The sequence below is a fragment of the Mycobacterium shunyiense genome (assembly GCF_058270075.1).
Map to the genome: position 1 here is coordinate 848831 of NZ_JBZDPU010000015.1, position 222183 is coordinate 1071013.

The 222183-nt window shown below is 66.6% G+C and carries 237 protein-coding genes, 1 pseudogene and 1 riboswitch (2 of these 239 only partly in view); of the genes and pseudogenes, 103 read left to right on the top strand and 135 right to left on the bottom strand.

Annotated features, from left to right (window positions below; all coding sequences use genetic code 11):
• On the bottom strand, positions 1–184 hold the 5' portion of the coding sequence (locus tag AC4ELH_RS18345) for a glycosyltransferase family 4 protein (protein WP_448443707.1). 944 nt of this gene lie to the left of the window's left edge; 184 of the gene's 1128 nt are visible here — the first part of the coding sequence; it begins with the start codon at positions 182–184; its stop codon lies off the left edge, out of view.
• An 89-nt stretch (positions 185–273) separates the two neighbouring features.
• Here AC4ELH_RS18345 and AC4ELH_RS18350 point away from each other — a divergent pair, with 89 nt between their 5' ends.
• A complete protein-coding gene (locus tag AC4ELH_RS18350; RefSeq protein ID WP_064957041.1) occupies positions 274–966 on the top strand; it encodes a DsbA family protein in 693 nt (230 codons plus the stop codon).
• On the opposite strand, the gene AC4ELH_RS18355 is transcribed toward AC4ELH_RS18350, so the two are convergent.
• The 11 genes from AC4ELH_RS18355 to AC4ELH_RS18405 form a co-directional block, all read right to left on the bottom strand.
• Positions 950–1444, bottom strand: coding sequence for a DUF3592 domain-containing protein (locus AC4ELH_RS18355; protein WP_064886832.1), 495 nt, complete (start codon positions 1442–1444; stop codon positions 950–952). The genes AC4ELH_RS18350 and AC4ELH_RS18355 overlap by 17 nt on opposite strands.
• A 32-nt stretch (positions 1445–1476) precedes the next feature.
• Positions 1477–3135, bottom strand: a complete 1659-nt coding sequence (gene menD, locus AC4ELH_RS18360) for a 2-succinyl-5-enolpyruvyl-6-hydroxy-3-cyclohexene-1-carboxylic-acid synthase (protein WP_498885846.1) — start codon at positions 3133–3135, stop codon at positions 1477–1479.
• A gap of 16 nt (positions 3136–3151) precedes the next feature.
• Positions 3152–3952 (bottom strand): alpha/beta fold hydrolase, encoded by an 801-nt coding sequence (locus tag AC4ELH_RS18365; RefSeq protein ID WP_055110380.1) that lies wholly within the window; start codon positions 3950–3952, stop codon positions 3152–3154.
• Between the two features lie 37 nt (positions 3953–3989).
• On the bottom strand, positions 3990–4715 hold the full coding sequence (locus AC4ELH_RS18370; protein ID WP_448443712.1) for a DJ-1/PfpI family protein: 726 nt from the start codon (positions 4713–4715) through the stop codon (positions 3990–3992).
• Positions 4716–4726: 11 nt separating this feature from the next.
• Positions 4727–5695 (bottom strand): GlxA family transcriptional regulator, encoded by a 969-nt coding sequence (locus AC4ELH_RS18375; RefSeq protein ID WP_448443714.1) that lies wholly within the window; start codon positions 5693–5695, stop codon positions 4727–4729.
• Between the two features lie 79 nt (positions 5696–5774).
• Entirely contained in the window at positions 5775–6920 is a 1146-nt protein-coding gene (locus AC4ELH_RS18380) for an LLM class flavin-dependent oxidoreductase (RefSeq protein ID WP_498885848.1), read from the bottom strand.
• 5 nt (positions 6921–6925) lie between these two features.
• Complete coding sequence (locus AC4ELH_RS18385; protein ID WP_064886782.1) at positions 6926–8071, bottom strand: LLM class flavin-dependent oxidoreductase; 1146 nt, start codon at positions 8069–8071, stop codon at positions 6926–6928.
• A 45-nt stretch (positions 8072–8116) separates the two neighbouring features.
• The gene (locus tag AC4ELH_RS18390; protein ID WP_448444173.1) at positions 8117–9085 is read right to left on the bottom strand and encodes an o-succinylbenzoate synthase; all 969 of its coding nucleotides are present in this window, start codon (positions 9083–9085) and stop codon (positions 8117–8119) included.
• 26 nt (positions 9086–9111) lie between these two features.
• Positions 9112–10074 carry an esterase family protein gene (locus AC4ELH_RS18395; RefSeq protein ID WP_064957185.1) on the bottom strand — a complete coding sequence of 321 codons (963 nt, stop codon included), beginning with the start codon at positions 10072–10074 and terminating at the stop codon, positions 9112–9114.
• A gap of 76 nt (positions 10075–10150) precedes the next feature.
• The gene (locus AC4ELH_RS18400) at positions 10151–11716 is read right to left on the bottom strand and encodes a long-chain-fatty-acid--CoA ligase (RefSeq protein ID WP_498885851.1); all 1566 of its coding nucleotides are present in this window, start codon (positions 11714–11716) and stop codon (positions 10151–10153) included.
• A 29-nt stretch (positions 11717–11745) separates the two neighbouring features.
• Positions 11746–13365 (bottom strand): amidohydrolase, encoded by a 1620-nt coding sequence (locus AC4ELH_RS18405; protein WP_498885852.1) that lies wholly within the window; start codon positions 13363–13365, stop codon positions 11746–11748.
• 215 nt (positions 13366–13580) lie between these two features.
• Between AC4ELH_RS18405 and AC4ELH_RS18410 the strand changes: the two genes are divergently transcribed.
• The 5 genes from AC4ELH_RS18410 (at position 13581) to AC4ELH_RS18430 (ending at position 18560) form a co-directional block, all read left to right on the top strand.
• Entirely contained in the window at positions 13581–14039 is a 459-nt protein-coding gene (locus tag AC4ELH_RS18410) for a YciI family protein (protein ID WP_055110391.1), read from the top strand.
• Between the two features lie 207 nt (positions 14040–14246).
• Positions 14247–15857, top strand: coding sequence for a fatty-acid--CoA ligase FadD8 (gene fadD8 / locus AC4ELH_RS18415; protein ID WP_498885855.1), 1611 nt, complete (start codon positions 14247–14249; stop codon positions 15855–15857).
• A 305-nt stretch (positions 15858–16162) separates the two neighbouring features.
• Positions 16163–17389: an RNA polymerase sigma factor gene (locus AC4ELH_RS18420; RefSeq protein WP_498886209.1), complete on the top strand. Its 1227-nt coding sequence runs from the start codon at positions 16163–16165 to the stop codon at positions 17387–17389.
• Positions 17390–17411: 22 nt separating this feature from the next.
• Positions 17412–18101, top strand: coding sequence for an HAD family hydrolase (locus tag AC4ELH_RS18425; protein WP_064957051.1), 690 nt, complete (start codon positions 17412–17414; stop codon positions 18099–18101).
• A gap of 9 nt (positions 18102–18110) precedes the next feature.
• Complete coding sequence (locus tag AC4ELH_RS18430) at positions 18111–18560, top strand: nitroreductase family deazaflavin-dependent oxidoreductase (protein ID WP_448443728.1); 450 nt, start codon at positions 18111–18113, stop codon at positions 18558–18560.
• A 10-nt stretch (positions 18561–18570) separates the two neighbouring features.
• Here AC4ELH_RS18430 and AC4ELH_RS18435 read toward each other — a convergent pair whose 3' ends face one another.
• The gene (locus tag AC4ELH_RS18435; RefSeq protein WP_055110400.1) at positions 18571–18849 is read right to left on the bottom strand and encodes a hypothetical protein; all 279 of its coding nucleotides are present in this window, start codon (positions 18847–18849) and stop codon (positions 18571–18573) included.
• A 120-nt stretch (positions 18850–18969) separates the two neighbouring features.
• On the opposite strand from AC4ELH_RS18435, the gene AC4ELH_RS18440 reads away from it, so the two are divergent.
• On the top strand, positions 18970–19887 hold the full coding sequence (locus AC4ELH_RS18440) for a 1,4-dihydroxy-2-naphthoyl-CoA synthase (protein WP_064886774.1): 918 nt from the start codon (positions 18970–18972) through the stop codon (positions 19885–19887).
• On the opposite strand, the gene AC4ELH_RS18445 is transcribed toward AC4ELH_RS18440, so the two are convergent.
• On the bottom strand, positions 19884–20378 hold the full coding sequence (locus tag AC4ELH_RS18445) for a pyridoxamine 5'-phosphate oxidase family protein (RefSeq protein ID WP_448443732.1): 495 nt from the start codon (positions 20376–20378) through the stop codon (positions 19884–19886). The two genes, AC4ELH_RS18440 and AC4ELH_RS18445, sit on opposite strands and share 4 nt — an antisense overlap.
• Before the next feature lie 65 nt (positions 20379–20443).
• Here AC4ELH_RS18445 and AC4ELH_RS18450 point away from each other — a divergent pair, with 65 nt between their 5' ends.
• Entirely contained in the window at positions 20444–21313 is an 870-nt protein-coding gene (locus AC4ELH_RS18450) for an SDR family oxidoreductase (RefSeq protein ID WP_064886772.1), read from the top strand.
• Positions 21314–21357: 44 nt separating this feature from the next.
• Positions 21358–21741, top strand: coding sequence for a VOC family protein (locus AC4ELH_RS18455; RefSeq protein ID WP_448443735.1), 384 nt, complete (start codon positions 21358–21360; stop codon positions 21739–21741).
• A 96-nt stretch (positions 21742–21837) separates the two neighbouring features.
• Here the strand turns inward: AC4ELH_RS18455 and AC4ELH_RS18460 are convergent, their stop codons facing one another.
• The 3 genes from AC4ELH_RS18460 to AC4ELH_RS18470 are packed head-to-tail and all read right to left on the bottom strand — an operon-like array spanning position 21838 to position 23717.
• Positions 21838–22146 (bottom strand): DUF3349 domain-containing protein, encoded by a 309-nt coding sequence (locus tag AC4ELH_RS18460; RefSeq protein ID WP_064934916.1) that lies wholly within the window; start codon positions 22144–22146, stop codon positions 21838–21840.
• Between the two features lie 7 nt (positions 22147–22153).
• The gene (locus tag AC4ELH_RS18465; RefSeq protein WP_448443738.1) at positions 22154–22438 is read right to left on the bottom strand and encodes a hypothetical protein; all 285 of its coding nucleotides are present in this window, start codon (positions 22436–22438) and stop codon (positions 22154–22156) included.
• 25 nt (positions 22439–22463) lie between these two features.
• A complete protein-coding gene (locus AC4ELH_RS18470) occupies positions 22464–23717 on the bottom strand; it encodes an inorganic phosphate transporter (RefSeq protein ID WP_064886763.1) in 1254 nt (417 codons plus the stop codon).
• A 265-nt stretch (positions 23718–23982) separates the two neighbouring features.
• Between AC4ELH_RS18470 and AC4ELH_RS18475 the strand changes: the two genes are divergently transcribed.
• The 3 genes from AC4ELH_RS18475 to AC4ELH_RS18485 all read left to right on the top strand — a co-directional run bounded on the left by AC4ELH_RS18475 (position 23983) and on the right by AC4ELH_RS18485 (position 26223).
• The gene (locus AC4ELH_RS18475) at positions 23983–24345 is read left to right on the top strand and encodes a DUF3349 domain-containing protein (protein ID WP_064957060.1); all 363 of its coding nucleotides are present in this window, start codon (positions 23983–23985) and stop codon (positions 24343–24345) included.
• Positions 24346–24386: 41 nt separating this feature from the next.
• Positions 24387–25478: an o-succinylbenzoate--CoA ligase gene (gene menE, locus AC4ELH_RS18480; RefSeq protein ID WP_448443740.1), complete on the top strand. Its 1092-nt coding sequence runs from the start codon at positions 24387–24389 to the stop codon at positions 25476–25478.
• Positions 25479–25608: 130 nt separating this feature from the next.
• A complete protein-coding gene (locus AC4ELH_RS18485) occupies positions 25609–26223 on the top strand; it encodes a pyridoxamine 5'-phosphate oxidase family protein (RefSeq protein ID WP_064886761.1) in 615 nt (204 codons plus the stop codon).
• Here AC4ELH_RS18485 and AC4ELH_RS18490 read toward each other — a convergent pair.
• Positions 26217–27077, bottom strand: a complete 861-nt coding sequence (locus tag AC4ELH_RS18490) for a GNAT family N-acetyltransferase (RefSeq protein ID WP_064886760.1) — start codon at positions 27075–27077, stop codon at positions 26217–26219. The two genes, AC4ELH_RS18485 and AC4ELH_RS18490, sit on opposite strands and share 7 nt — an antisense overlap.
• Positions 27078–27129: 52 nt before the next feature.
• The gene (locus tag AC4ELH_RS18495; protein ID WP_448443743.1) at positions 27130–27792 is read right to left on the bottom strand and encodes a TetR family transcriptional regulator; all 663 of its coding nucleotides are present in this window, start codon (positions 27790–27792) and stop codon (positions 27130–27132) included.
• Positions 27793–27984: 192 nt separating this feature from the next.
• Between AC4ELH_RS18495 and AC4ELH_RS18500 the strand changes: the two genes are divergently transcribed.
• From AC4ELH_RS18500 to AC4ELH_RS18515, 4 genes are read left to right on the top strand one after another with little or no spacing between them, the layout of a single operon-like run.
• Positions 27985–28410 (top strand): MmpS family transport accessory protein, encoded by a 426-nt coding sequence (locus tag AC4ELH_RS18500; RefSeq protein ID WP_064886758.1) that lies wholly within the window; start codon positions 27985–27987, stop codon positions 28408–28410.
• On the top strand, positions 28407–31325 hold the full coding sequence (locus AC4ELH_RS18505; protein WP_448443747.1) for an MMPL family RND transporter: 2919 nt from the start codon (positions 28407–28409) through the stop codon (positions 31323–31325). The genes AC4ELH_RS18500 and AC4ELH_RS18505 overlap by 4 nt, the downstream gene beginning before the upstream one ends.
• On the top strand, positions 31325–31654 hold the full coding sequence (locus AC4ELH_RS18510; RefSeq protein WP_064957065.1) for a DUF732 domain-containing protein: 330 nt from the start codon (positions 31325–31327) through the stop codon (positions 31652–31654). Before AC4ELH_RS18505 ends, AC4ELH_RS18510 begins: the two co-directional genes overlap by 1 nt.
• Positions 31655–31671: 17 nt before the next feature.
• Positions 31672–32136: a DUF5078 domain-containing protein gene (locus AC4ELH_RS18515; RefSeq protein WP_064877731.1), complete on the top strand. Its 465-nt coding sequence runs from the start codon at positions 31672–31674 to the stop codon at positions 32134–32136.
• 38 nt (positions 32137–32174) lie between these two features.
• Here AC4ELH_RS18515 and AC4ELH_RS18520 read toward each other — a convergent pair whose 3' ends face one another.
• Genes AC4ELH_RS18520 through AC4ELH_RS18530 form a run of 3 tightly spaced genes read right to left on the bottom strand, consistent with a single transcriptional unit; the run spans position 32175 to position 34432 of the window.
• Complete coding sequence (locus AC4ELH_RS18520) at positions 32175–33302, bottom strand: nitronate monooxygenase (RefSeq protein WP_498885861.1); 1128 nt, start codon at positions 33300–33302, stop codon at positions 32175–32177.
• Between the two features lie 59 nt (positions 33303–33361).
• Positions 33362–34138, bottom strand: coding sequence for an S-methyl-5'-thioadenosine phosphorylase (locus AC4ELH_RS18525; RefSeq protein ID WP_498885864.1), 777 nt, complete (start codon positions 34136–34138; stop codon positions 33362–33364).
• A 6-nt stretch (positions 34139–34144) separates the two neighbouring features.
• Positions 34145–34432, bottom strand: coding sequence for a hypothetical protein (locus AC4ELH_RS18530; protein WP_448443752.1), 288 nt, complete (start codon positions 34430–34432; stop codon positions 34145–34147).
• 59 nt (positions 34433–34491) lie between these two features.
• Here AC4ELH_RS18530 and AC4ELH_RS18535 point away from each other — a divergent pair, with 59 nt between their 5' ends.
• Positions 34492–35361 (top strand): 1,4-dihydroxy-2-naphthoate polyprenyltransferase, encoded by an 870-nt coding sequence (locus AC4ELH_RS18535; protein ID WP_498885866.1) that lies wholly within the window; start codon positions 34492–34494, stop codon positions 35359–35361.
• A 118-nt stretch (positions 35362–35479) separates the two neighbouring features.
• On the opposite strand, the gene AC4ELH_RS18540 is transcribed toward AC4ELH_RS18535, so the two are convergent.
• Both AC4ELH_RS18540 and AC4ELH_RS18545 read right to left on the bottom strand, forming a co-directional pair.
• Positions 35480–36046 (bottom strand): Clp protease N-terminal domain-containing protein, encoded by a 567-nt coding sequence (locus AC4ELH_RS18540; RefSeq protein WP_448443756.1) that lies wholly within the window; start codon positions 36044–36046, stop codon positions 35480–35482.
• Between the two features lies 1 nt (position 36047).
• Positions 36048–36266 carry a helix-turn-helix domain-containing protein gene (locus AC4ELH_RS18545; protein ID WP_448444176.1) on the bottom strand — a complete coding sequence of 73 codons (219 nt, stop codon included), beginning with the start codon at positions 36264–36266 and terminating at the stop codon, positions 36048–36050.
• Positions 36267–36409: 143 nt separating this feature from the next.
• Here AC4ELH_RS18545 and AC4ELH_RS18550 point away from each other — a divergent pair, with 143 nt between their 5' ends.
• Complete coding sequence (locus tag AC4ELH_RS18550; RefSeq protein ID WP_498885868.1) at positions 36410–37759, top strand: MFS transporter; 1350 nt, start codon at positions 36410–36412, stop codon at positions 37757–37759.
• A gap of 39 nt (positions 37760–37798) precedes the next feature.
• Here the strand turns inward: AC4ELH_RS18550 and AC4ELH_RS18555 are convergent, their stop codons facing one another.
• Positions 37799–38080, bottom strand: a complete 282-nt coding sequence (locus AC4ELH_RS18555) for a DUF4229 domain-containing protein (protein ID WP_463791179.1) — start codon at positions 38078–38080, stop codon at positions 37799–37801.
• Between the two features lie 75 nt (positions 38081–38155).
• Between AC4ELH_RS18555 and AC4ELH_RS18560 the strand changes: the two genes are divergently transcribed.
• On the top strand, positions 38156–38317 hold the full coding sequence (locus AC4ELH_RS18560) for a hypothetical protein (protein WP_003882924.1): 162 nt from the start codon (positions 38156–38158) through the stop codon (positions 38315–38317).
• Here AC4ELH_RS18560 and AC4ELH_RS18565 read toward each other — a convergent pair.
• The 8 genes from AC4ELH_RS18565 to AC4ELH_RS18600 form a co-directional block, all read right to left on the bottom strand.
• A complete protein-coding gene (locus AC4ELH_RS18565; protein ID WP_498886212.1) occupies positions 38314–39675 on the bottom strand; it encodes a MinD/ParA family ATP-binding protein in 1362 nt (453 codons plus the stop codon). The two genes, AC4ELH_RS18560 and AC4ELH_RS18565, sit on opposite strands and share 4 nt — an antisense overlap.
• 272 nt (positions 39676–39947) lie before the next feature.
• Complete coding sequence (gene ccsB, locus AC4ELH_RS18570; protein ID WP_064882320.1) at positions 39948–40922, bottom strand: c-type cytochrome biogenesis protein CcsB; 975 nt, start codon at positions 40920–40922, stop codon at positions 39948–39950.
• Positions 40919–42445, bottom strand: coding sequence for a cytochrome c biogenesis protein ResB (locus AC4ELH_RS18575; protein WP_498886214.1), 1527 nt, complete (start codon positions 42443–42445; stop codon positions 40919–40921). Before AC4ELH_RS18575 ends, ccsB begins: the two co-directional genes overlap by 4 nt.
• A gap of 110 nt (positions 42446–42555) precedes the next feature.
• Positions 42556–43347, bottom strand: coding sequence for a cytochrome c biogenesis CcdA family protein (locus AC4ELH_RS18580; protein WP_064882317.1), 792 nt, complete (start codon positions 43345–43347; stop codon positions 42556–42558).
• Positions 43344–43949, bottom strand: a complete 606-nt coding sequence (locus AC4ELH_RS18585; protein WP_448443765.1) for a TlpA family protein disulfide reductase — start codon at positions 43947–43949, stop codon at positions 43344–43346. Before AC4ELH_RS18585 ends, AC4ELH_RS18580 begins: the two co-directional genes overlap by 4 nt.
• Positions 43950–44537, bottom strand: coding sequence for a histidine phosphatase family protein (locus AC4ELH_RS18590; protein WP_064882312.1), 588 nt, complete (start codon positions 44535–44537; stop codon positions 43950–43952).
• Between the two features lie 38 nt (positions 44538–44575).
• Entirely contained in the window at positions 44576–45886 is a 1311-nt protein-coding gene (hemL, locus tag AC4ELH_RS18595) for a glutamate-1-semialdehyde 2,1-aminomutase (RefSeq protein WP_448443767.1), read from the bottom strand.
• Between the two features lie 57 nt (positions 45887–45943).
• Positions 45944–46330: a nitroreductase/quinone reductase family protein gene (locus AC4ELH_RS18600; protein WP_448443769.1), complete on the bottom strand. Its 387-nt coding sequence runs from the start codon at positions 46328–46330 to the stop codon at positions 45944–45946.
• 56 nt (positions 46331–46386) lie between these two features.
• Here AC4ELH_RS18600 and AC4ELH_RS18605 point away from each other — a divergent pair, with 56 nt between their 5' ends.
• The 6 genes from AC4ELH_RS18605 to AC4ELH_RS18630 all read left to right on the top strand — a co-directional run bounded on the left by AC4ELH_RS18605 (position 46387) and on the right by AC4ELH_RS18630 (position 50634).
• Positions 46387–46773, top strand: coding sequence for a nitroreductase family deazaflavin-dependent oxidoreductase (locus AC4ELH_RS18605; protein ID WP_498885872.1), 387 nt, complete (start codon positions 46387–46389; stop codon positions 46771–46773).
• A gap of 94 nt (positions 46774–46867) precedes the next feature.
• A complete protein-coding gene (locus AC4ELH_RS18610) occupies positions 46868–47248 on the top strand; it encodes a nitroreductase family deazaflavin-dependent oxidoreductase (protein WP_448443773.1) in 381 nt (126 codons plus the stop codon).
• 366 nt (positions 47249–47614) lie between these two features.
• Positions 47615–48580 carry an acyl-ACP desaturase gene (locus tag AC4ELH_RS18615; protein ID WP_463791073.1) on the top strand — a complete coding sequence of 322 codons (966 nt, stop codon included), beginning with the start codon at positions 47615–47617 and terminating at the stop codon, positions 48578–48580.
• Positions 48581–48716: 136 nt separating this feature from the next.
• Positions 48717–49487: a methanethiol S-methyltransferase gene (gene mddA, locus AC4ELH_RS18620; RefSeq protein WP_498885875.1), complete on the top strand. Its 771-nt coding sequence runs from the start codon at positions 48717–48719 to the stop codon at positions 49485–49487.
• A 103-nt stretch (positions 49488–49590) separates the two neighbouring features.
• The gene (locus tag AC4ELH_RS18625; RefSeq protein WP_269085843.1) at positions 49591–49725 is read left to right on the top strand and encodes a hypothetical protein; all 135 of its coding nucleotides are present in this window, start codon (positions 49591–49593) and stop codon (positions 49723–49725) included.
• Between the two features lie 237 nt (positions 49726–49962).
• On the top strand, positions 49963–50634 hold the full coding sequence (locus tag AC4ELH_RS18630; RefSeq protein WP_498885878.1) for a hypothetical protein: 672 nt from the start codon (positions 49963–49965) through the stop codon (positions 50632–50634).
• Here the strand turns inward: AC4ELH_RS18630 and AC4ELH_RS18635 are convergent.
• From AC4ELH_RS18635 to AC4ELH_RS18650, 4 genes are all read right to left on the bottom strand, one after another.
• Positions 50591–51034, bottom strand: a complete 444-nt coding sequence (locus AC4ELH_RS18635) for a pyridoxamine 5'-phosphate oxidase family protein (protein ID WP_498886217.1) — start codon at positions 51032–51034, stop codon at positions 50591–50593. The two genes, AC4ELH_RS18630 and AC4ELH_RS18635, sit on opposite strands and share 44 nt — an antisense overlap.
• A gap of 92 nt (positions 51035–51126) precedes the next feature.
• Positions 51127–51321 carry a hypothetical protein gene (locus AC4ELH_RS18640; protein ID WP_064882298.1) on the bottom strand — a complete coding sequence of 65 codons (195 nt, stop codon included), beginning with the start codon at positions 51319–51321 and terminating at the stop codon, positions 51127–51129.
• Positions 51322–51384: 63 nt separating this feature from the next.
• A complete protein-coding gene (locus AC4ELH_RS18645) occupies positions 51385–51954 on the bottom strand; it encodes a TetR/AcrR family transcriptional regulator (RefSeq protein WP_064882296.1) in 570 nt (189 codons plus the stop codon).
• Positions 51955–52066: 112 nt separating this feature from the next.
• Positions 52067–52921, bottom strand: a complete 855-nt coding sequence (locus AC4ELH_RS18650) for an oxygenase MpaB family protein (protein WP_064882294.1) — start codon at positions 52919–52921, stop codon at positions 52067–52069.
• A 134-nt stretch (positions 52922–53055) separates the two neighbouring features.
• Between AC4ELH_RS18650 and AC4ELH_RS18655 the strand changes: the two genes are divergently transcribed.
• On the top strand, positions 53056–53904 hold the full coding sequence (locus tag AC4ELH_RS18655) for an alpha/beta hydrolase (RefSeq protein ID WP_448443782.1): 849 nt from the start codon (positions 53056–53058) through the stop codon (positions 53902–53904).
• Positions 53905–53920: 16 nt separating this feature from the next.
• Here the strand turns inward: AC4ELH_RS18655 and AC4ELH_RS18660 are convergent, their stop codons facing one another.
• The 10 genes from AC4ELH_RS18660 to AC4ELH_RS18705 all read right to left on the bottom strand — a co-directional run bounded on the left by AC4ELH_RS18660 (position 53921) and on the right by AC4ELH_RS18705 (position 61603).
• Complete coding sequence (locus tag AC4ELH_RS18660; RefSeq protein WP_064882290.1) at positions 53921–54685, bottom strand: APH(3'') family aminoglycoside O-phosphotransferase; 765 nt, start codon at positions 54683–54685, stop codon at positions 53921–53923.
• A 3-nt stretch (positions 54686–54688) separates the two neighbouring features.
• Positions 54689–54916, bottom strand: coding sequence for a hypothetical protein (locus AC4ELH_RS18665; protein ID WP_448443785.1), 228 nt, complete (start codon positions 54914–54916; stop codon positions 54689–54691).
• Positions 54913–55398: a transport-regulating membrane protein Mce1N gene (gene mce1N, locus AC4ELH_RS18670; protein WP_064882286.1), complete on the bottom strand. Its 486-nt coding sequence runs from the start codon at positions 55396–55398 to the stop codon at positions 54913–54915. Before mce1N ends, AC4ELH_RS18665 begins: the two co-directional genes overlap by 4 nt.
• A complete protein-coding gene (locus AC4ELH_RS18675; protein ID WP_498885882.1) occupies positions 55388–55765 on the bottom strand; it encodes a hypothetical protein in 378 nt (125 codons plus the stop codon). Before AC4ELH_RS18675 ends, mce1N begins: the two co-directional genes overlap by 11 nt.
• 20 nt (positions 55766–55785) lie before the next feature.
• Positions 55786–56220, bottom strand: coding sequence for a hypothetical protein (locus tag AC4ELH_RS18680; protein WP_064882281.1), 435 nt, complete (start codon positions 56218–56220; stop codon positions 55786–55788).
• A complete protein-coding gene (gene hemB, locus AC4ELH_RS18685; protein ID WP_498885884.1) occupies positions 56217–57197 on the bottom strand; it encodes a porphobilinogen synthase in 981 nt (326 codons plus the stop codon). The genes AC4ELH_RS18680 and hemB overlap by 4 nt, the downstream gene beginning before the upstream one ends.
• Before the next feature lie 80 nt (positions 57198–57277).
• Positions 57278–58954, bottom strand: a complete 1677-nt coding sequence (locus AC4ELH_RS18690) for a bifunctional uroporphyrinogen-III C-methyltransferase/uroporphyrinogen-III synthase (RefSeq protein WP_448443790.1) — start codon at positions 58952–58954, stop codon at positions 57278–57280.
• A complete protein-coding gene (hemC, locus tag AC4ELH_RS18695; RefSeq protein ID WP_498886219.1) occupies positions 58951–59886 on the bottom strand; it encodes a hydroxymethylbilane synthase in 936 nt (311 codons plus the stop codon). The genes AC4ELH_RS18690 and hemC overlap by 4 nt, the downstream gene beginning before the upstream one ends.
• Before the next feature lie 24 nt (positions 59887–59910).
• Positions 59911–61266: a glutamyl-tRNA reductase gene (locus tag AC4ELH_RS18700; protein ID WP_064882275.1), complete on the bottom strand. Its 1356-nt coding sequence runs from the start codon at positions 61264–61266 to the stop codon at positions 59911–59913.
• A gap of 52 nt (positions 61267–61318) precedes the next feature.
• The gene (locus tag AC4ELH_RS18705) at positions 61319–61603 is read right to left on the bottom strand and encodes a glutaredoxin family protein (protein WP_498885887.1); all 285 of its coding nucleotides are present in this window, start codon (positions 61601–61603) and stop codon (positions 61319–61321) included.
• Between the two features lie 38 nt (positions 61604–61641).
• On the opposite strand from AC4ELH_RS18705, the gene AC4ELH_RS18710 reads away from it, so the two are divergent.
• Positions 61642–62535, top strand: a complete 894-nt coding sequence (locus AC4ELH_RS18710) for an HAD family hydrolase (RefSeq protein ID WP_064882274.1) — start codon at positions 61642–61644, stop codon at positions 62533–62535.
• Between the two features lie 108 nt (positions 62536–62643).
• A complete protein-coding gene (locus tag AC4ELH_RS18715) occupies positions 62644–63177 on the top strand; it encodes an FAS1-like dehydratase domain-containing protein (protein WP_064882272.1) in 534 nt (177 codons plus the stop codon).
• A 93-nt stretch (positions 63178–63270) separates the two neighbouring features.
• Here AC4ELH_RS18715 and AC4ELH_RS18720 read toward each other — a convergent pair whose 3' ends face one another.
• From AC4ELH_RS18720 to AC4ELH_RS18760, 9 genes are all read right to left on the bottom strand, one after another.
• Positions 63271–64344 carry a lysophospholipid acyltransferase family protein gene (locus AC4ELH_RS18720; protein ID WP_498886221.1) on the bottom strand — a complete coding sequence of 358 codons (1074 nt, stop codon included), beginning with the start codon at positions 64342–64344 and terminating at the stop codon, positions 63271–63273.
• 29 nt (positions 64345–64373) lie between these two features.
• Positions 64374–65510, bottom strand: a complete 1137-nt coding sequence (locus tag AC4ELH_RS18725) for an SDR family oxidoreductase (protein WP_498885889.1) — start codon at positions 65508–65510, stop codon at positions 64374–64376.
• A 29-nt stretch (positions 65511–65539) separates the two neighbouring features.
• A complete protein-coding gene (locus AC4ELH_RS18730; RefSeq protein ID WP_003402602.1) occupies positions 65540–65641 on the bottom strand; it encodes a 30S ribosomal protein bS22 in 102 nt (33 codons plus the stop codon).
• Between the two features lie 118 nt (positions 65642–65759).
• Positions 65760–65987 (bottom strand): cell division/environmental response transcriptional regulator, encoded by a 228-nt coding sequence (locus AC4ELH_RS18735; RefSeq protein ID WP_003882954.1) that lies wholly within the window; start codon positions 65985–65987, stop codon positions 65760–65762.
• Positions 65988–66125: 138 nt separating this feature from the next.
• The gene (gene proC, locus AC4ELH_RS18740) at positions 66126–66986 is read right to left on the bottom strand and encodes a pyrroline-5-carboxylate reductase (RefSeq protein WP_110777207.1); all 861 of its coding nucleotides are present in this window, start codon (positions 66984–66986) and stop codon (positions 66126–66128) included.
• Positions 66987–67062: 76 nt separating this feature from the next.
• On the bottom strand, positions 67063–67875 hold the full coding sequence (locus tag AC4ELH_RS18745) for a thioesterase family protein (protein ID WP_064882269.1): 813 nt from the start codon (positions 67873–67875) through the stop codon (positions 67063–67065).
• Positions 67876–67909: 34 nt separating this feature from the next.
• Positions 67910–68755 (bottom strand): sugar phosphate isomerase/epimerase family protein, encoded by an 846-nt coding sequence (locus AC4ELH_RS18750; RefSeq protein WP_064882267.1) that lies wholly within the window; start codon positions 68753–68755, stop codon positions 67910–67912.
• Positions 68756–68802: 47 nt separating this feature from the next.
• Positions 68803–69939: an Rv0497 family membrane protein gene (locus AC4ELH_RS18755; RefSeq protein WP_498885894.1), complete on the bottom strand. Its 1137-nt coding sequence runs from the start codon at positions 69937–69939 to the stop codon at positions 68803–68805.
• A 30-nt stretch (positions 69940–69969) separates the two neighbouring features.
• Positions 69970–70941: a Ppx/GppA family phosphatase gene (locus AC4ELH_RS18760; RefSeq protein ID WP_498885896.1), complete on the bottom strand. Its 972-nt coding sequence runs from the start codon at positions 70939–70941 to the stop codon at positions 69970–69972.
• A gap of 149 nt (positions 70942–71090) precedes the next feature.
• On the opposite strand from AC4ELH_RS18760, the gene AC4ELH_RS18765 reads away from it, so the two are divergent.
• A complete protein-coding gene (locus AC4ELH_RS18765) occupies positions 71091–71876 on the top strand; it encodes a DUF3109 family protein (protein ID WP_448443802.1) in 786 nt (261 codons plus the stop codon).
• Positions 71877–71880: 4 nt separating this feature from the next.
• On the opposite strand, the gene regX is transcribed toward AC4ELH_RS18765, so the two are convergent.
• The 6 genes from regX to AC4ELH_RS18795 all read right to left on the bottom strand — a co-directional run bounded on the left by regX (position 71881) and on the right by AC4ELH_RS18795 (position 77873).
• Positions 71881–72567: a two-component sensory transduction protein RegX gene (regX, locus tag AC4ELH_RS18770; RefSeq protein ID WP_448443804.1), complete on the bottom strand. Its 687-nt coding sequence runs from the start codon at positions 72565–72567 to the stop codon at positions 71881–71883.
• 8 nt (positions 72568–72575) lie between these two features.
• The gene (locus tag AC4ELH_RS18775; RefSeq protein ID WP_498885898.1) at positions 72576–73763 is read right to left on the bottom strand and encodes a sensor histidine kinase; all 1188 of its coding nucleotides are present in this window, start codon (positions 73761–73763) and stop codon (positions 72576–72578) included.
• Between the two features lie 143 nt (positions 73764–73906).
• Positions 73907–74650 carry a phosphoglyceromutase gene (locus AC4ELH_RS18780; protein WP_064882256.1) on the bottom strand — a complete coding sequence of 248 codons (744 nt, stop codon included), beginning with the start codon at positions 74648–74650 and terminating at the stop codon, positions 73907–73909.
• Positions 74651–74673: 23 nt separating this feature from the next.
• A complete protein-coding gene (locus AC4ELH_RS18785) occupies positions 74674–75171 on the bottom strand; it encodes a type III secretion system chaperone family protein (protein WP_498885899.1) in 498 nt (165 codons plus the stop codon).
• 25 nt (positions 75172–75196) lie between these two features.
• Positions 75197–76504, bottom strand: a complete 1308-nt coding sequence (gene mshA / locus AC4ELH_RS18790) for a D-inositol-3-phosphate glycosyltransferase (protein WP_498885901.1) — start codon at positions 76502–76504, stop codon at positions 75197–75199.
• A 10-nt stretch (positions 76505–76514) separates the two neighbouring features.
• The gene (locus tag AC4ELH_RS18795) at positions 76515–77873 is read right to left on the bottom strand and encodes an ROK family protein (RefSeq protein ID WP_498885903.1); all 1359 of its coding nucleotides are present in this window, start codon (positions 77871–77873) and stop codon (positions 76515–76517) included.
• Positions 77874–78062: 189 nt separating this feature from the next.
• Between AC4ELH_RS18795 and AC4ELH_RS18800 the strand changes: the two genes are divergently transcribed.
• Complete coding sequence (locus AC4ELH_RS18800; RefSeq protein ID WP_498885905.1) at positions 78063–78827, top strand: SDR family oxidoreductase; 765 nt, start codon at positions 78063–78065, stop codon at positions 78825–78827.
• A 117-nt stretch (positions 78828–78944) separates the two neighbouring features.
• On the opposite strand, the gene AC4ELH_RS18805 is transcribed toward AC4ELH_RS18800, so the two are convergent.
• Together AC4ELH_RS18805 and AC4ELH_RS18810 are read right to left on the bottom strand one after the other, a co-directional pair.
• Complete coding sequence (locus AC4ELH_RS18805; RefSeq protein ID WP_498885907.1) at positions 78945–80273, bottom strand: L,D-transpeptidase; 1329 nt, start codon at positions 80271–80273, stop codon at positions 78945–78947.
• 6 nt (positions 80274–80279) lie between these two features.
• Positions 80280–81371, bottom strand: a complete 1092-nt coding sequence (locus AC4ELH_RS18810) for a UDP-N-acetylmuramate dehydrogenase (protein WP_498885908.1) — start codon at positions 81369–81371, stop codon at positions 80280–80282.
• A gap of 26 nt (positions 81372–81397) precedes the next feature.
• Between AC4ELH_RS18810 and AC4ELH_RS18815 the strand changes: the two genes are divergently transcribed.
• Genes AC4ELH_RS18815 through AC4ELH_RS18835 form a run of 5 tightly spaced genes read left to right on the top strand, consistent with a single transcriptional unit; the run spans position 81398 to position 84996 of the window.
• Positions 81398–81904 (top strand): DUF2505 domain-containing protein, encoded by a 507-nt coding sequence (locus AC4ELH_RS18815; protein ID WP_498885909.1) that lies wholly within the window; start codon positions 81398–81400, stop codon positions 81902–81904.
• A gap of 26 nt (positions 81905–81930) precedes the next feature.
• Positions 81931–82443, top strand: a complete 513-nt coding sequence (locus tag AC4ELH_RS18820) for a DUF2505 domain-containing protein (protein WP_064957093.1) — start codon at positions 81931–81933, stop codon at positions 82441–82443.
• Positions 82418–83227: a class I SAM-dependent methyltransferase gene (locus AC4ELH_RS18825; protein ID WP_064882331.1), complete on the top strand. Its 810-nt coding sequence runs from the start codon at positions 82418–82420 to the stop codon at positions 83225–83227. The genes AC4ELH_RS18820 and AC4ELH_RS18825 overlap by 26 nt, the downstream gene beginning before the upstream one ends.
• Positions 83228–83281: 54 nt before the next feature.
• Positions 83282–84097 carry a carbon-nitrogen hydrolase family protein gene (locus AC4ELH_RS18830; protein WP_064882243.1) on the top strand — a complete coding sequence of 272 codons (816 nt, stop codon included), beginning with the start codon at positions 83282–83284 and terminating at the stop codon, positions 84095–84097.
• Positions 84094–84996 (top strand): LmeA family phospholipid-binding protein, encoded by a 903-nt coding sequence (locus AC4ELH_RS18835; RefSeq protein ID WP_064957094.1) that lies wholly within the window; start codon positions 84094–84096, stop codon positions 84994–84996. Before AC4ELH_RS18830 ends, AC4ELH_RS18835 begins: the two co-directional genes overlap by 4 nt.
• A gap of 12 nt (positions 84997–85008) precedes the next feature.
• Here the strand turns inward: AC4ELH_RS18835 and deoC are convergent, their stop codons facing one another.
• The 6 genes from deoC to AC4ELH_RS18865 form a co-directional block, all read right to left on the bottom strand.
• Positions 85009–85689, bottom strand: a complete 681-nt coding sequence (gene deoC / locus AC4ELH_RS18840) for a deoxyribose-phosphate aldolase (protein WP_498885912.1) — start codon at positions 85687–85689, stop codon at positions 85009–85011.
• The gene (locus tag AC4ELH_RS18845; protein ID WP_448443819.1) at positions 85689–86108 is read right to left on the bottom strand and encodes a DUF2599 domain-containing protein; all 420 of its coding nucleotides are present in this window, start codon (positions 86106–86108) and stop codon (positions 85689–85691) included. Before AC4ELH_RS18845 ends, deoC begins: the two co-directional genes overlap by 1 nt.
• A 4-nt stretch (positions 86109–86112) precedes the next feature.
• Complete coding sequence (locus AC4ELH_RS18850) at positions 86113–86397, bottom strand: DUF2516 family protein (protein ID WP_055110484.1); 285 nt, start codon at positions 86395–86397, stop codon at positions 86113–86115.
• Between the two features lie 73 nt (positions 86398–86470).
• Positions 86471–87112: a hypothetical protein gene (locus AC4ELH_RS18855; RefSeq protein WP_064882233.1), complete on the bottom strand. Its 642-nt coding sequence runs from the start codon at positions 87110–87112 to the stop codon at positions 86471–86473.
• Between the two features lie 60 nt (positions 87113–87172).
• Entirely contained in the window at positions 87173–87577 is a 405-nt protein-coding gene (locus AC4ELH_RS18860) for a helix-turn-helix domain-containing protein (protein ID WP_055110485.1), read from the bottom strand.
• Between the two features lie 89 nt (positions 87578–87666).
• Entirely contained in the window at positions 87667–88995 is a 1329-nt protein-coding gene (locus AC4ELH_RS18865; RefSeq protein WP_463805287.1) for a DUF445 domain-containing protein, read from the bottom strand.
• Between the two features lie 106 nt (positions 88996–89101).
• Here AC4ELH_RS18865 and AC4ELH_RS18870 point away from each other — a divergent pair, with 106 nt between their 5' ends.
• The 3 genes from AC4ELH_RS18870 to AC4ELH_RS18880 all read left to right on the top strand — a co-directional run bounded on the left by AC4ELH_RS18870 (position 89102) and on the right by AC4ELH_RS18880 (position 91232).
• The gene (locus tag AC4ELH_RS18870) at positions 89102–89806 is read left to right on the top strand and encodes a TetR/AcrR family transcriptional regulator (RefSeq protein ID WP_055110487.1); all 705 of its coding nucleotides are present in this window, start codon (positions 89102–89104) and stop codon (positions 89804–89806) included.
• 4 nt (positions 89807–89810) lie between these two features.
• Positions 89811–90677, top strand: a complete 867-nt coding sequence (locus AC4ELH_RS18875) for a polyphosphate kinase 2 family protein (RefSeq protein WP_498885917.1) — start codon at positions 89811–89813, stop codon at positions 90675–90677.
• Positions 90678–90800: 123 nt separating this feature from the next.
• Complete coding sequence (locus AC4ELH_RS18880; protein ID WP_498885919.1) at positions 90801–91232, top strand: hypothetical protein; 432 nt, start codon at positions 90801–90803, stop codon at positions 91230–91232.
• Between the two features lie 12 nt (positions 91233–91244).
• On the opposite strand, the gene AC4ELH_RS18885 is transcribed toward AC4ELH_RS18880, so the two are convergent.
• From AC4ELH_RS18885 to AC4ELH_RS18900, 4 genes are all read right to left on the bottom strand, one after another.
• Entirely contained in the window at positions 91245–92120 is an 876-nt protein-coding gene (locus AC4ELH_RS18885; RefSeq protein ID WP_055110489.1) for a cyclopropane mycolic acid synthase family methyltransferase, read from the bottom strand.
• 150 nt (positions 92121–92270) lie between these two features.
• Positions 92271–93131 (bottom strand): 3-hydroxybutyryl-CoA dehydrogenase, encoded by an 861-nt coding sequence (locus tag AC4ELH_RS18890; protein ID WP_082963269.1) that lies wholly within the window; start codon positions 93129–93131, stop codon positions 92271–92273.
• A gap of 229 nt (positions 93132–93360) precedes the next feature.
• Positions 93361–94647 (bottom strand): isocitrate lyase, encoded by a 1287-nt coding sequence (aceA, locus tag AC4ELH_RS18895; protein ID WP_055110490.1) that lies wholly within the window; start codon positions 94645–94647, stop codon positions 93361–93363.
• 254 nt (positions 94648–94901) lie between these two features.
• On the bottom strand, positions 94902–95723 hold the full coding sequence (locus tag AC4ELH_RS18900; RefSeq protein ID WP_498886223.1) for an acyl-ACP thioesterase domain-containing protein: 822 nt from the start codon (positions 95721–95723) through the stop codon (positions 94902–94904).
• A 131-nt stretch (positions 95724–95854) separates the two neighbouring features.
• On the opposite strand from AC4ELH_RS18900, the gene ramB reads away from it, so the two are divergent.
• The 3 genes from ramB to AC4ELH_RS18915 are packed head-to-tail and all read left to right on the top strand — an operon-like array spanning position 95855 to position 98518.
• Entirely contained in the window at positions 95855–97270 is a 1416-nt protein-coding gene (gene ramB, locus AC4ELH_RS18905; RefSeq protein WP_064957099.1) for an acetate metabolism transcriptional regulator RamB, read from the top strand.
• Positions 97271–97316: 46 nt separating this feature from the next.
• On the top strand, positions 97317–97937 hold the full coding sequence (locus AC4ELH_RS18910) for a hypothetical protein (RefSeq protein WP_498885923.1): 621 nt from the start codon (positions 97317–97319) through the stop codon (positions 97935–97937).
• A gap of 29 nt (positions 97938–97966) precedes the next feature.
• A complete protein-coding gene (locus AC4ELH_RS18915) occupies positions 97967–98518 on the top strand; it encodes a carboxymuconolactone decarboxylase family protein (protein ID WP_064882221.1) in 552 nt (183 codons plus the stop codon).
• 88 nt (positions 98519–98606) lie between these two features.
• Here AC4ELH_RS18915 and AC4ELH_RS18920 read toward each other — a convergent pair whose 3' ends face one another.
• From AC4ELH_RS18920 to AC4ELH_RS18935, 4 genes are read right to left on the bottom strand one after another with little or no spacing between them, the layout of a single operon-like run.
• Positions 98607–98876: a hypothetical protein gene (locus tag AC4ELH_RS18920; RefSeq protein ID WP_064882219.1), complete on the bottom strand. Its 270-nt coding sequence runs from the start codon at positions 98874–98876 to the stop codon at positions 98607–98609.
• On the bottom strand, positions 98873–100267 hold the full coding sequence (gene lpdA, locus AC4ELH_RS18925) for a dihydrolipoyl dehydrogenase (RefSeq protein WP_498885925.1): 1395 nt from the start codon (positions 100265–100267) through the stop codon (positions 98873–98875). The genes AC4ELH_RS18920 and lpdA overlap by 4 nt, the downstream gene beginning before the upstream one ends.
• A 30-nt stretch (positions 100268–100297) precedes the next feature.
• Positions 100298–100792: a hypothetical protein gene (locus AC4ELH_RS18930; RefSeq protein ID WP_064882214.1), complete on the bottom strand. Its 495-nt coding sequence runs from the start codon at positions 100790–100792 to the stop codon at positions 100298–100300.
• Positions 100785–101063: a putative holin gene (locus AC4ELH_RS18935; protein WP_064882212.1), complete on the bottom strand. Its 279-nt coding sequence runs from the start codon at positions 101061–101063 to the stop codon at positions 100785–100787. Before AC4ELH_RS18935 ends, AC4ELH_RS18930 begins: the two co-directional genes overlap by 8 nt.
• 164 nt (positions 101064–101227) lie before the next feature.
• On the opposite strand from AC4ELH_RS18935, the gene AC4ELH_RS18940 reads away from it, so the two are divergent.
• Positions 101228–102091 carry a cyclopropane mycolic acid synthase family methyltransferase gene (locus AC4ELH_RS18940; RefSeq protein WP_448444189.1) on the top strand — a complete coding sequence of 288 codons (864 nt, stop codon included), beginning with the start codon at positions 101228–101230 and terminating at the stop codon, positions 102089–102091.
• Here AC4ELH_RS18940 and AC4ELH_RS18945 read toward each other — a convergent pair.
• Entirely contained in the window at positions 102075–102602 is a 528-nt protein-coding gene (locus AC4ELH_RS18945) for a DUF779 domain-containing protein (RefSeq protein ID WP_448443833.1), read from the bottom strand. The two genes, AC4ELH_RS18940 and AC4ELH_RS18945, sit on opposite strands and share 17 nt — an antisense overlap.
• Positions 102603–102628: 26 nt before the next feature.
• Here AC4ELH_RS18945 and AC4ELH_RS18950 point away from each other — a divergent pair, with 26 nt between their 5' ends.
• Entirely contained in the window at positions 102629–104665 is a 2037-nt protein-coding gene (locus AC4ELH_RS18950) for a prolyl oligopeptidase family serine peptidase (protein WP_448443835.1), read from the top strand.
• Between the two features lie 61 nt (positions 104666–104726).
• Positions 104727–105884 carry a neutral zinc metallopeptidase gene (locus AC4ELH_RS18955; RefSeq protein ID WP_498885928.1) on the top strand — a complete coding sequence of 386 codons (1158 nt, stop codon included), beginning with the start codon at positions 104727–104729 and terminating at the stop codon, positions 105882–105884.
• Positions 105885–105914: 30 nt separating this feature from the next.
• On the opposite strand, the gene AC4ELH_RS18960 is transcribed toward AC4ELH_RS18955, so the two are convergent.
• The 6 genes from AC4ELH_RS18960 to AC4ELH_RS18985 all read right to left on the bottom strand — a co-directional run bounded on the left by AC4ELH_RS18960 (position 105915) and on the right by AC4ELH_RS18985 (position 112096).
• The gene (locus AC4ELH_RS18960; RefSeq protein WP_498885930.1) at positions 105915–106763 is read right to left on the bottom strand and encodes a hypothetical protein; all 849 of its coding nucleotides are present in this window, start codon (positions 106761–106763) and stop codon (positions 105915–105917) included.
• Between the two features lie 36 nt (positions 106764–106799).
• On the bottom strand, positions 106800–107657 hold the full coding sequence (gene ppk2 / locus AC4ELH_RS18965) for a polyphosphate kinase 2 (RefSeq protein WP_055110501.1): 858 nt from the start codon (positions 107655–107657) through the stop codon (positions 106800–106802).
• 63 nt (positions 107658–107720) lie between these two features.
• Positions 107721–109250, bottom strand: a complete 1530-nt coding sequence (locus tag AC4ELH_RS18970; protein ID WP_064882204.1) for an aldehyde dehydrogenase family protein — start codon at positions 109248–109250, stop codon at positions 107721–107723.
• Positions 109251–109447: 197 nt separating this feature from the next.
• Positions 109448–110590, bottom strand: coding sequence for a hypothetical protein (locus tag AC4ELH_RS18975; protein WP_498885933.1), 1143 nt, complete (start codon positions 110588–110590; stop codon positions 109448–109450).
• Positions 110591–110996: 406 nt separating this feature from the next.
• Complete coding sequence (locus tag AC4ELH_RS18980) at positions 110997–111569, bottom strand: phosphatase PAP2 family protein (RefSeq protein ID WP_498885935.1); 573 nt, start codon at positions 111567–111569, stop codon at positions 110997–110999.
• Positions 111566–112096 (bottom strand): mycothiol transferase, encoded by a 531-nt coding sequence (locus AC4ELH_RS18985; RefSeq protein ID WP_064880718.1) that lies wholly within the window; start codon positions 112094–112096, stop codon positions 111566–111568. Before AC4ELH_RS18985 ends, AC4ELH_RS18980 begins: the two co-directional genes overlap by 4 nt.
• A gap of 54 nt (positions 112097–112150) precedes the next feature.
• Between AC4ELH_RS18985 and AC4ELH_RS18990 the strand changes: the two genes are divergently transcribed.
• The gene (locus AC4ELH_RS18990) at positions 112151–113692 is read left to right on the top strand and encodes a serine/threonine-protein kinase (RefSeq protein WP_498885937.1); all 1542 of its coding nucleotides are present in this window, start codon (positions 112151–112153) and stop codon (positions 113690–113692) included.
• Positions 113692–114180: a hypothetical protein gene (locus tag AC4ELH_RS18995; protein WP_498885939.1), complete on the top strand. Its 489-nt coding sequence runs from the start codon at positions 113692–113694 to the stop codon at positions 114178–114180. The genes AC4ELH_RS18990 and AC4ELH_RS18995 overlap by 1 nt, the downstream gene beginning before the upstream one ends.
• Before the next feature lie 3 nt (positions 114181–114183).
• On the opposite strand, the gene AC4ELH_RS19000 is transcribed toward AC4ELH_RS18995, so the two are convergent.
• A complete protein-coding gene (locus AC4ELH_RS19000; RefSeq protein ID WP_064880691.1) occupies positions 114184–114570 on the bottom strand; it encodes a VOC family protein in 387 nt (128 codons plus the stop codon).
• Between the two features lie 74 nt (positions 114571–114644).
• Here AC4ELH_RS19000 and AC4ELH_RS19005 point away from each other — a divergent pair, with 74 nt between their 5' ends.
• Positions 114645–116366: an N-acyl-D-amino-acid deacylase family protein gene (locus tag AC4ELH_RS19005; RefSeq protein ID WP_498885942.1), complete on the top strand. Its 1722-nt coding sequence runs from the start codon at positions 114645–114647 to the stop codon at positions 116364–116366.
• On the opposite strand, the gene AC4ELH_RS19010 is transcribed toward AC4ELH_RS19005, so the two are convergent.
• Both AC4ELH_RS19010 and AC4ELH_RS19015 read right to left on the bottom strand, forming a co-directional pair.
• Positions 116338–117738, bottom strand: a complete 1401-nt coding sequence (locus tag AC4ELH_RS19010) for a bifunctional adenosylcobinamide kinase/adenosylcobinamide-phosphate guanylyltransferase (protein WP_498885944.1) — start codon at positions 117736–117738, stop codon at positions 116338–116340. The two genes, AC4ELH_RS19005 and AC4ELH_RS19010, sit on opposite strands and share 29 nt — an antisense overlap.
• 23 nt (positions 117739–117761) lie before the next feature.
• Positions 117762–117935: pseudogene (locus AC4ELH_RS19015) on the bottom strand (ABC transporter substrate-binding protein); the annotation flags it as partial.
• Between the two features lie 324 nt (positions 117936–118259).
• Between AC4ELH_RS19015 and AC4ELH_RS19020 the strand changes: the two are divergent.
• A complete protein-coding gene (locus tag AC4ELH_RS19020; protein WP_064880683.1) occupies positions 118260–118640 on the top strand; it encodes a hypothetical protein in 381 nt (126 codons plus the stop codon).
• Between the two features lie 97 nt (positions 118641–118737).
• Positions 118738–119391: a response regulator gene (locus AC4ELH_RS19025; RefSeq protein WP_498885946.1), complete on the top strand. Its 654-nt coding sequence runs from the start codon at positions 118738–118740 to the stop codon at positions 119389–119391.
• Here AC4ELH_RS19025 and AC4ELH_RS19030 read toward each other — a convergent pair.
• The gene (locus tag AC4ELH_RS19030; protein WP_064880680.1) at positions 119369–119734 is read right to left on the bottom strand and encodes a response regulator; all 366 of its coding nucleotides are present in this window, start codon (positions 119732–119734) and stop codon (positions 119369–119371) included. The genes AC4ELH_RS19025 and AC4ELH_RS19030 overlap by 23 nt on opposite strands.
• Before the next feature lie 87 nt (positions 119735–119821).
• On the opposite strand from AC4ELH_RS19030, the gene AC4ELH_RS19035 reads away from it, so the two are divergent.
• Positions 119822–121414 carry a sensor histidine kinase gene (locus tag AC4ELH_RS19035; RefSeq protein WP_498885949.1) on the top strand — a complete coding sequence of 531 codons (1593 nt, stop codon included), beginning with the start codon at positions 119822–119824 and terminating at the stop codon, positions 121412–121414.
• Positions 121415–121483: 69 nt separating this feature from the next.
• Here AC4ELH_RS19035 and AC4ELH_RS19040 read toward each other — a convergent pair whose 3' ends face one another.
• On the bottom strand, positions 121484–122542 hold the full coding sequence (locus tag AC4ELH_RS19040; protein WP_498885951.1) for a cupin domain-containing protein: 1059 nt from the start codon (positions 122540–122542) through the stop codon (positions 121484–121486).
• A 227-nt stretch (positions 122543–122769) separates the two neighbouring features.
• Here AC4ELH_RS19040 and AC4ELH_RS19045 point away from each other — a divergent pair, with 227 nt between their 5' ends.
• A complete protein-coding gene (locus AC4ELH_RS19045) occupies positions 122770–123969 on the top strand; it encodes an alpha/beta hydrolase family protein (protein WP_498885953.1) in 1200 nt (399 codons plus the stop codon).
• Between the two features lie 83 nt (positions 123970–124052).
• On the opposite strand, the gene groL is transcribed toward AC4ELH_RS19045, so the two are convergent.
• The gene (groL, locus tag AC4ELH_RS19050) at positions 124053–125678 is read right to left on the bottom strand and encodes a chaperonin GroEL (RefSeq protein ID WP_064880671.1); all 1626 of its coding nucleotides are present in this window, start codon (positions 125676–125678) and stop codon (positions 124053–124055) included.
• 436 nt (positions 125679–126114) lie between these two features.
• On the opposite strand from groL, the gene AC4ELH_RS19055 reads away from it, so the two are divergent.
• Positions 126115–127896 (top strand): outer membrane protein assembly factor BamB family protein, encoded by a 1782-nt coding sequence (locus AC4ELH_RS19055; protein ID WP_498885955.1) that lies wholly within the window; start codon positions 126115–126117, stop codon positions 127894–127896.
• Positions 127897–127899: 3 nt separating this feature from the next.
• Here AC4ELH_RS19055 and AC4ELH_RS19060 read toward each other — a convergent pair whose 3' ends face one another.
• The 4 genes from AC4ELH_RS19060 to AC4ELH_RS19075 all read right to left on the bottom strand — a co-directional run bounded on the left by AC4ELH_RS19060 (position 127900) and on the right by AC4ELH_RS19075 (position 131486).
• Positions 127900–128259: a hypothetical protein gene (locus AC4ELH_RS19060; protein WP_498885956.1), complete on the bottom strand. Its 360-nt coding sequence runs from the start codon at positions 128257–128259 to the stop codon at positions 127900–127902.
• Between the two features lie 377 nt (positions 128260–128636).
• On the bottom strand, positions 128637–129542 hold the full coding sequence (locus tag AC4ELH_RS19065) for a hypothetical protein (protein ID WP_498885958.1): 906 nt from the start codon (positions 129540–129542) through the stop codon (positions 128637–128639).
• 149 nt (positions 129543–129691) lie between these two features.
• Positions 129692–130480: a polysaccharide deacetylase family protein gene (locus tag AC4ELH_RS19070; RefSeq protein ID WP_498885960.1), complete on the bottom strand. Its 789-nt coding sequence runs from the start codon at positions 130478–130480 to the stop codon at positions 129692–129694.
• 169 nt (positions 130481–130649) lie between these two features.
• On the bottom strand, positions 130650–131486 hold the full coding sequence (locus AC4ELH_RS19075; RefSeq protein ID WP_498885963.1) for an LLM class F420-dependent oxidoreductase: 837 nt from the start codon (positions 131484–131486) through the stop codon (positions 130650–130652).
• Between the two features lie 609 nt (positions 131487–132095).
• On the opposite strand from AC4ELH_RS19075, the gene AC4ELH_RS19080 reads away from it, so the two are divergent.
• A complete protein-coding gene (locus tag AC4ELH_RS19080; protein WP_498885964.1) occupies positions 132096–137429 on the top strand; it encodes a beta strand repeat-containing protein in 5334 nt (1777 codons plus the stop codon).
• A 64-nt stretch (positions 137430–137493) separates the two neighbouring features.
• Here the strand turns inward: AC4ELH_RS19080 and AC4ELH_RS19085 are convergent, their stop codons facing one another.
• Both AC4ELH_RS19085 and AC4ELH_RS19090 read right to left on the bottom strand, forming a co-directional pair.
• Entirely contained in the window at positions 137494–138303 is an 810-nt protein-coding gene (locus AC4ELH_RS19085; protein ID WP_498885966.1) for a sulfotransferase family protein, read from the bottom strand.
• Positions 138300–138851, bottom strand: coding sequence for a TetR/AcrR family transcriptional regulator (locus AC4ELH_RS19090; RefSeq protein WP_064957125.1), 552 nt, complete (start codon positions 138849–138851; stop codon positions 138300–138302). Before AC4ELH_RS19090 ends, AC4ELH_RS19085 begins: the two co-directional genes overlap by 4 nt.
• A 115-nt stretch (positions 138852–138966) precedes the next feature.
• Between AC4ELH_RS19090 and AC4ELH_RS19095 the strand changes: the two genes are divergently transcribed.
• The 5 genes from AC4ELH_RS19095 to AC4ELH_RS19115 all read left to right on the top strand — a co-directional run bounded on the left by AC4ELH_RS19095 (position 138967) and on the right by AC4ELH_RS19115 (position 145635).
• Positions 138967–139893, top strand: a complete 927-nt coding sequence (locus AC4ELH_RS19095; protein ID WP_498885968.1) for an SDR family NAD(P)-dependent oxidoreductase — start codon at positions 138967–138969, stop codon at positions 139891–139893.
• A 54-nt stretch (positions 139894–139947) separates the two neighbouring features.
• Positions 139948–140454 (top strand): cupin domain-containing protein, encoded by a 507-nt coding sequence (locus AC4ELH_RS19100; protein WP_174554199.1) that lies wholly within the window; start codon positions 139948–139950, stop codon positions 140452–140454.
• Positions 140455–140456: 2 nt separating this feature from the next.
• Positions 140457–141359, top strand: coding sequence for a hypothetical protein (locus AC4ELH_RS19105; protein WP_498885971.1), 903 nt, complete (start codon positions 140457–140459; stop codon positions 141357–141359).
• Between the two features lie 178 nt (positions 141360–141537).
• Positions 141538–143244: a DEAD/DEAH box helicase gene (locus AC4ELH_RS19110; protein ID WP_055110517.1), complete on the top strand. Its 1707-nt coding sequence runs from the start codon at positions 141538–141540 to the stop codon at positions 143242–143244.
• Positions 143245–143373: 129 nt separating this feature from the next.
• Positions 143374–145635, top strand: coding sequence for a DUF1214 domain-containing protein (locus AC4ELH_RS19115; protein WP_498885972.1), 2262 nt, complete (start codon positions 143374–143376; stop codon positions 145633–145635).
• 160 nt (positions 145636–145795) lie between these two features.
• Here the strand turns inward: AC4ELH_RS19115 and AC4ELH_RS19120 are convergent, their stop codons facing one another.
• The 4 genes from AC4ELH_RS19120 to AC4ELH_RS19135 are packed head-to-tail and all read right to left on the bottom strand — an operon-like array spanning position 145796 to position 149046.
• Positions 145796–146611, bottom strand: coding sequence for an HAD-IIA family hydrolase (locus AC4ELH_RS19120; protein WP_498885974.1), 816 nt, complete (start codon positions 146609–146611; stop codon positions 145796–145798).
• A gap of 25 nt (positions 146612–146636) precedes the next feature.
• Complete coding sequence (locus tag AC4ELH_RS19125; protein WP_498885976.1) at positions 146637–148109, bottom strand: PH domain-containing protein; 1473 nt, start codon at positions 148107–148109, stop codon at positions 146637–146639.
• Positions 148106–148618 (bottom strand): PH domain-containing protein, encoded by a 513-nt coding sequence (locus AC4ELH_RS19130; RefSeq protein ID WP_498885977.1) that lies wholly within the window; start codon positions 148616–148618, stop codon positions 148106–148108. The genes AC4ELH_RS19125 and AC4ELH_RS19130 overlap by 4 nt, the downstream gene beginning before the upstream one ends.
• 29 nt (positions 148619–148647) lie before the next feature.
• A complete protein-coding gene (locus tag AC4ELH_RS19135; protein WP_498885979.1) occupies positions 148648–149046 on the bottom strand; it encodes a MerR family transcriptional regulator in 399 nt (132 codons plus the stop codon).
• Positions 149047–149142: 96 nt separating this feature from the next.
• Between AC4ELH_RS19135 and AC4ELH_RS19140 the strand changes: the two genes are divergently transcribed.
• The 6 genes from AC4ELH_RS19140 to AC4ELH_RS19165 are packed head-to-tail and all read left to right on the top strand — an operon-like array spanning position 149143 to position 156422.
• Complete coding sequence (locus AC4ELH_RS19140; protein WP_498885981.1) at positions 149143–150438, top strand: flavin-containing monooxygenase; 1296 nt, start codon at positions 149143–149145, stop codon at positions 150436–150438.
• A 31-nt stretch (positions 150439–150469) separates the two neighbouring features.
• Positions 150470–151393 (top strand): SDR family NAD(P)-dependent oxidoreductase, encoded by a 924-nt coding sequence (locus AC4ELH_RS19145; protein WP_498885983.1) that lies wholly within the window; start codon positions 150470–150472, stop codon positions 151391–151393.
• Between the two features lie 2 nt (positions 151394–151395).
• Complete coding sequence (gene moeA, locus AC4ELH_RS19150; RefSeq protein ID WP_498886225.1) at positions 151396–152583, top strand: molybdopterin molybdotransferase MoeA; 1188 nt, start codon at positions 151396–151398, stop codon at positions 152581–152583.
• Positions 152584–152618: 35 nt separating this feature from the next.
• Positions 152619–153320 carry a phosphatidylserine decarboxylase gene (locus tag AC4ELH_RS19155; RefSeq protein ID WP_448443892.1) on the top strand — a complete coding sequence of 234 codons (702 nt, stop codon included), beginning with the start codon at positions 152619–152621 and terminating at the stop codon, positions 153318–153320.
• Positions 153317–154198 carry a CDP-diacylglycerol--serine O-phosphatidyltransferase gene (gene pssA, locus AC4ELH_RS19160; RefSeq protein ID WP_064880630.1) on the top strand — a complete coding sequence of 294 codons (882 nt, stop codon included), beginning with the start codon at positions 153317–153319 and terminating at the stop codon, positions 154196–154198. Before AC4ELH_RS19155 ends, pssA begins: the two co-directional genes overlap by 4 nt.
• Before the next feature lies 1 nt (position 154199).
• Positions 154200–156422 (top strand): AAA family ATPase, encoded by a 2223-nt coding sequence (locus AC4ELH_RS19165; RefSeq protein WP_448443894.1) that lies wholly within the window; start codon positions 154200–154202, stop codon positions 156420–156422.
• An 89-nt stretch (positions 156423–156511) separates the two neighbouring features.
• Here the strand turns inward: AC4ELH_RS19165 and AC4ELH_RS19170 are convergent, their stop codons facing one another.
• Both AC4ELH_RS19170 and AC4ELH_RS19175 read right to left on the bottom strand, forming a co-directional pair.
• Positions 156512–156964, bottom strand: a complete 453-nt coding sequence (locus AC4ELH_RS19170) for an SRPBCC family protein (protein WP_498885987.1) — start codon at positions 156962–156964, stop codon at positions 156512–156514.
• A gap of 25 nt (positions 156965–156989) precedes the next feature.
• Positions 156990–157574 (bottom strand): TetR/AcrR family transcriptional regulator, encoded by a 585-nt coding sequence (locus AC4ELH_RS19175; RefSeq protein ID WP_498885989.1) that lies wholly within the window; start codon positions 157572–157574, stop codon positions 156990–156992.
• A gap of 21 nt (positions 157575–157595) precedes the next feature.
• Here AC4ELH_RS19175 and AC4ELH_RS19180 point away from each other — a divergent pair, with 21 nt between their 5' ends.
• Genes AC4ELH_RS19180 through AC4ELH_RS19190 form a run of 3 tightly spaced genes read left to right on the top strand, consistent with a single transcriptional unit; the run spans position 157596 to position 158986 of the window.
• Positions 157596–157985, top strand: a complete 390-nt coding sequence (locus tag AC4ELH_RS19180; protein WP_498885991.1) for a hypothetical protein — start codon at positions 157596–157598, stop codon at positions 157983–157985.
• Positions 157982–158476 (top strand): hypothetical protein, encoded by a 495-nt coding sequence (locus AC4ELH_RS19185; protein ID WP_498885993.1) that lies wholly within the window; start codon positions 157982–157984, stop codon positions 158474–158476. Before AC4ELH_RS19180 ends, AC4ELH_RS19185 begins: the two co-directional genes overlap by 4 nt.
• A gap of 60 nt (positions 158477–158536) precedes the next feature.
• Positions 158537–158986: a DUF1707 domain-containing protein gene (locus tag AC4ELH_RS19190; RefSeq protein WP_498885995.1), complete on the top strand. Its 450-nt coding sequence runs from the start codon at positions 158537–158539 to the stop codon at positions 158984–158986.
• Here AC4ELH_RS19190 and AC4ELH_RS19195 read toward each other — a convergent pair.
• Positions 158953–159600, bottom strand: coding sequence for a response regulator (locus tag AC4ELH_RS19195; RefSeq protein ID WP_055110531.1), 648 nt, complete (start codon positions 159598–159600; stop codon positions 158953–158955). The two genes, AC4ELH_RS19190 and AC4ELH_RS19195, sit on opposite strands and share 34 nt — an antisense overlap.
• Positions 159600–160559, bottom strand: coding sequence for a sensor histidine kinase (locus AC4ELH_RS19200; RefSeq protein WP_498885997.1), 960 nt, complete (start codon positions 160557–160559; stop codon positions 159600–159602). Before AC4ELH_RS19200 ends, AC4ELH_RS19195 begins: the two co-directional genes overlap by 1 nt.
• 157 nt (positions 160560–160716) lie before the next feature.
• Here AC4ELH_RS19200 and AC4ELH_RS19205 point away from each other — a divergent pair, with 157 nt between their 5' ends.
• The 9 genes from AC4ELH_RS19205 to AC4ELH_RS19245 all read left to right on the top strand — a co-directional run bounded on the left by AC4ELH_RS19205 (position 160717) and on the right by AC4ELH_RS19245 (position 169745).
• A complete protein-coding gene (locus tag AC4ELH_RS19205) occupies positions 160717–161205 on the top strand; it encodes a CBS domain-containing protein (protein ID WP_236734682.1) in 489 nt (162 codons plus the stop codon).
• A 12-nt stretch (positions 161206–161217) separates the two neighbouring features.
• A complete protein-coding gene (locus AC4ELH_RS19210) occupies positions 161218–162504 on the top strand; it encodes an ArsB/NhaD family transporter (RefSeq protein WP_498885999.1) in 1287 nt (428 codons plus the stop codon).
• 192 nt (positions 162505–162696) lie between these two features.
• The gene (locus AC4ELH_RS19215) at positions 162697–165549 is read left to right on the top strand and encodes a Na+/H+ antiporter subunit A (protein ID WP_064880606.1); all 2853 of its coding nucleotides are present in this window, start codon (positions 162697–162699) and stop codon (positions 165547–165549) included.
• Positions 165546–166007, top strand: a complete 462-nt coding sequence (locus AC4ELH_RS19220) for a Na(+)/H(+) antiporter subunit C (RefSeq protein WP_064957139.1) — start codon at positions 165546–165548, stop codon at positions 166005–166007. Before AC4ELH_RS19215 ends, AC4ELH_RS19220 begins: the two co-directional genes overlap by 4 nt.
• Positions 166004–167602: a Na+/H+ antiporter subunit D gene (locus AC4ELH_RS19225; RefSeq protein ID WP_064957140.1), complete on the top strand. Its 1599-nt coding sequence runs from the start codon at positions 166004–166006 to the stop codon at positions 167600–167602. The genes AC4ELH_RS19220 and AC4ELH_RS19225 overlap by 4 nt, the downstream gene beginning before the upstream one ends.
• Positions 167599–168132 carry a Na+/H+ antiporter subunit E gene (locus tag AC4ELH_RS19230; RefSeq protein ID WP_448443910.1) on the top strand — a complete coding sequence of 178 codons (534 nt, stop codon included), beginning with the start codon at positions 167599–167601 and terminating at the stop codon, positions 168130–168132. The genes AC4ELH_RS19225 and AC4ELH_RS19230 overlap by 4 nt, the downstream gene beginning before the upstream one ends.
• Positions 168133–168203: 71 nt before the next feature.
• The gene (locus AC4ELH_RS19235) at positions 168204–168485 is read left to right on the top strand and encodes a monovalent cation/H+ antiporter complex subunit F (RefSeq protein WP_064880600.1); all 282 of its coding nucleotides are present in this window, start codon (positions 168204–168206) and stop codon (positions 168483–168485) included.
• Complete coding sequence (locus AC4ELH_RS19240) at positions 168482–168835, top strand: monovalent cation/H(+) antiporter subunit G (protein ID WP_448443913.1); 354 nt, start codon at positions 168482–168484, stop codon at positions 168833–168835. The genes AC4ELH_RS19235 and AC4ELH_RS19240 overlap by 4 nt, the downstream gene beginning before the upstream one ends.
• Positions 168822–169745, top strand: coding sequence for an SAM-dependent methyltransferase (locus AC4ELH_RS19245; protein WP_498886003.1), 924 nt, complete (start codon positions 168822–168824; stop codon positions 169743–169745). Before AC4ELH_RS19240 ends, AC4ELH_RS19245 begins: the two co-directional genes overlap by 14 nt.
• An 81-nt stretch (positions 169746–169826) precedes the next feature.
• Here the strand turns inward: AC4ELH_RS19245 and AC4ELH_RS19250 are convergent, their stop codons facing one another.
• The gene (locus AC4ELH_RS19250; RefSeq protein ID WP_498886005.1) at positions 169827–170630 is read right to left on the bottom strand and encodes an alpha/beta fold hydrolase; all 804 of its coding nucleotides are present in this window, start codon (positions 170628–170630) and stop codon (positions 169827–169829) included.
• Between the two features lie 18 nt (positions 170631–170648).
• Entirely contained in the window at positions 170649–171275 is a 627-nt protein-coding gene (locus AC4ELH_RS19255) for an LON peptidase substrate-binding domain-containing protein (protein ID WP_448443919.1), read from the bottom strand.
• Between the two features lie 61 nt (positions 171276–171336).
• On the opposite strand from AC4ELH_RS19255, the gene AC4ELH_RS19260 reads away from it, so the two are divergent.
• Entirely contained in the window at positions 171337–172347 is a 1011-nt protein-coding gene (locus AC4ELH_RS19260; RefSeq protein WP_498886007.1) for an Lrp/AsnC family transcriptional regulator, read from the top strand.
• Here AC4ELH_RS19260 and AC4ELH_RS19265 read toward each other — a convergent pair.
• From AC4ELH_RS19265 to napA, 5 genes are read right to left on the bottom strand one after another with little or no spacing between them, the layout of a single operon-like run.
• The gene (locus AC4ELH_RS19265; RefSeq protein ID WP_498886008.1) at positions 172325–172741 is read right to left on the bottom strand and encodes a hypothetical protein; all 417 of its coding nucleotides are present in this window, start codon (positions 172739–172741) and stop codon (positions 172325–172327) included. The two genes, AC4ELH_RS19260 and AC4ELH_RS19265, sit on opposite strands and share 23 nt — an antisense overlap.
• A gap of 11 nt (positions 172742–172752) precedes the next feature.
• A complete protein-coding gene (locus AC4ELH_RS19270; RefSeq protein ID WP_498886010.1) occupies positions 172753–173883 on the bottom strand; it encodes a glutamate--cysteine ligase in 1131 nt (376 codons plus the stop codon).
• The gene (gene sodC / locus AC4ELH_RS19275) at positions 173864–174574 is read right to left on the bottom strand and encodes a superoxide dismutase[Cu-Zn] (RefSeq protein ID WP_064957146.1); all 711 of its coding nucleotides are present in this window, start codon (positions 174572–174574) and stop codon (positions 173864–173866) included. The genes AC4ELH_RS19270 and sodC overlap by 20 nt, the downstream gene beginning before the upstream one ends.
• Positions 174575–174584: 10 nt before the next feature.
• A complete protein-coding gene (locus tag AC4ELH_RS19280) occupies positions 174585–175055 on the bottom strand; it encodes a LytR C-terminal domain-containing protein (protein WP_207549043.1) in 471 nt (156 codons plus the stop codon).
• Between the two features lie 48 nt (positions 175056–175103).
• Complete coding sequence (gene napA, locus AC4ELH_RS19285; RefSeq protein WP_054601151.1) at positions 175104–175415, bottom strand: nucleoid-associated protein NapA; 312 nt, start codon at positions 175413–175415, stop codon at positions 175104–175106.
• Positions 175416–175553: 138 nt separating this feature from the next.
• Here napA and AC4ELH_RS19290 point away from each other — a divergent pair, with 138 nt between their 5' ends.
• The 8 genes from AC4ELH_RS19290 (at position 175554) to AC4ELH_RS19325 (ending at position 184007) form a co-directional block, all read left to right on the top strand.
• The gene (locus tag AC4ELH_RS19290) at positions 175554–176147 is read left to right on the top strand and encodes a peptide deformylase (RefSeq protein ID WP_064880584.1); all 594 of its coding nucleotides are present in this window, start codon (positions 175554–175556) and stop codon (positions 176145–176147) included.
• Positions 176147–177076 carry an N-acetylglutamate synthase, CG3035 family gene (locus AC4ELH_RS19295; RefSeq protein WP_498886014.1) on the top strand — a complete coding sequence of 310 codons (930 nt, stop codon included), beginning with the start codon at positions 176147–176149 and terminating at the stop codon, positions 177074–177076. Before AC4ELH_RS19290 ends, AC4ELH_RS19295 begins: the two co-directional genes overlap by 1 nt.
• Positions 177077–177107: 31 nt before the next feature.
• On the top strand, positions 177108–177920 hold the full coding sequence (locus AC4ELH_RS19300) for an exodeoxyribonuclease III (RefSeq protein WP_463791152.1): 813 nt from the start codon (positions 177108–177110) through the stop codon (positions 177918–177920).
• Positions 177921–178040: 120 nt separating this feature from the next.
• Positions 178041–179609: an AAA family ATPase gene (locus tag AC4ELH_RS19305; protein WP_498886016.1), complete on the top strand. Its 1569-nt coding sequence runs from the start codon at positions 178041–178043 to the stop codon at positions 179607–179609.
• Positions 179606–180220: a hypothetical protein gene (locus AC4ELH_RS19310; RefSeq protein ID WP_498886018.1), complete on the top strand. Its 615-nt coding sequence runs from the start codon at positions 179606–179608 to the stop codon at positions 180218–180220. The genes AC4ELH_RS19305 and AC4ELH_RS19310 overlap by 4 nt, the downstream gene beginning before the upstream one ends.
• Complete coding sequence (locus AC4ELH_RS19315; RefSeq protein WP_498886020.1) at positions 180217–182091, top strand: hypothetical protein; 1875 nt, start codon at positions 180217–180219, stop codon at positions 182089–182091. The genes AC4ELH_RS19310 and AC4ELH_RS19315 overlap by 4 nt, the downstream gene beginning before the upstream one ends.
• Positions 182084–182698, top strand: a complete 615-nt coding sequence (locus AC4ELH_RS19320; protein ID WP_448443937.1) for a hypothetical protein — start codon at positions 182084–182086, stop codon at positions 182696–182698. The genes AC4ELH_RS19315 and AC4ELH_RS19320 overlap by 8 nt, the downstream gene beginning before the upstream one ends.
• The gene (locus AC4ELH_RS19325; protein WP_498886022.1) at positions 182691–184007 is read left to right on the top strand and encodes a phenylacetate--CoA ligase family protein; all 1317 of its coding nucleotides are present in this window, start codon (positions 182691–182693) and stop codon (positions 184005–184007) included. Before AC4ELH_RS19320 ends, AC4ELH_RS19325 begins: the two co-directional genes overlap by 8 nt.
• Here the strand turns inward: AC4ELH_RS19325 and AC4ELH_RS19330 are convergent.
• Genes AC4ELH_RS19330 through AC4ELH_RS19345 form a run of 4 tightly spaced genes read right to left on the bottom strand, consistent with a single transcriptional unit; the run spans position 183985 to position 188133 of the window.
• Entirely contained in the window at positions 183985–184722 is a 738-nt protein-coding gene (locus AC4ELH_RS19330) for an LOG family protein (RefSeq protein WP_498886024.1), read from the bottom strand. The genes AC4ELH_RS19325 and AC4ELH_RS19330 overlap by 23 nt on opposite strands.
• Positions 184719–185360, bottom strand: coding sequence for a class I SAM-dependent methyltransferase (locus AC4ELH_RS19335; RefSeq protein ID WP_064880565.1), 642 nt, complete (start codon positions 185358–185360; stop codon positions 184719–184721). Before AC4ELH_RS19335 ends, AC4ELH_RS19330 begins: the two co-directional genes overlap by 4 nt.
• Before the next feature lie 19 nt (positions 185361–185379).
• Positions 185380–186309: an LppU/SCO3897 family protein gene (locus tag AC4ELH_RS19340; RefSeq protein ID WP_498886027.1), complete on the bottom strand. Its 930-nt coding sequence runs from the start codon at positions 186307–186309 to the stop codon at positions 185380–185382.
• Positions 186310–186369: 60 nt separating this feature from the next.
• Positions 186370–188133 carry an MFS transporter gene (locus tag AC4ELH_RS19345; protein ID WP_498886029.1) on the bottom strand — a complete coding sequence of 588 codons (1764 nt, stop codon included), beginning with the start codon at positions 188131–188133 and terminating at the stop codon, positions 186370–186372.
• Between the two features lie 276 nt (positions 188134–188409).
• Positions 188410–188519: riboswitch (TPP riboswitch) on the top strand.
• Between AC4ELH_RS19345 and thiC the strand changes: the two genes are divergently transcribed.
• The 10 genes from thiC (at position 188508) to AC4ELH_RS19395 (ending at position 197003) form a co-directional block, all read left to right on the top strand.
• Positions 188508–190130: a phosphomethylpyrimidine synthase ThiC gene (thiC, locus tag AC4ELH_RS19350; RefSeq protein WP_064880559.1), complete on the top strand. Its 1623-nt coding sequence runs from the start codon at positions 188508–188510 to the stop codon at positions 190128–190130. (Overlaps the previous riboswitch by 12 nt.)
• A gap of 7 nt (positions 190131–190137) precedes the next feature.
• Entirely contained in the window at positions 190138–190971 is an 834-nt protein-coding gene (thiD, locus tag AC4ELH_RS19355) for a bifunctional hydroxymethylpyrimidine kinase/phosphomethylpyrimidine kinase (protein WP_498886031.1), read from the top strand.
• Entirely contained in the window at positions 190968–191594 is a 627-nt protein-coding gene (locus AC4ELH_RS19360; RefSeq protein ID WP_498886032.1) for an alpha/beta hydrolase family protein, read from the top strand. The genes thiD and AC4ELH_RS19360 overlap by 4 nt, the downstream gene beginning before the upstream one ends.
• Positions 191591–192154, top strand: a complete 564-nt coding sequence (locus tag AC4ELH_RS19365; protein WP_498886034.1) for a septum formation family protein — start codon at positions 191591–191593, stop codon at positions 192152–192154. Before AC4ELH_RS19360 ends, AC4ELH_RS19365 begins: the two co-directional genes overlap by 4 nt.
• A 46-nt stretch (positions 192155–192200) precedes the next feature.
• On the top strand, positions 192201–193577 hold the full coding sequence (locus AC4ELH_RS19370; protein WP_498886036.1) for a cytochrome P450: 1377 nt from the start codon (positions 192201–192203) through the stop codon (positions 193575–193577).
• Positions 193574–193843: a DUF3303 domain-containing protein gene (locus AC4ELH_RS19375; RefSeq protein ID WP_463791165.1), complete on the top strand. Its 270-nt coding sequence runs from the start codon at positions 193574–193576 to the stop codon at positions 193841–193843. The genes AC4ELH_RS19370 and AC4ELH_RS19375 overlap by 4 nt, the downstream gene beginning before the upstream one ends.
• 98 nt (positions 193844–193941) lie before the next feature.
• Positions 193942–194865, top strand: a complete 924-nt coding sequence (locus AC4ELH_RS19380) for a DUF5996 family protein (RefSeq protein ID WP_498886038.1) — start codon at positions 193942–193944, stop codon at positions 194863–194865.
• Between the two features lie 25 nt (positions 194866–194890).
• Complete coding sequence (locus AC4ELH_RS19385; protein ID WP_448443956.1) at positions 194891–195190, top strand: CDGP domain-containing protein; 300 nt, start codon at positions 194891–194893, stop codon at positions 195188–195190.
• Between the two features lie 42 nt (positions 195191–195232).
• Positions 195233–196717, top strand: a complete 1485-nt coding sequence (locus AC4ELH_RS19390; protein WP_498886040.1) for a flavin-containing monooxygenase — start codon at positions 195233–195235, stop codon at positions 196715–196717.
• 16 nt (positions 196718–196733) lie between these two features.
• Positions 196734–197003 carry a DoxX-related protein gene (locus AC4ELH_RS19395; protein ID WP_004571515.1) on the top strand — a complete coding sequence of 90 codons (270 nt, stop codon included), beginning with the start codon at positions 196734–196736 and terminating at the stop codon, positions 197001–197003.
• Here the strand turns inward: AC4ELH_RS19395 and AC4ELH_RS19400 are convergent.
• Positions 196970–198217 (bottom strand): TetR/AcrR family transcriptional regulator, encoded by a 1248-nt coding sequence (locus AC4ELH_RS19400; protein ID WP_448443960.1) that lies wholly within the window; start codon positions 198215–198217, stop codon positions 196970–196972. The two genes, AC4ELH_RS19395 and AC4ELH_RS19400, sit on opposite strands and share 34 nt — an antisense overlap.
• Positions 198218–198313: 96 nt before the next feature.
• On the opposite strand from AC4ELH_RS19400, the gene AC4ELH_RS19405 reads away from it, so the two are divergent.
• Genes AC4ELH_RS19405 through AC4ELH_RS19415 form a run of 3 tightly spaced genes read left to right on the top strand, consistent with a single transcriptional unit; the run spans position 198314 to position 200665 of the window.
• The gene (locus AC4ELH_RS19405) at positions 198314–198538 is read left to right on the top strand and encodes a hypothetical protein (protein ID WP_448443962.1); all 225 of its coding nucleotides are present in this window, start codon (positions 198314–198316) and stop codon (positions 198536–198538) included.
• Between the two features lie 13 nt (positions 198539–198551).
• Positions 198552–198878 carry a hypothetical protein gene (locus AC4ELH_RS19410; protein WP_448443964.1) on the top strand — a complete coding sequence of 109 codons (327 nt, stop codon included), beginning with the start codon at positions 198552–198554 and terminating at the stop codon, positions 198876–198878.
• Positions 198879–198910: 32 nt separating this feature from the next.
• Positions 198911–200665 carry a DUF222 domain-containing protein gene (locus AC4ELH_RS19415; RefSeq protein WP_498886044.1) on the top strand — a complete coding sequence of 585 codons (1755 nt, stop codon included), beginning with the start codon at positions 198911–198913 and terminating at the stop codon, positions 200663–200665.
• A 34-nt stretch (positions 200666–200699) separates the two neighbouring features.
• On the opposite strand, the gene AC4ELH_RS19420 is transcribed toward AC4ELH_RS19415, so the two are convergent.
• The 4 genes from AC4ELH_RS19420 to AC4ELH_RS19435 form a co-directional block, all read right to left on the bottom strand.
• The gene (locus AC4ELH_RS19420) at positions 200700–201335 is read right to left on the bottom strand and encodes a twin-arginine translocation pathway signal (protein WP_498886045.1); all 636 of its coding nucleotides are present in this window, start codon (positions 201333–201335) and stop codon (positions 200700–200702) included.
• Positions 201332–202009: an Rv1363c family protein gene (locus tag AC4ELH_RS19425; protein ID WP_448443972.1), complete on the bottom strand. Its 678-nt coding sequence runs from the start codon at positions 202007–202009 to the stop codon at positions 201332–201334. Before AC4ELH_RS19425 ends, AC4ELH_RS19420 begins: the two co-directional genes overlap by 4 nt.
• Positions 202010–202105: 96 nt before the next feature.
• The gene (locus tag AC4ELH_RS19430) at positions 202106–202591 is read right to left on the bottom strand and encodes an Rv2576c family protein (RefSeq protein WP_498886048.1); all 486 of its coding nucleotides are present in this window, start codon (positions 202589–202591) and stop codon (positions 202106–202108) included.
• Positions 202557–202889 (bottom strand): hypothetical protein, encoded by a 333-nt coding sequence (locus AC4ELH_RS19435; RefSeq protein WP_174554334.1) that lies wholly within the window; start codon positions 202887–202889, stop codon positions 202557–202559. Before AC4ELH_RS19435 ends, AC4ELH_RS19430 begins: the two co-directional genes overlap by 35 nt.
• A gap of 190 nt (positions 202890–203079) precedes the next feature.
• Between AC4ELH_RS19435 and AC4ELH_RS19440 the strand changes: the two genes are divergently transcribed.
• Positions 203080–203592: an Rv2253/PknI dimerization domain-containing protein gene (locus tag AC4ELH_RS19440; RefSeq protein WP_448443976.1), complete on the top strand. Its 513-nt coding sequence runs from the start codon at positions 203080–203082 to the stop codon at positions 203590–203592.
• A gap of 86 nt (positions 203593–203678) precedes the next feature.
• Here the strand turns inward: AC4ELH_RS19440 and AC4ELH_RS19445 are convergent, their stop codons facing one another.
• The 8 genes from AC4ELH_RS19445 to AC4ELH_RS19480 are packed head-to-tail and all read right to left on the bottom strand — an operon-like array spanning position 203679 to position 212868.
• Entirely contained in the window at positions 203679–205247 is a 1569-nt protein-coding gene (locus AC4ELH_RS19445; RefSeq protein WP_498886050.1) for an MCE family protein, read from the bottom strand.
• Positions 205247–206482: an MCE family protein gene (locus AC4ELH_RS19450; protein ID WP_448443980.1), complete on the bottom strand. Its 1236-nt coding sequence runs from the start codon at positions 206480–206482 to the stop codon at positions 205247–205249. Before AC4ELH_RS19450 ends, AC4ELH_RS19445 begins: the two co-directional genes overlap by 1 nt.
• On the bottom strand, positions 206479–207936 hold the full coding sequence (locus tag AC4ELH_RS19455) for an MCE family protein (protein ID WP_448443982.1): 1458 nt from the start codon (positions 207934–207936) through the stop codon (positions 206479–206481). Before AC4ELH_RS19455 ends, AC4ELH_RS19450 begins: the two co-directional genes overlap by 4 nt.
• Entirely contained in the window at positions 207933–209015 is a 1083-nt protein-coding gene (locus AC4ELH_RS19460) for an MCE family protein (protein WP_064878335.1), read from the bottom strand. The genes AC4ELH_RS19455 and AC4ELH_RS19460 overlap by 4 nt, the downstream gene beginning before the upstream one ends.
• Positions 209015–210046, bottom strand: a complete 1032-nt coding sequence (locus AC4ELH_RS19465) for an MCE family protein (protein WP_448443984.1) — start codon at positions 210044–210046, stop codon at positions 209015–209017. The genes AC4ELH_RS19460 and AC4ELH_RS19465 overlap by 1 nt, the downstream gene beginning before the upstream one ends.
• Positions 210043–211230, bottom strand: coding sequence for an MCE family protein (locus tag AC4ELH_RS19470; RefSeq protein ID WP_498886053.1), 1188 nt, complete (start codon positions 211228–211230; stop codon positions 210043–210045). Before AC4ELH_RS19470 ends, AC4ELH_RS19465 begins: the two co-directional genes overlap by 4 nt.
• A 13-nt stretch (positions 211231–211243) precedes the next feature.
• The gene (locus tag AC4ELH_RS19475) at positions 211244–212101 is read right to left on the bottom strand and encodes an MlaE family ABC transporter permease (RefSeq protein WP_498886054.1); all 858 of its coding nucleotides are present in this window, start codon (positions 212099–212101) and stop codon (positions 211244–211246) included.
• Positions 212098–212868: an MlaE family ABC transporter permease gene (locus tag AC4ELH_RS19480; RefSeq protein ID WP_055110583.1), complete on the bottom strand. Its 771-nt coding sequence runs from the start codon at positions 212866–212868 to the stop codon at positions 212098–212100. The genes AC4ELH_RS19475 and AC4ELH_RS19480 overlap by 4 nt, the downstream gene beginning before the upstream one ends.
• A 232-nt stretch (positions 212869–213100) precedes the next feature.
• Between AC4ELH_RS19480 and AC4ELH_RS19485 the strand changes: the two genes are divergently transcribed.
• Complete coding sequence (locus tag AC4ELH_RS19485) at positions 213101–213979, top strand: alpha/beta fold hydrolase (RefSeq protein ID WP_498886056.1); 879 nt, start codon at positions 213101–213103, stop codon at positions 213977–213979.
• On the opposite strand, the gene AC4ELH_RS19490 is transcribed toward AC4ELH_RS19485, so the two are convergent.
• Positions 213976–214620 carry a TetR/AcrR family transcriptional regulator gene (locus AC4ELH_RS19490; protein WP_064878299.1) on the bottom strand — a complete coding sequence of 215 codons (645 nt, stop codon included), beginning with the start codon at positions 214618–214620 and terminating at the stop codon, positions 213976–213978. The genes AC4ELH_RS19485 and AC4ELH_RS19490 overlap by 4 nt on opposite strands.
• A gap of 118 nt (positions 214621–214738) precedes the next feature.
• On the opposite strand from AC4ELH_RS19490, the gene AC4ELH_RS19495 reads away from it, so the two are divergent.
• Entirely contained in the window at positions 214739–215590 is an 852-nt protein-coding gene (locus AC4ELH_RS19495) for an IclR family transcriptional regulator (protein WP_498886059.1), read from the top strand.
• Positions 215591–215619: 29 nt separating this feature from the next.
• Here AC4ELH_RS19495 and AC4ELH_RS19500 read toward each other — a convergent pair whose 3' ends face one another.
• Genes AC4ELH_RS19500 through AC4ELH_RS19520 form a run of 5 tightly spaced genes read right to left on the bottom strand, consistent with a single transcriptional unit; the run spans position 215620 to position 220155 of the window.
• Positions 215620–216393, bottom strand: a complete 774-nt coding sequence (locus tag AC4ELH_RS19500) for a hypothetical protein (protein ID WP_498886060.1) — start codon at positions 216391–216393, stop codon at positions 215620–215622.
• 9 nt (positions 216394–216402) lie between these two features.
• On the bottom strand, positions 216403–216897 hold the full coding sequence (locus AC4ELH_RS19505; RefSeq protein ID WP_448443997.1) for a nuclear transport factor 2 family protein: 495 nt from the start codon (positions 216895–216897) through the stop codon (positions 216403–216405).
• 26 nt (positions 216898–216923) lie between these two features.
• Positions 216924–217757: a mycofactocin-coupled SDR family oxidoreductase gene (locus AC4ELH_RS19510; protein WP_448443999.1), complete on the bottom strand. Its 834-nt coding sequence runs from the start codon at positions 217755–217757 to the stop codon at positions 216924–216926.
• A complete protein-coding gene (locus tag AC4ELH_RS19515) occupies positions 217754–218557 on the bottom strand; it encodes a mycofactocin-coupled SDR family oxidoreductase (protein ID WP_498886063.1) in 804 nt (267 codons plus the stop codon). Before AC4ELH_RS19515 ends, AC4ELH_RS19510 begins: the two co-directional genes overlap by 4 nt.
• Positions 218557–220155, bottom strand: a complete 1599-nt coding sequence (locus tag AC4ELH_RS19520) for a flavin-containing monooxygenase (RefSeq protein WP_498886227.1) — start codon at positions 220153–220155, stop codon at positions 218557–218559. The genes AC4ELH_RS19515 and AC4ELH_RS19520 overlap by 1 nt, the downstream gene beginning before the upstream one ends.
• Positions 220156–220301: 146 nt before the next feature.
• On the opposite strand from AC4ELH_RS19520, the gene AC4ELH_RS19525 reads away from it, so the two are divergent.
• Together AC4ELH_RS19525 and AC4ELH_RS19530 are read left to right on the top strand one after the other, a co-directional pair.
• On the top strand, positions 220302–221366 hold the full coding sequence (locus AC4ELH_RS19525) for a 2Fe-2S iron-sulfur cluster-binding protein (protein WP_498886065.1): 1065 nt from the start codon (positions 220302–220304) through the stop codon (positions 221364–221366).
• A gap of 98 nt (positions 221367–221464) precedes the next feature.
• Positions 221465–222183 carry the 5' portion of an acyl-CoA dehydrogenase family protein gene (locus tag AC4ELH_RS19530; protein ID WP_498886067.1) on the top strand. 463 nt of this gene lie beyond the right edge of the window, so 719 of the gene's 1182 nt are visible here — the first part of the coding sequence; the start codon lies at positions 221465–221467; the stop codon falls past the right edge of the window.

The following is a 222183-nucleotide window of genomic DNA, read 5'->3' on the forward strand; positions in this document are numbered from 1 at the left end:
GCACCCGGTGCACCCGCACACCGTCATGGACCCGTTCGGCAGGCGGCTGACCCCGCGGGGTGTCCGGGGCGATGACGAGTACCTCGTGGCCGGTGCGGCGGAGATGCTCGATCACCCGAAGCACCGAGTTGGTGACGCCGTTGACATTCGGGAGGAAGGACTCTGCAACGATCGCAACGCGCACACCAAGATAGTCCCAGCGGCACCTGTCCCCGAGGTAGCGTCCGGGGATACGACACGCTAAAACCTGATGCCCGGGTCTAGGGTTGGCGAATGCGATTACCGCGCGTTGCTGCAGCGATGCTGGCCGTGGTGGCCCTGTCCGTCGCCGGTGCCACCTCCGGTTGCACCCGACTGGTCGACGGCACCGCGCAGGCCAACAGCAACAAGCCCGGCAGCGAGATCACCGAGGACGGCTGGGGTATCCAGATCGGCTTCCCGGATGCGCCTGCCCAGATCGAGTTTTTCACCGAACCGCAGTGCCCGGCCTGCGCCCACCTGCAACATGAGTCCGGCGATGCCATCGCCGCGGCCATCGGCCAGGGCCAGCTGGCCGTGACCTACCGGCCGCTGACCTTCCTGGACCGGATGGGCACCGAGTACTCGGCCCACGTGGCCAACGCGCTGTTCCTGGCCGCCGGCCCGGGCACCACGGGCATGGCGTTCCAGGCATTTGTTCAGGACCTCTGGGGCCACCAGGAGCCCGAGGGCTCGCCCGGCCCGACCGACGACGAGATCGCCGCGATGGCATCCGGGAGCGGGGTCGGCAGCGAGCAGACCGACAAGATCGCGGCCGGCGCGCAGGCCATCGACTCCGAACAACTCAACGAGGCCAACGCCGAACTGCTCAGCGAAACCCAATACGAGGTGTCCACCCCGGCGATCTACGACCTCGTCGGCGAAGAGGTCGTCGATATCAGCGACCCGGACTGGCTGGCCAAACTGCTTGCTACGCCGAGGAGTTGACGGTTCCGGTTGAGCTGGGCCGGCGCTGCAGAAAAGCCAGCAGCGCCAACGCCGCAGCCGCCACCAGCCAGCCCACCACCGCGATCGATCCGGCCGGGATGATCGCCAGTGACGCGTCGCGGTCTCGCACCCGCACCAGATCGGGATTGTTCTTGTCGTACTCGACGTAGATCCGCATCCCGGTATCGAGCTCCGAGGGGTACAGCACCCCCAGCTCGGGGCGGTAGGTCACCCGGTCCGGCGTGACGAACTCGATGGTCGAGCGCCGCGGTCCGGCGCTGAGCACCTCGGCCGCGGCCACCCCCATGTTCCGCTCGATCTGCTGGTCGTTACGCCAGGCGCCCATCACCAACAGCACAGACTGCAACGTGACCAGGCAGGCGGCGATCACCACGCCGATCCGCACCCGCCGGATGATCCGCTGCGAGCGGGTCTCCCCCGGCTCGCCGTACAGGTGCGGGATCAATGGCTGCACCATTGCCCGCAACCGCGCCGCGATCTGTGCGGGCCTCACAAGGCTGCCTTGATCGACGCGTGCAGGGCACGCAGCGACGACCGGTCGGCCTTCACCTCCAGCACCCGCATGCCGTCGAAGGGTTCGGCCAGGGCCGCGCCGAGCGCGTCGGCCTCAACCTGCCCGCACTCGACGTGATAGGCCCGGCACAGCGCCGCGATGTCCACATCGTGCGGCGTGCCGAAGATCCGGGAAGACACGTCGGAAAACCGCGGATCACCCTGTTCCAGCAGCTCGAAGATGCCGCCGCCGTTGTCGTTGGACACCACGATCGTCAGGTTCCGTGGCGTCGGCTCGGTGGGCCCGATCAACAACCCCGAGCTGTCGTGGACGAAGGTCAGATCGCCGATCAGCGCGAGGGTCCGGCCGTCGTGCGCCAGCGCCGCGCCGATCGCCGTCGACACCGTGCCGTCGATACCGGCCACACCACGGTTGGACCGCACCTTGACGCCCTCGGTGGTCAGCCCGACCAGGGCGGCATCGCGCACCGGGTTGGACGCCCCGAGCACCAGCTGATCCCCCGGGCGCAACGCATCGGCGACCACCGCGGCCACGTGCAGGCCGGTGGTCAGCGGGTGGGCCTCGAGTTGTTGACGCACCGCAGCCACCGCGTGCCGGTTCACCTCGGCGCAGCGGTTCAGCCAGGCCGGGTCCGGGGTTCCGGTCGCCACCGCCCGGGTACCGGTGGCCATCGAGTTGCCGGAGACGTCGGGCCAGCGCGGACCGGTCGTCAGCGCGTAGACCGGCACCGCCGGATCGGCCAGCAGCGCCGACACCGGCCGGTGCAACGTGGGCCGGCCCAGCATGATGACCTGCTTGGGATGCACCAGGCGAAGTGCCAGCGGGTGCAGCGGGTTGGCGGGCAACGGCGCGGTGGGCTCGGCCACCGTCGGCAGACCGGCCAGGTTGGGGTGCACGCCGGCGCCGTGCCCGGCGATCACCACCGTGTCCGGGGTGAGGTCGATCTCCAGCGGCTGATCGAAGCTCACCGCCGGTGTGTACGTCCACGGCTTGCCGTCCGGACGGCCTTCCGACGAGCGCTCGCGCGAGGAGCCGACAAACCCCGGGAGCGACTCGTCCGCGTGCACACTGTCAGGCACCAGCGGTTCGCGCAGCGGGATGTCGAACTGCACCGGGCCCGCGTTGGCGGTGCGTGATCCGGTGGCCGCCGCCAGCACCCGGCAGGTCGCCGAACGCCACTGGGCGTTGAGTGAGTCCAGCTGTTCCGGGCGGTCTTCAGCCAGGCCGAGGCTGATGTTGGCCCGCACCTGGGTACCGAAGTAACCCAACTGCTCGAAGGTCTGATTGGCGCCGGTGCCCAACATTTCATAGGGCCGGTTGGCGCTCAGCACGATCAGCGGCACCCGGGCGTAGTTGGCCTCCACGACCGCAGGGCCGAGATTGGCCACCGCGGTGCCCGAGGTCATCGCGATGCAGACCGGCGCCCGTTCTGCCACTGCAAGACCGATCGCCAGGTACCCGGCCGTGCGCTCGTCGATGCGAACGTGCAGACGGATCCGGCCGGCCCGATCGGCGTCAGACAGCGCGAACGCCAGCGGGGCGTTACGCGAGCCCGGGCACAGCACGACATCGCGGACGCCGCCGCGGATGAGTTCGTCGACGACTACGCGCGCCTGTGCCGTCGAGGGGTTCACCACTTCACCTTATTCGTCAGTACTGGCCGGTCTGGCCGGTCTGCCCGGCCAGGAACTCGAGCAGCACGGCGTTCACGGCGTCGGGCTTCTCGATGAAGCCGAGGTGACCGGTGTCGGGGATCTCCAGGTAACGGGCGGTGGGAATCGCATCGGCCACCTCACGGCCCAGATGCGGCGGCAGCACCACATCGTCGGCGAACCCGATGACCAGCACCGGAGTGGTGATCGCCTGGTACGCCGGCAGCCGGTTGCCCACCGGACCAGCGTCGGACTGGGCGGCGAGACCGGGAGTCTGCTTGGTCGGCCACATGGTGAACATCTCACTCCAGTCGCGCACCAACGCGTCGTCGTTGAGCGTCTTGGGCGAAAAACTCTCCATCATCCGGAGCTTGGCGTCGAACGTGGGCGGCAGCTGCACGCCTGAGGCCGCCAGGTCACGCTCGGCGGTGCGGAAGAACTCGCGGGCCCGGTCGTGACGGCCACGGGTGGCCATCAACACGGCCGACCGCACCAGATCGGGACGCGCCAACATCAGCTCCTGTGCGATGAACGACCCCATCGACACACCCACGATGTGCGCCGGGGCCGCCCCGAGCTTCTCGATCAGCTCGGCGGTGTCGGCCACCATCTGCTCGGTGCCGAATCCCTGGGCGTTCTCCGTCGCGCCGACCCCGCGGTTGTCGAAGGTGATGACGCGGTAGCCGGCCCGCTGCAGCGCCGGGACCTGGTGCAGGTGCCAGGTGCGGCCCGCACCACCGCGGCCGGCGATGAACAGCACCGGGTCGCCCTTGCCTCGCTCGTCATATGCCAGATTCACCCGGCCGACGCTACTCGATCACGACCAGTGCACCAGATCACGCAGTGCGACGGCCCCGGACCTTCCTGATCGCCTGATCCCACGCCAGCAACACCCCCGCCTTGAGCGGTTCGGGCTTGATCATGTCCTTGCTCAGCAGCGCGGTGGCACCGGCTTTGGTGGCCGCGCTCGCCTTCGACATATGCCCGGAATCGAACGGCGGCTGCGGGTCGTACTCGATCATCAGCTGAATGGCCTTCGCCTTCGCCTCGCCGCCGATCTGGCCCGCCAGCCAGACGGCCAGGTCGATCCCGGCCGAGACGCCCGCCGCGGTGATCACCTTCCCGTCCGGGTCGGCCCGTACGATGCGCTGATCCCCGACCGGTGTCACACCCATCATCTTCAATGCGCTCAGCACCGACCAGTGCGACGTCGCACGTTTCCCGTCGAGCAGGCCCGCCGCGGCCAGCACCACCGAACCCGAGCACACCGACGCCATCCAGGTCGTTCCCCGATAGACCTGACGCAGCCAGCCGAGCACCTTGTCGTCGCGGGCGGCCATGGTGGTGCCGGGGCCGCCGGGCACCAGCACCACGTCGGGTGACGGGGTTTCGTCGAAACTGTGGGTGGCCCCCACCGTCAGCACGCCGGAGTCGGCGGTGATGGGCCCCGGCTCGTGCCAGACGAACCGCACGTCCGCGTCGGGCAAGTTGCGCAACACTTCGTAGGGCCCGATGAAGTCGAGCGCGGTGAAGCTGGGGTACAGCACGATGGCGATCTGCATGGTGTTTCCTTTCACGCGAAGGTCTTGCGGTACTGGTCGGGCGAAATGCCCAGGCGCCGAACGAAGTTGCGCCGCATGGTTTCGGCGGTGCCGAATCCGCAGCGGGCGGCGATGACGGTGACGGTGTCGTCGGACTCCTCCAGCTGGCGTCGCGCGGCATCGGTGCGGATACGTTCCACGTAGGCACCCGGCGCCTCACCGACCTCGTCGGTGAACACCCGGGTGAAATGCCTTGGGCTCATCGCCGCCCGTCGGGCCAGCTCGGAAATGCTGTGCACCCCACCGGGTTCGACCTCGATGGATTCCTGCACCACGCGGATCGGGGCACGCTTGGCCCGCGGCATCCACACCGGTGCGGCGAACTGGGTCTGACCGCCGGGCCGGCGCAGGTACAACACGAGATAGCGCGCGACCGTCTGGGCGATGTCGGTGCCGTAGTCGTCTTCGACGAGCGACAACGCCAGGTCGATGCCTGCGGTCACTCCCGCCGCCGTCCATACCCGCTCGGAGCTTCTGACGAAGATCGGTTCGGGATCGACTGACACCGAGGGGAATTCGTCAGCCATCCGGCGGGCGGATGACCAGTGCGTGGTGGCGGGGCAACCGTCGAGCAGTCCGGCCTGGGCGGCCAGGAACGCACCGGTGCACACGCTGACGACGCGGCGGGCGTTGCGCGCGGCCGTGCTGATCCAGTCGATGACCGCCGGGTTGGCCCGCGCGGCATCGGTGCCGATCCCACCCGGTATGACGATGGTGTCGATCGGACCGTGCGGGTCAGGCAGCGGCGCGGCGACGAACTCCAGCCCGGTGAGGGTGCTGACGGGCTGCCCGTCCGCCGAGGTCACCGTGACGGCATAGCCGTCGCCAGGTCTGCCCAGGCCGGCCAGTGCCAGCGTGGCGGTGGAGAACACGTCGAAGGGCCCGACGAGGTCCAGCGCCTGCACCCCGGCGTAGCCCAGGATCACCACCGATCGCGTCACCTCTTCAGTGTTCGCGACGTCGGCGATGGCGTCTACGTCACGTACCCCACAAATCAGGACATGGGCCGGCACCCGGGCTCTAGAGTTTCTTGATCCCGCGCACCACCCGGTAGAACGACGGCACCGTCGCCACACCGTGCCGCAGACTGCGCTGCATCAGGCCGCCGTTGGTCAGCACGAGGTGGCGCACGCCGCAATCCCGCCACTCGGCCACCCGGTCCAGCACCTCGTCGGGCGTCCCGATCAGCCCCATGTCCCGCATCAGGTGCGGCGTGATGCCCTTGATGTGGGAGAGCGCGGTCTGCTCGTCCCAGTCCTGGGGCAGGATGTCCTGTCCGCCGGAGAAACCCACTCCCAGTGGATGCTCTGCGCCGCGCCGCGCGAAGTACTCATCGGACGCACTGAGGCAACCTGCCCGCATCACCTCGGATTCCAGGGCATCGTCGACCTCGGCGCGGCTGCGCGCCGTCACGACCATCACCAACAGCGCCGGGGTGATGGCCATCGGGTCTCGGCCCGCGTCGGATGCGGCCCCGCGCACCACCTCCAGCCGCTGGGCATAATCCTGGGGCGAGTGTGGGAACGCCGGGAAGAACCCGTCACCGTAGCGTCCGGCGATACGCAACATCCTGGGGCCGTGCGCGGCAACCCAGATCGGCGGCCACTTGCCCCGGTAGGGCGGCAGGTCGAAGATCGCGTTGCGCAGCGGGAAGAACGGCGAATCACGGTTGACCAGTTCACCATTCGAGTCCCAAAAGGCACGGATCGTGGCCATCGCCTCCTCGAACCGGGCCACCGGTTTCGACCAATCCACACCATAGGGCTCATTGCCCTCGCGCTCGCCGGGGCCGATACCGAAGATGAAGCGCCCCTTGGTCAGCAGCTGCATGGTTGCCGCCGCCTGAGCGCTGACGGCCGGGTTCCGGCGCCCGGCATCGGTGACACAGATGCCGAGCGGCAACCGCGCGAAGCGGTTGCGCGCCGCGAGCTTCCCCAGCATCGTCCACGGTTCCATGCAGGCATCGACAGAGGGGACCAACTTGGCTGCAGCGCAGTACTTCTCCTGCCACAACGCCCGGGGGAATATCGCGTTGAGATGGTCGGGTACCCAGAAGGAATCGACCCGGGCACCGACGGCCGACAGATAATTGGCGCTGGTGAAGGTGTCTGCCGCCGGCTTGCTCGCGGTGATCAAGTCCAACAGGCCGACCTGCAGACCGCCCATGGGGATCAGAGCTTCTTCAGCTTGCGGATGACCTGGCTGTACAGCAGTTGCGACGTCAGGCCCCTGCGGAGCGTGCCCTGCAGCGGACCGACATTCGCCAGCACCAGGTACCGAACACCGTGGTGGCGCCACTCCGCCGCCTGCTCGACGATCTCATCCACTGTCCCGCACAGGTACATCTCCCGCAGCAGCGACGTCGGAACCGCCTTGACATAGGACAGCGCCGTCTCCTCATCCCAGTCCTGGGGCAGGATGTCCTGCGCGCCCGAGAAACCGACGCCCAGCGGGTGCTGAGCACCGTGTCGGGCGTAGAAATCATCGGGTGCGTTCAGGGCACCGGCCTTGAGGACCGCCGATTCCAGTGCCTCGTCGAGGTCGTCGGGCGTGCGCGCCGGCACGACCATCATCCACAGGGCAGGGGTGATGGCCATCGGATCGCGCCCGGCGTCGGAGGCAGTCGACCGCACGACCTCGAGACGCTGGGCATATTCCTGCGGCGCATGGGGGAACGCGGGAAAGAACCCGTCGGCGTAGCGGCCCGCGGCCCGCAGCATCCTCGGACCGTGCGCGGCAATCCAGATCTCGGGCCAGCGTCCGCGGTACGCGGGCAGGTCGAAGATCGCGTTGCGCAGCGGAAAGAACGGCGAATCACGGTTGACCAGTTCACCATTCGAATCCCACAGGGTCCGGATGGTGGCCATCGCCTCTTCGAACCGGGCCACCGGTTTTGCCCAATCCACCCCGTAGGGTTCGTTGCCCTCGCGTTCTCCGGCGCCGATGCCGAGGATGAACCGGCCCTTCGTGAGCAGGTTCATCGTCGCAGCGGCCTGCGCGGTGACGGCCGGGTTGCGCCGGCCGGTGTCGGTCACCCCCACTCCCAACCTGAGCCGCGCAACCCGGTTGCGGGCGGCGAGATTACCCAGCATCGTCCACGGCTCCAGGTAGGCATCGGCCGAGGGCAGCATCTTGGCGCCACCGCAGAACTTCGGCTGCCACAACGATCGGGGGAACAGCGCGTTGAGGTGGTCGGGCACCCAGAACGAGTCGACGCCTCCGGCGACCGCACTCAGGTAGTTTGCCCGGGTGAACAGGTCCACGGTGGGCCGGGAGGCGATCGTCGGGTCCATGATGCCGACGCGAAATCGAGTCATCCAGCGAGTGTCGGACGACCGAGCCGGTTTGCTTAGAGTAGTGCCCTACTCCAATGTCAGTGGGTAGCACTCGCGTACCCGGTTGATCCACCATTGCCGACGCTCCGGCGTCGCTGCCAACGCGGACAGTCGGTCGGGATCCGGCACCACCGTCTCCACCGGCAGGTACCCGTCGACCGGCGCCGGAACCTCGGCGACGTCCGCCACGAAGAATCCGCCCGTGCCCAGTCCGCACGCGTGCTCCAACTCGGGCAGAACGGCGGCGGCCAGCAATCCGCGCGCGATGCCGACCGCTGAATCCAGCGCACTGGACACCACAATCGGGATATCGATCTGCGTGGCGATGTCGAGCATGCGTGCCACCCCGCCCAGCGGTGCCACCTTGAGCACCGCGACATCGGCGGCACGGGCCCGCACCACCCGCAACGGATCAGAGGCCTTGCGGATCGACTCGTCGGCCGCGATCGGCACCGACACCTGCCGCCGCAGCGCGGCCAACTCATCGACCGTCGAACACGGCTGCTCCAGATACTCCAGTGGCCCATCCGCGGTGAGCGCAGCGGCAGCCTCGACTGCCTGCGGCAGCGTCCAGCCTCCGTTGGCATCCACCCGTACCACCGGAACCTGCGCGCGCACGGCGTTGACCCGCGCGACGTCGTCAGCCAGGGTCTGCCCCGGCTCGGCGACCTTGACCTTGGCCGTGCGTGCACCCGGGAACCGCGCCAGCACCTCGGGCACCTGGGCGGCCGGGACCGCGGGCACGGTGGCGTTGATCGGGATGCGATCGCGGTGGACCACAGGCGCCGGCCGGTACGCCGCCTCGATGCCGGCGGCCAACCAGGCCGCCGCCTCCGGCGCCCCGTATTCGACGAACGCGCCGAACTCCCCCCAACCGGCCGGGCCGTCGATCAGCGCCACCTCACGAACGGTGATGCCGCGGAAGCGAACCCGCATCGGCAGGGCCACGACATGCAGACGGTCCAATAGGTCATCCAACGTCGGCGCCGCGTCCATCACGCCGTCAATGATGCCCAATGCGGTCAGGCGGCGCCCAGGGTCCGTTGGATGTCGGGTTTCATCTGGTTCAGCTGCGCACCCCAGTAGCTCCAGGTGTGGGTGCCGGTGGGCGGGAAGTTGAACACCGCGTTGTTTCCGCCCGCCGCGACGTACTGGTCGCGGAAGTTGAAATTGCTCTGCAGCGCGGTGCCTTCCAGAAAGGTGGACGGCAGGTCGCCGCCGCCCAGCTCGCCCGGGGTTCCCGAACCGCAGTACACCCAGATGCGGGTGTGGTTCGCCACCAGGCGCCCCACCTGCAGTGTCGGATCGTTGCGCGCCCACGCCGGATCACCCGGCGGACCCCACATGGCCGCCGAGGAGAAACCACCGGAGTCGTTCATCGCCAAGCCGATCAGACCGGGCCACGGGCCGGCCGAGGGATTCAGGAACGCCGACAACGACCCCGCGTAGCGGAACTGTCCCGGGTAATAGGCGGCCAGGATCAGCGCCGAGCTACCCGACATCGACAGTCCGACCACCGCGTTGCCCGATGCGGACACATTCCGGTTGGCGGCCAGCCACTGCGGCAACTCGCTGGTCAGAAACGTCTCCCACTTGTAGGTCTGCACACCGCCGTTGCCCGCCGCCGGCTGGTACCAGTCGGTGTAGAAGCTCGACATGCCACCGACGGGCATGACCACCGACAACCCCGATTGGTAGAACCACTCGAACGCCGGGGTCTCGATGTCCCAGCCGTTGGCGTCGTCGCGGGCACGCAGGCCGTCCAGCAGATAGACCGCGTGCGAACCGCCGCCTTGGAACTGCACCTTGATATCGCGCCCCATGGCGCCCGACGGAACCGAGAGTGTCTCGACCGGCAAACCGGCTCGTGACCAGGCATTCGCTGTCGGCGGTGAACCGAGAAGACCGGCCGTCACGGCCAACATCAGTGCGGACAAGACCACCAGCCCGCGGGAAAATCCCTGCCGAATATACGTATCCACCATGTCCGCACCCCAGTTCTCGCGCACACGTATGGATTCGAAGCTACTCCGGCTGGAACAGGAAATACAGAGCCAATTTTCACACGGTGGCGCGGTCGCGACCCTCCCAGTAGGGCTTTCGCAGATCCTTCTTGAGGATCTTGCCGGTGGGATTACGCGGCAACTCGTCGACGATGTCGACCGACTTGGGGCATTTGTAGGCGGCCAGATGTTCGCGGGCGAACGCGATCAGGTCTGGCTCGGAAACCTCGCCTTCCAGTGTCACAACGGCTTTCACCGACTCACCCCATTTTTCGTCGGGCACCCCGATCACCGCGACGTCGACGACAGCGGGGTGTTCGGCCAGCACGCGCTCGACCTCGATCGAGTAGATGTTCTCCCCGCCGGAGATGATCATGTCCTTGAGCCGGTCTTCGACGAAGATGTAGCCGCCGTCGTCGACGCGGCCGATGTCGCCGGTGCGGAACCAGCCCTCAGGCGTGATGGCCTCTGCCGTCGACTCCGGGCGGTTCAGATAACCCTTCATCAATTGCGGTGAGCGGAACCATAATTCGCCCTGCTCGCCAGCGGGCACCTCGGCACCGGTGTCGGGATCGACCACCCTGACCTCGGCGCCGGGAACCACGGTGCCCGCACTCATGAGCCGCTCTTCACTGGCCTCACGGTGATCATCGGGCCCCAGCCGGCTGATCGCCCCGGAGACCTCGGTCAGCCCGTACACCTGGATGAACTCTGTCTCCGGCCAGGCCTGCAGCGCAGAACGCAACAGCGGCAACGGCATCGGCGATGCGCCGTAGGCGAAGGTCTTCAACGCACCGAAGAGTTTCACCGCGTCCTCGCCGGTGTCGAACACCTTGGCCAGCACGGCAGGAACGAGGAACGTCCGGTTCGCCCCGGCGAGAATCCCGCCAGCCAAGGCCATCCCGTCGACATCACGCGTCATGTACGTCGGCGCCCCGTGATACAGCCCCCACTGCATGTAGGACGACCCTCCGACGTGGAACAGCGGCATGGCCACCAGACTCTTGTCGCCGGCGCTGAGCGTCCAGCCCTCGAATGCGTTGATCGTGTGGGCGATGACGTTGGAGTGGGTGAGCGCAATGCCTTTGGGCCTGCCGGTGGTGCCCGACGAGTACATGATGATGCACGTGTCGTCGGGCTGAACATCGGCCGAGCGACCCACCGGCGACGCACCGGCGAGCAGCGCCTCGTACTCGTCGCCGTCACCGCCCTCGGGCGTCACGGTCACGATGTGCTCGACGGACGTGAGCCGATCGGCGATGGCGTCGATACCCGGCCGGAGCTCCTCACCGACCACGAGAACCTTGGCCCCGCAGTCGTTGAGCACGTAATCCAACTCGTCGGCGGCGAGCCGGAAGTTGATGATCGCGTTGGCCGCGCCGAGCGACGCGGCCGCGAGCGTCATCTCGACACACGCCACGTGGTTCTTGTCGAGGAATGCCACCACGTCACCACGCCCGACGCCCCACGCACTCAACGCACCGGCCAACCGCTGGACCCTGTCGTACCACTGCGACCAGGTCCAACTGCGACTCAGATAGGTGACCGCTTCCTCGTCAGGCTTTGTGGCCGCCCAGTGGGCGGCCCGTTCGTCGAGAAACTGCGGAGCCGGCAAATCTGACATGTCCAGAGCGTGCCATGGCACGCGAGCCGTCAACCGGCTTTCGGATAAACCTGCTGCCCAGCCAGGAATGTGGCCTGTACTTCCAGGTCGGCGATGCTCTCCGGGGCTGTCGCGCGCGGGTCGGCCGAGACGATCACCAGGTCGGCGTACTTACCGACCTCGAGTGAGCCGATCACGTTGTCGGCGAACAACTGCCACGCGGCGTCGATGGTCTGCGCCCGGATCCCCTGTTCGACGGTGAGCCGCTCCTCGGGGGCGAGCACCCGGCCGCTCGGCGCGGTCCGGGTGACGGCCACGCTGATGTTGCGCAGAGGTTCCTCCGGGGTCACCGGCGGATCGTTGTGCAGCGAGATCCTCATGCCGGTCGCCACTGCCGAGCCCGCGGGCATCCAGCGCCCGCCGTGCTCGGGCCCGAACAGCCCGTCGACGAGGATGTCGCCCCAGTAGTGCAGATGGTCGACGAACATGCTGCAGGTGACCCCGAGGCCGTGCGCACGCTGCAACTGCTCGGGCGTGATCGCGCCGACGTGTTCCAGCCGCAGCCGGTGATCTTTTCGTGGCCAGCGCCCCAGTGCTTCCTCGTAGACGTCCAAAATGGTGTCCACGCCGGCGTCACCGTGCACGTGACAGGCCAGCTGCCAACCCTGCGGGAAAAACGTGCCCACGATCTCGGTGAGCTGTTCCTTCGTGTAGTTGGCGTGGCCGCACGAGCCGGGCACCACACCGATGGTCCGGGTGGCATCGGTGTCCAGGTACGGAAACGTCAGATCGATGTTGCCCACCCATGGCGACCCGTCGACCCAGATCTTGATGCCGACCTGGCGCACGATGTCGTCGCCCTCGGCCGGGCTGGCGTCGGTGTGCAGCGCGGCGGTCGACATCTCATAGGTGCGCAACCGCACCGTCAGCTGGTCGTGCAACTGCGCCAGCAACGGCCGGAACATCGGGTCGAACGCCATCTCCGAGCAGGTGGTCAAGCCGGCCCGGTTCAGCCGCGCGCATTCGGCGGCCAGCATCTCCGGATAGTCGCTGGCCGAGATGGCATCGCCGAGCAGCGGGAACACCGCCCCGGTTTCCTCGGCGGTGCCGTCGAGCTCCCCGTCTGCCGTGCGTCCGTACTTGGCGCCCTTGGGGTCCGGAGTGTCTCTGGTCAGCCCGGCACGGCGGGCGGCCGCGCTGTTGAAGAAGGCCTTGTGGCCCGAGTTGTGCACGATCACCAGCGGCGTGTCGGGCGCGATGCCGTCCAGCCAGGCCAGGGTCGGGTCGGGCAATCCGTCCTGCAGCAACGGATCCCAGCCGTTTAGGAACGCGCCATCGGCTCCGCGCTCGGCGACCTCGGCATTTATCGCGTCGAGCACCTCGCCGGCACTCGGCACGGTGACCGGGCGGATGTCGACGATACGGCCGGAAAGTGCGACCGCCTCCATCAGCGGATGACCATGTGCCTCAACGAAACCCGGCATGACGCAGCCATTGACCTCACGGACATCGGTGCGCTCCCCGACCCAGCCGGCCACGTCGGCCCGGGAGCCGACGGCGACGATGCGCCCGCCGGACACTGCGAGCGCCTCGGCAGTGGGTTGCGTGTCGTCGACCGTGAGGATGGTTCCGTAGAGGACGAGATCGGCGGACTCGCTCGGGCTGGTCATGCCCGGATGTTAGAGCGTCGCCCGTCTTCGAGGAGCCAATGCTGAAGATAGCGGTCATCAGGTGGCCGCAATCTTCAGCGCAAACAGCCGTGGCCTGCGGATTGAGAAATTTTCAGAAAGTTTTCGGCCTGTGTCGATTTTCGCGGGGTGCCGTTCGACGTAGTAACGAGGGCACGATAGGCCGAGCCCTTCCCGACGCACGAAGGAGACACAGAATGTCGCGCTACATGCTGATCATGCGGTCCACCCCCGAGGCCGAGGCCGCGATGGCCGAGGAGAACATCGACTTCGACGAGATCATCGCCCAGATGGGCCGCTACAACGAAGAGCTGATCAAGGCCGGTGTGATGCTGGCCGGCGAGGGCTTGACCGATCCCGACGAGGGCTTCGTCGTCGATTTCAACGCCGATCCCCCGGTGGTCACCGACGGGCCGTACACCGAGGCCAAGGAACTGTTCAACGGGTTCTGGATCCTGGAGGTGTCTTCCAAGGAGGAGGCCAAGCAGTGGGCCCGGAAGTGCCCGCTGGGATGTGGCGTGAAGCTGGAGGTCCGCCGGGTCAGCGAGACCGAAGAGTTTCCACAGGACAACGAGTGGGTCCAGAAGGAAATCCAGTGGAAGGCCGACCTCGCGGAAAAGGCGGCGAAGGCCGCCCGCGCCGCCGCCAACCGCTGATCCGAGCACAAGCCCCGGCGGTCCCTAACCCGCCGGGGCCCGGCTCCGCCCCCCACATCTCAGAGATTAGGCAGCGCGGACTTCGTGGACACGAGTACCGCACTACCTGTATTTCGGTCTGTATTTCGGTCCGCGATGACCTTGTGTTACATCCCACATCGGGGGATCGGCTCCGCAGTTTCTGGAACACGTTCTAGTCTGTAGTTCATGAGTGATGCGCTGCTGCACCATCCCATCCATTCCGGCCACCTCACCGTCAGTGCGCTCAAGCGCAACAAGGACAAGCCTGTGCTGTTCCTCGGCGACACCACCCTGACCGGTGGCGAGCTCGCGGAACGCATCAGCCAGTACATTCAGGCCTTCGAGGCGCTCGGCGCCGGCACCGGCGAGGGCGTCGGCCTGCTGTCCCTGAACCGGCCTGAAGTCCTGATGATCATCGGCGCCGGCCAGACCCAGGGGTACCGCCGGACGGCACTACACCCTCTCGGTTCGCTGGACGACCACGCCTACGTGCTGTCCGACGCCGAGGTGACGACGCTCATCATCGACCCCACCCCCGCGTTCGTGGAGCGGGCCCTGGGGTTGTTGGAGAAGGTGCCCTCGCTTCGCCAGGTGCTGACGATCGGCCCGGTGCCCGAAGCCCTGGCCGCGTCCAGCGCGTCGGTCTCCGATCTGACGGCCGAGGCCGCCAAGTACTCCCCGGTGCCGCTGACTGCCGCCGAACTCGCTCCCGACCACGTCGGCGGCCTCACCTACACCGGTGGCACCACCGGCAAGCCCAAGGGCGTGATGGGCACGGTGCGTTCGATCTCCACCATGACGACCATTCAGCTCGCCGAGTGGGAGTGGCCCGAGAACCCGCGCTTTTTGATGTGCACCCCGCTGTCACACGCCGGCGCGGCGTTCTTCACGCCGACCATCGTCAAGGGCGGCGAACTGGTGGTGCTGACCAAGTTCGACCCGGCCGAGGTGCTGCGCGTCATCGAGGAACAACGCATCACCGCGACCATGCTGGTGCCGTCGATGATCTACGCCCTGATGGACCACCCCGACTCGCACACCCGCGACCTGTCCTCGCTCGAGACCGTGTACTACGGCGCCTCGGCGATGAACCCGGTGCGGCTGGCCGAGGCGCTCAAGCGCTTCGGGCCGATCTTCGCGCAGTACTACGGCCAGTCCGAGGCACCGATGGTGATCTCCTACCTCGGCAAGAAGGACCACGACGAGAAGCGTCTGACGTCGTGTGGCCGGCCCACCCTGTTCGCGCGGACCGCGCTGTTGGATGCCGAGGGCAATCCGGTGCAGCAGGGCGAGGTCGGTGAGATCTGCGTGTCCGGGCCGCTGCTGGCCGGCGGTTACTGGAAGCTGGATGCCGCCACCTCGGAGACGTTCCGCGACGGCTGGCTGCACACCGGCGACATGGCCCGCGAAGACGAGGACGGCTACTGGTTCATCGTCGACCGGGTCAAGGACATGATCGTCACCGGTGGGTTCAACGTGTTCCCGCGTGAAGTGGAAGACGTTGTCGCCGAACATCCTTCGGTGGCCCAGGTGTGCGTGATCGGCACCCCCGACGAGAAGTGGGGCGAAGCCGTCACCGCGGTGATCGTGCTACGTCCCGACGCTGACTCCAGCGACGAGGCGGTGGCCACGGTGACCGCCGAGATCCAGGCCGCGGTCAAGGACCGCAAGGGCTCGGTGCAATCGCCCAAGCAGGTGATCGTCGTCGACTCCGTGCCGGTGACCGCACTCGGCAAGCCCGACAAGAAGGCCGTGCGCGCCCAGTTCTGGGAAGGTGCTGCCCGCGCGATCGGCTGATTTTCTCGGGCCTGCTTGCCCGCTTGCCCGCTTTGTCACTTGCCCGCTTTGTCACTTGCCCGCTTTGTCACTTGCCCGCTTTGTCACGCTGGAGTGGCGCTCGGTCACCAGTGCCACTCCAGCGTGACAGGGGGGTGACACGTCGCCATCGACCATCCAGCTTTGTCACGTTGGAGTGACTGTCGGCCACCAGTGCCACTCCAGCGTGACAATGGGCGCCCGTGACAAGGGGCGCCCGACAATGGGCGACGCGTCTGCTCGGCAGAATGGGTGAGGTGCCCGACGTACCCGCCACCTCCGCCGACATGCGCGCAACGCTCGACGCGGTCTGGCGGATGGAGGCGGCCAAGATCCTGGCCACGCTGACCCGCACCGTCGGCGATGTCGGTCTGGCCGAGGATCTCGCCTCCGACGCACTGCTCGACGCCCTCACGCAGTGGCCGCAGACCGGGGTGCCGCGAAACCCCGGGGCCTGGCTGACCACCGTGGCCAAACGAAAGGCCATCGACCACTGGCGGCGCGCGGAAAACCTCGACGCCCAGTACGCCGTGCTGGCCCACGACCTGGCCGAACATGTCGACGAGGCCTGGGACCCCGACCGCATCGACGACGACGTCCTGCGCCTCATCTTCATCGCCGCGCACCCGGTGTTGTCCCGCGAAGCCCAGGTCGCGCTGACATTGCGCATGGTCGGCGGGCTTAGCACCGAGGAGATCGCCCGGGCCTTCCTCATCTCGACCGCCACCGCGGCCGCGCGCATCACCCGGGCCAAGAAGACTCTGGCACAAGCCAACCCGCCCTTCGAGGTACCGCCGCGCGACGAATACCCGCACCGACTGTCGGCGGTGCTCTCGGTCATCTATCTGATCTACAACGAGGGCTACTCGGCATCCGCCGGACAGCGCTGGATCCGCGACGAATTGTGCACCGAGGCCCTGAGATTGGGGCGGGTGCTGGCCGCCCTGGTACCCGACGAACCCGAGGTCCACGGCCTGCTCGCCCTGATGGAGTTCCAGTCCTCACGCTTTGCGGCGCGCACCGATGCCGACGGCCGGCCCATCCTCCTGGAGGACCAGAATCGGGCCAGCTGGGACCGGGCGCAGATTCAGCGCGGCATCAAGGCCCTTGAGCGCTCCGCTATCGCACGGCAGCAACGTGGTTGGGGCCCATATGCGTTGCAGGCCGCGCTCGCCGAATGCCACGCAGTCGCCCCGACGGCGGCCGACACCGACTGGGCCCGCATCGTCGCCCTGTACGACGCGCTGCTGCAGATCACCCCGTCCCCGGTGGTCCAGCTCAACCGGGCGGTGGCCGTCGCCATGCACTCCGGCCCGCAGGAGGCATGGGAGATCGTCGACGGGATCGAGGGGCTGGACAGCTCGTACCTGCTGCCCAGCGTGCGCGGCGAACTGCTGTCCCGGCTGGGCCGGCACAGCGAGGCCGCCGAGCAGTTCGACCGGGCCGCCGCCCTGACCGACAACGAACGCGAGCGAGACGTACTGGCGAACAAGGCAATCCGCGAACGCGGCTGATCCCGGGCGGGGTCGTGGCACGATGGCGGACATGGTGTCGGCAGTGTTGTTCGACTTCTCCGGGACCCTGTTCCGCCTCGAGGAACAGGACAGTTGGTTCGCCGGGATGGCCGTCGACGAACGTGAGGTCGACGGCCACGTGCAGACCGAGTTGATGCGCCGGCTGACCGCCCCGACCGGACGGTCCGTGACCATGACCGACGAGCAGTACCAAGCCTGGGCCAACCGGGACCTGGCCCCGCACCTGCACCGTGAGGCCTATCTGCATGTGCTGCGGGAATCTGGGCTGGCCCACCATCACGCCGAATCGCTGTACAACCGGGTGATCGATCCGGCAAGTTGGACGGCCTACCCCGACACCGCGCGGGTCTTCAAAAGCCTGAAAGCACAGGGACTCCGGACGGCCGTCGTGTCCAACATCGCATTCGATGTACGTCCGGCCTTCACCGCGATCGGCGCCGCCGAGCACGTCGACGAGTTCGTGCTGTCCTTCGAAGTGGGTGCGGTCAAACCAGACCCGGCGATATTCACCACGGCACTGCAGCGCCTCGGTGTGCCGGCACAGGAAGCGCTGATGGTCGGCGACAGCGAGGAGGCCGACGGCGGTGCCCGTGAAGTCGGCTGCCAGTTCGCACTGGTCGATCCTCTGCCCACCGAGCAGCGGCCCGACGGGCTGATCACGGCCCTGCAGGCTGTCGGTATCCGCGCCTAGTGTGGAGTCATGGCTGACGACCAGATCCGGCCACCGTGGTGGCTGAAATACGTCAACAAGGTGATGATCGGGCTCAACAAGCTCGGCGTCGGCGGCGACAAGGGTCCCGTGGTGCTCACGGTGACGGGCCGCAAGAGCGGTAAACCCCGGTCGACGCCCGTCACCCCGATGACCGTCGACGGGCACCGCTACATCGTCGGCGGACTGCCGAAGGGCGACTGGGCCGCCAACGCCCGCGCTGCCGGCGAGGCCACCGTGCACCAGGGCCGCAAAGACCAGCGGGTCCGAGTGGTGGAGATCCCCGTCGAGCAGGCGCGGCCGCTGCTACGCCAATTCCCCGTCCTGGTGCCGACCGGTGTCGGGTTCATGCGCAATGCCGGGCTGGTGACCGGGCCCAATCCGGACGAGTTCGAGGCACTCGCCGGGCGCTGCCCGGTGTTCCGGTTGGACCCGATCTAGAGCCTGCCCGTCAGCTCAGGTGTGGGGCTTCCTTGATCTTGGAGTCCTGCTTGCCCACTGTCTGGCAGAAGGCCTGCACGGCCATCCGGGTTCCGGTGATCTCGAGCTGGGCTGGATCGTTGCCCTTCTCATCCTTGAGCATCTTGGACACGGCTTCGTCCTGGGTCTTCTCGTCCTGCCCGATGAAGTCCTTGCACTTGGTGTCACCACCGGTGATCGCAGGTGAACATCCGACGAGTGCAAGGCCGACAGCCAACCCCGAGAACAACACACCTGCCGACTTCTTCATTGTGGTCAACGTCGTCTCTTTCTGATCTGGTGATGCGCTGTACGCATCATCGCGCCAGGTTTTGTACCCCGCGACGGTACCTGTGAAACGTCGAGTTGCCCTCGCTCTACAGTCGAGCACGTGAGTGCAGACAACCCGTTCGACCCGACAGCCTGGGAGCCGGTGCCCGGCTTCGACGATCTGACCGACATCACCTACCACCGCCACGTCGCCGACGGCGCCCGGCAGCCCACGGTGCGGGTCGCGTTCGACCGGCCCGAGGTGCGCAACGCGTTCCGGCCGCACACCGTCGACGAGCTGTACCGCGTCCTCGACCACGCCCGGATGTCCCCCGACGTCGGGGTGGTGCTGCTGACCGGCAACGGCCCGTCGGCCAAGGACGGCGGCTGGGCCTTCTGCTCCGGCGGGGACCAACGCATCCGCGGGCGCTCCGGGTATCAGTACGCCGACGGGGAGACCGCCGAGACCGTCGACCCGGCCCGGGCCGGACGACTGCACATCCTCGAGGTGCAGCGGCTCATCCGGTTCATGCCGAAAGTGGTGATCTGCCTGGTCAACGGCTGGGCAGCCGGTGGCGGCCACAGCCTGCACGTCACCTGCGACCTGACCCTGGCCAGCCGCCAGCACGCCCGGTTCAAGCAGACCGATGCCGACGTCGGCAGCTTCGACGGCGGCTTCGGCAGCGCGTATCTGGCCCGCCAGACCGGGCAGAAGTTCGCCCGCGAAATCTTCTTCCTGGGCCGCGCCTACGACGCCGAGACCATGTACCAGATGGGCGCGGTGAACGACGTCGTCGACCACGCCGAGCTGGAGGCGGTCGGCCTGCAGTGGGCGGCCGAGATCAACGGCAAGTCGCCCCAGGCCATCCGGATGCTGAAGTTCTCGTTCAACCTGATCGACGACGGCCTGGTCGGCCAGCAGGTGTTCGCCGGAGAGGCCACCCGGTTGGCGTACATGACCGACGAGGCCGTCGAGGGCCGCGACGCGTTCCTGCAGAAGCGCGATCCCGACTGGAGCGGTTTCCCGCGCTACTTCTAGAAATGGAAACCCGTCTGGCCGTGCGGTGACTTAGCGAACGCGAGCACTTTGGCCGGGGTGACCCGGTAGACGATCGCCGCCTCACCGTCCGGATCGAAAACCTCGTCGTCGCAATCGAAATCCCAGTCGTCGCCGTACTTGCTCCGATAGGCATCGGCCAGGGTGGTCAACCGTTGCCGACCGGTCACCCGCGCGGCGGTCCCCTCGACCACGATGTCCAGGCCCGCATTCCACGTGTTGGTTCCGGTTGTGACGACGACGGCAGCGCCTGCCTGCAGGTTGCGGGCCTTCTGCTCGGAGGGCCCGGTGCAGAACACGAACGCATCGTCGGTCCACACCCCGACCAGTGGTGTGACGTGCGGCCGCCCGTCGCCGCGCACGGTGGTGAGCCAGTACAGCCCGGCGGCTTCGAGTGCGGCCGCGGCGGCCGGCCACGTGGTCGGTTCGGTCGCCTCGCTGAAGCGCTGGTCGAGCTTGCCGGTGATGGTCATAGCGATATCGACTCGGGAGGCGCCCACAAGTCATCGCGGAAAGGTAGGCGACCTAAACTCGGCGGATGAGCAAGAACCCGCTGCGCCGGCTCTCTGAGCAGGTGCTGTTGACGAGCATGCGCCCGCCGCTGACCGAACGGCTGCAGGCCCGTGACGATATCGATGTCGCAGGCAAGCGCATCCTGCTGACCGGCGCCTCGTCGGGCATCGGCGAGGCCGCAGCGGAGAAGTTCGCCGCGAAGGGAGCCACCGTCATCGCGGTGGCCCGCCGCCAGGAACTGCTCGACGACCTGGTCGGGCGGATCTCCGCCAAGGGCGGCGACGCCCACGCCCACGCGGTGGACCTGTCCGACATGGACGCCATCGACGAGCTGGTCGCCACCGTGGAACGTGACCTCGGCGGTGTCGACATCCTGATCAACAACGCCGGCCGGTCGATCCGGCGGCCGCTGGCCGAATCTCTGGATCGCTGGCACGACGTCGAGCGCACCATGACGCTCAACTACTACTCGCCGCTGCGGCTCATTCGCGGCCTGGCCCCGGGCATGCGGGAACGTCGGGACGGGCACATCATCAACGTCGCCACCTGGGGCGTGATGAACGAATCCTCACCGCTGTTCGCGGTGTACAACGCATCCAAGGCAGCGCTGGCCGCGGTCAGCCGGGTCATCGAGACCGAATGGGCCTCCGTCGGCGTGCATTCCACCACGCTGTACTACCCGTTGGTGAAGACCCCGATGATCGCCCCCACCCGGGCCTACGACGGACTGCCCGGACTGTCGGCCGCCGAGGCCGCCGACTGGATGCTGACCGCGGCGCGCACCCGGCCGGTACAGATCGCGCCACGGATGGCAGTGACCGCCAAGGCACTGAACACCGTGGCACCCGGTCTGGTCGACGCCCTGATGAAACGGCAACGGGTCCAACCGGTCTGACGTGTCGCACCGCGGCCGGCACCCGGCGGTGGTAGACAAGGGCTATGGAGATCCTGGCCAGCAGGATGTTGATCCGACCGGTCGATTACCCGAAGTCAGTGGAGTTCTACCGCGATGGGATCGGCCTGGCCATCGCCCGCGAATACGGTGCAGGCACAGTGTTTTACGCGGGCCAGTCACTGATCGAGCTGGCCGGGCACCATAGTCCCACCGAACCCGGGGTGTTCCCCGGGGCACTCTGGCTGCAGGTGCGCGACGTCTACGCCACGCAGGCTGAACTGGAAAGCCGCGGCGTGGCCATCGCCCGCGCCGCGACCCAGGAACCGTGGGGACTACACGAGATGCACGTGACCGATCCCGACGGCATCACCCTGATTTTCGTCCAGGTGCCCGACACTCATCCCCTGCGCCGGGACACCCGCGACTGAGTCAGCGCGCCGTTTTCCACCCCTGGGTTGTCGATCGGCACGATCAGCAGCCCTGCTGCAGAAATCGGCGATGCGCAGCCGTATGCGGCAATAGCGTCAGCGCGTCGGGGTCGACAGCGGCCAACCCACCGAGGCCAGCCGCGCCGCGACCTGGTTGACCTCTTCTGGAAGCGGTTCCTTGTCGATGACGTTCTGCACCGCGCCCCGGATCTCGTCGTCGGTGACAGGGCTGTCCCCGTCCGAGGAGCGCAGGATGTCGTGGGTGGCCCGGACCACCTCGTCCTCGGACAGCGACCGGGTCAGCAGCGCCAGCAGGGCGAACTGGTCCTTGTGCGGCACGCCCTCCGGATAGCCGGCCCGCAACCAGCTCAGCACGTTGTCGAGGAAGCTCGTCGTTTCGGTCATGCTGCGCTCACTTACCCGGAATGAACGGGACGGGGTTTAATCCGAAGTGATGAATGATCGTGGTCTTGGTGATCCACAGGATCGCGATCACGATCACCGCGGCGACGACGGCGAAGAGCGCCAGACCGAGGAACTTCAGCACCGGGTTGGGCGCCACGACGGTGCCGTCCTCGTGAGTGCCGCCGGCGCCGTTCGAGTAGGCCACCAGACCTGTGGCGAACACCGCAGGCAGACCGGCTCCGAGGATCAACCCCACAACCAGCACCTTGAAGATGGAGTCCACATAAATCATCAGCTGATTCCTTAGCTAGATCCGGTCAGACTGCGGCTTTGTCGACTGTGGCGGCAGGCTTGCCGGCCTCACGCACCTCGGCCGGCACGACCGAGTTGGTGGAGTCATCCCAATCGGCATTGACGTTCTTGTGGTCGACCTTCTGTTGCTGGGCGCGCCACCACATGTATCCGGACAGGGCGACCAGGATCAGGAAGATCAGGCCGTCGCCGGCGAGCGCCGCCCCGGTGAGCGACTCGACACCGTGCGACAGCCAGAAAGCCAGCGCGCCGACGATTCCGGCGGCGGGCAGCGTGATCAGCCAGGCCATCGCCATGCGTCCTGCCACGGCCCAGCGCACCTCGGCGCCGGGCTTGCCGACGCCGCTACCGAGGATCGAGCCGGTGGCGACGTGAGTTGTGGACAGCGCCATACCCGCGGCGCTGGAGCTCAAAATGATTGCGGCCGAGGATGCTTCGGCGGCCAGCCCCTGCGGGGATTCGATCTCGACCAGGCCCTTGCCCAGCGTGCGGATGACGCGCCAGCCGCCGATGTAGGTGCCGAGGCCGATGGCCAGTGCGCAGGAGGCGATGATCCAGAACGGAAGACCGTTCTCCTTCACATCCCCGGTGAGGTGCCCGGTGGTGATGAGGGCGAGCGCGATGACACCCATGGTCTTCTGTGCGTCGTTCGTTCCGTGCGACAGGGCGACCAGCGAGGCGGTGGCGATCTGTCCCCAACGGAAACCCTGCTCGCGGCGCTTCTTCAGCACGTTGCGGGTGATGCGGTAGACCAGCCAGGTTCCGGCCGCAGCGACCAGGCAGGCGATGAACGGAGCCGCGATCGCGGGGATGAGCACCTTCTGGAGGACGCCGGACCAGTTGACCCCGGACAGTCCGATAGCTGCCAGCCCGGCGCCGATCAGACCGCCGAAGAGCGCGTGCGACGAGCTGGACGGAATGCCGAAGAGCCAGGTCAACAGGTTCCACAGGATGCCGCCGATCAGGCCGGCGAAGATGATCGTGAGACCCGTCGAGGCATCGATGCCGGATACCAGCGACCCCGTCTTGCTGTCCTGAATCTTGAGCACCGATGTGGTGACCGTGACGGCCACCTCGACCGAGAGGAACGCGCCGACCAGGTTGAGGACACCCGCCAGGATCACAGCGGTCTTGGGCTTCAGCGCCCCCGTGGCGATCGAAGTGGCCATTGCATTGCCGGTGTCGTGAAAGCCGTTTGTGAAGTCAAAGGCCAGTGCTGTTGCTATCAACAGCACCAGGACGATCAGCTCAGCGCTCATGGCGGTAATTCTGTCGGACCATTGGCGTTTTTGACCAGCCGGAAACACCTCGCTGAGCTGGGAATTCGAATACGCTACGAATGAGTTCACCGAGTGTTCATCTGTCCACCCCGGTTTGTTCGCCGGGGCGGTTTGCCGATCTCCGAGCGGGCTATAAGTTCACTGCGAGCCAGAGTCGGCCGGCACCACTAACATCAATGCGGTCCTCCGACTCAAACTCGTATGTCCGGTGGAACGTCGCTCGGGTGCATCAGGAGTAGGCACAGTGAACGCTTTTCTCGCGAAGATCGCGGCCTGGCTGAACGCCGGGTACCCCGAGGGGGTGCCCGGACCAGACCGGGTGCCGCTGTTGGCGCTGCTGACCCGGCGCCTGACGAACGACGAAGTCAAAGCAGTCGCACGGGATCTCATCGATCGCGGTGATTTCGATCACATCGACATCGGCGTGCTGATCACCCAGATCACCGACGAGCTGCCCCGCGTGGAAGACGTCGAACGGGTACGGCAACGACTCGCCGCCAAGGGCTGGCCGTTGGACGATCCGCGCGATGCCGAGGATTCCGTCGGCACCGATGAGACCGGCCGCACCGACGGTGACGACCCGAAAGAGCCAGGGGGCCCGGCATAGCCGTTCTCCGCCCCGTCTCCGTCGGATCTGCGACGGGTCCGTTGCTGGCGGTCCTCGATGACGTCCTGACCGGACGCGAGTCGGCGATCCTGCCCGTGCCCGCAGACGACGAGCGTCAGAGTTCCCTGCTGACAACCACTTTGCGCGCCGGCGAGGAGATCGACGACGACGTCGCCCTGGTGATCTCAACCTCGGGCACCACCGGCAAACCCAAAGGCGCGTTGCTGACCGCGGCGGCGTTGCGATCCAGCGCCGAGTCCACCCACGCCCGGTTGGGTGGTGCGGGCCGGTGGCTGCTGGCCCTGCCCGCCTATCACATCGCCGGCCTGCAGGTGCTGGTGCGCAGCGTACTGGCCGGTACCACGCCCGTCGCCATCCCGGCCTCCTTCGAACCGGGCGAGTTGCCTTCGGCGGTAGCCGCTTTGGGCAGTGGGCGCCGCTACGCCTCGCTGGTGGCGGTACAGCTGGACAAGTCCCTTCAGGACCCGGCCGCCGCGGAAGCGCTGGCCGGACTCGATGCCGTGCTGATCGGCGGCGGACCGATGCCGGCCGGTGTGGCCGAACGGGCCCGAGCGGCGGGGGTGAACGTGGTCCGCACCTACGGGATGAGCGAGACCGCAGGCGGCTGTGTGTACGACGGTGTGGCGCTCGACGGTGTGAAGGTGCGGATTGACAACTCCCGCATCCTGCTCGGCGGCGCCACCGTAGCCAAGGGGTATCGCAACCCGGTCACACCCGATCCGTTCGCCGAGCCCGGCTGGTTCCGCACCGATGATCTTGGTTCCGTGGATGATTCGGGTGTGATCAGGGTCTTGGGCCGGGTCGACGACGCGGTCAGCACCGGAGGGCTGACGGTACTGCCGCAACTGGTCGAATCGGCACTGGCCGGCCACCCGGCGATCGCCGACTGCGCGGTGTTCGGGGTGCCCGACGAGCGGCTCGGTCAGCGGGTGGTGGCCGCGCTGGTGCTGGCTCCTGGTGCGACAGCCCCCGACGTGGCCGAGTTACGGGCCCAGGTGTCCCAGACGCTGGATGCCACCGCGGCACCGCGCGAAGTGCACATCGTCGACGAGTTGCCCCGCCGCGGCATCGGCAAGCTGGACCGCCGGGCGCTGGCGGCCCGCTACAGCTGAGCGCAGGACGCCCAAAACAACGCCATGGCTGTTCCCCGGCACGGAGAACGACCACTGCGTTGTTACCGCGGGAGCATCGCCGCAACCACGGAGCCGGAATTTCACTTGTCGGCTTGGGCATGATGGAGACATGCGCCGAGAAGTGACCTCCGCGGACGAGCTGCGCGCCATCGTCGGGCAACCCACCCCAGCCGTCGCAAAGAAGGTGACCGACCGCCTGTCCGAAGCGCAGCAGGGCTGGCTCAAGCAGTCACCCCTGGGTTTCGTGGCGACCACCGATGCGCACGGTCGCGTCGACGTGTCCCCGAAGGGCGACCCGCCTGGATTCGTCCAGATCATCGACGACACCACGATCGCGATCCCGGAACGGCCAGGCAACCGGCGCGTCGACGGCTTCCTCAATGTCCTGCAGCGGCCGCACGTGGGCACGGTGTTCGTCATCCCCGGCCGCGGCGACACCCTGCGAATCAACGGCTCCGCCCGGATCCTTTCGGACGCCGATTATTTCGATGCCATGGTGGTGGACGGCAAGCGGCCGATCCTGGCTCTGGAAATCGACATCGAAGAGGTGTTCTTCCACTGCCCGAAGGCGTTCCTGCGCTCCGACGCCTGGAAACCCGAGAGCTGGAATCCGACGGCGGTGCCCTCGGTGGCGCAGATGGCCAAGGCCTTCAAACCCGACCAGACCCAACAGGAACTCGACGCGTATTACCGCGAGGACAACCTGCGCAAGATGCTCTACTGAACCGCCGCAACCGGTTTCACCAGGATCGCCCGCGTGTACAGCAGCTGGAATCCTCGACGCTGCACGTTCTGCTGTGACTTCGAGCCGGGAGCCGTCGTCACCACGGCGATCTCGCATCCGGCGTCGGCGGCCTCGGCCAGCCGCGCCGCCAGCAGCGCGGCCTGCACCCCGCGGCGCCGGTAGGCCGGCGCGGTCGCGGCTCCGGCCAGCTGAGCGATCCCGCCGCTCAGCCGCATCATCCCGCCGCCGGCGACCGCTCCGCCATACAGCGCGATATACGCTGTGGCCCCGGCCTTTTCCATGTCCCGTTCGGCCCTCTCGATGATGTCGGCAGGGAACTGCTCATGGCTGACCGGGCCTTCCCCGTCCGGATGAGCGAAGCCCTCCACCACGACGTTCACCCACGCGGTGAGATCGTCGGCCCGGCGCACATCCACCTCCGTCGCCAACGGGGCCTCGACGGCGATCGGGCGGCCGAGGACGTTCTCGAACTCGGCGAGGCGATAGCCGCGGCCGGACAACAGCGCGGTGATCTCGGGATCGGCGAGATTGGACAGTTCGACCCGGGTTTCGCTGCCCCTGGCCGCGAAGGCCCGTTCGATCTCGCCCAGCACGGCCTCGTCGGGCACGCCGTCGAAGCCGAGGCCGACCAGCTTGTTCATCGGCGACTCAGCCTCGGCGAAACAGGCGAATCCGCCGGCGACCGGCAGCACCAACCCGTCGGCACCACGGTCGCCCGCGGACCGGGTCGCCGCGACGATCAGGTCCGACTCGGCTTTCTCGATCCGGCGGGCCAGCTCGACCCCGCAAAACAGTTGTCCTGTACCAGCGTCCGAATCATCGTAGATAGCCACGTCGATATTGTGCCCGCACAGGCATTTCCGAAACGTCCCGACATCGTGTCGGTCAGCGCGGCGGCCCGGCCGGCTCCCAATACTGCATCGCGGTGTCGAGCTCATCGCTGTCGAGCGCCTTCACCGGAATGCACGATTGGCCGGCGTGGTAGCGCATGCCGGCCAGCAGGATGGCCACATAGCGACGCCACAGTTCGGCATCGACATTGCCGGCGAATTCGCTGACCGTGCCGGCCAGAAGCCCGAAGATCGGCATGTCCGTGGACGACAGCTCCGGACGTAGATAACCGTCACGCTGGGCCCGCTCCACCAGTTTGGTCAACACCGGGACGAGCTGCTCCTGGCAGGCCTTGACCCGGTCGCACCCATAGGACTTGCTGAACGCGATTTCCCGCAATCCCCGGTCAGTCGCCGTGATCTCGCACATCTTCTCGACGTACCAGGCGAATCCCTGCCACGAATCTTCTTGTTGCAGCGCAGATTCTGCCAGCGCAGTGAGCTGCTCCATACCGTCGACGAAGATGGCCGCGATGAGCTCTTCCTTCGTCGCGAACCGTCGGTACACCGTGCCCACCCCGACATTGGCGTAGCGCGCCACATCGTTGAGCGTCGCCTCAAGACCTTTCTCGGCAAACAGCTCCCTCGCAGCGTCGAGCACCCGCTGACGATTGCGCTCTGCGTCCTTGCGCAGCACGGGTCTTGTTTCCTCGGTCATATCTCTCTGTCCAAAGTGAGCGGCGTCATAAGTGGATTGATCCTATCCACTTATTCGGATAACTTTACGCCTCGAAGTGCGTAGGACGCCTAACAGCAGGGTTGTCGCGATCGCATCGAAAACGTCGGGAGGCCCACCAGTGACACCTGTCATCGAAACGCCCGCCGCGGGCCTCCTCTCGGGGCCGCCGCGATGCTGAAGGCCATCCGCCGAATCTGGCTCCCCGTACTGATCGTCATCGCGATGGGGGCCGGCGTGCTGATCGTGATGAACGTCCGCAAGGTCTTCGGCGCACATCCGGTGATTATCACCGACACCACCTCGGACAACGCCGAAGACTTCAACCCCAAGTTCGTGAAGTACGAGATCTTCGGAACGGGCGGCACCGCCGTCATCAACTACATGGACCTCGAAGGCAAACCCCAGCGCACCGGAACCGTGCCGCTGCCATGGTCTTTGACCCTGCAAACCACATTGCCGTCGGTGCAACCCAACATCATGGCGCAAGGCGACGGAAGCAGCATCAGTTGCCGAGTCACCGTCGATGACGAGGTCAAAGAAGAGAGAACGGCTACTGGATTGAACGCACAAACCTTCTGCTTTGTGAAGGCAGCATGAGCAGCCACACGGAAGAAACCCAGACCGACGACACCCCGACCGACGCCATCCCAACGGGACGCCATGCGGCACCTCCGCATCCGATGCTCCCGCGATTCATCCGGGCCTTCGCCCTGCCGATCATCCTGATCTGGATCGTGATCGTCGCACTGCTCAACACCGTCGTGCCGCAACTCGAGGTCGTCGGCAAGATGCGCGCGGTGTCGATGAGCCCCAACGACGCACCGTCGATGATCGCCATCAAAGAAGTCGGCAAGAAGTTCCAGGAGTACGACACCAGCAGCTCGGTGATGGTCGTCCTCGAAGGTGACAAGCCACTGGGCCTCGAAGCGCACATGTTCTACGACCAGATGGTTCGGGACCTGCGCGCAGACACCACCCACGTGCAGCATGTGCAGGACTTCTGGGGCGACACCCTGACGGCCAAAGGCGCCCAGAGCCGCGACGGCAAGGCCGCCTACGTGCAGGTCTACATCGCCGGCGACCAGGGCGAGACGCTCGCCAACGAGTCGGTTGAGGCGGTGCGGCGCATCGCCACCGAAAGCCCCGCGCCGGATGGCGTGAAGGCGTACGTCACCGGATCGGCAGCCTCCAGCACCGACCAGAACATCGTCGGCGACGAGAGCATGGAGCTGATCGAGCTCGTCACCTTCGGCGTCATCGCCGTCATGCTGCTCGGCGTGTACCGATCGATCATCACCACACTGATCGTGCTGTTGATGGTTGTGCTCGAATTGTCCGGCGCCCGTGGACTTGTCGCACTTCTGGGCTATCACAACTTCTTCGGCCTCACGACGTTCGCGACCAACATGCTGGTGACCTTGGCCATCGCCGCGGCCACCGACTACGCGATCTTCCTGATCGGCCGATATCAGGAAGCACGAAGATCCGGCGAGGACAAGGAAGCGGCCTACTACGACATGTTCCACGGCACGGCCCATGTCGTGCTCGCGTCGGGTCTGACCATCGCCGGTGCCACGTTCTGCCTGCACTTCACCCGCCTGCCGTACTTCCAGACCATGGGCATTCCACTGGCGATCGGAATGACGATGGTAGTCGCCATGGCACTGACCCTGGGACCGGCCGTCATCTCGGTGGCCAGCCGATTCGGCAAGATCCTCGAGCCCAAGCGGCATTCGAAGTCCCGCGGGTGGCACCGGGTCGGCACCGCCACCGTCCGTTGGCCGGGTGCAATCCTGGTGTGCGCCATCGTCGCGGCATTGGTCGGTCTGCTCGCCCTGCCCGGCTACCACACCACCTACAACGACCGCATCTTCCTGCCCAAGGACGTGGGGACGAACGTCGGATACGACGCCGCGTTCCGGCACTTCTCGCAGGCGAAGATGAACCCGGACCTGATGATGATCGAGTCCGACCGGGATCTGCGGAACCCGGCCGATTTCCTGGTCATCGACAAGATCGCCAAGGCCCTCAAGAACGTGCACGGCATCGCCCAGGTACAGACCATCACCCGTCCCGACGGCGATCCGATCAAGCACTCGACGATCCCGTACACGCTGGGCCAGAGCGGTACGACCCAGCTGATGAACAACGACTACGCGCAGACCAACCTGCAGAACATCCTCGATCAAGCTGAGGATCTGCAGACCAGCATCGACGCAATGACCGAGATGATGAGCATCCAGACGGATCTCGCTGCGGTGTCACAGCGCATGGCCGACAAGATGAAGACGACGTCGGGCGACATGAACGACGTCCGGGATCACCTGGCTGACTTCGACGACCAGTTCCGGCCGCTGCGCAACTACCTGTACTGGGAACCGCACTGCTTCGACATCCCGATGTGCTGGTCCATCCGGTCCATCTTCGACGCCCTCGACGGCATCAACACGATGTCCGACGACTTCCAGGACCTGGTTCCCGAGATGCAGCGCATGGCCGACCTGATGCCCAAGATGGTCGCCACGATGCCACGGCAGATCCAGTCGATGAAGCATCAGAAGCAGATGCTGCTGAACCAGTATCAGGTGCAGAAGGCCCAACAGGATCAGACGATGGCGATGCAGAACACCGCCACCGCCATGAGCGAAGCGTTCGACACGGCCAAGAACGACGATTCGTTCTACCTGCCGCCGGAGGCGTTCGATACCGCCGACTTCCAGCGGGGCCTCAAGCTGTTCATGTCGCCCGACGGACATGCGGTGCGGTTCACCATCATTCACCAGGGTGATCCGCTGACTCCGGAAGGCACCGCACGCATCGAACCGATGAAGGTCGCGGCAACCGACGCCATCAAGGGCACACCGTTCGAGGGGGCCAAGATCTACCTCGGCGGCAGCTCGGCGACGTACTACGACATGCAGAAGGGTGCCGACTACGACCTGATCATCGTTGCCGCAGCGGCACTGATCCTGATCTTCATCATCATGTTGGTGCTCACCCGCGCCGTGGTGGCTTCTGCGGTGATCGTGGGCACGGTGGTGTTGAGCCTTGCCTCGGCCTTCGGCCTGTCGGTACTGCTCTGGCAACACATCGTGGGTATCCCCCTGCACTGGATGGTGATGCCGATGTCGGTCATCGTCCTGCTGGCCGTCGGCGCGGACTACAACCTCCTGCTCGTCTCACGAATAAAGGAGGAAATCCACGCCGGGCTGAAGACCGGAATCATCCGGGCCATGGTCGGTACCGGCGCCGTGGTGACCTCCGCGGGCCTGGTCTTCGCCTTCACCATGGGATCGATGGCGGTAAGCAGTTTGATCGTTATCGGTCAGGTCGGAACGACGATCGGCTTAGGCTTGCTATTCGACACGCTTGTGGTTCGGTCGCTGATGACACCGTCCATCGCCACGTTGCTCGGGCGCTGGTTCTGGTGGCCTCAGCGGGTCCGTCAGCGTCCGCTGCCACAACCGTGGCCGAAGCCCGTCCAACGAGACCCCGAGGAGGCCCTGGCCTGATGAAACGCCTGATCATTGCCCTGTCGATCTGCGCCGCAACCGGTCTCGCCGTCGCGGCACCGGCCTCGGCCGATCCGGACACCGATTTCGCCAATGAGCTGCACACCTTCGGTATCTACGGGCAGCGGGACTACAACGCCTGGATCGCCAAGATCATGTGCAAGCGGCTGCACAACGGCGTCGACCACACCGCCCAGGACTCGGTCGGCTTCGTGAAGAAGCAACTGGCCAAGGACAGCACCGACGCGCAGGCGTGGCAGTTCCTCGGCACCGCCATCAACTACTACTGCCCCGATCAGCGATTCGTCTACGAACAGGCCGCGCACTAACCAACCGTGGGAGCACCATGTCCAACCGCACGAGCGTCAAGAACCTGATCCGCACCGGCGTGGCCACCTGCGCCGTCGCAGGCAGCCTGGCCGGCGCCGGCATCGCAAGCGCCGACGCCACCGACGACTACCCGATCCCCAACCGGATCCTGCGCACCCCCTGCACCGCCGAACAGATCATGGCCGCCGCCCGCGACGTCGAACCGGTCTACTACGAGCGCTACATGATCGACTACAACAACAAGCCCGTCGCCGACCAGCAAGGCGCCCAGGAGCGCATCCACTGGTTCTTCTCCATGGACTACGCCGGCCGCCGCCAGTACTCCGAGAACATGGCCACCAACGCCTTCTTCGAGAACATGTCCTGGCGCTGGCCGAACTGGGCCAAGCTGTTCTTCAACAACAAGGGCGTCGCGGCCAACACCACCGACGTCTGCCAGAACTACCCACCCAACGACATGTCGGTCTGGGACTGGCACTGACGCAGGCGCAGCAGCCGGCCGGGCTCAATCCGGCCGGCTCAGTCCGGCAGTGAGTTGCTCAACCGCTCGGTGGCAGCCAGGTAGTCCTCGATGAAATCGCGGACCACCTCGCGGGTCGGCTTGACCTTGTTCATCAAGCCCACGCCCTGCCCGACGAAATAGGTAGCCAGCGCCTGTGCGCCCGGATGCCCCTGGGCGGCAAGCACATCCACGCGCCGGATGATCGGCTCGGCCAACATGTTCTGCAGCGGTAGTGGAAGGGTCTGGTGGCCACCGGCATTCGGCTGCCAGGCGTCGGTCCACTCAGATTTGAGCTGACGGGCGGGCTTGCCGGTCCGCCCCGTCGAGCGCACGGTGTCCCGCGAGGTCGCGTCGAGCATCTTCTGCACGGTGTGCGGCGCGGTCTCGGCCTCCTCGGTGGTCAGCCACACCGACCCCGTCCACGCACCGGCGGCGCCCATCGCCACGGCCGCGGCCATCTGCCTGCCTGTCACGATGCCGCCGGCCGCCAGCACCGGGATGTCACTGTCCGCCTGCTCCAGCGTCTCCAGCACCTCCGGGACGAGCACCAGCGTGCTGACCTCGCCGCAGTGCCCGCCGGCCTCGGTGCCCTGCGCGACAATCAGATCCACGCCGGCCTGCACCTGCTTGAGGGCGTGCTCGCGGGCACCCACCAGCGCGGCCACCGGGACACCGCGCTCGCGGCCGGCCTCGATCATGTAGTCCGGCGGCACCCCGAGCGCGTTCGCGATCAGCTTGATCGGATGGCTCATCGCGACATCCAGCAACTCCCGGCCCGTGTCACCGGACAACGAGGATCCGCCGAAGCGCTGCTTGGCCTCGGGCTCGATACCGTGATCGGCCAGCAGTTGCGCAACGAACTCGCGGTACTCGGCGGGAATGCGGTCGGTGAGCTGTCCCCGCGACAGTTTCTCGCCCTTGCCCTCGAACTTCGCCGGCACGATGATGTCGGCGCCATACGGCTTTCCGCCGACCTGCTCGTCGATCCAGGACAGCTCCTGGTCCAGCTGCTCGGGGGTGTAGGCCGTGGCGCCCAGCACGCCGAAGCCCCCGGCGTTGGTCACCGCGGCCACCACGTCACGGCAGTGACTGAAGGCGAAGAGCGGAAAGTCGATACCGAACTGCTCACAGATCGCGGGTTTCACCCCGTCAGTATTGGCACCCCGACTTGACGGGTGTCAAGAGGGGGTCCGATCTCAGGCCGTCACGGCAGCTCGAACGGCAGCTTCACCCCGTCGTGGGCCAGACAGTGCGTGCAGGCGCGCTCGGCATCGACGCCCTCCAGCGCTTCGTGCACCAGCTTCTTGAACGGCACCAGGTTGCGCTCGAATTCGGCGAAGACGTCCACCGTCGTCACCCCCGAGCCCGTCTCGATCCCGGCGTCCAGGTCCGTGACCAAAGCGATTGCCGCATAACACATCTCAAGCTCACGGGCCAGCACAGCCTCGGGATAGCCGGTCATGTTGACCAGGGTGAAGCCCTGATCGGCGAACCACCGGCTCTCGGCCCTGGTCGAGAACCGCGGCCCCTGGATCACCACCATGGTGCCGCCGTCGACCACACCGGGAAGCCCGGCCGCCGTGGACCGCAATGCCGGGCAGTACGGATCGGCGAAGCCGACGTGGATACCGCCGGAATCGAAGTACGTGTCAGCGCGGGCACGGGTGCGATCCACCAATTGATCGGGAACCACGATCGAACCGGGACCCAACTCCTCGGTCAGGCTGCCCACCGCGCACGGACCGAAGACACGTCGCACCCCCAGCATGCGCAGCGCCCACATGTTGGCCCGGTACGGAACCGTGTGCGGCGAGTACTCGTGGTTGACCCCGTGCCTGGGCAGGAACGCCACCTCGTGCCCGCCCACCGCGCCGACCGTGATCGGTGCGCTCGGTGCGCCGTACGGGGTGTCCACGGTGACGGTGCGGGCCTCGGGCCCGAAGAACGAATAGAACCCGCTACCGCCTATGACACCGAGCATGCAGCGTTATTCGCCCTTGTCGGGGGTCACGACGTCCGCCGGGACGTCGGCGTCATTCGCGGGCTTCGGGGCGACGAAGTCATCGTCGAAGTCGTCGTCGAAATCCTCGTTGGCCTTGCGGGCACCGTCGGCGATCTCGAAGACATCGGTGGCCAGGCCACCGATGGCCGTCGCGACATCCTTGACGGCGGTGGTGATGATCGAGGTGACCTGCCCGACCGTCGAGGCCACGGCCTCCACGGATTCCTGCAGCACGTCCTTGCCGATCTCGGTCTTACTGAGCTGCTCCTTCATGACGCTCAGTGTAAGAGTCCGCGCGGTGACGCACTCGGCGAGCTCATACGATGACCGTCGTGGCCAGTTTCGCGCAATGGATCGAGGGTGCCCGTCCCCGCACCCTGCCCAACGCCGTCGCCCCGGTGCTCGCCGGCACCGGCGCCGCCGCCTGGATGGGGTCGGCGGTGTGGTGGAAAGCGTTGCTGGCATTGGTCGTATCGCTCGCGCTGATCATCGGCGTCAACTACGCCAACGACTACTCCGACGGCATCCGCGGCACCGACGACGTGCGATCGGGGCCGTTGCGGCTGGTGGGCTCCAAGCTGGCCTCACCGCGGGCCGTGCTGACCGCGGCCCTGGTGAGCCTGACGGTCGGCGCGGTGGCCGGACTGGCGCTTGCGGCGTTCAGCGCGCCGTGGCTCATCGCGGTCGGCGCCGTGTGCATCGCCGGGGCCTGGCTCTACACCGGCGGCAAGAAGCCCTATGGCTACCTCGGCCTGGGTGAGGTGGCCGTGTTCATCTTCTTCGGGCTGGTCGCCGTGCTGGGCACGCAGTACACCCAGGCGCTGCGCGTCGACTGGGTCGGACTGGTCGCGTCGGTCGCCATGGGCTCGCTGTCGTCGGCGGTGCTGGTGGCCAACAACCTGCGAGACATCCCCACCGACAGCCAGTCCGGCAAGATCACGCTGGCCGTGCGCCTCGGCGATGCCCGCACCCGGCTGCTGTATCAACTGCTGGTCGCCGTGGCCCTGGTACTGCCCCTGGTGCTGATGCTCGCCACGCCGTGGTGCGCGGTGGGCCTGCTCGCCGCGGTGCCTGCGGTGCGGGGACTGCGGCCGGTGCGCGACGGCAGCACCGGCGCCCAGCTGATCCCGGTGCTTCGCGACACCGGGCTGACCATGCTGGTGTGGTCGATCGCGGTGTCCCTGGCTCTGGTCCTGGGTTAGCGGGCGCTCCCCCGCGCGTGCCTCAGGCTTCGCGGGCGCTCCCGCGTCGCCGATTTCTACCTGTGGGCTGCGATACGTCGACACCCACGCCCCAGAGGTAGAAACCGGCGAGTTGCGCTTACGCCGCGTTGTCCAGGAGTCCGACGATGTCTTCGCGCAGCTCGCGGGTATCGACATGCTCTGCGATCAGGGCAACCGTGTGATCGTCGCCGCCCCGAAGGATTCCCAGCAGGATGTGCTCGGATCCGATGTAGCCGTCCTTGTGTGCCAACGACTCCCGCAATGCCAGCTCCAGCACCTTCTTCGCGGGCTTGGTGAAGGGGAGGTGGCCCCGGCGCCTGCGCCGACGTCCGCTGCTGCGCAGCGCGTTGTCGAACGCGCCGTCGCCGAACGCGCGGTCGACGTTGTCGCGCACGGCCCGGAGGTCGATCCCGACCGACCGCAACGCCTCGGCGTCGCCATCGAACGATTCGTCGCCAGGCGCGTCGGCGGCCACCAACTTGGCACGAACCACATCAGATGTCAGGCCGAATCCGGCCAGCAATGCCGACAATTCACGTCCGGAGCTCTGCAGTACCCCGACCAGGATGTGCTCCGGCCGGATGTCGTTGGCCGACAGTTCTCGGGCCTCCTCCTGGGCCAGTACTACCGCTACGCGCGCATGGCGACTGAACCGTTCGAACACGTCATCCCCTCCGATTGTGCTTTTGGTGCACGGCCTGACGGCTGACCTCAAGGGCATCAGCGATGGCCTGCCAGCTCCAGCCCTGGTCTCGAGCGTTGGCGACGTGGATGGCCTCCAATCGCTCCTGCAGACGCTGCAGGGCCCGCACCGCGCGTAGTCCGACGGCGGGGTCTGCGCTGCCGGCGCCATCGGTGATCAGCTCATCGACATCACTCACCATGTCAACGTAACTTGACATCGGACAGGCGTCAAGAAAAGTTGACACGGCGCGGCGCAGCCTGCAGCTCTCATCCCCCCACAGCACCAGCGGTATTGCACTAACGTGGCCGTCGGCCTGCAATGCCGACCATCTGGGGGATGCGCATGACCATTTCGACCGAGGCGCATCAGCCCGCACCGTCGGGCCGCGCCGAAACCCGTCGGGCCATCTGGAACACCATCCGGGGTTCGTCGGGCAACCTCGTCGAGTGGTACGACGTCTACGTCTACACGGTGTTCGCCACGTACTTCGAAGCGCAGTTCTTCGACAAGGCCGACAAGAACGCCACCGTCTACGTCTACGCGATCTTCGCTGTCACGTTCCTCACCCGCCCGATCGGTTCATGGTTCTTCGGCCGCTTCGCCGACCGGCGTGGCCGGCGCGCCGCACTGACCGTCAGCGTCTCGCTGATGGCCCTGTGCTCGCTGGTGATCGCACTCGTGCCGTCGCGCGAAACCATCGGTGTCGCAGCGCCGGTCATTCTCATCCTGTGCCGGCTGGTGCAGGGCTTCGCGACCGGCGGCGAGTACGGCACCTCGGCGACCTACATGTCCGAGGCCGCCACCCGGGAGCGGCGCGGCTTCTTCTCGTCGTTCCAGTACGTGACCTTGGTGGGCGGTCACGTGCTGGCGCAGTTCACCCTGCTGATCATCCTGACCTCCTTCAGCACCGAGCAGGTCCACGAATTCGGTTGGCGCATCGGCTTTGCCATCGGCGGCGTGGCCGCGATCGTGGTGTTCTGGCTGCGGCGAACGATGGACGAATCGCTGTCGGAGGAACAACTCGAAGCCATCCGGGAAGGCAAGGACAAGAGCGCAGGGTCGCTCTCCGAACTGCTCACCCGCTACGCAAAGCCTCTGCTGCTGTGCTTCCTGATCACCATGGGCGGCACGCTGGCGTTCTACGCCTACAGCGTCAACGCTCCTGCCATCGTGAAGACCACCTACAAGGACCAGGCGATGACGGCGACCTGGGTGAACCTGGTCGGGCTGATCTTCCTGATGGCGATCCAACCCGTCGGCGGAATGATCAGCGACAAGGTCGGCCGCAAACCGCTGCTGGTGTTCTTCGGCGTGGGCGGGGTGATCTACACCTACATTCTGTTCACGTATCTGCCCCAGACACATTCGCCGCTGTTGTCGTTCCTGCTGGTGGCCGTCGGCTATGTGATCCTGACCGGCTACACCTCGATCAACGCGCTCGTGAAATCCGAGTTGTTCCCCGCACACGTGCGCGCCCTCGGCGTGGGAATCGGCTACGCACTGGCGAATTCGATGTTCGGCGGGACCGCACCGGTGATCTACCAGGCCCTCAAGGAAGGCGGCCACGTACCGTGGTTCATCGCCTACGTGACGGCGTGTATCGCCATCTCGCTGGCGGTATACGTGCTCTTCCTCAAGAACAAGTCCGAAACCTACCTGGACCAGGAAAAGGGGTCGGCCTTCATCCGGTAGCGCGAGCGCACCGGATCACGTTCTGGAAAATGGTCTGCCCTATGCGGATTTCGGCGGCTCGTCGCCACGCAGCCGGGCCTGCAACTGCTCACGGTCCTTGCGTCGCCGCTCGTCGACCAGGGCGATGGAGGCCGTCGCCCGCTCACGTAACGGCCGGAACAGCCAGATCCCCAACGGCAGCGCGATCACGATGGCGAACAGCAGCGCCACCACGACCGGGAAATTCGCTACGACCAACTGCCCCACCCCATAGATCGCCGCAGCCAGCACAGCGACCAGCACCAGCCGGGCAATGAGGTAAACCACGACGTCGGTGACCATCCGGGAGGTCGAACCACTTCCTGACACGCTCCGAGCCTACCGACGGCGCGTATATTCGGATCAAGGAGGTTTCGAGTGGCATATCTACTCCTGCTCATCGCCGCAGCAAGCCTGGTGTATCTCGGCTGGCGGCTGGCGCGGGTCTCGGGCAGTCGACCCAAAACGCGGGTGATCGGCCCCGACGACGACCCGGAATTCCTGCGTCGCCTCGGGCACGGCGACAACCCCCGCAACTAGCGCGCGCCGGGCGCGCGATTCACTGACCGCCGGGCCCCGGCGAAGTCGGACGCCACCACGGCGGCCAGCTCGATCAATGCCTCCCGGGTACCGGGCTTGAGCCGCTCCAGGCTGATCTCGGCGCCCTCCTCCAGATGCGGGTCGAACGGCACCAGCCGCACGGCACGGCACCGCCGGGAGAAGTGGTCGACCACCTTGGACAGATCGACCTTGCCCGAGCGCGGACGCACCGCATTGATCACCGCGATGGAATTGCGCACCAGATCCTGATGCCCGTGGGCGTCGAGCCAATCCAGCGTCGCGGACGCACTGCGCGCCCCGTCCACCGAACCCGAGCTGATCACCACCAGCACATCGGCCTTGGACAACACCGCCGACATCGCCGAGTGCATCAGACCCGTACCGCAATCCGTGAGCACCAGGCTGTAGAACCGCTCGAGCACCTCGAGCGCGCGCAGATAATCGTCCGAGCTGAATGCCTCCGACACCGCCGGATCGCTCTCGGAGGCCAGCACCTCAAGGCGGCTCGGCCCCTGCGAGGTGTACGCCCGCACATCGCTGTACCGCTCGATGCCCTCGGCGTCGCGCAGCAGGTGCCGCACCGTCGCGGCCGTCTCCAGTGGCACCTTCTGGCTCAGCGTGCCCCGGTCGGGGTTGGCATCCACCGCGACCACCCGGTCTCCGCGGGTCGAGGCGAACGTGGCCCCCAGCGTCGCGGTGATCGTGGTCTTGCCGACGCCGCCCTTCAGCGACATCAGCGCGATCCGGTAGCACCCCTGCAAAGGCTGGCTGACCTCGGCGATCAGGTTGTTGTGGTGCGTGGCTTTGGGGCTCTCGCCGACGTTGATCTGCTTGAACGACGCGACGTAGAGGGCCTTGCGCCAGCCCGAGTTGGGCGGATTCTTGCGCTGCCCCAGCAGGGCATCGGTGGAGAGGTCGCGGTAGGGCGTGGCGAAGTCGCCAGCGGCGGGCCGCTCAAAAGATCCAGCGGCGGACCGCTCAATAGACCCAGCGGCGGACCGCTCAATAGACCCCGCGGCGGGCCGCGCATCAACTCCAGCGGCGGGTCGCCCAGGGACGACGGGATGTGCAGGTGCCAGCGGATGTCCGGGCACTGGCTGTCCGGGCACGCCGGGGCGTCCGGCCGGGCCCGCGAAAACTCCGGCAGGTGCTCCGTCGAAACTTCCGGGCACGGGCGGTGCCGTGATCACCGGGACACCGTGCGGCGGTGTCGGGGCGGTCCACTCGGCGGGCAGCGGCGTGGAGACGCCGGGCTCGGAGGGATTGCTGAACCGCTGCTGACCGCGGAATCCGGGTATCGGGGCGAACACCGACGGGACCAGCGGGGGCTCCGACACCGGAGCCGGCGCGACGGCCGGGGCCGGGGCGATCGGGGCCGCCGGCGCTGGGTCGGCGGCAGGCGGGGTGTCCGGATCGACCGAAGCAGGCTCGTCTGCCGGCGCGTCTGTCGATGGTTCGCTGATGTCCTGCGGTGCGGGATCCTGTGCTTCGGACGGCTCGGACACCGGCTCCGACACTGACTCAGACACTGACTCAGACACTGGCTCGGACACGAATTCCCCTCTTTTCCACACGCTTCCGCACGGTCATCTCACCAACCGGACGGTGCCTAGCCAACCCCCGCATACGAATGCAGACCCACGGTCACCAGGTTGATGAAGAACAGGTTGAACACCATCGCGACGAAACCCACCACGTTGATCCAGGCCGACTTGCGGTCCCGCCAGCCGGCGGTCGAGCGCGCATGCAGATAGGCCGCGTACACCACCCAGGCGATGAACGACACCGTCTCCTTGGGATCCCAACCCCAGTACCGACCCCAGGCCTCCTCGGCCCAGATCGCACCGAAGATCACCCCGAAACCGAAGATCGGGAACGCGAAGATCGTGGTGCGGTAGGCAATGCGGTCCAGCGTCTGCGCGTCGGGCAGCCGATCGATGATCCGCGCGACGGCGCCTTCCCGCCCGGGCTCGCCCAGCGGCGACATCTTCAGCAGGAACAGGATGCTGGCCACACCGGCGACCAGGAACACCCCGGAGCCGAGGCTCACCACGGACACGTGGATGGGCAGCCAGTAGGACTGCAGCGCAGGCATCACGGGCGCGGCGTTGGAGTACAGCCAGCGACCCGACACCGTCAGCAGGATCAGCACCGGAACCAGGACGAACACCCACAGCACGCGGTACTGCGGCTTGCGCAGCACCACCGCGGCGGCGATCAGGCCGCAAAAGCTGGTCAGGTTGATGAACTCGTACATGTTGCCCCACGGCACCCGCGACGTGGCCAGGCCGCGCAACACGATGCAGACGAACAACATGCCGATGCCGACGTAGGTGAGCGCCAGTCCGGTCTTGCCGACCCGCTCGTCGAACGGGCGCCGGGGTTCCTCGGCGACGACGCCGGGAGTGACACTGTCGGCACCGACGGTCGCGCCGACCAGTTCACGGGTTTCGACTTTGCGGCCGCGACTGTAGGCAAGTTCGACGGCGAGCAGGATCAGCGCCCCGACCAGGACCACGACCGACGACGTGAACGCCCAGTCGGAGTACCTGGCAAGCCCGATATCGATGTGCTCGGTATTCACTGCTCCGCCTTCTCTCCTGCCGCCGGCTGCTCGTAGCCCTCCAACAACCGCTCCGTCAGCTTCTCGAACTCATCGCCCCAGCCGGAGTTGTCGGTACGGGCCAGCCCGCCCAGCTCGACGTTCACCGTACCTGCTGGAGCAGCTTGGATCCGAACCCAGATCCGGCGTCGACGCACCACCAACGACACCAGCAACCCGGCCATCATGGACATCGCGAACACCAGCACCCACACCTGGGCCGGGTCGTGCGAGACCTGCAGATTGACGAACGGGACTGCACCGTCGAAGCGGACCTTGGTGCCGTCATCGAGCCGGGTGTCCTGGCCTTGCACCAGGTTGACGCGGGCCGCCTTGGTCAGCTGCTTGCGATCGATCAACCGGGGGTCGAGGGAGAACAACGACTGCGGCCGCCCGGTGTCGAGGCCGGTGTCGCCACGATAGATGTCGATGGCCACCGCCGGATCGTTGAGCGCGGGGTAACTCGACGAGAGCAGCGTGCCCTCGAGTTGCTTGGTGGGCGCGAACAGTCCCTGGATCGCGATCTGGTGTTTCCGCCGTTCCTCGGCGTCGGGATACGTACCGGCGGGCGGGTCGATGCGCACGACGCCCGAGGACAACAGAGTTGTCTGTTCTTCGGGGCGCCACTGGATGGTCTGGCTGCGTTGCTGCCCGTCGGGGAACGTCACGGTGAACGACGGCGCATACCCGTGGCCCTGCAGATACACCCGGTCGCCGCCGATACGCAGCGGATGGTTGACCTCAAGACGGTAGGGCCGCCAGGTGTTCGCGGCCAGATCATCGCCGGACTGGTAGTCGATGTCGGCGGCGAACGACAACGCCTGCCCGGTGGGCAGATAGTCGGCGTCGAAGCTGTTGACCCGCAGGCAGACCGGGCTCAGTGACGTGCCGTCGACCGTGTTGCCCGCCCGGAACGAGTCGAAGGCAGCCGGCGAGGCGGTGCAGAATCCAGGCCCGCTGTCGGCGATCACGATGACGTTGCCCTCGTAGCCGAACAGCTTCCCCGCGGCGACGGCCGCCAGCAGACCCAGCAGCGAGAAGTGGAAGACGATGTTGCCGAACTCGCGCAGGTAGCCCTTCTCTGCTGAAATTTCAGTGATCTCGTCCTCTTGTTTGCGGGTGACGGTGCGCCAGCCCTTGAGCCGCCGCGTCATCGTTGTGGCGATCTCGTCGGCGTCGCCCGTCAGCTGCTCGGCCTGGTGTTTGGGGAGCCGGCCCAGGTTGCGCGGTGCAGGCACGGGTACCGCACGCATGCTCCGGAAATGCTCGATCATCCGCGGTGTCAGGCAACCCACCAGGGAGATGAACAGCAACACGTAGATCGAGGTGAACCAGAAGCTGGAGAACACATCGAAGGCCTGCACCCGGTCCAACCACGGCCCCAGGGTGGGATGGGCTGCCAGGTATTCGTCGACCTTGGATTCGTTGAGGCTGCGTTGCGGTAACAGCGCACCCGGGATCGCCCCGAGGGCCAGCAGGAACAGCAGCACCAGCGCCGTGCCCATCGACGTCAGGGTGCGCCAGGTGTTCCGAACCAGCGCGAGCAGACGCGAAAACACCCCGGGCCGCTGAGTCTCGGGTACCTGCGGGTCTGTTCGCGAGTCGGAAGTAACCATCAGATCGGCAGCCTCACATCACTGACGAAGGCGTCGCGCACCCACGATACGAATTCGTTCCACAGGCCGGTCACCAAGGCCGTGCCCACCAGGATCAGCAGCACGCCGCCGAAGATCTGGATGGTGCGGGTGTGCCGGCGCAGCCAGCCCAAGCCCGTCACGGCCCGCGCCGAACCCAGGGCCAGCAGTACGAACGGGATACCCAGTCCCAGGCAGTACGCCAGCACCAGCACCACCCCGCGCGCCACGGTCGCGCCGTCGGTGGCCGAGGCCACTGCGATCACACCGGTCAGCGTCGGGCCCAGGCACGGGGTCCAGCCCAGCGCGAACACCGCGCCCAAAAGCGGTGCGCCGGCCATCGTGGACCACTGCCGCGGGGCGAACCGGGCCTGACGCTGCAGCGCCGGCACGAAGCCGACGAACACCAGGCCCATCAGGATCGTGACGACACCGCCGATGCGTTGCAGCAGAACCTGATTGGCGATCAGCGTGGTGGTCATCCCCAGGACGGCCACGGCGCCGAGCAGGAACACCACGGTGAAGCCCGCGACGAACAACGCGGCCGCGCCGGCCACCCGCAGTCGCGCGGTCCTGGTGGCCTGCCGGGTAGCCCCGGCCTCGGTCGCCACCGGACCCTCCTGCACCCCGACCACCGCGGCCAGATACGAGAGATAGCCGGGCACCAGCGGCACCACGCACGGCGAGGCGAACGACACCAATCCGGCCAGCACGCTGATCCCGAGCGCCAGCAGCACCGGCCCGGCGGCGGCGATCTCGGCGAATCCCGTCATGGCTGCTGTCCTTCGGCAGCCAACCGCTCGACGACCGGTCGCAGATCGTCGGCCAGCAGTTCACGCAGGAATACCGCCGCCACGCGGTGCTGACGGTCCAGCACGACCGTCGACGGGATCACCGTGGTCGGGTACTTGCCGCCGAAGGCGAGCATGGTGCGCATCGCCGGGTCGTAGATGGACGGGAAGGTGACCTTGCGGTCGGTGACGAAATCGACTGCGGCGTCTCGATTGTTGTCCCGTACGTCGATGCCCAGGAACTGAACGCCGAGGTGGCGCGTCTCCTCATATACCTGCTGCAACTGGCCGATCTCGGCCCGGCATGGCCCACACCACTGGCCCCACACGTTGATCACCACGACCTTGCCGGCGAAATCTTCCAGCGAGAGGGTCTTGCTCGGGTCGGTCAGTTCCGGACCGCTCAATTTTCCTGGGGTGCCCCGCTTTTCGGGCGGGTCGTAGTAGATGTCGGTCTTGCCACCCGGTGCGACGAACTCGAACGTGCCGCCCTGGGCCACCGCGTCGTCACCCGTCGAGCAGCCGGTGAGCAGCACCAGCCCCGCCAGCACCGCCGCACTCACCCGGGCGACCAACGACCTCATTCAGATTCCCCAGGGCTCCGTGTAGCCCCATCGGATCAGTTTGTCGTCATCGAAGGTGAACGACGTGATCGAGGACAGATCGCACAGCCGGCTGTGCGGCAACGGCAGATGCGCCAACTTGCGACCGGTCATCGCCCGGCGCAGCGTCTCCACCGGGAGCTGATGGCTGACACAGACCGCCTCGTGCCCGGCCGCCTTCTCGCGGGCCCGGTGCATGGCCGCCATCATCCGCGGCGCGATCTCGGCATAGGGCTCGCCCCAGGACGGTTTGGCCGGGTTACGCAACTTCGGCCAGTTCCTCGGGTCGCGCAGCGCGCCGTCGCCCGGGGCCACCCGCTCCCCCTCGAACATGTTCCACGACTCGATGAGCTCGTCGTCGGTGTCGATCGCCAGGCCGTGACTCTCGGCGATCGGCGCGGCCGTCTCCTGCGCACGCTCCAGCGGGGAGGCCACGACGTAGACGATGTCCTTGCCGGCCAACCAGTCCGCGGCAGCCCGGGCCTGGGCCTGCCCACGCTCGGACAGGTGGTAGCCGGGCAGCCGGCCGTAGAGCACCTTCTCGGGGTTGAACACCTCGCCGTGCCGCATCACGTGCACTGTGGTTCGTACCGGCACAGCTCGGTTCGTCACGGGCGGGCCTCCGCGGCGGCACGGGCCGCGCCGGGCAGCGCGTCTGCGATGCGCTCGAACGCCTCGTCATCCAAAATGCTTGACACGAACCAGGTTTCGAATGCGCTACAGGGCGGGTACACCCCAGCCTCCAACAGTGCGTGGAAAAACGGTGGGAAACGCCAGGTTTCGGTCGCCTTGGCCGCGGCGAAGTCGTCGACCGGCTCGTCGGTGAAGAACACGCTGAGCATGTTGCCCGCGCGCTGCACGCGATGGACCACACCGGCATGGGTGAGAGCCCCGGTGAGCAGACCGGCCAACCGGTCGGCATTGGCGTCCACCCGGGCGTAAGCGGCGTCGTCGGCGTGGCGCAACGTGGCCAGGCCCGCGGCCATCGCAACCGGGTTACCGGACAGAGTTCCGGCCTGGTAGACGGGCCCCAGCGGGGCCAGCCTGCCCATCACCTCGGCGCTGCCGCCGAACGCCGCGGCAGGCAGGCCGCCGCTCATCACCTTCCCGAACGTGAACAGGTCGGCGTCGACGGGATCGAGTCCGTACCAACCGGCGCGGCTCACCCGGAAACCCGTCATCACCTCATCCAGGATCAGCAGCGCGCCGTGCGCCGCGGTGATCCGGCGCAGCGCCGCGTTGAACCCGGGCAGCGGCGGCACCGTGCCCATGTTGCCGGGGCTGGCTTCGGTGATGACACAAGCGATCTCGTCGCCGAACCGGCCGAAGACCTCTTCGAGCGCGGCAACGTTGTTGTACGGCAGCACGATGGTGTCGGCGGCGGCCGCACCGGTGACACCTGGCGAGGACGGCAGGCCCAGAGTGGCGACGCCCGAACCGGCGTCGGCCAGCAGCGCGTCACTGTGCCCGTGATAGCAGCCCGAGAACTTGATGATCTTGGCGCGGCCGGTGTAACCGCGAGCCAGCCGGATCGCGCTCATGGTGGCCTCGGTGCCCGAGTTGACCAGCCGCAGCCGCTCGACCGGGGCGACCCGGTCGATGATCTCAGCGGCCAGTTCGGTCTCCGACGGGGTCGGGGCGCCGAAGCTCAGCCCGTCGACCGCCACCTTCTGCACGGCCTCCACGACCGCCGGGTGGGCGTGGCCGAGCAGCGCCGGGCCCCACGAACAGACCAGGTCGACGTACCGATTGTCATCGGCATCGGTCAGCCAGTAGCCCTTGGCCGAGGTGATGAACCGCGGGGTGCCGCCGACCGAGTTGAAGGCCCGGACCGGGGAGTTCACTCCCCCAGGGATCACCGCGCAGGCATCGGCGAACAGCTGGGCCGATCGCTGGATGTGCGGTTCGTCAACACGCATGACCACCAGTGTCCCAGCCGGTGCAAATCGGTCAACTACAGGGTGTAGTGGACGCGGTCACTCCGCCGGCGTCAGCGCGAACACCGGGTGATCGGCGTCGTCGGGCAGATCGCGGAAGTAACCCTCCACCACCTTCCCCGCCAGCGGGCGGTAGGCGGCGATCACCGGCGCCCGCTGCGGCACCGGAACCTCAGTCGCGAGATACTCCGCGGATCCGAGCCGCACCTTGGGATCGGCCCGCACATTGCGCACCCAGTCCGACTCCCCGCGGGTCGACACCAGGTACCTGACCCCGTCGACGACAGGGACGACCACCGGAATCTGCTGCGGCTGCTTGTTGGTCCGCCGGGTCACGGTGAGCGTCTCGCTGTGCCCCACGCCGGTCGCCATGGCGACTCGGTTGAACACCTTCCGGACGAACCACGGCGGTTTGAGATAGGCCATGGATTCAGTCTCGGCTCATTCGACCCGGCGCGGCAAGATCGCGGCAAGATGATCTGATGGTGCGATTCTCAGACCGCCGCGCTCGGTTCAATCGACGCGTCACCAACCGGATCTTCCGGCCCATATCGGGCTACCTGCCGATCTGGTCGATCATCGAGCACACCGGGCTGCGCAGTGGCACCATCTACCGCACACCGGTCACGGCGTTCAGCACCGACGACGGGGTGGCGGTGCTCCTGCCCTATGGGCGACAACGGGATTGGGTGAAAAACCTGCAGCACGCGGGCGGCGGCCGAGTGAAATTGCAAGGACGCACCTTCGCCGTCGATCAGCCCCGAATCGTGCCGACCACCCAGGCGCTGCCACATTTGCGGGCGCCGTGGCGCCAACTGATGGCACGCGTGGGTGTCGAGCACACGCTGTTACTCAGACGCGCCGGCTGAGAGCCGAGGCCGCCCACAAGGACGCGGACGCAACCGACCGAAATCCAACCACAGTAGGTTGTGACCGCCGTCACGGCCAAGATTCAATGGGGCCATGCAACTCCCGCAATGGCTGGCGCGGCTCAACCGGTACGTCACCAACCCCATCCAGAAGCTCTGGGCCGGATGGGCACCCCTCTACGGCATCCTCGAACACGTCGGCCGCAAGTCCGGCACCCGCTACCGCACCCCGCTGTCGGTGTTCCCCGCCGACGGAGGCGTCGCGATCCTGCTCACCTACGGACCCAACCGCGACTGGCTCAAGAACATCACCGCAGCCGGCGGCGCACAGATGCGCCGGCACGGCAAGACCATCCGACTCACCGATCCGCGGGTGGTAACGAAAGCCGAGGCCGCCGAGCATGTGAAGGGCCGGGTGCGGCGGCTCTTCGAACGCGTGCCGGTCGAACAGGCCGTGCTGCTGCGCCGGATCTGATCCGGTTCGCCGCGGTCGGCAAAAGCAAACAGTGGGAGAACTCACTTTCGTCCACGAACCGCCACCGTCGAGACGGGTCGAACCCGAAGTTGGCTGCTCGATTGCCGATGTAGCTCGTCTTCCCCGGCGAGCTACAAGTTGTGGTATCGGCTCCGCCAGCTAAGGTATCGGAGTCCCGCCACCGAAATGGGGGAGCCGGTGCAACGGGCGGGACAGCCTGTCGATGTCGAGCCCGCACCCCATACGGGTGCATTCACGCGTCGCTGGGATCGACCGAGATCGAAGCTCGGCAACACTGCCGGCCCGATTGCGCGACGAACAACATTCGTACCTGCGCGACGACGGGGCCAAAACTGGAGGGACTCTGTGCAGAGAAATTTGACCGACGACGAGATCCTCAAGGAACTTGAGCCGGTTGCCGAAGAAGGCCTCAATCACCATCTGAAGGTCGCCAAGGAGTGGCATCCGCACGACTACGTTCCGTGGGACCTCGGCCGCAACTTCGCGGCGCTGGGCGGTGAAGACTGGGCACCGGAGCAGTCGGGCCTGTCCGAAGTCGCCAAGGTCGCGATGATCACCAATCTGCTCACCGAGGACAACCTGCCGTCCTACCACCGCGGCGCGGCGAATCACTTCTCACTCGACCGGGCCTGGGGCCATTGGGTCAACCAGTGGACCGCCGAAGAGAACCGCCACGGCATCGTCATCCGCGACTACCTCGTCGTCACCCGTGGAGTGGACCCCGTCGCCCTGGAGCGCATGCGCATGGAACACATGCGCAACGGCTACGACCCCGACGAGGAAGAACGCGAGATTCACGAACCTGGCCCGCTGATGATCGCGGCTTATGCCACCCTGCAGGAACTCGCGACCCGCGTCAGCCACCGCAACACCGGCAAGATTTGCGACGACCCTCTGGCCGAGTCGATGCTGCAGCGCGTCGCGACCGACGAGAACCTGCACATGGTGTTCTACCGCAACGTGTTCTCCGCCGGTTTCGACCTCTCACCCGACCAGGCGATGGAGGCGGTGTGCGCCATCATCGAAGGGTTCCGGATGCCCGGGCGGGGAATGCCCAACTGGCGCCGCAACAGCGTGATCATGGCCAAGCACGGCATCTATGACCTGCGCCAACACCTCGAAGAGGTGGTGATGCCCAACGTCAAGAAATGGCGGATCTTCGAGCGCAACGACGTGAGCGCAGTCGGCGAGAAGCGCCGCGAGCAACTCGCCACCTACCTAGAGGATCTGCAGAAGCAGGTCCTCAGGTTCGAGGAGCAGCGCGACCGCATGCTGGCGCGCGAGGCCGCCAAGGCGGAGCGTTCCGCCTAGACAGACCGGCGAGAGTAGGCGCGGACACTGCCGTAAACCCCTGTTCACCTGGGGATACAAGGTCTACCGTGAATAGGCCACTACTGCGGTACGCAGCAGGGCGCGGCATCTGTCCCATCGGTGGCAGGAGGTCACCATGAAGCGCCTACTCATCATCGGCTACGGCATCGCGAGCTATCTCCTCTTCGTGGTGTCGTTCCTCTACGCGATCGGGTTCATCGGCAATTTCGTGGTGCCGCGCACGGTCGATTCCGGCATCGCCGCCCCCACCGCCGAGGCCGTACTCGTCAACCTGTTGCTGCTGTCGGTGTTCGCCATCCAGCACAGCGTGATGGCCCGTCCGTGGTTCAAGGACCGATGGACGCGGATCGTCCCGCAAGTCATCGAACGCAGCACGTACGTGTTGCTCTCCAGCCTGGCACTGCTCCTCTTGTACTGGCAGTGGCGCACCATGCCCGCGATCGTGTGGGACGTGGAATCCACTGCGGGCCGGGTGATTCTGTGGGCGCTGTTCTGGCTGGGCTGGGCCACGGTGTTCGCCTCGACGTTCATGATCAACCACTTCGACCTGTTCGGGTTACGGCAGGTGTGGCTGAACTGGCGCGGCCGACCGTACAGCGAACTCGGGTTCCAGACGGTGATGTTCTACCGGGTGATCCGGCACCCGATCATGGCCGGGTTCATCATCGCGTTCTGGGCCATCCCGACGATGACCGCGGGCCATCTGTTGTTCGCGGCGGTCAGCACCGCCTACATCCTGGTGGCGATCCAACTCGAAGAGCGCGACCTGGTGGACAACCTGGGTGATCAGTACCGCGACTACCGGCACCGGGTGGCGATGTTGGTTCCCGGTCTGCACCTCGGCCACGACGACCCCACCCCGAAGGTCAGGCACCGGCCCGCATAGCGGTGGCTCAATGGTGTCGACGGTCGAAAACCGCCGACTGGCTTTTAATTTTTTCTGATGTATGGTCGGGCTCAGTGATTGTTTGCGAGTAAAAGGAGCAACGATGGCTGATAAATCCCAAGGTCGCACGCCCAAAAAACCGGCGATGACCATCAAGGAACGGCGAGCAGCAAAACGTGACAAGGCCGCCGAGTCCGGGGAGATCGTTCCAAGAAGGAAGCGCCCCGACCGCGTTTAGCGGCCTGGAGTGCATTTTTTCACGGTTACATGCCGCCGGAGCACCCGGGTGAACGGTTCCCACCCGGGTGGCACGGAAATTGATTCCCGTTGAATTGACATATTGAATCAGGGCATTCGACGCTCCGATCCAATCGGATCCTTAATTTATTTATCGGGGCGGATCATTTGTGCAAAAAAATGGCGGACAGCAGCATGAAAATTTGCGACGGGACTGAGATCGGCGGGTGGAATTGCAGTGGCGGATCGAGAGGCCGCCGGCCCGCAGGTACTGATGCTCGGTTGGCTGACCGACCTCTCCGGCTCTGTCACCGCCTCGCTGAGGCGCGCCGCCATCGCGGTCAAACACGCACATCCGCCGTGTGCCCGGGTGCCGATCCGGACACCTTGGCACACCACCGGTTCGCCCGCACCGCTGCTGAGCGCAGCCGAGATCGACTCGATCGAGTCGGTGATCACGATTTTCGACGGGCGTTCGGTGCGATCCCGGTTCGGCGGGCGCCGAACCATCGCGTGGCACAGGCGATTACGCGCCTGTGAGAACGAAGCGTGCGAGTTGGCGACCGCGACCGCCCTCACGGTGGGGGCGCGTCGGGTCCTGTTGATCTGCGACGCCCGGCGGCTACCTGCTGGCCGCCGGGCGATCGCGCTGCGATGGACCCGTGGCCTGACGCACCGAATCGGCTATGAGTGCCTGGTCAACGGGTTGCCCGAACTCGCGGCCAGCTGTGCGGTGATCAACACCGACGACGATGTCCGCGAGGTCGCCGCAGCTGTCGTGTCGTGGCACACCGGCCATGACGCCGACCGGCAGCGGTGGCCATTGCATCCGGTCGCGCGAAATACGGGCACGCGAGATACCGGCGTCACGCCCGCCAGTTCAGCACCTCACCGGAACCCGCAGTCATGACCGTGCCCGGCATCACCCGCAGCCGGTAAGGAGTCAATCGCCACGCGGCGAACTGATCCGACGACGGCCCGTCGCTCCACTGCGGGATGATGTGCGGGTCATACCCCACCGGCGCCGGTCCGTTCGCGAAACGGTCCCACACCTGCGTGCAGGTCTCGTCGTCGGTGTACCACTCCACCAGGCAGTCCGCTGCACAGGTGTCGTGGTTGGTGGTCCAGTAGCTGACCGAGACGTGCGGATGCACTGCCAGGTGCGCGCGTTTAACCGGAGTGGGCACGGTGGCGACCCAACCGAACAGATCGGTGCCGTCCCACTCCCAGATCGGGTGCAGGATGCGGGTGCGGGGTTGACCGTCGGCGTCGACGGTGGCCACCGAGGCCCACACGATCTGATGGGCCATCGTCACGAAGGCAGGGGCGATCCGGTCCAGCGGGGTAACAGTCACATCGCCACAGTAGGCATGGCACAACCGGCGACGTCGCAGGTTGGTGGTTACTTCTTGCTTTCGGGCTGGCCGTAGATGGGGTTGCCGTCGTCATCGACCCAGTCGTTGACGGCGGTGCCGGACACCGTGCCGTGGCTGCCCGGCAGGGTGACGGTGGGGCGGGAGTCGTCATAGGAGCTCATGACGCGCTCGGCTTCCTTGCGGTTCTCTTCACTGATGGGCGGGGGCTTGTTGGTGGTCATCCGTACCGGCTGCCCGAAAATGTGAGCTACCAAACACTTCGGCGCCCCCGACTTGGTCGCCGATCAGGCTGAAACGGTGCGCAGCGACACCGGCAGACTGGGCAGGAAATGGCGGGTGGCGAACGCCCGGATGTCCTCGGCCGTATCGAGCGGCTCGACGCTGGGCAGCAACAGGACCATCCCGGCGTAACGCAGGATGGTGTCGGCCAGGTCGTTGACCGCCTGCGCACCGATCCGGTCGGCGAACCCGGCCGGGAAGATCACCTTGAGCGCCGCGGCCATCCGTTCGATCGCCGCACCGTAGTGGGTGTGCAGCAGCTCCATGACCAGAGCCGGCTCATCGGCGATCAACTGGTTGAGCACATGGTGGCGCCGGAACCGCAGAATCGAGAGCGTGAACGCCTCGACATAATAATTCGATTGCGGCCCTGCATCTTTCAACTCGTTGGCGATGTCCGCGAACAGCGCGACGTTCTCCCGCTCGATCACCGCCGCCACCAATTCGTCACGATTGGCGAATCGGCGGTAGATCGTGGTGCGGCTGACCCCGGCCCGCCGCGCGACATCGTCGAGCGCGACCCGGCGCAGGCCGTGCCGCTCGAACTCGACGAGGGCCGCGTCCAGGATTGCCACCGTCGCGGGCGACGAATCAGGGCCCGTCGCGGGCGACGAATCAGGGCCCGTCGCGGGCGACGAATCAGGGCCCGTCGCGGGCGACGAATCGGCTCCCGTCGCGGGCGACGAATCAAACCTGGGCATAGCCCTTTTGCGCAAATTTGTTGTAGCGCACGCTCATCGGTAGATGGTCCCACACCCAGTTCACCGGGCGGGTCCGCCAGACGGCGGCGAACCGCTGATAATTGCGTTCCTGACGCTCGCTCCACGGCAGGTCGAGCAGGTCACGGGCGCGCGGCGGCAGGCCCCCCGCGGTCAGGAATGCCGCGACCGGGTCGAACACCGTGGCCACCACGCGCCACGCGGCCGGGTGCACCCCCTTCGGGCAGGGAAAGCCCTTGGTGACATAGCCGACGCCGTAGCGGGCAGATTTGTGCGGGACCGCCACCTCGTTCATCATCCGGTCCCAGTACTGCTCGAATTCGGCGTAGGTGGCCGGCATCGGCCGGTCGCTGACGCCGTAGCGGCGGTACCAGGTCTTGGACTCCAGATAGATCTGTTCCTTCTCGGCGTCGCTGAGCCGTTTGACGAAGGTGTCGGCGAAGTAGAGAACCTGCTCGACGAACGTCGCATGCGCCCAGAAGTACGTGTCGGGATCCAGTGCGTGGTAACGGGACCCGTCCGGCATATCGCCCTTGACGTGGTGGTGGAAGTCGCGGACCTGGGTGCCGGCGTTCTCATCCTCGGTGCCGTACACGGTGCGGAAGATCGGCGGGATGGTGCGCTTGAGCCGCTCGGCGGTGTCGGAGAAGAACGTCGAATGGTCGAGCACGCCCTGGCCCAGTTCGGCCAGCATGTTCTGCAGAACGGCCGGCCGGGGACCGATCAGGTACATCCGGTTGTCGCCGAAGTACTTCCAGACCAGTGATTGCGGCCCGAGAGGCAGGGCGTCGGTCTGCTGGGGCTGCTCGGCCAATTCCGTCATGGACACAGTGTTACAGATTGTGAACTTTGTACCAAGTGCTCTGTGATCGGGCTCACCGAACCGGGTGGGCGGCGTTATCGCGCTGTGGCCGGACCGTGTCATCTGCTGAGACCCATGGTTGGAATGATGCGCAGGTGACCTCGCTGACCCGCCGTGACGCGCTGCGTCTAGGTGTCACCGGCGCGGGTGTCGCGGGACTGATGGCATTGGGCAGCCTGCTCGATCCGCCGACGCCCCGCGCATCTCCGGGCCCCAACCAGACGGCCCCCGCGGGCAGCCCGTTACCGACCCGCGAATCGGGGACGTTCACCTCCGCGGCCCGCGGCGGAGTCGAAACCAACTGGATCATCGCCCGCCCGCCGGGCCAGCACGGCCCATTGCGTCCGGTGATCGCCCTGCACGGGATGGACAACGACGCCGCCGGCGTGATGGACCTGGGCATTCCGGAGGCGCTGGGCCGGCTGACCGCGGCCGGCCGACCGCCGTTCGCAGTGGTCAGTGTCGATGGCGGCAACTCGTTCTGGCGCCGTCGAGCCTCTGGCGGCGACTCCGGGGCAATGGTGCTCAACGAACTGATCCCGATGTTGGGTACCAAGGGCATCGACACCTCGCGAGTGGCCTTCATGGGCTGGTCGATGGGCGGCTACGGCGCCATGCTGTTGGGCGCCAGACTGGGCGCGGCGCGCACCGCGGCGGTCTGCGCGATCAGCCCGGCGCTGTACCTGACGTACTGGGGCGCGCCACCCGACGCCTTCGACAGCCTCGAAGACTGGCAGCAGAACTCGGCACTGAGACTGCTACCGGCGCTGGGGTCGATCCCGCTACGCATCGACTGCGGCACCGGCGACGGGTTCTACGCAGCGACCCGAATGTTCGTCAACCAACTGCCGAGGACCCCGGCCACCGGCTTCTACCCCGGCGGACACGATCAGGAGTTCTGGCGCACGCACTTGTCCGATGAGTTGGCCTGGCTCGATTCCTGAACCGCGCCTTGGGTACTCATCCCCAGGTCAGTGGATCGAGCGCGAGATAGAACCGCAGCCGCTCCGGATCCACCTCCGCCGGGTAGCCCGAGGCCAGTCCCGCCGCGGCTGCCTCGGCGAAACCGGGGAAGGTGTCGGCAGTGTTGGCCAACAGCAGCGCCAGGTCGGCGTGACGATCCGCCAGGCCCAGGCGGCCAAGGTCGACGAAACCCTCGACAGTGAGCCGGTCGGGGTCGATCAGGATGTTCGGCAGGCACAGATCGCCATGGCACACCACCTGATCGTCGGCCTCCTGCCGGCGGCGCAGTTCGGTCTCGCGTTCGACGCGGGCCAGCAGTTCACCGGCTGGGACGTCCCGGTCCTCGTCGCGCAGGAACTCCGGGTCGACCGCGCCCGCGGCGACCACCGAGCGGGCCCGGGACAGCATGTCGTCGAGATCGCGGCGGAAGGGACATTCGGCGGGCGCGATGCCGTGCAGGGTGCGGACCGCCGCCACGATCGAGGGCCAGGCCGTCCGCAGTGCCGTTTCCGTGAGCCGATCGGCTGCGATGCCGCCGACGGCACTGGTGACCAGGACGGCGCCGCCGTCCTCGGTGCTACCCCAATCGATGACCGCAGGCACCGGCAGCCCGCGACCGTGCGCCCACGACACCCGGTCCCGCTCCGCAACCAGATCGGCCACCGCCGCGGCGTCGACCACCTTCGCGTACCGGGAACCGTCCGCGTTCCGGAACACCCCGGCGCCGGATTCACCGCGCGTGACAGGCTGCCAATCGGTCACGGGTCAGCGACGCAACCGCGCGATACCCAACACGGTCAGTACGCCCGCCAGACCGGCGAGCACCAAGGCCAGCACCAGCATCGGCGCCGAATAGCTGATCGCGGTGGTCGGGGGCTCACCGTCGAGCACGGGCGCCACCTGGATCGTGGTCGACGCCGCGATCCAGCTCAGCACACAACCCACCGCGGCAACGGCAGCCACCACGAACTCCAGCATGGCTCGGCGTTTCACGGCATGCGCTCCTCGACCAGCGGGGTCAGCGCCTCACGCAGCTTCCGGTGCTTGCGCGCCCAGGCCTGGGCGCCGCGGTTACCGGTGAGCTTCAGCCCGATACCGGTCCGGCCGCGCGGCACCCCGCTGAGCTCGCCGAGGGCACGGTCGGACTGCCATTTCGGCGACTCCGAGCCCGATGCCTCCGGGTAGATCGACACGATCTCGTCGAGCTTGATGGTCTCCGCGCCCTGACGCAGCGTTTGGGCGGTCAACTCGACCGAGGTGTGGATGCGCGCCGCCTTGATCTGGATGGCCACGAACACCGACACCAGCACCAGGAACACGATCGGGATCCACAGGTCCTGGCCGTAGCCACCGGTCATCTGCAGAATCGCCATGCCGATCCCGGCGAACGGTCCGAGCAGGAGCCAGCCCCAACTGGCGCCCTGCTCGTAGAACAGCACTTCAGAGGCAACCTTGTTCACCGGTTCACTCTCCATGGTCACCCCTCCGCAATGGCAGCGCGCTCACGCCGGTTCCCACGATGAGCGGGAGCAGCGCGACCAGCACGAGAACGTTGAGGCCGGTCAACAGCACCAGGACCACGATAGCCAGCGACAATGCCACCGCCGCGCGCCGGTGGCGATCATCTGAGCGGCTGCGGCCCGCCAGGAAAGCCATACCGAGGCCCGCCAGCACGGTGAGTGCTCCGATCCCCCGGTACAACATCGTGTTCACGCCGGGCGGGATGCTCGCCGAAACCGCGAGCATGCCGCCGGCGATCAACAACACCGAGCCGACCAACCAGCAGCCGAATCCGATGGTCGCGCGGCGCGACGGGGAGGAGTGCGATGACGGCGAAGACATTGTCGGGAAGCGTAGCGAAATCAGCGGGTGAAGAAGCCGTCGGCGTCCTTGCGGTGCAGCAGGTACAGGCCACCCGCGATCAGCACCGACCCCACGATCGCGGTGACCGCGTATCCCATCGCCGCCGCATCCTGGCGTTCGCCGGTCAACAGGCTGCTGATCGCGTGCAGTACCGAGACGATTCCCCCACTGGTCAACAGCGTGCGGGCCCAGCGATATCCCTGCCGCATCAGCATCAGGAAGGCCACCACGATCGACGACAGCACCACCACGAACATCACCGAGAAGACGACCGTCATGGACCGTTGCACACCAGTGCCGGATCCGGTCAACGCGTCGATCAGATACCCGACCACCATCAGCACCAGTGCGGCAGTCCACAGCCAGAATCCGGTGTCGACGTCGTCGGGACGACCGGTCGGGCTCGGTTCCTGTTCGGTCCCCGGATCGGTCACGCGAGCCAGCCGGCCACGTCGGCCGCCCAATAGGTCAGCACGATGTCGGCCCCGGCTCGCCGGATTCCGGTCAACGACTCCAGTGCAGCGGCCTGCAGGTCGATCCAGCCGTTGGCCGCAGCGGCGCAGATCATCGAGTACTCCCCCGAAATCTGGTATGCGGCAACGGGTACCGGTGAAATGTCAGCGGCGGCGCGCACCACATCCAGGTAACTCATCGCCGGCTTGACCATCACGATGTCGGCGCCCTCGTCGATGTCGAGTTCGACCTCGTGCACGGCTTCGCGGATATTGCCCGGATCCTGTTGGTAGGTACGCCGATCCCCGACCAGGCTGGACGACACCGCTTCGCGGAACGGGCCGTAGAACGCCGAGGCGAACTTGGCCGCATAGGCCAGGATGGCCACATCGGCGTGCCCGGCCGCATCGAGACCGTCGCGGATGGCGGCCACCTGACCGTCCATCATTCCGCTGGGGCCCACCACGTGTGCACCCGATTCCGCTTGTGCCACCGCAAGTTCCACATAGCGCAGGTTGGTCGCGTCATTATCGACCCGACCCGCGGCATCGAGCACGCCACAGTGCCCGTGGTCGGTGAACTCGTCCAGGCAGGTGTCGGCCATCAGGACGGTCGCGTCACCCAGATCCTTGGCCAGGTCCCGCAACGCCACGTTGAGGATGCCGCCCGGATCGACGCCGACGGCACCGGTCGGATCCTTGTCCTCGTCACGGGGCACTCCGAACAGCATCAGACCACCCACGCCGGCCGCCACCGCATCGGCGGCCGCCTGGCGCAACGAATCCCTGGTGTGCTGCACCACGCCGGGCATCGAGGAGATCGGGCGCGGCTCATCGATCCCGTCGGCGACGAACATCGGCAGCACCAGATGCCGTGGCTCCAAAGAGGTTTGAGCCACCAGTCGACGCATCGCCGGCGTGGACCGCAGCCGGCGCGGACGATGCCTGGGGTAACCCATTACGCCTCTCCCATCCTCGAAACGGCATTCCAGCAGGAAAAGTTCGAGTACGGCCCTGCCGGAATGCGGTTTCGGCGAAACTAGCGCCTACGGCTCTTCTTGCGCGGCGGGGGCAGCGCCCCCTCGGCCCGCAGTCGAGCGGCGTGCTCGGCAAGCGCATCGACCAGCGGTCCCACCGCGGCCGACTCGGGCTGCACATCCACCCGCAGGCCGAATTCCGCTGCGGTTTCAGCAGTTTTGGGTCCGATGCAGGCCACGATGGTCCGGGCGTGCGGCTTGCCGGCGATACCGACAAGGTTGCGCACCGTGGAGCTCGAGGTGAAGCAGACCGCGTCGAAGCCGCCGGTCTTGATCATCTCGCGGGTCTGCGCCGGCGGCGGAGCCGCACGCACGGTGCGGTAGGCCGTGACGTCCTCGATCTCCCAGCCGCGCTCACGCAGGCCCTCGGCCAGCGTCTCGGTGGCGATGTCGGCGCGGGGCAGCAGCACCCGGTTCACCGGGTCGAAAACCTCGTCGAACGGCGGGAACTCGTCGAGCAGGCCCAGCGAGGACTGCTCACCCGACGGCACCAGCTCAGGATTGATGCCGAAGGCCCGGACCTTGTCGGCGGTCGCCTGTCCGACACACGCGATCTTCACGCCGGAGAACGCCCGCGCGTCCAGGCCGAACTCGTTGAACTTCTCCCAAACCGCACGCACGGCGTTGGTCGAGGTGAACACCACCCACTGGAACCGGCCGTCGACCAGGCCCTTGACCGCACGCTCCATCTGCGCGGGGCTGCGCGGCGGCTCGACGGCGATGGTCGGGACCTCGATCGGCAGGGCGCCGTGGCCCACGAGCCGGTCGCTCATCTCCCCGGCCTGGTCCTTGGTGCGCGGCACCAGCACGGTCCAGCCGTACAGGGCGCGGCTCTCCCACCAGTTCAGCTTGGCGCGGTTGGCCACGGTCTTGCCGATGGTGACGACCAGCGGACCGGTCAGAGGCCCGGCCAGCTCGCTTCCGGCCGGCTTCTCCAGCACGGCCTTGTCGAGCAGGCCACCGAGCGTGGTTTCCACCGAGCGCTGCTGGCAGGTGGTGCCGCTCGCGGTCACCACTGCCGGGGTGCCGTCGACCAGGCCCTGCTCGATCAGGGTGCGGGCGGCATCCGGCAGGTGCGACGCGGTCGCGTGCAAGATCAGCGGCCCGGGCGCGGCGGCCAGCGCCGCCCAGTCCACGTCACCGCGGACATCGGCCACGGTGTGCGCCGACCCCAGCGGCAGGCCCGCGTAGGTGGGCACCGCGCTGGTGGCGGGCAGACCGGGGACGATCTCGAAGTTCATGTGGGACTTGGCCAGCGCACCGATCTCGGTGATGACGGCGTCCACGGACAGCGGGTCACCGGAGACCAGGCGGACCACGTCGTAGCCGTGGCGGGCCTCGGCGATCAGCGTCTTGGCCACCTCGGCAGGGTCACCGAGAGCGGGGCGGACCTCGGGCCCACCCGCGATGATGGCGGCTTGCGCCGTGTCGGGGGTTCCGGCGGCATCCTCACCGGCGGCGGCGGCCTTGGCCGGCTCGGCCGGGGCCGGGCCGGATGCCGGCGGCAGCTCGGTGCCGATCAGCGCCAGCACAGCTTCGGGGACGTCGGGATCGGTGAACACCAACTCGGCGTGCGCCAGTACAGTTTGCGCCCGTGCCGTCAGCAGCCCCGGATCTCCCGGGCCCGAGCCCACAAATGTGATGCGGCCGGGCTTCGCCTTGCGACCTCGCATGGTCATTCTTCACTCCCGCGCTCTACCAACAGCTCGCGTGCACCCAACTCGAAAAGCTCCGCAGCCACCGAGACACCCAAGTCAGCGGCCCGATCGGGAGTTCCGATGCCGGACGCACGGATCACGTCGGATCCGTCCAGCGTCGCCACGCAGCCGCGCAACGACACCTCTTCGAAGACATTGCCGTCCTCATCGATGGACTCGACCACTTCTGCGATCGCTCCCACCGGTGCGGAACAGCCCGCCTCCAGTTCGGCGAGCAGGGTCCGTTCGGCGATGACCGCGGCGCGCGTGTCGGCGTCATCCAACACCGACAGCACCGAAATCAGCTCGGTGTCGCCGGAGCGGCATTCCACCGCGAGCGCACCTTGAGCCGGCGCTGGCAACATCTGCACCGGCTCGAGCGACTCCGTGACTTGATCGAGACGTCCGATACGGGCCAGACCCGCTCGGGCGACCACGATGGCGTCGAGATCGCCGCTCGTAACCCTGTTCAACCTGGTATCTAGGTTGCCTCGTAGGGGGCGGATTTCCAAACCGAGACCCAGTGCTCTAAGCTGCGCGGCCCGTCGCGCACTCGACGTGCCGATCACGGACCCCGCCGGCAACTCCCCGAGCACCAATCCGTCACGCGCCACCAGCGCGTCACGAGGGTCCTCACGGCGCGGGACGGCGGCGATCACGAACCGATCGTCACGGGCGGTGGGCAAATCTTTGTAGGAGTGAACGGCCATGTCCACCCGGCCGTCGTCGATCGCCTCCCGCAGTGCCGCGGTGAAGACCCCGACGCCGATGTCGGCGATGGGACCCTGGTTGCGGTCGCCCTCGGTCGAGATGATCACCAACTCGCAGGGGTGGCCTGCGGCCCGTAAAGCGTCCCTGATGGTGCCGGCCTGCGTGGTCGCCAGCAGGCTACCCCGGGTGCCGATCCGGATCACCGTATCGCGCGTTTCTACCAAGCTCTACTCAGACTTATCGAGATCTGTTGTCATAAAGGGCAATTCGCTGGCCGCCACAGCTTCGACGGCTTGCGGATCGAGTTCGAACAGCTCCCGCAGAGCCTCTGCGTAGCTGTCCCCGCCAGGCGCGCTGGCGAGTTGTTTCACCCGCACCGTGGGTGCGTGCAAAAGCTTGTCGACGACACGGCGGACCGTCTTGGCCACCTCGTCGCGGTGCGCTGCCTCCAGTTCGGGCAGCCGGTTGTCCAGGCGCAACAACTCGGCCTCGACCACGTCGGCGGCGCGTTGCCGCAGCGCGGTGACGGTCGGGGTGACCTCGGCCATCCGCTGGCCGGCGAGGTAGTTGGCAACCTCGGTGGCAACGATCGTGCGGGCCGCATCGGCGTCGGTGGCCGCGGCCCGCGCCGACGGCTCCCGCTGAATCCGGTCCATGTCGACAACCCAGACACCGGGCAGCCCGGACACCGCCGGATCCACGTCGCGGGGCATGCCGAGGTCACAGATGACCAGCTGCCGATCGCCGGCGGCGGCGTCGCGCTGCGCCAGGGCGTGGTGCACGTCGGCGAGGGAGACCACCGGGCGTACCGCCCCGGTGCTGCTGACCACGACATCGGAATCGGCCAACGCTTCCGGGAGCTGGTCCAGGCAGAATGCCTGTGCCTGCACGCCCTGCTCGGTGAGGTTCGCCGCGAGGCGCTGGGCCCGCGGAAGCGAGCGGTTCACCACATTGACCCGTTCGATCCCGGCCCGCACCAGGTGCGCACCGGCCAGGGCGCCCATCGAGCCCGCGCCGATCACCGCTGCGCTGCGGCCGGCGAGACCGCCATTGAGCTTGGTTTCGGCCATCCCGAGAGCCACCGAGACCACCGAGGCTCCCGCGGCGTCGATCCCGGTCTCGGAATGCACCCGCTTGCCGACGTTGAGGGCCCGCTGGGCCAGCTCGTGCAGGGTGCGCCCGACGGTCTGGTGTTCCTCGGCCGTCGCGTAGGCGCGACGCACCTGGCCCAGCACCTGGGCTTCACCGATGACGGCCGAGTCCAGGCCGCTGGTCACCGCGAACAAGTGCTCGACGGCGGCCTCGGCGTACCGGACGTAGGCGTATTTGGTGAGATCGTTCAGCGACATGCCGGAGTGATCGGAGAGCACCTGCCCGATGATCGACAGGCCGCCGTGGAAGGCCTCGACCACGGCGTATACCTCGACGCGGTTGCAGGTGGACAGAACCATGGCCTCGGTGACCAACGAGGATCGGAGGACCTCGTCGATGATCTTGGCCTGATCGGATTCGTCAGTGCTCAACTGCTCGAGAACGGACACCGGCGCGCTGCGGTGCGAAACCCCGAATAGCAGCACACTCACGGCTTCATCACCACGTCACCAAGGTAATCGTTTCCGGCCCGCCCACCAAATTTCATCTGGTGGGAAGGTCAGCCCTTAGCGCCTGCTCGTCGACCTCCCAATAGCTGTGCTGGGCCCCGTTCAGCAAAATCACCGGCAACAGATCGCCGTAGCGGGCCCGCAGGGTGGTGTCGCCCGCATCGGCGGCAACGTCCACGTCCGTGGTCACCAGCTCGAAGTCCAGTTCTTCATGCAATGCGGCCAGCTCCTGCGCCGCCCGCGCACACATGCTGCAGCCCGCCCGGGTCAGCAACGTCACAGTGGCTCCACCGCCGGTACCCGCCTGCTCACCCTCCACAGCGCCAGTATCCCGGCCCGGTGACTTAGGGTGAAAACGTGCCCGAATCCGGTAGTGCCGATGCGCTCGAACAGGAGCTTGCCGCCGAGGCCAGCGCCGAACTCGCAGTAACCGAACTCGAGTCCGACACCGACCCCACCGGGACGCCGGCGCCGCCGCCCGATCTGACGGCCGCGGCGTTCTTCGACGTCGACAACACCCTGGTGCACGGATCGTCGCTGGTGCACTTCGCCCGTGGCCTGGCCGCCCGCAAGTACTTCACCTACCGCGACATCCTCGGCATCGTCTACGCCCAGGCCAAGTTCCAGTTCACCGGCAAGGAGAACAGCGATGACGTCGCCGAGGGCAAGCAGAAGGCCCTGGCGTTCATCGAGGGCCGCTCCACCGCCGAGCTCGTCGAGCTGGGCGAGGAGATCTACGACGAGATCATCGCCGACAAGATCTGGCCGGGAACCCGGGCGCTTGCCCAGATGCACCTGGACGCCGGGCAGCAGGTGTGGCTCGTCACCGCAACGCCCTACGAGTTGGCCGCCACGATCGCCAAGCGTCTGGGGTTGACGGGCGCGCTGGGGACGGTCGCCGAATCGGTCGACGGGGTGTTCACCGGCCGGCTGGTCGGCGACATCCTGCACGGCACCGGCAAGGCTCACGCGGTGCGGTCCCTGGCCATCCGGGAAGGGCTCAACCTGCGCCGGTGTACCGCCTATTCGGACAGCTTCAACGACGTGCCGATGCTGTCGCTGGTCGGTACCGCGGTGGCCATCAACCCCGACGCCGCGCTGCGCGATGTGGCCAGGGAACGCGGCTGGGAGATCCGCGACTTCCGCACCGCACGGAAGGCGGCGCGCATCGGGGTGCCGTCGGCGTTGGCACTCGGCGCGCTGGGCGGTGCGCTGGCCGCCGCCGCCTCCCGCCGCCACGACATTCGCTGAGCCGCCGGGCCGCGTTGGTAAGATTCCGCCTCGGGTCGCGCCACGCGGGCCCCACAGCATGCCCGTTTCGTGCGCACCGCGCACCGCAGACCGAACAGCGCAGGGAATATGAGCATCGCCGCAAACATCATCGGGACGCACTACCGGTACCCCGACTACTTCGAGGTCGGCCGGGAGAAGGTCCGTGAGTTCGCCCGCGCGGTCAAGGACGACCATCCCGCGCTCTATGACGCCGAGGCGGCCAAGGAATTCGGCCACGACTCCGTGGTGGCGTCGGTGACGTTCCTCGCGGTGGCCGGTCGACGGGTCCAGCTCGAGCTGTTCGACAAGTTCGACATCCCGATCAATCTGGAGCGCGTGCTGCACCGCGACCAGAAGCTGATCTTCCACCGGCCGATCATGGTCGGCGACAAGTTGTGGTTCGACTCGTACCTGGACTCGGTCATCGAGTCGCACGGCACGGTGATCGCCGAGGTCCGGGCCGAGGTCACCGACGACGACGGCAACCCGGTTGCCACGAGCATCGTCACCATGCTCGGTGAGGCGGCCATCGACGAGGCCGACGAGATCAGTTCACAGATCGCCGCCGCGCGCGACGCCGCGATCGCCAAGATGGTTGCTGGGCAAAAGTCCGGCGCCTGATTTTCGTTTGCGCGAGCAGACAAAAACTGCCCACTTCCGCAAGGAAGTGGGCAGTTTTGTTACCGGTCGCGGTGAAGAGGCGAGGCGAAAAGGTCAGCCGAAGAACATGTTTCGACGACCGGCCAGCAGTTGGTACAGCGTGTGCTGGATGGTCTCGCGGACCTGATCGGTCAGCTCGAAGGTGACCATCGGATCGTCGGCGGCGCTCTCGTCGTAGTCGGTCGTCTCGATCGGCTCACCGAACTGGATGTGCCACTTCGACGGCAACGGCACCAGGCCGAGCGGGCCGGCCAACGGGAACAGCGGGGTCACCGGGAAGTACGGCAGACCGAGCAACCGAGCCAGCAGCTTGACGTCGGCCATCATCGGGTAGATCTCCTCCGAGCCCACGATCGAGCACGGCACGATCGGCGCTTGGGCCCGCAGAGCTGCGGAAACGAAGCCGCCGCGGCCGAACCGCTGCAGCTTGTAGCGATCCTTGAAGTTCTTGCCCAGCCCCTTGAAGCCTTCGGGGAACACGGCGGTGAGCTCGCCGTTGGCCAGCAGCCGGTGCGCGTCGGCGGTGCAGGCCATGGTGTGCCCGGCCTTGCGTGCGGCGGCACCGACCATCGGCAGATCGAACACCAGATCCGCCGCGAGCAGACGCAGATCGCGGTTGAGCGGGTGGTGGTCGTGCACCGCGACCTGGGTCATCAGCCCGTCGAAGGGCAGCACCCCGGCATGGTTGGCCACCACGAGTGCGGCGCCACTCTCGGGCAGGTTCTCGATACCGGAAACCTCGACCCGGAACCAGGACCGGAAAAACGTTCTCAGCAAAGGCAAAAAGATTGCATTGGTGATGTGTGGGTCGAACCCGAACTCGTCCACCGTGTACTCACCGGTCATCCGGGTGCGGACGAACTCCGCGACCGCCGCTATGCCCTTGACGAGTTCGCTGGGGCCTTCGTCGGCGGTGGACTGACCCGAGGCACTGCTGCGCCGCTGATCGATCTCACGCACCACCGCGGCGATCTGCTCGGCCGAGGCGCGGCTTCCCGGATCAGCGAGGACGGATGGATGTCGACGGGCGCTGTCGGACCGTGCCGCCGCCCGGCGCGCAGCAGCCGAACGGTTCGAGTTCCCATGTAGCGGAATGACTTTCGCTTTGGATTCGGCCGCCACGTCGATACCTTCTCCCACCCCGGATAGAGCCAGTACTAATATCCCAAACGCTGCGCCACCCCCACGGCGCGACTCTCCATTGAGCGTACCCATCGCGGATCGAGTATCGGTGTCAATCCACGACCACGGACGTAGTCGTCGAATGCCTCGGCGGTCGTCCACTTGGGACTGTAGCCCAGATCCCTGTGCATTCGCGTAGTGTCCATGACCCTGCCGTAGCTCAGATAGTTCATCTGATCGGGGTCGAGTTCGGTGTAACGCGTTGCGCGACTGAGCGAATTGATCGCCGACAACGCCCCGCGCGGCACCGGGAGCCGAACCCGTCCCGAACGCCGGATCGCCTGGCTCATCATGATGATGCCCGAGGCGCCGATGTTGAACGTGCCACCTCTGCCGGCCATCGATGCACGTTCCAGTGCGCCGAGGGCGTCCTGTTCGTGCAGTAGTTGCAGCCGTGCGTCGTGCCCGACGACCGACGGGACCACCGGCCCGGCCAGATACCGCGAGAGTGCGGTGTCCATCGCCGGACCGATCATGTTGGCCAGCCGCAGGATCGTCAGATCGATGTCCGGACGGCGCCGGGCGAGACCGCGCGCATAGCCCTCGATGTCGATGCTGTCGCGGGCGAACCCGTCACCCGGCGGACGACGAGCACTGCTCTCCTCGCTGAACATCACCGGATCGCGCGAGCTCGCTCCATACACCTCGGAGGTGGACTTGAGCACGACCCGACGAACCGACGGTGCCTTCTGACAGGCGGCGAACAGCTGGATCGCGCCCATCACGTTGAGTTCCTTCAACGTGGCGCGACCCCCGGAGCGCGGAGCGTAGGACGCCGCCGCGGCATGCACGACGGTGTCCACGTTCCCGTTACGGATCACCTTGGCGATGAACGGGTTGCGGATGTCGGCGCGGACGAACTCGGCCCGCCCCATCCGCCGCATCATGTCCTTGCTCGGCACCACCGCGTCAACGGCGATGACATGCTCGATCGCCGGGTTCTGCGCCAGCCTGGCGGTCAGATAACCACCGAGGAACCGGCACGCACCCGTGACCAGAACGACTTTCGGAGAGGGAGCCGTACCGGCGGACTTTGCTCCGCCGGACGAATCCGCATCAGAAGACCCGGGGACTCCCGTCGGGCGTCCCCCCGAACGACCATCAGAATCCATCGGCTCAGCCTAGCGGCCGCAGCGGAAAGCTACTTGCCGAGTTTTCTACGCTGCACCCGGGTACGGCGAAGCAGCTTGCGGTGCTTCTTCTTCGACATACGCTTACGCCGCTTCTTGATGACTGAGCCCATAAAGTCTGGTGTCTCCGCTACTCACGCTGGATGGTTGACCCGGTCACTTTACCCGGGCCTACCACCGAAACGGAAAACGCCAGCCTGCTCACTGCGCCCAGACCGCTGCGGTGTGTGCCTATCCGGCGTCGAAGTACGAAGACTCCAGCAGATCGTGGACTGCCTTGGCGTGGACCCGGAACGATCGGCCCACTCGAACCGCAGGCAGTTCACCGTTGTGCACCAACCGGTACACCGTCATCTTCGAGACCCTCATCAAGCTCGCCACTTCGGCGACTGTCAGAAATTGAGCCCGAGGCTGACCGTCGCCAGCATCCCGCGCCGATGGCCCGTTCATAGACGTCATCGCAACCCAATCAATCAGGCACAGGCAGTTCCAGCGGCTTCCCCACCGCTGGCACCGACCCGCGCATACAAAGGGAGAATAGCGTGGCGGGTGGGGTTACTGCGACGGGTGTGGGCTAATCAGTTGGAATTAATCTAATTACTCAGATGTAATTCCGAGCTGCTCAGAGCGCGTTTTCGCGGCCAGAACGGCGTTGGAAACCGCACCACGCAGTCCCCCGCGCTCCAGTTCCCGCAGCCCAGCGGCGGTGGTGCCGGCCGGCGAGGTCACCATTGCCCGCAGTCGCGCGGGCGTCGTGTCCAGCGCAGCGCCGCCGGCCGCGTTCACCTCATCGAGACGTTCGAGCAGCATTGCCGCCGAGCCCGCCATCGTCTGGACCGCCAGATCGGTGGCCACCGCGCGCGACAGACCCGATTCCACGCCCGCATCGACGAGAGCCTCGACCATCAGGAAGAAGTACGCCGGCCCCGACCCGGACACCGCAGTCACCGCGTCCAGCTGCGACTCGTTCACCGTGAGCACGCCGCCGACCGCATCGAAGATCGACGAGACCTCTTTGAGCTGCTCGGCGGTCGCAAACCGGCCCGCCGCCAGGGCGCTCACCCCACCTCCGACCACGATCGGCGAGTTCGGCATCACCCGGATCACCGGCGACCCGGCCGGCAGCTTGTTCTCGTAGTACGACGTGCTGACACCGGCCGCGATGCTGACGAACACCTGCTCGGCGGTGTCGGAATCGGCGCGAGCCGCCGCATCGGCGATCTCGTCGATCGCGCTCGCGACATCGGTCGGCTTGACCGCAATCACCACATAGGCGGCGTTGTCGGCGGCATCGGCGACAGAGGTCACCAGCACCGAGTACTTCTCCGACAGGTACTTGGCCCGGTCCGGGTACTTCTCCGCGACCACCAGGTCCTTGACCTGCCTACCAGCCCGTAACAGCCCCGACAGCAGCGCCTCGCCCATGCTTCCGCCGCCGATGATCGCGATTCTCGACATGCGCGACAGCATCCCATGACGGGCGCACGGCCACATGGACGCCTCCGGCGTCAGGGCCGCATGATTCGCCTCCGGCTCAGCCCGACGCCGGCACCATCGCCAGCTGACGCGTCTGCACGATGATCCGGCCCTCACAGTCGACGACGATGTGGTCCTCGTCGAACCAGTCCTGGCCGATCTGTACCGAGGTACACATCACGCGCAGCCATCCGTCGGCCGGTAAGGCCCGCAGATAGGCCGTCAGCTGGACCGTGGGCGCCCAACCGGTCCGTTCCACGGCGAATGTCACCGGAGCCGACACATCGCCGCACAGGAGCGCGAACAGGACGTCGGGAGCGACACCCTTCGGCCGCACCCAGTACTCGAAAACCGGCGGCCCGCCGTCGGTGCGCGGCCCCATGGTGTGCAGCGCCGGGCGGATGTCACAGCCGTGCGCCAGGTGCACGACATGCTCCATCGGATGCCCCGGCCCGATCGGCTCCAGCCCGGGCGGCGGTTCGGGCGTCATCAGCGGCACCACGGGGTTGAACGACAGCAGCGGCGGCACATGATGCTCGGGTTCGCCCAGTGTCACCGCCACCGTCACCGCCGTGCGCTCGCCCTGCCGGAGTTCCACGTCGACCAGACCGATCCGGCGGCCCCGCTTGCGGACCGTCGTCACCACCTGCATCGGACCGGGATCCGGCGCCCACAGGTAGTTTCCCGAGACCGCGAGGGGTTGCGCGGAGGTGCCCAACTCGGTGCGCGCCGCGTTGGCACACAACGCGAGCATCGCGCCGCCGTGCACCTTGGGCCCGATCGTCCAGTGCTCGTTGAGCTCACCGTGATAGACGCCGTCGCCGGCCGGCGTCAACGCCATGGCATCGGTGAACAGGGTCGAGCCAGTCATATGCGGTCCTCTGCGGGGTTCGGCGGGATCGGGTTCAGCGCAACAGGTGTGTGCGGGCGAATTGCAGCGACTCGGTCAGCAGCGCGTCGCGTTCGGCGGCCGTCTTGGCCGCCGACGTGGTGACCTCCAGGACGACGTGGCCGGCGAAATCGCTTGCCGCCAGCATCTGGCACACCTCGGCGGTCGGCTGCGTACCGCGGCCCGGAACCAGATGCTCGTCGGTGGAGGCGCCCTTCCCGTCGCACAGATGCAGGTGCACCAGGCCGTCGCCCATGCGCCGGGCCATGTCCAAGGCGTCGGTGCCTGCGGTCGCGGTGTGGCTCAGATCGAGTGTGTAGTGCGCGTGATTGCCGTCCAGCGGGTCGTAGGACGGCGCAAAGGCGGAGATGCCGGGGCCCGGCCGGCCGCCGCGCTTGCGCATCCGCTCCACGGACGTGCCACCCGCCCCGAAGAACCGGTCGGCCCGGAACGGGAACATGTTCTCCACCGCCACCAGGACCTCGCTGTCGGCCTCCAGTTGGGCGACCTGGTCGCTGAACCCCTCGGCATAGCGTCGCTGCCAACGAAACGGCGGATGCACGACGACGGTCTGCGCGCCCAGTTGTTCGGCGGCCCGCACGCTGCGTTCCAGCTTCGGGATCGGGTTCGCGCCCCACACCCGCTGCGAGATCAGCAGACACGGCGCATGTACCGACAACACCGGCACGCCGTAATGGGCGGACATCTTCGCGACGACATCGATGTCCTGGCTGACCGATTCCGCCCACACCATCAGCTCGACACCGTCGTAACCGAGACGGGCGGCGTACTCGAACGCAGCCTCCGTCCTCAGCGGATAGACCGAGGCGGTGGACAGACCGATCTTGATGGCTGGGCGCACAACCCAATTGTGTACTGAGGCTGCTGCGCTCCTCGCGTGCGCAGGCGCTAACTCGCCTGCAGCAGCGCCAGCGGGCCAAAGGTCACCAGGGCTCCCACCGCCACCGCAGTCAGCGTGCTGCCGATGTCCTCGGTCTTGCGGACCACCCGCACGCCACCGGCCAGGCCGAGGATGACCAGCACCCCGAGCACCAGCGCGACGATGGTGTTCCACTTCCACAGCTGATCGAAGGCGACGAACAGACCGGCACCGAAGGCCACCGCGATCACGCACTGACCGACGATCCACATTCCGCGGACCAGTGGGGAGGCGGGCGGCTGGTCGTCGTCGAATTCGTCGTGCTCGTCGAAGTCACCGGCCGTACCGGTGCCCTCGGACAGCTCTCCGTCGTGTTCGAGATCGACGTCGTCGCGGCCACGGGGACGGCGGGCCTGCTCGTCGGCGACGGACCCGCCGCCGAACAACGGGCCGAGCGAAGCGTACGAACCGTCGCCGTATTCGTCGTCGTAGTCGTCACCCGCGTAGTCGTCGTAGACGGTGTCGTCGACTGCGTCCACACCGAGTTCGTGGGCGTCGGGCTCCACCAGCGCGTCATCCGACTCCGCGGCGTCGACCGCGCCGATGTCGTAGAGCGGGTCGGGGCTCATCCGCTCAGCGCCGGTACCCGATGGTCGGTAGTCCCGTGCCGGCGCCTTGGGCTGCGCGCGCCGCGGACGTGGCCGGAATTCGATCGGCTCGGGGTCGGCGTCACGTGCCGCCAGGTGCGCGTCGTAGTCGTCCTCGGCCTCGGTGCGCACCTCTTCTTCGGGCTCCACCGGCCTGGGCGGCTTGACCCGAGGGGCCCGAGATGGCCGGGGGCCACCGTTGCGGACCCGCGGCTCGTCCCGCGGTTGTTCGCGGGGCTCGCGTGTTTCGCGGGGTTCATCGCGGATCGGGGCCACGACGGCGGTGTCGACCAGTGGATCAGGCGCTGGAACCGACTCGTCGAGGGTTTCGGGCTCCATGTCATCGGTGATGACCGGGATCTCGCCGGTGAGTTCGGCAACCGTCACCGAGTCGCTGTTACCGCGCCGACGCCGACGGCGACCGCCGACCGGCGGTGCCCCGATCGTCCCGTTCTTTGCCAGCAACTCGGCGACCGAGATCGGTCGGGTGCCGGATGGGCTGTTCTCTGGTCCTGTCATACCTATGTTGCCTTTGGGGCTAGCTTTTCCTTAACGTCGGGCGTCCCGCGCCGACGTCTCTACCAAGGCTGTGCCGTCGGCCTCGCTGTCGAGTTTCCGCAGAATCAACCCCTCCCGCAACGCCCAGGGGCAAATGTCGACGGAATCGATCTCCAGTGCTCGCATACTAGCCTCAGCTACCAAAGCACCGGCCACGATCTGTGGTGCCCTCTCGGCACTCACCCCTTCCAGTTCGGCACGGTCAGCCGCTGTCATCCTAGAGATGAAAGCTATGAGCTGTCTTAATCCAGCCGCGGTGAGGGTCCGCTTCACCCGCGGGCCTGCGCCCGAGGGGGCCGCCCCGGTGAGTCGGGCCAGCGATCGGAAGGTCTTCGACGTCGCCACCGCGAGGTCCGGATTTCCGGACCGGCGCATGGTGGTGCCGGCGTCGGACAGCTCGGTGGCCAGCCAGTCCCGCAGCATCGCGACCCGGCGCCGCCCAGGTGGGTCTTCGGCCAACCATTCCCTGGTCAACCGGCCCGCTCCCAGTGGCAGCGAGAGCGCCACCTCCGGCTCTTCGTCGACCCCGCTGGACAGTTCCAGCGAGCCGCCGCCGATGTCGATGTTGATGATGCGGCCCGCGCTCCAGCCGTACCAGCGGCGCACCGCCAGGAAGGTCAGGCGGGATTCGTCGACCCCGCTCAGCACGCCGAGGGAAACCCCGGTCTCGGCCCGCACCCGGGCCAGCACCTCCTCGGAGTTGGTGGCGTCGCGCACCGCAGAGGTGGCAAACGCCATCAATTCGGCACAACCCGAGCTGGTGGCAATCTTGGCGAACTCGTCGACCGTGGCCACCAGGCTGTCGGCGCCCTTGCGGGTCAGTTTGCCGGAGCTGTCGATCGCCTCGGCGAGTCGCAGCGCTGCCTTGGTGGAGCTCATCGGGGTCGGGTGTCCGCCACGGCGTGCATCCACCACGAGGAGATGAACCGTGTTGCTCCCGACATCGAGCACGCCTAACCGCACTGCACCAACCTAACGGCAGCCCACCAGCGCTTCGTGGCCGGACCTCCCGCAACCCGCGAGATGCGCCCGCCGGGGCTGTGGGACTTCCGACCGTGCGTCGTGCCGCAGTTGGGAAATGCGTTCCGCCATATAGGGGTACCGTTTGCGCCGTGACAGATGTGCATCCCGGCGAAGTCGAACTCGACTTTGCCCGCGAATGGGTGGAGTTCTACGACCCGGAGGACGCGACCCATCTGATCGCGGCCGATATGACGTGGTTGCTGTCCCGCTGGACGTGTGTGTTCGGCACACCGGCCTGCAAGGGCACCGTCGAGGGCCGCCCGGACGACGGCTGCTGCTCGCATGGCGCGTTCCTTTCTGACGACGACGACCGGGCCCGGCTCGACGACGCGGTCAAACAGTTGACCGACGAGGACTGGCAGTTCCGGGACAAGGGCCTGGGCCGCAAGGGCTTCCTGGAGGACGACGAGTACGACGGCAAGCCCAACCTGCGGACCCGAAAGTACAAGGGGGCGTGCATCTTCCTGAACCGCCCGGGCTTTCCCGGCGGCATCGGATGCGCGCTGCACAGCAAGGCCCTCAAGCTCGGGGTCGAGCCGCTGACCATGAAGCCCGACGTGTGCTGGCAGTTGCCGATCCGACGCAGCCAGGAGTGGATCACCCGGCCCGACGACACTCAGATCCTGCGCACCGTGATCACCGAGTACGACCGGCGCGGCTGGGGCGAGGGCGGTGCGGACCTGCACTGGTACTGCACCGGTGACCCCGCCGCCCATGTCGGCGCCCGCCCGGTGTTCGAGTCGTACGCCCCCGAGCTCACCGCGGTGCTCGGCGAGAAGGCCTACGCCGAGTTGGCCGCGATGTGCCGGCGGCGCAGCGCCCTCGGCCTGGTCGCCGTGCATCCGGCGACCCGCGCCGCCGAGCACACCGAGTGAGAACTCAGCCCTCCAGCTTGTAGCCGAGGCCACGCACCGTGACCAGGTGCACCGGGTTGGCCGGATCGGACTCGATCTTGGACCGCAGCCGCTTGACATGCACGTCAAGGGTTTTGGTGTCACCCACGTAGTCGGCACCCCACACCCGGTCGATGAGCTGGCCACGGGTGAGCACCCGGCCACTGTTGCGCATCAGGTACTCCAGAAGGTCGAACTCCTTGAGCGGCAACGTGATCTGCTCCCCGTTGACGCTCACGACGTGTCGTTCCACATCCATCCGGACCGGGCCGGCTTCCAGCACGCCGTCACCGATCGCGCTTTCGTCGGTGTCGGAGCCGCGCCGCAGCACCGCCCGGATCCGCGCGATCAGTTCGCGGGCCGAATACGGCTTGGTGACATAGTCATCGGCACCCAACTCGAGGCCGACGACCTTGTCGATCTCACTGTCCCGTGCGGTGACCATGATCACCGGCACGCTGGACCGGGCACGCAGTTGCTTACAGACGTCGGTACCGCTCATCCCCGGCAGCATCAGGTCCAGCAGGACGATATCGGCGCCGGAGCGCTCGAACTCGGCCAGTGCAGAGGGACCATCGGCCACCACGGTGGCCTCGAAGCCTTCCTTGCGGAGCAGGAATGCCAGGGGATCGGCCAGCGACTCCTCGTCCTCAACGATCAACACGCTGGTCATCGGTCTCGCTAATCCTCTCGGTCGTCTGAGTCACCTGTGGACTCATCGGTTTCGGGATAGGCCGGAATCGACAGGGTGAATGTCGACCCGGTGCCCGGCTGACTCCACAGCCGGATGGTTCCGTTGTGGTTCGCGGCCACGTGTTTGACGATCGCCAGGCCCAGCCCGGTACCGCCGGTGGCACGCGACCGGGCCTTGTCGACCCGGAAGAACCGCTCGAAGACCCGTTCCTGATCGGCCTTGGCGATTCCGATACCGCGGTCGGTGACCGCGATCTCGACGCTGCCGCCCCGCCGGCGCCGGCTCACCGAGATGCCGGACCCGTTGGGCGAGTATGCAATTGCGTTGGACACCAGATTGGCGATGGCGGTCACGAGCAAGGTCTGGTCACCCAGTACCCGGTAGCCGGTCGCGGCGTCGGTGGTAATCGAGATGTCGGCTTTGTCGGCGGCCACCTTGTGCCGCGACAGCGCCTCGGACACCACAGTGTCGACGTCGACGGCCCCCAGATCGGGCAGTCGCTCGGCGCCCTGTAGCCGGGACAGTTCGATCAGCTCGCCCACCATGTCGGCCAGCCGCAGCGATTCGGCCACCATCTTGTCGGAGAAGCGGCGCACCATGTCGGGGTCGTCGGCGGAGGCCTGGAGCGCCTCTGCGAGCACCCGCATGGCCCCCACCGGGGTCTTGAGCTCGTGGCTGACATTGGCCACGAAGTCACGGCGCGTGGCTTCCATCCGGGCGTGCTCGGACTGGTCGTCGGCGTAGACGACCGCGAAGCGGCGGTCCTCACTGCTCAGCGGCCGCACCCAGCCGCGCACCGAGATGCCCGACCGGCCCGGGTGCGGGAGCTTGCGGGGCGACAGGTCGACGTCGATGGGCTGGCCGGTGGCGAACACCTGCTCGGCCGCGCGCCACGCCCGGTCGTCGAGCAGGCGGTCGCGCACGACGCCGAGTTCGCTCGCGCGGTCGTTGGCGTAGACGACGTCGTTGAACGTGTCGACCACGACGATGCCGTTGGGTGCTGCAGACACGATGTGCTGCAGCATCTGCGACACCGTCAGGCCGGCCTGATCAGCTTCGCGCTGCTGCCGCTTGGCCACGATGCGGGGGGCGACCACGGCGGCCACCCCCGCACCGACGATCAGCGCGAGCAACGACACGACCGCCGTCAGCAGTAACGCCGACACCAAGCTCACGCGAAAATCGTACGCACACGGTGAACGTCATCCCAGCAGCGTGCGGCCAAAACGGGACAAGTCACACCGACAAATACAGGAGTTCGGCTGTCGTTAACCCTCGGTAACCTGCTGTTTGCCCGCAAGCCCGCGTGTCCAGCGAACTATTTCTTGGCGCCCTGCGCGGCGACTGCGGCGGCACCGGCGGCGGCCGCCTCGGGGTCGAGGTACTCACCGCCTGCGACCAGGGGCTTGAGGTTCTCGTCCAGGTCATAGCGCAGCGGGATGCCGGTCGGGATGTTCAGGCCGACGACGTCCTCGTCGGACATTCCGTCGAGGTACTTGACCAGCGCACGCAGCGAGTTTCCGTGGGCGGCGATCAGGACCGTCTTGCCGGCCTTGAGGTCGGGCACGATCGTCGCCTCGTAGTACGGCACGAACCGGGTCACGACGTCCTTGAGGCATTCGGTCAGCGGGCCGCCACCGATGTCGGCGTAGCGGGGATCGGCGTCCTGGCTGAACTCGCTGCCCTTCTCGATGGCCGGCGGCGGGGTGTCGTAGCTGCGCCGCCACGCCATGAACTGCTCTTCGCCGTACTTTTCCTTGGTCGCGGCCTTGTCCAGGCCCTGCAGCGCGCCGTAGTGCCGCTCGTTGAGCCGCCAGTCGCGGTGCACGGGGATCCAGTGCCGGTCGGCGGCATCCAGCGCCAGGTTGGCGGTGGTGATCGCGCGACGCAGCAGCGAGGTGTAGACCACGTCGGGCAACACGTCGTTCTCGACCAGCAGCTGGCCGCCGCGGACGGCCTCGGTGCGGCCCTTATCGGTGAGGTCGACGTCGACCCATCCCGTGAACAGGTTCTTCTGGTTCCAGTCGCTCTCACCGTGGCGGAGCAGGATCAGCGTCGGCATGCGTGTGATCTTCTCACGAGCGCCTAGTCCTCGATCAGGTGCTCGAACGCCTCCAAGTTCTTCAGCGACTCACCGCGCGACACGCGCCATTCCCACTCTTTCTGGATGGAGGAGCGGAAGCCCAGTTCCAGCAAGGTGTTGAAGTCGGAGTCGACGGCCTCGAGCACCTGGCCGAGCACCCGGTCGATCTCCTCGGCGGTGACCGCATGCAGGGCCATCCGGCCGACGAGGTAGATGTCGCCGACATTGTCGAGGGTGTAGGCGACGCCGTAGAGCCTGCGGTTGCGTTTGAGCAGGAACCGGTAGACGCCCTCGAAGTTCTCGTCGGGCTTGCGGCACACGAACGCCTCGACGCGCACCGAATGCTCACCGATGCTCAGGATGGTGTTGGTCTTGAGCTTCCGTTCCCCCGGCAGCTCGACGACGATGCCGGGCAGGCCGCCGCGTGCGCCCTCGTGGTGGTGGTAGACCAGCTCGTGCTCGTCGAGGCTGTCGGTGATGATCTTTGCGACGTCGCTCATGATGCGGTTCCCTCGCAAGCTTCGCTCATAGCGCCCGCACCCCACGGCGCAGCGCGAACCGGCGCCCGGGACGCCGGCCCGACGGCCTGCGATGCCGGGACCGGTAATCACTCATGGCATGGGCATAGCTGTTCAGCAGGGCGTCGACGGTGTGCGCCCAGGAGAACTGTGCCGCGTGGGCCGCGGCGGCCAGGCGCAACGGACCCGGATCGCGCTGCAGCACGCCGTCGATGGCAGCCGCCCAGTCCTCGACGTCGTGTCCGTCGACCAGGGCGCCGCTGACTCCGTCGGCCACCGCGACCGGCAGACCGCCGACCGCGGCCGCCACCACGGGCGTCCCGCAGGCCTGGGCCTCGATCGCGACCAGGCCGAACGACTCGGAGTAGCTGGGCACCGCGACCAGATCGGCGGCGCGATACACGTTGACCAACTGTTCGCGGGACTGCGGGGGCAGGAACGTCACGCGGTCGGTGATACCCAGTTCGTCGGCAAGACGAACCAGGGTGTCGGGCTCGGCCAGGCCACTACCCGACGGCCCGCCCGCGACCAGCACCCGGACGGCGGGCAGTTTGGCGGCAGCCCGCAACAGCACGTCGGGCGCCTTGAGCGGCTGGATCCGGCCCACGAACGCCACCACCTGCTCGTGGGACGCAATGCCCAGGACGGCCCGCGCCGCATCGCGATCACCCGGGGTGAAGGCATCCAGGTCCACCCCGGGATGCACTACATCGATCCGTCCCGGATCGGCGTGGTGCAGCGAAACCAGTTGCTGTGCTTCATTTTCGGTGTTGACGATGAGTCGGTCGGCCTCGTCGACCACCTGCTGCTCCCCCACTGCGCGCAGCGGCGGCTCGGGCGAATCACCGGCGGCGAGTGAAGCGTTCTTCACCGCGGCCAGGGTGTGCGCGGTATGAACCAGCGGCACCGCCCAGCGGTCCCGGGCCAGCCAGCCGACCTGACCGGACAGCCAGTAGTGCGAGTGGACGACGTCGTAATAGCCGGGCTCGTGTGTCGCCTCGGCGCGCAGCACCCCCGCGGTGAACGCGCACAGCTGCGTGGGCAGGTCGTACTTGTCCAGGCCCTCGAACGGCCCGGCCACCACATTGCGCACCAACACCCCCGGCGCCACCGGCACCACCGGGGCATCCGACGAGGAGGTGGCCCTGGTGAAAACCTCCACCTCGACGCCACGACGGGCCAACTGCAACGCGGTCTGCAGCACGTAGACATTCATCCCGCCGGCATCACCGGTGCCCGGCTGCGCCAGCGGCGAGGTGTGTACGGAAATGACCGCAACGCGGCGGGGAAGCTCGAGGTCTGACGCTAGACGCACACCTCTATGTCTACACCGCGGCTATGCCGGCCCCGTTCGCCGACCGGCGGGTTTGGGCACGCCGCATGGCGCCGATCGGATCCGCGTAGAGACCGCCCAGCGAAACGATGCCGGCACTGGCCTCCTGGACCCGGTTACCGAAGGCCGTCAGCCGGATGTCACGGGGCCCCAGCACCGAGCGGCGCGTGACGGCGTCCTCCACGACGGGCATGCCTTCGGGGTATTCGGTGAAGGCCTGGCCCCCGAGCACCAGATCGTCGGGATTGAGCAGATCGCGCAGGAGCGCGACGGCCTCGCCGAGCACGCGGGCCCGGTCGGCCAGCAGCTCGACCGCCTTCTCGTTACCCTGCCGGGCCGCGCGAAGCACCGCGGGAAGCGTCGAGGAGGGACCTTCAGCCGGGATGATCCGCAGTTTGCGGGCCGCGTTGAGCACCGCCTCGTCACTTACCGTGGTCTCCAATTGCCCTGAGCCGCCCAGCAATTCGGATTGCGCAGGCAGACCGGCGATGGTGCCGGGACCGCTGGCCGGGGAGTGCACCCGGCCGTCGATCGAGAGCGCATAGCCGACGGTCTCGCGGGCATAGACATAGAGGCTGGTCCGGGCCGGAGCGCCGGCGGCCTCCGGGGAGGATCGCCGTCCCCCCAGCAGCAGTTCGGCACCGGCCATCGCATCGACATGCGAGGCCACCGACACGGGCAGCGCAAGCGCTTCGGCAAGCACCGGGCCCACCGGGGCATCGGCCCAGCCCAGCCGCGGGTGATCGAGGTATCCGGTGGCGCTGTCGACGACGCCACCGGCGGCGACACCGACCCACAGCGGGCGACGACGGTGCCAGCGGCTCAGGTACCGGCGGGCGCTGGCAGCCAAGGTGGCCAATGCTGCGGACTGGGGCCCCGACGGGGTCGGCGTCTCGACCACGTCGAGCGTGCGGCCGAACAGGTCGGTGGCCACGATGCTGGTGGTGCGCGCGCCGATGTGGATGCCGAGCGTGAGGTAGGGCTCGTGGTTGACCTCGACGGGCACCCGGGGCCGTCCGATGGCCCCGGAGACCGCGAGATCGGCACGCTCACGCAGGATTCCGGCGTCGAGCAGTGCGGTGACCTGACGGTTGACGGTCGCGATGCTCAACTGCGTGAGCTGCGCGATGGCGTCCCGGGCGATGGGCCCGCGGGTGCGGACGGCGCTGAAGACCGAGGCCGCGGCGGCGTCAGGCACCTTCAGCGACGGAGCGACGATGTGCAGCAGCCGCGACTGCGGGTAGCGCGAGGCGGCGGACAGCGACCGAGCGGTCCGCGTGGCGGCGCCGTTCGAAGAGACGGCAGCGGAACGGGCGGAAGTGCGGCGGGGAGCGGCGATGGCGGTGGTCACGTGAATGGTCCTTACTGGTTGTCGGCTGGTGGGTGAAGACCACACCTGGCGACTCAGCAGGACGTGAAACGGTGTCCGGGTTCAGTCAGGCGCGGCGGGGTGCGCGACAACAACACGCACGCCGCACGAAGCGGGACTGGAGCTTTCCGGACACACGAAGAACTTAGCACGCCATCTAATGTTGGTCATGTGACGACATCACAGTCAGAAAAAAGGGTCGCAGTGGTCACGGGCGCCAGCGCCGGGATCGGTGCCGCAACCGCCAGATCCCTTGCCGCCCTGGGCTTTCACGTGGTTTGCGCGGCCCGTCGGGCCGATCTGATCCAGGAGCTGGCCGACGAGATCGGCGGTACCGCGATTGTGGCGGACGTCACCGACCAGGACTCCGTCGACGCCTTGGCGGCCCAGTTGGACCGGGTGGATGTGCTGGTGAACAACGCCGGCGGGGCCCGCGGGCTGGAGCCGGTGGCCGACGCCGACATCGACAACTGGCGCTGGATGTGGGAGTCCAATGTGCTGGGCACCCTGCGCGTCACCCGCGCGCTGCTGCCCAAGCTCATCGACTCCGGCGACGGGCTCATCATCACCGTCACCTCGATCGCCGCCGTCGAGATCTATGACAACGGGGCGGGCTACACCTCGGCCAAGCACGCCCAGGGCGTCCTGCACCGCACCCTGCGCAGCGAATTGCTCGGAAAACCCGTGCGGCTCACCGAAGTTGCGCCCGGGATGGTGCAGACCGACTTCTCGCTGAACCGCTTTGACGGAGACGAGGAGCGAGCCGAGAAGGTCTATGAGGGGGTTACCCCGCTGGTGGCCGAGGACATCGCCGAGGTGATCGGTTTCGTCGCCTCACGCCCGTCTCACGTCGACCTCGACCTGATCGTGGTCAGGCCGCGTGACCAGGTCAGCGGGGCCCCCGGGTCGCGCTTCAACCGGAGGTTGAACGACTAGCCCAGTAACCGGAGGTTGAACGACTAGCCCGGTAACCGCACCTGACAACCGCGAAAGCAACGCTGTGGTCGTTGGCGCAATGCCGCAACGACCACAGCGTTGCTTTCGGCGCAGAAATCAACCGCCCGGCGTGGGCTTCGGCGGCGTTGTTGTCGTCGGGGTGCCGGACAGGGTGGGCGCGTCGGTCGGCGTCGCCGGCGCGCTGGCCGGCAGATTCGACGGCGAATCCTCCGAGGACAGCGCGGACATGGACTTCCACTCGTTCCAGTCCACCGCCCAGTCCCAGAGGTCGCCGTCGGCGTAGGACAGCTGGATCCGGGTCCCGGTCACCTCGACCGGGTCGCCGTACATCGCGCTGTTGAAGTACTGCTGCGAGTTCTCCAGGTTCAGGTTGATGCAACCGTTGGTCACGTTGGTGTTGCCCTGCGAACCGATGCTGTTCGGGTTGCAGTGGATGAACTCGCCGTTGTTGGAGATACGCACCGCGAAGCGTTCGTGCACATTGCTGTACCCGGCGGCCGGGTTGGTCATCCAGAAGTCCTCGTACTTCTCGGTGACCACGTGGATGCCGCTACGCGTGACGTTGCGGTCCAGGTCGCCCTCGCCGTAGCTGCACGGGAAGTCCATGATCACCGCGCCGGATCCGTCGAGCACCTGGATGCGGTGGCTGGAGGCCTCGGCCTTGACGACCTGGCGGCGGCCGATCTCGATGTCGAGCGTCGAGTCCGCCGCACCGTAGGCGCCGTCACCGAAGCTGACGCCGTACAGCGGCGCCTTGACGCTGACCTTGGTTCCGGCCGGGTAGTACTCCCGGGTGCGCCAGTGCACGCGCGAGCCCCCGGCCTCGTCGGGCAGCCATGCCCAGCTGCCCTCGACGGGCGGGGTGGTGGTGACCTGAAGAGCTTTTTCGACGGTCGCCCGGTACTTGTCGTCGATCGCGGCGTCGAACTGCAGGATGATCGGCGCGGCCACGCCGACGACCTGGCCGTCGGCGAGCTGGAACTGGCCGTTGACCTGTTTCTGCGGGGCGACGGTGGAGAACTTGCCCTGCACGGATGCGGACTTGCCGTCCTGGCCCACCACGGCACCCGCCCACGTGTAGGTGGATTCGTAGCCGAGGGGTTCGGTGACAGTGAACGCGGTGCGGTCGCTGTTGAATTTGCCGGCGACGACCTTGCCGTTGGCGTTGGTCAGGCTGACGCGCTGGAACACGCCGTTCTCGACCTTGACGCCGACCGGCGCCGTCGGCAGCACGTCATCGGAGTCGGCGGCAGGCTCGTAGGTCACCGTCGGCGCCACCGGCCCGGCTGCCTCAGGTGCCGAGACGGGCGACTTTCCCGAGCAGGCAGCCAGCAGTCCGGCTCCCATTCCGACGGTCAACACCGTCAGGGCACGCCGCCGATTGAACAACGGCGCATCCGCCTCTATATCACCGCCAGGGCTCACGTGGATCTAGGGTACTGATAGATCGCACCCAATCAGAATCGGTTCTGGGTGCAGCATGATCCCGAAGCGGTCCAAAACACCCGCCTGCACCGCTCTGGCCAGGGCAATCACATCGGCAGTGTTCGCCTCGCCACGATTGGTCAGAGCCAGCGCATGCTTGGTGGAAAGCCGCGCCGGAGCGCCTTCACCGGGGTAGCCCTTACCGAAGCCGGCGTGCTCGACGAGCCAGCCCGCCGCGAGCTTGACCCCGTCGGGTGCCGGGTAATGCGGCACCGCCCCGGCCGCTCCGTCCTGGCCTGCCTCGAACGTGGCCTGCACCCGCTCGAACTCAGCCTGCGACACCACGGGGTTGGTGAAGAACGACCCGACGCTCCAGGTGTCGTGGTCATCGGCGTCGAGCACCATCCCTTTGCCGGCACGCAACTGCAGCACAGTCTGGCGAACACGCGTCGGGTCGGCCCGCTCCCCGGGTTCGACTCCCAGCGCGGTGGCCAGTTCGCGGTACCGCAGCGGTGCGCTGCGCCCCGTCGGATCGAGGGCGAACTCGACTTCGAGCACGATGACGGCATCGGAGTGTTTGAGGATGCTGGTGCGGTAGCCGAACTTGAGTTCTTCCGGTGCGGCCCAACGGACTTCACCCGTGCGCCGGTCGAGCAACCGCACCCGGCTGATGGTGTCGGCGACCTCGGCGCCGTAGGCACCCACGTTCTGCACCGGGGTGGCCCCGGTCGAACCCGGTATCCCGGACAGACATTCGAGGCCGCCCAGCCCATGATTGAGGGAGGACACGACGACGTCGTCGAACACGGCGCCGGCCTCGGCGCGCACCATGTTGCCCTCGACGGTGATCGCGGTGTTGGCCACCCGCACCACGGTGAGATCGGGCATCGTCTCGGAGAGATCGTCGGCCAGCACCACGTTGGATCCGCCGGCCAGCACCAGGATCGGGTCGGCGACCGCGCGCAGCACATCGATCAGCTGATCGGTGCTGGTGCAGGTCAGCACTCTGCGAGCCACCGGACCGACGCGCAGCGTGGTCAGCGGGGCCAGCGCAACCGACTCGGCGACCGCGACCCCGGCAACATACGAACTGACCACGGGCCGTAACGGTAGCCTGACCAGCTATGCCGCGATCATTCGACATGGCCACCGATTACGAAGCCGGCGTCGAACAGATCCACCGGGCATTCGCTGACGAACGGTATTGGTTGGCCCGGCTGGCCGATTCGGGGGCCGACGAAGCCACTCTGGACGCCCTGACCGTGTCCGACGACGGCGAGATCAAAGCGGTCACCACGCAGATCCTGCACGCAAACCGGCTGCCCGGGCTGGTGTCACAGTTTCACCGCGGCGATCTGAAGATCCGCCGCGAGGAGCACTGGCAGCCGATCCGTGACGGCGCGTCCCGCGGCACGGTCCTGGGCTCCATCTCAGGAGCACCGGTGTCGCTGTCCGGGTCCGCGACACTCACGGGGACCGACGGCGGGTGCCGCTTGTCGGTGCACATCACGGTCGAGGTGAGGGTGCCGCTGGTCGGCGGCAAGATCGAGAGTTTCATCGGTTCGCAGCTGGTCGACCTGTTGACCGCCGAGCAACGGTTCACCTCGGGGTGGATCACCGATCACAGCTGAATCCGGCGGCGGTACGGTCGGTAGCCATGAGCCGAAGCCGGCAGTCGACGTTGAGTTTCGACGCACCCGCCGAGACGATGTACGCCGTGTTCGCGGACGGCGATTACTGGCAGGCCCTCATGGACCGATACGACGACCTCACGCCCGGGAAATCCGACATCACGGCGTTCAGCTCCGACGGGAGCGGAATCGAGGTCGAGTTCCGGCAGGTGCTGCCGCGCGAGGAATTGCCCGCCCTCCTGCGATCGGTGATACCGCTCGACATGGCCATCACCCGCAGGCAGATTTTCGGTCCCTTCGACCCGCATGGCGTGAAAGGCCATTACGCCGCGTCGGTCTCACACGTCCCGGGCCGGCTCGACGGCCGCTACGTGCTCACCGGAGCGTCGGCGGGAAGCCGGCTCGAGGTCGACAGCACGTGCAAGGTGCCGATGCCCCTGGTCGGCGGCAAGCTCGAAGACATGGTCCTGCAGTCCGTCAACGAGGTTTTCACCATCGAGGGGGCGTTCACCGCTGAGTGGATCGCCGAGCACGTCTAGACCCGTCGGCGCGGTCACCCGGGGCACCACCGGATACAACCGGCTGCGCCGCAGTGACCGTTGGCTGGTGCACTCGCCGCGGGTACGCAGTGTGCTGCGGGCCGCGACCGATCCGCTGGTGGTCGATCTCGGGTACGGCGCGCTGCCGGTGACCACGCTCGAACTGGCCGCGCGGCTGCAGTCGGTGCGTCCCGACGTGCGGGTCGTCGGCCTGGAGATCCACCCGGAACGGGTGGCCACCGCCCGCGCGATGTCCGGGGCCAGCGACGTTCACTTCGCCCTCGGCGGGTTCGAGTTGGCCGGGCTGCGACCGGTGCTGGTGCGGGCGTTCAACGTGCTGCGTCAGTATCCGGTCGAGGCGGTGCCGGATGCCTGGGCGACGATGTCGCGCCGGCTCGCGCCCGGTGGGCTGATCGTCGACGGGACCTGCGACGAGCTGGGCCGCCGATGCTGCTGGGTGCTGTTGGACGCGGACGGGCCGGTGACCCTGACCCTGGCGTGTGACCCGTTCAGCATCGAGCGGCCGTCGGATCTGGCCGAACGGCTGCCCAAGGTGCTGATCCACCACAACGTCGAAGGTCAGCCGATCCACGCGCTGCTCGGCGCCGCCGACCGGGCGTGGGCCAGCGCGGCCGGGCACGGCGTGTTCGGACCGCGGGTGCGCTGGCGGGCCATGGTGGAGCTGTTGCGCACCGAGGGATGGCCGGTCGCCGCGCCGCGCCGCCGGTTGCGCGACGGAGTGCTCACCGTCCCGTGGGGCGCCGTGGCGCCAGCCACCAATTAAGCACCGTGGCGCCAGCCACAAATCAGGCCCAATGGCCCCACTAAACTGATCCGCATGCGAATTGCCCTGGCGCAGATCGCCACCGACACGGACCCGTCGTCGAATCTCGCACTGGTCGACGAGTACACCCACCGCGCCGCCGCTGATGGCGCCCGGTTGGTGTTGTTCCCCGAGGCCACGATGTGCCGCTTCGGGGTGCCGCTGGGCCCTGTCGCCGAGAACCTCGACGGACCGTGGGCGACGGCGGTACGCGAGATCGCCGCGCGGGCCGGGGTGGTCGTGGTGGCCGGGATGTTCGTCCCCAGTGACGACGGCCGGGTCACCAACACCCTGATCGCGACGGGCCCCGGCGTCGATGCGCACTACGACAAGATCCACCTGTACGACGCCTTCGGGTTCGCCGAATCACGCACTGTGGCACCGGGTTTCGATCCGGTGACCATCACAGTCGACGGGGTCACGGTCGGCCTGAGCACCTGCTACGACATCCGGTTCCCCGAGCTCTATGTGGAGCTGGCCCGCCGCGGCGCCCAGCTGATCACCGTGCATGCCTCATGGGGGTCCGGGCCCGGCAAGCTGGAGCAGTGGACCCTGTTGGCCCGGGCCCGGGCGCTGGACACCACCGGTTTCATCGCCGCGGTGGACCAGGCGTATCCGGGCGACGAGATCGCCAAGGTCGGGCCGACGGGCGTCGGTGGCAGTGTGGTCGCCTCCCCCACCGGTGAGGTTCTCGCCGTGGCCGGGGCCGAGCGGGAGTTGCTGGTTTTCGACGTCGACCTCGACGCCGCCAACCAGGTCCGGGACACCATCGCGGTGCTGCAGAACCGCTCACAGTTCGCTCAGTTCGGTAAGGCACAATCGCTGGGGTGACCGATCCCTGGGCTCGCCCAACCGACCAGTCCCCGCCATCGCCTACCCAGGAGCTGCCTCCGCAGCCCCCGACGGCTCAGCCGGGTCAGGTCGACGAACCGGCACCTGCAGCTCCCCAGCCGCAGGGCCCGGAGAGCCCCTCGGCACTGGCGAAGATCAAGAAGCTGCTGTCGGATCCGTTGTCGGTGGTGCTGGTCTTCGTGATCGTGGTGGCTCTGGTCGCCGCCGGCGTGCTCGGCGGTGAGCTGTACGCCCGCAGCCGGGCCGACAAGATCGTCGCCTCGATCGTCGAATGCATCGTGCAGGACGGTGCGAAGGCCTCGTTCGACCCGCTGCCGCCGTTCCTGATGCAGCACGTGAGCGGCCATTACACCAACATCAACATCGAGACCGCGGGCAACCAAATCCGCGAGGCCAAGGGCATGCAGGTCAAGCTCGGCATCGAGGACGTGCGCATCCAGGAGACCGCCGATTCCAGCGGCACCGTCGGATCGCTGGTCGCCGACATCACCTGGGGCACCGACGGCATCCGCCAGACGGTGGCCGACATGGTCCAGCTGCCGTTCATCGGCTCGGCCATCTCGGATGTGAAGACCAACCCTTCGAACGGGACGATCGAGCTCAAGGGCCTGCTCGGCACCATCACCGCCAAGCCCACGGTGGTCAACAAGGGCATCTCGATGCAGATCGTCGACCTGAGCGCGATCGGACTGTCGTGGCCGCGCGAGACGCTGCAACCCATCCTGGACAAGTTCACCGGCCAGCTGACCGAGAACTATCCGATGGGAATTCACGCCGACAGCGTGCAGGTCACCGACAGCGGCGTGGTGGCGAAGTTTTCGACCAAGAACGCGTCGATGCCGAAACCCGCCGACGATCCCTGCTTCGACAAGCTCTGAGTTTTCCCCCGCTCAGCCGGTGAGGCCGTCGAGCACCGCCCTGGTGCCCGACAGGCCGAGCCGGGTGGCTCCGGCGTCGAGCATCGCGACCGCCACGTCGGCGGTGCGGATGCCGCCGCTCGCCTTGACCCCCACACCGTCGCCCACCGCGCGCGCCATCAGTTCGACGGCCCGGGTGGAAGCGCCTCCGCTGGGGTGAAAGCCGGTGGACGTCTTGACGAAGTCGGCTCCGGCGCCGACGGCGGCCCGGCAGACGTCCTGCAACAACGCCTCGCTGCCGAACTCCAGCAGCGCCGCGGACTCGACGATCACCTTGAGCGTGGCGCCCGGCACCGCTGCACGTACCTCGGCGACCTCGGCTGCGGTCGCGTCGAGGTCGCCCATCAGCGCGATCCCGACGTCGATCACCATGTCGATCTCGGCGGCGCCCGCGGCCACCGCCAGGTGCGATTCGCGGGCCTTGATCTCGGCCAGGTGTTTGCCCGACGGGAAGCCGGACACCGCGGCCACCGCCAGGCCGGACGGGGCCGCCGCGGCCGCGGCGGTGACCAGCGACGGTGACACGCATACCGAGAACACCCCGAGGTCGGCGCCTTCGGCCACCAGCTTCTCGACGTCGGCCACGGTGGCCTCGGGCTTGAGCAAGGTGTGGTCGACCAGGGCCGCCACCTGAGCGCGGGTGTAGCTGCCCATCAGAACGGTTCCTCACTGCCGCCGGGATTGCATCCGCTGGCCAGCATCGCCTCGGGGGCGACCTCGGGCCGCCACGGCTCCAGATTCCAGCTGGTCTTGCCGGGCTCGGTGAGTTCGGCGAACGTCCAGTGACACACGAACTGTTCACGCATCCCGGGCAGGTCGGCATCGGGCGACAGGGCCAGCACCTCGGCCCAGGCCTGGTCGGCCTGCGCGACGTTGCCAGGCTGACGGGCCAGCTCCCGGGCAGCGTCGGTGGGATAGACGCGCAGGCTCGACAGGTCACCCCATTTGGCCCATTCGACGTGGTCGACGTAGACGTGGTCGGCAGCCGGGTCGGCGGCAGCGACGGGGATCGAGGTCAATGTCGCGCCCAGCGCGAGACAAGCCGCGCCGAACGCAGCCAGTGACGAACGCATCAGGTCAGTGCGACTTTCCCTGGATTTCGAGCAGCTTGGGCCGCACATCGACGAGGTAGACACCGGTGGCGCAGGCCGCGATGACGGGGATGAACACACCACCCACCAGCAGCGTCAGCACCGCGCTCACACCCAGGATGGCCAGCCATACGGGCTTGGTGAGCTTGCCGGTGGCCGTGTAGGCGTCCGGACGCTGCATCGCCGCATGCACGAAGGCGTACACGGTCACGAGAACGACCACGTAACCGAGTACGGAAATAATGAGGCCCGCAAGGTTGGCAAGTTGCACCTCACCAGCCTATGCGGGCCTCATCGTCAGCGTCGACCGACGGGGCTCAATGCCCGGCCGATCGACACCGGTATTACTTCTGGGTGACCTTCTTGGCCGGAGTGGCCGTGGTCTTCTTGGCGGCCGGGGTGGCAGCCTTCTTGGCCGGAGCAGCCGGGGCCTTCTTGGCCGGGGCGGCCTTCTTGGCGGGGGCCGCAGCAGCGGGGGCCTCGGCCTTTTCGGCCTTCTTCGGCAGCTCGACGCCGACCAGCTTGGCGGCGCGCTCGCCGACCGCGCGGGTCTGGGTCGCCACGGTGCCCAGAGCCTCCTGGGTCAGCTCGGAGACCTGGTCGGTGTAGCCCTCGACCCGGCTGGCGGCCTCTTCGATGGCCGGCTGGTTGCGCAGGCGCTCCAACGCGGCCTCGCCACGCTCGACCAGCTTGTTGTAGGTCGCGGTGGCCTGATCGGCGTAGCCCTCGGCGGCCTTGCGCAGCTCGTCGGAGTTCAGCTTCTCGCGCAGCTCACCGAACTGGGCCGGCAGCTCCTCCTGCAGCTTGTTCAGGCGGGCACGGCTCTCCTCGACGCGGGCCTCGGCATCGGTGCGCGCGCCTTCGGCACGCTCACGCAGGCTGGCGACGATCTCGTTGACCGTGGCCAGGGCCAGGTCGGCAGCGCCGACGGCGGCCAACAGCGGGGCCTTGAGGTCTTCGATGGTGGGCTGAGTCTTCTCGGTCATGCGAATTCCTTTCTCAGGATGGCTTTTCGTGCGAATGGTTATCGGTCAGTTGGTGAGGTGTCAGTCAGTCGGATCAGATGTCTGCTCCTCACCTGCTTCGGCTTCGTTCTGCTGCCGGAACGATGTGTAGATATCGAGCAGAACCTGCTTCTGCCGCTCGGTGATCCCCACGTCGTTGACGATGGCGTCGCGGACCTCGCTGGGCTCGCTGGGCTCCAAGATCCCGGCGCGCACATAGAGGACTTCCGCGGACACCCGAAGTGCCTTCGCGATCTGGTTGAGCACGTCGGCGGAGGGTTTCCGCAATCCCCGTTCGATCTGGCTCAGGTAGGGATTGCTGACGCCGGCCTTCTCGGCCAACTGCCGAACCGATACCTGCGCCGCCTCGCGCTGGGCCCGGATGAAGCTTCCGATGTCCTGCGCAGCGTTGGAGACGACAGCGGCGAGATTTTCGTCTTGCGCCATGTCATTCCCCTCGTAGGCCGTGTATCCGTTAACGACAAAATTCACGCTACGACGGGGTGCTAACTTTTGCAAGCACTAGTTAGCGCAGGTCAGAAGAGTAGTTGGGCTACCGAATAGATGATCAGGCCCGCCAGCGATCCCACCACCGTGCCGTTGATCCGGATAAATTGCAGGTCACGGCCCACATGCAGTTCGATCCGGCGGCTCGCCTCGTCGGCGTCCCAGCGTTCGATGGTCTCGGTGATGATTGCTGTGATCTCGGTCCCATACTCCGCGACCAGGTGTTTCGCCCCTCGGATGATCCAGCTGTCGACTTTGTCGCGTAGCTCGGCGTCGTCACGCAGCGACTCCCCGATGCGCATCACCGAGTCGGCGATCCGGGTGCGCAGCGCCGAGGACGGGTCGTCCACCGACTCCAGGATGATCCGCTTGGCCGCCGCCCACGCGCTCTCGGCCGCCCGCGTCACCTCGTCGCGGCCCATGATCTGTTCCTTGACGTTCTCGGCGCGCTGAATCGTCGCCTCGTCGTTCTGCAGATCGTCGGCGAACTCGAACAGGAACCGGGTCGCCGAGCGGCGCAGCTCGTGGTCTGGGTTGCGCCGCACCTTGTCGGTGAAGTCCATGAGCTCCCGGTGGATCCGCTCCCCGACCAGGTGGTCCACCCAGCGGGGCGACCACGTGGGCGAATCCCGCTCGATCACCCGCTCGATCACCTCACCGGAGTTCAGCGACCATTGGAACGCCCGGTCGCACAACAGCTGGATCAGTGCTTCCTGGCGCCCCTCCTGCAGCAGCGTGGACAGCACCCGGCCGATCGGTGGTCCCCATTTGGGCTCGGCGATGCGCTTGACGATCATCCGGTCCAACACGTGCTGGACGTCCTCGTCGCGCAGCATCTCGACCCCGACCCGCAGCACGGTCGACGCCTCGGCGGCCACCCGCTCGGCATGCGGACGGTCGGACAGCCACTTACCCAGCCGGCCCGCGACCTGGGCGTCGTGAAGTTTGGTGGCGATCACCTCGGGAGACATGAAGTTCTCCCGCACGAACGTGCCCAGACCCTCCCCCAGCTGGTCCTTCTTGCGCTTGATGATGGCCGTGTGCGGGATGGGCAGGCCCAACGGATGCTTGAACAGCGCGGTCACCGCGAACCAGTCGGCCAGCGCGCCGACCATGCCCGCCTCGGCCGCGGCCCGGAGATAACCGACCCAGCCGGCCGCGCCCCGCGACTGCGCCCAGGTGCACAGGAGGAAGATCACCGTGGCGCCGACCAGGAAGCTCAGCGCTACCAGCTTCATCCTCCGCAAACCCCGTAGGCGTTCGGCGTCGGCAGCGCTGTCCGCACCGGCCAGCGTTTCGGCAAAACTTTGCCGCGGGCCCGCATTCACGCGGACTCCGGCGTCGGTTCGATGTGCCACCTTTCCATCTTGCGCTATCGCCGCGACTGACGGCCTGACCCTCAAGCCGGTAACCGCAGATTCGCCGTAGTATCAAGTGGAACTAGGGAATGGGACTACTGCGACAGTGGCACAGCAGACTCCGCCGGTGACGGTGAAGACCGATGGACGCAAACGGCGCTGGCACCAACACAAGGTGGAGCGGCGCAATGAGCTGGTAGACGGCACCCTCGAAGCGATCCGGCGCCAGGGCAGCAACGTCAGCATGGACGAGATCGCCGCTGAGATCGGCGTTTCCAAGACGGTGCTGTACCGCTACTTCGTCGACAAGAACGACCTCACCACCGCGGTGATGATGCGGTTCGCCCAGACCACCCTGATCCCCAACATGGCTGCCGCCCTGTCCTCGAATCTCGATGGATTCGATCTGACCCGCGAGATCATCAAGGTCTACGTGGAAACCGTTGCCGCCGAGCCCGAGATCTATCCGTTCGTGATGGCCAACAACTCGGCCAGCAAGAGCAAGGCCGTCGCCGATTCCGAGCAGATCATCGCGCGCATGCTCGCCGTCATGCTGCGCCGCCGCATGGCCTCGGTCGGCATGGACACCCGTGGCGCCGAGGCGTGGGCGTTCCACACCGTCGGCGGGGTCCAGCTGGCCACCCACTCCTGGATGTCGAACCCGCGGATGACCGCCGATGAACTGATCGACTACCTGACCATGCTGTCGTGGAACGCGCTGTGCGGCATCGTCGAAGTCGGCGGCTCGCTGGAGAAGTTCAACTCACTGCCACATCCATCACCGGTTTTGCCGCCACAACTGCTTGACTGATCGGGTGAGCGACAGAGATCTGCCTGCCCTGTGGACCCACGAACCACATGACCAGCTGGCTTTCCGCCCCGGCGACGAGGTCGCCCGCATCGACGCCAACAGCACGCCGGGATTCCGCGGGAACAAGAGCGATGCGCCCACCCTGCAGACTGAACGCAACATGCGCTTCGCCTCGCTGCAAGAAATGCTCTACGCCCGCAGCAAGAGTGGTGACGACAACCGCTCGGTGCTGCTGATCCTGCAGGGCATGGACACCGCAGGCAAGGGCGGGATCGTCAAACATGTTGTGGGAGCGGCAAATCCGCAGGGCATCCGCTATACCAGTTTTGGTAAGCCCACCGAGGAGGAGCGTGCCCACCACTACCTGTGGCGGATCCGCAACGCGCTCCCGCCTGCCGGGCACATCGGGGTGTTCGACCGCTCGCACTACGAGGACGTGCTGATCGTCCGCGTGCACAACCTGGTGCCGCCGGACGTCTGGGGCACCCGCTACGACGAGATCAACGCCTTCGAACGCGAATTGGTCGATGCCGGCACCACCCTGGTCAAGGTGGCCATGTTCGTCTCACTCGCCGAGCAGAAGGAGCGGCTGGCCGAGCGGCTCGAACGGCCCGACAAGTACTGGAAGTACAACCCGGCCGACATCGACGAGCGGCTGCTCTGGCCCAAATATCAGGAGGCCTATCAGGCCATGCTGGAGAAGACGTCCACCGATTACGCGCCCTGGCACATCGTGCCGTGCGACAAGAAGTGGTACAGCCGGCTGGCCATCACCGAACTGCTCATTGAGGCACTCAAGGGCCTCAACATGTCGTGGCCGCCTGCGGACTTCGACGTCGAGACTGAGAAGAAGCGGTTGGCTGAGGCCTGAGTTTCTTTCGCCTGGCCTGGCTATGTGCACCCCACGTCCAATATCCGTGGGGCAGATCATCGTAGGCAGCGAGGCGATGGCGGCGGGTCCCCCACCCGCCAGACATTGCGGTCCAAATATGTGATGCTGCACCAGAATGTCTATGCGCCAACAGGTTTGCTGCTGACCGCGCATGCCCGTGCGATGGCCGCGTGGCTGTGGTCGGGCCGCAACGCCACGCTTGCCGGATATTCCGCCGCGGCAGTACTGGGCAGCAAATGGCTCCCCGACGACGCGCCGGCCGAACTGGCCCGCATCCGCCAGCCCTCGCCGCCCTGGATCCTGATCCACACCGGCGTGATCGCCGCCGACGAGCTTCACCTACTACGACATCGGCCGACTGGAATTCCTGGCGTCACGCGGATGGACGATCGTGCGGGTCAGCGCCCGTCAACTGCGGTGCCGGCAGCTCGAGATCGTCGCTCGGGTGCACAACGCCTTAAAGCACTCACGCCGAAACTACGGGTTGTGACGGATTCCAAGCGAAATCCATCAGGAACCGTAGTTTCGGCGTGAGAAGAAAGCGAACTACTTGACCAGCGTGAACTGGCCGATGTTGGTGATGCCGCGACGGAAGAAGTCGGCGCAACCGGTCAGGTACTTCATGAACCGGTCGTACACTTCCTGACCCTGCAGGGCGATGGCCTCGTCCTTCTTGGCCTCCAGGTTGGCCGCCCACATGTCCAGCGTGCGCGCGTAGTGCGGCCGCAGCAGGTGGATGCGCTCCAGCTTGAAGCCCGAGTCGTCGGCGAGCTTCTCGATGTCCTCGACCGCAGGCAGCTGCCCACCGGGGAAGATCTCCTCACCGATGAACTTCATGAACTTCAGGTCGCTGATCGTCAGCTTGATGTTGTTCTCACGGAAGAACTGCTGGGTGTGCGCCAGGATCGTGTGCAGCAGCATGCGGCCGCCGTTGTCCGGCAGGATGCTGTAGGCCCGCTCGAAGAAGATCGGGTAACGCTCCTGCTTGAAGGCCTCGAACGCGCCGATCGAGACGATGCGGTCGACGGGCTCGTTGAACTCTTCCCAGCCCTGCAACCGGATCTCGACGTTGCGGTTGGTGTCGATCTTGGCCAGCCGCTTGCGGGCGTAGTCCGACTGTTCCTTGCTCAGCGTGATCCCGATGACGTTGACGTCGTGGTTGATCAGCGCCCGCTCAAGGCAACCGCCCCACCCGCAGCCGATGTCCAGCAGGGTCATACCCGGCTTGAGGTCGAGCTTGCCCAGCGCGAGATCGAACTTGGCGTTCTGCGATTCCTCGAGGTTCATGTCCTCGCGCTCGTAGTAACCGCAGGTGTAGCCCATGGTCGGCCCGAGGAAGAGAGCATAGAACTCATTCGAGATGTCGTAGATCGACTGCGACTCCTCGTAGTACGGAGCAAGATCGGACTCGACGTTAGACATGCGAAAAATTACCTCTTTGCGTTTCTGCTGCTGACGACCAATGGTTTAGGGGCCGACACTGTTTTACATGCAGACTCTATAGAGCGAGCCAGCAGGCCCTACCATGGGTAGACTAGCTAAGCCTCGGCCATAGTGCCAGCGCGGTCTTTCTCAGTACTTGTAGAAGCCCTGGCCCGATTTTTTGCCCAGCTGTCCCGCCTCCACCATGCGCAACAGCAGCGGCGGCGCGGCGTACAAAGGCTCTTTGAACTCGTCAAACATCTTGTCGGCGATGAGCTTGAGGGTGTCCAATCCGACCAGATCGGACAGGCGCAGCGGCCCCATCGGGTGGGACAACCCGGCCACCACTGCCTTGTCGACATCGTCAATTGTGGCAAAGCCACCCTCGACCATCCGGACCGCCGCCAGGAGGTACGGCACCAGCAACGCGTTGACGACGAAACCGGACCGGTCCGAACAACGGACAACCTGTTTTCCGAGAACCGTGCTGGCGAAGTCTTCGACGCGCGCGGCGGCGGCCTCGTCGGTTGTCAGGGCGGTGATCAATTCGACCAGCGGCAACACCGGAACCGGGTTGAAGAAGTGCAGGCCGAGAACCCTGGCAGGATTCTGGGTAGCTGCTGCGAGTTTCATGATCGGGATGCTGGAGGTGTTCGAGGCCAGCACTGCATCGGGGTCGGTGACGATGCGATCCAGGTCGGCGAAGATCTTGGTCTTGACGGCCTCGTCCTCGATCACGGCCTCGATGACCAGCTGACGATCGGCCAGATCGGCGAGCGTGGTGGTGAACTTCAGCTTGCCCAGCGCGGCGTCCTTCTCCCCCTCGGTGATCTTGCCCGCACTGACTCCGCGCTCGAGGGACTTGGTGATCCGGTTGCGTCCGGCGGTCACGAAGGCGTCGGCGGTGTCGAACACCAGCACGTCCACGCCCGCGCGCGCGGACACCTCGGCGATCCCGCCACCCATCTGGCCGGCACCGATCACACCTACACGTTCAATTTGATTGCTCACGACTTCACTTTCTCAATACGCAGACATGCGACAGGCCCCGCCCAAGAATTCTGAGCGGGGCCTGCTGCTGTCAAGCCACTGGGTTTAGTGCCTCAGGCTCGTCGGTTCCACTTCGCAAGCTCAGTGGCTCCGGTTGTTCGGTTCCACTTTCGCAAGCTCAGTGGCTCCGGCTGTTCGGTTCCACTTCGCAAGCTCAGTGGCTCCGGCTGTTCGGTTCCACTTCGCAAGCTCAGTGGAACTGACCCTCTTCGGTGGAACCGGCCAGCGCGGTGGTCGAGCTGTTCGGGTCAACCGTGGTGGCGATGCGGTCGAAGTAGCCGGCGCCAACCTCACGCTGGTGCTTGGTGGCGGTGTAACCGCGCTCCTCGGCGGCGAACTCGCGCTCCTGCAGCTCGACGTAGGCCTTCATCTGCTCGCGGGCGTAGCCGTGGGCCAGATCGAACATCGAGTAGTTGAGGGCGTGGAAGCCGGCCAGCGTGATGAACTGGAACTTGAAGCCCATCGCGCCCAGCTCGCGCTGGAACTTGGCGATGGTGTCGTCGTCCAGGTGCTGCTTCCAGTTGAAGGACGGCGAGCAGTTGTAGGACAGCATCTGGTCCGGGAACTCGCTCTTGACGCCCTCGGCGAACTTCTTGGCCAGCTCCAGGTCCGGGGTGCCGGTCTCCATCCAGATCAGGTCCGCGTACGGCGCGTAGGCCTTGGCGCGGGCGATGCACGGCTCCAGGCCGTTCTGCACCCGGTAGAAGCCCTCGTTGGTGCGCTCACCGGTGATGAACGGGCGGTCGCGCTCGTCCACATCGGAGGTGATCAGGGTGGCCGCCTCGGCGTCGGTGCGCGCGATGACCAGGGTGGGCACGTCGGCGACGTCGGCAGCGAGGCGGGCCGAGGTCAGGGTGCGGATGTGCTGCTGGGTGGGGATCAGCACCTTGCCACCGAGGTGGCCGCACTTCTTCTCCGAGGCCAGCTGGTCTTCCCAGTGCGAACCGGCGACACCGGCGGCGATCATGGCCTTCTGGAGCTCGTAGACGTTGAGCGCACCACCGAAGCCGGCCTCACCGTCGGCGACGATCGGGGCGAGCCAGTTCTCGACCGAGGTGTCGCCCTCGACCTTGGCGATCTGGTCGGCACGCATCAGAGCGTTGTTGATGCGGCGGACGACCTGCGGCACCGAGTTGGCCGGGTAGAGGCTCTGGTCGGGGTAGGTGTGGCCGGACAGGTTGGCGTCACCGGCGACCTGCCACCCGGACAGGTAGATGGCCTTCAGGCCGGCGCGGACCTGCTGCACGGCCTGGTTACCGGTCAGCGCGCCGAGCGCGTTGACGAAGTCCATGTCGTGGAGCTGCTCCCACAGCACCTCGGCGCCGCGGCGGGCAAGGGTGTTCTCCTCGACGACGGTTCCCTGCAGGGCAACCACGTCGGCCGGGGTGTAGGTACGGGTGATGCCCTTCCAGCGGGGGTTGTGATCCCAGTCGTGCTGGATCTGCTCCGGTGACTTGGGGGTGCCCACGGTCGACATAGGACTGCTCCTTCGGTTTGGTTCGACCACCGCGGTTTCTTGCTAACGCCGCAGCAGCTTCACTGGTGTGCTAATCCGAAGATGTCATAACCCATATCCGCAGGTCCACCCGTTTCAGTTGCCAACTTTCGCCAAAGCGCTTAGTTAACTTGCGAAGATTGCGAAGAAATATGATGGCTGTACCGGTTCAGAAGCTACCGACGGGTAGCCCAAAGGCGCAGGTCAGTACGCTCGTACTGTTAAACCGGGAGGGGTCAGAGCGAGAACAGTGAAGCGATCGCTTTTGTCTCGTCGCCGACGGCATATGTGAGCGTTCTAACAGTGCGGTCGGAGAGCTCTTCGCCGAATTTGTCGGTCGAACCGGCGGGGTGAACGTGCGACAGGATCTCGAGTTTCTCGCCGAGCGCCACTGCGGCGTCGTGCTCGATGGTCACCCGCAGCGGCTTCTCCAGCAGCTCGGGATGGGAGTACAGGTAGTCCTCGATCACCGTCCAGTAGACCGAGTTGTTCATGTGATCGAACAGGTCGATGTCGGACACCCGCACCGGATACTCGCGAATTTCGGCCGCATCCTCACGACTGCCGGCCTTCAGGTAGGACTTCCAACGCAGCCGCGCCTCGTCGGTGGTGCGGCGCAGGCCGGACAGGAAGTCGTCGGAGATGCGGGCCGGCCCCTGCGTCTCCCGGTTGATGTTGATCCAGAACGCCTCGGATTCCATGAGGCCGCCCTTGCGGCCGTCGATCCGCACCCGCATCTCGCACCACCGGTTCGACGTTCCGGAACACCACCGCCGCATCCGCAGCATGTCCTGGAACTCGATCGGCTTGATCAGGTCGATCATCGTGCGCCGCACGATCCACAACGGATGGGTCTCCTCGAAGCCGAGTTCGCGGAGATGGTCGGAGCCGATGTCCTGGATGTGCCGGGCGGCGGCGTCGAACCGCAAACGTCCGGCCCGATCGATATCGCCGACCCGCAGCGGCCATTCCCGGTCGAAGACGTCGGGATGGGGATCGGGCACCGGCATCATCACCTTGTTGAGCCCGGTGGTCGAAGTGTGCGCGGTTCCCGTCATGGTCATCTCCCAGTTGCTGTCGCCTGAGCCGATCATGCCAGGCAGCCCGATACTGCCAGTAGAGCCTGAACTGCCAAGGGAGCCAATGACGTCTTCGCAACTGTGTTAATCCGGCGGTAGCCTAGTTCACCGTGGCAAAAACGTTCGTTGGGTCGCGGGTGCGTCAACTGCGGAGCGAGCGTGGATTGAGCCAGGCGGCCCTGGCTCAGATGCTGGAGATCTCCCCCAGCTACCTCAACCAGATCGAGCACGACGTCCGGCCGCTCACCGTGGCGGTGCTGCTCCGCATCACCGAGGTTTTCGGGGTGGACGCGACGTTCTTCGCCTCCCACGACGACACCCGATTGGTCGCGGAAATGCGCGAGGTGGCGATGGACCGCGACCTCGGCGCCGGCATGGATGTCGCCGAAGTCGCCGACATGGTGGCGGCGTATCCGAACTTCGCCCGCGCCATGGTGAACCTGCACCGTCGGTACCGGCTCACCACCACCCAGTTGGCCGCCGCCACCGAAGACCGCTACTCGGACGGCAGCGGCAGCGGGTCGATCACCATGCCACACGAAGAAGTGCGCGACTACTTCTACCAACGGCAGAACTATCTGCACGAGCTCGATACCGCCGCCGAGGATCTGACCGCCAAGATCCGGATGCACCGCGGTGATCTGGCCGGCGAGCTGGCCAACCGGCTGACCACCGAGCACGGGGTCCGGATCGTGCGGCGCATCGATCTGGGCGACACCGTGCTGCACCGTTATGACCCGGCCACCAAGACGCTGGAGATGGGCAATCATCTCTCCCGCGGCCAGCAGGTGTTCAAGATGGCGGCCGAACTGGCCTTCCTCGAGTTCGGCCAACTCATCGACAAGATGGTCGACGAGGGCATGTTCACCAGCGACGAATCCCGCACCCTGGCCCGGCTCGGGCTGGCCAACTACTTCGCCGCGGCGACCGTGCTCCCCTACCGCCAATTCCACGATGTGGCCGAGAATTTCCGCTACGACGTGGAACGCCTGTCGGCGTTCTATTCGGTGAGCTACGAGACCATCGCGCACCGGCTCTCCACGCTGCAGCGTCCGTCGATGCGCGGCGTGCCGTTCTCGTTCGTCCGGGTCGACCGCGCCGGAAACATGTCAAAACGACAGTCCGCCACCGGCTTTCACTTCTCCTCCTCGGGCGGCACCTGCCCGCTGTGGAATGTGTACGAGACCTTCACCAACCCGGGCAAGATCCAGGTGCAGATCGCGCAGATGCCCGACGGCCGCAACTACTTGTGGGTGGCCCGCACCGTGGAGCGCCGCGCCTCGCGCTACGGGCAGCCCGGCAAGACCTTCGCGATCGGGTTGGGATGCGAACTGCGCCATGCCCATCGGCTGGTGTACTCCGAAGGACTGGATCTGTCGGGCGAGGTCGCGACCCCCATCGGGTCGGGTTGCCGGGTGTGCGAACGTGACAACTGCCCGCAACGTGCGTTCCCGGCGCTCGGCAAGGCCCTTGACCTCAACGAGCACCGCTCGACGGTGTCGCCGTATCTGGTGCGTGAGCCGTAGCGAACTGGCGCTCCAGGGGCCCGCGAGCAGCCCATAAGATCTGGGAATGACCGGGGCCCGCTGGCGGCTGAGCGCCGTCGCCGACCGGCGACGGACATTCCTGAAACTCATCGCACCGGCGAGCAAATGGCCTCTTGCGCTTGGGTTGGTCGCATTTGCCGCGGCCGGCCTGACGGCCTGCACCCAACCGGTCTCCGGTACAGCGCGTCCCGCGCCACCACCGCACGTTGTCCCGAACCTGCAGGATTTCTCTTCCGCCGATCCGGAGAGGTTCTATATCCCGCTGCGCGGAGGCCCGGTCTACCGGTTCAGCACGCCGACCGGATTGAGCTGCCAGATCTCTCTCGGCGATATCGGATGCTCGGGCAGGTTCTCGTCGGACTTCTACGGACCCGATGACCGCACCTGCTCCGATGTCTCACAGCTGCGGGTGGGAGCGGTGAATTACGACCGGGGTTTCACAATCGAACGAATCGAGGACGGCTGCGAACCCAGCGCCTATCCACTTCTGGATGTCGGGCAGAAGATCGTCCTTGACTGGAGCCGAAACAACCCGGGGCTCGGCGACAAGATTTGCGCTGTCGGACCGAAACAGCGCATCGCCTGCATCGACGGCTATACGAATCGTGGGTTCGTCATCGAGCCCACCGGTGCCTGGACCTTCTGAGCCGCGCCACCTGTGCCAGACTCGGCGGGGTGAGTGCACTCGAGCCGGCCCGCATCGCGCCGGGCGGATTCCGCGAGCTGGGCCCGGTCAACTGGGCCATCGCCAAACTGGGCGCCAGGGCTATCCGGGCACCGAGGTTCACCCTGATGAACGTGCTTGGCCAGCACAAGCTGCTGTTCCTGGCCTGGCTGCCGTATTCGGGCCTGCTGCTCGGCCCGCTGGGCAAGTTGTCACGTCAGGATGCCGAGCTGGTCATCCTGCGGGTCGGGCATCTGCGGGATTGCGAATACGAGCTGCAGCAGCATCGCCGGCTGGCCCGCAGCCGCGGTGTCGACGCCGAGACTCAGGCCCGCATCTTCGAGGGGCCTGACGCTGAAGGCTTGACCGATCGACAGCGGGTGTTGGTCACTGCGACCGATGAGTTCGTCGTCACCCGGTCGGTCTCCTCCGAGACCTGGGCCGCCCTGTCGAAGCTGATGACCAAGCAGCAGCTCATCGAATTCTGCTTGCTGGCAGCCCAATACGACGGTTTGGCCGCCACGATGACGACGCTGCGAGTCCCGCTGGACTTCCCCGACTAGGCCTACCGATTGCGCCGTTTTCCACATCCGGGTTGTACGCGCCGCCGATCAACAACCCCGTAGTAGAAAACGGCGCGGCACTACAGCACTACAGGTACGTCACGCCCAGCAGCACCAGTGAGAACAACACCGGGGATACCGGCAGAGTCCACAGGAATGCCGCCCAGGTGTGGGATTTCTGCTGGTACTTACGTCGACCGAAGTAGACCCCCGCGGCCCCGCCGATGAAGGACAGGGCCGCGACCAACAGCACCCAGATGTTGACGCGGGAGCCCTCGGTCGCCAATGTGATGGCGGCCAGCCACACAATGTGGCCGACCACCAATCCGGCTATGCCGGCGACGATTTCGTTTCTCAAAAGTTGATCATGTGGCCGGTCAGCCCGTGGAAGCACTCCTGCAGCGCCTCCGACAGGGTCGGGTGGGTGTGCACGTTGCGGGCCAACTCGTTGGCGGTCAGGTCCCACTTCTGCGCCAGGGTCAGCTCCGGCAGCAGTTCGGAGACGTCCGGCCCGATCAGGTGTCCGCCGATCAGTTCGAGGTGCTTCTTGTCGGCGATCAGTTTCACGAAACCGGTCGGGTCCGCCAGGCCGTGCGCCTTGCCGTTGGCGGTGAACGGGAACTTGGCGACGACGACGTCGTAGCCTTCGGCCTTGGCCTGCTCTTCGGTGAGCCCGAAGCTGGCGACCTGCGGCTGGCAGAACGTAGCGCGTGGCATCATCCGGTAGTCGCCCAGCGCGAGAGTCTCTGCGCCGGCGATGGTTTCAGCGGCGACGACGCCCTGGGCCTCTGCCACGTGGGCCAGCTGGAGCTTGCCGGTGACATCGCCGATGGAGTAGATACCGGGCACGTTGGTGCGCATGTAATCGTCGATCGCGATGGCGCCGCGGTCGGTCAGCGCGACACCGGCGGCCTCCAGGCCGAAGCCTTCGACGTTGGGCCCGAATCCGATGGCCTGCAGCACCTTGTCGGCCTTGAGCTCCTCGGTCTTGCCGTCCTTGCTGACGGTCACCGTGACTGTCGAACCGTCGTCGGCAATGCCCTCGACCTTGGTGCCGGTGAGGATCTTCACGCCCAGCTTCTTGTACTGCTTCTCGATCTCCTTGGAGACCTCGGCGTCCTCGTTGGGCAGGGCGCGCGGCAGGAATTCGACGATGGTGACATCGACGCCGTAGTTCTTCAGCACGTAGGCGAATTCCATGCCGATCGCACCGGCGCCGGCGATGATGATCGAGCCCGGCAGCTCGCGCGAGAGGATCTGGGTTTCGTAGGTGACCACGTTCTCGGACAGCGAGGTGCCCGGCACCAGGCGGGTCGACGACCCGGTCGCGATGATCGCGTTGTCGAACGTGAGCTCCTCGGTCCCACCCTCGTTGAGCTTCACCGACATCGACTTGGGGCCGGTGAAGGTGCCGTAGCCGTGGACCTCGGTGATCTTGTTCTTCTTCATCAGGAAGTGCACGCCGGCCACACGGCCGTCGGCGACCTTGCGACTGCGGTCGAAGGCGGCACCGTAATCGAACGTGGCCTCACCGCTGATCCCGAAGGTCTTGGCTTCCTTGTTGAAGATGTGTGCGAGTTCCGCGTTGCGCAGCAACGCTTTGGACGGGATACAGCCGACATTGAGGCACACACCGCCCCAGTACTTGGGCTCGACAATTGCGGTGTTCAGCCCCAGTTGGGCGGCACGAATGGCCGCGACGTATCCACCGGGACCAGCTCCGAGAACGACAACGTCAAAGTGGGTCACGACCCCACCCTAATGGGCGGCGCAATGGTGCTACCGGGCGATCCAGCCGAACACGTAGGCGCCGTAGAAAACCGCTGCTGCGGCCATTGCCGCCACCGGCGCCGACATCAGCGCGATGGCCAGGGCCGATACCACCGGTTTGCGTTGGGCCGTCGATGCCAGCAGCGCGCCGACCGTGGTGGTGACGACGTAGGCCAGCGCCGCGAACACCGGCCAGGTCTTGTCGGCCGACTGATACCAGTAGTAGTACAGGCCCGCGCCGGCGGCGGCCGAGACGAACCAGACCCCGGCCAGCACGCCCACGAACGTCCACCACTTCACCGACAGATAGGACCCCTCGACCACGACGGACGGGGCCGGGGCGGGCAACGGCGCCGAGGGTGCGTCGTCGGTTTCCGTCTGGTCCGGCGTCATGTCTTCCGCAGGCGTGGTGGCGGCCGACGATTCGTCGGCGACAATCTCGTTTTCCCCGGTGTCGAACAGCGGGGCGAAGTCCGCGGTGGAGGTGTCGACGTCCTCAGCCATGGGATGCCACCTGGATGATCGCCAGTGCGCCGAACCAGCCGGGCGCGATGGCCAGCGCGAAGGCTCCGAGCGTGGTGACCCAGCGCCGCCCCGCGACCAGGACGAGGAGCGTCCCGAGGACGCCGGGAACTCCGAGGACGAGGGCGATCACCACATCGGGCCGGACGGAGACCGTCACCAGCAGTGTCGTGGCAATCCCGGCCAGTAGGCCGACCGCTACGCCGACCGACATTGCGCCGGTCAGCAGCCACGCCCGTGGCAGCGGAATCACCCTTCGACGATAACGCCGCGATCCCGTACGACAGCGGCACGCGTGCGGCGCGCCCCGGCCGATATCGATTCGTAGCCATCCGTGGCCCGATCGGCTCCGAATGGTCTATGAGGATCGCGGCCGCGATCTGTCTCTCGACCGACGAGCAGCAGAAAGGCGCCCCTGTGCCGAAATCCCTGACTCCGCATTTCGCCGACGTCCAAGCTCACTACGACCTTTCCGACGACTTCTTCCGCCTGTTCCTCGATCCGACGCAGACCTACAGCTGCGCGTATTTCGAGCGCGACGACATGAGCTTGGAGGAAGCGCAGATCGCCAAGATCGACCTCGCGCTGGGCAAGTTGGGGTTGGAACCGGGGATGACGTTGCTCGACGTCGGGTGCGGTTGGGGTGCCACGATGCGACGCGCCATCGAACGCTACGACGTCGACGTGGTGGGACTGACGCTGTCGAAGAACCAGGCTGCGCACGTCAGCAGGATGTTCGACGGTATGGACACCGACCGCGGCAGGCGAGTGCTCTTGCAGGGCTGGGAGCAGTTCGACGAGCCGGTCGACCGGATCGTCTCGATCGGCGCGTTCGAGCATTTCGGTCGTGACCGCTACCCCGCCTTCTTCGACAAGGCGTATCAGGCCCTGCCGTCCGATGGGGTGATGTTGCTGCACACCATCTGCGGGATCGACCCCCGCACGGCCCATGAGATGGGAGTACCTGTCACCTTCGAGCTGGCCAGGTTCATCAAGTTCATCCTGACCGAGATCTTCCCCGGTGGGCAGTTGCCGTCGATTCCGATGGTCCATGAGCACGCGACCGCGGCCGAATTCACGGTCGCTCGGGAGCAGTCGTTGCAGCCGCACTACGCCCGAACCCTCGACGTTTGGGCTGACAATCTGCAGGCCAACCGGCAGCAGGCCGTCGCGACCCAGTCCGAGGAGGTCTACGAGCGTTACGTGAAGTATCTGACGGGCTGCGCCAAGCTGTTCCGCCGTCGCCAGACCGACGTGGTCCAGTTCACCTTGGCGAAGTAGGCACCGTTCGCGCCGGTACCGGGCAGGCGTCGGCGGCTTCGTCGACCAGGTGGCTGCCGGTATCGGGCGGGCGGGCGCCGGCGCTGTACTGCGCGCCCGTCACCGGGGGTTGCTCGGCCAGCAGGGCATTCTCCTCGTCGGTGAACGCCCGGCCACGCGACAGGAAGCGCATGCCTTCGGGCGCTTCCAAACTGAACCCACCACCCCGACCGGGTACGACGTCGATCACCAACTGGGTGTGCTTCCACGCCTCGAACTGGGGGCCGGAGATCCACACGGGCACACCGAAGATGCCTTTGCTCCTCGCGTCCGCACCGCCCACGTCGAGCACCGCCAGCACGATGTCGCGGTCCCCGACGATGAACTCGCCGTCGGGGTAACACATCGGCGACGATCCGTCGCAGCACCCGCCGGACTGATGGAACATCAACGCCCCGTGACGCTGCTGCAACCGCGCCAGCAGATCGGCGGCGGCCACAGTGATCAGGGCCCGCGCCGGTGCTCGACTCATCACGTCCTCACTTCCACGGGCCAGTGGTGTTGTTCAGCTCACAGTACTCGCGCAGTCACAATGGGCAGGTGGCTGAGGACCCCTATCTGTGGCTTGAGGACATCACCGGCGACGACGCCTTGGCGTGGGTGCGTGCCCACAACGAGCCGACGCTCGCCCAGTTGAGCGGTGAACGTTTCGAGACGATGCGCTCCGAGATATTGGAGATCCTGGACACCGATGCGCGGATCCCCTACCCGGGCCGGCGTGGTGAGTTCCTGTACAACTTCTGGCGCGACGAGACGAATCCGCGCGGCCTGTGGCGGCGCACCACGCTGGAGAGCTACCGCACCGACGATCCGGACTGGGACGTGATCCTGGACCTGGACGAGCTGGCCCGCGCCGAGGACGAGAACTGGGTGTGGTCCGGGCCCGAGGTGATCGAGCCGGATCACACACTCGCCATGATCAGCCTGTCCCGCGGCGGCGCCGACGCCGCCGTGGTGCGCGAGTTCGACATGCGGACAAGAGAATTCGTGCCGGGCGGGTTCGAGCTGCCCGAAGCCAAGTCGTCGGTGTCCTGGGAGGACGAGGACACCCTGTTGGTGTGCACAGACTTCGGCGAAGGCTCGATGACCGAGTCCGGGTATCCACGGATCGCCAAGCGGTGGCGGCGTGGGCGGCCGTTGGCCGAGGCCGAGACGGTGTATGAGGCGGAGCCAACCGATGTCCGGGTGATCGCCTCGGTCGACCGGAGCCCGGGCTTCGAGCACACCCGCCTGGGCCGCTACACCGACTTCTACCACCGCATCCGCTACGAGCTGCGCGACGGTGAGCTGATCGAGATCAAGATCCCGACCGACTCGTCGCTGTCGCTGCACCGCGAGTGGCTGCTGATCTCCCTGCGGAGCGACTGGCAGGTGGGTGACGTCACCTACCCGGCCGGGGCGCTACTGGGCACCAAGTTCGACGACTTTCTCTCCGGCACAGCCGATCTTGCGATGATTTACGAGCCGGATGAGCACAGCAGCCTGGCCGGTGTGCAGTGGACCAAAGAGAAGCTGATCCTCGTCACGCTGCGTGATGTCGCCAGCCATGTCGAGATCGTCACTCCCGGCACCTGGGAGCACAGGGACGCACCGGACATTCCACCCGCGACCGACACCATCGTCGTCGACAGCGATCACCTCGGAGACGAAGTCTTCTACAACTCAAGCGGATTCACCACCCCGTCAAAGCTGCTGTACGGCACCGCCGGAGGCCCGCTGGTCGAGGTCAAGTCGGCACCGGCGTTCTACGACGCCACGGGCATCGACGTCGAGCAGTTCTTCGCGACGTCCAAGGACGGCACGCAGGTGCCGTACTTCGTGGTCGGGCGCCGCCACGAACCGAGCCTCACCCACCTCTACGGCTACGGCGGGTTCCAGAATTCGTTGACCCCGAGCTACCTCGGCGGCGCGGGCCGAGCCTGGCTGGCCCGCGGCGGCACCTTCGTACAGGCCAACATTCGTGGCGGCGGCGAGTACGGTCCGGACTGGCACAAGCAGGCGATGCGGGAGAACCGCCACCTGGTGTACGAGGATTTCGCCGCGGTGGCAGCTGATCTGGTGAACCGCGGTATCACCACGGTCGAGCAGCTGGGCGCCTCCGGCGGCAGCAACGGTGGGCTGCTGATGGGCGTCATGCTGACCCACTACCCCGAGCTGTTCGGAGCGCTGGTGTGCAGCGTGCCGCTGCTGGACATGAAGCGCTTCCACCTGCTGCTGGCGGGTGCGTCGTGGGTGGCCGAGTACGGCAATCCCGACGATCCGGCGGACTGGGAGTTCATGTCGAAATATTCTCCGTACCACAATATTTCAAAGGGCGCGAAGTACCCGCCTATCCTGATCACCACCTCGACCCGCGATGACCGGGTGCATCCCGGCCATGCCAGGAAGATGGCGGCGGCACTGGAGGCCGCCGGGCACCGGGTGCTGTACTTCGAGAACATCGAGGGTGGCCACGGCGGCGCGGCCGACAACAAGCAGGCGGCGTTCAGGTCCGCGCTGACGTACGAGTTCCTCTGGCAAACGCTGAGCGGCTAGCGGGGCCCTGCCGGGAATTCGTGCGCAGCCGCGGCCTGGTCAGGCCAGTATCGTTCTCGAAATGCAGTCGTGGGGTCCGTTCGGTCCGCCGCCCAAGTCCTGGGATAACAACAATCCCTTCGCCGCGGGCGCCGATCCGTTCACGCCGGCCGAAAAGAGCACCGCCAAGCCGGCGGACCCGTGGACTTCAGCTGTCGATCCCTGGGCAACCGCTCCGTCCGGCCCGCCTCCCCAGCAGCACTTTGCCGATCCGTGGGGCGCTCCGTCCGCCGCCTATCCGGCGCCTGCGCCGTTGCCGAAAAGCTCTCGGCGCGCCGCCATCCTGATCGGCTCGGCCGTCGCCGTCGTGGTGGTGATCGCACTGGTCACCGCCGGGGTCTTCGTGCTCGACAAGCAGGGCACCGCCAGCGCCAGCGAGCCGGTCAGCCCCGCAGTCGCCGTGCCCACCAGCGAGCTCACGTCCGCGCCGTCATACACCGCCACCACGACGCCGCACCCGACCTCCACCACGGCGCAGGCCCTGCCCACAGGTGACGCGGCGCTGGGACAAAACCGGATCGCTGCCAACTTCGACGCCGGCCTGGCAAAACAACCATGCAATCCCGTCGGTTGGCCGAGCGACGCAGCGGCGGCCCGGATTTTCTACGAGACAGCCGTGTCGTGCATGGATACGGCGTGGAAGCCCCTGATCACTGCGGCGGGAATGGAATTCCGTAGTCCCAAGGTGTCCCTGGCCGAAGGATGCGATAGCGACGGGATGCGCGGCTTCGCAGGCCTGTACTGCAGCAAGACGGAAACTCTGTACGTGCCGCTGTCCAGCTTGTCCCCGAAAAAAGACACCGCCGAGGTGATCTTCAACCTGGCAGTGCTCGCCCATGAATACGGCCACCACGTCCAGAACCTCATCGGGACCTCCGATGAGATGTACAAACAGGCCAGAGCCGTTGGCGAGCAGTCCGAACCAGGACTGGAACTGTCGCGCCGCATGGAGCTGCAGGCGCAGTGCTTCTCCGGCATGTTCGTCGGTTCCATCGTCGACACCGGAGGCCGGTTCACCGTGGCCGATTACCAGGTGATTGCAAACGGCAATTGGGATGCCGTTTCGCCACGCGACCACGGATCGCCTGAGCGCTATGGATCCTGGTGGGATCAGGGCTACCGCCTGAACAAGATCGGCGAATGCAATACGTGGCTATCCCCTGCCAGCGACGTGTCGTAGCCGGCGAAAGCTAGTGGGCGCAATTCGAACTCAAGCTGGTCGACGCCGCAACCCACCGAGCAGCGCCACAATGATCCCGAACACCACGAGCGCACCGCCGGCCGCCAGGGCGAGGTTGAGCCATTGGTGCAGGCTGTCGATGGCATGCCCGACCATGGCATCGGCGATCTGTCGGATGTCGCCGCTGGTGTGGTTGAGGGCCTCGTTGAGGTAACGTCGGCCCGCCTCCAATCCGGCCCAACCGGCGGCGCCCACCAACAAGGAGGAGATGCCCAGTGCAGCAAGGGTTTTGCCGCGGGCGCGTGCGGCGGCGAGAGTCAGCAGGGCGAAGACGCCGGCCAGCACTGTCACGCCGACGCTGACCCACGGGGCCCACACGGCCAGCGGTCGCAGGATCCCCGGCCGCAGATTATCCGGTGCCGATGAGGCGATTGGGACCGTAAGTGTTTGCGGCACTTCGACACCGAAGTTGGACAAGGTTTCACGGAACGAGGTGTCCCTGAGCATCGGGGCCACATCGATCACCCAACTACCGTTCTCGTCCCGCGACAGCCGGTCGGTGAACATCCAGGTGTGCGCAAGCTGGTTGGCGAGGGCGAACTGTCCAGGGAAGTCCGGCCCGGCGGTGTAGGCACCTGCCACGGCGCGGATCCGGCGCGAGTCGACATCGGCACCGTTCTGCGAGGCCAGGGATTGCACCTGGGTGGTGAGTTCCCCGGCGACGGCCTGCTGCAACTGCGGGTCGGCAGCGGCGCCTGCGGCGAAGGACGAGTAGCCCTGCTCGTCGATGACGTTTTTCTGCACCCACGCCGACGGTAGCGCCGCGGCCAGCAGGATCGTCGTCAACACCCACAGGAACAGCGTCATGACGAAGCGCACGCCGTCCTCCTAGCTCCCGGGCAGCGGCCAGACTGCTCAGTCCGACAGGGCTCGCCCCACGATCAGCGGATCGGCGTGGCCGACCACCTCAAAATCCTTGTTGTCGTAATCGAACTTACCGAGCACGTGGCGCATGGCGTTGATGCGGGCACGTTTCTTGTCGTTGCTCTTGACCACGGTCCAAGGCGCCATTTCGGTGTCCGTCCAGGCGAACATGTCTTCCTTGGCGGCGGTGTAGTCGTCCCACTTGTCCAGCGACGCGAGGTCGGTGGGTGAGAGTTTCCACTGCCGCACCGGGTCGACCTGACGGATGGTGAACCGGGTGCGCTGCTCGGATTGCGTGACGGAGAACCACAGCTTGGTCAGACTGATGCCGTCGTTGACCAGCATCTGCTCGAACAGCGGGGCCTGCCGGATGAATTCGGCGTGCTGCTTGGGCGAGCAGTAGCCCATCACGCGTTCCACCCCGGCGCGGTTGTACCAGGAGCGGTCGAACAGCACGATCTCGCCGGCGGCGGGCAGGTGCTGCACGTAGCGCTGGAAGTACCACTGGGTGCGTTCTTTTTCGGTCGGCTTCTCCAGCGCGACCACGCGGGCTCCGCGGGGGTTCAGGTGTTCCATGAACCGCTTGATGGTGCCACCTTTGCCTGCGGCGTCACGCCCCTCGAACACGATGACGTGCCGGAGTCCATTGCCCTGGCTCCACTTCTGCAGCTTCAGCAGTTCGATCTGCAGCAGGCGCTTCTGTTCCTCGTACTCCTGACGCGACATGCGGTCGTCGTACGGGTAGTTCTCCCGCCAGGTGTCGACGACCTCGCCGCTGGGTTGCAGCAGCAGTTCGGGGTCGTCATCGTCGTCGTCGCGGACCGTGTACCCGGTGATGTCGAGAGTCACCGGCCGACGGTATCCACCCCGGCGAACACGAAGGTGTCGCCGGGGTGAACGGCTGGTAGTGCCCTACTTGGCCCTGCGGCGCGGACGCGCCAGCGCCAGCTTGGTCAGCAGCTTGTTCATCCGAACGATCGCCTTCTCGGAGTTGTTGTAGTAGCTGCCGCCGGCGCCCACACTGGTGCGCGGCACCACCACGGTCTCCTGCTTGCAGAACTTGCGCACCCCGTCGACGCCGCCGAAGCGGGCACCGATACCGGAGGTCTTCCAGCCGCCCATCGGCGCGGTGGTGCACATCAGGTTGGAGATGACGTCGTTGACGTTGACCGCACCGCAATCAAGCTGCAGCGCAATGGCCTTGGCCCGGTCGACATCCTTGGAGAACACCGAGGCGCTCAGCCCGTAGGGGCTGTCGTTGGCCAGCCGAACGGCTTCCTCGACCGAGGACACCTTCATGATCGGCAGGGTCGGACCGAAGGTCTCCTCGGTCATGCAGGCCATCGAGTGGTCGACGTCGACCAGCACGGTCGGCTCGAAGAAGCTGCCACCGCCCTCGGGGCGCTTGCCTCCGGTCAGCGCCTTGGCGCCGGCGGCGACGGCCTCGTTGACGTGGCGTTCGGTGATCGCCACCTGACTGTCGTCGATCTGGGAGCCGAAGTGGTAGCCCTCCCCGGTCCCCATCTTGAGGTTCTCGACGGCTTTCACGGTGGCGGCGACGAACTGGTCGTAGACCGGATCGAGCACATAGACCCGCTCGACGGACACGCAGGTCTGGCCGGCGTTGAACATCCCGCCCCACACCGCGGCGTTGGCGGCCAGCTCGACGTCGGCATCCTCGAGCACGATCATCGGGTCCTTGCCGCCGAGCTCCAGGCTCACCGGGGTCAGACGGCGGGCTGCACGCTCCATCACCTTGGCTCCCGTCGCGCAGGAACCGGTGAACTGGACGTAGTCGGAATTGTCGATGACCGCCTCCGACACCGCACGCGCACCCTGCGCCAGGGCGAACACCTCGGGGGCACCGGAATCCAGCCAGCCGCGCAGCAGCACCTCGGCAGTCAACGGGGTGCGCTCAGACGGCTTGAGCAGCACCGCGCACCCGGCAGCCAGGGCGCCGATGGCGTCCATCATGGCGTTGGCCACGGGGTAGTTCCACGGCGCGATGATCCCGACGACTGCGCGCGGCCGGTAATGCACGGCGATCTTCTTGATCGACATGATGGGCAGCGCGGCCGGCCGGGTGTCCGGGGCCATCGCCTCCTCGACGACCTTGATGTAGTACGAGAGGATCATGATCAGCAGCGGGACCTCTTGTGCGGCGTCCATGGCCGACTTGCCGGTCTCGGCGATCAGGAGTTTCTCGATCTCGTCGCGGTGGTCCCCCAGCCATACCGCGTAGCGGGAAAGGACCTTGGCGCGGCCTTTGGCGCCTCGGGCCTCCCACTCCTTCTGCGCTTCCCGCAGACCCGCCGCGATACGCGGCACGTCGGCCGCGTCGGTCCAGGTCACTTGGCCGGCGACGGCGCCGGTCGCGGGGTTGTAAATGGTGCCGGAGCCCGTGAACTCTCCGGTCAGAGCTACATCTGGCGTCGCTGTCATGCGGCCTATGTTAATCGGCGTTTGTGACGCACGTCGCACCGGGGTTGACACCTGTCAAGTTGGTGGCCGCGCCGGGGTGTCCAGATCGACGAAATGGCCGCCCCGCGGAGTGCGTGAGCGGCCATCTCGTCGAATTCGAGGGGAACTTACCGAGAGCGTGGCGACCCCTCATCACCGCGCTCTACGCCGGCATCACCTCAGTCCTCAGAACCCTTCTTCGGGCCGAGCTTCTTGGCCGTCTTGTCGGCCGCTTCGCGCACCTTCTTGACGACCTTGTCGACGTTCGCCTTGGCCTTTTCCCGCCGCTTCTCGGCCTTGTCCTTGGCGCCGTCGAGCGCGGCGTTGAGGTTGGTGACGTGGGGCTTGAGGTTGTTCACCTTCGGCTTCTGGTCGGACTTGTCGTCGGCGGCCGACAGCAGCCGGCTCCGATTGAGACTGTTGTTGGCGAGCACGTTGCCGGTGCTGTCCACCTTGTCGCGCACACCGAGCACGTTGGCGGCTGCGATCCGCACGGAATCGCGCGCACCGATCAGTTGGTTGTTACGGAACTGCATGAGGGCGCCGTCACCGGTCGGGTCGGTCGGGTCGTGATTGGTGCCGCCACCGAGCCCGGCCGGGAGCGCTTCGGCAAGACCCTCGATCGCCGGGTCCGCGACCCACATCGGCGCATCGATGTATTCCTTCACCGCCCTGTAGACCGCGAGCTCGTCGCCGGATGCCACCGCCTGCGCGACGGACACCAGGCCGACCGCCCCGAGCACGGCGCCGTTGACGCTGCGCACGGCCGATTCCTGCAGCCCCCGAGCGAGCGCCGCGGTGTAGTTGTCGTTGGGCCACGGGGTGTCGACGTCGAGCACCTGCGCGAACTGCGCGTTGATGTCATCCCGGAGGCCCAGGAGTTCGTTGTTGCGGAACTGCATGAAGGCGCCGTCACCGGCCGAGGTGTTGGTTACGTGGTCCGAGCCGCCACCGAACTCCTCGGGCAGCGTGATGGCAATCGCCTCGATGAGTGGATCGGCGACATAGACCGGTGAATCGACGATCTGCCGAATCTGGGAGAACAACCGCTCGTTGTCGCCGGCCACGAGCTGAGCCGCGAGGACAAAGGGCGTGAGCGGCGCCTGGACGAACTGGTCCGCGAGCCGCTGACCGGCCATGAACACCAGCCCCGCTTGATTCATGCCCTCGAAGCTGGCCATCAAGGCCGTCGACGCGTCGAGAACACGCGGCGGCGTGGGTGTCGACACCGCGACCGGAGTGATCGCGACGACACCGGCGGTGGCGACGGCGACGCATGCGGCCAGACCGCTCGAGACACGACTGTTGACACGACTGTTCATTGATGAAATCCCCTCGATGACTTGCTATTTGGGCTGACCGACGACTCGGTACGCGCCGGAATTTACCTGGCACTAATCAAGATCTCAGGTTTTTCTCAGGTGGAAATTTTGCGGTTGTTGCATGCGCAACTACCTTCGCTCCCGGCACGGTTGCCGCAAAAATCAGAAAGTAACCATCTGCGCAGCTCGCACCCGCACGAAGAGTTTGCTGTGGGGCTACGCCAGATCTAAAAGCATTGCGGAATGCAACACCGGGCGACGACCAACATTCCTGAACCGTCAACTGGTCCTTGATGGTTGGCCGATCTTGAAAGTACCCCGTGGACATCGCGCGCCATCTCGCACCTGAGGGCTCCGCATCGCGGGTAGCCATCGGGCGAAAAGTCCGCACCGGACAAATGATCGCTCAGCGAAGATCAGGCGAGGCGTCATCCACCTGGCCATATTGCCCATCTCGGGCGAGCGTCGCGGCGACGCACACCACCGAGGTGCCCAGCAGCACCCCGCCGATCGTGTCCGTGAAGTAGTGAAAGGTCATCGACAGGCCGAACATGGCGAGCAGGACAACGCAGACCGCCACCACCAGCACCCACAGCCTCATGCCTGCCACCAACACGAGCAAGCTCGTCACTGCCACGAGAAACGTGGTGTGACCGCTGGGATAGGCCAGCGCACCACCTTTCTCCCTACCGAAGATCGGCTTGATGACGCGAACGACGGTGATCGCCACCAGCGGGCTCACCACCATGGCGAGCGCCAACCGTTTCCGGTGTTGGCGCAGCGCCACGACGATGCCGACCAGCAACGCGGCCGCCACCAGCAGCGGCTGGCTGAGCACCAGGAAGACGTCCCGATACGAACCGAATTCGACGCCGATCTGCTGGAACCAGTTGTCGATCGGCACCGGTCCCGTACGGACGGCCCAGCCGAGCAGGACCATGACGGTGAGGCCGACGACGGGCCACCACCGGGCGATCAAGGGATGATGCCGCGCAGATACGCGGCCTGGCCCAGGTGCTGGGCGCAATCATCGATGATGCTGACCAGCCGGGCACTTGCCGTCACCGGCGGATCCCACCGGCTGTCGACGATGCGGCCGAGGTCGGAGGCGGTCACCCCGGCGATGTAGGCCAGCGTCACCTTGTGCACTGCCAGGTAGTAGCCCGCCAGCAGTTCGGCTGAGGCGTGCACCTTCGCAACGTCCTCGGGGCTGTGGCCGTAGCCGATGTCGTTGCCCGGTAGATCGAGCCCGAACCGATCCTTCCAGCCGTCGCGGGTCCACACCTGCTCGATCCCGGCGATGTCGCACAACTGCAGGTCCTGGCAGCGAGCACTGTGCCAGATCAACCAGGCGATGCTGTTGGCCTGCGGTGTGGGCCGGTAACTCGACACCTCTTCGGTCAGCCCGTCGGTGAGATCGTCGACATGCTCGATGAGCCGGGTGAACGCGTCGCGCAGCAATTCGCGGACGGCATCGGAACCGGCGTTGGAGTCAGCGGCAGCCATGGCATCGACGCTACTCGCGAAACGGCCGATGGCCGGTCCGACTACCATCACTGCATGCCGTTGAATACCGGTGACGTGTTCGCCGGGTACACGATTCAACGTCTACTCGGCTCAGGCGGCATGGGCGAGGTATATCTGGCCCAACATCCGCGGCTCCCCCGCCAGGATGCGTTGAAGATCATGCCGGCCTCGCTGACCAGTGACGCCCAGTACCGCGAACGGTTCAACCGCGAGGCCGACATCGCCGCCTCGCTCTGGCATCCCCACATCGTCGGCTTGCACGATCGCGGCGAGTACGAGGGCCAGCTGTGGATCGCGATGGACTACGTCGACGGCACCGACGCCGCGCGGCACGTGCGTGAGCGGCACCCCGGCGGCGTCCCCCTACGTGAAGCGGTCGAGATCGTCACCGCCATCGCCGAGGCGCTCGACTACGCCCACGAGCGCAACCTGCTGCACCGCGACGTGAAGCCTGCCAATATCCTGCTGACCGGACCCGAAGCGGCTCGTCGTCGAATCCTGTTGGCCGACTTCGGCGTTGCCCGTCGGATCGATGACATCAGCGGGATCACCGCCACCAACATGGCCGTCGGTTCCATGGCCTACTCGGCTCCCGAGCAGCTCCTCGGGCAGTCGATGGATGGGCGGGCCGATCAGTACGCGCTGGCAGCCAGTGCATTTCAGCTCCTGGCCGGGCACTCGCCGTTCCACCACTCCAACCCGGCGGTGGTGATCAGCAAGCAACTCAACGAGCCCCCACCGAGCCTGGGGACCGAACGTCCCGAACTGGCCTACCTGGACGAGGTCATGCTCAAGGGGATGGCCAAGGACCGGGCCGGCCGCTACCCGCGGTGCAGCGATTTCGCCAAGGCGCTCGCCGACGCCCGGCCGACGGCCGCTCCCCTCACGCAGCGGCCCCCCACGCCGCAACCGCAGCCTCAGCCGCCGGTGTCGGTATCGCCACGGCCGCAACAGTTCTCTCCCGAGCCCCCGCGGGTCATCACGGCCCCGAGCTTCACGGCATCCACCCACCCGGTGGCCGGCCCATCGCACTCCTCCCCCCACTGGTCGGGGCCCAGCCCGATCCCGCAGCCGCGCCGCCCCGAGAAGAGCAGCGCGGCAAGGGTTGTGGTGCCTACCGTGCTCGCAGTGCTGTTGGTGTGCGCCATCGGCTTCGCGATCAGCCAGTTCGTCCGCGATGCCCCGGTGGCGCGAACGACGCCGTCGTGGCAGCCATACGTGGACGCCGCCCAGACTTTCGCGTTGCACACCGTCACCGTGAGCGCAGACACGGTCGACACCGATCTCGCGACGATCATGGACGGCGCCACCGACGAGTTCCGCGCCGACCTGCAGAACCAAGCACCGCAGATCAAAAAGAAGGCCACGGATCTGGGCGTCAAGACCGACGGAACGGTCACCGGGGCCGGCGTCGAATCGTTGTTCTCCAACGAGGCGGTCGTGCTCGTCACCGTCGACACCAAGGTGACCGTCACAGTCAATCGGGTCGGTGTGGTTTCACTGCAACGGGTCAGGGTCACCGTTGAGCACGTCGACGGCAGCTACAAGGCCTCGAAGCTGGAGTTCGTGAACTGATGGGCACACGCACACGTGGCTGGACGCTGTCGGTCATCGCGCTGATCGTGGGGATCGTCGTCGCGGGCGGCCTTGGCTTCTGGCAATTGTCGGTCAAGAGCACTCCGGCGCCCGCCCCGATCGCCGACGACGACCAGGCGCGCGAGCAGGTCACCGATTTCGTGAAGACCAATGTGGTCAAGGCGCTGAGCTTCACCCCGACCACCAGCCGGGCCGAGATCGACGCGGTCACCGAAATCCTGACCGGCACCGCCGTCGACGAATACCGGAAAACGATCCGCGCGAAGTCGGACAACGTCACCCAGTCGGCGATTGTCCGCAACACCGGAGTGGAATCGCTGACCGCCGACGAGGCCAAGGTGGTGGCGTTCGTCGACCAGAGTTCCGAGACCGCCGGCGGTCCGTCGACCAAGGACGCGGTGGCCTACCGGGTCAGCCTGACCCGCATCGACGGCGACTGGCGGATCTCGGAACTGGAACAGCTCTAAGGGCTACTGCGGGGCAGCCCCGTGGAACACCGCCTCGACGTTGTTTCCGTCGGGATCGCGGACGAATGCACCGAAGTAGCCCGGGTGGTATTCGGGCCACAGGCGTGGCGCATGTAGCGACTCGGCACCCAGACCCAGGGCCGCGTCGTAGAACGCCTGCACGGCATCGGCGTCGGCCGCGTGAAACGCCACGTGGATTTCCCGGTTGGGCCCACCGGCATCGCCGGCACTGGCATCGGCGATCCAGAAGTCGGGCTTACCTTCACTGCCGTAGCCGATCGCCACCTGGTAGTCCAGCTGTCGGCTGTACCCGAGTACGCCCAGCACAGAGTCGTAGAACTCCTTTGATTTGGCCCAGTCGGTGCAATTGATTCCAAAGTGATCGATCACCGGTCGATCCTTGCATCCGGCACCGACACGTCGCGCCTGTTCCGTGATCGGCCGTGGCGTCGTACGTTAGTTAGGTGACCTACGACTTGTGCATCCGTGGCGGAACCATCGTCGACGGCCTGGGCGGCGAACCGTACGTGGGAGACATCGCCGTACGCGACGGCGTCATCGCCCAGATCGGTTCCGTGACCGGGACCGCCACGCGCGAGATCGATGCCACCGGACTGTTGGTCACGCCCGGTTTCGTCGACCTGCACACGCACTACGACGGGCAGGCCATCTGGTCGGAACGGCTCAACCCGTCCTCGGCGCACGGGGTCACCACGGCCGTCATGGGTAACTGCGGTGTCGGGTTCGCACCATGCCGCGCCGACGACCACGACGTGCTCGTCGACGTGATGGCCGGCGTCGAGGACATCCCCGGGGTGGTCATGGTCGACGGACTGCCGTGGACATGGGAGACGTTCCCCGAATTCCTCGACGCACTAGGGGCCAGACAGCTCGATATTGATGTGGCGGCGTTCCTGCCGCACTCTCCCCTGCGGGTGTACGTCATGGGCCAACGCGGCATCGACCGCGAGCCCGCGAACACCGAAGATCTGGCGCTGATGCGCAAGCTCGCCGCCGAGGCGGTCAACTGCGGCGCGCTGGGGTTCGCCTCGTCGCGGCTGACCATCCACAAGACCGAGAGCGGCCGGCCGATTCCCAGTTACGACGCCGGCTACGCCGAGATCGAGGCGATCGCCCGAGGGGTCGACGACGCAGGCGGCGGCCTGATCCAGTTCGTGCCGGACCTGGTCGCGGGTGATTACGAGCCGGCGCTGCAGACGGTGTTCGACGTGGCCGCAGACGTCGGGTTGCCGGTCACGTTCACGCTGGCGATCGGCAACGCCGGCCCGGCGTTCTTCGAGGACGCGCTGCGCATGGTGGAGAAGGCCAACTCCAACGGCGGCGAGATCACCGCCCAGATCTTCCCGCGGCCGATCGGACTCGTGCTCGGCCTGGAGTTGTCCGGCAACCCGTTCGTCCTCTACCCGAGCTACCGCGAGATCGCCCACCTACCGCTGGCCGAGCGGGTCGCGGAGATGCGCAAACCCGAAGTGCGTCAACGCATTCTGAACGACACCTCGGCCAGTGACGGGCATCCGCTGATGTTCGCGGTGCAGGTCTGGGACTACATGTACCCGCTGGGTGAACAGCCCGACTACGAGCCCGACCCGTCGAACTCCATCGGTGCGCGGGCCCGGTCCCGCGGCGTCGACCCGCTCGAGGAGGCTTATGACCGCCTGCTCGACGACGACGGGCACGCCATGCTGCTGGTCACGCTGGCCAATTTCCGTGACAACTCACTCGACACCGTGGCCGAGCTGCTCCGCCGCGACGACGTGGTGCTGGGGCTCGGTGACGGCGGGGCGCACTACGGGATGATCTGCGACGCCAGCTTCCCCACCTACCTGCTGACACACTGGGTCCGCGACCGCAGCACGGGCACGCTGAGCGTCGCCGACGCCGTCCGGGAACTGACCTCGGTGCCGGCCAGGGTCGCTGGGCTGGCCGATCGCGGTCGAATTGCATTGGGCTACAAGGCCGATCTGAACGTCATCGACCACGCGGCATTGCGGCTGCACCGTCCCGTCGTCGCCTACGATCTCCCCGGCGGTGGACGTCGCCTCGACCAGACCGCCGACGGCTACGTCGCGACCGTCGTCTCCGGTGAGGTCATCGCCGAGAATGGTGTGCCGACCGACGCGCGACCCGGCCGGCTGGTCAGGGGGCGGCAGGGCGCTCCTGTCTGAGCCCGGCGCCGGGCCCCGGCAGCGGGACCGCGGTACCTGCCACCATGAGCACCACCTCGTCGCATTCCGCGGCGATCCGCGTGTTCACGATTCCGAGCAGATCGCGAAAGAGGCGCCCTGAGACGGTATCCGGCACTACTCCGCTGCCGACCTCGTTGCTCACCGCCACTGCCGTGACATCGCAGTGCCGCCAGGCCGCCACCAGTTCATCGACATCGCGCTCGACCGACGCCAGCGGCGCACCGTCCCAGCAACCGTGCCGATCCATCCGCGCCGCCAGCCAGGTACCCAGGCACTCCACCAGGACCGGCACCTCGGTGGCACGCAATATTGCTGCGATGTCGGAGGTTTCGGCGGTTTGCCATTCCATGGGTCGACGGTCCCGGTGGCGCTGAACACGTTGTGCCCAGTCCGAGTCACCTCGCCGAGGGCCGCCGGCCGCCACGTACACCACCTGCGATTGGCCGGCCAGCATCGTTTCGGCCTGTACCGATTTGCCTGACCTCACGCCACCGAGAACCAATGTGCGCGAGGGCGGGACCGCCACCGACGCCGTTGACTCCCCCAACGACACCACCTCTCCGTCCCGGCCGGCACGCGCACCGTATCGGCGCAGCACCCGGGCCAGTTCGGGCCCCGGTGGGTTGAAATGGCTCAGATGAACAGCGATGACATCGGTATGTGCTTGCACCGCACCCGATTCCCGCAACTGGGCCAGCGTGCGCGCGAATGACCGAAGGTCATGGTGGTCAGCGCGGTGCTCGGTACGGGTACCGAAGGTCTCCTCGAGAAAGACGGCGTCGAACCCGGCGCCTGCCACCGCCGCGTGCGTCTCCTCCGGCAGCGGGCCCGTGTCAGTAGCCCATAGGAACCTTGTCCCCGAGCGGGTTACGTCATAGAGGACGGCGTCGTCCACGATTCCATCGGAGTGCTCGGCAGCCACCACGCGAACGGTAAAGTCGCCTCCGGGCGCCGGCAGGATCAACTCGTCGCCCGGGTGTACCGCGCGGAATCGGATCGGGTCATCGGGCCCCACCCAGTCGCGACACTGATCCAGCGCACCGGGCGGCCCCACCACGTCGAGGGGCTCCGTCCGGCCCACCCAGTGCCGCATGACCAGAGCTGCGGGTCCGACGTGATCGAAATGCCCGTGGGTCAACAGGATGTGGCGAACCGCGGCCAGAGTCCGTCCTCCGCGCAGCGCAGCGCGCGGCGCCTCAGGACCACAATCGATCAACAGAGTGTCGTCGATGAGCGCTGCCGTCTGCCCGCGAATCTCGCCGGCTACCAGCGCCCACCGACATGACCGGCACGCGCAGAACGGGCTGGGCCAGCCGTCGGCACTGCCGGTGCCCAACAACATCACGTCCATGGACGCACCTCGTCCCGAACGGGCATCGGCACTTCGCTCGGATAGTTCGACTGGCCGTCGACGGCCACCACCTGATTACCGGCACCGAGCGCCCAGAGTGTCTCTGTCGCCGAGGGGCTCAGTGAGACGATGCGCTGAGGTGGGGACTGGCCGCCGCTCCCGCCGGGATCCGGGGCGGGTGCGCTGGCGGCGAGGATGAGCTTTGCCGACACTGCCGCCAACCGGCAGCCCACGCGTCTCACTAGAACCAGTCCTTCATCCGAGGAGGTTGTCGTCCGTGGCTCAGCTGACCTGGCTTATCCGCACCGGGTGGCGCGGCTTCACAGTTGCGGGACAGCGCGGACATTCCAGAATCACCTGGGCACTCGACTTCACTGGACACCACGGCCCCGGCGTTGCCGGGGTATCGGTGAGCCTAGCCGAGCCCGCCCGAAGCACCCCCCGGCTCGTGCGCGGACGCCAATCTTCACCGGTCTGACAGGTCGGGCACCCCGGGCCGTCAACCGGCCTATTCTCACGTCATGAGCGTGAAAGTGGACCTCAACCAGCTGGCCGACAAGCTGGCGGACTACACGTTCGCCTATCTCGTCACGGTCGACGACAACTACCACGCGCACACTGTCGCGGTGGAGCCACACCTGGTCAACGGCGTCATCCACGTCGGCCCGGTCGGCGGTCACACCCGCAGAAACCTCGCGTCCCACGAGCACGCGACGCTGGTCTGTCCGCCGCGGCAGTCCGGTGGGTATTCGCTGATCGTCGACGGGCGGGGCCGAGCCGGTGCGACCGAGGACGAGGCGCATCAGATCGTGCCCAGTCGCGCGGTACTGCATCGCAAAGCGGCCGCGCCCGGCCCGCCGGGCCAGTGCGACAGCGATTGCATCGTCTTGTCGGAGAACTGACCCAACGCGCCAGGCTCCCCGAGCACGCGAGAACTGCCCACTGAACAGCGAGAATCCACGCCTCACATCGCGATCCCTGCGATGCGAGAATGACCCCGTGCACGAAACGCGAGTGGTCGTTGCCGATGACGACGTGTTGCTCAGGGAGGGCCTTGCCAGCCTCCTCGAGCGTGGCGGCTTGCAGGTCGACGGGCAAGCCGGGAACGCCGAGCACCTCGTCAATCTGGTTCACGACCTGAAACCTCAGTTGGCGATCGTCGATATCAGGATGCCGCCCACCCATACCAGCGAAGGACTCGATGCGGCGAAATTGATTCGCCAGAAGTACCCCGAGACCGCCATCTTGGTGCTGTCGGCACACGTCGACGTCGAGCACGCAGTGGAGCTGCTGGCCGGCGGCCACAGCGTGGGCTATCTGCTGAAAAGTCGCGTCACCGACGTCGATGACTTCATCGACACGGTCAAGCGGATAGCCAATGGCGCGTCAGTTGTCGACCCGGCGCTGGTCCAAGAACTCATCTCGGCGCAACGCCGCGACGATCCGCTGTCCGCGCTCAGCGCGCGCGAGCACGAGGTGTTGGCGCTGATGGCCGAAGGACTGTCCAACGCCGGTATCGGACGGCGGTTGTGGGTCACCGAGGGCACCGTGGAAAAGCATGTCCGCAGCATCTTGACGAAGCTGAGCCTGCCGGAGACCGGCGACGACCACCGGCGGGTCCGTGCCGTCATCATGTACCTGGAAGCTCGGTGATGAACCTGCGGATGGCGGCGGCAGACAAGCTCATCTTCGGCAGAAACCCCAGCGCCGGGCTGGCAGCGGTCAGATCGGCGAAATCCTCTTGGTCGTGCGTGGAGATCATGATGACCGCCGGGCACGGTGATATCTGGCGATGGATGTCCTCGGCGACGTCGAAACCGTTCTCATCTCCGAGATCCACGTCGACGAGCACGATGTCGGGTCGCAAGGTGCGGGTGTACCGGAGCGCCTCGGCGCCGGTCGCTGCCGCCGCCACGACATCGACCCCCGAGCCCGCCAGGATGCGGCGTGCGGCATCGCCGAACGCTGCACTGTCGTCGACGATCAGACAGCGCATGGTGTCTCCATTACGCTCCGCATTGTTCGAGAGTGGCAGATCCAGCAACCAACCGGCATTGCGGCTACCCGGAAGAAATTCGCGGCCGTGACCACCACCCCGTCGGCCATGACGGATACTCCTCCGCGCGGCCGCACCAGACGCGAACGGCTGTTGGCCGTTCTGCTCCGCCCCACCACCCCACCGGTGCGGTGGGGAATCGTCACGGCCGTTGTCCTCATCGGACTGGAATTCGTCATCGTCGATCAGCTGAAGCGGATTGCGCCGGACAACGCGTTCGGTGCGGTGTTCCTGTTCGGAGTGTTGGTGGTCTCGGCGGGGTGGGGTTTTCGCCTTGCCATCACGATGTCGATCGCCAGCACGTTGGCCTACGTCTACTTTCACGTCAGTGAGTGGCAGGGCAGCCTGGCACCCGCCATCGTCGTTTTCCTCACCTTGGCGTTGTTGACGAATCTCCTTGTCGGGCAGGCACGTTTGCGCGCGGTAGAGTCCGAACAACGGCGGCGGGAAGCCGATGATGCCGCAGAGCTGGCGCGCACGATGCTGCGAGGGGCGGCGGCCTTGCGCCGGGTCGCCACTTTGGTTGCCCGCCGTGTCGAACCTGCCGACCTCTATCAGGTGGTCGTCGACGAGCTCGGACGCGGCCTCGACATCGAGCATGCCACCTTACTCCGGTATGAATCTGACTCTCACGCAGTAGTTCTGGCGTCTCGATCTCAAGATTCCCACGACCGCCGCCTGCCCAGCGGAGAACGCTTCGGGCTCGATTCTGGCACCGTTGTCGGCCTCATCGCCCGATCCGGGGCGCCGGCCCGGGTGACAACATACCGGCACCGCGGCAGTGCGGCCGCCGCGCGGCTGGACGACCTCGGCATGCGCTCGGGGGCCGGGGCACCGATCCTGGTCGGCGACCGTATCTGGGGTGCACTCATCGCGAGCAGTGTCAGCTCTGAACCGTTGCCCGAGGACATCGAAGTACGGGTCACCGACTTCGCCGACCTGGTTGCCACTGCGATCTACAACGCCGAGACCCGCACAGAGCTGACTGCGTCGCGCGCCCGTATCGTTGCCGCCGCCGACCAGGCCAGGCGTGGTTTCGAGCGGGATCTCCACGACGGAGCACAGCAGCGCATCGTGTCGATGGGACTCGAAGTCAGGGCCATCGAAGCCACGCTACCGGACGACGACACCGTACTTCGACCCCGGATGGACGCCCTCGTCGACTCCCTTTCCAACTTGCACACCGACCTGCAAGAACTGTCTCGCGGCCTGCACCCGGCGGTACTCTCCCGGGGCGGCCTCGGGCCCGCCCTGAAGACCCTTGCCCGCCGATCACCGGTGCCGGTCGACCTCACTGTCGAGCTGACTGGCCGGATGGCGGAATCGATCGAAGTGGCCGGCTACTACCTGGTTGCCGAATCCCTGACGAATGCCGCCAAATACGCCAAGGCGCACGAGGTGATCGTGCGGGTGACGGCCGGCGAGACCGCCCTGCACATCGAGGTCGCCGACGACGGCGTCGGCGGAGCGAACCCGGCTGCGGGTTCTGGACTGATCGGTTTGAAGGACCGTGTGGAAGCGCTGTCGGGACGCTTCGAGGTGACCAGTCAAGCCGGCGCCGGAACCACCGTCAGCGCTCATATCCCATTGCCTGCCAACGAACACCAACTCAGGGGCTGACGAGTTCCAGCAGATCGTCGCTGATATGCACATGTCGGTTTCCTTGGCGCGTGACGGAGCGAGGTCCGGTCAGACCGTGGCCGGCGGGTCGACGGGGTTGATGCGATTGACCACGAGCGGGTCGACGGGCGTGAAGGGAAACACGGGCAGATCGTCGATGTGCGTGTTGAACGCAGCGGCCAGAACCTCTCGCGAGTACGCGCTGGCCGAAGCCTTGTAACCGATGTCCGCGGGGAAGGGCTGGTCGAAGAAGATCAGGAAGTGCCAGTCCTCGGCACCGAGGTTCTCGATGTGATGGGGGTAGGCGGCCGGGATGAAGTACATGTCACCGGTGGTCAATGTCCAAGTATCAAGGGTGCCATCGGGATTCATCACCGTCATCCGGGCATCACCGCGGTGGACATAGCCCATCTCGCCAGTGATCGGATGCCAATGAGGTTCGCGCATACCGTCTTCGGCGACACGCAGCGAGTACATCGAGATGTCTTTGAGCGCCGGCCAGAACTGATCGCGGGCAAAGCGTGCGTTGCCGCTGGCGTAGTTCAGGCCCGGCGCCTGGGCCTCGATGTCGAACTTGTGCGGGTCGTCGAAGTACGCCGCCGCGGGGATATCCGGGGCGCCGACGCGGGCCGCCAGCTTGTGGTCGGTGGTGGTACGGCGGATCTTGGCCATATCGGCCGACGGCAGGTCGTAGGTGTTGCCCAGCACGGAATCGGTGAACGCACCGAACGTCGCACCGAGCCCGAAGTCCTCGGGACGTTCGTTGCGGAACGCGATGATGAACTCCGCGACGTCGGTGCCGATGTTCTCGATGTGGTGTAGGGCACCGGAATCGATGTGGAACATCTGCCCGGCGGTCACGATGAAGCTCGCGAAGCGGCTGTGATTGTCGAGCACCGACACCAACGCGGTGCCGGAGACACAATAGGTGAGCTCGTTGGCATTGGCGTGCCAGTGCGGGGTACGCATGGCACCCGGGTTCAGCAGCACCCGCTTGATCGACAGGTTCTTCAGTATGGACAGATTGTCGGCCGTCACCCGCCGCATCGATCCGAACTCGTTCTCCTCGACGATCTCACCGGCGAGCAGGGAGCCGGCATGGCTGATCCGCTCCGAAAATGTGGTCATACTGAGCCTCCTGTGTTCTCGGGTACCGATAACACTGGCCCGTACGCCGGCCGCAGTCATCCACGCTAGCGCCCAGCGACAGAACCGGCAGCGGTAACGCGATCTTCCAGCTAGCCGGTAGACCCGTTGGGTGACATCGGCCAGCCCCTATCGGTGCCAGCGGCAAAGACGGCGGCGCGATTTGTCGAGACCATTGGGGCGCACTGATTTTCGAGGAGGGAAGCCCCATGGAATTCATCTTCAAAGATGACGCATTCAAATTCGAGACACTGCGCGCCGCCGGATTCGCCCCGGACGCGGGCGCCGACATAGGCGAGGTCGTCGCCACCACCGCCCTCATCCCGGAGGGGGACGAGGAGGCATGGACCCGGGCCTGGACGTCCCTTGCCGATCGCATCGCAATGCGCGGCGAGGACTCGCTGAAAGCCGGGGACCCGATCAGCGCACGCGAGGCGTTCTTCCGCGCTTCGAGCTACTACCGCTCGGCCGAGTTCTACCGGCGCGCAGACCCACTCAACGATCCGCTGGTGCTGGAGCTGGCCGGGTTGTCCCGCGACTATTTGCTCAAAGCCGCTGAATTGCTCGACGGGCCGGTCAAGCAGGTCGCGATTCCCTTCGAGAACACCGAACTGCCCGGCTACCTGTTCCTCGTGGATGACACCGGCACCCCGCGGCCAACGGTGATCTACACCAATGGCTTCGACTCGACCGCCGAAGAGGGATATTTCGTCATCGGCGCGGCAGCTCTGCGTCGCGGTTACAACTTCCTGGCCTACGACGGCCCCGGCCAGGGCTGGATGATTCGCGAGCAGAAGGTCCCTTACCGCCCCGATTGGGAGAACGTGCTGGGCCCGGTGGTGGATTGGGCGCTGACAATCCCGGACATCGCGGCGGACAAGATCGCGCATTTCGGATACAGTCTCGGCGGATATCTGGTGGCGCGCTATGCATCTCGCGATCACAGGGCGGCCGCCATCGTCTGCAACGACGGGCTGAGGTCGTTCTATGCGTCCTACCCGCCCATCCCGGGTGATCTGCTGGCGTTGATCGAAAACCACCGAGACACAGAGGCGCTGCCTGCGCTCGACGCCATGGCCGAAAGTGACACCAACGCGCGGTGGGGCCTGCAGAACGGCGTGTGGGTGAACGGCACCGCCAACTTCGCCGAATACGTGCGTAGCACCGCTGCATACACCCTCACCACCGACGACATCGGCGCCATTCAGACACCGGTCCTGCTGCTCGAGGGAGAGGACGACAAAGTCTTTGCCGGACAAGCGGCCGCCGTCGCCGCTGAGCTGCGCGTCCCGCACGAACACGTTGTACTGCACAGCCTCGACGGCGCCGGTCAACACTGCCATGAAGGCGCCATGTACCAGCTACACCAGACGGTGTTCAACTACCTGGCCCGGACCCTGTCCACCTGAGCGCTCCCCTGCAGAAACGAAAAAGCCCGGTCTGCCGAAGCAGACCGGGCTTTCCCGTGTGATCTTCCGCGTAAGCGCAGGACTTAGAAGTCCATACCGCCCATGCCACCGGTCGGGTCGCCCGCGGGCGCTCCGGCCTTCTCCGGCTTGTCGGCGACGACGGCCTCGGTGGTGAGGAACAGCGCCGCGATGGACGCCGCGTTCTGCAGCGCCGAGCGGGTGACCTTCACCGGGTCGGCGACGCCGGCCTTGAGCAGGTCCTCGTACTCACCGGTGGCGGCGTTCAGGCCGGTGCCGGCGGGCGAGTTGGTGACCTTCTCGGCGACGACGCCGGGCTCCAGGCCACCGTTGAAGGCGATCTGCTTCAGCGGGGCCGACAGCGCGACGCGCACGATGTTGGCGCCAGTGGCCTCATCACCGGTGAGCGACAGCTCCTCCAGCGACGGAGCCGACTGCAGCAGGGCCACGCCACCACCGGCGACGATGCCCTCTTCGACGGCAGCCTTGGCGTTACGCACGGCGTCCTCGATGCGGTGCTTGCGCTCCTTGAGCTCCACCTCGGTGGCAGCGCCGGCCTTGATCACCGCAACACCGCCGGCCAGCTTGGCCAGGCGCTCCTGCAGCTTCTCGCGGTCGTAGTCGGAGTCGCTGTTCTCGATCTCGGCGCGGATCTGGGCGACACGGCCCTGGATCGCGTCGGCATCGCCGGCACCCTCGATGACGGTGGTCTCGTCCTTGGTGACCACGATCTTGCGGGCGGTGCCCAGCAGCGCGACATCGGCGGTCTCGAGCGAGAGGCCGACCTCTTCACTGATGACCTGGCCACCGGTGAGGATGGCGATGTCCTGCAGCATGGCCTTGCGGCGGTCACCGAAGCCCGGGGCCTTGACGGCGACGGACTTGAAGGTGCCACGGATCTTGTTGACCACCAGGGTCGACAGGGCTTCGCCCTCGACGTCCTCGGCGATGATCAGCAGCGGCTTGCCGGACTGGATGACCTTCTCCAGCAGCGGCAGCAGGTCCTTGACGGTCGAGATCTTCGAGCTGACCAGCAGGATGTAGGGATCCTCCAGGACGGCTTCCTGACGCTCGGCGTCGGTGACGAAGTAGCCCGAGATGTAGCCCTTGTCGAAGCGCATGCCCTCGGTGAGCTCCAGCTGCAGCCCGAAGGTGTTGCTCTCCTCGACGGTGATGACACCCTCGTTGCCGACCTTGTCCATGGCCTCGGCGATCAGGTCGCCGATGGACTGGTCACCGGCGGAGATACCGGCGGTGGCAGCGATCTGCTCCTTGGTCTCCACCTCCTTGGCGGACTTCAGGAGGGTCTCGGTGACCTTCTCGACAGCCTTCTCGATGCCGCGCTTCAGGCCGAGCGGGTTGGCGCCGGCAGCGACGTTGCGCAGACCTTCGCGAACCAGTGCCTGGGCCAGAACGGTGGCGGTGGTGGTGCCGTCACCCGCGACGTCGTCGGTCTTCTTGGCGACCTCTTTGACCAGCTCAGCGCCGATCTTCTCGTACGGGTCCTCCAGCTCGATCTCCTTGGCGATGGACACACCATCGTTGGTGATCGTGGGGGCGCCCCACTTCTTCTCCAGGACGACGTTGCGACCCTTGGGGCCCAGCGTCACCTTTACCGCGTCGGCGAGGGCGTTCAGGCCCCGCTCGAGGCCGCGACGGGCCTCTTCGTCATACGCAATTGTCTTAGCCATTGCGAAGTGATTCCTCCGGATAGGGGATCGCACGTTGTGTGGTCAGGTTCAGTGCCCGCGACGGACGGCTGGGGTGTGCTCCCGCAGGTGCGGTCCCTGCCTCACCGGCCCGACCTGGCACTCACTGATCGAGAGTGCCAACTGCATTCTTAGCACTCGACCATGGCGAGTGCAAGGTTGCGAGGGGGCCACTGCGGGTTCTCGCCTTCGCCCGTGGCGAAACGAAGCCGGCGAGGTCCGCATCTAGGGTCACATCCGCCTCTACGCCCACACCCACCGCCGATTTCTACCGCAGGGTCGCTTCCGGCGAGGTCCGACGACCTCCAGGTAGAAACCGACAGCACCCCACCCGCCGACAGGGCGGCACACAGTGAATTTCCCGACGTGATGTGGCGCGGCGCTGTGGCAGAGTTTCGGTCCGAGGGGGACGCGGAACATGGTCGACACTGCCGAGGAAGTCGCTGAGGAAGCGCCGTCACGGCTCAGCCTGGTCTTGATCGCATTGAGCTTCGGGCTCGCCGTCGGCGCAGTAGCCCTGAGCGCATATGCGTTTTGCGTGCGATTGCCCGACGGCCTGAGCTCCGATCGCCTCGGTCCGGTCACCATTCTGCTCGTCGGCTCGTTGGCGGCAGCCATAGTTGTTGCGGTGCTGCTGATCCTTCAAGGGGTCCGGGTGCTTGCCGGGAAGCACATCGCCGCCCAGATCACGTGGATCGCGACCGGGGTGGCCGCTGCCACGGCGTGGTCATACCTGAGCGCAGTCGTGGCCGACCGGGCGAAACTCATCTCCGGCCCGGGCTCCCACCCCGCCGTCGAGGCGGGACAGACGTCATGGCTGATGCTGGCCGTGGCCGCCGTGCTGCTGTTGGCGGGTGCGGTCGCGGCGCACGGCCGCCAGACGCCGGTTCCCTGGGCAGTTTTGGGTGGCGCGACGGCAGTCGGTCTGGTTGCTGCACTCGTCGCCGGCGTTGGTGTGGTGGCGCTGGGCAGCCGTGGTGCGCACGCGACCACCGCTGCGGCCGTTGCGATCCCCGATATTCCGACGACCGTCGGCACCGACGTCGCGTACTCGGTTGTGGTCAGAAGCGCCGAGTGGGTCTTGCCTGCTGGACCCGGATTCGTCATGGCTGCCGACGGCGCCATCACCGGGCGCGACGGAACGACCGGCGCCGAACGCTGGCGGTTCCCCGTCGCGCTGTTTCCGACGGGCTGCGACCTCATGTACCTGAAATCGACTGGCATTGACCCGGACTCGGTGGTGCTCGCCGAATGCCGCCGCAACGCCGACCTTCTTGCACCCGGCTACAACGAGTACGGCACGGACTCCTTCCTCGTCGGTCTCGACGCGATGACCGGCGCCGTGCTCTGGAGCCTCGATCGCGGTTGGGCTCTGAAAGGCCCGGCGCTGTTGCCGTCCGGGGTGGTACCGGTGCGGCACGGTGACGACCTCGCCGCCCTCGATCCTCGTACCGGCGCGCCACGCTGGCAGCAGCCGATCGCCGACGAAGCGCGATGCGATCCGCGCGAGACGATCTACGCGCTACCCCACGCAATCGCCTACGTGGCGAAATGCGGTGAAGCCCACGCGATGCACGTCCTCGATGCCAACACGGGCGCCGATCGCACCATCGACCTCACGTTCATGGCCAATCACCCCACCGACCTCGCCTTCGAGGCAGTGGCCGCAGACGGCAACGTCATCGTCGTCAGAGTCGACGGGTTTCACGACGGTACCGACCCGTTGCTCGCGGTCCACATTGACACGGGTCGGGTCGACACCGTCCTACCCGACGGCGGCATACGTGCGTACGACGTCTTCTCGAAGCGTGACGGCCAATACCCAGGCCCTGTCGTGCAACTCGACACTCGAGTGCGAACCGGTGAATCCGCCGACCTGTACCGGGTGTCCGAGGGCAGAACCGTTCACGCGCCGGGCCTGAATACCGTCGATCGAGACACGTACACCGCGCAGCGCTGGGCACAGGTCGGCGATCAGATGGTGACGGCCACTGCTCAGGACGAGAAGCACAACAGGCTGCTGACCGTGGTGAACCCTGACGGCACGTCGACATCGAGGCCGTCACCGTGCGAGGACGACCTCGGTGGGCTCGTTCCCGTTCCCGGCGCCATCCTGGTGCTGTGTTACCGAGGCGCCTGGGCCGACAGCGTTTACGGGCCCCGCAGCGTCGACGGAATTGACATACTCGGCATGCGTTGACCGCTAACGGATTCCGATGAGCTGCTTGTCGCAGCGGACCGCCAGAGCACCTGGGACTGGAAGCATCTCGACAGTCCGGGCAGCACCGCACGGTGCCGGGAACGTCCGAACCGCTCCTGCCATGTCGACGGCCTGCAGCTGGCCGTCCGGGGCGATGGTCAACAATTGGGAGCCGACGCGGCTCCACAAGCGGCGTGGCCCGCCCCGAGATACCGGGTCGGCATTCAGCGTCGTCGGTGTCACCGCACCCGTCTTCAGATCGACGACGGAGAACTGCGGCCCGGTCAGCACCAGCGTGGCGTCATCGACCAGAGTCGGGTGGCTCCCTTCAGGGGCACGGTAGACAACCTTTCCCGACCCCAAATCGACGACGACAGAAGAATTTTGACTGACTTCCGCCAGCCCTACGTCATTCTTGGCCGCATAGAGCGTGAAATGGGATCCCCCCACCACGGACTGCCGGATAGCCGACCGCTCGGCACCGGTGGCCGGATCGAGAATCGCGCCGTGACATCCGGATCATCGTCACACGACTGCACCACCACGGCCGTGCCGGTGGCATTCACGCGGGGTCCACATCGATAACCGAATGTCTTGCTCCACAACACGTCACCGGTCCGCGGCGCGAGAGCATCCAGCCGGGTCCCGCGTGCCGCCGATGTGGAACTGGTCGGCTCGGTCTGACTCACCAGCACGACGCCGGCCGAGACCGGTCTCCTGGATGTTCCCAGTCCGGAAAGCTACCGGTGGTTCTCACCCACAGCGGAGTTCCCGTGGTGGCGTCGACGCCCATCATTGTCGGTGTCCACTGCCACCACCACGCTGTCAGGGCCGACGCCTGTCGCCGCGATCTTGCTGCTCCGGGTGTCGCGGATGCCCAGCATCCACCTGCTTTCACCTGTCGCACCGTCGAATCCCTCGACACCGTGCCCGGAACCCGGCAGCGGATTGTCAGTCGCGCGGACGAATCCGGCGCCGGCCGGCACCACTGCATCGCTGCGGCCCGCATCGACCCGGTAGGCCACCGTCCCGCTGACCTCCGACAACTCGGGTGCGCCGATCCGAGCCGCGGTTTGAGCATTGATCGGCGACTCCGGGCGGTCGAACGTGAACACGGCGATCGCGACGATCCCCACGACGAACATCGCGACCACCGCGGCCGTTGCTTCACCCCGGGGCGGCTCCAGGGGTGCGGAACTCCGCGACGCCCAGTAACCGGCGACGGCCACCAATGCCAAGGCGAGCACCGCCAGACAGGCACACCACCATGCAGTGCGTGCCACCGAGGTCGCGTCGAAGGGGTCCAGGGCTTTCTGCTGTTTGGTGGCAGCCGTGAAGATCTCGGCCGTCCGGCCCGGGCCGAGCAGGTTGTTGATTCCGGCGATCCCGACGACCGCGAGCACCGGCGACGCATACGCCATGAACTTCGCGCGTCGATCAAGTGCCTGCCGGCGCAGGCCTCCGAGCACGAAGCCGCCGATCACCGCGACCGCGCTGACCCCGACGACAATCGTCGTCCGCCACAACATCGCGGTGATGTCGGCTCGGTCGGTCACCAACGGCATCACCGGATCCCGGCGCAGCCAGGCATATCCCAAACACAACACGGCCGCGATCAGCAGCCCGGCCATCAGACCTATCGCCATTGCGTAATGCGGTTGTACAGAATCTGATTCGTGGCGGTCTGCAGCACTTGTGTCAGTGCGGTCTTGCTCCCCCGGCGTCACCTGACAAACCTAGCGTGACCGGTGAAGCCGCGACTGCAGAAATGTGGGCTGCCCCGCCGCCCGCCCGGTCAGCGAGGTAGTACGAACTGCCAGCCCACCGCTTGCATCGCGGGGATCGCGTCGGCGAATCCGGCGTGGGTACCCGACTGGGGGTGGTTCATGTGGGCGAGCACGATCGACCCGGGCGCGGCGTTCATGACGTTGGCGCGCACGGCGGCCGCGGAAGCCGTCGCACCGTTGTCGGCGTTGACCGTGAACCCCAACGGTTGTTCGCCGAGTTCATGGACGATCTCGACGGCCACGTCGTCATAGTGCGCGGTGCCGGGACGAAACCAGGTCGGGGCCCGGCCGGTCAGCGCAGTCAGCTTTTGGTGGTTGCCCCACACCTCACCGACCACCTCGTCGGCCGACCGGGTTCCGGCGATCCCGTAGGCCGACCGACCCGTCACGGACAGGGGCACATGACGGGTGCCGTGGTTGCCGATCTCGAACAGGGGATTGGCCGCCAACTGCCGGGCCCGGTCCGGATTCCGGTCGATCCATCTCGAATTCAGCATGAGCACCGCCGGAACACCGTTGCGCTGCAAGGTATCGAGCAGGACGTCATCGCAGGCACCGTCACACGCGTCGAACGTCAGGGCGATCTGGCGGCCGGCGGCGGCGAACGATGAGGTGATGCCGGGCAGCGCCATTCCCCACTGCGTGGGTGGACGCCTCTTGTTGAGTACTGCGACCGAAGGCGGGTCGACGGCGTTCGGGTCGGCGCGAGCGGTCGGCACCACCCCGGCACGCAGCGCATACCCGGCGGCGATCGAACCGACGGCGGTCGCCGTCAGGAATGAGCGCCTGGTGATCACATGCCGGACGGTAGGCGCGGATCTTGAAGGTCAGCCCGCCAACAGCTGTGGGTTGACTGCGGACGCGTCCGTCGCCGGTTTCTACCGCGGGGCTGCTCTCAGCGGGCTCTGCCGACCCCCACGTAGAAAACTGCGCAGAGAAGGCAGCGAAACCGCGGCCCGAGAAAACTCAGCTTCCCGACTGATACTTCTGCACCGCCGCGGCGAACTCGTCGAGCTGGCGCAGTGACTCGTCTTTGCCCACGGACGGCAGGAAGAGCCCCAGCTGCCCGAAGCCGAGATCCTCGGCGGCACGCCAATAGTCGGCCTTGACGGGTGCACCGAACATCATCAACGGCACGTCGCGCGCCCCGTCGTCATGCATCTGCCCGATGCGCTTGGCCAGCACGTCCCTGGGCAGCGGATTCGAGATCCAGCCGGCCCCATGACGAATCACGCGCTTGACCGTGGCATCGGAGTTGCCGCCGATGTAGATGGGCGGGTGGGGCTTCTGCACCGGCTTGGGGCGGCAGTAGGAGGACTCGAAGTCGACGTACTTGCCGTGATACTCGGCGGGCTCGTCGGTCCATAGCGCCGTGACGGCTTCGATGCTCTCATCGAGCAGTGCGCCACGGGTTTTCGGGTCGGTGCCGTGATCGCGCATCTCTTCGAGGTTCCACCCGGCGCCCACGCCGAGTACGAACCGGCCGTCGGAGATGACGTCGATGCTGGCGGCTTCCTTGGCAGTGTGGATGGGGTCGCGCTGGATCAGCAGTGCGACGCCGGTGACGAGTTCGATCGTGGATGTCACCGCGGCCGCGGCGGCGAGGGTGACGAACGGGTCGAGCGTGTTGTAGTACCACGGCGGCAGGTCTCCACCGTTCGGATAGGCCGATTCGCGGCTGACCGGGATGTGGCTGTGTTCGGCCACGATGAGCGAGGCGAATCCACGTTCCTCGATCGCCCGGGCGAGCGATACGGGGTCGATGCTGTCGTCGTCGACGAAGGTGGCAATGCCGAACTTCATCTGGCTGACGCTACTCCCGCCCGTCGCCCGCCGGAGTCGACATCGCGGTCGCCTCCCGGCGTGCCGCCAGCCATGCGGGCGCTGGCGGCGCGTGGCCAACTCGAGGCTCCGTGGGTTTCCGCCCGGCGTCCGGCAAAGCTGGGCCATCTGTTCCGGTCGACGGCGTAACACCCCAGTGCCACAGGAGTGTTCAGCCCGACATGCGAACACGCCGGACGACTCCACGATGAGTTTTGTACACAAGATCAAAAGTATGGCAAACGTCCAAACCCCTGCTGATCTGCACAGTTCCCCTGCCCTCAACGTTTGCATCACGCAAAACTGCATCCCGATTGATTGCGTGCGCAACAACCGCCGAAATCCACCTGAGAAAAACCTGAGATCTTGATTACCGGTGCGTTAGTTTCACCGCCAGCTAGGGGAAAAGTCGTTGGAAGTGGCTCGCGTCAGCGTCGTCAGATTTATTGACGCTGACGTCACTTTGGCACCGGGAGACCAGGGAGAACCGTGGGGAAACACAGCATTGCGCAAAGTCGTGGTCGGCGGACCGCGGTAGGTCCGATCGCGACGGCAGGACTGGCGAGTGTGGCGTTGGCGGGTGCCGGCGTCATGCTTCTGTTGGGACCGGACTCACCGACGATGAGGTCGGTATCCGCAGATGTCAGGCTGGTCAACACCGAGGGCCCGAGCAGTGGAGACAACTCCGGTGCGGACAAGCCTTCGGGCGCCACCGGCAACACCGGCACGACCGGCACGACCGGCAACACCGGGGCCAACTCCAAAGCCAAGAAACCAGGTCTCCCCTCCGTCAAGCAGGTCCAAGAACGTCTGCGCGAGCGCGCCACCGAAGCCACGAAGGCCTTCAACGACCGTGCCGCCGAGGCCAAGAAGGCTGTCGACGACATCGCCGATGGCGTCGGGCTCAAGCGCGGCAACGCCACCGATGACAACGAGACCCGGGGCCCGCTGTGGCGACCGAAGTTGCCCGCATCCTCGAAGGCCGACTCGACCGACTCGAAGACCGGCTCGAAGGACGGTCTGGACCCCACCACTGCCGATGAGCCCAAGCAGCAATGGAAGCGCACCCCGGCGAATGTGCTGCAGGACAACCCGATCTCCCACCGCGTCAGCGACCTGACCGAACGGGTCGCGGCCGCCCTGCCGGATCCCACCCCCAATGACAAGCAGCTCGACTCCGGCATCACGACCGGTTGGCTCGGCGCTCGATCGGCGGATCCTGCGCCGACCGAGCCACAGGCATTCGTCGCCCCGACACCTGCCCCGGCACCCGCGCCGATCAGCCCGATTACCGGGCTGCTGTCCGCGGTCACGCTGGGCACGATCATGACCCCGAACGCGCCGACGGAGCCCGCCGACATGCCCGGCGTCTGGGCCGTGATGGCCTGGGCGCGTAGGCAATCAGCGTTCACCGTGGACAACAACACGGCCGCTGCGCGCAACACATTGGTTGCCCCCACGCTGAATTCGGCGGTGCTCGACCCGACCGAAATCGTCAACCGGTGGATCTACCAACCGGTGCACTACGGGGCGCAGCTGTGGATCACCAGCCCGCTCGGGTCCGCCGTCGGCAACACCATCAACCAGATCTCGGGGCAGTACCTGATCGGCAACGGCGCCGACGGCACCGAAGCGAACCCCGATGGCGGCGACGGCGGTCTGTGGATCGGCGACGGTGGTGACGGTTACGACGGTGTCGCCACCGGTCAGGCCGGCGGCGACGGCGGTGATGCCGGCTGGTTCGGCGACGGCGGCGAGGGCGGGAACGGCTGGGCCGGCATGGACGGCGGTGACGGTGGCGACGGCGGCGGCTTCATGGGCATCGGTGGCGACGGCGGCGACGGCGGCGCATCGTTTGATCTCCAGCCCGCAGGCAACGGCGGCCGCGGTGGCGACGCCAACGGCTGGTTCTTCGGCATCGCCGGCGATGGTGGTCGCGGCGGCAACGGCATCACCGGTGCCAGTGGTGCGGCCGGCGATTGGAATGTCGACTACGGCAACGGATATGGCAACGGCCAGGACGGTGGAGTCGGAGGCGGCAACGGCGGTAACGGTGGCGACGGCGGTGACGCCAACGGGTTCCTGTTCGCCAGCGGCGGCAACGGCGGAGATGGCGGCGACGGCGGCACCGGCGGTGTAGGTGGAGCCGGCGCCAACGGCGACGCCGCTCATCTCAGCGGTGGCACCGGCGGAACGGGCGGCACCGGCGGTGGCACCGGCGGCATCGGCGGCGCGGCCGGAGCCGGCGGCGGGTTCTTGAATCTCCTCGGCCAAAGCGGCGTCGCGGGCAGTACGGGCAATCAGGGCAGCGGTGGCGACGGCGGGGCCGGCGGCATGGGATTCGGGCTCATCACCGGCGGCGCCTCCGGGACGGCAACCGGCGGGTCCGGTGGCGCCGGGGGGTCCGGTGCACAGTCCACCACTGCCGGAGCCGGACATGGCGGCGGCGGCGGTGGTGGTGGCGGCGGCGCCCTGCTGAGCGCCACCAATGGCGGAACCGTCGACGGCACTGCCACGGGTGGAAACGGTGGCCGCGGCGGCAATGGCTCGGTGACCGCGGCCGGCGGCGACGGCGGCACCGGCGGCATCGGCACGGTTTCGGCCGACGGCGCGACCAGCAGTGCTACCGGCACCGCCCGGGGCGGCGACGGCGGCAACTCGACCGGCACCGGCACCGGCGGCATGGGCGGTGCGGCATTCGTCGGCGCGAAGCTGGGCGGCGACGTCACCGACGCGAACGCCAGGGGCGGCAACGGCGGCTCCGGCACCGACGGCGGCAAGGGCGGCACGGGCGGTGCGGCCAACATCACCGCAGGTTTCGAGGGTGGCACCGGCGGCACCGCTTCTGGTGATGCCACCGGCGGCGCCGGCGGCGACGCGACGGGTGCAGGCAGCCTCGGCGGCAACGGCGGATCCGGCAACATCCAGGCAGGCTTCGTCCGAACGGGTATCGGCGGAAACGACGGCACCGCAAGCGGATCCGCGACCGGCGGCGCCGGCGGCAATGCGTCGGGCGGCGGCCACGGCGGTAACGGCGGAACCGGCAGCGTCGTCGCGGGCGGCACCGGCGCGGTGGCCGAGGGCGACGCCTTCGGTGGCAGCGGCGGCAACGGTCTGACCGGTGGTACCGGAGGCAACGGCAGCAGCGGGCAGGTCGGCGCCTTCGCCGAGGGCGCACAGGCCAGCGGCACGGCGCGCAGCGGTGACGGCGGCGATGCCACCGGCGCCGGCAGCATCGGCGGCAACGGCACCATCGGCAACATCCAGGCGTTCGGTGTAGACAGCGAGGCCAGCGGCACCGCCACGGGCGGTGACGGTGGCGACGCCACCAACGGTGGCCATGGCGGCACCGGCGGCCAGGGCCGCATCGTCGCCAATGCCACCGACAGCAAGGCCACGGACAGCACCGCGACCGGCGGCGACGGCGGCAACGCCACCACCAACGGCAGCACCGGTGCCCTCGGCGGACAGGCCTACGTGTTCGCCGGCACCTTCGGTGACCCGAACAGTGGCGGCGACATCAGCGGCAGCACCGCTATCGGCGGCGACGCTGTCAACGGTCAGGGCGGCATCGGCATGGTCGAGGCGATCAACGGCACCATCGCCAACAGCAGTGCCACCGCCGCCGACGGCAATTCCGGCGGTCTGGGTGGCTACGCCACGGTGAGCGCCACCAACGGCGGCAGCATCTCCGACAGCCACGCGACCGGCGGCACCAATAGCGCCACCGCCGCCGGCGGTAACGCCACCATCACCGCGACCGGTACCGGCAGCACCGTGGCCGATGCCGACGCCACCGGCGGCAACGCGGGGCTCGGTGACGCCAATGGCGGCACCGGCGGTCAGGGTGGTGCCGCGACCGTCACCGCGAGCAACGGGGGCGGTGTCACGGATGCGACCGCAACCGGCGGCAACGGCGGCAACGGCACCACTGGCGGGCACGGCGGCGCCGGCGGTGACGGCATCGTTTCAGCCACCTCGGCCGGTAGCACTGCCAGCGGCACAGGCACCGGCGGCGCGGGCGGCGACGGAAGCAACGGCGGTACCGGTGGCGCCGGCGCCCAGGGCGGTGTGGTCGCCCAGCGGACCGGCAGCACGGCCACCGGCACAGGTATCGGCGGAGGCGGCGGATCCGCCGACGGCGCCGGCAGCACCGGCGGCAACGGTGGCGGCGGCTGGGTGCAGACCGGGCTCTACGCCGGTCTCGGCGACAACAGCAAGGCCGACGGGTACGCCCGGGGCGGTGCGGGTGGCGACGCGACCACCGGCGGCCATGGCGGAGCCGGCGGGTTCGCAACCGTGCTCACCACCGGAAATGCCTCTACCGCAAGCGGTTCCGCGTACGGCGGCGCGGGCGGAGACGGTTCCGCGGGTGGTACCGGCGGCGGTGGGGCGCGGGCGCAGATCGTGGCCAAGGGCAACTCGTCCAACGCCGGCGGCACTGCCACCGCCGGCGACGGCGGGAACGGCATCGGCGTCACGGGTGGCAATGGCGGTCAGGCCATCATCAGCGCGGGCCAGAGCTCCGGTGTCGGTGGCGCCAACAGCACGGCCCAGGGCACCGCGACCGGTGGTGATGGCGGCACCGGTCAGGGCGGCGTCAATGGCGGCGCCGGAGGCGGGGGCACCATCACGGCCAGAGGCCTCAACGACTCCATCACCGGCAGCACCGCGACCGGCGGTGACGGCATCACGGGGGCCAACGGCAACAACGCGTCGCTCAACACCAGCCTTGGCTCGATCACCGACAGCTCCGCGATTGCGGGTCAGGACTCCACCGGAGCCGTCGGCGGCGGAGCCAGCATCGACGTCACCGGTAGTGCAACGGGCACAGTCACCGACACCCATGTCACCGGCGGTGACGCGGGCACCGGCAAGAGCGGCGGAAACGCGTCGTTGACCGTCACCGGCGGCGCCAAGGTCACCAACACCTCCGCAACGGGCGGCAAGGGATCCGACAGTGCGGTCGGCGGCAACGTCGCCATCACTGCTTCCGGCACCGGCACCACCATCACCAACGCCACGGCAACAGGCGGCAACGCCGGACTCGGTGACGCCAACGGCGGTATCGGCGGCAAGGGTGGCGATGTCAAGATGACCGCCGGCTCCGGCGGTCACATCGGCGACGCCAACCACACCGCGACCGCCACCGGCGGTAATGGCGGCAACGGCACCAACGGTGGCACCGGAGGAGCGGGTGGCACCAACGGGCTCGGCGCCGGCCAGACCGAGTTTGTGGCGCTGAACGGCGGCACCGTTTACGGCGAGGTCCGCGGTGGGCGCGGCGGCGACGCTGACGGCGCCGGCAACACGGGCGGCGAAGGCGGGTTCGGTTACATGAGTGCGGGCCGGGACAACTTGGTGGTGTCCGGTCCCACCGGCAATGTGACGATCGCCCCCGGCAACAACGCCAAGGCCAGCGGGACCGCGATTGGCGGCGACGGCGGAACTGCCACCGGCACAACAGGTTCCAAGGGCGGCAACGGCAGCAGGGTGGCGATCAACGCCGCCGGTCAGAATTCGATCACCGAAGGCACCATCACCGGCGGCAAGGGCGGCAACGCCACCAACGGCGGCACCGGCGGTGGGGATCAGGGCATCTCGTCGATCAGCGCGCTGGGCCCGAACGCCATCGCAACGGGTGTCACCGCGATGAGCGGCGACGGTGGTGACGGGATCAACGGCGGCACCGGCGGCAAGGGCGGCTATTTCCAGATCGGCGCGTACAGCATCAACGACCTCGCCGGTGCCACCTACACCAACAACTCGATGACGGCAGGCGACGGCGGCAATGGCACCGGCGTCGCGTTCACCGGGGGCAACGGCGCGAATCTGACCCAATCCGCACCGGGGGCGACTGCCAAGCCCGGAAGCCCGATCCAGAACCAGACGATTACCACCGCCGACGGGGCGGGCAGCCCGTAGTCGACGGCGCGAAAGCGCAGGCCCCGCACACATTCCGGTGTGCGGGGCCTGTGCTTGTCGGCGACTAGACGACGCGCAGACCGTCCGGAACCTTGCTCGGGTCACGCCAAAACGCGTCGTGGACAAAACGATTGAACAGATCCGGTGGGAGCACGGTGTCGCGCGGCTCGGCTTTCACCTGGCCGCGCACGGTGTGCAGCCCGGGCGTACCGGCCCGTTCGTCGAATGCGGTGACGTCGTAATCGACGTGGCCGTAGTCGTGTTCGAAGGCCGGCTCGCCGATGAAGTCGTAGATGGCGCCCAGAACTTTGGCCGGGTCGGCGGCCAGGGTTTCGTACTGCACCACCAACAACCGGTCACGCTGAGCGCCGTAGCACGCCTGCTTGAGGGCGTCGTAGGGACCGCCGACCATGCCGTCCTGCGAAGCGACGTCGTTGGCCCTGGTGTAGACCGTGCCGCCGGCGCTGTAGTTGAAGATCGACGAGGGGCTGAAAACATTGCGCTGCACCAGGCGTTCGATGCTGTCGATGACCCACGGCAATTCACGCACGCAGGCAACGACTTTCGCGTCCGGAAACAGCTGCGCGATCGCCGGCATCCGCGCACACCAGCCCCGGTTCGTGTCGAACACCACCTCGGCGTTGCAGTCGGCGTAGTAGCTGTCGAACAACCCGCGCAGGATGCGCTCCCGTTTGGCGTCGTCGAGGAACACCGAGAACTCGTTGCGGGCGCTCATCTGGACGACCAGTGCGTCGAACAACCCGGCCAGCGGCCCCGACATCCCGGCCTGAAAGCGCGGATTCTGTCGCAGCAGGGCCGCCAACAGCGTCGAGCCCGATCGCGGCAGACCCGAGATGAAATGAAGCGCCGTCACCGTTGCCCTTCCGCCCGTAATCCGTCGAACACCACCGACGTGACCCGCTCGGCCACGTCGGCGTTGTAACTCTGCATGGCCTGGCAGCCGACCAGAAGTGCCTTCACGTCCGCGACCGTCACGTCACCTCGCACCGTGCCCGCGCGCTGCGCTGCAGCCAGCAGGTCGCCGACGACGGCGAGATACTCACCCTCCGCCTCGGGCACCACGGTGTTGACGTCGATGCCCGATCCGGCGAGGGCGTCGACCAGCCCGCGGTCGGCGGCGCCCCACTGCAGCACCATCGACCGCAGGAAGGCGAACAAGGCGTCGGCCGGGTCGGCCTCGGCGAGCAAGGTCCGGCCCTCCTCGACGACGCCGCGGATCCGCTCGGCGATCACGGCCTGGAACAACGCCTCTTTCGTCGGGAAGTGGCGGTAGACGGTGCCCGCACCCACCCCGGCCCGGCGGGCGATCTCGTCGATGGGCACCGCCAGCCCGTCGGCCGCGAATGTTTCATAGGCGACCTCGAGTACCCGGGCACGGTTCCGCGCAGCATCCGCACGCATTCGCCATCACCTCACAGACCTGTCAGCGCCGAACCATTGACAAAGCGGGGCGTACGTTCCGTATATTCGAACGCAACCGGAGTACTCACTCCGCTTAGCTCACCAGGAGTCTCCCATGACCAAGTGGACCACCGCCAAGATTCCAGACCAAAAGGGCCGCACCGCCGTCGTCACCGGCGCCAACACCGGCCTCGGACTCGAGACCGCGAGGGCGCTCGCGGCCAAGGGCGCGCACGTCGTCCTCGCCGTCCGCAACCTCCAGAAGGGCCAGGACGCGGTCGACTGGATCACGCACACCGTCCCCGGCGCCGACCTGGAGCTGCAGCGCCTCGACCTGGGGTCGCTGGATTCGGTACGTGAAGCCGCCGATGAGATCAGGGCCAAACACGACAGCATCGACCTGCTGATCAACAACGCTGGCGTGATGTTCACACCTGAGGCGAAAACCAACGACGGCTTCGAGCTGCAATTCGGCACGAACCACCTCGGGCACTTCGCTTTCACCGGCTTGCTGATCGACCACGTGCTGGCGGCACCCGGCTCGCGGGTGGTGACGGTCAGCAGCGTCGGGCACCGCTTCGCCCGCAACGGCATCCGGTTCGACGACCTGCAGTGGCAGCGCGGCTACAACCGGGTCGGCGCGTACGGCCAGGCCAAGCTGGCCAATCTGCTGTTCACCTACGAACTGCAGCGCCGGTTGGCCGGCACCCGCACGATCGCCGCCGCGGCCCACCCCGGGGGTTCCCGGACCGAGCTCACCCGCAATCTGCCGCCTGTGGTCGGCGCTGTGACGAAGCTGGTGGAACCGCTGTTCCAGAGCGCCGACATGGGCGCGCTGCCGACCCTTCGCGCTGCCACGGACCCGGATGTCCTGGGCGGCCAGTACTTCGGTCCGGACGGGTTCGCCGAGCAACGCGGCTACCCGAAAGTCGTGGCCTCCAGCACGGCGTCACACGACACCACCGCACAGCACCGCCTGTGGACGGTGTCCGAGGAGCTGACGGGAGTCACCTTCCCGGCGTTGCAGGACGCGCGCGCCTGAATCCTCGTCGCCGCTTTCGACACGAACGACCGCACCGCGTCTAGGCTGGCGCTCGTGTCGTTCTGGGATCCCAGGAATGTGCCGCCCTATCCCCCGGCTCGTTACACCAAGGACGAGCCAGAAGTCAGCGCCTGGCTGAAGCGCGGCGACGAGCCGCCCGACTACGACTCATCGGGCCTCGTCAAGTACCACTACCTGGCCAACCAGCAGCAGACCAATGGCGACTATGGGCTGTACCGCGTCGACATCAGCCCGCAGGGCGGCGGCCCCGGCCCGCATTTCCACCGGGCCATGTCGGAGGCCTTTTTCGTCCTGTCCGGCACCGTCAGGCTGTACGACGGAGACGACTGGCGCGACGGCAACCAGGGCGATTTCCTGTATGTACCGCCGGGCGGAATCCACGGCTTCCGCAACGAGGCCGACGCACCGACATCTCTGTTGATGTTGTTTGCTCCTGGCGCCCCCCGGGAGGCCTATTTCGAAGGGTTCGCCCAGTTGGCCGACCTCACGGACGAGGAACGCGCCGAGTGGTTCGTCAAGAACGACAACTACTTCCTCTGACCGTGAAGCGCTGGCTGACCCTCGCCTGCACCGCGCTGGCGTCCACGGTGCTCGCCGGATGCGTGGACGACCGGGGCAGTGAAGCCCAGTCGATCGGCACAAAAATCCGCGAGCTACCCGGCGTCGAGGCCGTCGAGGTCGACTACAAGAACGACTTCACCAACGGCGAGTTCTTCAACCTCGACGTCGGGCTGGCCACAGCAGCCACCACCGAACAGGCCCAGGATGTGGTCCCCACGTTCGTGTCGGCCGCGCACGGCGTCGAGTTCGACACCCACTACACCGTGCTGGAGATCGGCAACGACAAGGGCAGCGTGACGCTGCGTCCGCTGTCCGGCACGGGCACCGATGTGGTGGCGCAGTGGTTCGACGTGATGTCCTCCCCCGTGGTCGAACGCGTCGCGATGGGCGCCGACAACCCCGCGATCGTGACGCTGCGCCAACCCGTCGACACCGGCGCGGCAGAGGAGTTGCTGCGTCGGCACCCGGAGCTCGGTGATGCGCAGTGGCTGCTGCAAGTGCCGAAGATCAGCGAATTCGAGTCGACCAGCACCTACACCTCGTACGGCGTGATCCCCGACGCCGCCACTGCGCAGGCCTGGAACGAGATCGTCCGGATCGCCGGGCCGCATCTGGTGATGGGCGAATTCGGCACCGACCCGACCACAGACCGTCCGGTCTCAAGTGTCGCGATCAGCATGAAGCCCAACACTAAGCCGCGGGACGACGAGATCGCCAACGCCGTCGCAGCCGCTCTGGTCGAGCTCGACCGACCCGTCGATCTGATCGTCAAGGGCGGCCACCGATGGGTGGAGATCACCGTCGGCGGCTGTTTCCGGCACGACAAGGCACACGTGGCGTCCTTACTCGAGACCGAGCTGGCCCGCGAGTACGAACGATGCTGAGCGTTTGCTCCATCGCCACGACTGCACGGCGTGAATACGGCACACCACGGATGAGCGAACGACCCGGGTCGGCGGCAGACAACCAGCTCGGCGAGCGACACGCCCGGCGAGCTCCTGCGGATATGCGCCGACGTAACGCGCTGGCCTAGACTGCTTTCCGACGGAGAGGAGTCCTAGGGTGCGGGCTGATGCAGCGCCCAGCACCCAGGCACTTCGGGGCTGGCAGCGCAAGGCGCTGGTGAAATATCTGACGGCAAAACCGCGGGACTACCTGGCGGTCGCCACCCCTGGCGCGGGGAAGACGACGTTTGCGCTGCGAATCGCGGCCGAACTGCTCAATGACCGCACAGTCGACGCGATCACCGTGGTGGTGCCCACCGAACACCTCAAGATCCAGTGGGCCGAGTCGGCGGCACGCAACGGCATCGCACTGGATCCGAGGTTCAGCAACTCCGACTCCCAGACCTCGGCCGAGTACCACGGCGTCGTCGTCACCTATGCCCAGGTGGCCAGCCACCCCACCCGGCACCGCGTTCGCACCGAGAACCGCAGGACGCTCGTAATCTTCGACGAGATCCACCACGGCGGTGACTCGAAGAGTTGGGGCGACGCGATGCGCGAAGCCTTCGACGACGCGACGCGGCGCCTGTCCCTGACCGGTACCCCGTTCCGCAGCGATGACAGCCCGATCCCGTTCGTCAACTACGAGCCCGACGAGGCCGGATTCCAGCGCTCGCAGGCCGACCACGTGTACGGCTACTCCGACGCGCTGGCCGACGGCGTGGTCCGGCCCGTGGTGTTCCTGGCCTACTCGGGTGAGGCCCGCTGGCGCGACAGTGCCGGCGAGGAGCACGCGGCGCGCCTCGGCGAGCCGCTGACAGCCGAGCACACCGCACGGGCCTGGCGCACCGCGCTGAACCCGACGGGCGAGTGGATGCCCGCGGTCATCGCGGCCGCCGACAAACGACTGCAGCAGAAGCGTCAGCATGTGCCCGACGCCGGCGGCATGATCATCGCCACCAACCAGACCACCGCCCGCGCCTACGCCGATCTGCTCACCAAGATCACCGGCGAGGTGCCCACCGTGGTGCTGTCCGACGACCCCAGCGCGTCCGACCGGATCAGTCAGTATTCGGCGAGCACCAGCCGATGGCTGGTCGCGGTCCGCATGGTGTCCGAGGGCGTCGACGTGCCGCGGCTGTCGGTCGGCGTGTACGCCACGAGCGCCTCGACGCCGTTGTTCTTCGCACAGGCCATCGGCCGGTTCGTGCGGTCGCGCCGCCCGGGTGAGACCGCCAGCATCTTCCTGCCGTCGGTGCCCAACCTGCTGCTGCTGGCCAGCGAGATGGAAGCCCAGCGCAACCACGTGCTGGGCAAGCCGCACCGGGAATCCGACGGGCTGGATGACGAGGCACTCGAAGCTGCCGAGAAGCGCAAGGACGAGAAGGGCGAGCTGGAGAACGGCTTCGAGTCGCTGGGTGCCGACGCCGAGCTGGACCAGGTCATCTTCGACGGCTCATCCTTCGGCACTGCAACGCCGGCCGGCAGTGACGAGGAGGCCGACTATCTGGGCATCCCCGGCCTGCTCGATGCCGAGCAGATGCGAGACCTGTTGCGGCGCAGGCAGGATGAGCAACTGACCAAGCGCACAGCCGAGGCCGCCGTGTCGGGTGGACCGCCGCCGTCGCGCACCACGCACGGCCAGTTGCGCGAGTTGCGTCGTGAACTCAATGCGTTGGTGACCATCGCGCATCACCGCACCGGCAAGCCGCACGGTTGGATCCACAACGAGTTGCGTCGCATCTGCGGCGGGCCTCCGGTGGCCGCCGCGACCACCGATCAGTTGAAGGCACGCATCGAAGCCGTGCGGGATCTGAAGGCCTGACACAGGCCGGACGCGGCGTCGGATCGCGATAAAAATCTGAGTCCCTCAAACTCCCCCGAGACTCAACTGGAACTTGTTACAGTCGGCCAATTGCGTTCTGTTGCAGCCAGAACAGTTGGGGGAGAGGCTATGCCGACGACATCCGCTACCACTGGAGGCGCCCGGTTCATCGGGCGGGTGGGCACGCTCGCGGTCGCACTGGGAATAGGTGTGGCGGTGGCCAACGGCACCGCGATCGCGTCCGCCGAAACCGGCGGTTCGGACTCGTCGGGAACACATTCAAAGGCGACCGGCAGTACCAAGACCGACAGCTCGACCCCGAAGAAGGGCCCCCGCAAACCGTCCTTCTCGGACCCACAGAAGCTGGCCAAGAGGGTCAGTGACGCGGCCGCCAAGGTGGAGTCCGCGCTCGGCAGTTCGAAGGTCGGCGAGCGTCGTTCGTCGGCAGCATCGACCGACCGCAAGACGGACGGCAAGGACGGCAAGAGCAGCAAGGGCACCACAAAATCCACGGCGGCCGATGCCGTCGAGAACGCGGCCGCCAATGTGCGCCAGTCGGTGTCGCGGGCCTTCACCAAAGCCACCGACACACCCCGCAAGCTGTCGGCCGCACTGGACAACCGGCCGCAGTCCGCCGAGGCCGAGGTCGAGGTCGAGGCAACCGCGCCACTGGAGACACTGACGGTCGTCACCAAGACGGTGGCGAAAGACGTTGTAGATCGCCTGATCCCGGTGTCAGCACGCACGCAGGCTCCGGCGGCGCAGTCCATACCGGAGATCGTGGCGGCGGCCACGGAGCGGCTCAAACCGCGTCTCCCGGAGACTCCGGTGAGCCCGCTGCAGGACCTCGGACTGGCGGCGCTGCTGGGCTGGTCGCGCCGCGATGGCAGCCAGGGCCTCGTCCCCATCGGACGCGTCACCACACCGGAGACGACGTCGGAGGTGACTCCGGAGGTGACATCCCAGGTGACCACGCAGGCGACGAGCATATTGGCCACCGAGGACCAGCTCGCGGCCGAACAACAGGTCAGCCAGATCGTCAACACACCGTTCGTCCAGCTGGCCAAGGTGGTCCTGATGGCGGCCTGGTACGTCGAGGCGGCCAAGAACTTCGCGACCGTCGGTGGACCCGACTTCACCAACTTCTCCCAGCTCAACCAGGCCGCCACCGAGTTCGCCAACCAGTCGGCGACCGAGTTCCTGCTGCTGAATTCCAACGATCCGAAGCTGCTGCTGCAGGTCAACCCGCCGCACAGCTGGAACGGGCAGAACGCCGGCGGCACCCGGATCTGGTACGACAACCCCGATACCGTCTACCGCTTCACCGGTATCAACGGCGCATCGACCTACCAGATCGAGGGCAAGGTCGCGGGGTATGACCCGGCTGACCCGAGTACCCACCCCACTTCGGCGAACACCAATTTCAGTGTGCTCACCGGAATCAACGGGGTCACCGCCGCCAATCTCAACGGCGAAGAACTGAGTATCCGCGACGACGGCACGTTCACCATCGTGGTGAGTCCCAATGGGGCACCGGCCAACCCCGAGAAGGGCATGAACTACATTCAGGCCCCGGCCAACTCGACCATCCTCGCTACCCGAAACACCTTGGGCGACTGGAACACCGAGACGCCCATGACGCTGACCATCGAGAAGACCGCAGGGCCGCCCAGCAGCCTGTTCAGCCAGATCGGCGGATTCGCGATCCCGGTCATCGGCGAGACGGTGGTGAAGAATCCGCTCCTGATGAGCCTGGTGTCGATCGTCCCGGCGTTCGACCAGGCCCCGCTGTTGTTGTCGTCCGCCGAGACGGCCATCCTGATGCTGGTCACCGGAATCAATGGCGAGAACACCTACATGTCCGTGGCGACCGCCACCGGAGCGCCCAACGTGCTGTCCCAGCCGCAGCACAACGCGCAGTTCCTCTCCACGCAGTTGCAGAGCGCCGGCTACTTCCAGCTCAAGGACGACGAGGCGATGGTCATCACCGTCGATCCCGGTGATGCGGAGTACTTCGTGGTGCCGGTGACCAATGACTGGACCATCACCGGCGATACCCGCAATCAGCAGACCAGCCTGAACAACAGCCAGGCCATCAAGAACGCGGACGGAACGTACACCATCGTCGTGTCCAAGACTGATCCCGGCGTGGCGAACTGGGTGTCGACCGGCGGCCTGAACCAGGGCACCATCTCGATGCGCTTCCAAGGTGTGGACCCGGATGCCACGAACATGCCGAAGGTGACGACGCGAGTGGTGAAGGCGTCGGAGGTCCCGGGCATCGTGAACGACCCGAACGATCCCAACTACAACCCGGACCAGCTCGACTACGACCGCGCGCAGCAGATCGCCGACCGTCAGGCCGGGTACGACCGCCGCTACACGGTGTAGGAGCGCACTTCCCGCGGGCACTGCGAGCGCCGATTTCTACCCAGGGGTCGTCCTCGTTGAAGAATCGCGACCCTGGTGTAGAAAACGGCGCGGCCGAGCAGCCGGCGCGGCCCGGCGCGGCCCGGCGCGGCGCGGCGCGGCGCGGCCGAGCACTCACGCCCTACAAGCCCAGCAGCTCCGGCAAATCGGCGACCGAGTCGATGACGTGGTTGGGTTGCATCGCGAATTCGTCTGCGGCCCAACGATCCAACGTGGACTGACGGAACTTCCCGGTACGCACCAAAACGCCGGCCATGCCCACCACCTGGGCGGCCAGCACGTCGTTGTTCAGGTCGTCGCCGATCATGTACATCTCCTCGGGGTCGACGCCGAGGCGGTTGGCCGCGGCCAGAAACCCCTCCGGGGCGGGTTTGCCGACGGCCGTGGCCTTGCGGCCCGAGGTCGCTTCCATCCCCGCGAGATACATGCCGGTGTCGACCCGCAGTCCGTCGGTGGTGTTCCACGCGGTGCTGCGGTGCATGGCCACGACGGGCACGCCCTGGGCCATCCAGTCGTAGACCCAACTGAGCGTGAGGTGGTTGTACTCCGGCCCGGCGCCGCCGAGCAGCACCACGTCGGGGGTGTCGGGTGCGGCAGGTCCGGTGAACTCGTTCGAATACACCACGTCGACGCCGGGCATGTCCTCGCCGATCTGCCCGCTGTTGACCAGGAAGCATCGGGCGCCGGGATAGCGGTCGCGGACGTATTCGGCGGTCAGGGCGGCCGCGGTGATCACCTCGTCGGCGGCGACGTCCATTCCGGCGGCGGTCAGCAGGTCGGCGATCTGCGCGCGGGTCCGGGTGGTGGTGTTCGTCAGATAGGACCGGGCGATCTGCCGCTCGGCCAGCATCCGCAAAGTTTCCGCCGCGCCGTCAATGGGCGCCCAGGAGGTCACCAGCACACCATCGATGTCGAACAGCACTCCACCGATAGCCATGCAGCGACAGTAAACGTCCGCGAATTCAGCGCAACTCGGGGCCTGCCGGTCCGGAGGCCCACCTGTTGTCGGCCACCCAGGGCGAGGCGGCCGCCGCCACGGACCACGCCTGTGCAGCGGGGAGGTCGATCACGGCGTAGCGCTTCTCCCCGGCGGCGGTCGCGGCGATCAGGGTCGCCACACCGGCGCGACGCTGAAAGAACGTCTGCCGCACCGTCCATCCGATGACCCCGGCGGCAGCCAGGTGGTCGCGGCGCCGCTCGAGGCTGCCGGCGCCGGCGACCAGCCAGCCGTCGCGCACGAGATGCCCGAGGGACCGGGCCCGGTCCGCGGCCAGCAGAGCCGCGCACCCGACGGACAACCCCCACAGCACCCACGCCCATACGGGCACCCCGAGTGCCAGCAACGCCACGCCGGCCACCGCGGGCAGCGCCAGAGCGCGGGTCCAGCGCCGCCGCACCGCCGCCGGTCCGTGGGCCACCAGCGGCGCTTCGACGGCACCTGGATTGCCGATCAACTCGGCCAGCACTCCCCTGGCGGTGTCGGATGGGCAGGGTGGCAGCAGCAGCGAGGCCTCCCCCTCGCCGCCGACGCCGGTCATCACCGCGTCCAGGCGGGCGCCACCGAACGCACGGACCAACAGCGGCTCGCGTAGGGTGCCGCCGCGCAGCCGCCGCATGTCGTAGGTGTGCTCGCGCCGACGTAGCAGGCCGTGCTCCATGTGCAGCACATCGGAATCCCGACGCAACGCCAGGTTTCCATAGGTCAGCAACGACCGCAGTACCGACAGCACCACCGAGGCCACCAGGACCACCAGCGCGCCGGCCACCACGGCAGCCAGGGTCCCAAGGCGTTCGACGAGTGCGATCCCGGACTGGGCCAGCTCTGAGTCGCGCAGCGCGGCACCGACACCGGCTTGATAGACGACGCCGACCGCCGCTGCGATCATGGCCAGACCGGTGAAACTCAGTGGGCTGTAGCGCAGCCAGGAGGGCTGCCAGCGGGCCAGTTCGCGGCCTGCCGGCGCCTCGGCGACCGGAACCGCATCGGCGAGCAGGATCGCGCGCAGCCTCGGCACCTGTTGCGCCTCGACCGCATCCAAGGCAAATTCGGTGTCGCCCTTGGCTTCCTGTCCGGTGCTGATCCGCAGCACGGTCAGCCCGAGCAGCCGGTGCAGCAGCCGCGCATCGGTCGAGACCGACCGGATCCGGTTACGCGGCACCGACAACGTCTTGCGTTGCAGCAGCCCGGTGCGCAGTTGCACCTCGTCGGGTTCGATGCGGTAGCTGGTGGTGAACCACCGCGCCAGGCCGACGCCGATGGTGAGCACTATCGCCGCAATCGTCCAGCCCTGGTTGCCGGTCGCCGAGCCGAGCACCACCGCGCCGATGAGCAGTGGAATCTGCTGCAGCACTTCATGTACCGGGTGGACCAGCAGCATGCGCGGGCTCAGCCGCTGCCACTGCCGCTCGACGGCGGGCCCGGCAGGCAGGCTCATGTGGCGTCCTGCTCGCCGATCGCCGCGATGTCGGTCAACTGCGCCACCACCTGATCGGCCACGTCGTCGTCGAGCGCCACGATCCGCACCGCGCCCGCCGAGGATGCCGTCGTCACCGTCACGTTGGCCAGGCCGAACATCCGGTCCAGCGGGCCCCGGTGGGTGTCCACCGTCTGCACCCGCGAGATCGGCGCGATCCGCCGCTCCTGCACCAGCCACCCCGTGCGGGTGTACACCGCCGGGGTCCCGGCCCCGAGGTTGATGTCCCACCGGTGCACCCGGTAACGCCACATGGGGACCACCACGATGAACAGCGCAGCGCCCAGGATCGTGACGACCGCCGCGGTGCCGTGCAGCCACAGCATCCGCTGGTCGATCGCGAACCAGATCAACTGCGCCAGTGTCAGTACCACCCATGGGATGGCCGCGCCCAGTGCCCACACCAGCGGCGCCTTGCGACTGGGCCGCTGGGCGGGATCGCGCAGTGTCAGACCGGTTGCACTGTCCATGAACCGAGCATGCCCCAACACGGCCCCACTTAGGCGGAAGGCAGTTCAGCGGTCATCGTCCGCAGGTACGGGCAGTCCTCGGCCGGATTCGCATCCGGACAGGTCAACAGATGCTCAAGGTGCACCTTGGCTTTCGCCAGGCGATCCTGTTGATGCTCGATCTCCCCGAGGCGGTCGCGCACAGCGTCGCGCCAGTCACGGCCACCCGCGGTGAGGACTGCCTCGATCTCATCCAGACTCATGAGGCCGCTTTCCCGCCACATCTTGATCAGCCCGATGCGGTGGAGTTGCTCCGGGCCGTACAACCGCCAACTCGACCGGCGCTGGGCCGGATGGAGCAGGCCGCGCTTCTCCCAGTACCGCAGCGCCGATTCGGCGAGACCGAACCGCCGCGCAGCGGCACCGATGCCGATGAAGTCGTCACTCATGTCACCCACCCCATTCACGACCTTGATCTGAAGCCGACTTGAAGTGCTCTTGTTAGGTAACCCTAACTAATTCTTCACGGAAAGCGGGACCCTCCCATGGGGAACGAATACATCGAGACCGTCATCATCGGCGCCGGTCAACAAGGCTGTGGCGTAGCAGGAGCACTCCAGGACATCGGGCACGACGCGATCGTGTTCGAGAAGGGCGAGGTCGGCCAACGGTGGGCGCACGAACGGTGGGACAGCCTGCTCGTCGGGAGCGGAAACCGATCGATCCGGCTGCCCGGGTGGGATTACGACGGCGACGACCCGTTCGCCCTGCCCTCGGGACCGCAGGTGGCCTGCCATTTGCGGCGCTATGTACAGGACCGCGACCTGACCGTCCGTGAGCACACACCGGTACAGGCCGTCGAGAGTCGGTTCGGCGCCTCCGACGAGGACACGCGGTTCAGCACACGCCTACACGACGGCGAGACGGTGGAATCGCGCAACCTCGTCGCAGCCGTCGGCGGCTACGCCCAGCCACGCAAGCCCATCCTGTCCTGCGACATCGATTCGGCCATCCACCAAACCCATTCGGCCGACTACCGCAATCCCGGTTCGCTTCCGGACGGAGCGGTGCTGGTGGTCGGCACGGGCATCAGCGGTCAGCAGATCGCCGATGAACTGATAGACGCCGGACGACAGGTCTTCCTGTCGGTGGGACGGCACCGAGCCTGGCCGCGGCACTACCGCGGCCGCACCATCCACGAATGGATGCACGTGTTCTCGCTGTATGACGACTTCGTCAACGCGGGCGCCGACGACAGCTCCCGGCTACCCGGATTGCCGGTGTGCGGCAACCGGCTCGGCACCGCCGAACTCAATCTCGGCACATTGGCCGAAAAGGGCGTCGTACTGGTCGGTTCGGCGCGCGGGGCGCGGGCAACCGTGCTGACGCTGGAGGACAACGTCGTCGACATCGCCGAGGCATCCGCACTCTCACTCCGGGAGGTGATCAACAAGATCGACGCCGGGCTGCGCGACCGCGGCTTCGTCGCCCCCGAGGCCGCAACGACACCCGTCGTGAACCTCGATGCGATCACGGGCTTCGATACCCGGCTCGACCTGGCCCACCACGACATCTCAACCATCGTGTGGTGCACCGGATTCCGCCCTGACTATCAGATCCTGCCCACATATGCGCTCGACGAGAACGGGGTGCCGCTGCAGCAGGGCGGGATCCTCGGGGCCCTCCCAGGCCTGTACTACGCGGGGCTGCCCGACGGTAACTCGCTGGCCCGGACGGGTTTGGCCGCTGTCGCGGACAACAGCCGGTACATCGCAAGCCAGATCCATATCGATCACGTGATGCGCACGATGCCCTCGGCGTCGGTGATCGCAACGGTGTGAGGCACACGGGTGCACCCGTAGAGTTCGAACCATGAGCGCCAATTCCAAGTGGACCGAGGCCGATGTCCCCGATCAGTCCGGACGGATCGCGATCGTCACCGGCTCCAATACCGGGCTGGGCTATGAGACCGCCCGCGTGCTCGCCGCCAAGGGCGCGCACGTCGTCGTCGCTGTGCGCAATCTGGACAAGGGGCGCGAGGCCGTCGACCGGATCACCGCCGCCGTGCCGAAGGCCGACCTCAAGCTGCAGCACCTCGATGTGGGCTCGCTGGACTCGGTGCGTACCGCGGCCGACGAACTCAAGGCCTCCTACCCGCGGATCGACCTGCTGATCAACAACGCCGGGGTGATGTACCCGCCCAAGCAGACCACTGTCGACGGCTTCGAGTTGCAGTTCGGCACCAACCATCTCGGCGCGTTCGCGCTGACCGGGCTGCTGCTCGATCATCTGCTGCCGGTCGACGGGTCGCGCGTCGTCGCGGTCGCCAGCGTCGCGCACCGCATCCAGGCCGCGATCCACTTCGACGACCTGCAGTGGGAGCGCAGCTACAACCGGGTGGCCGCGTACGGGCAGTCCAAGCTGTCCAACCTGCTGTTCACCTACGAACTCCAGCGCAGGCTGGCCGCCAAGAACGAGCCGACCATCGCGGTGGCCGCCCACCCCGGGGTGTCGGCCACCGAGCTCACCCGCCACATCCCCGGCGCCGGGCTGCCCGGCGTTGACCAACTCACCAGCCTGCTCGTCAACAGTGCGCTGAAGGGCGCACTGGCCACACTCCGCGCGGCCACCGATCCCGACGTTCGCGGCGGCCAGTACTACGGACCGGACGGATTCCGGGAAGTGCGCGGCTACCCGAAGCTCGTGTCCTCCAGCAAGCAGTCCCATGACGAGGACCTGCAGCGCCGGCTGTGGACGGTGTCGGAAGAGCTCACCGGCGTCACCTTCCCGGTGTGACGATGCGGACCGTCGAAGAACACCAGAAGGTGGTCGCGGGGTTGTTGAAATCCCGAGCACCACAAGACCTATTGCTGACCGACACACTCGGCCTGGTGCTGGCCGCCGATGTGGTGGCCCCGCTGTCGCTGCCCGGCTTCGACAACTCCGCGATGGATGGCTACGCGGTCCTCGCCGACGACGTCGCAGGTGCGACCGAGGACGCCCCGGTTCGGCTGCCGGTCGCCGAGGACATCCCCGCCGGCCGCACCGACCTGCTGATCCTGAAACCCGGAACCGCGCACCGCATCATGACGGGCGCGCCGCTCCCGTCGGGTGCCACCGCGGTGGTGCCCGTCGAGGCCACCGACGGGGCGACGGACACCGTCAGCATCCGCACCGCCGCCCGAGGCGGCCAGCACATCCGCCGCGCCGGCGAGGATGTCACGGCCGGCACCACTGTGCTGCACGCCGGCCAGGTGATCAGCCCGGCCGCTCTCGGCTTGGCCGCGGCATTGGGTCTGGCCACACTTCCCGTGCTGCCGCCGCAACGCGTGATGGTGATGTCGACCGGCACCGAACTCGTGGCCCCTGGCGCCGAACTGCAGCCAGGACAGATCTACGAGTCCAATGCGGTGATGCTGGCCGCGGCGGTTCGCGACGCGGGTGCCCAGGCGACCGTCGCCCCGATGTCTGCTGATGACGTCGACGCGTTCCGCGCGGCGCTGGCCGAGCACGCCGGCGACGCCGATCTGATCATCACCACCGGCGGGGTCAGCGCAGGCGCGTACGAGGTCGTCAAGGACTCACTGTCGGATCAGGTGGAGTTCGTCAAGGTGGCCATGCAGCCGGGCATGCCGCAGGGCGCAGGCACCGTCAACGGAGTCCCGATCATCACGCTGCCCGGCAACCCGGTCAGCGCGCTGGTGTCCTTCGAGGTGTTCGTTCGCTCACCGCTGCGTGCGGCGATGGGCCGGACCGAACCGGACCGACCCCGGCGCACCGCGCAGTTGACCGAGGACCTGACCTCACCGCGCGGAAAACGGCAGTTCCGGCGGGGTGTTCTGACCGGAGATACGGTCAGTAGTTACGGCCCCCCGGCGTCACATCATCTGCGTTGGCTCGCCTCGGCGAACTGTCTGTTGGAGATCGCCGAGGACGTCACCGAACTTTCGGCCGGGTCGACGGTTCCCGTCTGGGACCTGAGCTAGCAATTCCGCTACCGGGCGCACGTAGAATCCTCCCGATGGCCAGACGCCCCGACCTCCAGCAGTCCGGACCAGAACGCCTCGTGGCGCTGGTGCGATCCAGTGTTCCGCCGATGCATTCGGCGGGATTACCGTTCGTCGGCGCCAGCCTCGCCGTTGCGGCCCTGGGCCGCAAGCACCGCTGGGTGCGCCGGGCCGGCCTGCTGGCCGCCGGCGCCAACGCAGCGTTCTTCCGGCATCCGGCCCGGGTGGCGCCCACGCGCCCCGGAGTGGTGGTCGCTCCCGCCGACGGGTTGGTGTGTCTGATCGGGGACGCGGTCCCGCCGGCCGAACTCGGATTGCCCGACACCCCGCTGCCACGGATCAGCATCTTCCTGTCGGTTCTCGACGCGCACGTGCAGCGTGCCCCGATCGGCGGTGACGTCGTCGCGGTGCAGCATCGCCCCGGGCGGTTCCACTCGGCCGAACTCGAAGCCGCCAGCGAGGACAACGAGCGCAACAGCGTCGTGATCCGCACTGCCGAGGGCACCGAGGTGATCGCGGTGCAGATCGCCGGTCTGATCGCCCGGCGCATCGTGTGCAACGCCCGCGTCGGCGACAAACTGGCCATCGGCGAGACCTACGGTCTGATCCGCTACGGCTCCCGGTTGGACACCTACCTACCTGCCGGTTCGAAACTTCTCGTCACCCCGGGCCAGCGGACGCTGGCCGGAGAAACCGTCCTGGCGGAGTTGCCATGATCAAGCCGCGCATGAGGCCCCCGTCGTTGATCAAGGGCCGCATGAAGCCGCCGCCGTTCAGCGTGCGGATGCTGCCGAGTGCGATGACGGTGGCCGCGATCTGCCTGGGCCTGTCGGCGGTCAAGATGGCGCTCGACGACCGGCCCACCGAATCGATGGCATTTCTGGCGGTCGCGGCGATCCTCGACGCGCTGGACGGCCGGGTGGCCCGGATGCTCAACGCCACCTCCAAGATGGGCGAGGAGATCGACTCGCTGGCCGATGCCGTGAATTTCGGTGTCGCCCCGGCATTCATCGTCTACGGCACCCTGCTGTCGCATTCGCGGATCGGCTGGATCGTGGTGCTGCTGTACGCGGTGTGCATCGTGCTGCGGCTGGCCCGGTTCAACGCGCTGCTCGACGTGGATCAGCCCGCGTACGAGAAGGAGTACTTCGTCGGCATGCCTGCGCCGGCGGGCGCGCTCGGTGCCATCGGGCCGCTCGCGGCCAAGATGCAGTTCGGCGACGGGTGGTGGACCAGCGAGTGGGCGGTGTCGATCTGGATGATCGGTGTCTCGCTTCTTGTGGTCAGCCGGATCCCGATGCGCAAGATCCACACCTTCTCGGTGCCGCCGAACATGGTGGCGCCCTTGCTCGCTCTCGTCGCGATCGGTGTGGCGGCGTCGGTGTTCTACGGCTACATCGTGATCATGGTGATCATCGTGGCCTACGTGATCCACATCCCGTTTGCGATACGCACCAAGAAGTGGGTGGCCAGCCACCCCGAATCGTGGGACGACAAGCCGCAGCAGCGCCGCGCGGCGCGGCGCGCCATCCGCCGCGCCCAGCCGCATCGGCGGTCTATGGCCCGTTTGGGACTGCGGAAGCCGGGTCGCTGACATGTCGCAGCTCGAGGTCGACGAGGATCAACCGCTCGGGCATCTGCGCCTGACCGCACGACTGAACACCTCGGCGCTCGACTCGCGTCGTGGTGTGGTCCGACTGCATCCCGAGGCGATCGCCGCCCTCGGGATCCGGGAGTGGGATGCCGTGTCGCTGACCGGTTCCCGTACCACCGCCGCTGTCGTCGGCCTTGCCCCCGGCGGCACCCCCACCGGGACCGCCCTGCTCGACGACGTGACGCTGTCCAACGCCGGGCTGCGGGAGAACGCCACCGTTATCGTGGCGCCGGTGACGGTGTACGGCGCCCGGGCGGTCACGGTGACCGGATCCAAATTGGCGACCGATTCGATCTCGTCGGCGACGCTGCGCCAGGCGCTCCTGGGCAAGGTGATGACTGTCGGCGACACGGTGTCGCTGCTCCCCCGTGATCTGGGGCCGGGCACCTCGACGTCGGCGGCCACCGCGGCGCTGGGCTCGTCGGTGGGTATCACCTGGACCTCGGAGCTGTTGACGGTGACCGGGGTCGATCCGTCCGGACCCGTGAGCATCCAACCGAATTCGGTGGTGTCGTGGGGGTCAGGCCTCGACGGCGTCGGGTCGGGGCCGTCGGATACCACCGGTGCCCACACGATCAGCCCCGCGCGCGCGGAACCTGCGGTCAGCTTCGACGATCTCAAGGGCTCCCATACCCAGGCCGGCAAGCTCACCGAATGGCTCAAGCTCTCACTCGACGAGCCACAGCTTCTCGAAACTCTCGGTGCCACACCCAATCTCGGTGTGCTGGTGACCGGGCCCGCCGGTGTCGGCAAGGCCACCATGGTGCGGACCGTGTGCGCTGAGCGGCGGTTGGTGGAGCTCGACGGTCCGGAGGTGGGGGCGCTGGCCGCCGACGACCGGTTCAGCCGGGTGTCCGACGCGGTCGCCAGTGTGCGCGACGGCGGCGGGGTGCTGCTGATCTCCGACGTAGACGCGCTGTTGCCCGCCGCCACCGGCGACCGGGCCCCAGAGCCGGTCGCCGCCCTGATCATCGGCGAGCTGCGTGACGCCGTCGCCACCCGCGGCGTGGCGTTCGTCGCGACGTCGGCGGTGCCCGTCGGGGTCGATACCCGGCTGCGGGCGCCGGATCTGTGCGACCGCGAACTGGCCCTGACGCTGCCCGATGCCGCCACCCGCAAGTCACTGCTGGAGGTGCTGCTGCGGGGCGTACCGTGTGCTGAACTGAATCTCGGCGAAGTTGCCGACCGTACACCGGGTTTCGTCGTCGCCGATCTGGCCGCCCTGGTCCGCGAGGGCGCATTGCGGGCAGCCTCCCGAGCCAGCGCCGACGGCAACGAGCCGGTGCTGTGGCAGGAAGACCTGACCGGGGCACTCACGGTGATCCGGCCGCTGTCGAGATCGGCGGCCGAGGAGGTGTCGGTCGGCTCGGTGACCCTCGACGACGTCGGCGACATGGTCGAGACCAAGCAGGCGCTCACCGAAGCGGTGCTGTGGCCGCTGCAGCATCCCGATACCTTCCAGCGCCTCGGCGTGGAGCCACCGCGCGGAGTGCTGTTGTACGGCCCGCCCGGTTGCGGCAAGACCTTCGTCGTCCGGGCACTCGCCAGCTCCGGGAAGCTCTCCGTGCACGCAGTCAAAGGTGCCGAGCTGATGGACAAGTGGGTCGGCTCGTCGGAGAAGGCCGTGCGCGAACTGTTCGCCCGGGCCCGTGACTCGGCACCGTCGCTGGTTTTTCTCGACGAGATCGACGCCCTGGCTCCGCGCCGCGGACAGAGTTTCGATTCCGGGGTGACCGACCGTGTCGTCGCCGCCCTGTTGACCGAACTCGACGGCATCGAACCGATGAACGACGTCGTGGTACTGGGTGCCACCAACCGCCCCGACCTCATCGACCCGGCGCTGCTACGGCCGGGCCGGCTGGAGAGGCTGGTGTTCGTCGAGCCGCCCGATGCCGATGCGCGTCGTGAAATCCTGCGTACCGCAGGCAAATCCATTCCGCTGGCCCCAGACGTCGATCTCGATGCCCTGGCCTCCGAGCTGGACGGTTACAGCGCGGCCGACTGTGTCGCGCTGCTGCGAGAGGCGGCGTTGACCGCGATGCGCCGGTCGATCGATGCGGCCGACGTCACCGCAGCCGATGTCGCCAAAGCCCGCGAGACCGTGCGGCCCTCACTGGATGCGACGCAGGTGGCGTCGTTACGGGAGTTCGCGGCCGGCCGGTGAGGTTGGCGCCGGACTCCCCGGCGTTGACTCTGCATCTACGGCGCAAAAGTGCGAGAACCGTGCGCCCTCATCGCAGAGCGAATCACTACCTACTCGGCGATCGCCGCCAGCCGATCGATCGATCCCTGCAGCTTGTCGGCTGTGGTCGCTTGTGCGCGCACCAGCCGCTTCTCATCGGTGAGCTGCGACCAGTCGTAGGTGTGGGTGACCAGGGTTCGGTTGTCGCCCAACGGTTCCAACTCCCAGCGCCACAGGTGACCGGGCGGTTCCTTCCCGACCTCCGATGGTCGCCACGCTATCCGCCGTCCCTCCTCGAACTCCACGACGTGGTTCTCCCGGTCGCCGCCCTGGCTGATCGTCATGACGAACACGTCCCCGACCGCACGAACCCGCTGACCGGTCGGCGCTTCGGCCAGATTCTCGTTGCCGTCCCAGCGTGGCTGTTGGGCCGGGTCGGCGATCATCTCGAAAAGGACCTCCGCAGGCGCGGCGATCTCCCGACTTGCCGCGACCACCCGTGAGGCACCGGACTCAGAATCCATACGCCCGACCATACCCAAACCGGATTCATCGCGCGGTCAACAACTTCCGCACCGAATCGGCCAGGTCTTCCTCCATCCAAGCCGGCAACTCGGCGTCGTTGGCGTGGCGGCGCACGACGGCATACGGGAGGTCGACGACCGCGCGCGACATGGCGTCCATCGTGCGCGCGTCGTCGTTGCCGTAGATGCCCCGCGCCAGTTCGCGTAACCGCTCGATGAGTGGCGCATTCATCGCCGTCAGCGTCGCGGTGAATTCTGCGTCCGGAGCGCCGTCGAGCAGATCACTGGGCCGGATGGTCAGCAGCAACCGTGCGTCCTCGGGGGTTTCGCGGGCGAAACCGACGGCGGCCACGCCCATCGCGACCGCCGCCTCGACCGGATCATCGGCCGTCGCCGCCATCGCCCGCGATTGAAACCGCTCCAGCGCCCGCAACCAGGCCGCGGTCAGCACACCGTTGCGGTTGCCGAACCGGTGATACAAGGTGCCCGCCGGAGCGCCGCTGACCTTGGCAATCGCTGCAACACTTGCAGCCCTTGGCCCTTCGGAGAGCACCAGGGCCCGCGTCGCATCCAAAATCGCGTCGGTTTCATGCTTCCGAGGAGGCGCCATGTTCTAGTACAGTCCTTCTATATGGAACGTTTACCCTATATCGATGAGCATGCCATAACAGTCGACGCCGACGCTGCCACAACATGGGCCGCCGTCCTTCGAGTAATGTGCGGTGACCCGACCGAGCCGCGGCCTCCGATCGGGTTCGCGATCGGCGAGTGCACGCCGCGCCTGCGCCTGGTACTCAAGGGCCGTCATCCCTTCTCGATCTACGAGTGGGTGTTCGAACTGGACGACCTGGGCCCGCATCGCACCAGGGTGCGCTCACAAACCTGGGCCGCCTTCCCCGGCATCCACGGAAAGGTCTATCGCGCGCTGGTAATCGGTTCGGGCGGCCACAAGGTTGCGGTGCGCTACGCGCTCAAACGCATTGCCGGCCAACTCCGTCCGCGTCCGAACGTCCCGGCATGATCGCGAACTGGGGCGCCACGACGCATGAACGTGCCGCTCCGCTGCCGTGCGATGCCCTCGCCCCCGACGCCGCGGTCTGCGCGGACCGGGCGATCAGCATCGGTGCACCACCGTCGATCGTTTTCGGGTGGCTGTGCCAACTGCGCGCCGCGCCCTACAGCTACGATCTGCTCGACAATTTCGGCAGACGCAGCCCGCGCACCCGGGACCCGGAGCTCGCCCGGCTCGCGGTCGGCCAACGCTTCATGCAGATCTTCACGCTGGACTCGTTCATCGAGGACGAGCACATCACCCTGCGATCCGAAACGGTCGCGGTCACGTATGCCACCCGGTCCGAAATCGGCGGCTCTCGATTGCACGTGCGGGTGCGTTTCGGCACGAACCGGATCCACGGCTGGGCACTGGCACTGGGCGACGTGGTGATGATGCGTAAACAGCTGCTCACCCTGCGCGAGTTGACCGAAGAGGAAGCCTCGGCGATTACATCTTGACGGTGGCTAGTTACGGTGGCATAGTCCAACTTGTCATTGACTAGATTCACGGGAGTTGAAATGGCCGACACCGCCTTACACACCGTTGAAACCGCCCGCGCCGGCGACCGGGAACGTGCGCAGACCGCGAACGACCTCGGACAGGCACTCACCCAGGGCTATCTGACGATGCCCGAGTACGAGGATCGGCTGCAGTCGACGTTCCAGGCGCAGACCGCCGACCAACTGCGCCTGCTCGTCGCCGACCTCCCCGTCAACCGACTACGACGACACGATCCCCGTCGTCACGCCGCGCAGCAGCGGGCCGCCCGGATGAGCGTCCGGATCCACCTCGCCGCCTACCTGGCCGGCGCCCTGCTGATGCTCGGCATCTGGCTTGCCGTCGGACTCGGCGGAGGCGGCTGGTACTTCTGGCCGGTCTGGCCGATCACGGGCTGGGGCATCGGCGTTGCGTCACATGCCATTCCGGTATTGGCTCACGGTTCGATCAGTCCGGCGCGGATCGCGTAACGCGTCAGCGCAAGCCGGTCCCGCAGGCCGAGTTTGGCGAGGATGTTCGTCCGGTGCCGATCAACCGTCTTCGCGCTGATCGTCAGGGTCGCGGCGATCTCACGGGTCGAGTAGCCCTCGGCGATCAGTTTGAGGACCTCCTCCTCACGAGGGGTGAGGATCGTGTCCGGCAGTTCCCCGCCCTGACGTGACCGGTGCAGATAGTCGCGGATCAGCGCCGTCACCGCGCCGGCGTACAGGAACGGCTCCCCTCTCATCGTCGCCCGGCAGGCCTCGAGCAGGTCGCGGTCGGCCACGGACTTCAACACGTAGCCCGATGCCCCGGCCTTGAGCGCCTCGAAGAAGTACTGCTCGTTGTCGTACATCGACAGGATCAGGATCCGCACGTTCGGATGCGTCCGGTTGATCTCCCGTGCGGCCTGCAATCCCGTCATCCGCGGCATCGCGATGTCGAGGATCGCCAGGTCCACCGGCGTCGTGCCGAGCGCGGTCACCGCCTCATGCCCGTCGGCGGCCTCGGCCACCACCTGCAGATCCGGCTCGGCGTCGATGATCATGCGCAGACCGCTACGGACCAGTGCGTGGTCGTCGGCGAGCAGGATGCGTGCGGACATCAGAGCGGGATCACCAGCCGCACCTCGGTGCCGCCGTCTGGCGGTGAGGTGATGGAGAGGTCGGCGTTCACCAGCAGGGCGCGCTCGCGCATGCCGTTGATGCCGGCACCTTCGTCATCCACGCCACCACGGCCGTCGTCGGCGATCCGCAGCGTCAGGTCGGTTGCGCCGGTATGCAGGTCAAGCCACACCTTGCCGGCCTCGGCGTGCCGAGCCACATTCGTCAGGCTCTCCTGGGCGATCCGGTAGCACACGAGCTCGACATCCGGTTTCAACCGACCTGATTGCGGCGCAATGTGTTTGACGACGGCGATCCCAGAGGCCTGACCGAAGTCGGTGCACAGCGCATTGAGCGCACTGTGCAACCCGAGATCCTCCAGCGCATCAGGACGCAGCCGCCGGGCGATTTCACGTACCTCGTCAAGGCTGGATCGCACGATCTCCTGAGCATCGGCCAGTTCGCCCTTGATCGACTCGGGCGCCCGGTCGACAACCCGCTTGAGCCGCAGCAGTGCGACCGTCAGGGTCTGACCGATCTCGTCGTGCAGTTCCCGTGCAATGCGTTGCCGCTCGTTCTCCTGGGCCGCCAGTGCCGACGCGCTGGCGGTGGTCCTTTCCGTCTCCAACCGGTCCAGCATCGCGTTGAACGACTCGATCAGGTGCTGCAGATCGCCGCTGCCACGGCCGTCGACACGATCGCTGCGCTTGGGCGGATCGACCCGCCGCATTGACGCGGCGAGCCGATCCAGTGGGGCAAGACTGGACCGCAACAACACGGCGTTGGCGGCCAGGATGATCACCAAACCCACGGCCAGGACCGGGATTTCGGTGACCTTGATGCGCGCCGACACCGAGGCCGGCGATACCGCCAAAATCAGTGTGCCCAGCGTGAATATCAACCCGTTGATCAGGAACACCCGCCGGAACAACGCGGCCGCCGGGGTGCGCGCCGGTTTCACCCCACCAGCGTGACCCGAGACCAGCACTGTTGTCCATACAGGCAATTCCCCCCTCCGAATGGGTGTCAGCCCCGATGGTCCCCGACCACCGGGTCGGCACACACTGGCAGCCACCGCCGAAGCCGAGCCGTCCCGAAGTGATCGGAGAACGAGGACGATGACACTGACGACGCATTGGAACGAGCTCATGCAGGCACATGAAATCGCAGCCCACCTGCCCACCGTGCGGATCGACGACCCGGTATCGAAGGCCGTCCAGCTCATGGTGGTCAACCGGCTTCCCGGCCTGGTGGTGGTCGACGACGACGATCGCCCGGTGGCGGTGCTGCCCGGAACCCAGGTGCTGCGTCTGGCGATTCCCGAGTCCTACCAAGATGATCCGGCGCTGGTCCGCACCGTCGACGAAATCCACGCCGATCTGTTCTGGCACGGCCCGGGAAAACTCACCGTCGGTGACTGCCTGCCGGGCCCCGCCACCAAGCCGGCGACCGTGACACCCGACGCCACACTGTTGGAGATCGCCACCGTGATGGCCAACAAACGCAGCCCGCTGATCGCCGTCGTCGACCGCAGCGGACGGCTCACCGGAGCCGTCACTCTCGAACGGCTGTTGACCAGCCTCGCGGTCGCCGGGCCCGGCGACTGATCGCCCGAGCCCATGCTGGCTCCGGTTCTGGCGCTGACGATCTTCGTCGTCGCCTTCTGGTTCATCGCCACCGAACGAGCCGACAAGGTCAAGACCGTCCTGGTGGCCGCCGGCCTGATGGCCCTGCTGGGCCTGATTCCCGGCGCGCAGGTGTTCTACTCCGAGCACCAGGGCATCGACTGGAACGTCATCTTCCTGCTGCTCGGGATGATGGTGATCGTCGGCGTCATCAAGCAGACCGGGCTGTTCGACTTCCTCGCGATCTGGGCTGCCAAGCGATCCCGCGGCAATCCGTTCCGGCTGATGGTCATGTTGATGGCGATCACCGCCTTCGCCTCGCCGGTGCTGGACAACGTGACCATCATCCTGTTGATCGCGCCGGTGACCCTGGTGATCTGCGACCGACTGCGTATCGCGCCACAGCCCTATCTGATCGCCGAGGTGCTGGCCTCCAACATCGGCGGCGCCGCCACCCTGATCGGGGATCCGCCGAACATCATCATCGGCAGCCGTGCCGGACTGACCTTCAACGACTTCCTGATCCACATGGCGCCGGTCGTGGTCATCATCTTCGCGTTGTTCGTCCTGTTCACCCGGGTGCTGTTCCATCGAGACCTGCGCGCCGACCAGGTGCAGATCGACGAGGTGATGGCCCTGCAGGAGCGGCGGGCGATCAAGGACAAGCGCCTACTGATCCGCTCGCTGCTGGTGCTCAATGTGGTGATCGTCGGATTCGCGCTGCACTCGGTGTTGCATGTGGCGCCGTCGATCGTGGCGTTGCTGGGCGCCGGGGCGATGCTGCTGGTCACCGACATCGATGTGGCCGAGGTGCTACCCGAGGTCGAGTGGCCCACCCTGGTCTTCTTCATGGGACTGTTCGTCATGGTCGCCGGGTTGGTCCACACCGGTGTCATCGGTGCGCTCGGGTCGGTGGCGGAATCGGCTTTCGGCGACAACTGGTTCGGGGCGGCCACGGCCCTGTTGTTCGGTTCGGCGATCGTCGGCGCCTTCGTCGACAACATTCCTTATACCGCGACGATGACGCCGGTGGTGGAGGACATGGTGGCCCAGGTTCCGGACGCACCCACCGGTGAGGCGCTGTGGTGGGCGTTCGCGCTCGGCGCCTGTTTCAGCGGCAACGGCACCGCCATCGCGGCCAGCGCCAACGTGGTGGCCATCGGCATCGCCAAGCGGGCCGGCCATCCGATCAGCTTCTGGCGGTTCACCCGTTACGGCCTGGTGGTCACCGCCCTCAGCACCGTGTTGGCCTGGGTGTACGTCTGGCTGCGGTACTTCTGATGGCGGTGTACAACCATTGCGTCACTCTCGCGGCAGGAAACGGCCCACGTAGAATGCCATTAATCAGTAGCAACCATCACTAGCAACCAATAGCCCAAAAGCCATAGCCACCTGATAGCTCTCCCTGCCGGTGCTGTTCGCGCAAGCGCTCATCGGTAGCCGACACCCCGACCCCAACCCGATCGGAGTGCCATGCTCGCCGTTCTGCTCGCCCACGCGGTCGCTACCGCGCTGGCGCCACTTCTGGTGGCCAAATGGGGGCGGCGAGCGTTCTATCCCCTGGCCTTGGTGCCGCTCGGCTCCCTGGCCTGGGTCGGCTTGAACTGGCCCAGCCACGATCGCGTCCCGACCGTGAGCATCCCGTGGGTGCACGAGCTGTCGATGGACATCACGCTGCGATTCGACTCGCTGGCCGCGATCATGAGCGTGCTGGTGCTCGCGATCGGCTCATTGGTGCTGTTCTACTGCGGAGAGTATTTCCACCACCACGACGGCAAGATCGAGAAACGGCTGCCCAGCTTCGCCGCCGAGTTGGTCGCCTTCTCCGGATCGATGTTCGGTCTGGTGGTCAGCGACAACATGCTGGTGCTCTACATCTTCTGGGAAACCACCACGGTGCTGTCGTTCCTGCTGGTCGGGCACTACGCCGAGCGTGCGACCAGCCGACGCGCGGCCACCCAGGCGCTGCTGGTGACGACGTTCGGCGGGCTGGCGATGCTGGTCGGCATCATCGTGCTGGGCCACCTGTCAGGCACGTATCTGCTCTCGGAGTTGATCGCCTCTCCCCCGGGCGGAACGGCGGCCGCCATCGGCATTGCGCTGATCCTCGTCGGGGCGCTGTCCAAGTCGGCGATTGTGCCGATGCACTTCTGGCTGCCCGGCGCGATGGCCGCACCGACTCCGGTCAGCGCCTATCTGCACGCCGCGGCGATGGTCAAGGCCGGTGTGTATCTGGTGGCACGGATGGCGCCGGGCTTCGCCGAGACGCCGCTGTGGCGGCCGATGGTGATCGGCCTCGGGTTGCTCACGATGCTGCTGGCCGGCTGGCGGGCCGTCCGTGAATACGACCTCAAGTTGATTCTCGCGTTCGGCACGGTCAGCCAGCTCGGCCTGATCACCGTGATGGTGGGCGCCGGCGGCAGCGACATGATGCTGGCCGGGCTGGCCATGCTCTGTGCACACGCGATGTTCAAGGCCGGGCTGTTCATGGTGGTGGGCATCATCGACCACACCACCGGCACCCGCGACATCCGCCGCCTCGCGGGCTTGGGGCGTCAGTGCAAGCCGCTACTGATCGTCGCCGCGTGTGCGACCGCCAGCATGGCCGCGTTGCCGCCGTTCTTCGGGTTCGTCGCCAAGGAAGCCGACCTCGAGACGGTTCTGCACAGCCCGGCACTCGGCTCAGCGGCGCCGTGGGTGCTGGCCGGCATCGTCGTCGGCTCGGTGTTCACCACGATGTACAGCCTGCGCTTCATGTGGGGCGCGTTCTCCGACAAGGGACTTCCGAAGCCGAGCACCCGCGTCCTTGAAATGCACCGTCCCTCAATGACTTTCCTGGCCGGCCCGGCCGTCCTGGCTGCCGCCGGCCTGGGCTTCGGGTTGTGGCCGGCCGGGATGGACGCAGTGCTCGACGAATACGCCGACACCATGCCAGGCGGGTCGGGTTACCACCTGGCCCTGTGGCACGGCCTCGGGTTGCCGCTGTTGCTCTCGGTGGTGGTGCTTGCCGTCGGCACCGCGGTGTTCTTCGGGCGGAACCGTTTGCCCCGCACCCGGTTCGCCTATCGCCCGCTGGGTAACGCCGACCGCATGTACGACGCGGTGATTCGCGGTCTGGACATCGCCTCGGTGCGGTTGACGGGCGAGACTCAGCGCGGCTCGCTGCCGGCCACCCAGTCGGTGATCCTGTCGACGCTGGTGGTGCTGCCCATCGTGATGCTGGCGCTCGGAGCGCGGGATCGCCCGGATATCGCACTGTGGGATTCCCCGCTGCAGGTGGTGGTCGGGTTGCTGATGCTGGCCGCCGCCATCGGCGCGACCGTGATGCGTAACCGGCTGGCCGCGGTGCTGCTGGTCGGGGTGACCGGCTACGGCTGCGGTGCGATCTTCGCCTTCCACGGCGCACCTGACCTGGCATTGACCCAATTCCTGGTCGAGACACTGGTTTTGGTGATCTTCGTGCTGGTCCTCCGGATCCTGCCCCCCGAGGCCGACGCCACCAACATCAACCGCCACCGGCTGCCGCGCGCGGCGCTGGCACTGGCGGTGGGGGCCACGGTCACCACGCTGGCGGTATTCGCGATGGCCGCCCGCGACGGCGCCGGCGTCGCCGAGTTGATTCCCGACGCCGCCTATTACCGCGGGCACGGGGCCAACGCGGTCAACGTGTTGCTGGTCGACATCCGCGCCTGGGACACCTTGGGCGAGGTGATGGTGCTTCTGGTGGCCGCCACAGGTGTGGCGTCACTGGTGTTCCGGCATCGGCGATTCGGCGCCGCACCGCGGGTCAGCACGGCCGTCGGCCAGCCCGACATCGGTCCTGTCGGCGCGTACAGCCCGGCAGTCGGCGATGTCACCTGGCTACGCGGCAGCGAGCTGCGCGACCCTCGCCACCGTTCCCTGGTGCTGGAGGTCGCGACGCGCGTCATCTTCCCGCTCATCATGGTGCTCTCGGCGTACTTCTTCTTCGCCGGCCACAACACTCCCGGCGGTGGTTTCGCCGGCGGGTTGACCGCGGGCCTGGCGCTCGTGCTGCGGTACCTGGCCGGCGGCCGCTATGAGCTGGGCGAGACGCTGCCGCTCGACGCGGGCAAGATCCTGGGCACCGGGCTGGGCCTGTCGGCGGGGACGGCGGTCGCCTCGATCCTGTTGGGGGCGCCGGCGTTGTCTTCGGCGGTGCTGGAGTTCGACGTGCCGGTGCTGGGCTCGGTCAAGATGGTGACCGCGCTGTTCTTCGATTTGGGGGTGTATCTCATCGTCGTCGGTTTGGTGCTCGACATCCTGCGCAGCCTCGGCGCCCGCGTGGATACGGAGATCGCCCGATGACGACATTCCTGATCACGCTGATCATCATCGGCGGGCTCACCAGCACCGGGGTGTACCTGCTGCTCGAACGCAACCTGACCCGGATGCTGTTGGGGCTGTTGCTGATCGGCAACGCGGTCAACCTGTTGATCCTCACCGTCGGCGGCCGCGGGGGTAATCCGCCGATCCGGGGGCGCACCAGCAACGGCGCCACCACCGATGCCGATCCGCTGGCCCAGGGCATGATCCTCACCGCAATCGTCATCAGCATGGGGCTGGCGGCGTTCGTCCTGGCGCTGGCCTACCGCTCGTATCGACTCACCACGGTCGAGGAAGTCAGTAACGATCCGGAGGACACCCGCGTCTCCCAGCGGTCGAGTGCTGAGGAAGAAGAAGTCATTCCGGTGGCCGATCCCCACCGCGATACCGACGCGCCCGACGAACTCGATGCGCTGCCGGGATTCGAGGGGTCCAAGTGAGCGCCCAGGCCCTGATCCCCCTGCCGGTACTGATCCCGGCGCTGGCCGCGGCGGCCACGCTGGTGGCCGGGCGTCGTCCCCGGCTGCAAAGGGTCATCACCCAGTTCGCGCTGACGGCGGTGGTGGTGGTGTGCGCGGCACTGGTTTACCTGGCCGACCGCGACGGCACGCTGGTGCTACACGTCGGCGGGTGGGGGCAGAGCGTGCCGGGGATGGGGCCGTTGGGCATCACGCTGGTGGTGGACCGGCTTTCGGCGCTCATGCTCGTGGTGTCGGCCATCGTGTTGCTGGCCGTGGTCGCCTACGCCATCGGGCAGGGTATCCGCGACGGCGACGAACGCCAGCCGACGTCGATCTTCCTGCCCACCTATCTGGTGCTGTCGGCCGGTGTGTGCACCGCCTTCCTGGCCGGTGACCTGTTCAACCTGTTCGTCGGCTTCGAGGTGCTGCTGGCCGCGAGCTTCGTCCTGCTGACCATCGGCGCCAGTGAGGACCGGGTCCGGGCCGGCATCTCTTACGTGCTGGTCTCGATGGTGTCGTCGCTGATCTTCCTGATCGGCATCGCGCTGGTGTACGCGGCGACGGGAACACTCAACATGGCTGAGCTGGCGCTGCGCCTCGATGACATCTCGACGGGCACCCGCACCGCACTGTTCGCGGTATTGCTGGTGGCGTTCGGCATCAAGGCCGCGGTCTTTCCGCTGTCGACGTGGCTGCCCGACTCCTACCCCACCGCGCCCGCGCCGGTCACCGCGGTGTTCGCCGGTTTGCTGACGAAAGTCGGTGTGTACGCGATCATCCGGGCCCATTCGCTGCTGTTCCCCGGCGGCGAGCTGGACAACGTGCTGCTGGTGGCGGGCCTGCTCACCATGATCATCGGCATCCTCGGCGCGATCGCCCAGAGCGACATCAAACGGCTGCTGTCCTTCACCCTGGTGAGCCACATCGGCTACATGGTTTTCGGGGTCGCACTGGCCAACCAGCTCGGCATGTCCGGCGCGATCTACTACGTGGCCCACCACATCGTGGTGCAGACCACGCTGTTCCTGGTGGTCGGCCTGATCGAACGGCAGGCCGGGGCGTCGACGTTGCAGCGGCTGGGCGGGCTCGCCGCGGCCAGTCCGGTACTCGCGTTCGTCTTCGTGGTGCCCGCGCTCAACCTCGGTGGCATTCCGCCCTTCTCGGGTTTCATCGGCAAGGTTGCGCTGCTGGAAGCCGGTGCCGAGAACGGTTCGGTCCTGGCCTGGATCCTGGTCGCCGGGGGTGTGGTGACAAGCCTGCTCACGCTCTACGTGGTGGCCCGGGTGTGGACGAAGGCGTTCTGGCGGGCCCGCGCCGATGCGCCCGAAGGACATTTGGCCGGGGCAGCGCCGGCAGTGCTCCTCGATGACATCGAGGACATCGAGTTCGCCGATCGTGACAGTGTGGGACGCATGCCGGTGGGAATGCTGGCCCCGACGGGCGCTTTGATCGCGGTCGGGCTCGCGTTGACCGTGGCGGCCGGGCCGATCTTCTCCTACAGCGAGCGCGCCGCGGCCGAGGTCTTGGATCGTGGACAGTACATCTCTGCCGTGCTCGGGGGTGATCCGCGATGAGGTGGCTGCTGCTTCGGGCCTGGATCCTGTGCTGGCTGATGTTGGTCTGGGTGCTGTTGTGGGGCAGCCTCTCTGCGGCCAACATCATCGCGGGCCTGGCCGTCGCCGTGGTGATCACGGTTCTGCTCCCGCTGCCTGCCGTCCCGGTGGAGGGCCGGGTTCATCTGCTGTCGTTGGCGCGGTTGGCGGTTCAGGTGGCCGTCTGGCTGGTGATGTCCTCGTTCCAGATGGCATGGCTGGCCGTCAGGCCCGGGCCGCTGCCGGTCAATGCGGTGCTACGGGCGCATCTGGCGATCAAGTCGGATCTGGTTCTGGCCCTCGGGGTCAACATCGTGAACCTGACCCCGGGCACCATCGTGCTGGAGATCGATCAGGCCCGCCGGCTGATCTACGTACACGTCGTCGACGCCGGTTCCGACAAGGCGATCGAGCGGTTCCACAACCAGATCACCACCCTGGAGCGGCTTTTGGTGGCGGCTTTCGAGCGCGAGTCTGATTGGCGTCCCGTGGCCAACAAGGAGGGCGCCTGACATGAGTGTTCAGCGAGGAGCGAAGGCGGATCGCGCATGAGTGTTCAGCGAGGAGCGAAGGCGGATCGCGCATGAGTACCGTCTGGACGATCGCCGCGGTCATGTTGACCGCCGCCGCGGCGATCACGATGTTTCGTCTCTTGGCCGGTCCGAGCACCTTGGATCGGCTGGTGGCGCTGGACACCCTGGTGGCCGTCACGCTGTGCGGTATCGGGACCTGGGCGGCCTACAGCCTGGACACCACGGTGACCTACAGCCTGACCGCGTTGGCGTTGATCAGCTTCGTCGGGTCGGTCAGCGTGGCGCGTTTCCGTGTGCCCGATACCGAGCCGCGGCGGAAGAGGGCGCCATGAACGTCCTCGACATCGTCACTGCGGTCTTGATTCTGGCCGGGTCGACGCTGGCCCTGACCGCCGCGATCGGCATTGTGCGGTTCGGCGACACCATGTCGCGGATGCATTCGGCGACCAAGCCCCAGGTGCTCGGGTTGCTGTTGGTGCTGGCCGGCGCCGCGATCCGTCTCCGCGGCCATGCCGATGTCGGCATGCTGATCCTGACCGGTTTGTTCACGCTGATCACCGCGCCGGTGATCGCCAACCGCGTCGGGCAACTGGCCTACCGCGAGCAGAGCAACCGGGAGAACCTGTTGACCCGAGACGAGATGGCCGAGTTCGAGGAGACTGGAAGCGATGGCCAGAACTAACGACGACAGCTGGGATATCACCGAGAGTGTGGGTGCGACCGCGCTCGGGGTGGCGATGGCTCGTGCCGACGAGACCACCGCGGACTCTCCGTTGTTCACCGACCCGTATGCACAGATGTTTCTCGACGCCGCGGCCACGCGGGGCTGGCGACCGCCAACCGGGGCGATGGCTCAACGGATCCGCGCCATCGGCAATTACGCCGCCTCGCGGACCAAGTGGTTCGACGAGTTCTTCGTCGCCTCAGGCGCAGCGGGTATCCGTCAGTCGGTGATCCTGGCGGCCGGTCTGGATGCCCGGGCCTGGCGGTTGCCCTGGATCCAGGAGAGCGTGGTGTTCGAGATCGACCAACCGCAGGTGCTGCAGTTCAAGGAGGAAGTCCTGGCGGCCCGCGGCGCGGTACCGAAGGCCCGGTATGTCGCGGTGCCCGTCGATCTGCGTCAGGATTGGCCGAAAGCCTTGCGGGATGCCGGTTTCGACGCCACCCAACCGACGGCCTGGTCAGTCGAGGGGCTACTGCCCTACCTGCCCGCCGAGGCGCAGGACCTGCTGTTCGAGCGCATCACCGAGCTGTCCGCACGGGACAGCCGGATAGGCGTCGAGTCGTTCAGTGCCGGGTTCTTCTCCGAGGACCATCTGGCGCGTCGCCGTGAGCTCATCGAGAAGATGCGCGCCGAGGCCGCCGAAGCGGGCGAGTCCGCCGAGGACATGCCCGATCCCGCACAGTTGTGGTTCATCGAGGACCGCCCCTATGTGCCCGAGTGGCTCAGTGAACACTGCTGGGACGTGGCGGCGCTGCCTGCCGACGATCTGATGGCGCGTTACCACCGGTCCCTGTCCGCTGACACCACCGAGGGCACCATGGCCACCGAATTCGTCGAGGGTGTTCTGACCGAGAAGAATTCTTGGTGACGGAGATCAGGCGGTCGCGTTCGTAACCTGGTGGCGGCCGAATCGCGAAATCTTCGCCCTCCGGTTACCAAACGCGGAGCATCACACCGCTGCAAAGAAATCCTGCAGTGCCTCGGCAACACGTTCGGGCACCATGGCGGTGGCGAAGTGGGACTGGTCGGGCCAACCGACTCGCTGCGCGTGGGGAAGCACCGCCGCCAAGCGCTCCATGCCCTCAGGAAGAGGCGGCCAACTTAAGCCGCCTTGCATCAGTAACACCGGCACAGTGATGGCCGCCCACCGTTCGACATCACGCCCGTCGTTGGCCATCGCTTCCAGATCTGCCCCCGCGGAGGTCGTCGCCACCCGGCCGGCCTCCTCACTTTCTGGCTCGAACGAAGCTTGCTCCACCAGTTCTGAAGGAACGCAGGCGACCTCGCGGGCGAAGAGCTCCACCGCGTCCGCATATCGGGTTTCGGAACACAGCCGTCGGTAGCGGTCCAGGACAGGCAACAGGTGCGCGCCGGACAGCAACAGCGGCGGCTCGAACAGCGCCAGCGATGCGATGTGATCGGTACCGGCCACCGCGGCGTGAAGGGCAACCGTCGCCCCGTAAGAACCACCGACGACGTGCGCCCCCGTTCCGGACGCGTCCGTCACCGACTTCAACACGCATCCCAGATCGGCGGCCTCCACTGCAAACCAGTTGGGCGACGAGCCAATTGCACTCGGCGGGTGGTTTCGCCGCGCATACCGCACGATCTGGAAACCGTTGAGGCGCCCGGCGACATCGGTCCAGGAATCCAGGCCACCGTTGGACCCGTGCACGAAGACCACCGGAGGTCCGGTTCCCGTCGTCTCCAATACCAGATCGGTGCCGTCCGCGGTTGTGAGCACAGAAGCCATTTCCCGAGTATTGCTCTGCTACTCCGAAAGCTGGAACTCCACCATCGCGGTGACCGAATCCACGGCCTCGCTGAGCACCTCGACGCGGGCCGCCTCCGACGGCGCGGCCAGCAGTGAATAGCGGTCGGCCTGCCCCATCGGCAGCCGAGTCGCCAAGGCGTACAAACGGTTCTCCGGGTCGACGCCGGCGGATTCGACGATCTCGCGGCTGCGGATCGGCGTGCCGCGCGCCTCGCCGATCCGGTCGAGCAAGGCGACCATCCGGTCTTCGACGTCAGCGATTCGGGCGGCATCGGCCGGGCCGTCCGGTTCGTCGGGCCACAGTTCGATCTCGGCGCGTGGGTACGGATCGTCGTCGAGCCAGCGCTGCACGCGAATTCGTTCACCCATCACACACAGCAACCGGTACTTGCCGACACCGAACTCCTGGCAGTCCACGATCTTGGCCAGTGCGCCGACCTCGCATCGACGGTCACCCCCGCCCACCTCGCGCCCGGCGGAGATCAGCACCACCCCGAAAGACGGCTCCGAGGAGGCCATACAGTCGCCCACCAGCGCCACATAGCGCGGTTCGAAGATCCGCAGCGGCAGTTCCTGGCCGGGCAGCATCGCCACTTCGAGAGGAAACATCGGTGAGACCGTCATGGGGCCAGGATCGTCTTCGCCTCCGATTTGGTCAATGCGCACGAGCCGGTAACCTCGGATGATGCCACCGTCAGCGGAGCTTGCGACTACCCGCACGCTGCTGTCCGATCCGGGCTACACCGACCTCGACGCGGTCGACCGCCAACTGATCGAACTGCTGCAGGCCGACGGCCGCATTCCCTACGCCGAGCTGGGTCGCCGTGCGGATATCACGGAAAAGACTGCGCGCCGCCGTGTTTCGCGGTTGTTGAGCGAGGGATACATCTCCATCGCCGCCATCACGGATCCAGCTGTCCTCGGATTCCACGCGCTGGGCCTGGCCCTGCTGACCGTCGACGGATCCCGCACCCCGGTCGAGCTCGCCGCGGAGCTCGCCCACCTGCCCGAGGCCGATTATGTGACGGCGGTGACGGGGCCGTACGGCGTGGTGCTCGAGTTGGTCTGCACGGACGCCCGCGAACTTCACGATGTGGCGTTCGGCCGGATCGCGACACTGCCGGGCGTGGGCTCGGTGGAGCTGCTCCCCTATCTGCGGCTGCACTATCAGCAGGCCCGGTTGTCGGGTGCGCTGGCCGACGGAGCGGTGCGCCCGCGCCCACTCGACGACATCGACCGGGCGATCCTCACCCGCCTCGCCGTCGACGGCCGGGCCGCGTTCCGCGACTTCGCTTCGGCCCTCGGCTTGTCCGAGACCACCATCCGATCCCGCTACAGCCGGATCGTGGAGACGGGCGCGGCTCGGGTGATGTGCATCGCCAACCCGCTGCGCCTCGGTTACCGCCACAGCAGCTGGGTCGCGATCCGCACCGATGGCCGGGCCGGCGCGCAGAAGGTGGCCGAGGCGCTGACGCGGGTCGACGCGGTCTCCTACGTGGCGCTGACCGCCGGCCGCTGGGACGTCCTGGCGGAGGTGCTGACCACCCGCGGCGAGGATCTGCTCGACGCGCTCGACGAGCGCATCCGTGGACTGGACGGGGTCACCGCGATGCAGGCCTGGCCTTATATCTCAGTGCACTACAAGGCAATTCATCCCAGGGACGTCGGCGATCTCAGCCCGGCACCTTTTTGTTGATCGCGTCGACCACGGTCGAGTCCCGATCGGCCAGCACGCACATGGCTCCGATGAACGAGGTCCAGATGTACGGATTCTTCTTCATTCCCGCATAGCCGTTCTTCACCAGTAGCTCGACCATGCCGAGCTGGGTGGCCTCGTCCATCGAGGAATACTCCCGGCAGGTGGTCGACATCCCGTTCGGTGGCGGGGTCCTGGTCCCGCCACTGGTTCCGGGGGACGGGAAAGCCGGAGTCGACGGTGCTGCCGTAGTGCTGGGTCGGCGCTTGGTGGTCGTCGGCGTGGAGATCCCGGTCTGATCGGGATCGGCCATCGGTGCGCCGACGGTGACTGTGCTGCAGCCCGAGAGGGCGAAGCCCGCCACGATAATCCCCACCACGATCCGCTGCCGCATAGCGTTCATCCTTAGAGTTGGAGTTCACCGACCAGGGCGTCTACCACTTCGCGCAGGTCGCCGTCATTCTCCTCGGCCACGCGGCGCTGTCGTTGATACGAGCCGCCGCCGTGGTAGATGTCGGTGACCGAGGCCAGCTCGTCAGCGCACCCCAGTGACTTGGCGACCGGCTCAAGGTGATTCAGCAGTTCGTCGAGGTCTTCGGTGACCAGCCGCTCATTGCTGTCGGCATCCAGGATGATCACCGCATCGAGCCCGTAGCGGGCAGCGCGCCATTTGTTCTCCTGGACATGCCACGGCGGCATGGTCGGCAACTGCTCGCCCGCGTCGAGCCTGCGGTCCAGATCCACGATGAGGCAATGGGTCAGCGCAACCAGCGCACCGAGTTCCCGCACATTGGACACCCCGTCGAAGATCCGCACCTCGATCGTGCCGAGGTGCGGTGACGGCCTGATGTCCCAACGGATCTCGTTGAGGTGGTCGATGATGCCGGTCTTCTTCTGATCGTGGACGAATCCCTCGAACTCCGACCAGGTCTGGAACTGGAATGGCAGCCCGGCGGTGGGCAGCTGCTGGAACATCATCGCCCGGTTGCTGGCGTACCCGGTGTCCTCGCCTTCCCAGAACGGGGACGACGCCGAGAGCGCCAGCAGATGCGGGTACTGATTGAGCAGCGAGGAGATGATGGGCATCACCTTGTGCGCCGAGGAGATCCCGACGTGCACGTGCACTCCCCAGATCGTCATCTGCCGGCCCCACCACTGGGTGCGCTTGATCAGCTCGGCATACCGCGGCGCGTCGGTCAGCTGTTGCGCCGACCATCTTGCGAACGGGTGAGTGCCCGCGCAGAACAGCTCCATGCCGCGGTCGTGCACGATCTTGCGCACGGAGCCAAGGGTGCCGCGCAGGTCATCCATCGCCTCACCGGTGTTCTCACAGATTCCGGTGACGATCTCGATGGTGTTGCGCAGCAGCTCCTTGTGCACGTGCGGGCTCTCGCCGACCTCGGCGATCACCTCGGCAGCGCCGTTGCTCAGATCACGGGTGTCGGCGTCGACGAGAGCGAACTCCCACTCGACGCCGACGGTTGGCCGGGGCGACCCGGCGAAATCGATGCGGCTGTCAGCCTGCGCCGATAACACCGCACGCCACCCGAGAGCCGGCGTCGCCGGTGGCCAAGGTCGCCTGATCGGGGCCGGGTGCGCCGCCGATGACCTGCTGGTACTTCTCCGGCGGGATGTTGGCGAAGTTGTCGGCCTTCTCGTGGATGATGATGGCCGTCTTGGCGCCGGCCTGCAGATCCTGTGCGGTGAAGGCGTCGGTGGTGGTCACCAGCTTGCCTGAGCCGTCGGCGCGGATCTGCAGCGAGCTCAGGTCACCGCTGGAGGGGTGACCGCTGTGCCCGGACACCTGGAAGTGGCCGCCGGCCGAGTTGAAGTCGCCGGGTGCGCCGCCGGTGGGGGCCACCGAGTTGGCCTCGCACTTGCCGACGGAGTGGATGTGCAGGCCGTGGAATCCGGGAGCCAGCTTGCCCGGGGCGGTCGTCTCGACGGTCACGGTGGCGAAGCCGTCGGCGAACTGGAAGTCGGCGGTTGCCACGGACGTGCCGTCGGCGGTCTTGAGCTCCGCGGTCAGGGTCTCGCCGCCGCTGGTGGCCGGTGCACCGTGTCCGCTGCCGTGCTCACCGGGAGCGGCCGAGGGGGACGGCGATCCGGTCCAGATTGCCGGGGTGGTCCCGGGCGTGTCGGACGGGACCTGACCGGGAGGGCTGCAGGCGCTCAGTGCGACGACAGGGGCGGCGAACAGGACGGCAACACCGACGGACTTAAGCATGGTCCAAAGCCTAGCCGGTGACTACCACGATCACGCCCGGTGGTTGCGCGACAAGTTCGGGGCGTCGGGGTTCGACGGGCGCATGCAACACCTTGCCCGCATTTTCGGCTGCTTCCTTCTCATCGGGAGTCTCACCGAAGAACACCGTGGTGCCGGCAACACCTTCCAGTGTCAGGTTGCCGGTCTCGGTGACATTCCAGTGCGCCTCACGCAACTGATTGGCCGCGGTTTCGGCCGCGCCAGGAACGTCGGAGATGTTGTACACGCGCACGTCGGCCTTGACGTCGGGTGCGGGCGCGGCCTTTGCCGATGTCTTTGTGGTGGTCGTCGCGGTCGTGGTGGCCACGGACGACGATTGATCCGCTGAGTCGTCGTCGGAGCCGAGCGCCTGGAAACCGACCAGCAGGAACACGACCCCGAGGAACAACAGCACCATCACCATGGCGCGCAGGGGCAGCCCGGAGGAGTCTCGCTGATTCATCGCCACCACTGTATCGAGCGAACCGCCCGATCCCTCATTGCGTGACCTTTAGGTGGTGATATCGAAGCCGAGTCGCCGCGCGGCGCGCGCCTTCTGACGGCTTGCCCGCAGCCGCCGCAGCCGCTTGACCAGCATCGGGTCGGCGGCCAGCGCCTCGGGGCGGTCCACCAGCGCGTTGAGCACCTGGTAGTACCGGGTAGCCGACATCGAGAAGAGCTCTTTGATCGCGTCTTCCTTGCTGCCGGCGTACTTCCACCATTGGCGTTCGAAGGCCAAAATATCGTGCTCGCGCCGGGTGAGCCCGTCGCTCAGGTCAGAGTCGTCCCCGGATTGCTCAGCCCGCGCCATGGCGCCGTCCATATTGCTCCCTGGACCCTTCCGACACTTGAGAAATAACATCGCTGTGGTTCGGCGATTATTCAACCACGGCTTGCTGGCTTGAGCTGACACATAAACCCGCGAGTCGGGTGAGAAGGATTGCCACCTTAAGCTTCCCCCATGGCTGTCGCACCGATTTGCATCGTCGGGGATCCCGTTCTGCACACACCGACCGAGCCGGTGCCGGTCGGCCCGGACGGCTCGCTGCCCGCAGATCTACCCGAACTCATCCAGACCATGTTCGACACCATGGACGCCGCGAACGGGGTTGGCTTGGCCGCCAACCAGATCGGTGTGGCCAAGCGGTTGTTCGTCTACGACTGCGCTCCGACCCGCGGTCAGGTCACGCGGCGCCGCGGGGTCGTCATCAACCCGGTGCTGGAGACCTCCGACGTTCCCGAGACGATGCCCGACCCCGACGATGACGAGGAAGGCTGCCTGTCCGTGCCGGGCGAGAATTTCCCGACCGGCCGGGCCGACTGGGCACGGGTCACGGGCCTGGATGCCGACGGTTCGCCGATCACTCTCGAGGGCACCGACTTGTTTGCCCGGATGCTGCAGCACGAGACCGGGCATCTCGACGGATTCCTCTACATCGACCGCCTCGTGGGCCGCTACGCGCGGGCTGCCAAGAAGACCGTCAAGCGCAACGGATGGGGTGTTCCCGGCCTGTCCTGGATGCCCGGCGAGGTCCCTGACCCGTTCGGGCACTGATGCCGGCATTACCCGCACTCGGGTCGCGGGTCAGCCTTCGGTACCGGCTGCCCGCCGGGTCGGCCAAGCCGCTCACCGACGTCATCGGGCACCTGGAACAACTGGAGCCGACGGTGCTGATCCGCACCAAGGACGGCGAGCTCGTCGACGTCGCGCCGGCAGACATCGTCAGCGTGCGCGAGCTGTCGCACGCCCCGGTTCGGGCCTCGGAGATCCGCGCGCTCGAACATGCGGCGGCGCTGGCCTGGCCGGGCGTCGAGCAGCAATGGTTGGGCGGTTGGCTGCTGCGCGCCGGACACGGAGTCACCAGCCGCGCGAATTCGGCGATCCCGTTGGACATGTCGGCCCAGATCGCCGATCTCGCCGCGGTGCGCGACTGGTACCGCGAACGCGGCCTGCCGGCCTGGCTGGCCCTGCCCGAGCGACTCCTGCCGATTCACACCCCGGGCATCAAGCCGGCCCGGGTCATGGTGCGTGAGCTGCCCGCCCCTCCCCCTTCCTCCCCGAATGTCACGCCGGCGCAACCCTCGCCGTCCGGCGTCACGCTGGCGCAGCAACCGGACGCGGACTGGCTGCGGCTCTACGAACGCGACGTCCCCGTGGACGTGCTGACGGCCGTGGTCGACGGGCAGCTGGTTTTCGCAACGGTCCCCGATTGCGCGGTGGGCCGCGGGGCGGTGACACCGGCTCCGGACGGCACACTCTGGCTGGGCATCTCGTCGGTCCGGGTCTCCCCGGCGCGGCGCGGGCAGGGCCACGCCCGGTCGGTGTGTGAGGCGCTGGCAACCTGGGGTGCCCAGGCAGGTGCCCGCCAGGCCTACGTCCAGGTGGAGGTCGACAACCACGCGGCAATCGCGCTGTACACCTCGCTGGGTTTTCGGCTGCACCACCAAACCCGGTACGTCGCGGCTGACGACGTCCTCGGCTGACGCTGACCCGAACCCTCTACCCTCTTACTTCATGCGCCTGGCCACGTGGAACGTCAATTCGATCCGTACCCGAGTGGACCGCGTGGTCGACTGGCTGGAGCGCGCTGACGTCGACGTGCTGGCCATGCAGGAAACCAAGTGCACCGACGCGCAGTTCCCGATGATGCCGTTCGCGGCGTTGGGCTACGAGGTGGCCCACGTCGGGCTCAACCAGTGGAACGGCGTCGCGATCGCCTCACGGGTGGGTCTGGACGACGTGGAGGTCGGGTTCACCGGTCAACCGACCTGGAGCAGCAAGCCCGAGGAAGAGGCCACGTCCGAGGCCCGCGCCCTTGGCGCGACGTGTGGCGGGGTTCGGGTGTGGAGCCTCTATGTGCCCAACGGCCGCACCTTGGCCGATCCGCACTACGCCTACAAACTGGATTGGCTTGCCGCCCTGCGGGATACCGCCGCCGGCTGGCTGAAGGAGGATCCGGAGCAGCCCATCGCGCTGGTCGGCGACTGGAACATCGCCCCAAAGGACGAGGACGTCTGGGACATGGCCGTCTTTGACGGCCGCACCCATGTGTCCGAGCCCGAGCGGGCCGCCTTCCAGGCCATGCATGACGCCCAATTCACCGATGTGGTGCGACCTTTCACCGAAGGGCCGGGGATCTACACCTACTGGGACTACACCCAGCTGGCGTTCCAGAAGCGCCGCGGCATGCGCATCGACTTCATCCTCGGCTCGCCCGGTCTGGCGTCGCGGGTCACCGGCGCCGAGATCGTGAAGGACGAACGCCGCCCCAAGAAGGGCACCACCGCGCCCAGCGACCATGCCCCGGTCGTGGTCGAGCTCGGCTGACCCCCGGTCGACTCTGCGGCCAGGGCGAGAAAGTGCGAGTGGGCCACGCCCCGGGCGCAGAATCAACGCCGCGGCGGCGCGGGCGGGCCGGTTAGCATTGGCGCGACGGGAGGGGGCCGGATGACGACCAGGTGGAGCGCGGTATCCAAATCGCCGACCCTGCCCGTGGGCCACGCGCCGGCCGCCGGCCTCACCGCCGCCGACCTGTTCACCCCACCCACGGAGCCCACGGTCACTCTCGACGAGAAGCTGCGCCGCGCCTACTTCTGGCTGATCAACAAGGCCGTCATCTCCCCGTTCTACGACGTCGAGTTCGGCTCGGACACGACCGTCAACTATCCGCTCGGCGACGCGGGTGCGTCCCTGAGCCTGCCCAGGCAGCCCGCCTACTCCTCGAATGTCCTTGTCCCACTGCTGACTTTCGCCGTCGGCGGACGCTGCCTGCTGATCGGCGGGCCGGGCCGCGGCAAGACCACACTGGCAGTGTTGATGGGCGTGCTGGCCGGGTCCACCCCCGCCGACGTACGCCGCCACGTCCAGCAGGGCCAGCCACAGCTGACCGTGGGTGATCTGGTCGGGATCCCGCTGCCGCGCGACCTGGTGCAGGCGGGGAGCCTCGCCGAGATCACCATCGCCTGGAAGAGCTGGCTGACCGCGCCGGTCAAGATCCTCGACGAGTACAACCGGATTCCGACCAAGACCCAGTCGGCGCTGCTGACCATGGTCGCCGAGGGTTATGTGGAAAGCCATGACCAGATGCACGTCACCGCACCCGAACACGGGGTGGAGAGCTGGTTCTTCACCGCCAACGACGACGGCGGTGGCGGCACCTTCCCGGTGATCCAGGCGCTGCGCGACCGTATCGACGTGACCGTGCAGGCATTCGGTTTCAACAGCCGCTTCCTCGACGAACTGGTGAGTCGCGTGGAGGCCGGGGACCGGCCAGAGGACAACGTGCCCGCCGAGCTGGTGTTCGGCGCGGCCGAGCAGGCGGAGATGGTCCGGGCGATCCGGGCGATTCCGGTGCCCACCGACGTACGCCGTCGGTTGGAGTTCTTCGTCAGCCACTTCGAATTCGTCCAGCACGGTGGCCGCCGCTTCGAGTACCGGACCAAGGATGTGGTGGCCACCGCCGGTCTCGAGGTCGAGCAGATCATCGACGCCAACTCGGGCGCCGATCTGCAGATCGATCTCGGCGCGCAGACCGTCAACGGGGTTTCGGTGCGCTCGCTGCAGAACCTGGTGCTCTATGCCAAGGCGCTGGCCTGGTTCCGGGGCAACCACACCGTCACTCTCGAGGACGTGCGGGCGATGGTGCCGTTCGCCTTGCGCGGCAAGCTGTTACCGAATACTGCCCACCCCCGCTTCGACACCGGCACGGACCGGGAACTGGCGTCAGACCCCGCGAGCTGGCTGACCGACCTGTTCGACTCGTCGTGCCGGGAGTTCGTCGCACTGGAGCGCGAGGGCGAGGATCCGGTGGCCGAACTGCTCGACCAGTTCGGCCACGGTCTCGACGGTTTGGACGCGCTTGAGGTGTCGCGGCGCCTCACCACGATCGAGGCTCACATCTCGGCGGTCTCTGGCGTCGGCAAGATCTACGGCCGGGATTTCGACGATCTGGTCGCCTTGAAGTATCTCTACCAACGGTATTCGAACTATCTGCACTGGCTGGAGAGCGGCCGGTGATTGCCCGGGCGTATCATCAGGTCAATCTCGACCTGCCCACGCCCGCCGAGCTGCCTGCGGTGCCCGGCCTCGATCTGGCCATCTCGGCTGACAACGTGGCCCGCTTCGGCGGCGATCCGAAGCGCTACCGCCATGCCCTGCGCGGTATTTCGGCGGCGCGGGACGTGATGTTCAACGTCGCGGCGGTGGCCGCCTGGCGGGCCGGGGTGCTGGGGATCCGCGACGATGCGTTGTCCCGTTTGCAGCTGCTCCCCGTCGACCTCGCGGCCTCGGTCCTGGGCCTTCCGGTCGACGCGGTCGTCCCGTTCACCGACGGGCAGGCGCTCGACCGGTTCTACTGGCCTCTGCGCCCGCCCGGCCAATTGATCGCGCGAATCGGCGGGTTCACCGGCCTCGGCGGCAGATGGGACCAGCTGCCCACCGATCCCGCACCTTGTGGACCGGGTAGGTGGACGGTGAATGTCGGCGCACAGCGCCGGCAGATCGATGCCGACGTGTTCGGCCACGTCATCTCCGACGCAGCCGCACCCGGCCCGCAGACCGGCGGACCCGCCACGGCGCAACTGGTGGTGCGCCCCACCTCCTACCTGGCCGAGATCTGGCCGGCATGACCGGACGGACACCGACCGATCCCGAACTGGTGGCCTGGCGGGCCGCACTCGACCTGTGGGGCGTGCAACTCCATCCGCCGAACATGGTGCGCGACAGCGCAACCGGGACATTCGCCTGGTTCTCGTTTCCACCGTCGATCTCGATCGACCTGGACGAGCTGACCCGCCAGGGTGCCGAACGCCATCTGACCAGCGTCTTCGCACATGAGATCGGGCATCATGTGCTTTCTCCGAGCACCCGCATCGTCTCGTTCAAGCTCATGCAACAGATGGCCCGGGCGATCGTGGCGAGCGACCCTCGTCGCGCCATTCCCGTCACCAGCACGGCCCGGCACCTGTCCAATCTGTGGTCGGACCTGCTCATCAACGACCGGGTGGTCCGCATGCAGCGCAGACAGCACCCGGGCACCGAGCCGGACATGATCGCGTTGTGGCGCACGCTGACCACCCGCGAGCCCGTGTCGAACGCAGCCTGGTGGGTACTCATGCGTGCCTACGAGTTGCTGTGGTCACTGCCGTCGAACACGCTGTGCCCCAACGCCCCTCCCTCGGTTCCCGAGGCAGTTCGTGAGGACGTGCGGGCTCGCCAGCACGTCGACCCGGCCACGCTCGACGTGTCGATGGTCCGCGAGGACCTGCAGGAGAAGGAACGTGCCCACCGAGTAGCCGCCATGCGGGTACGCGCCATCCAGGACGAACTACTGCTGAGCCAGCCGGTGCAGCCGGTCGCCGACGCCGAGTACGTGGCACAGGCGATCCGGACCTTCGGGGCGGACCCGGTGGGCGGTGCCCTCACCTTCGGCATGGTCCTGGTGCCCTACCTGGTGCTGGAGTCGCTGATCGCCGACGGCGCCGCCCTGCCCGGCGGCGGATGCGCCGAACAGGGCGGAGCCCCCGCGACGGCCGCCGAACTCGCGCAGGTGCTGGCCGACCCACGACTCGACGAGCCGCCGGTACACCCCGCGGAGGCCGCGGTCTGCGGCTCCGCGCCGGATCAGGCGTCTGGCCAAAGTTACGGTGTCGCACAGACCTTGGCCTTGTTCGACGGATCCGACCCCAACGCCGTGATGCTGGCCTGGTACGAGGCGCAGGCCCGGCCCTGGATCCGCCCGCTGCGGCAATCCGGGCGCGGCGTCGCCGAACAGGGGATCCCCGGGCCGCTGGAGACGTGGGAGCTCGGCGACGACGCCACCGAGCTGGATTGGCCGGCCACCCTTGCAGTGAATCCGGTAGTGGTGCCCGGGGTGACGACGCGTCGTCGCACCCAGCTTCCCGACGATCCGGCCCCCACCACCGAGGCGGTGACGCTGGATCTCTACATCGACTCATCCGCATCGATGCCGCGCCCCGAGCGAGGTTCCCCGGCCGTGTTGGCCGGCATGATCCTCGCGCTGTCGGTACTCAAAGGTGGTGGGCGGGTACGCGTCACGTCGTGGGCGGGTCGCGGCCAGGTCGCCGGGGACAGCGTGTATACCCGGGACCGGTCGGAGATCATCCGCCAGTTGACGACGTTCTTCAGCGGCGGCACCGTGTTTCCCCTCGATCTGCTCGCGCACCGCTATCCACCCGGCGGCCATGACTTTTCAGGCGGCGCTGACGAGCTGCGCCACCTGGTGGTGCTGTCCGACGACGGTTTGATGTCGCTGTTCGGCGCAGGCCAGGAAGAATACGCCGGGGTGGCAGCAGCCGTGCGGCGGCAACTCGACACGGCCACGCTGCTGGTGCAGGACCGATCCCGCTCGGTGGCCGCTCCGGCGGCCGAGGCCGGTTTCGACGTCGACTATCTGGACAACATGTCCGACGCACCGGCGGTCTGCGCGAGGTTGGCCGCGCGCATCGCCGGATATCGGCGAGAGGTACTGCATGGCTGAACAATTGGCAAACTGGTTCGCCGAGGAATTGGACGAGCAGGCAGTGTGGTCGACGCTCAAGCCCGGCCCTACCGTCGACGAGGTCGCGGCGCGGATGGCGAGTACGCCGCAGCCGTTTCTCGCCGACACCGTCGACGTGGTGGCGCTGGCATGCGATGTGTTCAACCACACCGGTTGCGCCGCGGCCGCCCAGCGTATCGCCGAGCGGGGCTCTCCGGCGTCCCGGCGCGGCGCCGCCATCGGGCTGTGGTTGTTCGCCAGTGCGGACCTGATCGGCCCGTTCACCGCACCGCTGGACGACCGTAAGGCTGCGACGGCGTTGTTGGCATTGGCTTTTCGGGTGGCGCCGCTGGTCGATCCAGGCCGTTGGCTCAGCGATGCGGACCGCCGCGACGAGGCGGTGCGCACCTTCCTGCTGTGGAACGGCCTGCTGGCGCACGGCGAGGACACCGGGCAGGCCCGATCACTGTTCGAGATGCGCGATTCGGTGCGGCGCGAGGGCGCATTGGCGCAGGCATTGGCCGATCACGAACACCGCATGGCCGTACAACGCCGCCTGGCCGACGCCAAGGCGAAAGAAGCTGCGGCACGGTACAACAGTGAGTGACGATCCGCTAGGGCTTCAGGACTATGTTCCGTTCGGCCAGGTGGCGCTGACCGATGAGCAGCGCTGGCCCGGCCTGTCGGTGGCCGGGCGCGAGCGACTGGCCGCCCTGGAACAGCACCCGCACGCACCGGCCTGGCGCCACCGGGTCGGGCACCGGCTCACCCCCGCCGAGCAACAAGCCGCCACCCGCCAACTTCCCCTTGATGATTGGCTTCCGCAACATCTCACGCTGGCCCGCACCCTGCCCGCCTATCGCCGCCACACCGGCCCGCTGGACAGTCTCACCGACTTTCCGCTGATCGGGCGCGAAGACCTCGTCGACGACATCGCGGCGTTCGTCCCGCCCGGCGCCGACCTCGGCCGGATGCTGCACGGCACGAGTTCGGGCAGTACCGGTGCCGCCCTGGTGATGCCCGACGATCCGGACGAGTTGGCTCGCGGATTTCATTGGCTGCGCGGGCTGGTGGGCGCCCACTGGGAGCCGATGGACCATCGGGTGGCTTTGGTGCAGACGGTGTTCCAGCGGCAGGCCTTCACCTACACCTCGGTGATCCCGGGCTTCGACGAGGCGTTGATGGCCCGGCTGAATCTGCATCCGGCCGCCTGGGCAGGTGGGGCCACGCAGCGCGACGCGTATCTGCGGGATACCGATCCGCAGGTGATCAGCGGCACTCCCACGTCGTTGGAGGTGCTGCTCGATCCCGGCCTTGCCGCCGTATTGCGGCCGCTGGCGCTGATCTCCGGGGCGATGACACTGACGGCGCCCTTGCGCCGGGCGCTCGAGGCGGTTTACGACTGTCCGGTCCTGGACGTCTACGGTCTGCACGAGACCCGACCCATCGCGGTGAGCGACGACGGCGGACCGTTCGTGGTGGCCGAACGCCGCGTGCATGTCGAGGTGCTGGCCGGTGAGGTCGTGGTGACATGCGGAGAGAACCAGTTTCTGCCACTGGTGCGCTACCGCACGGGCGACTACGCGCGGCTGGTCAGCCATCGCGGCCGGCCCGCTCTCACCGATCTGGAGGGAAGGGAGGCAACGGTTTTCGTGTCGGCGACGGGCGTCGTGGTGCCGTGTGTCGACCTCACCCAACAGCTGCAGGCGGCCGGAGCCCGCGGGTGGAGCGTCGACCAGGACGCCCACGGTCGCGTCTCGGCGGTGGTCGCGTCCGGCGACCAGCACCGGGTGACCGAGGCACTGAGGCTACTGCTGGGGCATCCGGTCGAAGTCACGCAAGTGAGGACGCTGGCCGAACTCGGGCCCGGCAAGCCGCGCCGCTATTCCTCGGCTATCGCGCCGACGCAACGATGAGTTCCACGGCTTCGGCCACGCTGTCGGTGCAGTGGAGCAGGGCGAACTCGGATTCATCGATCTTGCCGCCGGGCAAAACGGTGTTCCGAATCCAGTCGATCAGGCCCGACCAATAGTCGACACCCAGCAGGATGATCGGAAACTCGGTGACCTTGTGGGTCTGCACCAGGGTCAACGCCTCGAACAGTTCGTCGAGAGTGCCGAATCCGCCCGGCAGGCACACGAAGGCCTGGGCATATTTGACGAACATGGTCTTGCGGACGAAGAAGTAGCGGAAGTTGATGCCGAGATCCACCCAGTGGTTGAGGCGCTGCTCGAAGGGCAGTTCGATACCGAGTCCCACGGAGTAGCCGCCGGACTCGCTGGCGCCGCGGTTGACCGCCTCCATCGAACCCGGACCGCCCCCGGTGATCACCGCGTAGCCCGCCCGCACCAGCGCGATACCCAGTTCCTCGCCCAGCCGGTACTCGGGCGAATGTGGTTCCGTGCGAGCGGACCCGAAAACCGTCACCGCCCTCGGCATTTCGGCGAGGGCGTCGAAACCGTCGACGAACTCACCCTGGATGCGCATCACGCGCCACGGATCGGTGTGCACCCAATCGGTGAGGCCGCGCCGGTCCAGCAGCCGCTGATCAGCGGTCGTGGTGGCACAGCGGTCACGGCGCAGTTGCACCGAACCGCTGATCTGAGGCTGGCTGTCGTCGTTCTCTGTCATGCGGGCTTCACGCCCACGGTGATGGCGTCGGAGATCGGCGTCCATACCGGCCGGCGTACCCGATGTTGTTCGGCGACGGTGAATCCGGCCGCCTCGAACAGCGCGCGCATCTCCTGCTCGGTGGGACTGTGCGCGGGTGCGCCCAGGTCGGCCGACAACGCATGCAGCGGCAGGAAGGTGCGGCGCGGGCTCATCGTCGCCACCGCCACCATCCCCCCGGGCGCCAGCACCCGGTAGAACTCCGCGAGCGCGGCGGGCTGGTCGAAGAAATGGAAAGCCGAGGTAGTCACCACCGCGTCCAGGAAGCCGTCCTGGAAGGGCAGCTCCTCGGCGGGGGCAGACTTCCACCGCACGCGGTCTGAGCGCTTGCGCGCCTGGGCGAGCATGCCGTCGGACATGTCCAGGCCGTAGACCTCATCGGGGAGGAGTTCACGCTGGATGCGGTCGGCCAGGATGCCGGTACCGCAGGCGATGTCGGCAATCGCACGGGCACCGCGCTCCTGCAGTTGGGCGATCACCTCGTCCTGGGCGGGCCGGTACACCCACCGCTGGAGACAACCCTGGTCATAGGCCGGTGCGGCAAAACTCCAGAAGCGCGTGATGGCGTCGTTGAATCCGCGGCGCTGTGTGGTGGTCACGAGCCCGAGTGTAGGTCGGCTATGACGGCTTCCCCGCGCAGTAGACCCGCGCCGGTTCGGGGAAGGCCACCGCGCGTGAGCCGGAACCGCAGACAGCGGGGTCGGTTGAACCGTCAACCCGCTGGACGATCTTGATGACAGCGTTCGGGTCGGAGCATTCCACCAGGGAGGCGAGTTTGTCGTCGAGGTTGAAGCACTCGCCTTCCTCGAAGTTGAGGATGAAACAGTAGGTGCGAGAGTCGTCCATGAGCACGGAGTAGTCAGAGTCGGCCCGTTTGCCGTCCGGGCAGGTTGCGGATCCGCCACCTTTGGACACCAACTCGTAAATAGCATCCGGGTTGCTGCAGCCGGACGGGGTGAGGTCCATGCCCGCCGTGGCGTACTGATCGCTGGTGATGCACTCCCCCACCGCCAAGTCACCTGAGGCCCCGGACTGCGAGGACCCGGAATTTGAGCTCGTGCTCGGCACCGCACTCGAACTCGACGCGGAACTGGAATTCGACTCAGATCTCGAGGTCGACTCCGACGTGCGGGTGGCCATCCGCCCGGCCAATCCCAACAGGCCGAGCACCAGCAGAATCGCACCGATCACGATCAATGCCGTGCCCGACTTCTTGAGTGGCGCGCCGTAGGCTTGTGGCGGGACCGGCGGATAGCCGGGCTGCTGCGGGTAACCGGGCTGGTAACCCTGCTGCGGATAGCTCGGCGGATAACCCGGCTGCTGGTAACCCTGCGGATACCCCGGCTGCGGGTAGCCCTGGGGGTACCCCGGCTGCGGATAGCTCGGCGGGTACCCGGACTGGCCGCTCGACTTCGACTGAGACGACGAACGCCGAACCAGGCCGAGGATGAGCAGCAGCAGCCCCAACCCCGGAATGAACAGCGTGCCGATGACGTAGCCCGCGGATTCTGCGGCGCTTCCGGCGGCGGCCAGTGTCTGAGCAACCATGGCGGCGAGTATCCCATGAGGCGACCGGAAATCGGTTTGCTGACCGGCTGCTGAGGCTGCTCAGGCCGCGTTGTCGGCTCCCGCCTCCGTCCCATAGCGGCCCGCGCTGAACATCGACGCCACCGCACCGATCACCATCATCACGGCCGCGGCGGTGAACACCACCGTCAGGCCGGAATGGAACGGCTCGGTGATCAGCTGCGGGAAGAACGTCTGTCCGGTGATCACGTCCGCGTTCACTCCTGGCTGGTGTAGAGCGTCGTAGGGCGCGAGCAGTTCGGCCATCGGGTTGTAGCCCAGGAAGGCGGCGAACAGGCTGCCGACCGGGGGCAGGTTGGCCACATCGTGGGCGACCGAGGCCGAAACACCTTGCTGCGTCAGGCCGGTGGTCAGCGCCGCAGGCAGTGTGTTGGCCAGCCCGACGATCATCAGCGAGAAGAAGATGCCGATCGACAGCGAGTTGCCCGCGTTGAAGAACGTGGACCGCACGCCGGAGGCCGCACCGCGCTGATCGGCCGGCACGCTCGACATGATGGCTGCCGTGTTGGGGGCGGTGAAGATGCCGCCGCCCAGTCCGTTGAGGAACACCAGGATCGCGAACACCCAGTAATCGAAGTTGACCGGGATCATCAGCAGCGCCACGAAGGTGGCAGCCATCAGCAGCATGCCGCCGACGGTCAGCGGCCGCGCACCGATGCGATCGGAGAGCGACCCGGCGATCGGCGCGGCGACCAGGAACCCGACGGTGACCGGTAGCAGGTAGATGCCGGCCCACAGCGGGGTGGATTCGAAGCTGTAACCGTGCAGGGGCAGCCAGATGCCCTGCAACCAGATGATGAGCATGAATTGCAGCCCGCCGCGGCCCACCGAGGACATCAGCCCCGCGAGGTTGCCCATCCCGAACGCCGCCGATTTGAACAACCGGATGTCGACCATCGGCGACGACACCTTCAACTCGACGATGCAGAACGCCACCAACAGCAGCAGGCCCACCGCGATGGAGCCCAGAACCCACGGGCTGGTCCAGCCGGTGGTCGAGTCACCGTAGGGCTGGATGCCGTAGGTGATGCCGATCAACAGGACCGTAAGGCCGAGTCCGAACGTCAGCGTGCCGGCCCAGTCGAGCCGTCCGGCGGTGCGGACACCCAGTTCCTTGAGTGAGCGGTAGCTCCAGATCATGCCGAGGATCCCGATCGGCACACCCACCCAGAACACGGCCTTCCAGTGCCATTCGGACAGGAAGCCGCCGATCAGCAGTCCTAGGAATGACCCGGCAACGGCGGCCACCATGTTGGTGCCCAGTGCCATGCCGCGCTGGTTGGCGGGGAAGGCATCCGTGAGGATGGCCGACGACGACGCCATCAGCATGGCGCCGCCGACGCCCTGGACCACGCGCCAGGCGATCAGCCACACCGCACCGCCACCGAGCTGGAACGGGTCGAAGGACAGCGCGATCGCGGCAACGGTGAAGACCACGAAACCGAGGTTGTAGATGCGCACCCGGCCGTACATGTCGCCGAGGCGCCCGAACGGTACGACGAGCACCGCGGTCACCACGAGGTAGCCCATCAGCATCCACAGCAGGTAGCTGACATTGCCGGGGGCGAGAGGGTTCAACCCTATGCCGCGGAAGATCGCCGGCAGCGAGATCAACACGATCGACGCGTTGATGGAGGCCAGCAGGATGCCCAACGTCGTGTTGGACAGCACCACCCACTTGTAGAACGGGTGGTCGTGATCCATCCGTTTGCGCCGGTCGGCGGTCTCGGCCTCGGCGGTGTCGCCCGCGCCTGGCGGGCTGCTGAGTTCAGCGTCAGTCGTCATCTCGTGTTCGCATCTCGTATCGCGTCAAGGGCTATATCCAGGGCCAGCGGTCGACCCGAAACATGCAAAACACATATATTAGCTATGCAAATCAAGACTGGGCAACTCCTGAACTTCGCGGATCCGGGCCACCGGCGGCGGATTTCGACATGAGGGTCACGCAACGTCGCCGGATACAACCCTGGCGAGAAGGCGACGTGATCCCCCCTGACAACTTCCTGAGAGTGCGCATCCGGTTCCCCCGACCCCTACGACTGCGCTAGGTTGGGCCCTGCAAACCACACACGCGGGAGTGCGCACGAGCGCACTGAGAGGACGGGTACGCCCGTCGACCGTACGAACCTGACCGGGTAATGCCGGCGTAGGGAGATGAAATGAGCAGTTTTGTTGTCGACCCATCCGTGACCACCGGTCCGATCACCGGAAGCACCAAGGTCTATCGCGAGATCAACCATGACGGCACGACCATGCGCGTGCCGTTTCGCCGGGTGAACCTCACCAATGGGGAACATCTGGACCTGTACGACACCTCAGGCCCCTACACCGACGACGACGCGGTGATCGACCTGAACTCCGGCCTGCCGTCACGGCCCGGCATGCACAAAGACCGCGGCACCCAGTTGCAGCGGGCCCGCGCCGGGGAGATCACTGCCGAGATGGCGTATATCGCTGAACGCGAAGGCGTTTCACCTGAGCTGGTGCGCGACGAGGTAGCTCGGGGCCGGGCGGTCATCCCGGCCAATCACAACCACCCCGAGGCCGAGCCGATGATCATCGGCAAGGCGTTCGGAGTGAAAGTCAATGCCAATATCGGCAATTCGGCTGTCACGTCCTCGATCGGGGAGGAGGTCGACAAGATGGTGTGGGCCACCCGATGGGGTGCCGACACCATCATGGACCTGTCGACCGGGAAGGACATCCACCAGACGCGGGAGTGGATTCTGCGCAACTCCCCGGTTCCGGTCGGGACCGTGCCGATCTACCAGGCGCTGGAGAAGGTCAACGGCGACCCGACCAAGTTGACGTGGGAGATGTACCGCGACACCGTGATCGAGCAGTGCGAGCAGGGTGTCGACTACATGACCGTCCATGCTGGCGTGCTGTTGCGCTACATCCCGCTGACGGTCAAGCGCGTCACCGGCATCGTGTCCCGGGGCGGATCGATCATGGCGGCCTGGTGCCTGGCACACCACACCGAGTCGTTCCTGTACACCCGGTTCGAGGAACTGTGCGAGATCCTGGCCCGCTACGACGTGACCTTCTCGCTGGGCGACGGGCTGCGACCCGGGTCGATCGCCGACGCCAACGACGAGGCCCAGTTCGCCGAGCTGCGCACTCTGGGTGAGCTCACCAAGATCGCGAAATCCCATGGCGTGCAGGTGATGATCGAAGGACCGGGCCACGTTCCGATGCACAAGATCGTCGAGAACGTGCGGCTCGAAGAGGAGTGGTGCGAGGAAGCACCGTTCTACACCCTCGGCCCGCTGGCCACCGATATCGCTCCGGCCTACGACCACATCACGTCGGCGATCGGGGCGGCCATCATCGCCCAGGCCGGTACCGCGATGCTGTGCTACGTCACCCCGAAGGAGCACCTGGGCCTCCCGGACCGAAAGGACGTCAAGGACGGCGTCATCGCCTACAAGATCGCCGCCCACGCCGGCGACCTCGCGAAGGGGCACCCACGCGCCCAGCAGCGCGACGACGCACTCTCCAAGGCGCGCTTCGAGTTCCGCTGGCACGACCAGTTCGCGCTGTCGCTGGATCCCGACACCGCGCGTGAGTTCCACGACGAGACGCTGCCCGCCGAACCAGCCAAGACCGCGCACTTCTGCTCGATGTGTGGTCCCAAGTTCTGCTCGATGCGCATCACGCAGGACATCCGTGATGCCTACCCTGACGGGGTGGCCCCGGAGGATATCGAGCGCGGCATGGCCGAGAAATCGCAGGAGTTCGCCGACCATGGCAACCGCGTCTATCTACCCTTGACCACGTGAGGCCGAAGTGAACTTCTTGCCGTTGACCCCTGCGGGTGAGACCCCGCTGCGGGTGATGACCATCGCCGGGTCCGATTCCGGCGGTGGTGCCGGGATCCAGGCCGACATGCGGACCTTCGCCATGCTCGGCCTGCACGGCTGTGTCGCGCTTACGGCTGTGACGGTGCAGAACTCAGTGGGTGTCAAGGGTTTTCACGAGGTTCCGCTCGACGTGGTGGCCGGTCAGATCTCGGCCGTGACCTCGGATATCGGGATCCAGGCCGCGAAGACTGGCATGTTGGCGTCCTCGGAGATCATCGCCACCATCGCCGAGACCTGGCGGACAGAGGGGCTGGGAGCGGTCCCCCTGGTCGTCGACCCGGTGTGCGCCTCGATGCACGGTGATCCACTGTTGCACCACAGCGCCCTCGACGCGCTGCGCACCGAGCTGTTCCCGCTGGCCACGCTGGTCACCCCGAACCTCGACGAGGTCCGGTTGCTCGTCGACATCGAGGTCGTCGACGACGCCTCGCAGCGGGACGCGGCGCGCGCACTGCACGCGCTCGGTCCGCAGTGGGCACTGGTCAAGGGCGGGCACCTGCGCTCGTCGTCGGCCAGTCCGGATCTGCTGTTCGACGGCACGGAGTTCCACGAGTTCGCGGCGCCGCGGATCGATACCGGCAACGACCACGGAGCCGGCGATACCTTGGCCGCGGCGACGGCTTGTGCTCTGGCACATGGCTATTCGGTTCCGCAGGCAGTGGAGTTCGGCAAGGCCTGGGTGACCGAATGCATTCGGGCCAACTATCCGCTGGGCCACGGCCACGGCCCGGTGAACGCCTTGTTCCGGTTGCAGTCGTGAACCTCGACGCGATCGCCGGCGTCGCCCACGAACCCGAGGCCACCCCGACGGGCGTCGTGGTGCTCACGCATGGCGCAGGGGGCAACCGGGATTCGGCGATGCTGGTCAAGGTCTGCGACGAATGGGCGTCGCGGGGCTGGCTGGCCGTCCGCTACAACCTGCCCTACCGCCGGCGCAGGCCCAAGGGACCACCGTCGGGATCGGCGGCGGGAGACCAGGAGGGCATCGCCGAGGCGATCGCACTGGCCCGCAGCCTCACCGATGGACCGGTGATCGCGGGTGGGCATTCCTACGGCGGGCGGATGACCTCGATGGTCGCGGCCACCGGGACTGGGCCGGACGCGCTGACTCTGTTTTCCTACCCACTGCATCCGCCGGGTAAGCCGGAACGCGCGCGCACCGAGCATCTCCCCGACATCACGATGCCGACGGTATTCACCCATGGCACCTCCGACCCGTTCGGCACCATCGACGAGCTCACCGCGGCGGCGGCGTTGGTGGCCGGCCCCACCGAAGTCGTCGTCATCGAAGGCGCCCGCCACGACCTCGGATCCAAACGCCTGAACGTGCCCGCCCTCGCAGTGGATGCGGCGCTGCGGGCAGTCGATATCGTCGAACCATGACCTACCCGCCCGGCCCCACTGGTCGCCCTGCCCCACAGGGCTCGCCCGGTCACCACTACCCGCCACCGCCGCCGCAGCCGTATTCCACCGGCCCCGACCAGTTCTCGACGCCACCGAGGAAATCCCCTGCGCTCAAGTGGGTGCTGCTGGGTGTCGTGGTTCTGGTCGCGCTCGTGGTCGCCGCCGGCGCAGTGTTCTACCTGGCTCGGGACCGGGGCGCCACCGAAGCCAGCCAGGTTCGGTCGGGCGATTGTCTGGCCGACATTCCCGACAGCAGCCGGGTGTTGTACGTCAAGTCGGTGAGTTGCGATCAGCCGCACAAGGGTGAGGTGTTCGCGGTGCTGCCGCTGCCCGAGGGGAATTTCCCGGGCGACGCGGCAGTCGTGAAGTACGCCGACAAGTGCGCTCCGGCACTGGCCGATTACGCCCCCGACGCCAACTCGGAATCCGGGATCCAGCTGTTCGTCCTGTACCCGACCGCAGACTCCTGGCAACGCGGGGACCGTAGCGTGACGTGCATCGCTACCAGCAAAAACCCCCGCACCGGCAAAATAGGGTAACGCACTACTCTAGGCCGCCCAGACCGCGTGGTCAGACACTCGACCCATGGTCGAGATCGATACGCGGGCCGCAGCCACCCTGCCGCTCGCACCGCGAAATCCGCTGTCCTATCGGCAGACGATCAAGGCGATGCGGTCCTTCATCGAGGGGCATCAACGGCTCCGCGATGCCGGAGGGCCCATCAGCCGGATGGTGCTCGGTCCACGATGGCTGATCCCCCCGGTCCTGTTGGTCACGTCGCCGCAGGGAGCCCGCGATGTCCTGGGCCGCCGCGATTCGATCGCCGATCGCGGCACCGCCCTCAACATGGTCGAGCTACGCCGGCTGATGGGCGGCAACCTGCTGAACCTGCCGCACGAGCGCTGGCTGCCGCGACGGCGAACGCTGCAGCCAATGTTCACCAAGCAGAACGTGCCACGGTATGCGGGACACATGGCCGCCGCGGCGGATTCGATCGCCGGCGGGTGGCGCGACGGTACGACGGTCGATCTGGACGTTGCGTGCCGAGCGCTCACGCTGCGGGCGCTGGGCCGCTCGGTATTCGGCGTGGATCTCGACGAGAGCGCCGACGACGTGGGCCCCGCACTGCGTACCGCGTTGTCCTGGATTTCCGACCGGGCGGTCCGCCCGGTCAACTTCCCGCAGTGGGTGCCCACCGGCGGCCAACGTCGGGCCAGGGCGGCCAATGCCCGGCTACATGAGCTGGCCGCCGAGATCCTCGCCGCGGTGCGGGCTGATCCCGATCGGGAAGCACCGCTGGTGCGCGCGCTCATCGAGGCCCGTGACCCCGACACCGGCCGAGAGCTCGCCGACGACGAGATCTGCGATGAATTGGTGCTTTTCATGCTGGCCGGGCATGACACCACCTCGACAACGCTGTGTTACTCACTGTGGGCACTGGGCCGCGATCCCGAGTTGCAGTCCCGCCTGTACGACGAAGTCGCGGCGCTGGGCGATCGCACGCTGACGCCCGAGGATGTGCCGCACCTCGAACACACCGTGCGGGTGCTGCACGAGGCACTGCGGCTCTGCCCGCCCGGTGCCGGCACGCCTCGGATGCTCAACGAGGAGATGACCGTCGACGGCTACCGCGCCGAGGCCGGCACGATGGCGATGGTCAATTTCTATGTCATGCACCGCGACCCGGCGCTGTGGGACGACCCGCTGACCTTCGACCCCGACCGCTTCAGCCCGGAACGTTCGGCAGGTAGAAACCGTTGGCAGTACCTGCCTTTCGGCGGTGGCCCGCGGTCCTGCGTGGGCGATCACTTCGCCATGCTGGAGGCCACCCTGGCGCTGGCGACCATCGTGCGGGCGGTCGCAGTGACCTCCCTGAACGACAGCTTCCCGGTGGATACCCCCTTCACCGTCATCGCCGCCGAGCCGATCCCGGCCCGGATCACCAGAAGGAGTACGCCATGAAATTCATCGTGCACTGGACTCAGTCGCAGGCGAACTACCGGGATGCGATCGAGAAGTTCAAGCAGACCGCCGGCGCGGTTCCGGAAGGCGCGACGATGCTTCACCGATGGTGGGGCATGAACGGCCAGGGCTTCGCCATCGTCGAAACGAACGACGCCAAGACCATGTTCGAGTCGGTCGCCGAGTGGAGCGAGTTTCTCACCTTCGACATCACCCCCTGTGTGGAAGACGCCGAGGCGGGAGAGGTGATCGCAAAGCTGTTCTGATCCCGACGCGGTGCCGTCGTTCCGCCTCTACCTTCGGTGACACAAAGCTAGGCTGACGTCACCACGAGTCGTCAACGGCGGAAGGTGGCATCTGTCTCATGAACGCTGGCCCAGGCAACTCTTGGCCCGCGTTGCGGGTATCCGATTGGGAGCCCACCCGCGACACCCTGCACATGTGGACTCAGATCGTCGGGAAGATCCGGCTGACACACTCACCACTGATCAACCATTGGTGGCAGGTGACCTTCTACGTGAGCCCGCGCGGTCTGACCACGTCGTCGATCCCGTACCGAAACCGGTTGTTCGACATGGAGTTCAACTTCATCGACCACCTGCTGGAGATCCGCACCAGCGACGGCGGATCCCGCACCGTCACGTTGAAGCCGAAATCGGTCGCCGAGTTCTACGACGAAACCTTCACCGCGCTGCGACAACTGGACATTGAAACGCGAATCTCGGCGAGCCCCAACGAGGTCGACCCGGCCATACCCTTTGCCGAAGATCACCAGCACGCCTCGTATGACCCCGAAGCCGCCAACTTGTTCTGGCGCCAACTGGTCCAGGCGCACCGGGTGATCACCGATTTCCGTTCGCATTTCATCGGCAAGGTCAGCCCTGTGCACTTCTTCTGGGGCTCGTTCGACCTGGCCTGCACCCGATTCTCCGGCCGGCCCGCGCCCGAGCACCCCGGCGGGGCGCCCAACTGCGCGGATTGGGTGATGGTGGAAGGCTATTCGCACGAGTTGAGCAGTTGCGGTTTCTGGCCGGGCGGCGGCGAGGAGGGCGCTTTCTACGCCTACGCCTATCCGGAGCCGGAAGGCTTCGCCGACTATCCCGTCGGCCCGGACGCAGCGTTCTACAGCGCGGACTTTCGGCAGTTCCTTCTCCCGTACGAAGCGGTGCGGACTGCCTCCGAACCCGACCGTGCCCTGCTAGATTTCCTGCAATCGACCTACGCCGCCGCAGCCGACCTTGCGGGCTGGGACCGGGCAGGTCTGGAATGCGATCCACAGCGCTGGTGACACGCACACGGAGACGGAGAACACCATGAAGCTCTGCATCGTCGGCAGCGTGGCTGTCGCGCTGATCGCCGGCGGGTTGATCACCTCAGCGCCACCGGCCGCCGCCGGCTGCCAGTACGGCGGGCCGGTGATCAGTAAATGCGACGGGCCCGTCCAACCCGACGGCACCTGGCAGCGCTGCATGGGAACCTGGGGCTATGTGCCCAGTGGCTTCAGCTCCCACCTGGTGCCGGTCAAGCGCTGCGATGTGATGGGGCCCGGCCACGAGATCGCTCCGTGGGACACCCCGTTCGCCGATCCGCCGACGCGCATCGACGACAACTGAGCCCTCGACAAAGTACCCAGTACCTGCGGTACTGTTTGCAGCATGAGCGCGGGGGAATTCGAGGCGGTGATCGTCGGCGCGGGATTCGCCGGCATCGGTGCCGCCATCCAGCTCAAACGGCTGGGCATCGAGAACTTCGTGATCCTGGATCGCGAGGATGATCTCGGCGGCACCTGGTACGTCAACCACTACCCCGGCCTGGCCGTCGACGTGCCGACCACGACCTACTCGTACTTCTTCGAACCGAACCCGAACTGGTCGAGGTTGTTCTCCACCGGCACCGAGATCAAGCGGTACGCCGACGACGTCGCCGACAAGTACGACGTGCGCCGCCACATCCGGTTCAACACGACCGTCGACGGCGCCCACTGGGACGAAGAGGCTTCACTCTGGCGAGTATCCGTAGCGGGTGGCGAGACCTTGAACGCACGCTTTCTCCTCACCGCCACCGGCTTCCTGTCGCAGCCCCACACGCCTGACATCCCCGGCATCGCCGACTTCACCGGCAAGGTCATCCACACCACCGACTGGGACGACGACTACCGGCCCGACGGCCGTCGTATCGCGATCATCGGCACCGGCGCCACTGCCGTTCAGCTCATCCCAGAGCTGGCTCGCAAGGCTGCTGACCTGACGGTGTACCAGCGCACCCCGATCTGGGTCGTGCCCAAGATCGACCTGAAGTTCTCCGCTGGGGTCAAGGCCCTGTTCGCCAAGGTCCCGCTGACCCAGCGGGCCGTGCGTGCCGTCACCGACGCCATCTACGCGTTCATGGTCGACACGGCCGTGCTCAAGCACCGGTACTTCCGGCGGTTCAACATCGCCGCGGCCGACCTGGCCAAACTGCACCGGTTCGCCTCGATCCGCGACCCCGAATTGCGCCGCAAGCTGACCCCTGACTACGACTTCGGCTGCAAGCGCCCGACGTTCTCCAATGGCTACTACCGCGCCTTCACCAAGCCGAATGTGCACCTGCAGGCCGACGGCATCGAACGCATCGATGCCCGGGGCATCGTCAACGCCGACGGCACCCGGACCGACATCGACACCCTGGTGCTGGCGACGGGGTTCGATCTGTGGGAGGCCAACTTCCCTGCCATCGAGGTGATCGGGCGTGATGGCCGCAACCTCGGCAAGTGGTGGCGGGAAACCCGGTTCCAGGCTTACCAGGGTGTATCGATGCCGTACTTCCCGAACTACTTGAGCCTGGCCAGTCCGTACGCGTTCCTGGGTCTGAACTTCTTCAACACCATGGAGTATCAGATGCATCTGATGGACCGGTTGTTCGGCGAACTCCGGCGCCGGAAGGCGACGACGTTCGAGGTCACCGAACAGGCCAACGCGCGCTATCTGGACCGGATGACGGAGTTGCTGGGTGACTCGTTGTTCACCCTCGGCAACTGCGCATCGGCACGGTCGTACTATTTCAATCCGAGTGGCGAGGCAACGCTGCTCCGACCGATGACGACCCGCCGGGCCGTCACGGAAGCTTCACGATTCCCGTTGAGCGACTACACATTTGCCTGATCAGAGAGGATCACACATGGCAGAGGGCAAGAACTCCAAGCTGGTCAAGCTCGTCGGCCTCAGCGTGGCCGGCGCCGGCGTCTCACATTTTGTGAAGCCGCAGCTGTTCGAGTCGATCACCAAGCCGGCGTTCCCCAAGGACACGCAGAAGCACATCTACACCAACGGTGGTATCGAGACCGCGATCGGCCTGGGCCTCCTGCTCCCCAAGACGCGCAAGCTGGCCACCATCGGCACGCTCGGCTACGTGGCCTACCTGGCCGGCAACGCCGTGCGTAACCGGTAACGGCCCAGCAGCGTCATATCGACCATGACCGCGACGACGGCTCGGGCCTGCTCCGAATTCTGATAATTCATGAGCCGGCCCAAGTCGATCACCAACGCCATCGCCGCATGAACGGCGAAGCGTGCCTGACCCGCACTCCACCGCGGACGTACCGGCATGACCACCTCGACCCACGATTCCACCGCCGCCCGCTGAAGGTCGCGCAGGATCTTCTGGTCGGCGGGCGTCATGTTGAGGCGTTCGGTGTAGTAGACGTAGTCGAGTTCGGGGTGGTCGAACGAGCGGGCCACGTAGTCGTCGATGAGCGCGCCCAGAGCCTGCTCGGGATCCGTTGCCGCGCTGAGCACCTCGGCCATGTCGGAAGACAACCGGTCGGCGGCGCGACGGAACCCGGCGGCCAGGATGTCGGACTTGCCGGAGAAGTACCGGTAGATCCCCGAGGCGGGCATGCCGACCGCGGCGGCGATGTCCTCCATGGTGGTGTCGCGGTAGCCGTTCTGATTGAACAGGCGCATCGATTCGGTCAGCAGCGCTTCGTATTTCGTCGTGCTCACGACGGGTGGCGGTGTCACCGCGGGGCCGGTCGCGTTGGGAACCTCCGGCAACTCGGCGGCCAGCACGGTGTCGCAGATGTCGGCGAGCAGTGTGCGGATCTGACCGGCGGGCAGCTTGGATCGGTGGTCGACGACGCTGCCGATCACGCCGAGCACCGCAGTCGACAGGGTCCAGCGGGCGTGCGAACTCAGCTCCGGCCGCAACTCCATCAGCGGCCGGTGAATCCGTCGGTGCACGGTGCGCACCTGCGCGTCCAGGGTGCTCTGGTCGTCGCCGCGCAGATAACGCGCCTCCCAGCGGTACAGCCCGCCGGATTCGCGATTGACCAAGGCGGTGTCGCTGAGCGCGGCGACGATGAGACGCAACCGCTCCCGCGGATCCCCGTCGGCCTCGTCTGCGAACGCGGTACCGTCGACCAGTTGCTGGCTGAGGTTGAGCACGGCGTCGCGGAACAATTCGTACTTGCTCGAATAGTGCCGGTACAACGCGGCCGCGGAGATCCCGACCCGCGAAGCGATGGCCTCCATGCTGACGCCGTGATAGCCCAGCGCGCTGAAAGACTCCGCCGAGGCCCGCGCTATCTGCGCCTTTCGGTCTTTGGGTCGACGCCGCACAACACTGGCACCACTGTCGATCGACCGGGGCGAGATGCGCGCCATTCCGTCACCATAACGGACCGAAGTGCCGGGTCAAAATGGTAATCCGGCAGAGAATAGGCGTTAACATAGACGGCGTTGAGGCCGGATGGGGGTCGCGTGTTTGCCAAGTTGCGGAGGTTGCTGGCCTACCGCGTCGCACTCGGCGAACTCATCGTCGTCGCTGTCGTGCTGGGAGTGCCGTATCTGTTGATCGGCACGGTCTGGTCCGGCACGCACACCGATCACCTGCCCTCGATGGGCAGCCTCGACGCCGTGGTGTCTTTTCTCGGGTCGATCGTCTCGTGGCCGGTGCTGTTGTTCACCGACGTCTGCATGACCTGAAGGGGGAAGAGAAGTGAGTTTTCGCGCCGTCTACATCGGAATCGCCGGGGCCGTGGTGTTGGGAATCGGGCTGTATCTACTGAGCCTGCCGGTCTACCTCGACGACTTCGATCAGTTCGGAATGCAGATCCCCTGCGGCTCCGGTTATTCGACCCACCTGGTGCAGGCCAACGCCGCCGGCCAGGAGTACGCGGACACGTGCGGGTCGGCTGTGCTGACACGCAGGCTGTGGACCATCCCGATCGTCGCAGTCGGGGCCCTGGCCCTGATCGCGGTGCTGTTCCGGGCCGCCACATCCTCTGCGCACGAGACGCTGCTGCCCAAGAACGACTCGCACTAGTTGCGCACGCGGCTGCACTTGTCGGTGGTCGAATGTATGTTCGATTCATGGAGGCGGGTGCGGTCCAGGCGGTAGCGGGGTTACGCGCGGCTTTCGACGCGTTCGCCGGGTGTGATTTGGCTTCGTTGACCCGGTCTGAGCTGGTGGCGGTGCTCGACGAGTACGAGGAACTGCTGTGTCAGATGCCCTCGCCGATGCATCGGCTGCTCGCGCAGTTGCAGGCCGCAGCCACCTCGCAGGAGTTGGGTGCCAAATCCTGGAATGAGGTGCTGCGGATCCGGTGGCGGCTGTCGACCGCTGAGGCCGGCCGGCGATTGGGTGAGGCCGCCGAGTTGGGGCCGCGCCGTTCGTTGACCGGGGACCCGTTGCCTGCGGTGTTGCCGGTGGTGGCTGCCGCGCAAGGTGCGGGGTTGATCACCGCCGATCACGTCAAGGTGTTGCGTGATGCGGTGCACCGGCTACCGGGATTCGTCGACCAGGTGACCCGCGAGCAGTTCGAAGCCGACCTGGTGCGGGTCGCGGTCGGGGTGGGTCCCAAAGAACTCAAAGACACCGCCGAGTTGCGCCTGTTCCTGCTCGATCAGGACGGCCCCGCACCTGATGACACCGAACGGGCCCGCAAACGCGGGGTCAGTGTCGGCAAGCAGGGCCGTGATGCCATGACCGCGTTGACGGCGAACCTGACCCCGGAGGCGGCTGCGGTGTGGGAGGTGCTGTTCGCCAAGTTCGCCGCGCCCGGGATGTGCAACCCCGACGACGAGCAGCCCTGCACGTCGGGCACCCCCACCCAGGCCCAGATCGACAATGATCAGCGCAGTTTGGCTCAGCGTCAGCACGACGCGCTGATCGTGATCGGGCGGATCGCGTTGATGACGGATCTGGGTCAGCTCAACGGGTTACCGGTGTCGATCATCGTGCGTACCACCTTGCAAGACCTGGAATCGCGTGCCGGGATCGGGGTCAGCGGGGGTGGGACGAAGGTGCCCATCCGCGACGTCATCCGCATGGGTGCTCATGCCAGTCATTACTTGGCGGTGTTCGATCGGGCCACGGGGGCGGCGTTGAACTATTTTCGGGCTCGGCGTGTCGCCAGCCCGGCTCAACGCATCATGCTCGTCGCCCGCGACGGGGGCTGCACCAAACCGGGCTGCACCGTGGGGGCCTATGGCTGTCAAGCCCATCACGGTGAGGCTGACTGGGCTGCCGGCGGGAACACCAATGTCGACGTGATGGCGCTGGCCTGTGGGCCCGACAATCGGCTGGTCGATGACGACGGGGGTTACACCACCACTATCACCGCCGACGGTGTCGTGCAGTGGCACCCACCGCCAGAGCTGGATCACGGCCAGAACCGCATCAACTACCTTCACCGCCCCGAACTGCTGCTCACCCCACCCGGGAATCAGCCGGAGCGTGAGCCCGACCCCGACCTCACGCCCGAACCCGACCTGACACAGCCACAGCCACAGCCACCGGATCTCACCCGCGAGCCCGAACCCGAGCACTACCCCGAGCGGGACCTGGACTGGGACCCGCAGTGGGACCGGCAGTGGAATCCCGACTGGGACCGGCAGTGGGACAACGACTTCGACCCACCCCCACCCCACCCGGACTACCTCTGGGACACAGACCCGTTCACCACAGACCCGTCACACCCAGACCTGTCCGCGCCCGAACCGGCCCACCCCCGACTCCCACCCGCCTGGGACCTACTCGACCACCCCGACCCATGGCAACGCATCGACAACCACCGCACCACCGGAGGCAAGGCAGTACGCGGACCTTAGCTAGGCATTACATCCGGGGCCGTCGAGTTGGTCCCTAGATCGGGTTGAACGACGAGATCAGCCAACCCCCATCGATTTTCGTGAGCCCGACCTTCACAGCGCTGGCGGCCTGTGCCGGTTCGGGGTTGTCGCGGCTGGTTGTCGCCTGGTTCAGATAGACCAACACCTCCGCAGTGTCGGACTGCACGGTGATCGGAGCAGCGCGAACAACCGACGCAGTGGCGCGGATGTCCTTCTCCTTGGCCGCCGGCGCGACGAACTTGTTGGCGAACCCGCTGTAGTAATCCAGGAAGTCACCGGTCAGTTTGGATTTCGCCGTAGCGAAGTCCTGATCCAAACTGTCTGGCGCATAGGACAACAGCGCCACTGAACCTTCAGAGGCCGCATCGACCACCGTCGCAGACGCTGCGACACTCCCATGGTCGGCGCGGTACACGCCGAAATAGAGCGCTGCCGCCGAGCTCGCCGAGGCCAGCAGTAGGCAGACGACGGCGATCGGTCGCCACCGCCGGGCAACGCGATGGATCCACCGCTCCTGATCCTGTGGAGCCTCCTCGAGGCTCGCGTCGACTTCGGCGGCCTGCGGCTCCTCGGGGATTGATTCGGTCTCCGAAGGGATTTCGACGTCAGGTTCGGTACCGGTACTTGGTTCTGCTGTGCTGGTATTCACGGGACGAACTCCACCTTCGACATCTTGATCTGTCCCCCGTCTCGGACCATCGTGACGCTCAGCCGCCAGTTGCGCGGCTGCTGATTGGCGCCGGCCGAGTTGCTGACCGTGGTTGCGGTGCTGACGAGGACGACTGCGGAGTCCGCGTCCATCGACTGGACAGCGGTGGCCTTTGCCGTGGCCTTCGTCGTCGCCTTCGAATCCTGCGCGGCTCTCACCAGGTCCTCGGCCGACGATTCGATGTCCTCTTTGAACTGTCCGGTCGAGTTGTCGACGATCTGCTTGACGTTCTCCTCCGCCTTGGCACTGTCGATCGACATCAGGGTGACTGCGGCTTGCGAGGCCGCCGCCGAGAATTCCGCGCGGCGCTGCTGCTCACGGTCGGTCTGCTGGTGAAACCAGATCAGGTATCCGCTGGCTGCCAGCAACGCACCGCTGACAAGGATGGCGACACCGGCGAGCACCGTCGCGAGTTTCGGTCGCCATCTGCGTTTTTCGTCCGAAGCCGGTGGCTGGTCCTCAGTATCGTCCTCGTCCGAAGGGTGGGCCTGATCTGGCAACTCCGCGTCGTCATGCAGCGGTGAATCGTCGTCGCTCAGCGGCGAGTCGGTGTCGTCGACGTCATCGAGCACGGTCGGCTCAGTTTCCTCGTCGGGGCGGCTGAGTAACCGCATAGTGCACCTCCGGTTGGTCTCGGCCGCACGCTAATGCGGCCGGAACCGGCGCCGACGGCGGTGTCCCACCCAGCGGACAAATCCGTTCTGACGAAATCACCAATTCCGCAATGAGCACAACGCGCCTTTGGGGCCGGCAGCGCGGTGGACGACGATCCCGTCGACGGCCAGCTCACAACGCAGAGTCTGGCTGGGTTGCGGAGCCAAGCCGGCCGTGGTGACGGTAACCATGGCCCATTTCATGGGGTCGGCGAGCATCGTCTCGCGAATCCAGGGCTTGCCGGGCTCAAGCGTCAGATCGTCCCTAGGACTGAACTCGTAGGGATTGTGGCTGTAGTCGGCCCACGTCGGCGGGTCGACCTCGCGGAAGTAGATGCCGACAGTCGTCGGCTGCTCCGCGGTCACCGTGTAGGTCACGTGGTGGGGCATCGGCTCCTCGTCGGCGTATGCCGGGGTCGCCACGGCCGTACCAGCACCCAGGCCGACCGCGAGAAGCGCGCTGACGGTGCCTGCGCGCCAACGCTTCAACACCGCGCGGTCCCGCGAATCACAGGTCACCACGAAGCCACCTGCTCGTTCCATCGCTCGACACACAGCTCAGGAACAGCCCGTCGGGCGCCTGTGCGACGGTGTTCTCGAAACCTGTGCATGGGGTGTTCTCCTCGCGAATACCTTTGAGCGGCGGCGACCGGAAGTAGCGCGGCTCGTAACGGCGCGGCGACCCACAGAACACCACCCGGCCCCAGGAGGTGGTGCCGAAGACGTAGTACGCGGTGTCCGAGCACGGCGCGCCGAGCACGACGCCACCGGTGATCCCGGGTACGCATGAGGGTTCACTGCAGCCGACAGGTTCTGCGCCCGCCGGCGACGGAGCGATCATCGTCGCCGCAACGAGCAGGCCTGCCGTGGCTACCACCGGTATTCGCACGTACGACACTGTGGCACGGCTGAATCCGGCCGCCAGCTCATGGCCCACTAGGTGGGACATTGTCCGTCAGAAGACGGAAGAAGTTGCACAGTGAACACTGCCGCGGCGACCACCGGTGGCCGGCGTACAGAGGAGTTTGGTCATGCGGGTGTCGACTGCGTTCATTGGGGCGGCGGTGCTCACCGCCACCGGGGTGGCCGGCTTGTGCAGCCCGGTTGCCGCGGCATCTCCGAGTTGGGGCCTCAACGGCACGTACACCGCCACGTCGAACGGCGAGTGGGCGAAAACGAATGACATCTTCCACGACGAGGCCAGCATTCGTGGTACCTGGACGATCTCCACGACGTGCAGTTATCCCAGCGAGTGCACCGGCACCGTCGACACCGACTGGGGATGGAGCGCGCCGATCTACAAGAAGAGCGGCGTCTGGTTCGTCAAGAAGACGGTCGACAACTGGCAACCGTGCGGGGACGGCACCGCTGGTCCCGGCCTGCAGGTATTCCGCTTCTTCCCCTCGAACGCGGACGCCACCGCAACCGATCCGGCGTCGACGACATTGCTGGGCGAGGACTCGACCACCGGCGTCAGCGGGTCGTGTGGCAGTAGCAGGGTCGTCTTCATCACGATGCCGTTCAAACTCGTGAAAACGGCCTGAACGGAGAGCTTCTCAGCTACTCGGTCAGGTAATGCCAAAGCCCCCGCAACGGATTCCATTGCGGGGGTTTTGACATTCACGGGCAATCAGGTGGTGAACAGGTCTTTCCACGTCGGGTCGCCGGTCGGCGGCACCAGATCGGTCTGCCGGTACACCTTGCCGTCCGGTGTGGCGTACCGCCCCGTGCGCGGATCGTAGGTGGCGATCGCAACCGACGGACCATGAGATCCATTGGGAGTGAACGCACTCGGTGCCATCATCGGCGCATCCGGGCTGGGCGGCACCGCATCTGCCGGCGGTGCGACAGGCGCCTCGACAGGCGCCTCGGCAGGCGCGGCAGGCGGCGGCATCGGGGTGCCCTCGACCGGTCCGTGGATGGCCCCGTCCCGATCGACCCGCGAATCCGGCGCTATGCCCTGTGCCAGCAGATTGGGATCGATCGGGTACGGGCCGAGCGGGTGCTGTCGCATCGCCAGTGGCTCGTAAGGCCGGTCGCTGTCGCAGATTTCGACGGTGGGGGCACGTTTTCCGGGTTTCCCCATGCACGGGTAGTTGCGCGCTCCGCGGACACCGATCGGCGAATCCTGCGGCAGTTTGCAGTACAACCCGTCGGGAGTGTCGATGTCGCTGGTGTCCTCCGGAGATCGCCAGGCCGACGGCGGTAGGAATCCGACGGTGCATGCAGGCGGATCTCCGATGTTGAGGGTGAAGTCTCCCAGCGACATTCCAACCGGGTTGTTCTTCGGCGCACCGTAGGACTGTGTAGAGGCCACGACCGGGGGCAGCAGCACCAGCAATTGCTCCAGCGAGGGGTGATAAGTCACCCCGACCTGACCCAGGCTGGTGAGGTTGGCGAGCAACAGAGGCAACGTGGGTTTGACTTGATTGAACAAGCGGGACGCTTCGTCCGCAGTTCCCGGCCCGTCCTTCAGCAGGGTGCGCACGTGCTGGTCGTCGTCGGCGACCTGCTTGGTTATTCCGGCCATGCTCCGGGCCCAGGTGCGGATCGCATCGACCGACTCGGCCTGCCCGTCCAGCAAGGGTGCACCGTCGTCGATGAGCGCCCGGGACTGATCGGAGGCGGCATTCGCCTCGTTGATCAGTCTCGACGAGGAGTCCAACAGCGCTCCCATGTCATTTCCAGTCCCGTTGAACGCCTTGAAGGTTTCGTCGAGCAGCGGGCTGATCTTGTCCTTGGGGATGCTGCCCATGAGTGAACTGACCTGATCGAGCATCGGCCCCACCGCTTGGGGAATCGACGTGCTGGATGCCGGGATGACCGACCCGTCGTGGAGGTACGGTCCCGAGTCGTTGCGGGGCTGCAGATCCACGTACTGCTCGCCCACTGCCGACACGCTGAGAACTGCGGCGTGCAGGTCCGCGGGCACCTTGGGTGACGTGTTCAGCGACAGCGTGGCCACCGCTCCGTCACGGGTGGGCCGCACCTCGGTGACCTTCCCCATCTGCACGCCGCGGTAAGTGACGTTCGAGAACTGGTACAGCCCACCAGTTCCGGGCAGTTGCAGGGTCACCGTCATCCGCCCGATTCCCAACAGGGTCGGTGCCTGCATGTACACGATGCCCATCAGAGCCATCCCGATCACCGACGCCACCGCGAAGATGACCAGCTGAATTCGCACGAAGCGGGTGAGCATCAGTTGCCACCTCCGTTCGGCGCTGCTGCAGGGTCGGAAGGCGGCGTTACGGCAGGCGGATCGGACTGCCCTTCGTCCGGAGCCGGGTCGACCAGCGGCGGCATCGTGGCCACTGCGGGTGGTGGTGGAGTCAGTGGCATGTTCAGGGGATCCTTGGTGTAGTTCGAGAACCAGGGATCGCCGGGCGCCGGCGTCAACGGCAGGCCCTCCTGGCCCCATCTGGTCCCCAGGAACAACCCTCTCTTCAGTCGCGGGACGGTGAAGTCGAAGGTGATGAACTGGTTGAGGTAGTCCCCGCGAATCGCCCGGTCGATGAAGTTCTGCGGATAGGGGAACGCCGGTGCGTAGGCCAACACCGTGCCCAGATTCGGACCGACATCGGCCAGTGCCTTCACCGTCGGTTCAAGGTTGCGCAGGTTGGTCAGCAGGTCGTCCCGCGTCGCATGGACAAGCTTGGTCGCGGTGTCGCTGAACTGACCGAACTTCTCCAAAGCCGTGGTGATGCGCGGGCGTTCCTTCACCAGGACGTCCAAGGCGGGAGGGATCCGTTGCAGCGCCGTGGTGATCACCTCTTGCTGTCCGGACAGCGTGCCCGCCAACCGGTTCAGTGCCGTGATCGAAGCGTTGATGTCGTCGCGCTGGTTGGCGAACATCCCGACAATGTCGTCGAGCCGGGTGAGTAGATCGCGAATCTGGTCTTCGCGGCCGCCCAGCGCAGCGTTGAATTCGGTGACCAGGTCGCCGATCTTGCCCAGACCACCGCCGTTGACGAGAACCGACAGCGACGACAGGGTCTGTTCGGTCGACGGATAGGTCGAAGTCTGGTCGAGCTCGAGCGTGGCGCCCGGCGACAGCCGTCCTGACGGCGACTGTCCCAGCGGGGGGTCGAGTGCGATGTGCATGGAGCCCAGCAGACTGGTCTGACCGACGGTGGCGACTGCGTTGGCCGGAACGACGACGTCGGGCTTGACCGAGACCTCCACGTCCGCGTGCCAGCCCTTCACCGCCATGCGAGAGACGCTGCCCACGATGACATCGCCGATCATGACAGGCGAATTAGCCTCCAGCGTACCAATATTGGCGAGCTCAACATGATAGGTCGTGGCGTCAGCCCCGCGTCCCACCGTGCCGGGCAGCGGCAGCGAATTCAGTCCGTGGAACGCACAGCCCGTCAGGGTCGCCGCCGCGCAGGCAGCTGTCACGGTCAGGCGCGTCAATGACCTCCGAGCGCTCATGGGGTGCCTCCTGGGGCAGGGGGTGCGGGGGGCGGAGCCATCTCGGCGGGTAGGAGCATGTCCCCCAACGACTTCGGAGCTTGTACCGGTGTGTCCGAGACGATCGGCGATCCGGGGTACGCCGCGGGTGAGGGGTTCGCGGGGAATCCGTTGGGTGCGTATGAGCCCGGCGGGCCCGGGGGCGCACCCCATCCCGCCGGCGGCGCCACGTCATTGGCACCGGTGAAGGCCGACACCGCCGGCGGTTGGTCCGCGTACGGCTGCGGACGCCCGCCGGCCCCACCAGGTGCGAGGTTGGGGTCGGTGTACACCAGGTTCTCCGCGCTCGGCGCCTTACGTAGGTAGGCGTTGAACGGCATCGGTAGGTAGTTGAAGTTGATCAACGACAGGGCCGGCCCGAGGTACTGGGCGCACAGCTTGGAGGATTCGGATGCCGTGGCGTTCTTCACCGCCGAGATCGCCGAGCAGACCACCGAAACCGGATCGGCGAAGTTCGACAGCGCGAAAGCACCGACGGCGGTCCCACTGTCGGGGTTGTAGATGTTGTAGCCGTTGGCGATCGCGTTGGGTGCCACGTGCAGGACGTTCTCCAGCTTGGCCTTGTTGTCCACCAGATTCTGGGTGACGTTGTTCAGCCGCTCCAGTTGCTCAGCGGTCTGATCGCGAGTGCCGGCGATGAACCGCCGGACGTTACCGACGGCGTCGGCCAGATTGGTCAGCGCACCGTCCAGATCGGAGCGGCTCCCGTCGACGACGCTGGTGACATTGGCGAGATGTCCCTGGAATTCCACGATCTGGGCATTGCTGTCCCGCAGCGCCGTCACGAAGACCTGCAGGTTCTTGATGGTGCCGACGAGATCGCCGCTCCCCTCGCCGAGGATCTTTGCGACACCGGACAACTGGCTGATCGCCTCGTGCAGTTTCTCGCCGTTGCCGTTCATGGCGGCGGCGGCGCTGTCGACGAAGCGGCTGAGAGACGTTGCCGATGCCCCGTTGATCGGCCCCAGGTCGCTCGCCAACCGCATCAGTTGGTCCTTGACCTGGTCCCACTCGACGGGCACGGCGGTGCGCTCGACACCGATCTGCGCGCCGTCGGCCATGGTCGGTCCGGAGTCCTCATAGGCCGGGGCCAGCTGGACATAGCGAGCGGCAACCAGGTTCTGCGCCATCAGGATCGCCTTGGCGTCGGCCGGAATTTTCACGCCGTGATCGACGGCGAGGGTGATCCGAGCCTGCCCGCCGACCGGTTCGATGCTCTCGATGGAGCCGACCTTGACGCCTGCCACACGGACCTCGTCACCCGGGTAGATCGCGGTGGCCGAGGTGAAGTACGCGGTGATGGTGGTCGGTTTGAAGGCGGTCTGTCGCACGATCACCACCGTGCCGGCCAGTGCCAGCGCGGCGAGCAGCACCAACATGGTGCGGCTGATCCGCTTGCGGTTGCGGGCGATCATCGACTGCCTCCAGGAATGCCGTTGTGGGGCCATGGGAATTCGGCGCGCGGGCCGGCATTGTCCGGCGGTTGTCCGGCATTCGTACCGCGCCGGAATCCGAAGGCGTAGTCGAGGAAGGGCTGAAGGGTCTGCGCCGGTAGGAGATTCCCGACGAAGGCGTTGTAGTACCAGCCGTTGTTCACTGATTCACCCTGGGTCACCTGGTATTTGGCGAGACCGGACAGCGCGCCCGCGATATTGTCGCGGTTCTTCTCCAGCATCGCCGTCACCGAGTTGAGCTGCTTGAGGGTGGGTGCGAGCTCTTCTTCGTTATCGTGGACGAGTCCGGAGAGCTGCTGGGACAGCGCGGAGGTGTTGGCCAGCAGGTTGACGATCGCGTACCGGCGTTGGTCGAGCACCCCGGTCAACGCGTTCGCGTCCAGCAGCAGCGTGTTGACCTGCTCGCTGCGCTTCGAGAGGATGCCGGTCACGTCGGCAGCGCTCTTGAGCAGGTTGGACAGCGACTCGTTGCGACTGTTCAGGGTTTCCGACAGCCGGGACAGACCCTCGAACGTCGGTCCCAGTTGCGGCGCCATGCGATCGATGGTGTCCGACAACGTATCGAGGGATTGCGTGAGCGCAGCAGTGTCGGTGCCGGCCGTGTTGTTCGTGAAGTCGCCGACGGCGTTGGTCAACGAGTACGGCGACGCCGTCCTGGTGATGGGGATGGTGTCCGAGGCGCGCATGGTGCCCGCGCCGGCCGGTTCGAGGGTGAGCATCCTGGCACCGAGCATGGTTCCGGTGCGGATGTGCGCGGTGGTGGCGGAGCCCAGGCGCACCTTGCTGTCGAGAGTGAAGGTCACCAGCGCCTTGCCGTGACTCAAGCTGACGTCGGTGACAAGGCCCTTGGTGACCCCGGAGATCTTGACGTCGTTACCGGTGGTGATCCCACCGGCCTCGGCGAACAGCGCGTGATACTTCACCGACGTGGCCCAGGACCACAGCGCCTGAGGCTGGAGCCCAACGGCGATGATCATCGCGATCAGCACGATCCCGATGAGTCCGCTCCGAATGAGGTGCGATCCACGGTATTTCAGCATCAGGGCTCCCCACAGCGTCCGGTGTTCTGCATGATCCACGGGAAGTACGCGGTGCGTCCCTGCAGGTCGGTGACCCGGACATTCATGCCGCACAGGTACTGATTGATGAAGCTGCCGTAGGCCCCCAACCGGACCAGCTTGCGGTAGTTCTTGGGAGCGTTCTGCAACGAAAGGTCCATCCGCGCCATGTCGTCCTCATTCGAGAGCAGCGGCGCCAGCCGGGTGAGTTGATCGACGGTGCCTGACAGGGGCGGCCGAGCCTGGGTCATGAGGTCGGTCAAAGATGCGGTTCCGTTGTCGAGTGCGGTGATCGCCTCGCCGATGGGATCGCGTTCCTGGGACAGACCGGTGATGAGTTGTTGCAGTTGCTCGACGGCTCCCGAGAACTTGTCACCGTCCTTGGCAACTGTTGCCACGGTGGTTTTCAGGTTGTCGATCAGCTGCTGCACGGTCTGCCCGTTGTCGGCGAGCGCCTGGGTGAACGAGGTCGTGTGCGCCATCAGCGATTCCACCGTGCCGCCCTGGCCTTGCAGGATCTGGATCAGCGAGTTGGTCAGCGCGTTGACATTCTGGGCGTTGAGTCCCTGGATCACGGGCTTGAGCCCGCCGAGCAGCAGATCGAGATCCAGTGCCGGCTCGGTGCGCTCGAGCGGGATCTGCGAACCCGCCGGCTGGATCTTGGTCGATCCCGGACTGTCGAGCAGCTCGAGATAGCGGTTGCCGACCAGATCCAGATAGCGCACCGCGATCTTGGTCGCGGTTGTCATGACGACTTCGCGGTCGGAGTCGAAGCGGACCAGCACAGTGTTGTCAGGTTGCAGCGCAACGTCGTTGACCGTGCCGACACGAATACCGGCCACCCGCACGGAATCGCCGACCTTCAGACTGGACGCGTCGCTGAACACAGCCGAGTATCCATTCGTGGATCCGGTGCGGTACTGGCCCATGATCGCGAACAACGCTGCGGTCAGGAGCAACATCGTCACGCCGAACGCGCCGAACTTGATCGCGGTGCCGATGCTGCGCGTCATCCCGGTTGTCCTATCTGAGGTGTGTTGCGGGGCGGACCGTCGAGCGGGCCGTACAGCGCCTGCTTGAGACCCTCGGAGTTCAACAGGATTCCCTGGTTTCCGTACTGCGCCGGGTTGGCATCGATGTCGGTGACCACGAACGGCGGCCGTTGTTCGAAGCCGACCTCGGGCAGGCCCTGGCACTGCGGGCCGCCGGTGGCGGCGACCTTCGGCAGGTTGCCCGGGTAGCGGTAGCGTTCGGTGCCCAGCAGGAACGAGTCCAGCAGCATCACGCCAGGTAGCGGCTGTGGCGGTCCCATCGCCAGCGGCACCATTCCCTTGAGCACACAGTTGAGTGCCGGGTTGTACTGGTTCAGCAGATTCGTGGTCGGCACGAGCAGCCGCATCGCGTCGCTCACGCCGGCGCTGTTGGTCGAGACCACCTCATTGCCGACGTCGGCCAGTCCGATCGCGCTGACCAACAACGCATCCAGATCATTGCGGTGATCGACAACGGTATCGCCCAGTCGCACCGCGCTGCGCATGGACTCGACAAGGTCCGGTCCGGCGTCGGCGTAGGCATTGAACACCTGGGGTGCTACGGCTATTTCATGACTCAGCGTGCCGAGGCTGGGAGCGAACTTGGCCAGCATGGCGTCGAGATCGACCAGCGTCTGGCCGAGCTTGTCGCCGCGACCGTCGATGGCCTGGGCCATCGCGCCGAGTGTCTCGTTGAGCTTTTCCGGTTGGATCTGTGCCAGCACCGTCACCAACTGCTCGAACACCGTGTTGATCTCGACAGTGGTGTGCGTGGCGTCGAGCACCTGTCCGGCGTACATCGAATTCTTCGAGGGCTCCGGCGGCGGCACGAGCTGGACGAACTTGGCACCGAACACGGTGCTGGAAGCGATCTCCACACCGGTGTTGGACGGAATCAGTTGCAGATCATCGGGATTCATCGCCAGCCGAAGTGCTGCCTGCCCGTCCGGCAGCGTGTCGATGGCCACGACCTTGCCGACCTGCGCTCCGTGCAGTTTGACCTTGGCATCGGGGTTCATCACCAGACCGGCCCTCGGCGAGATGACGGTCACCGAGGCGGTGGGCGCGACCCCGCCGCGGAACAGCACGATCGCGCCGGTGACGAGCGCGGCGATCACCGCGACCGTGGTCAGCCCGACCAGAAGACGTATAGCGTCACGCGACATCGGATGCCTTCTTTTAGCCGGAGAGGTTGAAGTTGCCGTTGGAGCCGTAGACGGCCAACGAGATCAACAAGGTGATCGAGACGACGACGATCAGCGACGTCCGGACCGCGTTGCCGACGGCGACGCCAACACCGGCCGGACCACCGGTCGCGAAGAAGCCGAAGTAGGTGTGCACCAGCAGAATTGCCAACGCCATCAGCAGCGCCTGCAGAAATGACCAGAGCAGGTCGATCGGGTTGAGGAACGTGCCGAAGTAGTGCCCGTACAGGCCACCGGACTGCCCGAGTAGCACGACGGTGGTGAACTGACTGGCCACGAAGGACAGGATCACCGCGATCGAGTACAACGGGGTGATCGCGATCATTCCGGCCACGATGCGGCTGGACACCAGGTACTCGACGGGCCGGATCGCCATCGCCTCGAGTGCGTCGATTTCCTCGTTGATCCGCATGGCGCCGAGTTGCGCGGTGACGCCGGCGCCGAAGGTGGCGGCGAGACCGATTCCGGCGACGATGGGCGCCGAGATCCGAACGTTGATGAAGGCGGCCAGGAACCCGGTGAGCGCTTCGATGCCGATGTTGCCCAGCGAGGAATAGCCCTGGATCGCCAGGACCCCGCCGGTGGCCAGGGTCAGGAACCCGACGATGACGACGGTTCCGCCGATCATGGCCAATGTCCCTGCACCCATGCTGATTTCGGCGATCAGCCGGACGACTTCCTTGCGGTAGTGCACCGCCGCATGGGGCATGCCCGCCAGCGCCCGCCCATAGAACAGGACATGGTCACCGATGCCGCTCAGCGCGGCACCCGGCCGACGTACGGCCCGGGACAGGCGCGGGTACGCCGACTGAAGTACTGCCGTGGCCGTCATCGCGTGGTCATCTGGATGCCGATGGCGGTGACCACCACGTTGACGACGAACAACGCCATGAAGGCGTAGACCACCGTCTCGTTGACGGCGTTGCCCACCGCTTTGGCACCGCCACCCGAGACGGTCAGACCGCGGTAGCACGCGACCAGTCCGGCGATCAGGCCGAACAGGGCCGCCTTGACGCAGGAGATGATGACCTCCGGAATGCCGGTGAGCAGGGTGATACCTGCGGCGAACGCGCCGGGGTTGACGTCTTGGACGAACACCGAGAACAGGTATCCGCCAAGGATTCCGATGATCACCACGACGCTGTTGAGCAAGAGCGCCACCAGACCCGAGGCCAGCATCCGCGGGGTGACCAGACGCTGGATCGGGTTGATGCCCAGCACCTCCATGGCGTCGATCTCCTCACGGACGGTCCGCGACCCCAGATCCGCGCACATCGCCGTCGCTCCGGCACCGGCCACGATCAACACCGTCACCATCGGCCCCACCTGGGTCACGGCGCCGAACGCCGCGCCCGCACCGGAAAGGTCCGCCGCCCCCAGTTCCCGCAACAGGATGTTCAGGGTGAACGACACCAGAACCGTGAACGGGATCGCAACCAATAGCGTCGGCGCCATGGAAACCCGTGCCACGAACCAGGATTGGTCAAGGAATTCGCGCCATTGGAATGGTCTGCGCACCGTGAATCTGGCGGCATCCACCGACATGGCGAACAACCCACCCACCCCCTCGAGTGGGCCGGCGAGTTGTCGCTGCAGCATCGGGTTCTCCTTTTCTGCGTGGGGGGGGTCACCCGGTGACCGGTATGACCTGGAACACGTCTCGACCGGGGAACCATCGCAGTTCACAACCGAGCGCACCATCGCGTGTCCCACCCACCGGGAATACCGCCCCGCCGCTGCTAGTCACCAGTCAGCGGAACATCCCATTGCCGACCTTTTGGACAGCGTGTGAGGCTGGATGCAACGAGCCCGGCAAAAGGAAAGAAGACACGTGTCAAGTTCTGCTGCGACCACCACCGGTGTCGGTACGACGGATGCGCTGCGTGAGATCGACACCAGTGCAGGAACTTTGCGGTACTACGACGTCGGCCAGGGTCCGACCGTTCTGTTCCTGCACGGATCGGGTCCCGGCGTAACCGGATGGCGCAACTTCCGCGGGGTACTACCGACGTTCGCGGAACGCTTCCGCTGCCTGGTCCTGGAGTTCCCCGGATTCGGAGTTTCCGATGACTGGGGCGGGCACCCGATGGTCACCGCTCAGGGCGCCGTCACTCCGTTCCTGGATGCGCTCGGCGTCGAACGGGTGGACATCGTCGGCAACTCCATGGGCGGCGGAGTCGGCATAAACACGGCGATCAACGCGCCCGAACGGGTCGGCCGCCTCGTGACGATCGGGGGGATCGGTACCACGATCTTCTCCCCCGGGCCGAGCGAGGGAATCCGTCTGCTCCAGGAATTCACCGAGGACCCGACTCGGCAGCGCTTGATCGACTGGCTTCATTCCATGGTCTACGACCGGTCGTTGGTCACCGATGAGCTCATCGAGGAGCGTTGGACGCTGGCGACCGACCCGGAGACGTTGGCCGCCGCACGCCGCATGTACGGGAAGGCGGCGTTTGCAGCGATGATGGCGTCGATGGCCGCTTCAGACCTGCCCATGCCCTGGGCACGGATGCACAAGGTATCGGCACCGACACTGTTGACGTGGGGACGCGATGATCGCGTGAGTCCGCTTGACATGGCGCTGATTCCGATGCGGACCATACCCAACGCCGAGCTTCACGTGTTCCCCAACTGTGGGCACTGGGCCATGATCGAGGCGAAGTCCGCTTTCGAGTCTGTGGTCACGAACTTCCTGGCACGGGTCTAACGACTTACGTCCGACCGTTGCAGTCCGGCCAGCACCATGGCGATGCCGGACCGGTGCGCCGCTATCAACTCGTCGAGTTCGTGCGGTTCCTTGGCGTCGGTCCACCAGATGTAGGCGTTACTGCTGACATGGACCACAAGCCTGCTCGGCAATGAGCGCGTGAACACGTCGTCGCTCAAGTCGAAGTGCCCCGCCAGGAACTCGGTGATGGCGTCGGCGAGGTTCTCGCTCCATTCCATCCATCGCAGTCGGTACTGCGGAGTCTCGGCAACGAGGGACATCAGTTTCCGCGCCTTGTCCACCGACTCCCGATGCTGGACCCCAGCCGACTGGCGATGCCGAACCTCGACCGTGAACATGTCGACAAGAACATCTACGGGGTCTGAATCGGCTGCAGCACAGGACAACAGATCCCGCATGTTTGTCTCGCTTCGCCCGAACAACGGCCCCAGTACGTCTTCCTTTACCGGGAAGTGGCGGTAGAACGTACGCGTCGCGATGCCGACTTCGGCGCAGATGCGCTCCACGGTTGCCGTGGTGTCGCCGTCGGCGATGAAGATGTCGCATGCGGTCCTGGCGATGTTGAGCCGCAATTCCTCAGCGCGACGCTCGGTGAGCGTCGGCCCCTTACCTTTGGGCATTCGCTGATTGTCGTCGCACCGGCACGCGGTCTCCTTTACTTCGCAGGCACGCTGTGCCTAGACTCACACCTGTCACGTTGTGACATGTGTGCAGAGTATGACAGGTATGGAGGGATTTGTGCCAACGTCGGATGACGACGCTGCTCCCATAGCGCTGCTCAATCGGGCGGCTGCGCTTCTGGAGGTCTTCGGCGCGCGCCAAACACTCACACTGGCGGAAATCACCCGGTATTCGAACGTTCCCCGCTCGTCGACTCATCGCATCCTGCAGGGACTGGTCCAGCTCGGCTGGATCGAACGCCATGGCGCCGAATACACACTGGGGCTGAAGATGTTCGAATTCGGCCGCCAGGCAGTACGGCAGCGTCGAGTTCCCGAAGCGGCACTGCCGGTGATGGCGGACCTACACCGTCGTACCGGCCTGACGGCGCATCTCAGCGTCCTGTCGGGTTCACACGTGCTGCACATCGAACGCTTCGGCATGTGGCCCAGCTCCGGCAGTTGTTGGCAGGTCGGTTTCAAGCAGCCCGTGGAACAGAGTGCCGCCGGAAGAGCGCTCCTGGCGCAGATGGACGAGTCAGCCTGGCCAGAGTTGCGGTACGCGGTGACGTCGCCGTACCGAATTCGCAACCGGGCGGAGTTGGATCGAAGCCTGGCCGCCGTACGCGCTCGCGGCGGGGTTGCCGTCGATGCCGAGGGTTGTGAGCGGGGAGTCACCGTCGTGGCCGCTCCGATCAGCGTGAGCGAGGGAGGCAATCAATTCGCGCTGTCGCTGTGCGGGCCCGCCAGGTCGACGCGGATCGAACCCGTCGCCGCGGCTGTACACAGCGCGTCATGGGCTATCTGCCATAGCCTTTCAGATGTGCCGCGCAACGGCGCGAGCCAGTCACGAGCAGCGCATCGCGTGGTGACGCCGGCCATGATCCATCGAACCGGCGAGCCCACAGTGGCAGCCGTCGGGGGTAGGTGACAAGAACCTAGCGGCGCGCGTACCCATGTTCACCAGTCCTGCCAGGGAATGATCGTGTTCAGCGGCGTATCGATGACGCACTCTCCCACGGCCGGTTCAGGTGCCTTGTCTGCCAGCAGTTCCCTGATCCGGCCGGTGACGCGAACCGGATCGTCATCGAGGTAGAGCAGACGGATGCGCAGGCCGCCGGGCGGATCTGCCGCCTCCGAGGAACGGAGGCCGAGCCCGTTGTTCTGGTGGCGATCCAATGCGAAAGTCCACGCCCCCGCCACACCGTCCAGTTCCAGCAGAGCCGGGATCGCCACCCGGTCCTCCCATCGGTGATGCTCGTGAGCTTCGGCGCCGTAGGGTTCGGCAAACCGCGTCATCGTCAGGTGCAGCCCGCGGTTGGGCCGGTACGGGATCACTCCGGGCGACACCAACGCCGAGGCAGCGGCGTAGCCCTTGACCGGCCGGAAGAATGCGAGCACAGTGCGGCGCACGCCGGGGATCATCGGTCCGCGACCCCACTGAAACGAGTCCGCACCGAGCTGCTCCCACTCCCGCACCGACTGCTCCACGGGAGAACGGAACCAGTACATCGCGACATAGTCGGTATCGGCCTGTGCGGGTTCGGCGATGGAAACACCGCGGCATGCCGCCGGCCGGCTCCACCGGTCTCCCCAGGCGATTCCGGGGAGTGCGAGATTTTCCGGCCGGTGGTCCAACTGATGCCATTCGTTGTAGCGCCGGTGTTCCTCGGCTCCCCCGCCACCGAGTGCAACAAACGAGAAGAACACCAGCGGGCAATCAGTAGCGGACATCGCTGCCTCTCAGATCTGCTCGGGGACAGGCGCTCCTGCCAATCCAAGGTTCAGTAGAGTGTGCGCGTACGGGTTCCCGTTGAGCAATCTGCTCGTGCGCGTCGTGATCTGCCATTGCCCTTCGAGACGTTCCAGCGCGAAGTGGTTGGCGGTCGCCCGCCACACTCGATAGCCACTCTCGCCCTCGCGTAACAGGACCAGCGATTCGCACACCGCGACAGCGCGGTCGCCGTCAACTGTGACCACCGCCGGCCCGAGGAAATGGCAACACCCCATGGCGACCAGATCCTGGTGACCGTTCGACCTGACCATCTGATGCACGCCGCCCCGGCCGGTCATCAGCCAGTCCTCGACGTCATAGGTTCCGTCGACCGCCCACAGTGCGGCCGCATTGTCAGCGTTGCCGGCGTCCACCGAAGGGCCGTATGAGGCCAGCAGTTTCGTGATCGCAAGCTCATCTTCGAGACGCTGTAGCCGGATGAGTATCTGCTGTTGGATGGTCATGAACACTGCTCCTCGATGTCAGCCTCCTAGCGTTGGGTACTTCCGGCGTCAACGGGCAGGCTGACCGAAGTGATGTACCGTGCTTCGTCCGAAGCCAGGAACAAGCTGGCGTTCGCGATGTCGACTGGCTGCACCCACGGCACGGCGAGCAAGTTCATCTGCGTGGCGGCGGCGGCGAATTCCTCGCGGGTGGGCGGACGGTCCAGGTCGGGCCGGAAACCGCTACGCACGGCGTCGTTCTGGATCAGCGGTGTGTCGACGTTGGTCGGGTGCACAGAGTTGACCCGCACACCATGGGGCGCCAAATCATGGGCAAGGCTACGCATCAGCCCCACGACGCCGTGCTTGGCGGCGGTGTAGTGCGCGACGCCCACCAATCCTCGGAGACCCGCGATCGAACTGGTCAGAACCATCGAGCCCGTGCCGCGTTTGATCAGGTGCGGCGCAGTGGCAGCGCAGGTGTTCCACACTCCGGTCAGGTTGATGTCGAGCATGGTGCGCCACGCCGCCTCGGAAAGTTCGACGGCGGCGCCTCGCGACGTGATTCCCGCAGTGGCGCAGACGATATCGATCCCATCGAACTCTGTGGCGCCGCGGTCGACAACGTCATGGAGTTCGTCCGCGTTCCGGACGTCGACGATCCCGGTGACGATCCGACCGCCCGCCTGCCCGACAAGGCGAGCAGTTTCTGCGAGATCCTCTGGTGCGCTGGGTGGCACCTGCACCGAGTCGATCGGCCCGCACACATCGACGGCGATGATGTCCGCGCCTTCTTCCGCGAAGCGCACGGCCTGGGCGCGGCCGATGCCGCGCGCAGCACCGGTGACCACCGCGGTCTTGCCCTTCAACCGGCCGGTCATGTCGTCTTCTGGGTGAGGCCGGCGTCGACGACGAGCTGGGTGCCGGTGATGTATCGAGCTTGGTCGGAAGCCAGGAAAACCGCGGCATTGGCCACATCGATAGGTTCCACCCACGGCACCGGGAGCAGGTTTCGCGCGGTGAGCACTTCGATTGCATCGGCTTCGGTGGGGTTGTCCAGATCTGGCCGCAACCGCCTATAGGTGTCGGGGTTGCGCACCATCGGCGTCGCGACTGCCCCGGGATGGACCGTGTTCACCCGGATACGTTGCGGCCCGAGTTCATTGGCGAGGGTGCGGGCCAGCCCCACCGCCGCGTGCTTACTGGCCGTGTACGGGGCGGTTCCGGCGGTGCCGCGTAATCCATTGGTCGAGCTGATGATCACCATCGTTCCGCCTTCGGAACCAATATGGGGCACAGCGGCTTTGACGGTGTGCCAGACGCCGGTCAGGTTGACATCCAGATTGCGTTGCCATTCCCGGGGGCTGATCTCCCACGCCGGCCTGTTCGCCGTGTGAATACCCGCATTGGCGATGATGATGTCGAGTCGGCCCAACGTCGTCACACCCGAATCGACCGCGGACGTGACCTCGGCGAGACTGCCGATGTCGGCCGTACCGATGGCACAACGCCTGCCACGGTGCCGCACTCGCTCGGCCGTCTCTCGTAGGTCGTCGGTGGCCTCAGTCCGGTCGAGCGCGATGACGTCTGCACCGGCGTCGGCAAAGCGTTCGCAATGCACGCGCCCGGTACCGCCACCGGCGCCGGTAACCAGGACAACCTTGCCTTCCAGACCCGGCACTAGGGCGCCTTCAGCAGTTCGAATCCTCTGTATCCATCGGCCGCTGCCTCGTTGCAGATATCGAGGTACACGCCGAAGCCGCCGATGAACAGCATGAACATCCGAGGCTTGCCGGGCACGTTGGCGCCCATGTACCAGGAGTTGGCCTTGGTGAACAGCGTGGCGTCGGCGCGCTCGGCACATTCGGCGATCCAACTGTCCACGGCATCAGACGTCGGTTCGATTGCCGCGTAGCTGTTCTGGTCGAGATACTCGATGGCGTCGGCGATCCAGTTCACGTGGGCTTCGGCATGCAGAACCATGTTGGCCAGCACCGCCGGCGCCCCGGGACCGGACACCAGGAACAGGTTGGGGAAGCCATCGGTACCCAGACCCAGGTAGGTGCGGGGCCCGTCGGCCCAGTCGTCCGCCAGCTTCCCGCCGCCCCTGCCCACGATGTCCATCTTGGCCAGCGTGCCGGTCATCGCGTCGAACCCGGTGGCCAGCACCAACGCGTCGATGTCATAGTGCGCGCCGGATGTGTTGATTCCTGTTTCGTCGATCGATTCGATCGGCGTCTTACGGACACTCACAAGCTCGACGTTGGGACGGTTGAACGTCTGGAAGTAGTTGGTATCGGTACAGATCCGCTTTGTCCCGATCGGATGATCGTCGGGAATCAGCAACTCGGCCAGATCTGGATCGTCGATCACGGCACGGATCTTGTTCTCGTAGAACTTGCGGGCTTCCTCGTTGGCTTCCAGAGAGACCATCTGGTCGGTGAACGTCTTGGAGAACAGCACTCCGCCCAGTTCCCAACGCTTTTCGAAGGCTTCGTGACGTTCTTCGGGCGTGGCTTCCATGGTGAGTTTGGGGTGTGCGACATGTGGCGAGCCACCGCCGCTGCGCCAGGACATCCGGCGCCGCTCGGCATAGTTGGCCTTGGTGTCGGCAACCTCCTCCTCCGTCAGCGGTCGGTTACCGGCCGGCACGCTGTAATTCGGGGTCCGTTGAAAGACATAGAGCTGCTGGGCCTGTTCGGCGATGATCGGGATGGACTGGATCCCTGAGGATCCGGTGCCGATGACGGCGACGCGCTTGCCGGTGAAATCCACATCCTCATGCGGCCAGTGCGCGGTGTGATAGACGTCGCCGGCGAAGCTGTGCAGGCCCGGGAAGTCAGGGGTCATCGCCGCCGACAACGGGCCGGTGGCCATGACCACGAAACGCGCGTCAACGGTTTCGCCGGTATCGGTGGTGACGGTCCAGCGCAGTGTCTGCTCGTCGAGCACCGCCGAACTCACCCTGGTCTCGAACGTGATGTCGCGGCGCAGATCGAGTTTGTCGGCCACCCAGTTGATGTATTTCAGGATTTCGGACTGGGTGGCGTACTTCTCGGTCCAGGTCCATTCCTGTTGGAGTTCCTCGGAGAACGAGTAGCAGTAGTCGACACTCTCGACATCACAACGTGCACCCGGGTAGCGGTTGAAGTACCAGGTGCCACCCACCTCCGGAGCGGCCTCGAAGACTCGCACCGACAACCCTTGCGACCGGAACTTGTGCAACGCGTACAGGCCACCGAAGCCGGCGCCCACCACCACAACATCTACGACGCTCATCGATCCACTGCTCACAGGGCGAACGGTAGGCGCCGATCACGCGCGCGACCGCCACAGTTCCCGGTCACCGGACCGCAAGACCTGACGTCCCGACCACCGGAATCGGCGGATTGCCTCATCGGCTGCGTCGGCGAGAATCTCGGCCCATGACCGACCCGAGCCTCCAGACCAGACGGAGCGTCGTAGTCACGGTGGCCGATGTCATCGATGAAAGCCCCGACGCTCGATCTCTGGTTTTCACTGTGCCGCAGGACCAGCAGGAGCGATTTTCGTATCGACCCGGACAATTCCTGACGCTACGGGTGCCAAGCGAGCTGACCGGATCGGTGGCCCGGTGCTACTCCCTCGCCAGCTCACCGCACACCGATCCTGCCCCCAAGGTAACGGTCAAGCGCACCGCCGACGGCTACGGTTCGAATTGGTTGTGCGACAACGTCGATGTCGGCGACACCCTCGAGGTACTGCCGCCTTCGGGGTTGTTCACCCCGGCAAGCCTCGACACCGACTTTCTGCTGTGGGCAGCGGGCAGCGGAATCACTCCGGTGATGTCGATCTTGAAGTCGGTGTTGTCGGCCGGCACCGGGCGGGTGGTCCTGTGCTACGCCAACCGCGACGAACGCTCGGTGATCTTCGCCGGCGAACTACGCGAACTCGCCGCCCGCTACGCAGGCCGGCTGACGGTGCTGCACTGGTTGGAGTCGATTCAGGGCCTGCCGACCCACGCCCAGCTGAGCGGATTCGCCCACACCGTTTTCGCCGGGTCCACGGGATTCGAGGCCTTCGTCTGCGGGCCGGCCCCGTTCATGGCGGTCATCAAGGAGACTCTTCTCGAGGCCGGTGTCGAGCGGGACCGGATTCACCTCGAGGTGTTCCAGTCGCTGTCCGGTGACCCGTTCGCCGATGACACCACCGCACCGGCAACAGTTTCCGACGAAGATGACGCCGCCGACCTTCAGGTCGATCTGGACGGCACCAGTCACCGGCTGAGGTGGCCACGCCAGGCGACGTTGATCGACGTGTTGATCCGCTCGGGTGTCGACGTTCCGTATTCCTGCAAGGAGGGACAGTGCGGATCGTGCGCGGCCACGGTGGTTCGCGGCGAGGTGGACATGGCCGCCTGCGACATTCTCGAACCCGAGGATATCGCCGACGGGGTGATCCTCGGCTGCCAGGCACGACCGGTCTCCGACGACGTCCACATCGAGTTCTGAGCCGTCCGTCTCCACGTTTCCACTGACCGGGATTGGCCCCCGCCGCCCGGGTCAAAGCGGTACACCATCAGTACAGCCCTCGACGATAGGACCGAACCATGACTGAGCGCGTAATCGACCGGGTGCGCGACCTCGCCGACCAGTTGCGCCACCAGGGCGCCGAAGCCGAGAAGATCGGCAAGCTCACCGACGAGACCGTCAAGATGATGAAGGCGGCAGGCAATATCCGCCTGTTGCAGCCGAAGTCTCACGGTGGATTGGAGGTGCATCCGCGTGAGTTCGCCGAGACCGTCATGGCCACCGCGGCGCTGGATCCCTCGGCCGGCTGGATCAACGGCGTGGTGGGCGTGCACCCGTACCAACTCGCGTACGCCGACCCGAAGGTCGCCGCCGAGATCTGGGCCGAGGACGTCGACACGTGGGTCGCCTCTCCCTACGCACCTCAGGGGGTGGCCAAGCCTGTCGACGGTGGCTACATCTTCAACGGTCGCTGGCAGTTCAGCTCGGGCACCGATCACTGCGACTGGATCTTCCTGGGCGCGATGCTCGGTGACGCCGAGGGCAAACCACTGATGCCACCGCAGATGCTGCACATGATCCTGCCGCGCCAGGACTACGAGATCGTGGAGGACTCGTGGAATGTCGTGGGGCTCCGCGGAACCGGCTCCAAGGACGTCATCGTCAAGGATGCGTTCGTACCGACGTACCGGACGATGGACGCGATGAAGGTCATGGATGGCACTGCCCAGCGCGAGGCCGGGATGACCGAAACGCTGTACCTGATGCCGTGGTCGACGATGTTCCCTCTCGGCATCAG

Excerpts from the sequence above, each read along its gene's own strand:
- AC4ELH_RS18405 (WP_498885852.1), bottom strand. The coding sequence starts at position 13,365 with ATGACCAGCCCGAGCGAGTCCGCCGATCTCGTCCTCTACGGAACCATC.
- napA (WP_054601151.1), bottom strand. The coding sequence starts at position 175,415 with ATGGACGGCGCCATGGCGCGGGCTGAGCAATCCGGGGACGACTCTGAC.
- AC4ELH_RS19040 (WP_498885951.1), bottom strand. The coding sequence starts at position 122,542 with ATGACCACATTTTCGGAGCGGATCAGCCATGCCGGCTCCCTGCTCGCC.
- AC4ELH_RS19465 (WP_448443984.1), bottom strand. The coding sequence starts at position 210,046 with ATGACGCGCAGCATCGGCACCGCGATCAAGTTCGGCGCGTTCGGCGTG.
- AC4ELH_RS18780 (WP_064882256.1), bottom strand. The coding sequence starts at position 74,650 with ATGCCGACGCTGATCCTGCTCCGCCACGGTGAGAGCGACTGGAACCAG.
- AC4ELH_RS18355 (WP_064886832.1), bottom strand. The coding sequence starts at position 1,444 with ATGGTGCAGCCATTGATCCCGCACCTGTACGGCGAGCCGGGGGAGACC.
- AC4ELH_RS19080 (WP_498885964.1), top strand. The coding sequence starts at position 132,096 with ATGCTTCTGTTGGGACCGGACTCACCGACGATGAGGTCGGTATCCGCA.
- AC4ELH_RS18845 (WP_448443819.1), bottom strand. The coding sequence starts at position 86,108 with ATGCGTTCGTCACTGGCTGCGTTCGGCGCGGCTTGTCTCGCGCTGGGC.
- AC4ELH_RS18390 (WP_448444173.1), bottom strand. The coding sequence starts at position 9,085 with ATGGACGCGGCGCCGACGTTGGATGACCTATTGGACCGTCTGCATGTC.
- AC4ELH_RS19435 (WP_174554334.1), bottom strand. The coding sequence starts at position 202,889 with ATGATCGCTCCGTCGCCGGCGGGCGCAGAACCTGTCGGCTGCAGTGAA.
- AC4ELH_RS19265 (WP_498886008.1), bottom strand. The coding sequence starts at position 172,741 with ATGCGGCAGCGGATCGTGGTGGGGATTATCGTGGCGGGCTTCGCCCTC.
- AC4ELH_RS19055 (WP_498885955.1), top strand. The coding sequence starts at position 126,115 with ATGGTCGACACTGCCGAGGAAGTCGCTGAGGAAGCGCCGTCACGGCTC.
- AC4ELH_RS18640 (WP_064882298.1), bottom strand. The coding sequence starts at position 51,321 with ATGACCACCAACAAGCCCCCGCCCATCAGTGAAGAGAACCGCAAGGAA.
- regX (WP_448443804.1), bottom strand. The coding sequence starts at position 72,567 with ATGACCAGCGTGTTGATCGTTGAGGACGAGGAGTCGCTGGCCGATCCC.
- AC4ELH_RS19460 (WP_064878335.1), bottom strand. The coding sequence starts at position 209,015 with ATGCTGAAATACCGTGGATCGCACCTCATTCGGAGCGGACTCATCGGG.
- AC4ELH_RS18500 (WP_064886758.1), top strand. The coding sequence starts at position 27,985 with ATGCTGAAGGCCATCCGCCGAATCTGGCTCCCCGTACTGATCGTCATC.
- AC4ELH_RS18530 (WP_448443752.1), bottom strand. The coding sequence starts at position 34,432 with ATGAAGGAGCAGCTCAGTAAGACCGAGATCGGCAAGGACGTGCTGCAG.
- AC4ELH_RS19365 (WP_498886034.1), top strand. The coding sequence starts at position 191,591 with ATGACCTACCCGCCCGGCCCCACTGGTCGCCCTGCCCCACAGGGCTCG.
- AC4ELH_RS19190 (WP_498885995.1), top strand. The coding sequence starts at position 158,537 with ATGGCCGACACCGCCTTACACACCGTTGAAACCGCCCGCGCCGGCGAC.
- AC4ELH_RS19010 (WP_498885944.1), bottom strand. The coding sequence starts at position 117,738 with ATGGACGTGATGTTGTTGGGCACCGGCAGTGCCGACGGCTGGCCCAGC.
- AC4ELH_RS18590 (WP_064882312.1), bottom strand. The coding sequence starts at position 44,537 with ATGCGGCACGGCGAGGTGTTCAACCCCGAGAAGGTGCTCTACGGCCGG.
- AC4ELH_RS19165 (WP_448443894.1), top strand. The coding sequence starts at position 154,200 with ATGTCGCAGCTCGAGGTCGACGAGGATCAACCGCTCGGGCATCTGCGC.
- AC4ELH_RS18585 (WP_448443765.1), bottom strand. The coding sequence starts at position 43,949 with ATGAGGTCGTTGGTCGCCCGGGTGAGTGCGGCGGTGCTGGCGGGGCTG.
- AC4ELH_RS19090 (WP_064957125.1), bottom strand. The coding sequence starts at position 138,851 with ATGCGTGCGGATGCTGCGCGGAACCGTGCCCGGGTACTCGAGGTCGCC.
- AC4ELH_RS18605 (WP_498885872.1), top strand. The coding sequence starts at position 46,387 with ATGGTGCGATTCTCAGACCGCCGCGCTCGGTTCAATCGACGCGTCACC.
- AC4ELH_RS19470 (WP_498886053.1), bottom strand. The coding sequence starts at position 211,230 with ATGTCGCGTGACGCTATACGTCTTCTGGTCGGGCTGACCACGGTCGCG.
- AC4ELH_RS18990 (WP_498885937.1), top strand. The coding sequence starts at position 112,151 with ATGCCGTTGAATACCGGTGACGTGTTCGCCGGGTACACGATTCAACGT.
- AC4ELH_RS19385 (WP_448443956.1), top strand. The coding sequence starts at position 194,891 with ATGAAGCTCTGCATCGTCGGCAGCGTGGCTGTCGCGCTGATCGCCGGC.
- AC4ELH_RS18955 (WP_498885928.1), top strand. The coding sequence starts at position 104,727 with ATGCAGTCGTGGGGTCCGTTCGGTCCGCCGCCCAAGTCCTGGGATAAC.
- AC4ELH_RS19475 (WP_498886054.1), bottom strand. The coding sequence starts at position 212,101 with ATGACGGCCACGGCAGTACTTCAGTCGGCGTACCCGCGCCTGTCCCGG.
- AC4ELH_RS18900 (WP_498886223.1), bottom strand. The coding sequence starts at position 95,723 with ATGACGGGAACCGCGCACACTTCGACCACCGGGCTCAACAAGGTGATG.
- AC4ELH_RS18650 (WP_064882294.1), bottom strand. The coding sequence starts at position 52,921 with ATGACGGAATTGGCCGAGCAGCCCCAGCAGACCGACGCCCTGCCTCTC.
- AC4ELH_RS18885 (WP_055110489.1), bottom strand. The coding sequence starts at position 92,120 with ATGTCTAACGTCGAGTCCGATCTTGCTCCGTACTACGAGGAGTCGCAG.
- AC4ELH_RS18635 (WP_498886217.1), bottom strand. The coding sequence starts at position 51,034 with ATGGCCCATCAGATCGTGTGGGCCTCGGTGGCCACCGTCGACGCCGAC.
- moeA (WP_498886225.1), top strand. The coding sequence starts at position 151,396 with ATGCGGACCGTCGAAGAACACCAGAAGGTGGTCGCGGGGTTGTTGAAA.
- AC4ELH_RS18395 (WP_064957185.1), bottom strand. The coding sequence starts at position 10,074 with ATGGTGGATACGTATATTCGGCAGGGATTTTCCCGCGGGCTGGTGGTC.
- AC4ELH_RS18820 (WP_064957093.1), top strand. The coding sequence starts at position 81,931 with ATGAGCCGAAGCCGGCAGTCGACGTTGAGTTTCGACGCACCCGCCGAG.
- AC4ELH_RS19440 (WP_448443976.1), top strand. The coding sequence starts at position 203,080 with ATGCGGGTGTCGACTGCGTTCATTGGGGCGGCGGTGCTCACCGCCACC.
- hemL (WP_448443767.1), bottom strand. The coding sequence starts at position 45,886 with ATGCGTGTTGACGAACCGCACATCCAGCGATCGGCCCAGCTGTTCGCC.
- AC4ELH_RS18730 (WP_003402602.1), bottom strand. The coding sequence starts at position 65,641 with ATGGGCTCAGTCATCAAGAAGCGGCGTAAGCGTATGTCGAAGAAGAAG.
- AC4ELH_RS19295 (WP_498886014.1), top strand. The coding sequence starts at position 176,147 with ATGCCGGCATTACCCGCACTCGGGTCGCGGGTCAGCCTTCGGTACCGG.
- AC4ELH_RS19395 (WP_004571515.1), top strand. The coding sequence starts at position 196,734 with ATGGCAGAGGGCAAGAACTCCAAGCTGGTCAAGCTCGTCGGCCTCAGC.
- AC4ELH_RS19220 (WP_064957139.1), top strand. The coding sequence starts at position 165,546 with ATGACGACATTCCTGATCACGCTGATCATCATCGGCGGGCTCACCAGC.
- AC4ELH_RS19210 (WP_498885999.1), top strand. The coding sequence starts at position 161,218 with ATGCTGGCTCCGGTTCTGGCGCTGACGATCTTCGTCGTCGCCTTCTGG.
- AC4ELH_RS19130 (WP_498885977.1), bottom strand. The coding sequence starts at position 148,618 with ATGGACAGTGCAACCGGTCTGACACTGCGCGATCCCGCCCAGCGGCCC.
- AC4ELH_RS19500 (WP_498886060.1), bottom strand. The coding sequence starts at position 216,393 with ATGTCCGCTACTGATTGCCCGCTGGTGTTCTTCTCGTTTGTTGCACTC.
- AC4ELH_RS19400 (WP_448443960.1), bottom strand. The coding sequence starts at position 198,217 with ATGGCGCGCATCTCGCCCCGGTCGATCGACAGTGGTGCCAGTGTTGTG.
- AC4ELH_RS18975 (WP_498885933.1), bottom strand. The coding sequence starts at position 110,590 with ATGAACAGTCGTGTCAACAGTCGTGTCTCGAGCGGTCTGGCCGCATGC.
- AC4ELH_RS19020 (WP_064880683.1), top strand. The coding sequence starts at position 118,260 with ATGAGCGTGAAAGTGGACCTCAACCAGCTGGCCGACAAGCTGGCGGAC.
- AC4ELH_RS19490 (WP_064878299.1), bottom strand. The coding sequence starts at position 214,620 with ATGCCCAAAGGTAAGGGGCCGACGCTCACCGAGCGTCGCGCTGAGGAA.
- AC4ELH_RS19185 (WP_498885993.1), top strand. The coding sequence starts at position 157,982 with ATGATCGCGAACTGGGGCGCCACGACGCATGAACGTGCCGCTCCGCTG.
- AC4ELH_RS18525 (WP_498885864.1), bottom strand. The coding sequence starts at position 34,138 with ATGCTCGGTGTCATAGGCGGTAGCGGGTTCTATTCGTTCTTCGGGCCC.
- AC4ELH_RS19215 (WP_064880606.1), top strand. The coding sequence starts at position 162,697 with ATGCTCGCCGTTCTGCTCGCCCACGCGGTCGCTACCGCGCTGGCGCCA.
- AC4ELH_RS19030 (WP_064880680.1), bottom strand. The coding sequence starts at position 119,734 with ATGCGCTGTCTGATCGTCGACGACAGTGCAGCGTTCGGCGATGCCGCA.
- AC4ELH_RS18545 (WP_448444176.1), bottom strand. The coding sequence starts at position 36,266 with ATGGTGAGTGATGTCGATGAGCTGATCACCGATGGCGCCGGCAGCGCA.
- AC4ELH_RS18755 (WP_498885894.1), bottom strand. The coding sequence starts at position 69,939 with ATGACAGGACCAGAGAACAGCCCATCCGGCACCCGACCGATCTCGGTC.
- AC4ELH_RS18455 (WP_448443735.1), top strand. The coding sequence starts at position 21,358 with ATGGAGATCCTGGCCAGCAGGATGTTGATCCGACCGGTCGATTACCCG.
- AC4ELH_RS18425 (WP_064957051.1), top strand. The coding sequence starts at position 17,412 with ATGGCGGACATGGTGTCGGCAGTGTTGTTCGACTTCTCCGGGACCCTG.
- AC4ELH_RS18600 (WP_448443769.1), bottom strand. The coding sequence starts at position 46,330 with ATGGCCTATCTCAAACCGCCGTGGTTCGTCCGGAAGGTGTTCAACCGA.
- AC4ELH_RS18435 (WP_055110400.1), bottom strand. The coding sequence starts at position 18,849 with ATGAAGAAGTCGGCAGGTGTGTTGTTCTCGGGGTTGGCTGTCGGCCTT.
- AC4ELH_RS19180 (WP_498885991.1), top strand. The coding sequence starts at position 157,596 with ATGGAACGTTTACCCTATATCGATGAGCATGCCATAACAGTCGACGCC.
- pssA (WP_064880630.1), top strand. The coding sequence starts at position 153,317 with ATGATCAAGCCGCGCATGAGGCCCCCGTCGTTGATCAAGGGCCGCATG.
- AC4ELH_RS19445 (WP_498886050.1), bottom strand. The coding sequence starts at position 205,247 with ATGCTCACCCGCTTCGTGCGAATTCAGCTGGTCATCTTCGCGGTGGCG.
- AC4ELH_RS19320 (WP_448443937.1), top strand. The coding sequence starts at position 182,084 with ATGGCTGAACAATTGGCAAACTGGTTCGCCGAGGAATTGGACGAGCAG.
- aceA (WP_055110490.1), bottom strand. The coding sequence starts at position 94,647 with ATGTCGACCGTGGGCACCCCCAAGTCACCGGAGCAGATCCAGCACGAC.
- mce1N (WP_064882286.1), bottom strand. The coding sequence starts at position 55,398 with ATGGAGAGTGAACCGGTGAACAAGGTTGCCTCTGAAGTGCTGTTCTAC.
- AC4ELH_RS19255 (WP_448443919.1), bottom strand. The coding sequence starts at position 171,275 with ATGACGGTCTCACCGATGTTTCCTCTCGAAGTGGCGATGCTGCCCGGC.
- AC4ELH_RS18815 (WP_498885909.1), top strand. The coding sequence starts at position 81,398 with ATGCCGCGATCATTCGACATGGCCACCGATTACGAAGCCGGCGTCGAA.
- AC4ELH_RS18485 (WP_064886761.1), top strand. The coding sequence starts at position 25,609 with ATGCGCCGAGAAGTGACCTCCGCGGACGAGCTGCGCGCCATCGTCGGG.
- AC4ELH_RS18860 (WP_055110485.1), bottom strand. The coding sequence starts at position 87,577 with ATGGCGCAAGACGAAAATCTCGCCGCTGTCGTCTCCAACGCTGCGCAG.
- deoC (WP_498885912.1), bottom strand. The coding sequence starts at position 85,689 with ATGGGCAGCTACACCCGCGCTCAGGTGGCGGCCCTGGTCGACCACACC.
- AC4ELH_RS18880 (WP_498885919.1), top strand. The coding sequence starts at position 90,801 with ATGCTGCACCAGAATGTCTATGCGCCAACAGGTTTGCTGCTGACCGCG.
- AC4ELH_RS18675 (WP_498885882.1), bottom strand. The coding sequence starts at position 55,765 with ATGTCTTCGCCGTCATCGCACTCCTCCCCGTCGCGCCGCGCGACCATC.
- AC4ELH_RS18450 (WP_064886772.1), top strand. The coding sequence starts at position 20,444 with ATGAGCAAGAACCCGCTGCGCCGGCTCTCTGAGCAGGTGCTGTTGACG.
- sodC (WP_064957146.1), bottom strand. The coding sequence starts at position 174,574 with ATGCTTAAGTCCGTCGGTGTTGCCGTCCTGTTCGCCGCCCCTGTCGTC.
- AC4ELH_RS18725 (WP_498885889.1), bottom strand. The coding sequence starts at position 65,510 with ATGGATTCTGATGGTCGTTCGGGGGGACGCCCGACGGGAGTCCCCGGG.
- AC4ELH_RS18715 (WP_064882272.1), top strand. The coding sequence starts at position 62,644 with ATGAGCATCGCCGCAAACATCATCGGGACGCACTACCGGTACCCCGAC.
- AC4ELH_RS18580 (WP_064882317.1), bottom strand. The coding sequence starts at position 43,347 with ATGACGGGATTCGCCGAGATCGCCGCCGCCGGGCCGGTGCTGCTGGCG.
- AC4ELH_RS19525 (WP_498886065.1), top strand. The coding sequence starts at position 220,302 with ATGACCGACCCGAGCCTCCAGACCAGACGGAGCGTCGTAGTCACGGTG.
- AC4ELH_RS18380 (WP_498885848.1), bottom strand. The coding sequence starts at position 6,920 with ATGGGCGGTCTGCAGGTCGGCCTGTTGGACTTGATCACCGCGAGCAAG.
- AC4ELH_RS19280 (WP_207549043.1), bottom strand. The coding sequence starts at position 175,055 with ATGAATCAGCGAGACTCCTCCGGGCTGCCCCTGCGCGCCATGGTGATG.
- AC4ELH_RS18575 (WP_498886214.1), bottom strand. The coding sequence starts at position 42,445 with ATGGGCACGGCGCTGGTGCTGCTGTTCCTGCTGGCCCTCGGGGCGATC.
- AC4ELH_RS19065 (WP_498885958.1), bottom strand. The coding sequence starts at position 129,542 with ATGGCGATAGGTCTGATGGCCGGGCTGCTGATCGCGGCCGTGTTGTGT.
- AC4ELH_RS19230 (WP_448443910.1), top strand. The coding sequence starts at position 167,599 with ATGAGGTGGCTGCTGCTTCGGGCCTGGATCCTGTGCTGGCTGATGTTG.
- AC4ELH_RS19135 (WP_498885979.1), bottom strand. The coding sequence starts at position 149,046 with ATGAGTGACGACTTCATCGGCATCGGTGCCGCTGCGCGGCGGTTCGGT.
- AC4ELH_RS18830 (WP_064882243.1), top strand. The coding sequence starts at position 83,282 with ATGCGAATTGCCCTGGCGCAGATCGCCACCGACACGGACCCGTCGTCG.
- AC4ELH_RS18735 (WP_003882954.1), bottom strand. The coding sequence starts at position 65,987 with ATGACGTCTATGAACGGGCCATCGGCGCGGGATGCTGGCGACGGTCAG.
- AC4ELH_RS19170 (WP_498885987.1), bottom strand. The coding sequence starts at position 156,964 with ATGGATTCTGAGTCCGGTGCCTCACGGGTGGTCGCGGCAAGTCGGGAG.
- AC4ELH_RS18855 (WP_064882233.1), bottom strand. The coding sequence starts at position 87,112 with ATGACCGAGAAGACTCAGCCCACCATCGAAGACCTCAAGGCCCCGCTG.
- AC4ELH_RS18465 (WP_448443738.1), bottom strand. The coding sequence starts at position 22,438 with ATGATTTATGTGGACTCCATCTTCAAGGTGCTGGTTGTGGGGTTGATC.
- AC4ELH_RS19260 (WP_498886007.1), top strand. The coding sequence starts at position 171,337 with ATGCCACCGTCAGCGGAGCTTGCGACTACCCGCACGCTGCTGTCCGAT.
- AC4ELH_RS19140 (WP_498885981.1), top strand. The coding sequence starts at position 149,143 with ATGGGGAACGAATACATCGAGACCGTCATCATCGGCGCCGGTCAACAA.
- AC4ELH_RS19345 (WP_498886029.1), bottom strand. The coding sequence starts at position 188,133 with ATGACGACTGACGCTGAACTCAGCAGCCCGCCAGGCGCGGGCGACACC.
- AC4ELH_RS18510 (WP_064957065.1), top strand. The coding sequence starts at position 31,325 with ATGAAACGCCTGATCATTGCCCTGTCGATCTGCGCCGCAACCGGTCTC.
- AC4ELH_RS19305 (WP_498886016.1), top strand. The coding sequence starts at position 178,041 with ATGACGACCAGGTGGAGCGCGGTATCCAAATCGCCGACCCTGCCCGTG.
- AC4ELH_RS19370 (WP_498886036.1), top strand. The coding sequence starts at position 192,201 with ATGGTCGAGATCGATACGCGGGCCGCAGCCACCCTGCCGCTCGCACCG.
- AC4ELH_RS18430 (WP_448443728.1), top strand. The coding sequence starts at position 18,111 with ATGGCTGACGACCAGATCCGGCCACCGTGGTGGCTGAAATACGTCAAC.
- AC4ELH_RS18995 (WP_498885939.1), top strand. The coding sequence starts at position 113,692 with ATGGGCACACGCACACGTGGCTGGACGCTGTCGGTCATCGCGCTGATC.
- AC4ELH_RS18385 (WP_064886782.1), bottom strand. The coding sequence starts at position 8,071 with ATGACTCGATTTCGCGTCGGCATCATGGACCCGACGATCGCCTCCCGG.
- AC4ELH_RS19290 (WP_064880584.1), top strand. The coding sequence starts at position 175,554 with ATGGCTGTCGCACCGATTTGCATCGTCGGGGATCCCGTTCTGCACACA.
- AC4ELH_RS19425 (WP_448443972.1), bottom strand. The coding sequence starts at position 202,009 with ATGCGGTTACTCAGCCGCCCCGACGAGGAAACTGAGCCGACCGTGCTC.
- mddA (WP_498885875.1), top strand. The coding sequence starts at position 48,717 with ATGAAGCGCCTACTCATCATCGGCTACGGCATCGCGAGCTATCTCCTC.
- AC4ELH_RS18495 (WP_448443743.1), bottom strand. The coding sequence starts at position 27,792 with ATGACCGAGGAAACAAGACCCGTGCTGCGCAAGGACGCAGAGCGCAAT.
- AC4ELH_RS19455 (WP_448443982.1), bottom strand. The coding sequence starts at position 207,936 with ATGATCGCCCGCAACCGCAAGCGGATCAGCCGCACCATGTTGGTGCTG.
- hemB (WP_498885884.1), bottom strand. The coding sequence starts at position 57,197 with ATGGGTTACCCCAGGCATCGTCCGCGCCGGCTGCGGTCCACGCCGGCG.
- AC4ELH_RS18625 (WP_269085843.1), top strand. The coding sequence starts at position 49,591 with ATGGCTGATAAATCCCAAGGTCGCACGCCCAAAAAACCGGCGATGACC.
- groL (WP_064880671.1), bottom strand. The coding sequence starts at position 125,678 with ATGGCTAAGACAATTGCGTATGACGAAGAGGCCCGTCGCGGCCTCGAG.
- AC4ELH_RS18445 (WP_448443732.1), bottom strand. The coding sequence starts at position 20,378 with ATGACCATCACCGGCAAGCTCGACCAGCGCTTCAGCGAGGCGACCGAA.
- AC4ELH_RS19075 (WP_498885963.1), bottom strand. The coding sequence starts at position 131,486 with ATGAAGTTCGGCATTGCCACCTTCGTCGACGACGACAGCATCGACCCC.
- AC4ELH_RS18945 (WP_448443833.1), bottom strand. The coding sequence starts at position 102,602 with ATGAGTCGAGCACCGGCGCGGGCCCTGATCACTGTGGCCGCCGCCGAT.
- fadD8 (WP_498885855.1), top strand. The coding sequence starts at position 14,247 with ATGAGTGATGCGCTGCTGCACCATCCCATCCATTCCGGCCACCTCACC.
- AC4ELH_RS18550 (WP_498885868.1), top strand. The coding sequence starts at position 36,410 with ATGACCATTTCGACCGAGGCGCATCAGCCCGCACCGTCGGGCCGCGCC.
- AC4ELH_RS19300 (WP_463791152.1), top strand. The coding sequence starts at position 177,108 with ATGCGCCTGGCCACGTGGAACGTCAATTCGATCCGTACCCGAGTGGAC.
- thiC (WP_064880559.1), top strand. The coding sequence starts at position 188,508 with ATGAGCAGTTTTGTTGTCGACCCATCCGTGACCACCGGTCCGATCACC.
- AC4ELH_RS19195 (WP_055110531.1), bottom strand. The coding sequence starts at position 159,600 with ATGTCCGCACGCATCCTGCTCGCCGACGACCACGCACTGGTCCGTAGC.
- AC4ELH_RS18515 (WP_064877731.1), top strand. The coding sequence starts at position 31,672 with ATGTCCAACCGCACGAGCGTCAAGAACCTGATCCGCACCGGCGTGGCC.
- AC4ELH_RS19175 (WP_498885989.1), bottom strand. The coding sequence starts at position 157,574 with ATGGCGCCTCCTCGGAAGCATGAAACCGACGCGATTTTGGATGCGACG.
- AC4ELH_RS19095 (WP_498885968.1), top strand. The coding sequence starts at position 138,967 with ATGACCAAGTGGACCACCGCCAAGATTCCAGACCAAAAGGGCCGCACC.
- AC4ELH_RS19340 (WP_498886027.1), bottom strand. The coding sequence starts at position 186,309 with ATGGTTGCTCAGACACTGGCCGCCGCCGGAAGCGCCGCAGAATCCGCG.
- AC4ELH_RS19115 (WP_498885972.1), top strand. The coding sequence starts at position 143,374 with ATGCCGACGACATCCGCTACCACTGGAGGCGCCCGGTTCATCGGGCGG.
- AC4ELH_RS19450 (WP_448443980.1), bottom strand. The coding sequence starts at position 206,482 with ATGAGCGCTCGGAGGTCATTGACGCGCCTGACCGTGACAGCTGCCTGC.
- AC4ELH_RS19045 (WP_498885953.1), top strand. The coding sequence starts at position 122,770 with ATGGAATTCATCTTCAAAGATGACGCATTCAAATTCGAGACACTGCGC.
- AC4ELH_RS18970 (WP_064882204.1), bottom strand. The coding sequence starts at position 109,250 with ATGACAGCGACGCCAGATGTAGCTCTGACCGGAGAGTTCACGGGCTCC.
- AC4ELH_RS18350 (WP_064957041.1), top strand. The coding sequence starts at position 274 with ATGCGATTACCGCGCGTTGCTGCAGCGATGCTGGCCGTGGTGGCCCTG.
- AC4ELH_RS19390 (WP_498886040.1), top strand. The coding sequence starts at position 195,233 with ATGAGCGCGGGGGAATTCGAGGCGGTGATCGTCGGCGCGGGATTCGCC.
- AC4ELH_RS19480 (WP_055110583.1), bottom strand. The coding sequence starts at position 212,868 with ATGCTGCAGCGACAACTCGCCGGCCCACTCGAGGGGGTGGGTGGGTTG.
- AC4ELH_RS18690 (WP_448443790.1), bottom strand. The coding sequence starts at position 58,954 with ATGACCATGCGAGGTCGCAAGGCGAAGCCCGGCCGCATCACATTTGTG.
- AC4ELH_RS18505 (WP_448443747.1), top strand. The coding sequence starts at position 28,407 with ATGAGCAGCCACACGGAAGAAACCCAGACCGACGACACCCCGACCGAC.
- AC4ELH_RS18420 (WP_498886209.1), top strand. The coding sequence starts at position 16,163 with ATGCGCGCAACGCTCGACGCGGTCTGGCGGATGGAGGCGGCCAAGATC.
- proC (WP_110777207.1), bottom strand. The coding sequence starts at position 66,986 with ATGTCGAGAATCGCGATCATCGGCGGCGGAAGCATGGGCGAGGCGCTG.
- AC4ELH_RS19125 (WP_498885976.1), bottom strand. The coding sequence starts at position 148,109 with ATGAGCCTGCCTGCCGGGCCCGCCGTCGAGCGGCAGTGGCAGCGGCTG.
- AC4ELH_RS18745 (WP_064882269.1), bottom strand. The coding sequence starts at position 67,875 with ATGACTGGCTCGACCCTGTTCACCGATGCCATGGCGTTGACGCCGGCC.
- AC4ELH_RS19235 (WP_064880600.1), top strand. The coding sequence starts at position 168,204 with ATGAGTACCGTCTGGACGATCGCCGCGGTCATGTTGACCGCCGCCGCG.
- AC4ELH_RS19205 (WP_236734682.1), top strand. The coding sequence starts at position 160,717 with ATGACACTGACGACGCATTGGAACGAGCTCATGCAGGCACATGAAATC.
- AC4ELH_RS18410 (WP_055110391.1), top strand. The coding sequence starts at position 13,581 with ATGTCGCGCTACATGCTGATCATGCGGTCCACCCCCGAGGCCGAGGCC.
- AC4ELH_RS19430 (WP_498886048.1), bottom strand. The coding sequence starts at position 202,591 with ATGGAACGAGCAGGTGGCTTCGTGGTGACCTGTGATTCGCGGGACCGC.
- AC4ELH_RS19415 (WP_498886044.1), top strand. The coding sequence starts at position 198,911 with ATGTATGTTCGATTCATGGAGGCGGGTGCGGTCCAGGCGGTAGCGGGG.
- AC4ELH_RS18985 (WP_064880718.1), bottom strand. The coding sequence starts at position 112,096 with ATGGCTGCCGCTGACTCCAACGCCGGTTCCGATGCCGTCCGCGAATTG.
- AC4ELH_RS19245 (WP_498886003.1), top strand. The coding sequence starts at position 168,822 with ATGGCCAGAACTAACGACGACAGCTGGGATATCACCGAGAGTGTGGGT.
- AC4ELH_RS18930 (WP_064882214.1), bottom strand. The coding sequence starts at position 100,792 with ATGGCTGAGGACGTCGACACCTCCACCGCGGACTTCGCCCCGCTGTTC.
- AC4ELH_RS18910 (WP_498885923.1), top strand. The coding sequence starts at position 97,317 with ATGACCGGGGCCCGCTGGCGGCTGAGCGCCGTCGCCGACCGGCGACGG.
- AC4ELH_RS19505 (WP_448443997.1), bottom strand. The coding sequence starts at position 216,897 with ATGACCATCCAACAGCAGATACTCATCCGGCTACAGCGTCTCGAAGAT.
- AC4ELH_RS18555 (WP_463791179.1), bottom strand. The coding sequence starts at position 38,080 with ATGGTCACCGACGTCGTGGTTTACCTCATTGCCCGGCTGGTGCTGGTC.
- AC4ELH_RS18785 (WP_498885899.1), bottom strand. The coding sequence starts at position 75,171 with ATGAGCGACGTCGCAAAGATCATCACCGACAGCCTCGACGAGCACGAG.
- AC4ELH_RS19520 (WP_498886227.1), bottom strand. The coding sequence starts at position 220,155 with ATGAGCGTCGTAGATGTTGTGGTGGTGGGCGCCGGCTTCGGTGGCCTG.
- AC4ELH_RS18470 (WP_064886763.1), bottom strand. The coding sequence starts at position 23,717 with ATGAGCGCTGAGCTGATCGTCCTGGTGCTGTTGATAGCAACAGCACTG.
- AC4ELH_RS19155 (WP_448443892.1), top strand. The coding sequence starts at position 152,619 with ATGGCCAGACGCCCCGACCTCCAGCAGTCCGGACCAGAACGCCTCGTG.
- AC4ELH_RS18460 (WP_064934916.1), bottom strand. The coding sequence starts at position 22,146 with ATGACCGAAACGACGAGCTTCCTCGACAACGTGCTGAGCTGGTTGCGG.
- AC4ELH_RS19250 (WP_498886005.1), bottom strand. The coding sequence starts at position 170,630 with ATGGCTTCTGTGCTCACAACCGCGGACGGCACCGATCTGGTATTGGAG.
- AC4ELH_RS19510 (WP_448443999.1), bottom strand. The coding sequence starts at position 217,757 with ATGACCGGCCGGTTGAAGGGCAAGACCGCGGTGGTCACCGGTGCTGCG.
- AC4ELH_RS18370 (WP_448443712.1), bottom strand. The coding sequence starts at position 4,715 with ATGCAGATCGCCATCGTGCTGTACCCCAGCTTCACCGCGCTCGACTTC.
- AC4ELH_RS19145 (WP_498885983.1), top strand. The coding sequence starts at position 150,470 with ATGAGCGCCAATTCCAAGTGGACCGAGGCCGATGTCCCCGATCAGTCC.
- AC4ELH_RS19315 (WP_498886020.1), top strand. The coding sequence starts at position 180,217 with ATGACCGGACGGACACCGACCGATCCCGAACTGGTGGCCTGGCGGGCC.
- AC4ELH_RS19330 (WP_498886024.1), bottom strand. The coding sequence starts at position 184,722 with ATGACAGAGAACGACGACAGCCAGCCTCAGATCAGCGGTTCGGTGCAA.
- AC4ELH_RS19120 (WP_498885974.1), bottom strand. The coding sequence starts at position 146,611 with ATGGCTATCGGTGGAGTGCTGTTCGACATCGATGGTGTGCTGGTGACC.
- AC4ELH_RS18400 (WP_498885851.1), bottom strand. The coding sequence starts at position 11,716 with ATGTCAGATTTGCCGGCTCCGCAGTTTCTCGACGAACGGGCCGCCCAC.
- AC4ELH_RS19375 (WP_463791165.1), top strand. The coding sequence starts at position 193,574 with ATGAAATTCATCGTGCACTGGACTCAGTCGCAGGCGAACTACCGGGAT.
- AC4ELH_RS19240 (WP_448443913.1), top strand. The coding sequence starts at position 168,482 with ATGAACGTCCTCGACATCGTCACTGCGGTCTTGATTCTGGCCGGGTCG.
- AC4ELH_RS18610 (WP_448443773.1), top strand. The coding sequence starts at position 46,868 with ATGCAACTCCCGCAATGGCTGGCGCGGCTCAACCGGTACGTCACCAAC.
- AC4ELH_RS19380 (WP_498886038.1), top strand. The coding sequence starts at position 193,942 with ATGAACGCTGGCCCAGGCAACTCTTGGCCCGCGTTGCGGGTATCCGAT.